Source organism: Pseudomonas migulae NBRC 103157 (assembly GCF_002091715.1).
In the GTDB taxonomy this organism is placed as follows: Bacteria; Pseudomonadota; Gammaproteobacteria; order Pseudomonadales; family Pseudomonadaceae; genus Aquipseudomonas; species Aquipseudomonas migulae_A.
On sequence record NZ_BDAG01000009.1, the window covers coordinates 1 to 170,223 of the forward strand.

The 170,223-nt window shown below is 57.2% G+C and carries 159 protein-coding genes, 4 tRNA genes and 2 pseudogenes; 52 read left to right on the forward strand and 113 right to left on the reverse strand.

Annotation, left to right across the window (positions count from 1 at the left end; all coding sequences use genetic code 11):
• Positions 1 to 2: 2 nt before the first annotated feature.
• Positions 3 to 275 (forward strand): annotated as a pseudogene (locus PMI01S_RS08960) (DUF2845 domain-containing protein); the annotation flags it as partial.
• Between the two features lie 176 nt (positions 276 to 451).
• On the opposite strand, the gene PMI01S_RS08965 reads toward PMI01S_RS08960, so the two are convergent.
• Both PMI01S_RS08965 and PMI01S_RS08970 read right to left on the reverse strand, forming a co-directional pair.
• Positions 452 to 808 (reverse strand): BON domain-containing protein, encoded by a 357-nt coding sequence (locus PMI01S_RS08965; protein ID WP_084319363.1) that lies wholly within the window; start codon positions 806 to 808, stop codon positions 452 to 454.
• 330 nt (positions 809 to 1,138) lie between these two features.
• Positions 1,139 to 1,555 carry a pilin gene (locus PMI01S_RS08970; RefSeq protein WP_084319365.1) on the reverse strand — a complete coding sequence of 139 codons (417 nt, stop codon included), beginning with the start codon at positions 1,553 to 1,555 and terminating at the stop codon, positions 1,139 to 1,141.
• Between the two features lie 224 nt (positions 1,556 to 1,779).
• On the opposite strand from PMI01S_RS08970, the gene pilB reads away from it, so the two are divergent.
• The 6 genes from pilB (at position 1,780) to PMI01S_RS09000 (ending at position 7,177) form a co-directional block, all read left to right on the forward strand.
• Positions 1,780 to 3,480 carry a type IV-A pilus assembly ATPase PilB gene (gene pilB / locus PMI01S_RS08975; protein ID WP_084319367.1) on the forward strand — a complete coding sequence of 567 codons (1,701 nt, stop codon included), beginning with the start codon at positions 1,780 to 1,782 and terminating at the stop codon, positions 3,478 to 3,480.
• A 2-nt stretch (positions 3,481 to 3,482) separates the two neighbouring features.
• Positions 3,483 to 4,700: a type II secretion system F family protein gene (locus tag PMI01S_RS08980; RefSeq protein ID WP_084319369.1), complete on the forward strand. Its 1,218-nt coding sequence runs from the start codon at positions 3,483 to 3,485 to the stop codon at positions 4,698 to 4,700.
• A 1-nt stretch (position 4,701) separates the two neighbouring features.
• Positions 4,702 to 5,574: a prepilin peptidase gene (locus tag PMI01S_RS08985; protein ID WP_084319371.1), complete on the forward strand. Its 873-nt coding sequence runs from the start codon at positions 4,702 to 4,704 to the stop codon at positions 5,572 to 5,574.
• The gene (gene coaE, locus PMI01S_RS08990) at positions 5,571 to 6,194 is read left to right on the forward strand and encodes a dephospho-CoA kinase (protein WP_084319373.1); all 624 of its coding nucleotides are present in this window, start codon (positions 5,571 to 5,573) and stop codon (positions 6,192 to 6,194) included. The genes PMI01S_RS08985 and coaE overlap by 4 nt, the downstream gene beginning before the upstream one ends.
• Positions 6,191 to 6,391: a DNA gyrase inhibitor YacG gene (yacG, locus tag PMI01S_RS08995; RefSeq protein WP_084319375.1), complete on the forward strand. Its 201-nt coding sequence runs from the start codon at positions 6,191 to 6,193 to the stop codon at positions 6,389 to 6,391. Before coaE ends, yacG begins: the two co-directional genes overlap by 4 nt.
• A 231-nt stretch (positions 6,392 to 6,622) precedes the next feature.
• A complete protein-coding gene (locus PMI01S_RS09000) occupies positions 6,623 to 7,177 on the forward strand; it encodes an NAD/FAD-utilizing enzyme apparently involved in cell division (RefSeq protein WP_084319377.1) in 555 nt (184 codons plus the stop codon).
• A gap of 51 nt (positions 7,178 to 7,228) precedes the next feature.
• Here the strand turns inward: PMI01S_RS09000 and PMI01S_RS09005 are convergent, their stop codons facing one another.
• Genes PMI01S_RS09005 through PMI01S_RS09025 form a run of 5 tightly spaced genes read right to left on the reverse strand, consistent with a single transcriptional unit; the run spans position 7,229 to position 12,266 of the window.
• Positions 7,229 to 7,546, reverse strand: a complete 318-nt coding sequence (locus tag PMI01S_RS09005; protein ID WP_084319614.1) for a cytochrome C oxidase subunit IV family protein — start codon at positions 7,544 to 7,546, stop codon at positions 7,229 to 7,231.
• Between the two features lie 13 nt (positions 7,547 to 7,559).
• The gene (locus tag PMI01S_RS09010) at positions 7,560 to 8,273 is read right to left on the reverse strand and encodes a heme-copper oxidase subunit III family protein (protein WP_084319379.1); all 714 of its coding nucleotides are present in this window, start codon (positions 8,271 to 8,273) and stop codon (positions 7,560 to 7,562) included.
• Positions 8,274 to 8,279: 6 nt separating this feature from the next.
• A complete protein-coding gene (locus PMI01S_RS09015) occupies positions 8,280 to 8,972 on the reverse strand; it encodes a cytochrome c oxidase subunit 3 (RefSeq protein ID WP_084319381.1) in 693 nt (230 codons plus the stop codon).
• Positions 8,969 to 10,744, reverse strand: coding sequence for a cytochrome c oxidase subunit I (ctaD, locus tag PMI01S_RS09020; RefSeq protein WP_084319383.1), 1,776 nt, complete (start codon positions 10,742 to 10,744; stop codon positions 8,969 to 8,971). The genes PMI01S_RS09015 and ctaD overlap by 4 nt, the downstream gene beginning before the upstream one ends.
• Positions 10,745 to 10,793: 49 nt before the next feature.
• The gene (locus PMI01S_RS09025) at positions 10,794 to 12,266 is read right to left on the reverse strand and encodes a cytochrome c oxidase subunit II (protein ID WP_084319385.1); all 1,473 of its coding nucleotides are present in this window, start codon (positions 12,264 to 12,266) and stop codon (positions 10,794 to 10,796) included.
• Between the two features lie 308 nt (positions 12,267 to 12,574).
• Here PMI01S_RS09025 and PMI01S_RS09030 point away from each other — a divergent pair, with 308 nt between their 5' ends.
• The gene (locus tag PMI01S_RS09030) at positions 12,575 to 12,913 is read left to right on the forward strand and encodes a hypothetical protein (protein ID WP_084319616.1); all 339 of its coding nucleotides are present in this window, start codon (positions 12,575 to 12,577) and stop codon (positions 12,911 to 12,913) included.
• A gap of 30 nt (positions 12,914 to 12,943) precedes the next feature.
• Here the strand turns inward: PMI01S_RS09030 and PMI01S_RS09035 are convergent, their stop codons facing one another.
• Complete coding sequence (locus tag PMI01S_RS09035) at positions 12,944 to 13,633, reverse strand: energy-coupling factor ABC transporter permease (RefSeq protein WP_084319387.1); 690 nt, start codon at positions 13,631 to 13,633, stop codon at positions 12,944 to 12,946.
• Between the two features lie 790 nt (positions 13,634 to 14,423).
• Here PMI01S_RS09035 and PMI01S_RS09045 point away from each other — a divergent pair.
• Positions 14,424 to 14,666 carry a DUF2790 domain-containing protein gene (locus PMI01S_RS09045; protein WP_084319390.1) on the forward strand — a complete coding sequence of 81 codons (243 nt, stop codon included), beginning with the start codon at positions 14,424 to 14,426 and terminating at the stop codon, positions 14,664 to 14,666.
• An 18-nt stretch (positions 14,667 to 14,684) separates the two neighbouring features.
• Here the strand turns inward: PMI01S_RS09045 and PMI01S_RS09050 are convergent, their stop codons facing one another.
• The 5 genes from PMI01S_RS09050 to PMI01S_RS09070 all read right to left on the reverse strand — a co-directional run bounded on the left by PMI01S_RS09050 (position 14,685) and on the right by PMI01S_RS09070 (position 19,960).
• On the reverse strand, positions 14,685 to 15,332 hold the full coding sequence (locus PMI01S_RS09050) for a methyl-accepting chemotaxis protein (RefSeq protein WP_084319392.1): 648 nt from the start codon (positions 15,330 to 15,332) through the stop codon (positions 14,685 to 14,687).
• Positions 15,329 to 16,597, reverse strand: coding sequence for an OprD family porin (locus PMI01S_RS09055; protein WP_084319394.1), 1,269 nt, complete (start codon positions 16,595 to 16,597; stop codon positions 15,329 to 15,331). The genes PMI01S_RS09050 and PMI01S_RS09055 overlap by 4 nt, the downstream gene beginning before the upstream one ends.
• A 17-nt stretch (positions 16,598 to 16,614) precedes the next feature.
• Positions 16,615 to 17,820 carry a benzoate/H(+) symporter BenE family transporter gene (locus tag PMI01S_RS09060; protein WP_084319396.1) on the reverse strand — a complete coding sequence of 402 codons (1,206 nt, stop codon included), beginning with the start codon at positions 17,818 to 17,820 and terminating at the stop codon, positions 16,615 to 16,617.
• Entirely contained in the window at positions 17,817 to 19,184 is a 1,368-nt protein-coding gene (locus PMI01S_RS09065) for an aromatic acid/H+ symport family MFS transporter (RefSeq protein WP_084319398.1), read from the reverse strand. The genes PMI01S_RS09060 and PMI01S_RS09065 overlap by 4 nt, the downstream gene beginning before the upstream one ends.
• 308 nt (positions 19,185 to 19,492) lie before the next feature.
• The gene (locus PMI01S_RS09070) at positions 19,493 to 19,960 is read right to left on the reverse strand and encodes an FAD/FMN-containing dehydrogenase (RefSeq protein WP_084319400.1); all 468 of its coding nucleotides are present in this window, start codon (positions 19,958 to 19,960) and stop codon (positions 19,493 to 19,495) included.
• Between the two features lie 195 nt (positions 19,961 to 20,155).
• Here PMI01S_RS09070 and PMI01S_RS09075 point away from each other — a divergent pair, with 195 nt between their 5' ends.
• From PMI01S_RS09075 to PMI01S_RS09095, 5 genes are all read left to right on the forward strand, one after another.
• Entirely contained in the window at positions 20,156 to 20,782 is a 627-nt protein-coding gene (locus tag PMI01S_RS09075; protein ID WP_084319402.1) for a DUF1780 domain-containing protein, read from the forward strand.
• Positions 20,779 to 21,306 (forward strand): MOSC domain-containing protein, encoded by a 528-nt coding sequence (locus tag PMI01S_RS09080; RefSeq protein ID WP_084319404.1) that lies wholly within the window; start codon positions 20,779 to 20,781, stop codon positions 21,304 to 21,306. Before PMI01S_RS09075 ends, PMI01S_RS09080 begins: the two co-directional genes overlap by 4 nt.
• A gap of 54 nt (positions 21,307 to 21,360) precedes the next feature.
• On the forward strand, positions 21,361 to 21,534 hold the full coding sequence (locus tag PMI01S_RS09085) for a DUF3094 domain-containing protein (protein ID WP_032830895.1): 174 nt from the start codon (positions 21,361 to 21,363) through the stop codon (positions 21,532 to 21,534).
• A 60-nt stretch (positions 21,535 to 21,594) separates the two neighbouring features.
• Complete coding sequence (locus tag PMI01S_RS09090) at positions 21,595 to 22,893, forward strand: NAD(P)/FAD-dependent oxidoreductase (protein ID WP_084319406.1); 1,299 nt, start codon at positions 21,595 to 21,597, stop codon at positions 22,891 to 22,893.
• Positions 22,894 to 23,149: 256 nt separating this feature from the next.
• A complete protein-coding gene (locus PMI01S_RS09095) occupies positions 23,150 to 23,548 on the forward strand; it encodes an HvfA family oxazolone/thioamide-modified RiPP metallophore (protein WP_084319408.1) in 399 nt (132 codons plus the stop codon).
• 81 nt (positions 23,549 to 23,629) lie between these two features.
• Here PMI01S_RS09095 and PMI01S_RS09100 read toward each other — a convergent pair whose 3' ends face one another.
• The 46 genes and pseudogenes from PMI01S_RS09100 to rluD all read right to left on the reverse strand — a co-directional run bounded on the left by PMI01S_RS09100 (position 23,630) and on the right by rluD (position 70,935).
• A complete protein-coding gene (locus PMI01S_RS09100; RefSeq protein ID WP_084319410.1) occupies positions 23,630 to 25,627 on the reverse strand; it encodes a polysaccharide biosynthesis protein in 1,998 nt (665 codons plus the stop codon).
• Positions 25,628 to 25,678: 51 nt separating this feature from the next.
• Positions 25,679 to 26,641, reverse strand: a complete 963-nt coding sequence (locus PMI01S_RS09105; protein ID WP_084319412.1) for a UDP-glucose 4-epimerase family protein — start codon at positions 26,639 to 26,641, stop codon at positions 25,679 to 25,681.
• A 7-nt stretch (positions 26,642 to 26,648) separates the two neighbouring features.
• Positions 26,649 to 27,776 (reverse strand): non-hydrolyzing UDP-N-acetylglucosamine 2-epimerase, encoded by a 1,128-nt coding sequence (gene wecB / locus PMI01S_RS09110; protein WP_084319414.1) that lies wholly within the window; start codon positions 27,774 to 27,776, stop codon positions 26,649 to 26,651.
• Entirely contained in the window at positions 27,769 to 28,779 is a 1,011-nt protein-coding gene (locus PMI01S_RS09115) for a polysaccharide biosynthesis protein (protein ID WP_084319415.1), read from the reverse strand. Before PMI01S_RS09115 ends, wecB begins: the two co-directional genes overlap by 8 nt.
• 18 nt (positions 28,780 to 28,797) lie before the next feature.
• On the reverse strand, positions 28,798 to 29,655 hold the full coding sequence (locus tag PMI01S_RS09120) for a dTDP-4-dehydrorhamnose reductase family protein (RefSeq protein WP_084319417.1): 858 nt from the start codon (positions 29,653 to 29,655) through the stop codon (positions 28,798 to 28,800).
• Positions 29,656 to 29,700: 45 nt separating this feature from the next.
• Positions 29,701 to 31,140 carry a hypothetical protein gene (locus tag PMI01S_RS09125; RefSeq protein ID WP_084319419.1) on the reverse strand — a complete coding sequence of 480 codons (1,440 nt, stop codon included), beginning with the start codon at positions 31,138 to 31,140 and terminating at the stop codon, positions 29,701 to 29,703.
• A 95-nt stretch (positions 31,141 to 31,235) separates the two neighbouring features.
• Positions 31,236 to 33,707 (reverse strand): hypothetical protein, encoded by a 2,472-nt coding sequence (locus tag PMI01S_RS09130; protein WP_139273112.1) that lies wholly within the window; start codon positions 33,705 to 33,707, stop codon positions 31,236 to 31,238.
• On the reverse strand, positions 33,700 to 34,158 hold the full coding sequence (locus tag PMI01S_RS30985; protein ID WP_139273114.1) for a hypothetical protein: 459 nt from the start codon (positions 34,156 to 34,158) through the stop codon (positions 33,700 to 33,702). Before PMI01S_RS30985 ends, PMI01S_RS09130 begins: the two co-directional genes overlap by 8 nt.
• Positions 34,159 to 34,287: 129 nt before the next feature.
• Positions 34,288 to 35,499, reverse strand: a complete 1,212-nt coding sequence (locus PMI01S_RS09140) for a glycosyltransferase family 4 protein (RefSeq protein ID WP_084319425.1) — start codon at positions 35,497 to 35,499, stop codon at positions 34,288 to 34,290.
• A 14-nt stretch (positions 35,500 to 35,513) separates the two neighbouring features.
• Positions 35,514 to 36,623: an NAD(P)/FAD-dependent oxidoreductase gene (locus PMI01S_RS09145; RefSeq protein WP_084319427.1), complete on the reverse strand. Its 1,110-nt coding sequence runs from the start codon at positions 36,621 to 36,623 to the stop codon at positions 35,514 to 35,516.
• Between the two features lie 22 nt (positions 36,624 to 36,645).
• On the reverse strand, positions 36,646 to 37,848 hold the full coding sequence (locus PMI01S_RS09150) for a glycosyltransferase family 4 protein (protein ID WP_084319429.1): 1,203 nt from the start codon (positions 37,846 to 37,848) through the stop codon (positions 36,646 to 36,648).
• Positions 37,845 to 39,728, reverse strand: a complete 1,884-nt coding sequence (gene asnB, locus PMI01S_RS09155; protein ID WP_084319431.1) for an asparagine synthase (glutamine-hydrolyzing) — start codon at positions 39,726 to 39,728, stop codon at positions 37,845 to 37,847. Before asnB (PMI01S_RS09155) ends, PMI01S_RS09150 begins: the two co-directional genes overlap by 4 nt.
• Position 39,729: 1 nt before the next feature.
• A complete protein-coding gene (locus PMI01S_RS09160) occupies positions 39,730 to 40,887 on the reverse strand; it encodes a glycosyltransferase family protein (RefSeq protein WP_235864445.1) in 1,158 nt (385 codons plus the stop codon).
• A complete protein-coding gene (locus PMI01S_RS09165; protein ID WP_084319433.1) occupies positions 40,887 to 41,750 on the reverse strand; it encodes an NAD-dependent epimerase/dehydratase family protein in 864 nt (287 codons plus the stop codon). Before PMI01S_RS09165 ends, PMI01S_RS09160 begins: the two co-directional genes overlap by 1 nt.
• A 26-nt stretch (positions 41,751 to 41,776) precedes the next feature.
• On the reverse strand, positions 41,777 to 42,853 hold the full coding sequence (locus PMI01S_RS09170) for a glycosyltransferase family protein (protein WP_139273116.1): 1,077 nt from the start codon (positions 42,851 to 42,853) through the stop codon (positions 41,777 to 41,779).
• Positions 42,854 to 42,978: 125 nt separating this feature from the next.
• Entirely contained in the window at positions 42,979 to 44,427 is a 1,449-nt protein-coding gene (locus PMI01S_RS09175) for an oligosaccharide flippase family protein (RefSeq protein ID WP_084319437.1), read from the reverse strand.
• Positions 44,427 to 45,728: a glycosyltransferase family protein gene (locus PMI01S_RS09180; RefSeq protein WP_084319439.1), complete on the reverse strand. Its 1,302-nt coding sequence runs from the start codon at positions 45,726 to 45,728 to the stop codon at positions 44,427 to 44,429. The genes PMI01S_RS09175 and PMI01S_RS09180 overlap by 1 nt, the downstream gene beginning before the upstream one ends.
• Position 45,729: 1 nt before the next feature.
• A complete protein-coding gene (locus PMI01S_RS09185) occupies positions 45,730 to 46,260 on the reverse strand; it encodes an acyltransferase (protein ID WP_235864446.1) in 531 nt (176 codons plus the stop codon).
• The gene (locus PMI01S_RS09190) at positions 46,257 to 47,231 is read right to left on the reverse strand and encodes a class I SAM-dependent methyltransferase (RefSeq protein WP_084319441.1); all 975 of its coding nucleotides are present in this window, start codon (positions 47,229 to 47,231) and stop codon (positions 46,257 to 46,259) included. Before PMI01S_RS09190 ends, PMI01S_RS09185 begins: the two co-directional genes overlap by 4 nt.
• Positions 47,224 to 49,158: an asparagine synthase (glutamine-hydrolyzing) gene (gene asnB / locus PMI01S_RS09195; protein ID WP_235864447.1), complete on the reverse strand. Its 1,935-nt coding sequence runs from the start codon at positions 49,156 to 49,158 to the stop codon at positions 47,224 to 47,226. Before asnB (PMI01S_RS09195) ends, PMI01S_RS09190 begins: the two co-directional genes overlap by 8 nt.
• A 65-nt stretch (positions 49,159 to 49,223) precedes the next feature.
• Complete coding sequence (locus PMI01S_RS09200) at positions 49,224 to 50,369, reverse strand: DegT/DnrJ/EryC1/StrS family aminotransferase (RefSeq protein WP_084319445.1); 1,146 nt, start codon at positions 50,367 to 50,369, stop codon at positions 49,224 to 49,226.
• A gap of 5 nt (positions 50,370 to 50,374) precedes the next feature.
• Positions 50,375 to 51,349, reverse strand: a complete 975-nt coding sequence (locus tag PMI01S_RS09205; protein ID WP_084319447.1) for an SDR family NAD(P)-dependent oxidoreductase — start codon at positions 51,347 to 51,349, stop codon at positions 50,375 to 50,377.
• 14 nt (positions 51,350 to 51,363) lie between these two features.
• Positions 51,364 to 52,455, reverse strand: coding sequence for a DegT/DnrJ/EryC1/StrS family aminotransferase (locus tag PMI01S_RS09210; protein ID WP_084319448.1), 1,092 nt, complete (start codon positions 52,453 to 52,455; stop codon positions 51,364 to 51,366).
• The gene (wbpD, locus tag PMI01S_RS09215; protein ID WP_084319450.1) at positions 52,452 to 53,036 is read right to left on the reverse strand and encodes a UDP-2-acetamido-3-amino-2,3-dideoxy-D-glucuronate N-acetyltransferase; all 585 of its coding nucleotides are present in this window, start codon (positions 53,034 to 53,036) and stop codon (positions 52,452 to 52,454) included. Before wbpD ends, PMI01S_RS09210 begins: the two co-directional genes overlap by 4 nt.
• A 7-nt stretch (positions 53,037 to 53,043) precedes the next feature.
• Entirely contained in the window at positions 53,044 to 53,994 is a 951-nt protein-coding gene (gene wbpB / locus PMI01S_RS09220) for a UDP-N-acetyl-2-amino-2-deoxy-D-glucuronate oxidase (protein WP_084319452.1), read from the reverse strand.
• Positions 53,995 to 54,011: 17 nt separating this feature from the next.
• Positions 54,012 to 55,316 carry a UDP-N-acetyl-D-glucosamine 6-dehydrogenase gene (gene wbpA, locus PMI01S_RS09225; protein WP_371850915.1) on the reverse strand — a complete coding sequence of 435 codons (1,305 nt, stop codon included), beginning with the start codon at positions 55,314 to 55,316 and terminating at the stop codon, positions 54,012 to 54,014.
• A gap of 510 nt (positions 55,317 to 55,826) precedes the next feature.
• The gene (locus tag PMI01S_RS32380) at positions 55,827 to 56,135 is read right to left on the reverse strand and encodes a hypothetical protein (RefSeq protein WP_167362917.1); all 309 of its coding nucleotides are present in this window, start codon (positions 56,133 to 56,135) and stop codon (positions 55,827 to 55,829) included.
• A gap of 38 nt (positions 56,136 to 56,173) precedes the next feature.
• Positions 56,174 to 56,507: pseudogene (locus PMI01S_RS32385) on the reverse strand (methyl-accepting chemotaxis protein); the annotation flags it as partial.
• 31 nt (positions 56,508 to 56,538) lie between these two features.
• Positions 56,539 to 57,318, reverse strand: coding sequence for a cephalosporin hydroxylase family protein (locus PMI01S_RS09235; RefSeq protein WP_084319456.1), 780 nt, complete (start codon positions 57,316 to 57,318; stop codon positions 56,539 to 56,541).
• Positions 57,305 to 58,027 (reverse strand): WbqC family protein, encoded by a 723-nt coding sequence (locus tag PMI01S_RS09240; protein WP_084319457.1) that lies wholly within the window; start codon positions 58,025 to 58,027, stop codon positions 57,305 to 57,307. The genes PMI01S_RS09235 and PMI01S_RS09240 overlap by 14 nt, the downstream gene beginning before the upstream one ends.
• Before the next feature lie 7 nt (positions 58,028 to 58,034).
• Positions 58,035 to 58,547 (reverse strand): GNAT family N-acetyltransferase, encoded by a 513-nt coding sequence (locus tag PMI01S_RS09245; RefSeq protein WP_084319458.1) that lies wholly within the window; start codon positions 58,545 to 58,547, stop codon positions 58,035 to 58,037.
• Positions 58,544 to 59,695, reverse strand: coding sequence for a class I SAM-dependent methyltransferase (locus PMI01S_RS09250; RefSeq protein ID WP_084319459.1), 1,152 nt, complete (start codon positions 59,693 to 59,695; stop codon positions 58,544 to 58,546). The genes PMI01S_RS09245 and PMI01S_RS09250 overlap by 4 nt, the downstream gene beginning before the upstream one ends.
• Before the next feature lie 6 nt (positions 59,696 to 59,701).
• On the reverse strand, positions 59,702 to 60,544 hold the full coding sequence (locus tag PMI01S_RS09255) for a phytanoyl-CoA dioxygenase family protein (protein ID WP_084319460.1): 843 nt from the start codon (positions 60,542 to 60,544) through the stop codon (positions 59,702 to 59,704).
• 48 nt (positions 60,545 to 60,592) lie between these two features.
• Positions 60,593 to 61,693, reverse strand: a complete 1,101-nt coding sequence (locus PMI01S_RS09260; protein ID WP_084319461.1) for a DegT/DnrJ/EryC1/StrS family aminotransferase — start codon at positions 61,691 to 61,693, stop codon at positions 60,593 to 60,595.
• Entirely contained in the window at positions 61,690 to 62,913 is a 1,224-nt protein-coding gene (locus PMI01S_RS09265; RefSeq protein WP_084319462.1) for a class I SAM-dependent methyltransferase, read from the reverse strand. Before PMI01S_RS09265 ends, PMI01S_RS09260 begins: the two co-directional genes overlap by 4 nt.
• The gene (gene rfbC, locus PMI01S_RS09270) at positions 62,910 to 63,461 is read right to left on the reverse strand and encodes a dTDP-4-dehydrorhamnose 3,5-epimerase (protein ID WP_084319463.1); all 552 of its coding nucleotides are present in this window, start codon (positions 63,459 to 63,461) and stop codon (positions 62,910 to 62,912) included. Before rfbC ends, PMI01S_RS09265 begins: the two co-directional genes overlap by 4 nt.
• Positions 63,458 to 64,537, reverse strand: a complete 1,080-nt coding sequence (gene rfbG / locus PMI01S_RS09275; protein WP_174602657.1) for a CDP-glucose 4,6-dehydratase — start codon at positions 64,535 to 64,537, stop codon at positions 63,458 to 63,460. Before rfbG ends, rfbC begins: the two co-directional genes overlap by 4 nt.
• Positions 64,534 to 65,304 carry a glucose-1-phosphate cytidylyltransferase gene (rfbF, locus tag PMI01S_RS09280; RefSeq protein ID WP_084319465.1) on the reverse strand — a complete coding sequence of 257 codons (771 nt, stop codon included), beginning with the start codon at positions 65,302 to 65,304 and terminating at the stop codon, positions 64,534 to 64,536. The genes rfbG and rfbF overlap by 4 nt, the downstream gene beginning before the upstream one ends.
• A gap of 66 nt (positions 65,305 to 65,370) precedes the next feature.
• The gene (locus tag PMI01S_RS31660) at positions 65,371 to 65,601 is read right to left on the reverse strand and encodes a hypothetical protein (RefSeq protein ID WP_167362918.1); all 231 of its coding nucleotides are present in this window, start codon (positions 65,599 to 65,601) and stop codon (positions 65,371 to 65,373) included.
• Between the two features lie 239 nt (positions 65,602 to 65,840).
• A tRNA-Pro gene (locus PMI01S_RS09290) sits at positions 65,841 to 65,917 on the reverse strand.
• Positions 65,918 to 66,012: 95 nt separating this feature from the next.
• Positions 66,013 to 66,088 (reverse strand) — tRNA-Lys (locus PMI01S_RS09295).
• A gap of 5 nt (positions 66,089 to 66,093) precedes the next feature.
• Positions 66,094 to 66,170, reverse strand: a tRNA-Pro gene (locus tag PMI01S_RS09300).
• Positions 66,171 to 66,179: 9 nt separating this feature from the next.
• Positions 66,180 to 66,255, reverse strand: a tRNA-Asn gene (locus PMI01S_RS09305).
• A 300-nt stretch (positions 66,256 to 66,555) separates the two neighbouring features.
• Entirely contained in the window at positions 66,556 to 69,120 is a 2,565-nt protein-coding gene (clpB, locus tag PMI01S_RS09310) for an ATP-dependent chaperone ClpB (protein ID WP_084319467.1), read from the reverse strand.
• Between the two features lie 130 nt (positions 69,121 to 69,250).
• Positions 69,251 to 69,976 carry a peptidoglycan editing factor PgeF gene (gene pgeF, locus PMI01S_RS09315; protein WP_084319468.1) on the reverse strand — a complete coding sequence of 242 codons (726 nt, stop codon included), beginning with the start codon at positions 69,974 to 69,976 and terminating at the stop codon, positions 69,251 to 69,253.
• Positions 69,973 to 70,935: a 23S rRNA pseudouridine(1911/1915/1917) synthase RluD gene (gene rluD, locus PMI01S_RS09320; protein ID WP_084319469.1), complete on the reverse strand. Its 963-nt coding sequence runs from the start codon at positions 70,933 to 70,935 to the stop codon at positions 69,973 to 69,975. Before rluD ends, pgeF begins: the two co-directional genes overlap by 4 nt.
• A gap of 151 nt (positions 70,936 to 71,086) precedes the next feature.
• Between rluD and PMI01S_RS09325 the strand changes: the two genes are divergently transcribed.
• From PMI01S_RS09325 to PMI01S_RS09340, 4 genes are all read left to right on the forward strand, one after another.
• Positions 71,087 to 72,109, forward strand: a complete 1,023-nt coding sequence (locus PMI01S_RS09325) for an outer membrane protein assembly factor BamD (protein WP_084319470.1) — start codon at positions 71,087 to 71,089, stop codon at positions 72,107 to 72,109.
• Between the two features lie 123 nt (positions 72,110 to 72,232).
• Complete coding sequence (locus tag PMI01S_RS09330) at positions 72,233 to 72,466, forward strand: PP0621 family protein (protein ID WP_084319472.1); 234 nt, start codon at positions 72,233 to 72,235, stop codon at positions 72,464 to 72,466.
• Positions 72,456 to 74,045 (forward strand): sensor histidine kinase, encoded by a 1,590-nt coding sequence (locus PMI01S_RS09335; protein WP_084319474.1) that lies wholly within the window; start codon positions 72,456 to 72,458, stop codon positions 74,043 to 74,045. The genes PMI01S_RS09330 and PMI01S_RS09335 overlap by 11 nt, the downstream gene beginning before the upstream one ends.
• Before the next feature lie 2 nt (positions 74,046 to 74,047).
• Positions 74,048 to 75,379: a sigma-54-dependent transcriptional regulator gene (locus PMI01S_RS09340; RefSeq protein ID WP_084319476.1), complete on the forward strand. Its 1,332-nt coding sequence runs from the start codon at positions 74,048 to 74,050 to the stop codon at positions 75,377 to 75,379.
• Between the two features lie 117 nt (positions 75,380 to 75,496).
• Here the strand turns inward: PMI01S_RS09340 and thiO are convergent, their stop codons facing one another.
• The 7 genes from thiO to PMI01S_RS09375 are packed head-to-tail and all read right to left on the reverse strand — an operon-like array spanning position 75,497 to position 82,278.
• Positions 75,497 to 76,597 carry a glycine oxidase ThiO gene (gene thiO, locus PMI01S_RS09345; RefSeq protein ID WP_084319478.1) on the reverse strand — a complete coding sequence of 367 codons (1,101 nt, stop codon included), beginning with the start codon at positions 76,595 to 76,597 and terminating at the stop codon, positions 75,497 to 75,499.
• Positions 76,598 to 76,653: 56 nt separating this feature from the next.
• Positions 76,654 to 77,052 carry a type IV pilin protein gene (locus tag PMI01S_RS09350; protein ID WP_084319479.1) on the reverse strand — a complete coding sequence of 133 codons (399 nt, stop codon included), beginning with the start codon at positions 77,050 to 77,052 and terminating at the stop codon, positions 76,654 to 76,656.
• Positions 77,053 to 77,066: 14 nt separating this feature from the next.
• Positions 77,067 to 80,171: a pilus assembly protein gene (locus PMI01S_RS09355; protein WP_084319481.1), complete on the reverse strand. Its 3,105-nt coding sequence runs from the start codon at positions 80,169 to 80,171 to the stop codon at positions 77,067 to 77,069.
• The gene (locus PMI01S_RS09360; RefSeq protein WP_084319483.1) at positions 80,158 to 80,637 is read right to left on the reverse strand and encodes a pilus assembly PilX family protein; all 480 of its coding nucleotides are present in this window, start codon (positions 80,635 to 80,637) and stop codon (positions 80,158 to 80,160) included. The genes PMI01S_RS09355 and PMI01S_RS09360 overlap by 14 nt, the downstream gene beginning before the upstream one ends.
• Positions 80,638 to 80,648: 11 nt before the next feature.
• Positions 80,649 to 81,362: a PilW family protein gene (locus PMI01S_RS09365; RefSeq protein ID WP_084319485.1), complete on the reverse strand. Its 714-nt coding sequence runs from the start codon at positions 81,360 to 81,362 to the stop codon at positions 80,649 to 80,651.
• Entirely contained in the window at positions 81,359 to 81,808 is a 450-nt protein-coding gene (gene pilV, locus PMI01S_RS09370) for a type IV pilus modification protein PilV (protein ID WP_084319487.1), read from the reverse strand. Before pilV ends, PMI01S_RS09365 begins: the two co-directional genes overlap by 4 nt.
• On the reverse strand, positions 81,805 to 82,278 hold the full coding sequence (locus PMI01S_RS09375) for a GspH/FimT family pseudopilin (protein ID WP_084319489.1): 474 nt from the start codon (positions 82,276 to 82,278) through the stop codon (positions 81,805 to 81,807). The genes pilV and PMI01S_RS09375 overlap by 4 nt, the downstream gene beginning before the upstream one ends.
• A 131-nt stretch (positions 82,279 to 82,409) precedes the next feature.
• Between PMI01S_RS09375 and PMI01S_RS09380 the strand changes: the two genes are divergently transcribed.
• Positions 82,410 to 82,964: a GspH/FimT family pseudopilin gene (locus PMI01S_RS09380; RefSeq protein ID WP_084319491.1), complete on the forward strand. Its 555-nt coding sequence runs from the start codon at positions 82,410 to 82,412 to the stop codon at positions 82,962 to 82,964.
• Here the strand turns inward: PMI01S_RS09380 and ispH are convergent.
• The 6 genes from ispH to murJ form a co-directional block, all read right to left on the reverse strand.
• Complete coding sequence (gene ispH, locus PMI01S_RS09385; protein WP_084319493.1) at positions 82,933 to 83,880, reverse strand: 4-hydroxy-3-methylbut-2-enyl diphosphate reductase; 948 nt, start codon at positions 83,878 to 83,880, stop codon at positions 82,933 to 82,935. The two genes, PMI01S_RS09380 and ispH, sit on opposite strands and share 32 nt — an antisense overlap.
• A 173-nt stretch (positions 83,881 to 84,053) precedes the next feature.
• Positions 84,054 to 84,491 carry an FKBP-type peptidyl-prolyl cis-trans isomerase gene (fkpB, locus tag PMI01S_RS09390; RefSeq protein WP_174602658.1) on the reverse strand — a complete coding sequence of 146 codons (438 nt, stop codon included), beginning with the start codon at positions 84,489 to 84,491 and terminating at the stop codon, positions 84,054 to 84,056.
• A 7-nt stretch (positions 84,492 to 84,498) separates the two neighbouring features.
• Positions 84,499 to 85,011: a signal peptidase II gene (lspA, locus tag PMI01S_RS09395; RefSeq protein WP_084319497.1), complete on the reverse strand. Its 513-nt coding sequence runs from the start codon at positions 85,009 to 85,011 to the stop codon at positions 84,499 to 84,501.
• A complete protein-coding gene (ileS, locus tag PMI01S_RS09400) occupies positions 85,004 to 87,835 on the reverse strand; it encodes an isoleucine--tRNA ligase (RefSeq protein ID WP_084319499.1) in 2,832 nt (943 codons plus the stop codon). Before ileS ends, lspA begins: the two co-directional genes overlap by 8 nt.
• Positions 87,836 to 88,786 carry a bifunctional riboflavin kinase/FAD synthetase gene (gene ribF / locus PMI01S_RS09405; protein ID WP_084319501.1) on the reverse strand — a complete coding sequence of 317 codons (951 nt, stop codon included), beginning with the start codon at positions 88,784 to 88,786 and terminating at the stop codon, positions 87,836 to 87,838.
• A gap of 129 nt (positions 88,787 to 88,915) precedes the next feature.
• Positions 88,916 to 90,454, reverse strand: coding sequence for a murein biosynthesis integral membrane protein MurJ (gene murJ / locus PMI01S_RS09410; RefSeq protein WP_084319503.1), 1,539 nt, complete (start codon positions 90,452 to 90,454; stop codon positions 88,916 to 88,918).
• A 252-nt stretch (positions 90,455 to 90,706) separates the two neighbouring features.
• Here murJ and rpsT point away from each other — a divergent pair, with 252 nt between their 5' ends.
• Complete coding sequence (gene rpsT, locus PMI01S_RS09420) at positions 90,707 to 90,985, forward strand: 30S ribosomal protein S20 (protein ID WP_008154937.1); 279 nt, start codon at positions 90,707 to 90,709, stop codon at positions 90,983 to 90,985.
• Positions 90,986 to 91,170: 185 nt separating this feature from the next.
• Here rpsT and PMI01S_RS09425 read toward each other — a convergent pair whose 3' ends face one another.
• From PMI01S_RS09425 to rplU, 5 genes are all read right to left on the reverse strand, one after another.
• A complete protein-coding gene (locus tag PMI01S_RS09425; RefSeq protein ID WP_007901880.1) occupies positions 91,171 to 91,635 on the reverse strand; it encodes a CreA family protein in 465 nt (154 codons plus the stop codon).
• A 12-nt stretch (positions 91,636 to 91,647) separates the two neighbouring features.
• Positions 91,648 to 92,766 (reverse strand): glutamate 5-kinase, encoded by a 1,119-nt coding sequence (gene proB / locus PMI01S_RS09430; protein ID WP_017340857.1) that lies wholly within the window; start codon positions 92,764 to 92,766, stop codon positions 91,648 to 91,650.
• Positions 92,767 to 92,889: 123 nt separating this feature from the next.
• On the reverse strand, positions 92,890 to 94,113 hold the full coding sequence (gene cgtA, locus PMI01S_RS09435; RefSeq protein WP_008037904.1) for an Obg family GTPase CgtA: 1,224 nt from the start codon (positions 94,111 to 94,113) through the stop codon (positions 92,890 to 92,892).
• A gap of 193 nt (positions 94,114 to 94,306) precedes the next feature.
• Positions 94,307 to 94,582, reverse strand: coding sequence for a 50S ribosomal protein L27 (gene rpmA / locus PMI01S_RS09440; protein ID WP_017340859.1), 276 nt, complete (start codon positions 94,580 to 94,582; stop codon positions 94,307 to 94,309).
• Positions 94,583 to 94,617: 35 nt separating this feature from the next.
• Entirely contained in the window at positions 94,618 to 94,932 is a 315-nt protein-coding gene (rplU, locus tag PMI01S_RS09445) for a 50S ribosomal protein L21 (protein WP_007950961.1), read from the reverse strand.
• 240 nt (positions 94,933 to 95,172) lie between these two features.
• On the opposite strand from rplU, the gene PMI01S_RS09450 reads away from it, so the two are divergent.
• The 3 genes from PMI01S_RS09450 to PMI01S_RS09460 all read left to right on the forward strand — a co-directional run bounded on the left by PMI01S_RS09450 (position 95,173) and on the right by PMI01S_RS09460 (position 97,117).
• Positions 95,173 to 96,141, forward strand: coding sequence for a polyprenyl synthetase family protein (locus PMI01S_RS09450; RefSeq protein ID WP_015096895.1), 969 nt, complete (start codon positions 95,173 to 95,175; stop codon positions 96,139 to 96,141).
• Positions 96,142 to 96,311: 170 nt separating this feature from the next.
• A complete protein-coding gene (locus PMI01S_RS09455) occupies positions 96,312 to 96,653 on the forward strand; it encodes a zinc ribbon domain-containing protein YjdM (RefSeq protein ID WP_010467527.1) in 342 nt (113 codons plus the stop codon).
• A 206-nt stretch (positions 96,654 to 96,859) separates the two neighbouring features.
• Complete coding sequence (locus PMI01S_RS09460) at positions 96,860 to 97,117, forward strand: PA4570 family protein (protein WP_084319505.1); 258 nt, start codon at positions 96,860 to 96,862, stop codon at positions 97,115 to 97,117.
• 112 nt (positions 97,118 to 97,229) lie between these two features.
• On the opposite strand, the gene bamJ is transcribed toward PMI01S_RS09460, so the two are convergent.
• The 3 genes from bamJ to PMI01S_RS09475 form a co-directional block, all read right to left on the reverse strand.
• Positions 97,230 to 97,847 (reverse strand): BamJ family beta-barrel-assembly machinery protein, encoded by a 618-nt coding sequence (gene bamJ, locus PMI01S_RS09465; RefSeq protein ID WP_017340863.1) that lies wholly within the window; start codon positions 97,845 to 97,847, stop codon positions 97,230 to 97,232.
• Positions 97,848 to 97,968: 121 nt separating this feature from the next.
• The gene (locus PMI01S_RS09470; RefSeq protein WP_084319507.1) at positions 97,969 to 98,277 is read right to left on the reverse strand and encodes a DUF6482 family protein; all 309 of its coding nucleotides are present in this window, start codon (positions 98,275 to 98,277) and stop codon (positions 97,969 to 97,971) included.
• A 141-nt stretch (positions 98,278 to 98,418) separates the two neighbouring features.
• Positions 98,419 to 98,907: a TIGR00645 family protein gene (locus PMI01S_RS09475; RefSeq protein WP_034148219.1), complete on the reverse strand. Its 489-nt coding sequence runs from the start codon at positions 98,905 to 98,907 to the stop codon at positions 98,419 to 98,421.
• 171 nt (positions 98,908 to 99,078) lie between these two features.
• Between PMI01S_RS09475 and PMI01S_RS09480 the strand changes: the two genes are divergently transcribed.
• On the forward strand, positions 99,079 to 100,908 hold the full coding sequence (locus tag PMI01S_RS09480; protein WP_084319509.1) for a hypothetical protein: 1,830 nt from the start codon (positions 99,079 to 99,081) through the stop codon (positions 100,906 to 100,908).
• Positions 100,909 to 100,913: 5 nt separating this feature from the next.
• On the opposite strand, the gene PMI01S_RS09485 is transcribed toward PMI01S_RS09480, so the two are convergent.
• Positions 100,914 to 101,255 carry a PA4575 family protein gene (locus PMI01S_RS09485; protein ID WP_017340866.1) on the reverse strand — a complete coding sequence of 114 codons (342 nt, stop codon included), beginning with the start codon at positions 101,253 to 101,255 and terminating at the stop codon, positions 100,914 to 100,916.
• A gap of 333 nt (positions 101,256 to 101,588) precedes the next feature.
• Positions 101,589 to 104,027, reverse strand: coding sequence for a Lon protease family protein (locus PMI01S_RS09490; RefSeq protein WP_084319511.1), 2,439 nt, complete (start codon positions 104,025 to 104,027; stop codon positions 101,589 to 101,591).
• A 417-nt stretch (positions 104,028 to 104,444) separates the two neighbouring features.
• Here PMI01S_RS09490 and PMI01S_RS09495 point away from each other — a divergent pair, with 417 nt between their 5' ends.
• The 4 genes from PMI01S_RS09495 to PMI01S_RS09510 all read left to right on the forward strand — a co-directional run bounded on the left by PMI01S_RS09495 (position 104,445) and on the right by PMI01S_RS09510 (position 108,120).
• Positions 104,445 to 104,933, forward strand: coding sequence for a DUF3015 domain-containing protein (locus PMI01S_RS09495; protein WP_008154254.1), 489 nt, complete (start codon positions 104,445 to 104,447; stop codon positions 104,931 to 104,933).
• Positions 104,934 to 105,149: 216 nt separating this feature from the next.
• On the forward strand, positions 105,150 to 107,003 hold the full coding sequence (locus tag PMI01S_RS09500) for an Lnb N-terminal periplasmic domain-containing protein (protein WP_084319513.1): 1,854 nt from the start codon (positions 105,150 to 105,152) through the stop codon (positions 107,001 to 107,003).
• A gap of 195 nt (positions 107,004 to 107,198) precedes the next feature.
• Entirely contained in the window at positions 107,199 to 107,555 is a 357-nt protein-coding gene (locus PMI01S_RS09505; RefSeq protein ID WP_084319515.1) for a hypothetical protein, read from the forward strand.
• Between the two features lie 70 nt (positions 107,556 to 107,625).
• A complete protein-coding gene (locus tag PMI01S_RS09510) occupies positions 107,626 to 108,120 on the forward strand; it encodes a GreA/GreB family elongation factor (RefSeq protein ID WP_084319517.1) in 495 nt (164 codons plus the stop codon).
• On the opposite strand, the gene gdhA is transcribed toward PMI01S_RS09510, so the two are convergent.
• Both gdhA and ettA read right to left on the reverse strand, forming a co-directional pair.
• Positions 108,117 to 109,454, reverse strand: a complete 1,338-nt coding sequence (gene gdhA, locus PMI01S_RS09515; RefSeq protein WP_084319519.1) for an NADP-specific glutamate dehydrogenase — start codon at positions 109,452 to 109,454, stop codon at positions 108,117 to 108,119. The genes PMI01S_RS09510 and gdhA overlap by 4 nt on opposite strands.
• Before the next feature lie 371 nt (positions 109,455 to 109,825).
• Positions 109,826 to 111,490: an energy-dependent translational throttle protein EttA gene (gene ettA / locus PMI01S_RS09520; RefSeq protein ID WP_084319521.1), complete on the reverse strand. Its 1,665-nt coding sequence runs from the start codon at positions 111,488 to 111,490 to the stop codon at positions 109,826 to 109,828.
• A gap of 285 nt (positions 111,491 to 111,775) precedes the next feature.
• Here ettA and PMI01S_RS09525 point away from each other — a divergent pair, with 285 nt between their 5' ends.
• The 3 genes from PMI01S_RS09525 (at position 111,776) to PMI01S_RS09535 (ending at position 117,942) form a co-directional block, all read left to right on the forward strand.
• Positions 111,776 to 115,624 carry a bifunctional diguanylate cyclase/phosphodiesterase gene (locus PMI01S_RS09525; RefSeq protein WP_084319523.1) on the forward strand — a complete coding sequence of 1,283 codons (3,849 nt, stop codon included), beginning with the start codon at positions 111,776 to 111,778 and terminating at the stop codon, positions 115,622 to 115,624.
• A 222-nt stretch (positions 115,625 to 115,846) separates the two neighbouring features.
• Entirely contained in the window at positions 115,847 to 117,100 is a 1,254-nt protein-coding gene (glyA, locus tag PMI01S_RS09530; RefSeq protein WP_084319525.1) for a serine hydroxymethyltransferase, read from the forward strand.
• A gap of 284 nt (positions 117,101 to 117,384) precedes the next feature.
• Positions 117,385 to 117,942: a hypothetical protein gene (locus tag PMI01S_RS09535; RefSeq protein WP_139273122.1), complete on the forward strand. Its 558-nt coding sequence runs from the start codon at positions 117,385 to 117,387 to the stop codon at positions 117,940 to 117,942.
• Between the two features lie 129 nt (positions 117,943 to 118,071).
• Here PMI01S_RS09535 and lanM read toward each other — a convergent pair whose 3' ends face one another.
• Complete coding sequence (lanM, locus tag PMI01S_RS09540) at positions 118,072 to 121,098, reverse strand: type 2 lanthipeptide synthetase LanM (RefSeq protein ID WP_159439545.1); 3,027 nt, start codon at positions 121,096 to 121,098, stop codon at positions 118,072 to 118,074.
• A 552-nt stretch (positions 121,099 to 121,650) separates the two neighbouring features.
• Positions 121,651 to 121,956: a hypothetical protein gene (locus PMI01S_RS09545; RefSeq protein ID WP_084319531.1), complete on the reverse strand. Its 306-nt coding sequence runs from the start codon at positions 121,954 to 121,956 to the stop codon at positions 121,651 to 121,653.
• Here PMI01S_RS09545 and PMI01S_RS09550 point away from each other — a divergent pair.
• Genes PMI01S_RS09550 through PMI01S_RS09560 form a run of 3 tightly spaced genes read left to right on the forward strand, consistent with a single transcriptional unit; the run spans position 121,955 to position 124,741 of the window.
• Positions 121,955 to 123,268 (forward strand): C4-dicarboxylate transporter DctA, encoded by a 1,314-nt coding sequence (locus PMI01S_RS09550; protein WP_084319533.1) that lies wholly within the window; start codon positions 121,955 to 121,957, stop codon positions 123,266 to 123,268. The genes PMI01S_RS09545 and PMI01S_RS09550 overlap by 2 nt on opposite strands.
• Positions 123,269 to 123,321: 53 nt before the next feature.
• Positions 123,322 to 124,026: a FadR/GntR family transcriptional regulator gene (locus PMI01S_RS09555; protein ID WP_084319536.1), complete on the forward strand. Its 705-nt coding sequence runs from the start codon at positions 123,322 to 123,324 to the stop codon at positions 124,024 to 124,026.
• A gap of 25 nt (positions 124,027 to 124,051) precedes the next feature.
• Entirely contained in the window at positions 124,052 to 124,741 is a 690-nt protein-coding gene (locus PMI01S_RS09560; RefSeq protein WP_084319537.1) for a GntR family transcriptional regulator, read from the forward strand.
• A 121-nt stretch (positions 124,742 to 124,862) separates the two neighbouring features.
• On the opposite strand, the gene yjiA is transcribed toward PMI01S_RS09560, so the two are convergent.
• The 3 genes from yjiA to PMI01S_RS09575 form a co-directional block, all read right to left on the reverse strand.
• On the reverse strand, positions 124,863 to 125,834 hold the full coding sequence (gene yjiA / locus PMI01S_RS09565; RefSeq protein WP_084319539.1) for a GTPase: 972 nt from the start codon (positions 125,832 to 125,834) through the stop codon (positions 124,863 to 124,865).
• A 161-nt stretch (positions 125,835 to 125,995) separates the two neighbouring features.
• Positions 125,996 to 126,193 (reverse strand): YbdD/YjiX family protein, encoded by a 198-nt coding sequence (locus PMI01S_RS09570; RefSeq protein WP_007895266.1) that lies wholly within the window; start codon positions 126,191 to 126,193, stop codon positions 125,996 to 125,998.
• Between the two features lie 14 nt (positions 126,194 to 126,207).
• Positions 126,208 to 128,274 carry a carbon starvation CstA family protein gene (locus PMI01S_RS09575; protein ID WP_084319541.1) on the reverse strand — a complete coding sequence of 689 codons (2,067 nt, stop codon included), beginning with the start codon at positions 128,272 to 128,274 and terminating at the stop codon, positions 126,208 to 126,210.
• A 159-nt stretch (positions 128,275 to 128,433) separates the two neighbouring features.
• Between PMI01S_RS09575 and PMI01S_RS09580 the strand changes: the two genes are divergently transcribed.
• On the forward strand, positions 128,434 to 128,802 hold the full coding sequence (locus tag PMI01S_RS09580) for a PilZ domain-containing protein (RefSeq protein ID WP_084319543.1): 369 nt from the start codon (positions 128,434 to 128,436) through the stop codon (positions 128,800 to 128,802).
• A gap of 101 nt (positions 128,803 to 128,903) precedes the next feature.
• On the opposite strand, the gene radA is transcribed toward PMI01S_RS09580, so the two are convergent.
• A complete protein-coding gene (radA, locus tag PMI01S_RS09585; protein ID WP_007946583.1) occupies positions 128,904 to 130,271 on the reverse strand; it encodes a DNA repair protein RadA in 1,368 nt (455 codons plus the stop codon).
• 669 nt (positions 130,272 to 130,940) lie between these two features.
• On the opposite strand from radA, the gene mscL reads away from it, so the two are divergent.
• Positions 130,941 to 131,357, forward strand: a complete 417-nt coding sequence (gene mscL, locus PMI01S_RS09590; RefSeq protein ID WP_084319545.1) for a large-conductance mechanosensitive channel protein MscL — start codon at positions 130,941 to 130,943, stop codon at positions 131,355 to 131,357.
• Positions 131,358 to 131,399: 42 nt separating this feature from the next.
• On the opposite strand, the gene PMI01S_RS09595 is transcribed toward mscL, so the two are convergent.
• Positions 131,400 to 132,176 (reverse strand): ferredoxin--NADP reductase, encoded by a 777-nt coding sequence (locus tag PMI01S_RS09595; RefSeq protein ID WP_084319547.1) that lies wholly within the window; start codon positions 132,174 to 132,176, stop codon positions 131,400 to 131,402.
• A 337-nt stretch (positions 132,177 to 132,513) separates the two neighbouring features.
• Here PMI01S_RS09595 and PMI01S_RS09600 point away from each other — a divergent pair, with 337 nt between their 5' ends.
• Positions 132,514 to 133,245 carry a helix-turn-helix transcriptional regulator gene (locus PMI01S_RS09600; protein WP_084319549.1) on the forward strand — a complete coding sequence of 244 codons (732 nt, stop codon included), beginning with the start codon at positions 132,514 to 132,516 and terminating at the stop codon, positions 133,243 to 133,245.
• A 164-nt stretch (positions 133,246 to 133,409) separates the two neighbouring features.
• Positions 133,410 to 134,534: a methyltransferase gene (locus tag PMI01S_RS09605; protein ID WP_084319551.1), complete on the forward strand. Its 1,125-nt coding sequence runs from the start codon at positions 133,410 to 133,412 to the stop codon at positions 134,532 to 134,534.
• A gap of 77 nt (positions 134,535 to 134,611) precedes the next feature.
• Here the strand turns inward: PMI01S_RS09605 and PMI01S_RS09610 are convergent, their stop codons facing one another.
• From PMI01S_RS09610 to PMI01S_RS09620, 3 genes are read right to left on the reverse strand one after another with little or no spacing between them, the layout of a single operon-like run.
• Positions 134,612 to 134,779 carry a DUF2474 domain-containing protein gene (locus PMI01S_RS09610; protein ID WP_064680606.1) on the reverse strand — a complete coding sequence of 56 codons (168 nt, stop codon included), beginning with the start codon at positions 134,777 to 134,779 and terminating at the stop codon, positions 134,612 to 134,614.
• 57 nt (positions 134,780 to 134,836) lie between these two features.
• Positions 134,837 to 135,844 carry a cytochrome d ubiquinol oxidase subunit II gene (gene cydB, locus PMI01S_RS09615; protein WP_084319553.1) on the reverse strand — a complete coding sequence of 336 codons (1,008 nt, stop codon included), beginning with the start codon at positions 135,842 to 135,844 and terminating at the stop codon, positions 134,837 to 134,839.
• A 3-nt stretch (positions 135,845 to 135,847) separates the two neighbouring features.
• Positions 135,848 to 137,287 (reverse strand): cytochrome ubiquinol oxidase subunit I, encoded by a 1,440-nt coding sequence (locus PMI01S_RS09620; RefSeq protein WP_084319555.1) that lies wholly within the window; start codon positions 137,285 to 137,287, stop codon positions 135,848 to 135,850.
• Positions 137,288 to 137,665: 378 nt separating this feature from the next.
• Here PMI01S_RS09620 and PMI01S_RS09625 point away from each other — a divergent pair, with 378 nt between their 5' ends.
• A complete protein-coding gene (locus tag PMI01S_RS09625) occupies positions 137,666 to 138,904 on the forward strand; it encodes an MFS transporter (protein ID WP_084319557.1) in 1,239 nt (412 codons plus the stop codon).
• Here the strand turns inward: PMI01S_RS09625 and PMI01S_RS09630 are convergent.
• Entirely contained in the window at positions 138,901 to 139,452 is a 552-nt protein-coding gene (locus PMI01S_RS09630) for a DJ-1 family glyoxalase III (RefSeq protein WP_084319559.1), read from the reverse strand. The genes PMI01S_RS09625 and PMI01S_RS09630 overlap by 4 nt on opposite strands.
• A 66-nt stretch (positions 139,453 to 139,518) precedes the next feature.
• On the reverse strand, positions 139,519 to 139,965 hold the full coding sequence (locus tag PMI01S_RS09635; protein ID WP_084319561.1) for a DUF4879 domain-containing protein: 447 nt from the start codon (positions 139,963 to 139,965) through the stop codon (positions 139,519 to 139,521).
• Between the two features lie 223 nt (positions 139,966 to 140,188).
• Between PMI01S_RS09635 and PMI01S_RS09640 the strand changes: the two genes are divergently transcribed.
• Both PMI01S_RS09640 and trmA read left to right on the forward strand, forming a co-directional pair.
• On the forward strand, positions 140,189 to 141,484 hold the full coding sequence (locus tag PMI01S_RS09640) for an NCS2 family permease (RefSeq protein WP_084319563.1): 1,296 nt from the start codon (positions 140,189 to 140,191) through the stop codon (positions 141,482 to 141,484).
• On the forward strand, positions 141,481 to 142,560 hold the full coding sequence (trmA, locus tag PMI01S_RS09645; RefSeq protein ID WP_084319565.1) for a tRNA (uridine(54)-C5)-methyltransferase TrmA: 1,080 nt from the start codon (positions 141,481 to 141,483) through the stop codon (positions 142,558 to 142,560). The genes PMI01S_RS09640 and trmA overlap by 4 nt, the downstream gene beginning before the upstream one ends.
• Before the next feature lie 54 nt (positions 142,561 to 142,614).
• Here the strand turns inward: trmA and PMI01S_RS09650 are convergent, their stop codons facing one another.
• Together PMI01S_RS09650 and PMI01S_RS09655 are read right to left on the reverse strand one after the other, a co-directional pair.
• Positions 142,615 to 143,061 carry a DUF2442 domain-containing protein gene (locus PMI01S_RS09650; protein ID WP_084319567.1) on the reverse strand — a complete coding sequence of 149 codons (447 nt, stop codon included), beginning with the start codon at positions 143,059 to 143,061 and terminating at the stop codon, positions 142,615 to 142,617.
• Complete coding sequence (locus tag PMI01S_RS09655) at positions 143,058 to 143,486, reverse strand: DUF4160 domain-containing protein (RefSeq protein ID WP_084319569.1); 429 nt, start codon at positions 143,484 to 143,486, stop codon at positions 143,058 to 143,060. Before PMI01S_RS09655 ends, PMI01S_RS09650 begins: the two co-directional genes overlap by 4 nt.
• A 215-nt stretch (positions 143,487 to 143,701) precedes the next feature.
• Between PMI01S_RS09655 and PMI01S_RS09660 the strand changes: the two genes are divergently transcribed.
• The 3 genes from PMI01S_RS09660 to PMI01S_RS09670 all read left to right on the forward strand — a co-directional run bounded on the left by PMI01S_RS09660 (position 143,702) and on the right by PMI01S_RS09670 (position 146,121).
• Positions 143,702 to 144,613 (forward strand): LysR family transcriptional regulator, encoded by a 912-nt coding sequence (locus PMI01S_RS09660; protein ID WP_084319571.1) that lies wholly within the window; start codon positions 143,702 to 143,704, stop codon positions 144,611 to 144,613.
• Between the two features lie 207 nt (positions 144,614 to 144,820).
• Entirely contained in the window at positions 144,821 to 145,261 is a 441-nt protein-coding gene (gene aroQ / locus PMI01S_RS09665; RefSeq protein WP_084319573.1) for a type II 3-dehydroquinate dehydratase, read from the forward strand.
• 5 nt (positions 145,262 to 145,266) lie between these two features.
• Complete coding sequence (locus PMI01S_RS09670) at positions 145,267 to 146,121, forward strand: shikimate dehydrogenase (protein ID WP_084319621.1); 855 nt, start codon at positions 145,267 to 145,269, stop codon at positions 146,119 to 146,121.
• Positions 146,122 to 146,226: 105 nt separating this feature from the next.
• Here PMI01S_RS09670 and PMI01S_RS09675 read toward each other — a convergent pair whose 3' ends face one another.
• Positions 146,227 to 146,904, reverse strand: coding sequence for a TetR/AcrR family transcriptional regulator (locus tag PMI01S_RS09675; protein ID WP_084319575.1), 678 nt, complete (start codon positions 146,902 to 146,904; stop codon positions 146,227 to 146,229).
• Between the two features lie 102 nt (positions 146,905 to 147,006).
• Positions 147,007 to 148,908: a 3-dehydroshikimate dehydratase QuiC gene (gene quiC, locus PMI01S_RS09680; protein WP_084319577.1), complete on the reverse strand. Its 1,902-nt coding sequence runs from the start codon at positions 148,906 to 148,908 to the stop codon at positions 147,007 to 147,009.
• A 390-nt stretch (positions 148,909 to 149,298) separates the two neighbouring features.
• Between quiC and PMI01S_RS09685 the strand changes: the two genes are divergently transcribed.
• The gene (locus PMI01S_RS09685) at positions 149,299 to 150,600 is read left to right on the forward strand and encodes an MFS transporter (RefSeq protein ID WP_235864448.1); all 1,302 of its coding nucleotides are present in this window, start codon (positions 149,299 to 149,301) and stop codon (positions 150,598 to 150,600) included.
• 94 nt (positions 150,601 to 150,694) lie between these two features.
• Here the strand turns inward: PMI01S_RS09685 and PMI01S_RS09690 are convergent, their stop codons facing one another.
• Positions 150,695 to 151,573, reverse strand: coding sequence for a DMT family transporter (locus PMI01S_RS09690; protein WP_084319581.1), 879 nt, complete (start codon positions 151,571 to 151,573; stop codon positions 150,695 to 150,697).
• Positions 151,574 to 151,702: 129 nt separating this feature from the next.
• The gene (locus PMI01S_RS09695; protein ID WP_084319583.1) at positions 151,703 to 152,479 is read right to left on the reverse strand and encodes an IclR family transcriptional regulator; all 777 of its coding nucleotides are present in this window, start codon (positions 152,477 to 152,479) and stop codon (positions 151,703 to 151,705) included.
• Between the two features lie 253 nt (positions 152,480 to 152,732).
• Between PMI01S_RS09695 and ypfJ the strand changes: the two genes are divergently transcribed.
• Both ypfJ and PMI01S_RS09705 read left to right on the forward strand, forming a co-directional pair.
• On the forward strand, positions 152,733 to 153,626 hold the full coding sequence (ypfJ, locus tag PMI01S_RS09700; protein ID WP_084319585.1) for a KPN_02809 family neutral zinc metallopeptidase: 894 nt from the start codon (positions 152,733 to 152,735) through the stop codon (positions 153,624 to 153,626).
• Positions 153,627 to 154,586 carry an alpha/beta hydrolase gene (locus PMI01S_RS09705; RefSeq protein ID WP_084319587.1) on the forward strand — a complete coding sequence of 320 codons (960 nt, stop codon included), beginning with the start codon at positions 153,627 to 153,629 and terminating at the stop codon, positions 154,584 to 154,586.
• Positions 154,587 to 154,719: 133 nt separating this feature from the next.
• On the opposite strand, the gene PMI01S_RS09710 is transcribed toward PMI01S_RS09705, so the two are convergent.
• The 3 genes from PMI01S_RS09710 to PMI01S_RS09720 all read right to left on the reverse strand — a co-directional run bounded on the left by PMI01S_RS09710 (position 154,720) and on the right by PMI01S_RS09720 (position 156,855).
• The gene (locus tag PMI01S_RS09710; protein WP_084319588.1) at positions 154,720 to 155,313 is read right to left on the reverse strand and encodes an HAD family hydrolase; all 594 of its coding nucleotides are present in this window, start codon (positions 155,311 to 155,313) and stop codon (positions 154,720 to 154,722) included.
• Entirely contained in the window at positions 155,310 to 156,179 is an 870-nt protein-coding gene (tesB, locus tag PMI01S_RS09715; protein ID WP_084319590.1) for an acyl-CoA thioesterase II, read from the reverse strand. Before tesB ends, PMI01S_RS09710 begins: the two co-directional genes overlap by 4 nt.
• Before the next feature lie 106 nt (positions 156,180 to 156,285).
• A complete protein-coding gene (locus PMI01S_RS09720; protein WP_084319591.1) occupies positions 156,286 to 156,855 on the reverse strand; it encodes a GNAT family N-acetyltransferase in 570 nt (189 codons plus the stop codon).
• 90 nt (positions 156,856 to 156,945) lie between these two features.
• On the opposite strand from PMI01S_RS09720, the gene PMI01S_RS09725 reads away from it, so the two are divergent.
• Both PMI01S_RS09725 and PMI01S_RS09730 read left to right on the forward strand, forming a co-directional pair.
• Positions 156,946 to 157,866: a histone deacetylase family protein gene (locus PMI01S_RS09725; RefSeq protein WP_084319593.1), complete on the forward strand. Its 921-nt coding sequence runs from the start codon at positions 156,946 to 156,948 to the stop codon at positions 157,864 to 157,866.
• Positions 157,867 to 158,145: 279 nt separating this feature from the next.
• Positions 158,146 to 159,387 (forward strand): TIGR03862 family flavoprotein, encoded by a 1,242-nt coding sequence (locus tag PMI01S_RS09730; RefSeq protein ID WP_084319595.1) that lies wholly within the window; start codon positions 158,146 to 158,148, stop codon positions 159,385 to 159,387.
• Between the two features lie 129 nt (positions 159,388 to 159,516).
• Here the strand turns inward: PMI01S_RS09730 and rhlE1 are convergent, their stop codons facing one another.
• Both rhlE1 and yedA read right to left on the reverse strand, forming a co-directional pair.
• Complete coding sequence (gene rhlE1, locus PMI01S_RS09735) at positions 159,517 to 160,851, reverse strand: RNA helicase RhlE1 (RefSeq protein ID WP_084319597.1); 1,335 nt, start codon at positions 160,849 to 160,851, stop codon at positions 159,517 to 159,519.
• 52 nt (positions 160,852 to 160,903) lie between these two features.
• On the reverse strand, positions 160,904 to 161,830 hold the full coding sequence (gene yedA / locus PMI01S_RS09740) for a drug/metabolite exporter YedA (RefSeq protein ID WP_084319599.1): 927 nt from the start codon (positions 161,828 to 161,830) through the stop codon (positions 160,904 to 160,906).
• A gap of 164 nt (positions 161,831 to 161,994) precedes the next feature.
• Here yedA and PMI01S_RS09745 point away from each other — a divergent pair, with 164 nt between their 5' ends.
• Positions 161,995 to 162,450, forward strand: coding sequence for an Lrp/AsnC family transcriptional regulator (locus tag PMI01S_RS09745; RefSeq protein WP_084319601.1), 456 nt, complete (start codon positions 161,995 to 161,997; stop codon positions 162,448 to 162,450).
• 652 nt (positions 162,451 to 163,102) lie between these two features.
• Here PMI01S_RS09745 and PMI01S_RS09760 read toward each other — a convergent pair.
• The 3 genes from PMI01S_RS09760 to PMI01S_RS09770 all read right to left on the reverse strand — a co-directional run bounded on the left by PMI01S_RS09760 (position 163,103) and on the right by PMI01S_RS09770 (position 165,084).
• Positions 163,103 to 163,714, reverse strand: coding sequence for a 3'-5' exonuclease (locus tag PMI01S_RS09760; RefSeq protein WP_084319603.1), 612 nt, complete (start codon positions 163,712 to 163,714; stop codon positions 163,103 to 163,105).
• A 22-nt stretch (positions 163,715 to 163,736) separates the two neighbouring features.
• On the reverse strand, positions 163,737 to 164,216 hold the full coding sequence (locus PMI01S_RS09765) for a LabA-like NYN domain-containing protein (protein WP_064675757.1): 480 nt from the start codon (positions 164,214 to 164,216) through the stop codon (positions 163,737 to 163,739).
• Positions 164,217 to 164,343: 127 nt separating this feature from the next.
• Complete coding sequence (locus tag PMI01S_RS09770; RefSeq protein ID WP_084319605.1) at positions 164,344 to 165,084, reverse strand: DUF2076 domain-containing protein; 741 nt, start codon at positions 165,082 to 165,084, stop codon at positions 164,344 to 164,346.
• Positions 165,085 to 165,262: 178 nt separating this feature from the next.
• Here PMI01S_RS09770 and PMI01S_RS09775 point away from each other — a divergent pair, with 178 nt between their 5' ends.
• Positions 165,263 to 165,937, forward strand: a complete 675-nt coding sequence (locus PMI01S_RS09775) for a YciC family protein (protein WP_084319622.1) — start codon at positions 165,263 to 165,265, stop codon at positions 165,935 to 165,937.
• 67 nt (positions 165,938 to 166,004) lie between these two features.
• On the forward strand, positions 166,005 to 167,081 hold the full coding sequence (locus PMI01S_RS09780; protein WP_084319606.1) for an endonuclease/exonuclease/phosphatase family protein: 1,077 nt from the start codon (positions 166,005 to 166,007) through the stop codon (positions 167,079 to 167,081).
• A 115-nt stretch (positions 167,082 to 167,196) separates the two neighbouring features.
• Here the strand turns inward: PMI01S_RS09780 and PMI01S_RS09785 are convergent, their stop codons facing one another.
• From PMI01S_RS09785 to PMI01S_RS09795, 3 genes are read right to left on the reverse strand one after another with little or no spacing between them, the layout of a single operon-like run.
• Positions 167,197 to 168,033, reverse strand: a complete 837-nt coding sequence (locus PMI01S_RS09785) for an ABC transporter ATP-binding protein (RefSeq protein WP_084319608.1) — start codon at positions 168,031 to 168,033, stop codon at positions 167,197 to 167,199.
• Entirely contained in the window at positions 168,021 to 168,824 is an 804-nt protein-coding gene (locus tag PMI01S_RS09790; RefSeq protein ID WP_084319610.1) for an ABC transporter permease, read from the reverse strand. Before PMI01S_RS09790 ends, PMI01S_RS09785 begins: the two co-directional genes overlap by 13 nt.
• A gap of 9 nt (positions 168,825 to 168,833) precedes the next feature.
• Entirely contained in the window at positions 168,834 to 169,820 is a 987-nt protein-coding gene (locus PMI01S_RS09795) for an ABC transporter substrate-binding protein (protein WP_084319612.1), read from the reverse strand.
• Positions 169,821 to 170,223: the final 403 nt, after the last annotated feature.

Genomic DNA, 170,223 nt, shown 5'->3' on the forward strand with positions numbered 1-170,223 from the left:
AATTGCTGTTCGGGCTGGCGCTGGCACTGGCGGCCAGCCAGGTTTCGGCTGCCGATACCCTGCGTTGCGGCAGTCAGTTGATCAGCGTCGGGGACAGGTCCAGCGAGGTGTTGCAGAAGTGCGGTGAGCCGGTCAGCCGCGATCTGCTGGGCTACAAGCGCAGTGCCAATCGGCGGGAAGAATTCCAGGTCGAGGAATGGACCTACGGGCCCAGCGGCGGGATGTACCAGTACCTGCGGTTTGAAGGGAATCGGTTGAAGCAGATCACCAGCAAGCCGGCTCCTACAGTTTGGTTTTGCGGTGCCCACAATAGAACAGGCCCCGAACACGAATGTCCGGGGCCTGTAATGGCCACATCCTTGTGGCCGTCGCATGAACTCTCAAGTGGCGGCAGACGTATGACTCGGCTCGTCTACCGCGCCTCCTCCCAGTCCAGGCGAGAAGTCTTGCCTTACTCGGCTTTCAGGCCGTCAGCGGAGACCGCTTTGACGCCTTTGATTTTCTTGGTGATGGCCACAGCTGTAGCTTTCTGAGCGTCAGTCACCGCGACGGTAGACGACAGGGATACAACACCTTTGTTGGTTTCGACTTTGATGTCGGTACCAGGAATGCCTTTTTCGGTCACCAGGTCAGCTTTGACTTTGGTGGTGATCCAAGTGTCAGAGGTTGCTTCTTTGGCTTCTGTCACTTCACCAGCAGCCAGCACCATTGGAGACTGGGTAGCCTGGGTGGTTTGAGCAAATGCAGCGTTGGCCATGGCCAGGGTCAGCGCGGTAGCAGTAGCGGCAGCGATAGCGAACTTCTTCATACGAGTAACTCCTGTTTTTTCATAAAGTCTGCTGCGTGTCTTGTCAGCAGGGTTACTGGGTATATTGCGAACGCTGTGCCAATGTTGAGAACGGAAATAAATCTATATAAATCAATATGTTATACAAACAGCCAATTTTCGGAATCATGCAAATTGCATGACTTCGATTTTATGTACATGCAAGTTGCGGGTTTTGGTGTGGGCCTAAGGCCATGAATTTGCGGGGTTTTCTACGTCTCGTTAAGCACCACGGCGAATTTGACGTTTTTACCCCAAAAAAAAAAGCCCCATCTCACGATGGGGCATTCTTCTATTTACACATCTGCAGCATTACGTTGCAGAGGCCGTGCAACCAGGCGGTGCGTAATCGGCAGTGACGCCGGTTGCGCATGACCAGCCCGTAGTTGCGCTACGAGTAAGCGTAATGGTTTTACCTGCCACAGGTGCGGGGGCCTTCTGCAGCGTGCAAACAATGGTGCCAGCGCCGGACGCAACCGTACCGGTTACAGCGATGGCGCAGTTCTGCGTAGTCGTTCCAGCACCTGTCAGCGTGGTGGGTTCTGCAGTGCCGGCATTCATCAGGTCTTCAAACGAAACCTTCAATGCTGAAATTTCCGCCAACCCCGCCGTCACTTTCGCCCGTGCCTGATATTTCGAGTAAGCCGGCAACGCAAACGTCGCCAGAATCCCGATGATCGCCACGACGATCAGCAGTTCGATAAGCGTAAAACCTTTCTGAGTATTCATAGACAAGCTCCATGCATGAGTCGAAATCTCATGATCTGAACTAGCCACAGCACAGCCCATGCCAAGCCCTCACCCCCGCGTTTTCAGGGAATAAAAGCGACGCACGGCCCTTTCCTGCCCCAGGATCCGCACTATCTGACATTTTTTGTCACCACAGCAGCGCTGGTTTGGCTCCACCGGTTGACTAGGCTATAAGTCATGAACTGTCTGCGTCCGGTATCCCCATGAATGACATCGCCCTTAGCGGTCTGGCCAAGCAATTGGTCCTGGCCGAACTGCTCACTGACAAAAGCGCGCAACAGGCGTATCAGCAAGCCCAACGCCAGAAGCTCTCCCTGGTCAGTTATCTGGTACAGAACAAACTGGTGAAAAGTCGTCAGGTCGCCGAGATCGCCTCGGAGCATTTCGGCATGGCGCTGCTGGACCTCCACTGCCTGGACAAAGAGTCCCAACCCAAAGGGCTGGTCAGCGAAAAACTGGTTCGCCAGCACCAAGCCCTGCCCCTCTGGCGGCGCGGCAACAAGTTGTTCGTCGGGGTTTCGGACCCGACCAATTACCAGGCCATCAACGATATCCAGTTCAGCACCGGGCTGAACACCGAAGCCATTCTGGTTGAGGACGACAAGCTCAGCGACGCCATCGAGAAATTTTTCGACAGCCACAGTACCGGCCTGGAAGACATGGCCGATGTCGACCTCGATGGCGTCGACATCGAGTCGATCGATGACCGCAACCAGGACGCCATCGCCGGGCAAGACGCCGACGATGCGCCGGTGGTGCGCTTTGTCCACAAGATGTTGCTCGACGCGATCAAGAGCGGCTCCTCCGACCTGCACTTCGAACCCTACGAGAAAACCTACCGTGTGCGGATGCGCACCGACGGCATGCTGCGTGAAGTCGCCAAGCCGCCGATTCAACTGGCCAACCGCATCGCTGCGCGCCTGAAAGTCATGGCCAGCCTCGACATTTCCGAGCGGCGCAAACCGCAGGATGGGCGGATCAAGATGCGCCTGTCCAAGAGCAAGTCCATCGACTTCCGGGTCAACACCCTGCCGACCCTGTGGGGCGAGAAAGTGGTGATCCGGATCCTCGACCCGTCCAGCGCGCAAATGGGCATCGACGCCCTCGGCTACGAGCCGGAGCAGCAAGACCTGTACATGGCCGCGCTGAAGCAGCCGCAAGGGATGATCCTGGTGACCGGCCCCACCGGTTCGGGCAAGACCGTATCGCTCTATACCGGGCTGAATATTCTCAACACCGTGGACATCAATATCTCCACCGCCGAAGACCCGGTGGAGATCAACATGGAAGGCATCAACCAGGTCAACGTCAATCCCAAGCAGGGACTGGGTTTTGCCCAGGCGCTGCGCTCGTTCCTGCGCCAGGACCCGGACGTGATCATGGTTGGTGAGATCCGCGACCTGGAAACCGCCGAAATTGCCATCAAGGCCGCCCAGACCGGTCACCTGGTGCTGTCGACCCTGCACACAAACAGCGCCGCGGAAACCCTGACCCGCCTGCACAACATGGGCATTCAGGGGTTCAACATCGCCACCTCGGTCAGCCTGATCATCGCCCAGCGCCTGGCGCGCAAACTGTGCAGCCATTGCAAGAAACCCATCGACATTCCCCGCGAGGCATTGATCAAGGAAGGCTTTCCCGAGGAACGCATTGGCTCGTTCACGATCTATGAGCCGGTCGGTTGCGACCAGTGCAACGTTGGCTACAAGGGGCGCGTGGGGATTTATGAAGTGGTGAAGAACACACCAGACCTGCAACGGCTGATCATGGCCGAAGGCAATTCGTTGGAAATCGATATCCAGATGCGCAAGGACGGCTTCAACGACCTGCGTACTTCCGGGCTGATCAAGGCCATGCAAGGCATCACCAGCCTTGAAGAAATCAACCGGGTCACCAAGGACTGAACATGGCGGTCAAAGCAGCAAAAATCAGTGTGTACGCCTGGGAAGGCACGGATAAAAAAGGCACGAAAATGACCGGCGAACTCAGCGGCCAGAACCCGGCGTTGATCAAGGCGCAACTGCGCAAGCAAGGCATCAACCCAGGGAAGGTGCGCAAGAAATCCGCTTCGATTTTCAGCCTCGGCAAACGCATCAAGGCTCACGACATTGCCCTGTTCACCCGGCAGATGGCGACCATGATGAAAGCCGGGGTGCCGCTGTTGCAGTCGTTCGACATTATCGGCGAAGGCTTCGATAACCCGGCCATGCGCAAACTGGTGGACGACGTGAAACAGGAGGTCGCGGCGGGCAACAGCTTCGCCGCCGCCCTGCGCAAAAAACCGCAGTATTTCGATGAGCTCTACTGCAACCTGGTGGATGCCGGCGAACAGGCCGGTGCGCTGGACACCCTGTTGGAGCGGGTCGCGACCTACAAGGAAAAGAGCGAAAGCCTGAAAGCCAAGATCAAGAAGGCCATGACGTATCCGCTGGCCGTGGTGTTCGTCGCGATCATCGTCACCGGGATTCTGCTGGTCAAGGTGGTGCCGCAGTTCGAGTCGGTGTTCAAGGGATTCGGTGCGCAATTGCCGGCGTTCACCGTGATGGTCATCGGCCTGTCGCAGTTCATGCAGGACTGGTGGTGGCTGATGTTGGGCGCATTGATTGCGGCGATATTCGGTGTACGCCATGCCTTCAAGACATCGCAAGCCTTTCGGGACCGGACAGACACCTGGCTGCTGAAACTGCCGTTGATTGGCACGTTGATGTACAAGTCCGCCGTGGCCCGTTACGCCCGCACGCTGTCGACCACCTTCGCCGCTGGCGTGCCGCTGGTCGAGGCGCTGGAATCGGTGGCGGGTGCGACCGGCAACATCGTGTTCAAGCGTGCGGTGTTGCGCATCAAGCAGGATGTGTCGACGGGGATGCAGCTGAACTTCTCCATGCGCACCTCCGGCATCTTTCCGAACATGGCGATCCAGATGACCGCCATTGGTGAGGAGTCCGGCGCACTGGATGACATGCTCGACAAGGTCGCGAGTTTCTATGAAGCCGAAGTCGACAACATGGTCGATAACCTCACCAGCCTGATGGAGCCGTTCATCATGGTGGTACTGGGTGTTATCGTCGGCGGCCTGGTGGTTGCGATGTACCTGCCCATCTTCCAACTCGGCAATGCGATCTGACATGCCCTTGAACGAAATCCTGACCGTGTACCCGCTGGCGTTTGTCGTCATTGCACTGGTGGTCGGCCTGCTGGTCGGCAGCTTCCTCAACGTGGTGATCTGGCGCCTGCCGAAAATGCTCGCACGCGAATGGCGATTGCAGGCCTACGACATTCTGGGCCTGCCCGGCGAAACACCGCAGCCGACCTACAACCTGATGCTGCCCCACTCTCAATGCCCGCACTGTGGGCACCGGATCCGCGCCTGGGAAAACATTCCGCTGCTCAGTTATGTGTTTTTACGTGGACGCTGCTCAAGCTGCGCTACACCCATCAGCAAACGCTATCCCTTGACCGAACTGGCGTGCGGCCTGCTGTCAGCGTTCATCGCCTGGCATTTCGGTTTCGGTTGGCAGGCCGTGATGGTGTTGGTGTTGAGTTGGGGCCTGTTGGCCATGAGCCTGATCGACGCCGAGCACCAACTGTTGCCGGATGTATTGGTGCTGCCGCTGCTGTGGCTGGGCCTGATCGTCAATAGCTTCGAGTTGTTCGTACCATTGACTGAGGCACTGTGGGGCGCCGTTGCGGGCTATATGGCGCTGTGGTTGGTGTTCTGGCTGTTCAAGCTGATCACCGGCAAGGACGGCATCGGCCACGGCGATTTCAAGCTATTGGCCATGCTGGGCGCCTGGGGAGGCTGGCAGATTTTACCGCTGACCATTCTGTTGTCGTCTCTGGTCGGTGCCGTTATCGGCGTTATTTTGCTGAGCCTGCGCAACGCGAAAACCTCGACGCCGATCCCCTTCGGCCCCTATCTGGCGATTGCCGGCTGGATTGCGTTGCTCTGGGGTGGTCAAATAACCGGCTTCTATTGGCAGTTTGTCGGTTTGAAATGAATACCCCTGTGGAAAAACCCTGGATTCTCGGCCTGACCGGTGGCATCGGCAGCGGCAAAAGCGCAGCCGCCCAGCACTTCATCGACCTGGGCGTGCATGTGGTCGATGCCGATCATGCCGCGCGTTGGGTGGTGGAGCCGGGCCGCCCGGCACTGGCGCAGATCGCCGAACATTTCGGCCCCGGCGTGTTGCAGGCCGACGGTCAACTGGATCGTGCGGCGTTGCGCAAACTGATCTTCGAAGTGCCGGAGCAACGCCTCTGGCTCGAGGCGCTTTTGCATCCGCTGATCGCCAGGGAAATCGCCGATCACTTGGGCAAGGCACAATCGCCTTACGCGATTCTGGTTTCGCCGTTGCTGATCGAGTCCGGGCAGCACGCCATGACCCAGCGCGTGCTGGTGATCGATGCGCCCGAACAACTACAGATCGAACGCACCCTGCAGCGCGACCAGACCAGCGAACAACAGGTCCAGGCGATCCTCAAGGCACAATCCAGCCGCCAGGATCGCTTGAGCCATGCCGACGATGTGGTGGTCAACGACCGCGACCTCGCCTGGTTGCACAGCGAGGTCGAACGCCTGCATCACTTTTACCTAACATTGCGTGGAGGCCAGTCATGAGCCAGATCCCAACCGTCGATTGCCCGACCTGCGGCGCCCCTGTCGAATGGAGCCCCGAGAGCAAATTCCGGCCGTTCTGCTCCGACCGTTGCAAACTGATCGACCTGGGCGCGTGGGCATCGGAAGAACACAAGATTCCGGTGGCACCCGATGCCGAGGACGAGTTGTTCAGCGGCGATTTCGACCCGCGTCACTGATCCCGATCGCCAGGGGCTGACGTGTGCCAGAAATCGACGAAATGAGTCAGTCCCTGACGCTGCTTTTTTGATCTTGACACCAACAAACTCGCATGCTAGCGAGTGCTATACTTCTTTCGGGTTGCATGAAGAGTGCAACGTTCCCCACGGGTAACAATACCGACGGTAAATCTCGGTTAACGGCTGCCGGACAGAGGAGGTCTGCAGCAAACGCGAGATGGGAGGTGTGGCATGAATCGACACTATTACATCAGTGACAATCTCGACGATCTTGAATCCGTTGAAAATGAACTGGAAGCCAACGGCATCAACTCCGAACAAATTCACGTGCTCAGTGAACAGGTGGCTGATGTTGAAGAGCATCACCTTCACGAGGTCAACTCGCTGATGAAACAGGATGTCGTTCACTCTGGCGAGATTGGTGCAGTGATCGGTGTGCCCCTCGCGGCGCTAATCCTTGCCGGCGCCTATTGGCTGGGCTGGACCGAATCCGCCGCAGGCTGGGTGCCGTTTATCTTCCTTGCCGTTGTCATATTGGGCTTCTGCATCTGGGAAGGCGGCTTTTTTGGTATTCAGGTGCCAAACGCTCACTTCCGCAATTTCAAACAGATGGTAGATATGGGCAAGCATGTCTTCTTCGTGGACGTTGAGCCGAATCAGGAATCGGTTTTGGAACGGGTCATCGAACATCATCCAAGACTGACGACCGCCGGCACGGGAACCGCAGCGCCTCACTGGACAGTAGCCTGGCTGCACAGATGGCATCAGTTCAAGCGAACGATATAAGCCATTTATTGCGGGATAGCTCCTGGAAGCTCAAGAGCATCCGGGAGTTGCTTATTGGCCGAAGAAAATGATCCGGCTGAGGAACACATAGTCCGCCTCGGTGGCCATCAAACCGACGAGCACCAATAAACACAAAGGTGGAACCAATATGGCGTAGACCATGGCCAACCGCTCCCAGGCCATGTGCATGAAGATGGAGACAATCAACCCTGCCTTCAGCAACATGAAAGTGATAATCAGGGCCCACCGAACGTAGCCATGGAAGTGGAAATAGTCGACCAGATACGACAGCGTGCTGAGAACAAATAACAGCCCCCAGATTTTAAGGTACAAGCTGATTGGATGTTGCTGGCCTTGAGCATGCGTCATCATCAGTGCTCCTCTACCATAAATAGAAAAAAGCAAAAATAAACACCCACACCAAATCCACGAAGTGCCAGTAAAGCCCGGCTATCTCGACGTTTTGATAGTTTCCGGAGCGCTCATAATCTCCCCGCAATACCTTCATCGCCACAATGCTGAGGTAGATGGCGCCGATTGACACATGCAGTCCGTGGAAGCCGGTAATCATGAAAAAGCTGGCACCAAATTGCGCCGCCCCCATGGGATTCCCCCAGGGACGCACCCCTTCTGAAATGAGCTTGCTCCATTCAAATGCCTGCATGCCGACGAAGGTCACACCCAAGGCAGCGGTCGCCAGCATCAGGGCAGTGGTTTTCGCACGATCACGGCGATAGGCGAAATTGACGGCCATGGCCATCGTGCCGCTGCTGCTGATCAGCACAAAGGTCATGATGGCGATCAGAATCAGCGGGATTTCTTTACCGCCGATCGTCAATGCGAATACTTCACTGGGGTTCGGCCAGAGGTCGGTGATGGTCATGCGTACCGACATGTAACCGGTCAAGAAACAGGTGAATATAAACGTGTCGCTGAGCAGGAAAATCCACATCATCGCCTTGCCCCAAGGCACCTGCTTGAACGCCTCTCTGTCCGAGGCCCAGTCGCTGGCGATGCCCTGCCATCCTGGTGCAGGCGGCAAGCCTGGTGGATTGGATGAGCCGGACTCGGCAGGGGCTTGTGGATGCGATGCCATGGCTTTTCACCTCAGGCCGCAAAATCTGGCAATGGCTTCATAGGTTTGCGGCGTGCTGGCCAGCAGCGCGAACAGTACGAACCAGAGACCCAGCAAGTAATGCCAATAGGTGGCACAGAGCCCTACCTTGGCGCTGAGTTGCGGCAACGGCACGCGATGCAGGAATTTAGCGCCGATGATGCTCCAGGCTATCAGCCCGCCCAGCAGGTGGAGCCCATGCATGCCAGTCAGCAGGTAGAAGAAACTGTTGGCCGGATTGCTGGCGACAAAGTAGCCCCAGGCGACAAACTGCTGCCAGACCCAGAGTTGCCCCACCAGAAAGGCAATGGCAAATACGCCCCCCAATGCAAAGCCAATGACCGTTGCGTCCTGTCGAGCCTGTCGGGCGGCCATGCGCGACCACTGCAGTGCAATGCAACTGAACACTAGAAAAGCCGAATTCAGCCAGAGTTGCCATGGATTGGCCAACGGCGCCAAGGGCTCTGTCAGGGGGAGCCAGTCGGCCATTTGTGAGCGGGCGATAAAGGCGATCAGGAAGAGAAGGAATAGCGAGCTCACCACGGCCAGAAACAAGTGCAGGCCTGTTTTTGCGATTTGGTTTCTTTTGGCCCCCGCGGCGGACTGAATACCTTCAGGATCGCGATTCCAACTGCCACCGGGGTCAGCGCCGTCGGCGTTTCTCAATAGGAGTCTGTTCATGTTTTAACGTCCGCAATCCTGGATCCGGCACTCAGTTGCCGCATCTGTTCCAGTTCCTCGGCGGAGACCGTTTGCGGAACGAAATCCTGTTCTATCCCCGGCACACTGTAGTCATAGCCCCAGCGATGCACGACCGGCAGCTTCTCTCCCCAGTTACCGTGAATCGGCGGGGTGTTCGGTGTTTGCCATTCCAGACTGGCGGCGCCCCAAGGGTTACTGCCAGCAGGCTTGCCCTTGAATACGCTCCAGGCCAGGTTGAACAGGAACAACAGTTGGGAAACGCCGACGATCAATGCGATTACCGTAATGAAGGCATTCAACTCTTGCGCCGACTGCGGAATGAACGCGTAGTTTTCATAAGCGTAGTAGCGGCGTGGCATGCCCTGGAAACCCAGGTAGTGCATAGGGAAGAAGATGGCGTAGGTGCCCAGAAAGGTTATCCAGAAGTGCAGCTTGCCCAGGGTGTCGTTCAACATGCGCCCGGTCACTTTCGGGAACCAGTGATAGAGGCCGCCGAACACCACCAGTACCGGCGCGACACCCATGACCATATGGAAATGGGCAACGACAAAGTAGGTGTCCGAGAGCGGGATATCCACAATCACATTGCCAAGAAACAACCCGGTCAAACCGCCCACCAGGAAGGTGACGATAAAGGCCAGGGCGAACAGCATCGGCACGGTCAGATGTATGTCGCCACGCCACAGCGTCAGGACCCAGTTGTAGACCTTCAGTGCCGTCGGCACCGCGATGATCAAGGTGGTGACGGCGAAGAAAAAGCCGAAGTACGGGTTCATTCCACTGACATACATATGGTGCGCCCAGACCACAAAGCTGAGTACGCCAATCGCAATAATGGCCCACACCATCATTCGGTAGCCGAAGATGTTTTTACGCGCATGCGTGCTGATCAGGTCGGAGACCAGACCAAACGCGGGGAGCGCGACGATATAGACTTCCGGGTGGCCGAAGAACCAGAACAGATGCTGGAACAGTATCGGGCTGCCACCTTGGTGATCGAGCTGCTGCCCCAGCGAGATCATCGCCGGCATAAAGAAACTGGTGCCCAACAGTTTGTCGAACAGCATCATGACCGCGCTGACAAACAACGCCGGGAAAGCCAGCAAGGCCATGATCGAGGCCATGAAGATTCCCCATACGGAGAGTGGCATGCGAAACAATGTCATGCCGTGCGTGCGCGCCTGCAACACCGTGGTGACGTAGTTCAACCCGCCCATGGTGGCGGCGACGATAAAAATCGCCAGTGAGACGAGCATCAGGACGATGCCCCACTCGACCCCCGGTGTTCCCTGAGAAATGGACTGTGGCGGATAAAGCGTCCAGCCCGAACCGGTGGGACCGCCGGGGACAAAGAAACTGGAGAGCAACACCACTACCGCCAGCAGGTAGAACCAGTAACTCAGCATGTTGACATAGGGGAAGACCATGTCACGGGCGCCCACCATCAGCGGGATCAGATAGTTACCGAAGCCACCCAGAAACAAGGCTGTCAGCAAGTAAATGACCATGATCATGCCGTGCATGGTCATCGCCTGGTAGTAAGCACTGGCATCCATGAACGCCAAAGTGCCGGGGAAGCCTATCTGTATGCGCATCAAGCCCGACAACACCACGGCGACAACGCCCACGAACAGAGCCGTCAAGGAATATTGAATGGCAATGACCTTATGATCCTGACTCCAGATGTATTTGGTCAGGAAACTTTTGGGTTCGTGCAGTGCTTCTGTTTCGGCTTGCTCCGCATAGGCCATCACGTCATCCTCCTGTCGAAGTTTCAGTGCATTCCTGGCTGCTTTACGGCTACTTACCTGTCTCCGCCTTGCTCGAGTCAGCATCGGCATTTGCTTTGGATTTGATAAACGCGATCAGCGCGTCCAAGTCCTTATCGCTCGGCGTCAAGGCCGGCATGAGGGCTGCATAGCCCTTGACGATTTTGGCACCGGGATCAAGAACCGATTCCTTTAAATACCCCTCATCGGCCTTTATGCTCGTACCGTCGGCAAGGGTTACTGTGGTGCCATACAGGCCCTGCCAGGTAGGGCCGACGCCCTTGTTGCCATCGACACTGTGGCAGGCCAGACAACCGAGCGACTGGGCCACCTGTTGTCCCTGCGCCACCAGGCTCTCACCTGGACCCGTCGCTCCGCTGGCAGGAGCTTCACTGTCTTGCGGTGCACCGCTCAGTGATTTGATCAGGGCGACGAGTGCACCCAGTTCATCGTCATTGAGAGTATAGGCCACCATGACCGGCGGGTAGCCCTGCACCAGACGGGCCTTCGGATCGAGGATCGACTCTTTCAGGTAGGCCTCATCGACCTTCACGCGGGTGCCATCGGCAAGCGGTTCAATGCGACCGTACAGCCCTTTCCATCCCGGGCCGAGACTGGCACTGCCATCCTGGCTATGGCAGGCACCGCAGCCATATTGTTCGGCCAACTGGCGACCTTTTTCCAGCACGCTACTTGGACTGGGCCTGGCAGCTGTCGTTAATGTCTGCGCAAAAGTCGGTTGACTGTTCAGCCATTGATCGAAGGCGCCCTGCTCCTCCACGATCATCTGGCCGCGCATGTTGTAATGACCTACGCCACAATATTCAGCGCAAAGGATTTCATATTTTCCGGTTTTGGTCGGTGTAAACCAGAAGTACGACACCATCCCTGGCACCATGTCCATCTTGCTGCGAATTTGCGGTATATAGAAATTGTGCAATACATCTTTAGATCGCAGTAAAACCTTTACCGGACGATCGAGCGGAAGTCTGATTTCATTACTTTTAACAAGCACATCGTCCTGCCCGGCAGGATCCTTGGGATCAACGCCAAACGGGTTGGCGGAATCAACCAACTTGATTTCCGACTTGCCCAGCTTCCCGTCTTTGCCGGGAAAACGAAAGGCCCACTGCCACTGCTGGGCGACCACTTCTAGTTCATAAGCATCTTTCGGCACCCGGATGAAATCATTGTAAACAACCAGACCGGGCGCCAGCATTGCGGCAATACCTATCGAGGTAACGACAATTAACCAAAACTCCAGTTTTTTACTTTCTGGCTGGTAGTGCGCCCTGGCACCCTCCTTGTGACGATAACGCATCACGGCGACGGCCATAAATACCGTGATGGCGATGAAAAATATTCCGCTAATGATCAGGGTGATGAACAGGGTGGTGTCTATTGACCCCCAGTTGGAAGCTGCCGGAGTTGCATGCCAAGGCGCTAGAACATGGAAGAGCACTGATGCAATAACGATTAGTATCAAGATAATTGCTATTGCCATTTTCTCTTCATCCTATTCCTGTTGCTCATTGGTTATGCGCAAGCATCGCCACGGACGTCCAGGCAGGGCAGACAAGTACCACCCGTGGTGGCAAGTCAGTAAAAAGTATAGTGCCATCGGGTTGGGCCGTGAGGTCGGCGAGCGGGACCCGGTTGCCAGCTATACTCAATCTCAGATTCGCATGGCAGGGATCGGCCAGAAGCGGCCCCTGAAAACGAACCCCGGCCATGCGTAATGATCAGATAAGTGATGGCATTGAGAAGAGACAAAAGCTAAGGAATCCAGCAGCCCACGACGGAGGTTTCGTTATGAGTGCCCTGACGATCGAAGGCTGGTGCAGAACCGGCGACGACAAAAAGTCCACCCCAATAGGTGAAATCCAATTTTACGTCGATGGCCCCCTTCATCTGCGCCTGGAGCAGGCTGAAGAACGCCTACAGAAGACCCATGAGCCTGAAGCCATGGTCGATGTCGACATGAGCACCCTGGATTTGGAACTGCCAGAGGGATACGCCCCCTTGTCCGACTGCCAAATGCGCGTCTATTTGCACAGCGAGCGCGGTCAGTTCCATCTGGTGGGGCACCGAGCGAGCGATAGCAGCTTGATTTATTCCAACGCGGTTTTAATTGATCAACTGCTAGATTGAATCGTCGGCATCTGGCGGGTTTGAAAGCGATCAAGGCTTGGGATCGTCGTCCTTCCAGGGCGCCGACAGATAGCGCGTGCGATTGAAGGTTTCCAGCCACTCAGGGCAGAACACCACCAGCGCACTGACAACCATGCCGTTGATGAACGCCTCTGGAAAAATGATCAACCACAAGTAACCCACAAAATCCTCCAGCCAGTAGGGCATGGCAAAACGCTCGTCGAACCACAACAACCACAGCGCCAGCAACAGGCACAACAACGCCGACAGCGCCGCCGCAAAGAAGCCGGAAACGAAGATATAGACAAAGGGATTACGCGGCTGCGCTCGCTCCACCAGGATCGCGCAGCACTCGGTGATCAGCACCGGCAACAGGATCAACAGCGCGCCATTCACCCCCATTGCGACCAGGTCCTGACGGCCGAGTAGCATCAGACCGGTTTGCGCCACCAGCCCACCGACGATCGCCAGCGGCCAGTCCAGAAGCAGGGTCACTGCGGTCATGCCGAGGAAGTGATAGGACACGCCGGTATCGAAATCCCGTCGTACCAGCCAGAGTATGAATAGCGCGAAGACTGTGCCGAATAACAGGTGTTGGCGGCGGTTGTCGCTGAACAGTTCGACCCACGGGGCTCGTGCGATGGCCCAGATCAGTGCCGGGACGTAGATCAGCCAGCCGACGGTGAGGGTTTCGGGGGACAGTAGCTCGGCGCCGATCATGGCTGGGTGGGCTCCGTTTTTTTTGCCGGGAGAGAACTGGATCTCAGTCTACACCGGGCTTTGAATGTGCTTCGCCTTTGCTTCGCAGGGGATGATTGGGGGCATATCCATTGCTGCGGTAACGACGGCTATTGGTTCCGCCCTTACGGCGGGTTACTTGGAAGAGCGCCAAGTAACCAAGCGCCTGCGCCCCTGACGTACGGCCCTTCGCTTAGGCTCAGGGTTCCCTCGCTCCGGTCCTGCTCCGTGGGCCCGCCGCCATCGGCCATCCATGGCCGGGGGCGGCTAACCCGGCATCCATGCCGGGTTGCCCACTGCGCAGAACCTGCGCTCGGCCTTCCGACGGGGCAGATCAACATCAAAAGCCAAAGCGAGGCGGCCTGGTAGCCGACCTGTTTTCCGTCAAAGTCATCGGCGGCGAACACCAACCTTATGCCCACCCACATTTCATCGGGGTTGCTTCCAGAGGGATGTGAATGATCAGTCAGCGAAGCGCGCCCGCTTGAAGCCCAGGTCGGCCCGAAGGCCGCCTCGCGCTGCTGTGGCGGTGGTCGCCGCCTCACGCCCTGAGCCTATCCGCCAACCTGTGACTATCTCCATCGGCGCTTCTCCAAGTAACCCGCCGTAAGGGCGGAACCATAAGCCGCCGTTACCGAAGAAACGGATTTACACCCAATCAACAGAGCGATTGTTACATTTCCTGCAAAGCTGAATCGGCCCCCGCCCCCTTTATCGATCCCAACCAAGGACTAAACTTCAAAGCATCAGAACCACCCCGGAGCCGACAAAAATGAAACCCCTGACCAGCCTGCTTCTGACCCTCCTCGCCACCTCCGCCATGGCCGCCACCAACGAGCCAGCGGCCACCCCCTACAACCCGGCGCAACCGCTGGACATCGCCAAAGTGGTTTCAGTCACCGACACCGCAACCGCCTGCGACGTCGTGCCGGCAACCATGGTCTACATCGATCATCAAGGCCAGACCCACAGCGTGACCTACTCAGTCATGGGCAACTGCACCAGCAGCCTCTAAAGCCGGGCAACCCACGACTCACACGATCAGCCGTTTCGCCTGCAACGCCAAATCATGCAGACCAGCCAACCGCGCCATGATCCGTTCGACCACCTCGACCCTGGCCACCGCACCGCTTTGCAGTTCACCCATCGAGTGCAACGCCACTCCAGCCTTCTCCAGACCCAGACGGGTTGACCCGGATAACTGCTGAAGCCCTTGTCGTGCCTGCTCCGCAGACTGTTCCAGCCCTGTGGCGATTTGCCGGATCTGCGCACTGGAGTCCGCCGCCTGGCGCGAGAGATTGCGCACCTCATCGGCGACCACCGCAAACCCTCGGCCATGGCTGCCCGCCCTCGCCGCCTCAATCGCCGCGTTCAGCGCCAACAGGTTGGTCTGACGGGCAATGTCCTGGATGCTGCCGACAATCGCGCCGATGCGCATCGACTGACTGCCGAGCTCATCGAACACCTGATCCAGACGCTGCATATAGAGGTTCAAATCCTCCAGCACAGAGGCCGAAGACTGCATGCTCTGCGCACTCGCCTTGACCCGTTCCCCGGCCGTGCGCGCCAGTTGATTGGCGAAACGCATGTCCTCCTCGGTTTGCAGCACCGACTCGGTCAATTGCTCCAGCTTGACCTGCAAGCCGATTTTGTCAGTGGGTTGTTCTTTTTCAGGGGTCATAGCAGCGTCCAGGTGTAGCTGAGGATCAGTCGGTTTTCGTCGATATCACTGCGGTAGTTCGAACGCGCCATCACATTACGCACACGAATCCCGAGGCCCTTGAGGCTACCGCTCTGCAACACATAGCCAAGATCAAGATCACGCTCGCGATCCTTGCCTTCGAAGCCCTGACCGGTGTCGACGTTATTGCCGGAGATGTAGCGCACAGTGCTGGTCAGCCCCGGCACACCCAACGCGGCAAAGTCGTAGTCGTAACGCGCCTGCCAGGAGCGCTCATCGGTGTAGGCAAACTCGTAGGTCGGGACCTCGTTGCCCAGCGGCGAGATGTTGGCAAAGACACGCGGGAATGCGCTGTCACCGAACATCCCCTGATAACCGACATAAAACGTGTGACCACCGCGCTTGGCCGACAGCAGCGAGAAGAACGCCTGGTTATCGATGTTACCCAACAGCTTCTTGCCGTCTTCGCGCGAATCGTAATAACCAAGGTTGGCACCCAGAATCCAGTCACCTGTTGGCTGGCTGTGCTTGAAGCCGAGAAAACGCTGGTTGTAGATATCTTCCAGTTGCCCGAACCAGGCACTGACCGAGCTGCGTTTATCATTGAAGGCGTAATCGGCACCAGCAAAATTGAAGCCATCGCTGCTGACCTGACGCTGCGGAACATGACCGAGCATGGCCTGCATCTTTTCGTCGCCGGCCTCGTTGCGCAGGCTGGTGGTATTCAAGTGACCGCCCTGCAGGGTCAGGCCATTGATCTCATTGGAACTGATGCTCGCGCCTTGATAGCTGGGCGGCAGCAAGCGGATATCACTGAACGCCAGTACCGGCAGATTGGGTTGCAACTCACCCACTTTCAGCTCGGTTTTGGAGTAACGCACCTTCAACGCCGCTTCGAGACGGCTGTAATCATTCGCCGCCCGCCCGTCATCCTTGACCGGCAGCAAACCGGTATTGACCCGGTCCGGGCTGCTGTCGAGTTTGAGACCGAGCAAGCCGATCACGTCCACGCCAAAACCGACAGGGCCTTGGGTGTAACCGGATTTGACGTTGAGGATGAAGCCCTGCGCCCACTCCTCGGCCTTCGACTGTTTGTTCGCCCCGACGATGTCGGAAAAGTCCCGGCTGAAGTAGTAATTACGTGCTTGCAAGGTGGCCGTGGTGTCTTCGATAAAGCCGCCCTCGGCGGCCATCGCCCCCGCGGAGAAACCCGAGACGACCGCCATGGACAACACTGAGCCGGTTGCTGGAAAAATCTGTTTCATCGTTTTATCTCTTATTTTTATTGATCGACAGGTTGAAGAGCTTCAGCCGCCGCGCTTTCGCGACGGGCGTTTAACAACACATGGGTGACCATGCCGAAAATCAGCCCCCAAAAAGCCGCGGACAGACCCAACAGCGACATACCCGACGCGGTGGTGAGAAAGGTCACCAGCGCCGCTTCGCGATCACCCGGCACCGCCATGGCGCCGGCCAACGCCCCGGCAATCGCGGCGAACAGCGCCAGCCCGGCGAGTGCCGCGATCAGTTCTTTGGGGAACGCCGAAAACAGCGAAACCAGGGTGGCGCCGAAGATCCCCAGCACCAGATAACAGAGCCCGCCGACAACCCCGCCCACGTAGCGTTTACCAGGGTTCTCATGGGCCTCGCGGCCGGTACAAATGGCTGCGGTGATCGCAGCCAGATTCAGCCCGTGACAGCCGAACGGAGCCAACAGCGCCGTGCCCAGCGCACTGCTGGCGATGATCGGGCCGGCCGGCGTGGCGTAACCGCTGGCGCGCAACACCGCCATGCCAGGCACGAACTGTCCGGTCAGCGCCACCATCACCAGCGGCAACGCAATGTTCAGGGTGGCGCTCAGGCTGAACTCGGGCGTAATCCACACCGGCGTGGCCAAGCCGATCACCAACGCTTCGCTGTGCAAATCGCCAGCGAGAAAGGCCATCGAGCAACCCACCAGCAGCACCATCAACACCGCATAACGCGGCATCAGCCGTTTGCAGATCAGGTACGTGACAAACATCGCCAGCACCAACAGCGGCTTGCCCTGCAACGAGACGAACAAGCCCGTGCCGAAACTGAACAGAATCCCTGCCAGCATCGCGGCCGCAATGGCTGCGGGGAGTTTGCCGATGATCCGGTCAAACGCCCCCGACACCCCGACCAGGAAAATGATCAGGCTGCTGACCAGATACGCACCCACCGCCTCCGGCATGGAGATCCCCGGCAACAGCGCCACCAGCAACGCTGAGCCCGGCGCCGACCACGCGATAATCACCGGCACGCGGTAACGCAGGCTCAAACCGATGCCGAGCACCGCGCTGCCGATGGAGATCGCCCAGACCCACGATGACAGCACTTCCCGCGACAGCTGCGCCGTCTCGGCGGCCTGGAAAATAATCACCAACGGGCCGGCGTAGGAAATCACTGTGGCAATGAATCCAGCGACCGCCGCTGACAGGGAAAAGTCCCGGACTAACGCCCTCATGAAGCTTCGCCGACAGACCCGCCCGCCGTACCGTGGCGCACGTCCGCCAACGCCTGTCGAGTGCTGCGCCGGCTGCTGATGGCAAACACCGTCATGGCAATCGCGGCCACCGCGCCAGGCAAGGCAAATGCCATGAAGTTGAGTTGCAGCGGCAGGCTGATCCCGAGCAACGCGCCGCCCAGCAGCGGACCGACAATCGCGCCGTTGCGCCCGATGCCCGAGGCCCAGCCCAGACCGGTGGAGCGAATGGTCATGGAGTAGAACTGCGCGGCGCAGGCGTACAGCAGAATCTGCGAGCCGATGGTGGTGGCGCCGGCAATGGCGATCAGCAGGTACAACACCGGCATCGGGCTGTTGAAGCCCAGCAAAGTGATCGACACCGCCGCCAGGGCAAAGAACACCGCCAACACCCGCGGCAGGTTCAGTTTGTCACCCAGAACGCCGCCGCCGACCGCGCCGAAAATCGCGCCGAAGTTGAGCACCAACAGGAACGACAGGCTCGAACCCAGGCTGTAACCGGCGTTGGCCATCAGTTTCGGCAGCCACGAACTCAAGGCGTAGACCATCAGCAGGCAGCAGAAAAACGCCAGCCACAGCATCAGCGTGCGCAGCGCCCGTCCTTCGCGAAACAGTTGCAGCACGGGGGTGCCGGTGCCCTTCACTTCGCTCATGTGCAACTGATCGCTGGTCTGCGCGATGTACGCCGGTTCGACCCGCTGGAGAATCGTGCGCGCTTCTTCATTGCGTCCCTGACGCAGCATGAAACCCACCGACTCGGGCAGGAAGTACATGATCAGCGGCAACAACACCAACGGCAGCACCGCGACGTAAAACACCGATTGCCAGCCGAAGCTCGGGATCAGCACGATGCCCAGCCCCGCCGAGAGCATGCCGCCCACGGAGTAACCGCTGAACATGATCGCCACCAGCGTGCTGCGGATTTTCTTCGGCGCGTACTCGTTCATCAGCGCGACGACATTAGGCATCACCCCGCCGATGCCCAGCCCGGCGATAAACCGGCAGATTCCAAACTCGGTGGGATTACGGGCAAAACCGTTGAGCACGGTAAAACCGCTGAAGAGCATCACGCAGATCGTAATGGCTTTCTTGCGGCCGATCCTGTCCGAGAGCGGGCCGAAAAACAGCGCGCCGAACATCATTCCAAACAATGCGTAACTTCCCAGCGCGCCGGCCTGCAAGGGACTGAGCCCCCACTCTTTCATCAGCATCGGCAGCACGACTCCGTAAATCACCAGGTCGTAACCGTCGAAGATGATGATCAGGGCACACCAGAACAGCACCATCCAGTGGAAGCGATTGAATCGTGCGTTGTCGATAACCTCATGTACGTCAATCTTGCGCATGGCATTTATCTCTTGTTGTTGTTTTTTTCAGAGCGTCGGTAAAGCGGCTAACGTCCCGTAAAGCCGAGGGTAAAGTTGCCAGGCGCGGGGCAATATCCGCTTTGCGCAGATCGCTATCCGTTTTGTGCAGGGCCCTGAATCGGGCGCGGGAGGGAGGGATCTCGCGGCAGGCTTTGCTCCTGCGCGACAAACAGTTTTCCTGGCGATTAACTTTGGACGCCAAGCCGGGGTCTATGGATAACCCCGACTACTGACACCTGCTGACCCTTGCGGCCGAACAAGTCAACGCATACCTCACTGAAGCCCGATCACGGCCGGGCCTTCTCCAGTGCCTCTCGCAGTTGTGCCGCCGTGGCGTATTCGTGCTCAGCGACCACTTGACCGTCCTTGAGCTCCAGCCACAACACTTTATCCACAGCCCCGGGATAGCGCGGCGCCACGCGCCCGTCACGGTCAAGCATCACGCGATAGGAATAATCGCGCATGGCCGGTACTGCGAACATCTTCGCGATCAGCCGAGGCATTCGCTGGATATCCGCGACAAATACTGCGTGCCGGGCTTCCAGATAGCCCTTGGGCTGGCCCTGCAGTGCGGCGTCGACCAGTTTCGCGGCGTCCATGCTGCGCGCCACCAGCAGCGTCTGAGTCTGGTTGTCGAACGTAAAGGCCTGATCGAATTGATCAAGCAAGGTCCACGGCGCCAGCCGTTCCCCCACCTCCAGCGCCTGAGCCCAAAGAGGCACAAGACTGAGCAATAACACGGGCCATAATTTCACGACATTCCCCTTCGTTGAGGCGCTGGAGCGCAATGAATCCAGTCTACACCGCCTGTATTGCACACTGGGTCGCCGTAAAAACAATCGAAGAAACACCGCTGATACCCGAGCGCCGATGACGTCTGTCGGGCCATTACGACGTCGTTTCAATGCAAAGCTTTCAGGTTGTCGCATTTGAACGCTAAGCTTGGGCCTATGGATGACTCAGATTATTTACGCCTGCTGACCATCGCGGCCGAGCAAGCCAACGCGTTCCTCTCCAATGCCCGCAAATGGGAGCGTGAGCGTTGGGTGTGCCAGCGCCTGCTGCAAGGCCTGAACATTCCTTACCGCGTCGACGAGTTCACCCCCGCCGGGGAACCGCCGGATGTGCTGTTTCGCGATGCGAATTTCGAAGTGTTTTTCGTGCTCGACGAGGGCCGGCGTCTCAATGATGAATGGCGCGATGAGCTGCAGCGGCGGCGCAGTGCGTTTTCCCTGAGTTCGCTGGTGCGCCGCGAGGCCAAGCCCAGACGCATTCCAGCCAATGAATTTTTGCTGAGACTGGCGCCAACCTTGCGTAAGAAAGCGCACAACTACAAAGAACGCGGCATGGATTTGGGCGAGCTGGACATCATCGCCTTCGCCAGCCTCAAGCGCGAAGTCCTCGACCTCAACAGCCATTTCCCGCCGCCCACCGAATACTTGCGCCAGGGCTGGCGCTCGTTGTCGCTGGTGGGCCCGACATTCGCTCGCGTGCTGTTCGCCCATCCGGATGCACCGGACTTTCTGCGCAGCAACCTGGGGCGCAGCATCCTCTTTGATGTCGGGATCAGCCTGTGAGCCCATTGCAGGAACTGATCGCTGAAGTCCCGCAAATTGGCCGTGTTCGCTGGATTGGCGTACGCCCCGCACCTCACGTGCCGATGATCGAACTGGACGCCGTAGAGGCGCGACTCGAGGCCGGGTTGACAGGGGATCGCGCTCGCCCTGGCGCACGTAATGCGCGACAGGTGACGTTGATTCAATGGGAACATCTGGCGGTGATCAGCTCGCTCATGGGCCGTGCGGAAGACAAACCGGTGTTGCCTAATGATTTACGGCGCAATCTCGTTATCAGCGGTATCAACCTGTTCAGCCTCAAGGGCCGTCGCTTCAAAATCGGCCAGGCGATTTTCGAAACCACCGGTTGGTGCCAACCTTGCGCGCGCCTGCAAAACAACCTTGGCCCTGGAACCTTTCAGGCCGTTCGCGGCCATGGCGGAATCACTGCACGAGTGTTACAAAGTGGAATCATTCGGCTGGACGATACAGTCAGCGTCGAGCCGATTCCCGCCAGCGGCTATGCTCCGTTCAACGTGGGGTAAAAACCCCTGTAGCTTCTACACATTCAGCAACGTCTACCCCTGACGAGGCCCGATATGACCAGCCGCCTGAACCCCGACGACCAGAAGCATGTCGAAGAGTACCTGCACCTGTCCCAGCACCGAGTCGAGCGCCGGCCTTTCCGGCCGTGGATGCTCCTGGTGGTGGTATTGGCAGTGACCATAGGCCTGGGCCTGTTGAGCCGACTTATCAGTTACCTGACGCTATGAGCTGCTTTGCGCTCGCTCGGGTAATTGCACCGATTTCTTTTAGCCTTGCGAGATATCCCCATGACTCATCGTATTGTCATCGTTGGCGGCGGCGCCGGCGGTCTGGAGTTGGCTACCCGTCTGGGTAAGACTCTGGGCAAGCGCGGCACGGCCAGTGTGATGCTGGTCGACGCGAACCTGACCCACATCTGGAAACCGCTGTTGCACGAAGTGGCGGCCGGGTCGCTGAACTCTTCCGAAGACGAACTCAACTATGTCGCCCAGGCGAAATGGAACCACTTCGAGTTCCAGCTGGGGCGCATGAGCGGGCTTGATCGCGCGCAGAAAAAAATCCAGCTGGCCGCCACTTATGACGAAGCCGGCCTGGAACTGGTGCCGGCGCGTGAAGTGTCTTACGACTCGCTGGTGATCGCCGTCGGCAGCACCACCAACGATTTCGGCACCCAGGGCGCGGCGCAGCATTGCCTGTTCCTCGACACCCGCAAACAGGCCGAGCGTTTCCACCAGCAACTGTTGAACCATTATTTGCGCGCCCACGCCGGGCAAACGGATGTGGTGCAGCAGATCAGCGTAGCGATCGTCGGCGCCGGCGCCACGGGCGTCGAACTGGCCGCCGAATTGCACAACGCTGCGCATGAACTGGCGGCGTATGGCCTGGACCGGATCAAACCGGAAAACATGCACATCACCCTGATCGAAGCCGGTCCACGGGTGCTGCCAGCGTTGCCGGAACGGATCGGCGGCCCTGTGCATAAAACCCTGGAGAAACTCGGGGTCAACGTCATGACCAATGCGGCCGTCAGTGAAGTAACCGCCGATAGCCTGATCACCGCCGATGGCAAAGTGATCAATGCCAGCCTCAAGGTCTGGGCCGCCGGCATTCGTGCGCCGGGTTTCCTCAAGGACATCGATGGTCTGGAAACCAACCGCATCAACCAGTTGCAAGTGCTGCCGACGCTGCAAACCACCCGCGACGAAAACATCTTCGCCTTCGGTGACTGCGCGGCCTGCCCGCAGCCGGGCACCGATCGCAATGTGCCGCCGCGCGCCCAGGCTGCGCATCAACAGGCGTCGTTGCTGGCCAAGTCGTTGAAGCTGCGGATCGAAGGCAAACCGTTGCCTGTGTACAAGTACACCGACTACGGCTCGCTGATTTCGCTGTCACGTTTTTCGGCTGTGGGTAACTTGATGGGCAACCTGACCGGCAGCGTGATGCTCGAGGGTTGGCTGGCGCGGATGTTTTATGTGTCGCTGTACCGCATGCATCAAATGGCGCTGTATGGCGCGTTCCGCACGGCGATGTTGATGTTGGGCAGCAAGATCGGGCGCGGAACAGAGCCGCGTCTGAAGCTGCATTAACGCGGTCTGGTGTGGGAGCGGGCTTGCTCGCTCCCACATTCGATCTCCGTTGTTTTTAAGATCCGTGTCTTACTGTATCTCCCACGCGATTTCGCCCCTTCGCTTACAAACTCCTCCCTTGCGCGACACAGTAGCGATACACCCTGCCCGCTAAATGACCACATCCGAGCAAGGCACCCAGCCAGCTACGGTTATCGCCGCACTTACGTGGCGTCTTTTATCGAACGGTTGTGTCGTGCAACCCAGGAGAATTGAAATGTCCCGTACCACCAAAAACACTGTCGGTTTGCTCGGCGCAGTCCTGGCCGGCGGCATGATGTTGACCGGCTCCGCTTTCGCTTCGCAGCCTTTGACCCAGGGCTACCTGCTGGCCTCGGCCGAACAAGTGGTGAAAACCCCTGAAGGAAAATGTGGCGAAGGCAAGTGTGGCGATGCGTCGATGGCAAAAACCGACACCGACGGTGACGGCAAGGTGTCCCGCGCCGAATTCCAGAAAGTCGCACCGAAGTCCAACTTCGACAAGATCGATACCAACCACGATGGCTTCATCGACGAGCAAGAGGCTTACGACAACGTGAAAGCCAACTTCGAAGCCAACGGCAAGAAAATGCCAAAAGGCCTGTTCGAGCACCTGAAAGACCAGGACGGCGCCTAAGCCTCCCAGAAAAAAAGCCGCGTTTCTCGATTGAGAAACGCGGCTTTTTTCGTCTGGGTTTACACCCGGCTACCGAATCCGTCAAACCTCGTCAGAACAATCCGACTTCTGACGGCGCTCATGAATCAGGTCGACAATCTGGCATTCGGGTTCGTAGCCGTTGACCGTATCGCGCAACAGCGTACGAACCTGCACATAGTCATCCGCTGCGACAGCCTTCAACAGCGCTGAAATCGCCTGTTTGAAGTCTTCCCACGGCAGATGCTCTTCGTCGGCGCGCATGATCATCGCGTGTTCGGTCGGGGACACGTTGTCACCGATCAGCAACTCCTCATAGAGCTTTTCGCCTCGGCGCAGGCCAGTAAACTCGATCGCAATGTCCCCGTTCGGTCGATCTTCGCTACGCAGGGAAAGGCCGGACAGGTGGACCATCTTTTCCGCCAGGTCGGCGATCTTTACCGGTTGTCCCATGTCGAGCACAAACACGTCGCCACCCTGCCCCATCGAACCCGCCTGGATTACCAGTTGCGCGGCCTCGGGAATGGTCATGAAATAGCGGGTCATGTTCGGATGGGTCACCGTAATCGGCCCGCCATTCTTGATTTGCTCGCGAAACAGCGGGATCACCGAACCGGACGAACCCAGCACATTGCCGAAACGCACCATGGTGAACCGGGTCGAGTTGGTGCAAGGCGTCGTGAAGTGCTCGCCCAACAGCAACGGATTGGACTCACGACTCAAGGCCTGCAGCGTCATCTCGGCCAGCCGCTTGGTGCACCCCATGACATTGGTCGGTCGCACCGCCTTGTCGGTGGAGATCAGCACGAAGTGCTCAACCCCCGCCTGCACGGCCGCCTGCGCAGTCTGCAAGGTCCCGAGGACATTATTCAGCACGCCTTCGGCAACGTTATGCTCGACGATCGGTACATGCTTATAGGCGGCGGCGTGATAGACCGTGTTCACGTTCCAGGTACGCATCACGTCCAGCAGTCGCTCACTGTTGCGAATCGAACCGAGGATCGGCACCAGCTCCAGGTTCATTCCCTCGTTTTGGATCAACCTCTCCAACTCGCTATGAATGCTGTAGAGATTGAACTCACTGTGTTCGAACAGAATCAGCGCCGTCGGTTTGCTGGTGAGGATTTGCCGGCACAGTTCGGAACCGATGGAACCGCCCGCTCCTGTCACCATGACCACCTGGCCACGAATGCAGCGCTCGAAAAGAGCCTGCTGCGCCGCAACCGAGTCTCGCCCGAGCAGGTCGATGATATCGACTTCCTGCAGGTCACTGACGCTAACCCGGCCATTGGCCAGATCCATAAACCCGGGAATGGTCCGCACATGCACTGGATAAGACTCAAGCGCAGTCAGGATCTCACGGCGCCTGGCGCGCGACGCAGATGGGATGGCCAGCAATACTTCTGTTGCACCGGTTTCCTCGATCAGCCGTTCAATATCCGCAGACGGGTAGACCTTGAGCCCGGCGATCACCCGGCTGGCAATGCCCGCGTCATCATCGATAAAAGCGACCGGACGCATCGCCTTTTCCATGCGAAGTGCTGCCACCAACTGATTGCCTGCCGCCCCGCCACCATAGATGGCGACCTTGGTGGCGTCGTCGTCCTGGCGCAGGAAAGGAACATGTTGCCCGGCGAGAAACCAGTCGCCGAGAAAATACTGGCGCATGAACAAACGCAGGCCGCCGACCATCAACAAACTCAGCCACCAGTAATTGACGATCAGCGAACGCGGCACCAATACGTTGGGGCGGTACAAATAGACGTAGACGGTCAACAGCAGCGCCGACAAGGTTACGGCTTTGAAGATACTGAGCAGGGCATCGTTGCCGAAATAACGCATCACCGCGCGATACAATCCGAGGCGGATGAAGATGGGAACGGAGATGACCGGCGCGGCCGCGAACAGCCAGGCATAGTCCCCGAAAGGATCCACCGGGCGCTGAATTCCCAGGCGCACGACAAACGCCAGCCAGAGCGCAACCCAGACCAGCACAATGTCGACCAGCAACTGCAAGACGCGCTTATAGCCACGCGGCAGATTTAATAAACGCTCACGCATTACACGATTTCCCTTCGCTCGACTTACTGCCTGCAATCCACCCACTCCCTGTCACACTCGCTGCTCCAGAAAGTCTTTCGCGGTCTTGGCCAACGCCCCATCCACGCTGATCGCCGGGGTCCATTCGAGCAACGCTTTGGTTTTCCCGATATCAACCTGAAGCGACCCGCAAAGACGCTGGGACAAAGCCTTTTTCCCCAACAGTTGCGCAGTGCCGCTCAACAGCCACATCGGCAATGGCAACAAGCGCGCCGGCCGGCCCAAAGCCCGGGCCATACGTCGCAGCAAATCGCTGGTGGACAAGTCCTCGTCGTCACTCACCAGGAAAACCTGGTTGGCAGCGGCGGAATGGTGAATGCAGGTCCTGATCAGGTCGACCAGATTGTCCAGGGCCACCAGGCTGCGCTTGTTGGTAATGGCGCCCAGCGGCAATGGCACGCCCTTATTGAGCCAACCCATCATGCTGCGAAAGTTTGCCTTCACCCCCGGGCCATAGACCAACACCGGACGAATGATCACCACTTCCATCCCGGTTTTCGCCGCGAGGGCCTGCAAAGCCTGCTCGGACTCCAGCTTGGAGACGCCATAAGGGTCCAGCGGAGCAGGCTGATCATCGGCCGTATAAGGATGGCCGGGCGGCGTCCCCTCACCATTGACCTTGATCGAACTCAGGTAGATGAAACGCCGGACACCGGACTGGGCTGCTTGCTCCGCGAGACGTAACGTCCCCTGCACATTGGCACGACGAAAGGCGGCCAACGGATCAGCTTCGCGCTCATTCATGACATGCACGCGGGCAGCACAGTGAATCACGACTTCGACGCCTTCGAGTGGAACCTGCCAGTCGGTGTCCGGCTCAAGTCCGGACACCTGACAGACTTCCAGGCGGGGCGAGGATTGCGACGGTAACTGTCGATAGACAGCTCGCACTGCAAATTGAGGATCAGTCAGCAGACGAGCCTGAACCGCAGCCCCGACAAAGCCGCTGGCCCCCGTCAAAAGGACTCGCATCATAGTGGGCTCAAGCCTTGCTCCACACCGTGCGATTGATGTAATCGGTGTAACTCAGGACCACGCGAACCACCTGCAGCGAAACCGGTCCGCCTTGATAATCCGGCACCACTGGCACCTTGCGTTGCTCACGAGAATGCTGACTGGTCACCACCCGCACCGCATCCATCACAGAACCGCGCTTCAGGCCGCTCATGATCAGCGTCCCTTCATCCATCCCCTCGGGACGCTCATGGGCGTTGCGCAGGGTGACGGCAGGCAGGTTCAGCAAGGACGCTTCTTCGGTAATGGTGCCGCTGTCGGAAAGCACACAGAACGCCGACATCTGCAGCTTGATGTAGTCCAGCAGACCGAAAGGTTTGACGAAACGGATCAACGGGTGATCGAGGGATTCACCCAAGGCTTCCAGACGCTTGCGCGTACGTGGATGAGTCGAAACGATCAACGGGAAACCATATTGATCGGCCAGGGCCCGCAGGGTATCCAGCAAATCGCGCAGGTTATCCGGCGTGTCGACGTTTTCCTCGCGGTGGATACTGACGATGAAAAACTTGTCCTGCTCGAGACCGCTGCGCGTCAGCACATCGGACTGCTCGATCTTGGGCATGTAGTGCTCAAGGACTTCCTGCATGTGCGAACCGGTCTTGATGATCGTTTCAGGGCGAATGCCCTCGGCGATCAGGTAGCGGCGAGCATGCTCGGTCAGCACCATGTTGATGTCGCTGAGGTGATCCAGCACCTTGCGGTTCAGCTCTTCAGGCACCCGCTGGTCGAAGCAGCGGTTACCCGCCTCCATATGGAACACCGGAATCTTGCGACGCTTGGCGGAAATCACTGCGAGGCAGGTATTGGTATCGCCATACAGCAGCAACGCGTCAGGCTTTTCCAGTTCGAAGATTTCATCGGACTTGGCAATGACTTCAGCGATGGTCTTGGCGGCTGTATCGCCGGCAGCGCCGAGGAAATGATCCGGCTTGCGGATTTCCAGGTCGTCGAAGAACACCTGGTTGAGTTCGTAATCGTAGTTCTGCCCGGAGTGCACCAGGACATGATCGACCTGGCGATCCAGTTCGGCGATAACCCGGCTCATCTTGATCAGCTCGGGACGTGTGCCGACCAGCGTCATGACCTTAAGCATCGAGTTGCTCCTTGATGTAATCGAGTTTCAGCAACAGCTCCTTGATACCCGGTACATCCAGGCGCTCCGTGTTGTGCGAGGTGTAGTCGTCGAACTCGGATATACGCTCCTCGCCCTCGACGAAGTACTTGTTGTAGTTCAGGTCACGGTTGTCCGCCGGAATCCGGTAGTAACGCCCCATGTCCTCGGCCTTGGCCATTTCCTCGCGGGAAACCAGCGACTCGTAGAGTTTCTCGCCGTGGCGAGTACCGATCACCTTGACCTCGTTTTTCTTGCCGAACAGTTGCTTGAGCGCTTCGGCCAGGTCGCCGACTGTCGAGGCCGGGGCTTTCTGAACGAACAAATCGCCTTGCTGGCCGTGCTCGAAAGCATGCAGAACCAGATCAACCGAATCTTCAAGCGACATGAGGAAGCGGGTCATTTCCGGGTCGGTCACGGTCAGCGCGCCACCCGTGCGAAGCTGGTCAACGAACAACGGAATCACCGAGCCGCGCGAGGCCATGACGTTGCCATAACGGGTCGCGCAAATGACCGGGCCATTGGCCGGGATCATGCGCGACTTGGCCACCATCAACTTCTCGGACATTGCCTTGGAGATGCCCATGGCGTTGATCGGATAGACCGCCTTGTCCGTGCTCAACACCACAACCCGCTGCACACCGCTGGCGATGGCGGCATTCAGCACGTTCTCGGTGCCCAGCACGTTGGTGCGCACCGCTTCCATCGGATAGAACTCGCAAGACGGAACCTGCTTCAGGGCCGCAGCGTGGAAGATGTAATCCACACCCACCATCGCCTGATCCAGGCTGTCGCGATCACGAACATCGCCGATGTAGAACTTGACCTTGTCATTGGCCAGGGCGATACGCATATCTTCCTGCTTCTTCTCATCACGACTGAAGATGCGAATTTCGCGCACAGCGGTATTGAGAAAACGCTTGAGGACCGTATGACCGAAAGAACCGGTGCCACCGGTGATCATCAATACCTTGTCGTCGAACATGTAAACCTTCCGAATTCGTTAGCGAGTGGCGTGCATCAGCTCGATGAGCCGGGGCCAGGTTGGGGCTTTGTATCCAGTCGCCTGGGTGAAACGTTCGCTGTTGAGCGATCGATCGATCACCAATGCGGCGTCTGGACGGATCTCGATGGACTTGCCGTATTGGCTGGCAATCAGGGTCAACAGGTCCAGCTTTGCAATCGGTTCTGCGGCGACATGATACAGGCCATTGAGCTCCGGGTGCGGCAGGACGAAGTCTTTCATGACACGGGCCAGCTCAGCGGTGGGCAAACCGGAGAAAATAGCCTTGGAAAAACCTCGCACGCTGCCTTCTTGCGACAGAAACCAGTCCACCAGCGAATGACTGGAGTTCAACTCGTGACCGATGATCGAGGTTCGCAAGGTGATGGCATTGGGTAGATCGTGCAGTTCGCCGATGTACTTGGACTTGCCGTACAGGTCTTCGGCGTCCGACAGATCGCTTTCGAGGTAGCCACCTTTACGTCCCGAAAAGACGCAGTCGGTACTGATATGGATCAGACGCGCGTCGCTCAGGGCGCAGAGCCGGGCGAGTCGATGCGGCAACATGGCGTTGATTGGCAGCGCTGTCAGCGGATCTTTGGCATCGGCGAGTTGCTTGATCAGGCCGACGCAGTTGATGACGACGTCCGGGCGCACCTTGGCAATAGTGGCCACAAGCGAGTCCTGATCCAGCACATCGACACCCGATAGCAAGCGCTCACGACTTGCTTCGGGGAAGGATCGCAACCCGGCGGAGCTGCGCAACGTTCCCCAAACCTCATGCTCCGGATCGGAGTTGAAGGTTTTGAAGACCGCGCTGCCCAGCATACCGGTGATGCCAAGTACCAAAATTTTCATGCTGACTCTCGGAATATTTTCACAATCAAACAAATATACATTGGCTCAGGAGGTGAATCGAGAGCGCCAGAAGGCAAGAATTTTATCAGCAAAGTAAATCAAAAGGACATTGATGATAATAGTGCCGAAAAGCAGGTAGCTTTGCGCGGGAACATATCCAAAACTCATGAATCGATAGGCAACTACTTGCGCAAACAACGAACAAAGAATCACGTTCTTTCCGCCAAATTTATACACGAAAATTTCAATCAGAGCGGCTGCCAAGCCCAACAACACCATTGATACGAATAGAAATAGGTAGGAGCCAGGATAGAAAAAGAAGGCAATGATTCCTGATAAAGATACAAAATGAAATTTTGAAGTATCCGTATCTTTATAAGCAGAATCAATCAGGTTTTTATCATAAAAACTTAATGCATTTTCATTATAAACCTCCTGCCATGCCAGCCTCCACACTCGCCAACCTAAATCCGGATAACTTGAAACAGCCATAACTCCCTCCATCCCAACCCATCGATCCACAAGCAAAGATGCAGCCATGTTGGTAGTCATATCAATGGTTGTTTGAGTTTTTGTGGATTTTTGAGCAACCGAAAGCTCAACCGCGTTCAAATAAGACACTGATCGGATATAAGTAACCAAAACCGCAGAACTGGCAAATAGCAGCATGAATGCCAGCACCACAACAATAAAGAATCGTTTACTGACCCTGAAAGCATTAACTTTGAAATTATAGAACACACCATACAACAGGGAACCGGTGCTGATCAGCATGCCTCGACTTAGCTGCGACGAACTCGAAACCACTCCTTCAAGAAAAGAGTAAACAATTGCCCAACCATAATTTTTCTTATTAATCCTCAGCTCAAAATTAAGAATAATTGCAACAAAAGAAGCCATTCCGAAAAGCAGCAACCATGTAACCACTCTATTCAGACCGAAAGGTAGAATGGTTCTGGTTATTCCACCCCGCTGATAGATACCCAGATGGACGTTAAGATATCCGATGGCTACCAGGAACAGCAGAAATAACACTAATACATATTTACGATAGTCAACGTAGAAGTCAAACAAACCGGGCTGCGCTTCCTCCGTTGCCACCTGTGGATAATTGAACAGGAATTTCCCCCTAAGATAGCTTGCCAGCATCAGGCCCGACAACCCGCAGGTGGCGACTTGCACAGCTCGATCAAAAGCTTCTGGCGAACCATCAAAATGGCCGGCCAGAACAAACTCGCCATCCATGAAAACCAAGCGAAACGTCAACTTCAGCCAAAAACCGAGCCAAAACAGCAGACCGATAAATGTATCAAAAAAAATAGCCTGCGGCCGAAAGCAAAAATAAAGCATCGTATTGGCTACAACGCTGAATACAACATAATAAATAGCGTGACCCGGGTACTGTATTAAAGCCATAGAAAACAATACAAAAACAACAACAAAGACTACCACTCTAATAGTTATTGGAACATCGATCCACTGCATATCGCCATCCTTCTAAAATCATCCTAAATCAACAATTTCACCACAAACAAACATCATTGACTCAATAAATCACAGACTCGACACCCAACAAACACTTAACCACCAATTTGACCAGGCTCATCTTTTTCACGCCTAAGTTTGAGACAAGCTGAAATAACGACACCCCAGAGGAAAAACGTTATGATGCCCGGATAAGGCTGACGCATGCCAACCTTCAGCATATTATCTACAAACAAAAAAAACAGTACGACACCCATTACTCCGAGAACTTCTGACGAGGCCCAAATACGTAAACAATTACGTACAGCGAAGTACGTGGTCAATGCGAGCAACCCTATAAGCGGCAAAATGGCCAAGAAACCAAAGTTATAGATAAAATCCAAATAGTAATTATGCGCACTAGGGAATTTGTTTCTGTCAGGTACATTTACATGCCCTAACCAAAATGATCTGAAATCGTCAAAAATTTCAGAAACGTAAAAATCCCAGTAAACTAAACGCTCTGCACGATTATTTAAGTGCACCACCCTATCGGAGTCAACGAACCCACCCAACCCGCCTAACAACCCACCAGGGGGTTCCCCCTCTTGCAAACCGACGCCGAATTTTGCCCTGAGAAGATCTCCGCTGACGAGAAAAACCAGGCTCAGCGTGATCCCTAAACCGGCAAATAGCACTACTAGCGAGCTTTCCCATATATTTCTTCTTAGCTGTAGATTGCGAATAAAGAAAGACAGTGTCCCTACAACCAGTAATACGCAAGCGAGCATCGAAAACGAAAAAGACACATACCATCCCATAACGCCTGACAACAACAACAAACCTCGGCGATAACCCACTTCATCCGAGAGTGAAAACAACGCAATGACAAAACCACCCACTAAAACAACAGGAACATATTGCATATGCTGATAAATACTAAAAAAATACAGGGATGGTGATAGAAGGCCAAGGCCTTTTGTGAGCGTTGACAGCAGCTCTAACGGCACTATTATAAACAGCATAAAAAACAACACTTTAGCCGCGTAAGAAATTGCATCCCTCTTCAAGCCATATTGCTGCCCAAGAACAAGTGCAAATACAGGAAGCATATACTGAACTAGCAGAATCAATTTTGATTTCGCTTCAACCCCAGTGTTTTCAGCCAATACCAGACTGGTAAAAAGCATCCCCATAAACAGAAAAAATACAACAATCAATGATAAGCGAGCTTTCGTATAACCGCCTAAAATCACGATACCGGCATAACACGCTAAGACTGAGATCGGGATGGGCAATAACGCCAACTTTCCCTCACTGGAAAAATTGACAAGCTTCCCTTGATAAATCCCTCCAGATATCTGAAAAAACAAGGGAAAAAACAGTACAAACGCCAAAATCACCAACACCCATCGCCCTGATATTTTTAACCTACTGGCGCTGAATAGACCGTCCTTCTCACTGACGTAAAACACCAAAGACAACAAAGCACTTAGTAAGTAAAGCCCCGCCAATGAAGAGACACCAAGACCGTAATAAAGAAACGGGATACAGCCGACAAGTATTATATTGGCCAGCATGTCGGAACCAAATGCATCTTGGGTTTCGCTGTTCTGCAACAGTCGTAAACGCACTCTCTGAGCCACAACCATAATGGCCCCTCCCATGAGTGAACAGCCTACCGCCAGCCAGAAGAAACTGCTTTTTCCGGTCCACTGCAATACATCCGGACGCAGGAATGCGACTGCTATGAGGAGTAGTCCCAAGAGCAGCGAGCCCCATACCATCAAGTTCACCCAACGCAGCACACGACTCGAATGCCCGGACTCACCTTCATGACGAACCAACGTTGGCCCCAAAGCCTGGGTAAATACAGCTCCCATGATTCCGCCGAGAGCAAAGGCTGAAAAGAGGTCGCCGGCAATCTGGTTACCGGCCAGAAGAATAATAAAGAGTCGGAAGACATAAACCGATACGCCAATTACCGCGCTCGAACCAAAATGCGGTAACAGTAATTTCAAATACCTCTTGCCATGAGCAGTCTTTCGGAATGCTGCTGCGAACATCTCAGGGCGAATGCACCAACAGAGAGGTGAAGCGGCCCATATAGCCAGCGACCACAGACCGAGGGTGCTATCCAGAGAAAGTGTCACCAGGACCAACAGACTGACGAAACCCTGGGTGAGAAAAAAACCCAATGCCTGCCCGAACCGATGATCATGCTCCTGCTCACAGAGAAAGACTTCAGCCAACCATTCGCATGCACGACGCGCAATCAACAACAAGACAAACAGCCAACCTGACGCCACCAGCCCCATGCTTAGCATAAAAGCCAGGACACTGAGCGGTAGTACTAATAAACAGCGCAAACGCAGAATGTATGCACTTTCTACCTGCCTGTTCTTGGCCAGGATGATGCTCCGGGCATTGCCGGAAAAGGAGTAGAAAAGCGCCACCGTAGCACCGTGAACGATGCCAAAGTCCGCAGCCAAATCCGGTCGGCCAAACAGGCTCAAACCGATCATGATAAGCATCATGGCAAATGCATTGGCCATGAATGCGGCAGGAAAAACGAATAAATTATTCAAATATCCTGGCACCCGAAATAGACGTCTGCAATGGAGTGTAGTGCTCTAATGCAATCGGACACCCGCAAAGGCCAGAATACTCACCGGATCGATGCATTAGACATCCAATCAATGCCGCCCCTCCCCTGTAAGCGGTCGGACATCCCGTCTGCGCAATCAAAACGGTGCCCACGATGCGGAACTGCGCTGGATTTCCCGCGCGCAGCGATGGCGCGGGTTCTGATGCCCGAGTTTCTGGCTCGGCTTTTGGGGAGGTTTGATCAGGGGGAAACGACTCGTAGCGCTTGTCGACACTATGACGTTTCAACTGGGTGCTTTCTTGGATGAGCTGGCGGTTGCCGATTTTGCGGGGCAGCACATTTTTATCAGATTGTTCGACACGCAAAAGCAACTGCGCAGCCAAGCCGAGCAGTGGATCGTTGTCGAATTGAGGGGTTTTGGCGGGAGTCATGGCGGTGACTCTGCCCGACCTGCTGATCGGCGTCTGTCGTCCAAATCCTTTAATGCATAAGGATCATTCCGACAGACTCAGCGCGTAGCCAGGGAAGGTTCCTTGCCGGCGCGCATAGATATTTCCAACTCAGCGTTCAAGCAGATCAATCAGGCGCCGAACTTGCTTTCCCATGTCAAAATGCTGATCAAAATAGGCTCGACCGGAAGCTCCCATTGCTTCTCTCTCTGCATTGCTGCGGCTACGCATCTCTCGGATCGCGGCAACTAGTGGCAACACCTCCTCTGCCGGGGAAGAGATACCTGCACCGGCTTCCTGGACAATCCGTGCGCCCTCGCCGTCCAGACTGGCGATAATCGGTTTTCCCGCCGCCAGATAAGCCTGAATCTTGCTGGGAACCGTTTGCGCAAAAATCTCTTCTGCATTGAGCGACACCAGAAGCGCCGCGGAGCGCTCGAATATCTGCGGCATAGCCTCGGGCGGAAAACGTCCGGCCAGCACCAGATTATTCAGATCCAGCAGTTCCTTCTGTTCTTGCAGCCATGCAAGTCGGCTACCGCTACCCACCAGCACTAACCGTATTTCTGCATCCTCTTTCAGATGCCTTGCAGCTTGCAGCAAGGTATCCAGTGATTGCACCGTTCCCAGGTTACCCGCAAAGACCACACAGAAATGCGTTTCCAGCAGCTCGCTCAGTTCACTGGGAATAGGTACCGTTTCTGCTGGCGCAGTTGCATTCATGGAGTTGGGGTAATAAACGATTTTCCTGCGTTCTGCGTAGCGCAACACTGGATCAACAAACGCGTGCGATTGCACTAACAAGGTATCGCAACAGCGATAGATGCCTTTGACCAGCCACCCCACCGCCTTGAGTGCGTGGGGGTTTTTGACAAAGCCGGTAGCTGCAAGGCTTTCGGGCCATAGATCCTGCACCCACAAAGCCAGCTTTGCCTTCTTCAGCCACTTCAATGGAATCGCAGGAATGGCCTGCAAGATAGGAGAGGGCGCGAAGACCAGAATTGCATCGAACTCTCGTTTGCGCAGCATCCAGGGCAGAAACAGCAGGCCGGCAAGGACAAATGACAGGTAATTGAGTATCAGGTTTTTCGCCCCACCTTCCCCTCGTGGCCAGAGCGGAACGCGGAACACATCAATCTTCCCGAGGTAGCATTCACGTTGCGTACCCTTGGCGCGATAGCCATCGAATATCTTACCGTCCGGGTAATTGGGCTTGCCGGTAGCCACTACAACTTCATGGCCCTGCTCATCAAGAGTGCGCACGATGTCGTTGATGATGAAGCTTTCAGGCCAGAAGTATTGCGAGACTACGAGGATCTTCATAGGTATCAGGGAGCTCAATCAATAATTCGAGCGACGTGCTCGGCAATGGCAAGGCTGGCTGTCAGGCCTGGCGACTCTATTCCGTAAAGATTGACAAGTCCCGGTAGGCTATGAGTCTCCGGACCTTGGATTGAAAAGTCTGAAGCCGGCTGCCCAGGCCCGGAGAGTTTCGGGCGAATTCCGCAGTAACCTGGTGTCAGGCGCAGCACATCAAGCGTTGGGAAATAGCGACAAATCGCTAGCGCAAAATCGTTTTTGATCTCTTCTTCGACCCGATAATCGATGGTATCGGTCCAGGCAACGTCCGGCCCGAATCTCACTTGCCCGCCCATATCGAGTGTGGCATGCACGCCGAGGCCAGCGGTATTCACTTCCGGCATCGGATAGATTAGTCGTGAAAATGGCGAACGCCCGCTGTAGGAAAAATACCGTCCCCTACACCAGTGGGTTTTCGGCACATGACGTGCGTCGAGGCCATCGATGCGCGACGCTAGCTCACTGGAAAACAAACCTGCCGCGTTTATGACCCGCTGCACATCCAGCGAGAAAGGCTCGCCGCAACTCTCCCCCTCCACCACCCAGTGCTCACCATTGTGCTGTACCCTGGAAACCCGGGTCTCCAGAGCCAGATCTGCACCGTGTCGCTGGGCATCGCCGAGTAGGGACTGCAGGTAGGCATGGCTATCAATAATACCGGTATCAACTGACAGCAGAGCAGCCACCCCCGTCACCGCAGGTTCCATCTGACGCAGTTGCGCCGCGCTGACGTCCTGCAACGAGTCGACACCGGAATGCACCGCATTCTTCTGTATGGCATCAAGCGCAGCGATTTCATCCGGGTTCACCGCGACCAGCAATTTGCCGATCTGCCGATGCTCCACATGGTGCTCCTCGCACCAGCGATACAGCAAATCGCGACCTTCCACACACAAACGCGCTTTCAACGAGTCAGGTGGATAGTAGATACCTGCATGAATAACTTCCGAGTTGCGACTGGAGGTATGCGAACCAATCCAGCGCTCTTCTTCGACCACCAGCACACGCTGCCCCGAACGCGCCAAACGCGAAGCACAGGCCAACCCGATGACACCAGCGCCGATGACGAGAGAATCGTAAGAACTCATATTGCGAGCGCCTTGAAAAAATTCAGGATTTGGAGAGAAGACGCAGGTAGATGTCGTGCATCAACTGCGCATTGACTTCGATTGCAAAGTTTTCCTCTGCCCATGTGCGAGCTTGGCGCCCCAAGGTTTGACGCAGCACGTGATCCTCTGTCAAACGTTGCAAGGCATTGGCGAGCAACACAGGGTCGGGCCGTGGGATTGCGAGTCCGGTCACCTCATGCAGTATCGCGTCCGGAACGGGATTTGTGATCGCTACCACGCTTGGAATCGAATAGAACGCAGCCTCAAATACCGGTCGACCAGCCGCATCCAGGTGAGAGGGGAAACAGAGAATATCGAGCTGTGGATACAACGATCTGACATCGACCACACTCCCCAGCAAATGGACATGATTCTGCAATCCGTAGTCACTGATCATTCCCTCCACATTCGCTTTCACATCATCGGCGAAACCAAGCGTTCGCAGCGCCCATGCCTTCAACCCCGTGAGGTGTCGGGCATTTTCTCCGGCAATCAGACACTCGATATTGACGTTACGCGCCTTAAGAATGCGCATCGCCTCGACCAACTCATAAATGCCTTTGAGCGGAATCAGAACGCCGAGAAACCCAACACGTATAGGCTTTCCAGTAGTGTGCGAAGAAGGGGCCAGTAAATTGTTTTCTATCCCAAGGCCGTTGTGCACGATGCTTAATGGCAAGTCTGCCGCTAACGTCGCCGCGACCGTATGGTCGATCGGCACGACTGCGTCGGCATGGCGTCGCAACCAGCCATTGACGAGCCGGGTACGCAAGCCGGATCCAGGTGCGCGTTGCAAGGATCGTACGTGCACAACCATTGGTACTCGTAACAACCATTTAGCAAAAATGGCCAACGGCAACAATGTCACCTCGTTAACGTGCAACAAATCGAATCGTTCGCCACGCAAGCGCCAGATCGCAGCCAGTGAAAAAGGCAGCAGGAACAGCTCTCGCAAGAGAATAAGCCAGCGAAGACGGCGGTAGTGGCTAAAACGCGTATTGTCGAACTGGCTGAGCCCTTTGACTTTACGCACATCCATACCGACAGCTTCAAATGCCGGACAGACCGGACCGTCGGGCGTCAAAACTGTGCCCTGTACACCTAACGCGCGTAATCGGGTGAATAGCTCGATAAGACTCTTTGATGCGCCACCGAACGCCGCGGCCGGATGCAGATAAAGTACCCGTATTGATAGCTCACTCATCGCAAGCTACCGTACCAGCGGGCAAAGTTGACCCAACGCCAGACCTGCCACGTATAGGGACGACGGCCCGCAACCACTGCGTCGAAATGCTCGAGCAACTTGGCCTGGTCAAGGAATGGCAGACCCAGATCCTCTTCGAGCCAAGGTCTGAGTGTATCGGCCATACCCATCAGCCATTGCTGCTCGGGCGTCGCGAAGCCAATCTTGTCGCGACGATCCAGCACCTCGGCCGGCACGATCCCACGCAGTGCCGAGCGCAGAAGATGCTTGGTCTCACCACCCGGAGAAACCAGGTATTCCTCTGGCAACGACAGCATGAAGTCGGACAGCTCGGTGGTCAGGAACGGTACGCGGCTTTCCACCGAGAAACGCATCGAATTGCGATCACCATGGCGGAGAAGGCCGAGCAAGCCGCGTGTGTTCAACGAGGCTGCCAACGTGCTCATCATGCGGCGACCCGGCATTTGCTGTGGTGGCGCATGCTTGGGAAAACCAAGATGCACGCCGCTTTCGCGCAACGGGCCGGGACGAATCCACGCAGGGCAATTGTCCATACCGTTGAGCCCTCTCAACAGATCGTGCAAGCGTCCCTCACTATATTCGCCAACCACCCGCTTCAGGCCTTCCAGACGACTGCGCCCGGGCCATTGCGACCATTGATCTAAAAAGCGCCAGGCTTCGCGGTACTGCCCGTTGTCCAGGAGGCTGCGGATACGCTGCCCCGCATAACCGCTGTAACCACCCTGATTTTCGTCGGCGCCCTGACCTTCCAGGGTTACGGTAATACCCTGTTCCTTGGCTTTCTTGAACACGCGGTACTGGGCATAGATGCTGGTGCTGCCAAATGGCTCGCCCTGCGCGGTAATCAGGTCTTCGAGATCGGCCGCCAGCTCGTCTCCCGAAACAATCACCTTGTGTGCCTTGGCGCCGACGTGGGCATTGATCTTGTCTACCCAGCTTTCTTCGCTGACGGTGCTGCCCCGGGCAATGTAGCTGAACGTGGTGATATCCGAATCCGGTTCCAGGTGGCGCATGGCGCACACGATGGCGGAAGAGTCGACGCCTCCGGACAAGGCCGCGCCGACCGGCACATCGCTACGCATATGCAAGCGAACATTATCGAGAAACATCTCCCGCAACTGATCGCTGGCGCTGGCAAAGCTGATCGATTGAGTCTGTACGATGGACGGTTTCCACCAAGTCTCTGGACTGGACACCTTGAGCGTGGAGAGGTCGACAGTCAGCAGTTGCCCCGGAAGTAGGCTGACAACTCCTTCGATGAAACTTTCCTGACCGAAGTCATATTCGCCATGTACCAGATAATCATAGGCACGTTGCCAGTTAAGCGTTGCGCGCTGACTCTTCAGCGCTCGCAGAGCTGGCAGCTCTGAGCCGAAGATGAAGGCTTCATTTTCCAACGCATAGAAGAACGGCTTGATGCCGAATGCGTCACGGGCACAGGTCAGGGAACCTTCCTGGCGATCAAACACCACGAAAGCGAACATGCCTTTGAATCTAGGCAGCGCTGCTCTTCCCCAATGGCTCCAGGCCGCCAGCAGCACTTCTGTGTCTGAATGCGTATGAAAGCGTGCTCCAAGGGCCTCCAGCTCAACGCGCAATTCGAGGTAGTTATAGATCTCGCCGTTGAACACCAGCCCGAATCGTTGATCGGCAGAGTACATCGGCTGCTGACCTGAACTGGAAAGGTCAATGATGGCTAGGCGAGTATGACCGAGAACGACCGCGCCTTCGCCCACCGGATGACGATCAAAGCCCTGATGATCCGGTCCCCGGAGGCGCATTGCCGCTAATGCGTTATCGATTCGTTGATCCAGCCCCGCAGGCACAGCCCGCCAGAATCCCCCTGTTATTCCACACATCTTATTTGGCAACCTCTACATGCAAATATTGCGCTTTTTCGTAATCTTCCTTGATATCGCGCGCAATATTCAGAGGGTCATGCCAGCGCTCAACAAATGCGCGACTACTCTTGCCCAAAGCTACAAGTGACTCACGCGGCATCAGCAGTAAATCACGTAAAGCTTCCTCTACCGTGAAGGGGGTAATCTGAAGAAAGGGCAAATCAGCTTTCATTTCAGGCGGAATGAATCCCAGGTCCTCATCCCGAATATAGACAAGTACCGGCTTGCCAAGCGCCATCAACTCCACGGCCAAGCCGCCGTACCAGCCTGCGAATAGCTGATCTACCAGCACGTCCGCCGACTCATAAACCGCCCTTGCCTCGGCGTTGCTCATGCCTTCGACCAGCAGCAACTCGAACTCGAAACCCTGTGTACGCAGCGACTCCAGTGCACTCAGAATCAGATCCGAACCTTTGACCTTGCGGTTGCTTGGCGCATGCACAATCCGTAAAGGCCGGTTCTGATCCTGAGTAAAGGAAGGCACCCACTCGTCCAGGAAAACAAGAGAATAGGGTGTGAAACGTGCGCTCTCGGGAAGCACATGCATCAAGTCAGGATTAACCGAGTAGACCTGATGCGCGATACTTGAGAGCAATTTGATATTGCGCCGCTTGAAGGCATCAGAAGCGGCACAGTAATAACCCTCGTCGACCTGGCTAGCGATATTGATGGCGAAATGTTCGCGACTGTAATCGCCCTGACGGGCGTCATCGCCCTGGTAAGTTACAAATACAGCCTTGCCCAGCATGCGCACATAGGCGATCTCGAAGCGCTGCAACAGGCGCAAATAGCCCGCGTAAAAAAGGCGCAGAAAGCCTTTCGCGCCTTGGCTCGGACTGAAATTGAAAGCATAAGCGCTCGCCAGTGTGGTGCCTGCGTTGTAATGAATCACATCGAAACGCGGGAGCAAGAACAGAATGGCCCAAAGCCGCTTCAGTTCTCGCATCACCATACTTTGCCCCGGACGATGCAGTACCAGATCTGCCGGGTAAGCCAGGTAATTCTGCGACACAACCAGGGAATCACTTTTCACACCCAATAGCCGCAGCGCTCGGCTGAGCGCCTGAGGATTGCCGCCAACCGAACTGGGAGCGTGCAGGACTTTGTATTTCTTCATCAGGGGATAAGTTCCAGAATTCCTTGCGCAAAAGGAACCCTGGGGGCAATCAGTGACTCACTCAGTGCATCGATATTGGCGATCAGGTGACGAGGCTCTACCTCCTCGACCTTGAACACGGGAGTACGCCCCACTGCTTCGCCGATGATCCCGGCGATATCGCGAAGTGAAAGAACTTGCGCTCCTGCCACGTTGAACGTGTGGCTACCTTCGAGCTTGAGGCAGTGTTCCAGTGCCGCGACTGCATCGCTGACATGGATAGGGTTGATCTTGATACCATCGCAACCCTGCAAGGTGATTGGCTGACCCGCCATAACATTATCGATCAGACGAGGAACCAGCATTGAACGTTTTTGCCCTTCCCCATACATGAAGAAGAAACGCAATACTGCTACGTTCATCAATGACGAATAATTCTGCGCAAGAACCTCTGCGCAAAGTTTGCTCCCCAGGTAGTAGCCGAGCTGGCCATGATGCGGGATCAGGGAGTTCTCCTTGAATGCCCCATCCCCTGCGCCATAAACACCACCGGACGATGCCAAGATGAAATGCCTTGCTCCAGAAATACGAGCGTAATCAAGCAGACGAGCCGTGGATGCAACGTTAACCCCGAAAACATCCATCGCCTGCTCAGGGAACTCCCGGAAACGGGATGATTGCGCCAGATGAATAACAGCATCAAGCGCACTAGGCAACGACTCTGTAGACCAATCTCCTGAGAGATCGATGACGTGATAAGTCACGCCGGCCACCGGTTCCAGCGGCGCAGAGTGAACCAATGCATGAACCTGGTGTTGGGCAACCAGTTGCTTTACCGCATGAACACCCAACAGCCCATTGGCTCCGGTAATAAGAATATTCACTGTAACAACCCCACCTAAATAACCTTTTAAGCCCTATTCTCGACTGTCCCTTCGGGAGGGCCGATCAATTTGGCGAGAATCTTTGAAAAAGCAAGCGAAATAGCCTCTACAGAATGATGACGCTCAATATAGCCTCGTCCTCGTTCAGCTGCAGACACAAGGATATCCCGGTCTGTGTGCAGAGTTCGAATCACTTCCTTGAGCGAGAATGCATCTGCCCGAATGATCGGGATTTCGTCGAAACCATCCAGTAAGCCTGCGGCCACATAGAGCTCCTCCAGATCACGACGAAGATGACAAATAACCGGTTTTCCTGATGCCATCGCCTCGATGGCAAACATCGCGTACCAACCGATGACCAGTTGATCAACGATCACATCGGCCTCGAGAATCAACCTGCGCACTTCCTCGTTGGGAACACGCTCCACCATAACCAACTCAACATCGATCCCCTCGGCACGCAACTCTTCGACAGCACGAATAATATGTCTTGTGCCTTTGATTTCTCGGTGATTGGGTGCGTGCAATAGCTTCAGCGGCCCTACTCTACCAGGAGGTTTTCTCTCTCCTTGTTCCGGAAGCGGAATGGAGAAATGGGCAATCATCAGCGTATCCCAGTGATGCATGTAGTCGACCCATTCGCAGCCACCGACAATATGGCTACCTATGGAGCTCCACACATCAACCATGGCCTGGATGTGTGCGTGTCGCGTGCGATGCTGCGGATAATCCATCGACATCGCATGCTTGAACTGGAGATTGGGTGAACGACTCATGACCTGGACATCAGAGCCATAAGGTAGAACGATCGTCTTGACCCCCGCTAAACGATAGAGGTAAGGCTCGAGCCTCCAGAGAAATGCAGTGCCCTGCCCCAGAGGTCCACCATCGAAATAGATGATCAACGTGCGATAGCGCCGAGCCGACCAACAAAAGATATAGAAATTAAGCAAGAGCTTGCGACAGAGCAGATTCTGCGACAGCCGATGCAAATCAAAACGAACATCGAAATTGCTGGTGATGTGCCAAACCTGACTGACGAAGGTTTCAGCGGAATAACCTGCCAGTTCCAGCGCACGCTTGTGGTAAACGTTGTTGATCAAGGGAAATGGACCCAAGCCAACATCCACTCTTTTTTGAGCCCGACGGGAGCTCAATGCAGACGCAAAAATAAATGGAAGCGCCAACAGCTCAAATATGAAACGAAAACTATAATAGAAGTACCTAATCAACTCACCACCTGCGATACAGTCGAAATAAGGCGCCCACGTAACAAACATAGACAAACTAACGAAGCAGCTACGAGTATTGTCAACTTCAGGAGCACAGAACCAATCTCCAACTCAAAGGTTTGCAACATAACGGAGGCTCCGACGAGCACGATCAACACTAAAAATAGACCAAACAAGCGACTGTAATCGAAGCGAATATAGTGCAGCTTGCTGCTCACACAATAATAGGCCACCGTCAGGAACAGATAGGATAGCAGCGTCGATATCGCGGCCCCATCAGCGCCCCATGCAGGCAACAGGAAGTAGTTCCCAACAACGTTAATCAGCACTGCCGCCCAAGACAGACGGAAAAACCAGTAAGTCTTCCCCTCCAATGATATTCCGAGCGCAAAAACATGATGCGTAGCTTGGAGTACAACACATAAGAGCAAGATAATTAACGCCAGCGCAACTGAGTCATACTTCCCATGGAAAATAAGATGCAAGATCTCACCGGAAAATATTGACATGCTGCCAGCAATCAAAACGAAGGCAGCAAACAGAATAGTGAGTATGCTTGAATATAGCATTTTGTACTGATCGGGGTAGTCCGTTTTCAATTTGATAGCATATGGACTCCAAGCCAAACTGAATGCCATGGAAACAAACATCGCAATGGAAGCTATCCGCCATGCAACTGAATACTGACCAACAGACTCCAGACCCACCATGGACGCAAGCATCCACCGATCAATGGAAGAAAAGAGCCAGTATGCGATATCAACAAAAATGAATGGATAACCATATTTGAAAAGGGTCGTAGCCATCGAACGGTCAAAGTTTAGCTTGACCATTTCTTTGATCATCAGATAACCCAAAGGTATGAGCGCTAAACCGCCTGCCGCCAACGCCATCACAAAGCCATCAACACCTACGATACCGAACGAAACAAGCAAAAAAGCAAAAATATAGACAACCACCCGGCAACAGAAGCTAAATCCGAGAAACTTTAATTTGTTGAAACCAAGCCGCATAACATCAAGAAAGAACTGCTGAAATTGCGTTACAACGGCAAGCAAGGTCATCGCCAACACACCCGTTGCGGTCAAGCCAACCCCCAACACACCGGCCATATCAACGCTCCACTCACGCAGAACAAACATGACAATCATAAGGGTTGCGCCAAAAGCAAAAACCATTAAAAGCCCGGTACCAACTAAAACTTTTTTCTGTTGAGCATCATATTCCTCAGACCAGTAATAACGCTGAATAGCGTTATTCAGTCCCCCTCGAACAAGAAAGCCGAGCATTGCCGACGACACATAGAGAATCTCGAGATAACCAAACTCACTGGATGTCAGCAATCGAGCAAGCAAAGGAAATAGTAGAAAGACTACTAACTTCGCGACAAAGTCAGCACCACCATAAAGCAGCGCATCCTTGAATAAATTTGAAAATATTTTCATTAATCCGGGAGCCGACTAGACTTTAGTGGATGATCAATGCGGCCCAACTCTAAAACACGCGCACTTAAAAGCGGATGAAAAAGCGCAGACAGCGTCTCTTCTCGCCCGTACACATAATCAATAACTTTACCGTAGAAAAATTGCGCAGCAGAAATACCGTGATATTTCTCGACATACTCCCGACCTGCAGCCCCCAAATCCTTACGTAAAGAAGGACTAACGATTAGTTTTCGCAGGACACTCTTTACACTTTCCGGACTTGCAGAGACAAGTGGACACTGTTCAAAGTAAGACCATCGACGCATAGGCATCAAATAGTTATCATCTTCAAGATTGCAGACTACCGGCAGCGCCGAAGCCATTCCTTCGAGTGCATTAAGTCCATGCCCCGGGCAGACAAGCTGCTCAACCAATATATCTGCGTCCTGGTTGAATATTCGTTTTACTTCTGCATTGGGCTTTTTTTCGATTAAGATCAGCTCAACTTTCAACCCTTCTTCCTGAAGCTGTCGAATCGCCTCTATTACAAACTCGCTACCTTTGAAGCCTCTGTGGTTTGGTGCATGGGCAACGTAGACTGTCCCATTGGTTCCGTCTGCATTTGACAAACGGCATGACGCAGTCCACTCGCGCTCATTAATGTTGATAACGCTGGGTACTAGAACATCCCAGCGCCCAAAGCCATCAGGTCCCATTATTCCTGCAATAACCGCGTTCGCATTATCACACCAATAATCGACCTTCTTTTGTAGCTTTCGCTGCTGCCGGCTTGGTAATGGGATTGACATCATCAACCCCTGCATCAGCCCCATTGATCGCACGCGTCGATAAACGTACGCGTCCAAACCAAACGGCATAACCACAACTTTTTTGCCAGCCAACCTGAAAAAATAAGACTCTAAACGCCAGAAAGGTGTATGCCCGAGGAAAAAACCGTTGAATGAAATAAAGAATACATCGTAGTTGAGCAACGCATCGAAAAATCCAAAAAGACGCTGAAACTCAAGATTGCAATGCGGAAAGCGCTCTTGAATGGTCTGATCGTAATCCGCCCTATCATTAATCGAATAGCAGTATCCGTCGGTATAGCTTTGCGAAACATGCCCTCCATCACGCAACGCGCGAGCCCATATTGGGTTACTTATGATTGGCGCCTCTCCCCACACCAGACGGGGAACACTTGAACTGGAGCGCCGAGCTATCAACAGCACAACAGCAGCCATAGGCAGAATAATCACAGAAATTATTATATATGCCAGAAGCTTCTTGAAACGCCGTAAAAAAGAAGATCCATTGAGCATATTATTTTATCTCTTCGACATTACCAAACACCCGGCAGGGCACGCCAAATGCTTTCGAGTTATCCGGCACACTCTTAAGAACCACGCTTGCCGCACCAATAATACAACCCGATCCAATAGAAACCCCTTTAGCGATTACACAGTTCGGACCGATGTAACAATTATTACCGATGCTGGTAGCCTGACGTTCTGCTTGAGCCTTCCCTCCAGTCACTGCCCATTGAACCGTATCATGTGAATAAATCTGAGCACCGGCAGCAATCGAGCAATTGTCACCGATGACAAGCCCACCAGAGCCATCAAGAATTACGCCTGGGCCAATCCAGCAATTACGCCCTACCTTAACGTCGCCAAGAACCAGCACGCTATCGTAGACACTAGTACCTTCGCCAAATCCTAATTGCTCAGCGCGCTCCCAACGGTCCGAGATCAGATCCCCAAAAGGCACACTTCGGCTCCACTTTTTTGCTATCTGTTCGCTTCGGGCACGCCAGAAGCGCCGCAGAACTGCATGTATAAAGTCAGTAATCACTTTCCGAACCGACCACTATAACAAGCAGGCTCACTATGAAAATAGATCATTCGCAGGCCATTATCCGAAATAAGCGCTCGAACCTCAGATTCATCGAAGCGACGCGCATTGCTTGGGCTATACCAGTCAAAGTTGGTTGAAACTGAAGTTTCATCACCCAAATCCTGACTCCAGAAGCACTTTAAGAAATTCCAATAGATAAACCTTTGGATATCATACTCTCCACCTTTAATTCCAAGTAGAGGAATATCTGGCGCCTGAAACTTAACATCCAGTTCGGACAGCACTCGACCTAAGTCCGCGAGTTGACGCGACATCGTCCACAATTCTTCAGAGGTAAGTTCCTTACAGCGCCCTCTAAAATAGTCATCCAGCAATTCACGGGGCAAGGCTTTCTTCGCATAAAAATAGCAGGCAAACTCACCGCCCGTCTTGGTAATGCGGGCGAGCTCCCGAAAAGTTGCGTCTGGATTCTCGGTATGCATGATAACCTGGTCGCAGCTAACATAGTTAATTGCGTCTTCAGAGAACCCCGTATCGGCAATATCCCCCTTGATAAAAAATAGATTGGGAATATTGCGATAATTTCTGGCAGCACATTCGGCAGCATCTGAAAAATCCATTCCAATCACAATGGACTCTGGCGCAAGAGAGGCAAACCAAGCAGCCTTATAACCCAACCCACAGCCCGCATCGAAAATCACTTCCTGCCTCTGCAGAAACGCCGCCAGTTCTGCCTCACTCGAAAAACCATACAGACTTAGATACCAATCGCGTTGAAACGCGTACAAATTCTCCTTCTCGTCGCTTTCATTATAGGAGACCCACTTCTCACTAAATACATCATTAGTTTGAGCCTGAGACTCGAAATCCACAGCCTTATTAAAGGATACAAAATTAGTATTATCGAATGTGCCAGGCGTCAGACCAAGCAAACTTTCCACATGACAAGCTTTCACATAATTACTCATAGGAGAATGCCTTCAAAAACTCTTCAAAATTCAGCAGCGACCAAATGAGCAGCCTTCTGTTTTCCTGACCACTCAAATGCTCATTGACAAGTCCGCCAAGAATCTCTTCGCTCATAAACTCATAGATCCTTGCATCTTTGCCCAAGAGTGTCTTCTTGACAAAATCGATACTTTCACCCTTAAACCAGCTTGCATCTGGTGCAGAAAAACCCTGTTTTTCCGCCTTAGTTATATCATTGGGAATGTGTCGCCCCATGACATCACGCAAAATCTGTTTGCCATCACGTGTTTTCTGAAAGTACTTGTCGGTTTTACCGCCAGGTTCGTTTTCATTCAACCGAACCACCTCTGAAAGGTTATTCAGCTTCAGATGAACTGGACAGCGCATTGCGAAATCAACCAAATCATTATCCAGGAAAGGCACGCGACTTTCCAAACCATGCGCCATGCTGAGCTTATCCTCAACAACTAGCAGACCATGCAAAAAAGTCTTAGCTTCGAAGTACAATGAATGATTGATGTAGTCTTCCGGGGTATAGAGATTATCCGCATGGTGTTTGAAGACATCTCGGAAGATATCTCGCGTCCAGACATGCTTTACGTCGTCCCATATTGGAGCGAAGACTTGCTTGATCTGGGCATTTGGAATAAGACGCTGCCAGAACTTGTAGTACTTATCTATGTAATGCTCGAAATCGTCGTTCACCACTGCCCGGTAGTAGCGCCAAGGATAGCCCCCAAAGAGCTCATCGCCTCCAGCCCCGGACATCACGACCTTGACAAACTTTGATGCAAGTTGCGCGGCATAGTAGTTCGGGTAGCTCTGCCCCACACGCGGCTCTTCAAGATGCCACGCCAGTTTTGGTAAAACTCTTTCCATATCCCCTGCCTTCAAGACCATCTCATAATGCTCGGTCTTGAAGTGATAGGACATGTACTCGGCTTTACTGCGCTCATCGAATCCCATCTCAATGCCCGAAGCAGAGTTGAGGTCGAAACCGCAGGTGAAGGTTTTCATATAAGGATAAGACTTGGCGGCTATCGCCGTGATCGAGCCAGAGTCCATGCCCCCACTCAGATAGCTGCCGAGTTCCACATCGGTCACTAACTGACGATTGACAGCCTGCTTGAACAAACGGTCCAGCTCCTCGCGGTACTCCTCGTCGCTGGCCTTTTGCTTGGGCTCCTGAAAGTTATAATCCCAGTATTGTGTGAACTGTAAGCTCGGTGACTTGCGCTTCAGATCCAGTACCGCGTAATAACCAGCGGGCAAAAGCTTCACATCATTGAGCAAAGTCTTGTCGGTGAAAATATTCTGGAAGGTGAAATATTCCAGTAATGCTTCCTTGTCCACGCTGCGGCGAAACTCCGGCATAGCCAGAATCGCTTTCTGCTCGGATCCGAACGCCAGGGTATGTCCTTGCTGGGAGTAGTAAAGAGGTTTGATGCCATACCGATCGCGTGCAAGCAACAGGGTTTGTTCCTGCCTGTCCCACAGCGCTAAACCGAACATGCCGTTGAAACGCTCCAGGCCTTTGGCGCCCCAGGCAATCAGTGCATTGAGCACGACTTCGCTGTCAGTACGAGAGCGGAACTGGTACCCCAGCGACTCAAGCTCGGTACGCAGCTCTCGGTAGTTGTAGACTTCACCGTTGTAGACCATCACGTAACGCTGAGACACCGAGGCCATCGGTTGATGACCGGCAGGCGACAGGTCGATGATTGCCAGACGGCGGTGGCCGAGGCCTACGTTGCCTTCGATCCAGTGCCCCTCTCCATCCGGACCTCGATGGGCGATAGCGTCCGTCATGCGCTGCAGGATTACAGGCGATACCGGGTTGTTGTCTAGATGAATGAGGCCGGCAATACCACACATGCGCTTCGTTGCTCCTGAAATCCGGGAAGGCGACGATTCGGAAACAACCATGTTCCCGAATCACCGCCTTGATATCGATCCCTGGCGCAAGCCAGGGTGGTGTAGTACTAAATCGCTTAACGCAACTGACGGATAGCTTCGACTACATAGGCGTAATCTTCAGGCGACATACGATTGTGTAATGGGATGGCCATGCTGTGATCGTTGCAGTCACGCGCACCCGGGAAATCCTCCGGCTTAAGCCCGAAACGCTCACGATAGTAAGCCAGCATATGCGCAGCATGAGTTCCCGGACGGGTAGCGATGCCCTTGGCCTGGAGTATTTCCATCATGTCGTTACGCGGCATCGGAGCTTTAGCAGGATCCACATAGGTGACAAATGCCTGCCAGCCGTGACGCCCACCTTCGGGAGTGGTGGGCAGGCGCAGCCAATCGATATCTGCCAACTGCTCGCAGTAGTACTCGGCCCAACGCGCGCGCTCATCGATGAACCCATCGAGTTTGCCGAGTTGAACTATACCGACGGCGCCCTGCAGATCGGTCATCCGGTAGTTGAAACCCAGCAAGTTGAATTCCGGCAACAGATACGGCCGAGGGCCATTGTGACGCTGCTCTTCGGAAAGGGTGGCGCCATGGTTACGCAGTTGGTTCATACGCTCGGCCAACTCTGCGTTTGCCGTGGTGACCATACCACCCTCACCGGTCGTTACCGACTTGCGCGGATGGAAGGAGAACGCAGCTACATCGCCGAGGCTGCCCGCAGGGCGACCTTTCCAGCTGGCCCCGGCCGCACAGGCAGCATCTTCAACAATGGCAACATTGGCTGGCAGTTGTGCACGCAGCGCGTCCATATCCAGGCAACGGCCAAACAGATGCACAGCGATGACCGCACGGGTTTTCGCGGTCAATTTGGATGCGATCTGTTGAATATCAAGGTTGTAGGTCTGAGGGTCGACATCCACGAAAACAGGGGTCGCACCGCAATACAGGACCACATTGGCGGTGGCCACCCATGTGAAGGCGGGCACAATCACTTCATCACCCGGGCCGATGCCCAGGCCAGCGAGAGCCAGGTGCAGACCGGTAGTGCAGGAAGTCACTGCCAGTGCATGAGGCACTTCATGACGCTCGGCAAACGCCTTCTCAAAGGCCGCGACCTTTGGTCCTTGAGTCAACCAGCCGCTCATTAGAGGCTCACGAGTAGCCTGCCATTCTTCCTCACCGGTGCAAGGTAACGAGATGGCGATATTACGCATTTCCATTACGCTCACTCCGCGCCGTGCTCTGCACGCCAATCAATCAGCTTCTGCAAGCCTTCATGCAGTTCGTACTTGTAGGTAAAGCCGAGATCTTCTGCCGCTTTTTTCGGGCAGCCGATACGGTTTTGCACCATGCGGCGCGCGTCGTCAGCGCTGTAAGGGCGATACTCGACAACCAGGTCAGACTTTTTCAGGTCCAGGATGCCGTCGCACAACTGCTTGATGCTGGTCTGCACGCCGGTACCGACGTTGTAGAACTGGTCGGTGACGTCAGCTTCAAGCGCCTGCACGTTGCAACGTGCAACGTCTTCCACGTAGATGAAGTCGTAAGCCTGGGTACCGTCGCCATTGATGACCGGGCCTTCGTTGGCGTCGATCTTGTTGAGCATGATCGGGATAACGCCGGTGTAGGCTGCGGTCTGGTCCTGGTGCGGGCCGTAGACGTTCATGTAGCGCAAGCCGACGTAGCTCAGGCCGAAGCGATCATGGTAGGCGTGGCACATGGCTTCGCCAGCGATCTTGGTGGCGCCGTAGAAGTTACGGTTGTTGAACGGGTGGTCCTCGGTCATAGGCACCTGCACCGCATCACCGTAAACGGAGGCGGAGGAGGAGTAAACCAGACGCTTGATGTTGTTCTGAACACAGGCCTCAAGTACGTTGAAAGTACCTTCGATGTTCACGTGGAACGCTGTCCGCGGGAAGTCCTTGCAGTGCAACAACCACATGGCGGCGAGATGGATAACACCATCCATGCCTTTCATCGCATCGTTCAGCAAGTCGATTTCGCGCACATCACCGCCATTGGCGTAGAGGCTGCAGCGCGGATCCTTCAACTGTTCAGCGATGTTGCTGACCTTTCCACGGGCGAAGTTATCGTAGATGACGACTTGCGCGGCACCGGCCTTCAACAGTTCCGAGACGACGAAACTACCGATGAAACCAGCACCACCAATGACCAGAATTTTTGAACCTTGGACTTTCATGCGACGTACTCCATTCAATTGCGTGTGGCGGCCGACAGCGACTCAGTAATGAATTGTTGGTCAGCCGGACCAAGATAGGGGTGCATTGGCAAGCTCATCACCCGATTGGCAATCGCATCACCGATCGGCAGGTGAGCTTGCTCATCCATGACCGCCGGTTGGCGGTTCAGCGGAATTGGATAATGAACAGCGGTAGGGACGCCGGCAAGCTTCAGACGCTCCTGGACAGTATTTCGCTCATCAACCTGAACGGTGTACTGGGCCCATGCGCTCGTGTTGTGCGCTTCGACAAAAGGAGCAGCAATACCAGCTTCGCCAAGAAGCAACGCATAGCGGTCTGCCACCTGCTGACGCAGTTTGAGTTCTTCTTCGAAGATCTCCAGCTTGGGCAGCATAATCGCAGCCTGCAGCGTATCGAGCCGGCTATTCACACCGACGCGAATATGATGGTAGCGACGGTCCTGTCCATGACGAGCGATTTGCCTCAGTACTTTGGCCAATTCGTCATCGCTGGTGAAAATCGCACCGCCATCGCCGTAGCAGCCCAACGGCTTGCTCGGGAAGAAACTGGCACACGCGATAGTGGTCAGATTGCAGGAGCGCTTGCCTTTATAGGTCGCACCGAAACTCTGCGCTGCATCCTCGATTACCGGAATGCCATGTTTGGCAGCGATGGCGTTGATTGCGTCGAAATCCGCACATTGCCCATACAAGGAAACCGGAATGATGGCTTTGGTGCGCGGCGTGATCGCTGCTTCGAGCAAAGCTGGATCGAGGTTGTAAGTGCGCGGATCAACGTCGACATAGACGGGTTTGGCACCCAGCAATGCAACGGTTTCAGCGGTGGCAATATAGGTAAAGCCCGGCGTGATCACTTCATCACCCGGACCGATGCCCAAGGCCATCTGGGCAATCTGCAAGGCGTCAGTGCCATTGGCGCAGGTGATGCAATGTTTGGCCCCGACAAACGCGGCAAGGCGTTCTTCGAGCTCTGCCACTTCCGGGCCGAGGATGTATTGGCCATGAGCCAGGACGCGCTGGATACCAGCATCTATCTTGTCCTTGATTCTGGCTTGCTGGATCTTGAGGTCAATAAACTCGATCATTGCCCGGCCTCCTTGACCAGCGTTTTACCGCTCAATACGTAACGCGCACCACTGTGCTCGCAGATCGCAATTCCATCACCTTCCAGCGGCAAGTCCAACTGTTCGCCGAACTCGCTCATCCAGCCGATCTGCCGAGCCGGCACACCTACTACAAGCGCGTAGGCCGGCACCGACTTGTTGATCACTGCGCCGGCACCGACGAAGGCGTACTCACCGATAGTGACACCGCAGACGATGGTGCAGTTGGCACCCAGGGTGGCGCCTTTCTTGACCAGGGTGTCGCGGTACTCGCTCTTGCGTTCGATCAGCGAGCGCGGGTTGTAGACATTGGTGAACACCATGCTCGGACCGCAGAACACACCCTCTTCGAGGGTCACATTGTCATAGACCGACACGTTGTTCTGGATCTTGCAGTTGTCACCAATGACGACCTTGTTACCGACAAAGACGTTCTGCCCGAGGGACACGCCTTTGCCGATACGCGCACCACCGCAGACGTGCACAAAGTGCCACACCCGCGAATCGTCACCAATCTGCGCACCCTCATCGACAATCGCGGAAGGATGAATCTGATAATTCATGCCTGCCTCAGCGATTCAGGGTTGCAAGGAAAGGATGGCCCTCGTCGTTCTGCGGTGTAACGATGGCGGACGAGCGAATGGTGTTCACGGTCTCCACACAGTGACGCGCATCTTCGATGCCGTAGCCACGGCCGGCGAGAATTTCCCGGTAGCTGGTGGTGTGCAGGTCGGTGAAGCCTTCGGAGAACTCCATCTCGTCACCATCAACGGTGATGGAACGATAGGTCGGCTTCTTGCCTTTGACCGAGTCCGGCAGGTCATCGGCATCGATCGACAGGAACCAGCGCACACGCGCCTTCTCATATTCCAGATAGCCAGCGGCTTTGTAGTCATTGGCAAAGTGCACAACGTTACGCTGCAGCTTGCCGAAGATGAAATGCAGCATGTCGTAGAAGTGCACGCCAATATTGGTCGCGACGCCATAGGACTTGCGTGGATCGCCCTTCCAGCTCTCCATGTACCACTTGCCACGGGAAGTGATGTAGGTGAGTTCTACATCGTATTTACCGTCGCGAGACTCACGGGCAACTTTCTCTTTGAGATCGAGAATGGCCTGGTGATGACGCAATTGCAGGATGTTGTATACGCGCTTGCCCGTTTCGCGCTCGACCAGGGCCAGTTCGTCCAGGATTTCAGGCGTAGGAACCAGCGGCTTCTCGCAAATCACATCGCAGCCAAGGCGCAGACCTGCCGCAATATGCGAATGGTGCAGGTAGTTTGGCGAGCAGACGGCGACGTAGTCCAGGGCAGTAGCCGGATCGCGCTTGAGCTGCCAGGCGTGTTCATTGAAACGCTCGAACTGAGTGAAGAACTCGCTCTGCGGGGACAGGCTGTCAATGATCCCCACGGAATCATTGATGTCATAAGCCGACACCAACTCGTTACCGGTGTCTTTGATTGCGCGCATATGCCGAGGGGCGATGTAGCCGGCAGCGCCGATAAGGGCGAAACGTTTCAAAGGGAACACTCCAGCAATCAGGCTTTGATGATATGAGCTTCAGGGGTGCGGTATTTGCCGCGACTGTCCACCACCAACTGTGCGTGTTGGCGAATCAGCTCATAGTCGAATTTATCGTGATCGGTGGCCAGAACGACGGCATCGAAACTCGCAATATTTTCAGCGGTCAGCGCTTCGCTGGACAGATTGAAGTGGTGCTCGCGCATCTTCGGGAAAACCGGGACATGCGGGTCGCTGTAAGCCACCACACAGCCTTTGGCTTCGAGCATCTCCATGATCTCGACGGAAGGCGACTCCCGCATATCGTCCACGTTTTTCTTGTAGGCGATACCCAGCACCAGCACCTTGCTGCCTTTCAAGGCCTTGCTGCTGTTGTTCAGGCCATCCATCAGCTTGCTGACGACGTACTCGGGCATAGCCTTGTTGACTTCACCGGAAAGCTCAATGAAACGCGTGTGCAAGCCGTATTCGCGAGCTTTCCAGGTCAGATAGAACGGGTCGATGGGAATGCAGTGCCCACCAAGACCTGGTCCTGGATAGTAAGCAGTGAAGCCGAAAGGCTTGGTCGCAGCCGCATCGACCACTTCGAAAATATCGATACCCATACGATCGGCGACCACTTTCATTTCGTTGACCAAGCCGATATTCACCGCGCGGTGGATATTTTCCAACAGCTTGGTCATCTCGGCGGCCTTGGTGGAACTGACCGGTACGACCTGGTCGATGGCCTGCTCGTACAACGCGATACCGACTTCCAGGCACGCAGGGGTATGACCGCCGATCACTTTCGGAATAGTACGAGTTTCAAAGTTTGGATTGCCCGGATCTTCACGCTCCGGCGAATAGACCAGGAAGATGTTCTCACCGACCTTCAAGCCGCCTTCCTGAACACGCGGAAGCAGTTCTTCTTCCGTAGTCCCCGGATAGGTGGTGCTCTCCAGGGAGACAACCTGCCCTTCACGCAGATAAGGCTTGATCGCTTCCGTGGTGTTGATCACGAAGCTCATGTCCGGTTCACGGTACTTGTTCAGCGGGGTTGGCACACACAGGATCAGGGCGTCGCATTCGCTGGCGCGCTGGAAATCAGTGGTCGCCTCGAAGCCGCTTTGACGGGCGTTCTGAATTTTCTCGGCGGGGATATGCTCGATATAGCTTTGGCCGTCATTCAGCCGGGAGACCTTAGCCTCATCGATATCGATGCCTAGCACACGAAAGCCAATAGCGTTGTAACGCAACATCAGAGGCAGACCGACATAACCTAGCCCAACGATACCAATTAGAGCCTCTCTGCTTTTGAACTTGCCAACACTCGTCCGTTTCATGTCCGACATCAGGTAAAACTCCCATAAACTAATTCTTGAACGGTTAACACTTCAATCAATCGGGGGATTATCACCCGTTGTTGACGTTTTTCTGCGCATATCTGCTTGTGCTACCGGGGTAAGCGCTCGCGTGCTGGATGGCGCGATCCGAATAGCCTTCTATACTGGCGATGGCCTTATAGAGTGTTGCTGCCCTTCGCACGGAATAACCGCCTGCGGGGGGTTGGACCTGATTTGCAAGCAGGGTAATCCCTAAGCCGGCAACCGAAAAAAGCGCATTATGCCACTTATCTCCAAGCATGGCTTTAAGGCAATTGATGATGCTGGCTCCGTTCCGACCAACAAACACTGCTTAGCGTCATGGCATCTTTCGGTAGCGATACACCCACCCACTGAATGAACGAATTCTAGAATGGCATTTTGCCAGCTTCGATTAATGCCGTCGTTATACAATTTCGAAAAAAACCGCGCCTCCCTTTCGAGAAGCGCGGCTTTTTTACACCTAGGGAATCACACCCGAAAACGCTGCACCATGCCCTGCAGTGCTTTGGCCAACTTCGACAGCTCATGACTGCAGGCACTGGTCTGATCGGCACCGGAGGCGGAACGCACCGACAGATCACGGATATTCACCAAATTGCGATCCACTTCCAGAGCTACCTGCGCCTGTTCTTCCGCAGCACTGGCGATCACCAGATTGCGCTCGTGAATCTCGTGAACCGACGCCGTGATGGTCTGCAATGCGTCGCCGGCCCGCTCAGCCAACACCAGCGTGCTGGCGTTCATGGAGTCCAGCGCCAGACTCGAGCCGTTGCGCATGCTGGACCATTTGCTCGATTTCCTGGGTCGATTTGCTGCGTACGATGCGCCAATGCGCGCACCTCATCAGCCACCACCGCGAATCCGCGCCCACTTTCACCTGCACGCGCCGCCTCAATCGCAGTATTGAGCGCCAGCAGGTTGGTTTGTTCGGCGATGGCCCGAATCACATCCAGCACCTTGCCAATGCCCTGGGATTGATTGGCCAGCGACTGCACCAATTCACCGGTGTGCTGCACATCCTTGGCCAAGGCGCTGATCGCGCTGGCAGTTTCGCTGACCCGCTACTGCCCCCAGATGCGCCGATTCGCTGGACTGGCGAGTGGCATTGGAAGTCGACACGGCGTTACGCGCTACTTCTTCCACGGCGCTGGGTTCCTTCGAAGCATCCCGCCGTACCAGCTTATCTGACGCGCTTCAAGAAACCGTCAGGCGCAACGCTGATCTGGAGTTTATAATCAATACTCTTGTCGATTTCGAACTCGGCATGTTGCTTCAAGTATTCTTTAACTGCACTTTTCGGGCTGTTCCCGGGCCCCCATGGGCGTTCTTGGATCAAATCGACTGGCATGTCTTCGATCAAGGTATCAAATACCACGCAGTAACTGCCCGTGCTGACGAGATCGGCATAAGCCTCAAGTTCTGCCAATACATGATCATGTGTATGATTCGAATCCAAGCAGACCAAAATACGCTTATAACCTTTTGCATATTCCCGAACTTTTGAAATTGTATCGCTATCGATACTCGAACCCTGAATCATTTCAATCATATTCGACATGGGGTGAGCTTTAATCGCATCGTGGTTATGCTTACGGATATCGATATCAATACCAAGCACACGGCGCTTGCTAGCCTTCGGATCAAGGCTCTTGCCTTGCTCTACAGCCTCGCAATAATCGAGCATCGCCAGCATCGAAGCGCTAAAAATCAATGAGCCACCGTGGGCAATGCCAGTCTCGATGATCAAATCCGGTTTGATGTCCCAGATCAGCTCTTGCATGGCCCAAGTATCGTTAGGAAATTGAATCGCCGGACGGCCGAACCAGGAAAAGTTATAAGCCCATTTGTGCCGGCTGATTTCACGAACCCAAACACGGGACAACGCTTGCAGGTCAGTGTCAGCACCCAAGGCTTCAATATTTTCTACGACTTCCTGACGAAATTGCTCATGCGGGTTCATTTTTAAAGCTTCTCCAATCTGTAGTTCCAGAATTTATAGACTCAAGCCCGAGCTTGCCACAGTTCGCCACCAGATCCAGGGCGGAAACATAGGGCGTAAATTCGCCATGGGATTGAGGATAAGGCGTGCAGTTATAGGCCATATATTCGACGGCAACGCCCGAACGCTCGAACAACTCATGATCGAGATAACGTCCGGCGCCATGACCGGTGATGTATTTGTCCCCTTCCAGGCGCTTGACCACTGAAAGGACGCGATCACTGCTGGTTCCCGGAATATCCAGGGACTGCACATCGATAAAACGACAGTTAACATCCAAGCCAAAATACTTGAGCAGCGCCATCAACGACGCACGGGCCAGTGCTCCGACATTTGCATAATCGCCAGAATAGACATTCGCAACGAGCTCAAGCGCATCCTGACGAAATGGAGCGTTCGCAAAGCTGCTTTCCAGCAACGCTATGTGTGTTTCTCGCCATTTCGAAGTCGGAGGCACCTGAACTTCATTTATTTTTTGACCTAGATGCAGATCCACTAAAGGGACTGTCATCCAGCGCATACCCTGGGGTGTCTTGATTTGTACCCGATTTACGAAACTACCTTTGGAAAACTGTACGTCATCGTAATGAACAAAAACGTTGGCCAGGCGCACTTGTTCCAACAGGCCTACCCATGGAAAAAGCATCGATTGTGAAATGACGATGTTCATAATTCACTTAACTCAAAAAGAGTTCCATAAGCACCACATCATGCCAAGCGCCTGAAATGAACACGTGATTCGAGAGCTTTCCACAGCGTTTGAAGCCAGCGTTTTCATAACATTTTATTGCGGCGGTATTGTCGCCTCTGACTTTCAGCCAAATCTTACCAAGCCCCCAAGTGTCACGCATATAGGCGCTGGCCAAGGCAAGTACCTCCCCGCCGATACCGCGCCCCTGGGCGCTGGACGCCAAGCAGATACCCAGCTCTGTATTTCGACTCACAAAATCAGTGTTTTTAAACTGTAAAAAACCCAATGCCGTGTCATCGGCAGGATCCGCCAGGATAAAAATGAAACTATCAGAGGCCCCCGAAAAACCTTTCAACCATTCACGCACTTGATTTTCATCGCTGCCTCGCGGACGGGCCAGCAACTGAGCTTGCAACGAAACGTCGTTACGCATGCTCCGGAGCAACGTGAGATCGTCCTCTTTCCAGCTACGTAGCCGTACTTTTTTCCCTGTGATCATGCAAGTTGCTCATCGAGGAAAACCAGAGAGACATCTCGCTCTTGCAGCCAGCGCATTTCATCCATGACGGCGCGAGCAATGCTGGGATTCAAGCCCACGTAAAGTACCTTCACATCTTCCGGAAGCGACTGAGGAGAAAGAATCGGCTTGCTAAACAGCTCTTTTCCCTGCTGGAAAGGACTAGCGTCCAAAAAGCAGGTAACGCTATCAAAGTCATTCATTGCGCTGGCGATATAGGCGCCATAGAAGCCCGAGCCGTAAATAGCCTTGGCGACGCCCGCATAGGCTTGCGAAGTATGGGAGATGCGCTGGTTTACAGCCTCCCAATAACGAGCCAATTCTTCTGATCGTGTAATGGTTTCTGCTACGTTTAACGCAGCTGAACTCTGGGTGCCTTTACGAGCGGTAAAGACGAGGGCGCCGCGATGGGCAACATCATCGATCTGAATATCGCGGAACCCGGCGGAATCAAGCAGGTAGGCTAGCGAAGGCGCGGTGAAGTGGTTGACGTGGTCAATCACTACAAAGTCCGCAACGTTGCCGAAGGTATCAGGCACGATCCCATAAAACACACCGTCGTCCTTGAGCAAGGCGTGAACCTTTTTCACTGTATCGATCGGCTCAGGGATATGTTCAAGGGCGAAAAAGGAGGTCAGGACGTCAAAGTTGGATGCCCAGGACTCAGGCGTTGTGTGTATCGCGCACTTATCGGCACTGACGAATTTATTCCAATACTCTTTGTACATCGAACTGACATCGAATAAATGAATATTCAAATCAGTACGCACCCCGCTCAACTTCTTGAGCGTAGAGGCTTTGGCACAGCCATAGTCAAGAACTGTAGCGCCAGCGGGCAAGTTCAACTTGTTCAGCAAGGTTGTTATTTGATGGTCCGTCCGATAAACGATCTCACCTTCTTTCACTTCGTAAATCTGATCTTCTTCTTCGTCACTCAGGAGAATTTTGTAATCGGACTCATAATAGGCAACGGTATCGGCGAACGCCTCGCTCCGTAAATGCGAGCACACCGGGCACGACCACACATTCACTTGTCCATCGCGAAGCTCACACAGCGAAGTCAGGGACTGATTGGAGTTAGCCGCATAGATAGGCTTCTCGATTTCAGTGAGACAAACATTGCAGTGCATTATTTTTTACTCCGCGTGAAATAATTCTGGATGTACGGCGCGAAAATCAACGCCAGCTGCATACGACCCTTTCCAACCGTGTTCACGGCCTACAGGATCTGCAAAATTGAAATATCTGAATTGCATGGACCATCGCGCCCGATCACCATTGTTATAACCAGAGCAATGCAAGAGCATGAAATCGATGATTACCAGATCACGAGGTGATGTTAGAGGTGCAATTTTACTGTACTTTTCCAGATACTGTTGTTCGTCTTTAATCATCAACGCGTAAGCACCAGAACGCCCGACTCCCTCCGGATCAGCATTACAAACGGGCAATGCTCCCAGCTTATGCGACTCAGGGCAAAACACTACCGGCCCCAGCGCCTCAGTTACATCAACTAGTGGGCTCCAGAAAACCAAGCCATCTACACTTCGTAGCTGAGCAGGGTATTCCTGATGCCACATCGCACGGTATTTGTCTTCGAAAGGACAGTCGATACGAATACCGTACCCGCCCGCCGCAATGCCTGGAATAGACCCCTGCCTCAACTCCGAAAATAGCGACTCGTGTCGGGGATGCGCAACCAAGCGTATAAAGGCAGGGATCTGTTTCACTGCATCATAGATCTCACCGCCCCAAGAACGATTGATTTTGATCAGATCCAGATAACCCTTATCGAACTCCGACGGGTTGTAGGCGCCTCTCAGGTCGGCAATACCGTACTTGAGCATGACCTGACCAATGACATCATGGATACCGCGCTGAACCGCCCCAATGTCGCATTCGTCATAAAAATCCCGAATAATCAACACGCCATTGCGTTCAAACTCGGTTATCTGTTCTGGACTCAAGTATTTATTCATGGGGCGCTCTGGATCGGGGTCTACGAACACTTAACCAATTTGAAGACATTACAATGTCGAAAAAACCGAACACACCCGCTCCAATTCAGCAGCGGTCAAGTCGTGATAACTCGGCAGATTCATCGCACGCAGCGGGATGGAATAGGCATTCACATTCTCAGGCCGAGCCTCGAACATCGATAAGCTAGAGAGCGGGTGAAAAAATACTCGAGCGTCGATATTGGCGGCCTGAAAAGCCGCCTGTAAACGCTCACGGGTCATCCCGGTCTGCTCTTCAAATACGACTGTCGGCATCCACGCACCAATGATCGTTCCTTCAGGCTGCGCATTGAGCGCAATGCCCGAGTACGCTTTCAGGCCTTCTCGATAGAGGCTCATGATCTCCTGCTTACGCCGGATCAAGTCATCAATGCGCTCCGTTTGCGCACATCCAATCGCCGCCTGAATATTCGACATCTTGTATTTGAAACCAACCATGTCCGGCCAGAACTGCTTGGTCTGTCCTCTCGCCCTGCCATGGTTTGAAAGTGTCAGTACTTTTTCGTAAAGAGCGGCGTCGTTAGTGACAAACATGCCGCCTTCGCCCGTCGTAAGGGTCTTGGTGCCATGGAAAGAAAAGCTGCCAAAAGCCCCCATGCTACCGGCCCGCTTACCGTGATACTGAGAGCCGATCGCTTCAGCCGCATCCTCGATAACGGGAATGCCATGGCGCTCGCCGATTTCCAGCAAACGGTCCATATCGCAGAGATTTCCGTACAGGTGCACAGCGACAATGGCTTTGGTTTTAGGGGTGATGGCTGATTCCACTTGCTCGGGATCAATGCACCAGGTATCAGGAAGAATATCGACGAATACTGGTGTAGCGCCCAGGTGTTCGACAGGAGAAACGGTGGCGATCCAATTGGTGTCTGCCATGATCACTTCGTCGCCCGGCCCTATGCCCAAGGCGGCCATGCCCATGTGCAGGGCACCCGTACAGCTCGAGGTAGCAATCGCATATTCAACGCCAAGGTGGGCCTTGAATGCATTCTCGAAACGCACGATGTACTCGTAGCACTTGTCGCCCCAACCGTTTCTGGCCGCGTCAGTGGCGTACTCGACTTCCAGTTCGGTAATCGAAGGCTTGGTGTAGAAAATCCGCTCGCTCATTTGACCTCCAGTGCGGGAACAGCCGTTACAAACTGTCCGCCCCACTTTCTGACGTAGCTGTGATGACCGATCACTTCATCGGCGATGTTCCAGGGCAGAATCACCACGGTATCGGGTTGAGTTTCTTTCAGCTTCTGCGGCGAGTAGACCGGGATATGGCTCCCGGGAAGGTATTTACCTTGCTTGGACGGCGCTGCATCACACACATAGGCCAAGAGATCCGGTTTAACGCCCGCATAGTTCAACAGCGTGTTGCCCTTGGCAGCGGCACCATATGCAACTACCTGTTTGCCCGCGCGCTTCTGCTCGATCAGGAAACTCAGCAAACCATTCTTGAGTTCATCGGCCAGCACCTGAAAACCTTGATAAATCTTCAGATCCTGTAACCCGAACTGCAATTCCGCGTCCAGAAGACGAGCGACGCCAGGGCTGTCACTGCGACCATCCTCAACATGACAGCCGTGCACGCGCAAACTACCACCATGGGTCGGCAACTCTTCTACCTCACTGATCCGCAAACCAGCCTGGGCAAAGATTCGGTTTACCGTGTAAAGCGACAAATAGGAAAAGTGCTCGTGGTATACGGTGTCGAACTGGGTGTGCTGGATCAGGCGCATGAGGTGCGGAAACTCAAGGGTAATGGTCCCCCCAGGTTTCAAAGCCGCTTTCAGACCACGAGTGAAATCGTTGATATCCGGCACATGGGCAAAAACGTTGTTGCCGGCAATCAAATCAGCTTGGCGTCCCTCGGTCGCCAGCCGTTTGCCCAGTTCCTCACCGAAAAACTCACGCAACACCGGGATACCGATTTCCTCCGCAGCAGCGGCCGTGCTGGCGGTCGGTTCAATCCCAAGACATGGGATATCGGCGGCCAAAAAATTCTTCAGCAGGTAACCGTCGTTCGAAGCCACTTCGATGACAAAGCTGTCAGCTCCAAGCCCCAAGCGCTCGATCATGGTCCTCGAATAAACAGCGGCATGCTCGAGCCAACTGGTCGAAGTGGACGAGAAGTAGGCGTAGTCCTTGGAAAAGAACAGGTCTGCCTGAGCGTAATCTTCGGTCTGTACCAACCAGCAGTTCCCGCACACTTTCAATTTGAGCGGAAAGTAGATTTCCGGCGAGCTTAACTCCGCTTCGCTGAGGTACGAATTGGAGGGTGGAGCAAAACCCAGATCCAGAAAAGTGTGCTGCAGCGGCTCAGAGCAGTGGCGACATTTCATACATGAAGTCCGACGAATTCGTTAGATAGCAAAGCGTGATTCTTGTCGCGCTCGGAAAGATCGGTGACAGGCAATGGCCAGGTGATTCCCAGTCGAGGGTCATCATATCGTACAGCCCCCTCAGCCGCCGGCTCATAGAAAGCTGTGTGCAGGTAGAGCAATTCGCTCTCGGCTTCGAGCACTTGAAAACCGTGCGCACAGCCTTGCGGAATCACTAACATGCGACCGGTTTGCGGGCTCAGCTCTTCAGCATGCCAGCGCAAAAATGTCGGAGAGCCTGCACGCAGATCGACGACCACATCCCATACCCGGCCTTTCAGGCAACGAACCATTTTCATCTCCGCATGGGGGGCATGCTGAAAATGCAGCCCCCGTACGGCGCCAATGGTCGAGGTACGAGAATGGTTGATCTGCACGATATGCTGAGAACCCAGAACGTCAGCCAGGCTTTTTTCGCAAAAAAAGCGACTAAAAGCGCCGCGGTGGTCCTGGTATGGCTGGGTTTCAACTACCACCGCGCCATTTATAGCTGTAGACCGGATATTCATGAGTCGATCCAGACGCAACCGGCTCGTGCTGCCGCGGCTATATACTTGGCCAGTTGTTCATGAGTGATCGCTTGACCTGTGGAAGATTGGTGACGGTACCAGTCAGCCGTCATTTCCAGGCTTTGCTCCAGGCTCCAGACCGGCTGCCAACCCAGACGGGCTTTCGCCTGTGAACAGTCGAGGTATAACAGGTTGGCTTCGTGCGGCTGCGGTACCGAAGTGGTATGCCAGGCGAGTTCAGGCCAATACGCCTGCAGCCCAGCTAAAACCTCTGCAACCGTACGGTTGTCTTGCGGTGCAGGACCAAAGTTCCACCCGCCCTCGATCGCCTTATCGAGCATCAGAAGTCGCTGACCGAGCAAAAGATAACCAGACAGGCATTCGAGTACATGCTGCCAAGGTCGGGTGGATTGAGGTGAACGGATTTCGAGGGACTGGTGAGCCTGAATAGCCCTGACCAGGTCGGGGATCAGACGGTCTTCGGACCAGTCGCCGCCACCAATGACATTACCGGCACGCGCCGAGGCGATCAACGGTGCACCTTCAGTGCTCCAGAATGCCTTGCGATAGCTGTCGACTACCAATTCGCTGGCCGCTTTGGAGGCACTATAAGGGTCATGACCACCGAGGCGATCGTTTTCACGATAGCCCCAAGGCCACTCGTTGTTAGCGTATACCTTGTCAGTCGTAATAACGATTACAGCCCGCACACTAGGTGTAAGCCGACAGGCCTCAAGCACATTGGCAGTCCCCATCACATTGGTCGACCAGCTTTCCAGCGGATCGCGATAGGAGCGACGCACCAGTGCCTGAGCAGCAAGGTGAAAAACGATTTCCGGCTGCGCTTGCTCGAATGCATCCCGAACCACCGCGGAATCGCGAATGTCACCACGTAAATCAACCGATGGGGTGTTCAGCAGATCCCAGTGAGCCGGATCAGTTTCAGGCGTCAAACCGAGACCGGTTACTTGCGCTCCGAGTTCGCAGAGCCAAGTTGCCAACCAACTGCCTTTGAAGCCCGTATGCCCGGTGAGCAGGACCTTACGGCCCCGATAGAGATCGCCGAACTGCTTCATGCCCAGCGCTTCCAGGGTGCGTTACCTTTGCTCCACAAATCTTCGAGGTGGTTTTTGTCTCGCAAGGTATCCATTGCCTGCCAAAAGCCACTGTGTTGATAAGCCATGAGGTTACCCTCGTCAGCCAATCGCATCAGCGGTTCGGCTTCCCAGCTGGATTGATCATCAGCGATGTAATCAATGACGGAAGGATTGAGCACAAAGTAGCCGCCATTGATCCAGGCGCCATCACCTGCAGGCTTCTCCTGGAAGCTGTTGACCTGGCTGCCCTGCATATTCAAAGCTCCGTATCTTCCCGGCGGCTGAATAGCCGTGACGGTGGCAAGCCTGCCATGAGCGTGGTGAAAATCGATCAGCTCGCGGATGTTCACATCCGATACACCATCACCATAGGTAAAACAGAATGGCTCATCGCCCAGATGCTCACGGACTCGCTTGAGCCGTCCTCCGGTCAAGGTGTCCTCGCCGGTATTGACCAGCGTGACGCGCCACGGCTCAACGTAGCGCTGATGAACTTCCATAGTGTTATTGGACATGTCAAACGTGACATCGGACATGTGCAGGAAATAGTTGGCGAAGTACTCCTTGATCACATAGCCCTTGTAACCACAGCAAATCACGAAATCATTGATTCCGTAAGAAGAGTAGAGCTTCATAATGTGCCAGAGAATCGGCTTGCCACCGATTTCGATCATCGGCTTGGGACGCAAATGGGACTCTTCAGAAATACGCGTGCCAAGCCCACCCGCCAGAATTACCGCCTTCATGGGAAACCTTACCTGCAAATGTCTATGGAAACCGCTCAATTAATCCGAGGGACGCGGCAGCAACCCTTATTGCACGAGCGCTACAGACGAATTGGCAGACCGGGAGGTTTTAGCATGACCCCGATGCATTGAACAGACCGTCATCCTTGGCACAATCTTGATTTCAAATGCAAAAAAGTTTTCACGGATCCCGGGAAACATAGAAAACAGAACGCCGGTTTGATTGATGATGTTCGCGCGAGCAAACACATCAAACAAACCGGCGTTCTTGTGCGCGGTACGAAACAGCAGGCTCATCTGCAGGATTGACTGACCGCGAACCAAGCGCTGGTGACGCTGCTCTTGATGAAGGTTTAATTCAAGACGCTTTGGACGCCGAGCCCGGCTTGGAGATGAAAGCCTGGGGGCAATGGCTGCGCCTTTTTTGCTGATTCCATTACGCCCCTCCTGAAAAACAGATCAGAAGGTGTAAACCCTATTCAGGACGGAATAAGGCCAAAAAAAAGGCGTCCTATTGGACGCCTTCTTTTTATGTATGGTCGGGGTAAGGGGATTCGAACTCCTGACATCCTGCTCCCAAAGCAGGCGCGCTACCGGACTGCGCTATACCCCGGTAAAAAAAAGGCACCTTTTAAAGGCGCCTTCTGCGAACAGAGCTTTTGGCGTCTGATCTTAAGATTCGATTCCAGCGCTAGCTGGTTTCAAAAATGGTGGGTCGTGTGGGATTCGAACCTACGACCAATTGGTTAAAAGCCAACTGCTCTACCAACTGAGCTAACGACCCAAAAATGGTCGGGGTAAGGGGATTCGAACTCCTGACATCCTGCTCCCAAAGCAGGCGCGCTACCGGACTGCGCTATACCCCGGTTTGAAATTGGCTCCGTGACCAGGACTCGAACCTGGGACCCAATGATTAACAGTCATTTGCTCTACCGACTGAGCTATCACGGAACTACATATTTCAATTTACAACGGTGAAGCTTTGCTGCGTTCTCTTCGACTCGTTCGCATCGCTGCGTTCGTGTGTCTGAGGCGCGCTATTCTACAATCTTAAGCACCTCTGTCAACCCCCTAAATTGCTTTCAAGTTAATGATTTGCAACTTATTTCAGATTCCTGCTTGGGGAGCTGGAACCCTTCAGGGCGACTTACTGCGGGGCGCACTTTACAAGCCTTTTCCTTTCAGTTCAACAACCTGACGAAAAAAAGGCCTCGCAATGCGAGGCCTCTTCAATTTTATTGCCGATGTGGATCAGGCGAAGACGATCTCGTCGTTTTCCACAACGCCTTTGGCGGTATCGCCGGGCATGAAACGACCCGACAGAATCAGCTGCGCCAGCGGGTTTTCGATCCAGCGCTGGATCGCTCGTTTGAGCGGCCGTGCGCCGTACACTGGGTCGTAACCAACCGCGATCAGCTTATCCATGGCCTCAGGGCTGAGTTCCAGCTTCAGCTCCCGTTCGGTCAGGCGACTGCGCAGACGACCCAACTGGATCTCGGTAATGCCCGCGATCTGATCCCGAGCCAATGGCTCGAAGATCACCACTTCGTCGACCCGGTTGATGAACTCCGGCCGGAAGTGCGTGGAAATCGCATCCATCACCGCCGCGCGCTGAGCCTCACGATCACCGACCAGTTCCTGGATCTGTACCGAGCCCAGGTTGGAGGTCATGACGATCACGGTGTTCTTGAAATCCACCGTGCGGCCATGGCTGTCGGTCAGACGACCATCTTCCAGCACTTGCAGCAAGATGTTGAAGACGTCCGGGTGGGCCTTCTCGACCTCATCCAGCAGGATCACCGAATAAGGCTTGCGACGCACCGCCTCGGTCAGGTAACCGCCCTCCTCGTAACCTACGTAGCCTGGTGGCGCACCGATCAACCGGGCCACGGAATGTTTCTCCATGAACTCGGACATGTCGATCCGCACCATCGCCTCTTCGGTATCAAAGAGGAACTCGGCCAACGCTTTGCACAGCTCGGTTTTACCGACACCGGTCGGGCCGAGGAACATGAACGAACCGCTGGGACGATTCGGGTCGGACAACCCGGCCCGCGAACGCCGCACTGCGTTGGAAACCGCGATCACCGCTTCGTCCTGACCAATCACACGCTGGTGCAACAGGCTTTCCATCTTCATCAGCTTGTCGCGCTCACCCTCGAGCATTTTCGACACCGGAATGCCGGTCCACTTCGAGACGACTTCGGCGATTTCTTCCTCGGTCACCTTGCTGCGCAGCAACTGGTTTTCGCTTTTGCCGTGCTGGTCGACCATTTGCAGGCTGCGCTCCAGGTCCGGGATCACCCCGTATTGCAGCTCGGCCATGCGGTTCAGGTCGCCTTTACGGCGCGCGGCTTCCAGTTCCTGACGGGACTGTTCGATTTTCTGCTGAATCTGCGCAGAACCCTGGACTTCGGCTTTTTCCGAGTTCCAGATTTCTTCGAGGTCCGAATACTCACGCTCATGACGAACGATTTCTTCCTGGAGTTTTTCCAGGCGTTTCTTCGCGGCGTCATCGCTTTCTTTTTTCAGCGCCTGGGATTCCACCTTCAGTTGAATCAGACGACGCTCCAGGCGGTCCAGCACTTCCGGCTTGGAGTCAATTTCCATGCGGATGCGGCTGGCGGCTTCGTCGATCAGGTCGATGGCCTTGTCCGGCAACTGACGATCGGTAATGTAGCGATGACTGAGCTTGGCCGCGGCGATGATCGCACCGTCGGTGATCGCCACTTTGTGGTGAACTTCATAACGCTCTTTCAGACCACGCAGAATGGCGATGGTGTCTTCTTCGCTCGGTTCGTCCACCAGCACTTTCTGGAAGCGCCGCTCGAGAGCCGCGTCCTTCTCTATATATTGGCGGTACTCGTTGAGCGTGGTTGCGCCGACGCAGTGCAATTCACCACGAGCCAATGCAGGCTTGAGCATGTTGCCCGCGTCCATCGAGCCTTCGCCTTTACCGGCGCCGACCATGGTGTGCAGTTCGTCGATGAACAGAATGATCTGCCCTTCCTGCTTCGACAGTTCATTGAGCAGGGATTTCAGGCGCTCCTCGAACTCGCCGCGGTATTTGGCACCGGCAATCAATGCCCCCATGTCCAGGGACAGCAGACGTTTGCCTTTCAGGCCGTCCGGCACTTCGCCGTTGATGATGCGTTGGGCCAGGCCCTCGGCGATGGCGGTTTTACCGACACCAGGCTCACCGATCAGCACCGGGTTGTTTTTGGTGCGGCGTTGCAGCACCTGAATGGTCCGACGAATTTCGTCGTCACGACCGATCACCGGATCGAGTTTGCCGTCTTCGGCGCGCTTGGTCAGGTCGACGGTGTATTTATCCAGCGCCTGGCGCGACTCTTCGTGGTTGGCGTCGTTGACCGCTTCACCGCCACGCAGGTTATTGATCGCGTTCTCCAGGGCTTTTTTGCTCACGCCCTGGCCGAGCAACAATTTGCCGAGCTTGCTGTTCTCATCCATGGCGGCGAGCAGCACCAGCTCACTGGAAATGAACTGATCGCCCTTCTGCTGGGCCAGACGATCGGCCTGGTTGAGCAGGCGCGCCAGATCCTGCGACATGTTGACGTCGCCGGTCGGGTTCTGGATTTTTGGCAGCTGATCGAGCTCTTTGGTCAGCTCTTTACGCAGGCTGTTGACGTCGAAACCGACCTGCATCAACAGGGGTTTGATCGAACCGCCCTGCTGCTCAAGCATGGCCTGCATCAAGTGCGCCGGTTCGATACCGGGATGGTCAAGGCCGACGGCCAGCGATTGGGCGTCGGATAGAGCTAACTGCAATTTGCTGGTTAAACGATCTATACGCATGGGTCACCTTCCTTTTGAGCAGGCCGGACCTATAAAACATCCTGAATGAAGAAACCTGCCAGATACCTCACTAGATGTGGTCGATTCTGGGAGTTTCAAGCGTCGTACAGTTGATGTAGATCAGAGAAGTCTAGCGTTCGAGCCAGATAAGCGAGGCAAACCGACCGGTGCGTGGGCTACGGCGGTAAGAAAAGAAGCGCGGATCGGTCACGGTACAGAAACCGCCACCATATACAGCAGTAACGCCGCGAACAGCCAGACGCAAGCGCGCCAGCTCGTAGATGTCGGCCATGAACTTGCCGGCGTTTGCACTTGGCACAAAGGCTTTGGCGGCTTCAGGCAATTGCTCGACGAAGGTTTCGCGAACTTCCGGGCCGACTTCAAAGGCTTGCGGGCCAATCGCCGGGCCGAGCCAGACCAGAACGTCTTCCGGTGGTACGGCCAGTGCGTCCAGAGTTGCTTCCAGCACACCCGCCGCCAGCCCGCGCCAACCGGCATGGGCGGCTGCGACGCGCGTACCGGCACGGTCGCAGAACAATGCGGGCAAGCAATCCGCCGTCATTGCCGCGCAGGCAATGCCGGGTGTTGCCGTCCAACTGGCGTCGGCGGTGGCCACAAGGCTTGGGTCCGCGTGAGCCACGACGATGCCGTGAACCTGCTTTAACCAGGCCGGTTGAATAGAGAAATGATCGGTAAGGCGACGGCGGTTTTCGGCAACAGCTTCAGGGCTGTCATCGACGTGATCGCCGAGGTTGAGGCTGTCGAACGGCGCCAGACTGACGCCGCCCGCACGGGTGGTCACACAGGCTTTCACCCCGGCAGGCGCAGGCCAGTCGGGAATCAGCCAGTCACTCATCCGATGAACGCCTCGCGGTCTTGCTTGAGCAATGTCAGCAACCAGACGAAATCGTCCGGCAGTGGCGACTCCCAGCTCATGCGCACACCGGTGGTCGGGTGATCCAGCTCCAGGAACCGCGCATGCAGCGCCTGACGCGGGAACGTCTTCAAGGAATCGACCATGGTCTGGCTGGCGGCTGGCGGAATGCGGAAACGACCGCCGTAGGCAGGATCTCCGACCAACGGGAAGTTGATGTGAGCCATGTGTACGCGAATCTGGTGCGTACGACCGGTTTCCAGCTTCACCCGCACGTGCGTGTGGGAGCGGAAACGCTCGAGCACGCGGTAGTGGCTGACGGCTTGCTTGCCACCTTCCATCACAGCCATGCGCTGGCGTTGCTGGCCGTGACGACCAATCGGCGCGTTGATCTTGCCGCCCGCCGTTACCACACCGATCACGATGCATTCGTAGATACGGCTGACGCTGCGGCTCTGCAACTGTGTAACCAGCTGCGTCTGCGCCTGAATGGTCTTGGCCACCACCATCAGACCGGTGGTGTCCTTGTCCAGGCGATGCACGATACCGGCGCGGGGCACATTGATGATGTCCGGCACGTGGTGCAGCAAGGCGTTGAGCAAGGTACCATCAGCGTGGCCGGCGGCAGGATGCACCACCAGGCCCGCAGGCTTGTTGATCACGAGGATGTCGTCGTCTTCATAGACGATGTCCAGCTCGATGTCCTGAGCGATCCATTCGCCCTGAGCTTCCTGCTCGGCAGTGAGCTCAAGAATGGCGCCACCGTGAACGATGTCTCGCGGGCGGATTACCGCCCCATCCACAGTCAGGCGGCCGTCTTTGATCCAGGCGGAAAGGCGCGAGCGCGAGTGCTCAGCGAATAATTGTGCGGCGACTTGATCGAGGCGTTGGCCGCCCAATTCGGACGGCACCTCTGCGCGAAGTTCAATTTTATCGGACATGCTCGGACTAGGCGTCGGCACAGCCTTTGGTTTCGGCTGCGCGCTTGTGGTTAAATACGGCGTCTTTTGCCCCGAGGCTATTCAACGGGGCGCTCATCATAACAGGACGGCCCCGCCCAAGACAGCGGCCGTCATAGGGACGCAAGCCGCCATGCAAGTGAAACACCTGCTGCTGATCGCCATCCTCGCATTGACCGCTGCTTGCTCATCGAAGGAAGTCGTAGACGAAAACCTTAGCGAAGTCGAGCTGTACCAGCAGGCTCAGACCGACCTGGACAACAATAGCTACACCGCCGCCACAGCCAAGCTGAAGGCGCTGGAGTCGCGTTATCCATTTGGCCGCTACGCCGATCAGGCTCAACTCGAGCTCATCTACGCCAACTACAAGAACACCGAGCCTGAGGCTGCGAAGTCTGCCGCCGAGCGTTTCATTCGTTTGCACCCACAGCATCCGAACGTGGATTACGCCTACTACCTCAAGGGTCTGACGTCTTTCGACCAGGACGTCGGCCTGCTGTCGCGGTTCCTGCCGCTGGACATGACCAAGCGTGACCCGGGCGCTGCCCGCGACTCCTATAACGAGTTCGCCCAGCTGACCAGCCGCTTCCCGAACAGCCGCTACTCGCCGGACGCCAAGCAGCGCATGATTTATCTGCGCAACCTGCTGGCGGCCTACGAGATTCACGTTGCCGACTACTACCTGACCCGTCAGGCCTACGTCGCTGCCGCGAACCGTGGTCGTTACGTGGTGGAAAACTTCCAGGAAACCCCGTCGGTCGGTGATGGCCTGGCGATCATGACCGAAGCCTATCAGCGTCTGCACCTGGACGACCTGGCGGCCACCAGCCTCGAAACCCTGAAGCTCAACTACCCGAACCACCCAACCCTGGTGGACGGTCAGTTCGTGCCGTCGGTAGACGAAGCCGACAACCGTTCGTGGTTGAGCAAGGCGACCCTGGGCCTGATCGAATCCCGTCCACCGCTGCCGCCGGGCGAAACCCGCGCCAACCAGGACGTGCAGAGACAATTCCGAGACGCCAAAGACGCGATTCCGAACGATCTCAAGCCTAAAGATGAAAATGGCGACGTGATCGAAGAAGAGGAACACGAGTCCGAAGTCAACAACAGCGACCGCTCGTGGTTCAGCTACATGACCTTCGGCGTGTTCGACTGATACCTCGGTTGTGCAAAAAGGGAGACTCTTGAGTCTCCCTTTTTATTTCAGCGATTTATTACGCTGTGCGCCCGTCATGTCCTTGGCTAAACTGCAGAATCACTCGTCATAAAGCAGCTCACCATGCTTCGTCTATTGTTCTGGATCGCCCTGATTGCCGCTGCGGTATGGTTCTGGCGCAAGTTCAAGGCTCAACCCTCTGTACCCAAGTCCTCTGCCGAACTGGAAGCCGCGCCCATGGTCCGTTGTGCCCATTGTGGCGTCCACCTGCCCCGCGACCGCGCGCTGAACCTTCAACAACAGTGGTATTGCAGCCAGGCTCACCTCGAGCAAGGCCCGGGCACCAGTGATCGCTGAGACGTCCAGTCCCGGCAGCAAACAGGCCCAGCGACTGCTGCGCCTTTATCATCTCTACCGCTTGAGTGTCGGCATCACCCTGGTGCTGCTGATCTCCAGCAACCTCGACAACCAGTTGCTCACCTATTCCAATGACGACCTGTTGCGCAGCGGCAGCTGGTTGTACCTGGTCCTGAACATTCTGCTGGTGGTCTTCCTTGAGAACACCCGCCGTCCGGCGCAACTGTTCAGCCTGGCACTGATGGATGTGCTGCTGCTGTGCGGCCTGTTCTATGCCGCCGGTGGTGTTGCCAGCGCCATTGGCAACCTGCTGATCGTTTCAGTGGCCATCAGCAATGCCTTGTTGCGAAGTCGTATCGGCCTGCTGATTGCCGCCGTCGCCGCAATCGGCATCGTCGGGCTGAGTTTTCTCCTGAGCTTCAGCCATCCCGCCCCCCCTAACGATTACCTGCAAGTCGGTACGCTCGGTGCGCTGTGTTTTGCCGCTGCCTTGCTGGTGCAAGGGCTGATCCAGCGCGTGGAAGTCAGCGAAACCCTCGCCGAACAACGGGCCAGTGAAGTCGTAGGCCTTGAAGCCCTTAATGCGCTGATCCTGCAGCGCATGCGCACCGGCATCCTGGTGCTCGACGACCAGCGGCGAGTGCAACTGGCCAATCACAGCGCCCAGACCCTGCTGGGCCGTGACAACCTCGAAGGCCAACGAATCGATGACCACTCACCCGCACTCGTCGAGCGCCTGCAACTGTGGTTGAACAACCCGACGCTGCGCCCCCAAAGCCTGAAAGTCACCGGCAGTGGCCTGGAGCTGCAACCGAGTTTCATTGCGCTGGACCAAAGCCCACACCACCAGATCCTGGTCTTTCTTGAAGACCTCGCGCAAATCGCCCAGCAGGCGCAACAACTGAAACTCGCCGCCCTCGGCCGCCTGACGGCCGGGATCGCCCACGAAATACGCAATCCGCTGGGCGCCATTAGTCATGCCGCCCAGTTATTGCAGGAATCGGAGGAACTGAACCGCGCGGACCGACGTCTGACCCAGATTATTCAAGATCACTCTCAGCGTATGAATCGGGTTATCGAAAACGTCCTGCAACTGTCCCGCCGCCAGCAAACCGTGTCGCAACGGCTTGATCTGAAGCCGTGGCTGGAACAGTTCGTTGCAGAAAGTCGCGAAGGTGCACTCGATCGTCAGCAGATTCATCTGCATATCGGCTCGGGAGACTTCCAAACCCTGATGGACCCGAACCAGCTGACCCAGATTCTCGACAACCTGCTGCGCAATGCCTGGCGCCACAGCGCTCAAACCCACGATCAGGCGCAGGTCTGGCTTGATCTGTTCATCGACCCCGACACTCAGCTACCGATCATCGAAGTCCTGGACGATGGCCCCGGCGTGGCACCGGATCAGCAAGTGCACCTGTTCGAACCGTTCTTCACCACCAGCCCCCAAGGCACAGGCCTGGGGCTTTATCTGTCCCGTGAACTGTGCGAAAGCAACCAGGCCCGCCTAGACTTCAAACCACGCCAAGGCGGCGGCTGCTTTCGCATCACCTTTGCTCACGGACGGAAACAAAGTTGAACATGAGCCCACGGCAAAAAGTCCTGATTGTCGACGACGAACCGGATATCCGCGAACTCCTGGAAATCACCCTGGGACGAATGAAACTCGACACCTTCAGCGCCCGCAACCTTGGCGAAGCCCAGGCCCTGTTGAAGCGCGAAACGTTCGAGCTGTGCCTGACCGACATGCGCCTGCCGGACGGCACCGGCCTTGAGCTGGTGCAACACATTCAGCAACGCTACCCCCAACTGCCGGTGGCCATGATCACCGCTTACGGCAACCTTGAAACGGCGATCAACGCGCTAAAAGCCGGTGCTTTCGACTTCCTGACCAAACCGGTCGACCTCGCCCGCCTGCGCGAGTTGGTCACCAGCGCACTGCGCATGCCCGCACCGGGTGCCACCGTCGATCGTCGCTTGCTGGGCGACTCGTTGCCCATGCGCAATTTGCGTAAACAAATCGACAAACTGGCCCGCAGCCAGGCGCCGGTGTACATCAGCGGCGAGTCCGGCAGCGGCAAGGAATTGGTCGCACGACTGATCCATGAACAAGGTTCCCGCGCCCACCAGCCGTTTATTCCGGTGAACTGCGGGGCGATCCCGTCGGAATTGATGGAGAGCGAATTTTTCGGCCATCGCAAAGGCAGCTTCAGCGGTGCCATCGAAGACAAACCCGGGCTGTTCCAGGCAGCCCATGGCGGCACGCTGTTCCTCGACGAAGTGGCTGATTTACCGCTGGCGATGCAGGTCAAACTGTTGCGGGCGATTCAGGAAAAAGCCGTTCGCAGCGTGGGCGGACAACAGGAAACCGTGGTCGATGTGCGCATCCTCTGCGCCACCCACAAAGATCTCGCCGCCGAAGTCGCCGCCGAACGCTTTCGCCAGGACTTGTACTACCGGCTCAACGTCATCGAATTACGGGTTCCGCCCTTGCGCGAACGCCGTGATGACATCGAATCGTTGGCCACTCATGTCCTTAAACGTCTGGCAGCCGGCAGCGGCCAGCCCGCCACGAAACTCCACCCGCAAGCGCTCGAGGCGCTGAAAAGCTATCGTTTTCCGGGCAACGTGCGGGAACTGGAGAACATGCTCGAACGGGCTCACACCTTGTGCGAAAACAAGCAGATCGAAGCCAGCGACCTGCGACTGGCCGAAGGCAACTGCACTGCAGACAGTGGGGTGCCGGACCTGACGCAGATCGACAATCTGGAAGACTATCTGGACAACGTCGAACGCAAACTCATCCTCCAGGCCCTGGAGGAAACCCGCTGGAACCGCACGGCCGCGGCTCAGCGGTTGAATTTGTCGTTTCGGTCGATGCGTTACAGGCTGAAGAAGTTCGGGTTGGATTGAGGGCCCATCGCGGGCAAGCCCGCTCCCACAGGTTTTGTGTCGATTGAAAATATTGTGATCGACGCAAACCTTGTGGGAGCGGGCTTGCCCGCGATGGCGATACCACAGACGCCGCGATCAGATCCGCCCGGCCGGCGCATACGGCGCCGGATCAATAATCGGCGCCCTGCCCAGCATCACATCCACAAACAACTGGCACGACGCCGGCGCCAGCACCAACCCGTTGCGGTAATGCCCGCAGTTGAGCCATAACCCATCGAACCCCGGCACCCGACCAATGTAGGGAATTCCCTCCGGAGAACCCGGTCGCAGCCCGGCCCAGTGCCCGACCACTTCGGCCTCCGCCAGCGCAGGAATCAGCTCCACCGCAGAGGCCTTCAGGCTCTCCAGCGCAGACGCGGTCGGTGTCTTGTCGAAGCCTTCATGCTCCAGCGTACTGCCAATCAGAATGTGGCCATCGCGCCGGGGAATCGCATAACGCCCCTTGGCCAACACCATGCTTGGCAGGAAATCCGCCGCGCACTTGTAGAGAATCATCTGCCCTTTCACAGGCTCGACAGGCAGTTCCAGCCCAAGGCTTTTGAGCAAGTCACCGCTCCAGGCACCAGCAGTCAGCACCACTTGATCAGCGTGGATCGCGCCCGTCGAAGTGTGCACGCCGACGACATTATCGCCTTCACGGATAAACCCGCTGACCTCGCACTGCTCGTGAATCGTCACGTTCGGCAGCGCCAGCAAAGCGGACTTGAGGGATTTCACCAGCCGCGGATTGCGCACATTGGCCACGTCGGCCATGTAGATCGCCCGGGAGAAACCGGCGCCCAGCACCGGCACCGTATCGTGCACCGCCGAGATATCCACAGCCCGCAGCGGACGGTTTTCCCGCTCGGCCCAGGCCAGCGCTTCGGCCTCATCATCCAGATCCAGCCAGTACAGGCCGGTGGTGTGCACCTCGGGATCAACTCCTGTCGCGGCGAACAGTCGCTCGCCCAGCTGTGGATAAAAATCCTGGGACCAGTGGGCTAGCGCGGTGACCGCCGGGTTGTAGCGCCACGGATAAAGTGGAGAAACAATGCCACCACCGGCCCAGGAAGATTCCTGACCGACATTCGAACGGTCCAGCAGCACAACGCTCTGTACTTCGGACGCGAGATTGAACGCCGTCAGCAGGCCAATCACACCGCCGCCGACAATCACCACTTGCTGTTGCATGGTCATGTTCCGATCCAAACGTTAGATAGACAGAGGGCGCAAAAGGCGCCCGAAAAAGAAACTCAGCGCCCCCAGCAATCCTTGGTGGTCAGCCCGGTCTTTGCACCGACCATGCTTCTGACACCGGTGTTGGTGATGGTGAAATCGCCACACTTGTCAGTGGCCATGCTGCCGGCCTTGCGCGTTGCGGTCAGCAGAAAGGTCTGGTCGGTCACAGTCGGGGTGATGGTGTAGTAGTCATTGCCGGTGCTCAGGCCGGTGACACCGGTGTAGACATTACTCTTCGAGTAAAACCGTTCGAGAATCTGCGCCTGCTCGGAGAGCAGTCCGGCCACTTCAGCCCGGCGCCCCTTATTCACGTATTCGGTGAGGCTCGGGTAGCCAATGGTGATGACGATCCCGATGATCGCAATCACGATCATGATTTCGATCAGGGTAAAACCTCGGTTGGATCTGCGCATGCCTCAACTCTCGCTTACTGAATTTGTCGCCACATGATGCGACGGCTGCCGCCGCCGCCCTTTTCGGTCAGCGTGGTCACCGTGCCACTGGTGTCGCCCACGAACTTTTTGGTTCCACCGTCGACGATGTTATTCACAATCGGAATTCCACTCGTCATGATCACACCACTGGAAATAGCGTCCTTGCTATCGATCAGTCCATCGTTCGTAGTATCGAGCACCGCGTAGTTGAGCATCTTACCGCTGAACGCATCCAGTTCGACCACTTTGCCAGTGCCGAAACTGGCACAAGGATCCGTGGTATCCACAATGGCCGTGGTAAATACGATTCGCCCCAACACCAGCGCCGCCTGGTTAATCACCCGCTCACCGGTCAATACGCTGTTGTAGACCAGTGGCAGGTACCAGCCCTTTTCCGCCGGATAGGTCACTTCGTTCTGGCTGGTGGTGATGAATTGCCCCGAGCTTCCCGAGAACACGCCCGTCACCGATTGAATCTGCAAACTTGACGTGGTGATCTGTCCGGAGCCGCCGTCCGCATCCCACACCGCATAAAACGCCTGCAGATCCTTGTTGGTCTTGTCGACGGTCTCGTTGAACTTGCCGGTGCCGAAAAACACCACTTTACCGCCCAGTGAATTGTCCGCCAGCAGCGGTTGTGCGGTGATGGGCTGCGAGGCACCGCCCGCAGTCGTGAACAGCGGCTTGCCGGAAAACGCTACGCCCCAGGTGTCCGTGCTGGTGCCGCTTAAATCAAACTTCCACAGCCTTCCTTTCAGGTCGCCACCATAGGCGGCCTGCACCACATTCTGCGAGTTGACCTTGAGCTTCACCGACGACAGGCCATTGGTAGTTTCCGTCCTGTCGACCACGATTTTCTTGATCAGAGACCCATCAAGGATATCCACCACGTACAACGCTGCCACGCCCGAGTTGCTGCCATAGCCGTTGGAAATGAACGCTGCCCACCGCCCATTAGATAAGCGTGCCACTTCCGGACGGGCGTAGGCATAACCCAGATCATTGAAAACGTTCGCCGGGTTTGCAGTCCCGGGAGCACTGATTTCCCACAACGCCTTGATCACGTTACTGGGCGAAGCGTCAAACAACTGCAATGCGTAAAACGTCTTGCCACCGGCCCCTGTCCCGCCGATCGCCAGGGTTTTCCAGGCGCTGTTGAGTTGTGCATCGAATACGCCGACCTGCCCGTCGACCAGAAACCTGTGGCTGACGCCGTTGATGTAGGCCGTATCGGCGATGAAGTGCAACGACGGCAGTACGCTGGAAGGCATGTAGGCATAGCGCCTCGCACCGTTACCCGAGTTGATGACGCTGACAAAACCGTCGTTGGCGTTGACCACCAGGCTGGCGTTCATGTTGGTGGCTTTGGTCGCCAGATAGGTGGTGTAGCTGGTGTCACTCACCAGATCCGATGCGGTTTTGTCCGCCGGCAAGGCCAAGACCAAAGGTGAGTTGATGATGTCGCCGAGCAACACGCTGCGTACCTTCAAGCCCGCTTTGTTGGTGCCCTTGCTCCACTCCACCAGATCGCTGCCGGTGATGCCGGTGGGCAGGCCCTGACTCAGCGCTGTCTGTTGTGTCGAGTCGAAATTGGTGTAAGCCAGGGTGACGGGGGTATTGCTCGCGGTGTTCCAGGACTGATAAGTCGGCGCCGTAGCGCCGGGCACTATGGCGGTGTCGGTGGTCCAGAGCACTGATGAAGTGTTGACCGATCCGGTGGAGGTGAACCCGTAGGATTTGATGGTGCCGCGCCAGTCCTTGGGGTCATAGCTGGTCTGAAAATAGGCAGAGCCAGCCCCGACGATTGAGCTGCTGGTGGTGCCGCTACCTCCTGAACCGGCTTTCGACGTGATGTCGCTCAGGGCAGATGCCAGCGCGGTGTTAAGGCCGACGCTGTCTGTTGCCTGATAGTACTTGCCCTGCCCGTATCTGGCGGCGTCCGACAACATCTGGTTCGCGGCAGTGAAACCTACGGCGTAGGTGTTCATGTTCTGCGTGGGGAAATCCGTGGCGTTCCAGTTCTTGCCGGCGCCGTCGGTACCGGTGGTTCGCATGTCGATGTCGAAAGCGAATTTGGCAATGTCGTCCAGATACAACGTATCACCCTCGCCATCACCGGAGAGATTGTCGCCATCGTTCGCGCTGATGCCATCCCAGTTCGGCAAACGGCTGCCACCGAGCGGGTCGTTGGTCGGGAAGGTCCGGTCGAACGTAGGCAGGCCATCGGTGATCACCACGCCGTAGTTTTTCTGGCAGCGATACTGGATCGGGCTGGTGTAAGTGGTGGGCGTCGAGTTGTAGTACGGCGCCATGCCGCGCATGTACCGCGTGATCTCGTAATAGGTTTCTGCCAGCGGGGTATTGGCGATTGCACTCAAACCCGTGATCGATGAAATCAGGTCATCGAAGTTATCGTCCGCTTTATCCTGGGTAACGCTGCCAACGGGAGACAGATCACTGACTGCGCGGGCAATAAAACCACCGGGTCCGGAATTGGAGCTCGAAGGCGGATTGAACGTCGACAGGCCGATACGCAGCGCACGATTACTGGTAACGAGTTTTTTGGACACATCCTTCGCGACATTCATACGGTAATCATTGGGGATCGCACCGGTGGTGTAATCCCGGCTTGCACCATTGGCCTGCGTTACCAGATAAGACAGGTAGTTAGCCGTGTAACGGGTGTTTTCATTGCCCACCGGGTCAGGCAACTTAAGACAAATCGATGACAGCCCCAAAAACCCCCGATAAAAACCGTACCAATTGCCGTTGGTCGAGCAACCGCCGCGATTCAGGCTCGACAGAGCGATATTGGTATCGTCCATGTCCAGGCTCTGGCCCGAAAAACATGAGGTGTTGGAGCTGCAATTCGCAATTGGTGCTTGATTGGCCGCAGGATTGAAATCCGGCGCCCAAATGATGTTGTTCATGCTTCCCGAGTCGTCGATCAGCAGCATCACGTTTGGCGGAACCGCCGCAGCGCTCAGCAAGGGCGAATCCGAGGGCGTGAACGCGTATGCAGGGGCTGACAGGTACAGGCCCAATGCAACGCCAGAAAGCAACCGCCAGATCCCGGAACACCTGTCAGTACTTGGCATAGATGCTCTCCACCACACTGCGAACGTTATTGCCGACGATGGCCACTGCCGTGACCCGATAAAGCGTCGCAGAGGTGTTGCTTGGCACATTCACGGCGTTCAACGTGGTGCCGATGTTCTGCACCCCGTAGAAACCGTTGGCGGCAGCTATCCAGGTGACACCTGAAGTGGAATTGAGACCGGCAGCCGTGATGGTCGATGACTCGGCGGGTGGCAAACATTGATTGCCGCTGCAAACCGGCAATGCATAAGTACTCAATTGCACCGCACTTTCGCCGATGCGCAACGCGGCTTCGGCGATCTGGAACGACTGATTGCGCAGGGTCACGCTGGTGGCCATTTTTTCCTGCAGGGTGGCGTTCTGCATCGATGAAATTCCGATCAGTGTCAGCAACAGCAGGAACACGAGGCTCACCAGCAATGCCATGCCGCGCTGGGAATGAGAGGTCACGGAAGAGAAATTCATCGGCCCTCCCCTTATGGCAGGCGGTTGCGCAAAGCGGCAACCACGTTGAAGGTTTGCTCGCTAACGCGACTGTTCGGATCTCTCAGCGTCAGCGTCAGGCGCACGCTACGGATTCGCGCAGGGTCGGATGGGTTGAGGCTGTAACTGGAAGCGGATGTATCAGTGGCCGACGCAGCGAGGCCGAAGCTCACGTCGAATTTGCTGACGTTGTCGATGAGCACTGCCTGAGTCGGCGTCCCGATGCCACTGCCCATCGTCAATTGCCCGTTCTTAAGGCTGTAGACCAGCCGCCGAATCGGAAACGCCAACTGTCCCGTCGCAGGATCCTGCTTGTTGGAATAAGCCGTCGCCGTGTTGCGGCAATCGGAAACCACCGTCCAGGTCGGTGTGCTGCCGCCCGCTCCCACATCGGCTGTCACCAGGGTCAGCTTGAGATTGGCATTGTCCCAACTGATCGGCGCTACCTGACTGAGATAGAAACTTCCTCCCGCGCTTGCATCGGTAATCGTCCCCAGACACCCAAACATCCCCACCATGCGGATTTCCTGAATCATCTTGCTCAGCACGAAACGCGCATCTTCCTGAATGTTCGCCGCCGCGTTCTGACTGACGTAGGTGTTCTTGGCCGCGATAAATACCTGCGCCACACCAAGTACCACGACCAGGCTCAACGCCAGGGCGATCAGCATTTCGATCAGGCCGAAACCTCTATTGAGCCGCTTCATGGCGTCGACACCGGATCGACGGCGGCGCGACTGGTCAGCACAAAGCTGCGGCGAGAGTTGGCGACATTGGCAGCCCGCGAGTCGTCCCAAGTGATGGTGATGGTGTACACCCGCTGATTAAGGGTGACGCTGCCCGTGGCGGTGCTGCCGAGGAAATTGACAATGTTGGAGGTGAAGTCGTACAGGTCCTGATCCCGAGCGACACTCAGGTTGCCCGATGTCGGCGGCGTGACGGTGTAATCGGCGCCGGAGTTGGCGCGGATGCGGTCCATCATGTCGTAGGCGATAAAACTTGCCTGGCTGGTCATGCGCGAACTGTCGGTGTATTTCAGCGCATTGAGCTGAAACGCCGCCGCCCCCAACAGGCCCACGCTCAGAATCAACAACGCCACCAGAACCTCGATCAGCGTCATGCCTTCCTGTGCTCGCTTGCTCCATCCCCTCATCCGCAACTTCCACCCAATAGAATTCGTCCGTTCAAACACACATTCAGCGTCCTGCTTTGCGCCCCCAGTACATAGCTGATCACCACCGCCGTGGACGGTGCCGACAGACCGCCCAGATTGTTGAAATCGATGGCGGTCACTCCTGAGGTTAGCGTCAGAGTCGCGTCACTGCTCATCGCTGGAACAACCCGCAACACACTGGCCGGAGTGCCAGTACTGTCGTAGACCGCCAACTCTCCGGTCCAGACGCTACCGCCAGCGGTTGGACGCACCCGGGTGGTAATGCCCCGGTCGATGGCTTCAAGCCTGGCGAAATTCAAAGCGCGCTGCAGGTCGCCGATTTCAGTGTCGGCCTTGGTGCCTTGCACCGAACGGGTAAACGCCGGCACCGCCAGGGTGATCAGAATCAGAAAGACGGCGAGCGCGACCAGCAACTCGATCAGCGTGAAACCTTTTGTACGATGATCCATCGGTGCCCTCCGCTGCCGTCGGCTATACCTGCTGTTACACGCTAGAACATTCGACGGACTGATGTTCGGTTGTTTTCCTATTACTCGCGCAAGGATTGCGCGGGCAACCGCATTCCAGGGAGGGAGTTTTCATGCGCCAGCAAGGTTTCAGTCTGATTGAACTGCTTATGGGACTGATGATTGTCGGGATTGTTCTGCATTTGGTCAGTCCGGCGTTCGCAGCACTCACCGAGTCGAACCATCGAGAAGTAGCAGCGGAGTCGTTGATCAGCGGTATACGCAATGCCAGGACTGCGGCACTCACCCATAACCAGAATGTCGTGATCCATGGCATCAATGGAGACTGGGGTCAGGGCTGGCGGATTATTCTGGACATCAGTGGCAAAGGCCCTGAAGACAGAAGCAATCCACTGTTGATTGAGCACGCACGTGACGCCGGTGTGCCGATTATCGGCAATTGGAGTGTGAACCGTTTTGTACGTTTCAGCCGTCTAGGCGAACCATTGATGCCGGGCAAGGCCTTTCAAGCGGGGACATTGCATATTTGCGCGGCTCGCGAACCGGTCAGCCACCTGCAGGTGGTCCTGGCCCGCTCCGGCCGCGTGCGCCTGGACAGCCAGAAGGCTGAACAAGCGCTGTGTACAGCGAAAAAGATTAAAGCAAAGAACGGACGCGTAACTCTTTAGGCATGGAGAACGTGATGTTTTCCTCGCGACCGGCCAGCTCATCGGCACCGGTAGCGCCCCAGGCCTGCAGTTGCTGAATCACGCCACGCACCAGCACTTCAGGAGCGGAGGCACCAGCGGTAATACCGATACGCTCGACACCGTCGAACCAGCTTTTTTGCAGGTCTTCGGCACCGTCGATCAGGTAGGCCGGGGTGGCCATGCGCTCTGCCAGCTCACGCAAGCGATTGGAGTTGGAGCTGTTCGGGCTGCCGACCACCAACACCACGTCACATTCATCGGCCAGTGTTTTGACTGCATCCTGACGGTTTTGCGTGGCGTAGCAGATGTCGTCCTTGCGCGGACCACCGATCGCCGGAAAGCGCGTACGCAGGGCGTCGATGACGCGGCTGGTATCGTCCATGGACAGGGTCGTCTGGGTGACGAATGCCAGTTTTTCAGGATTGTGCACCTGCAACGCGGCAACGTCTTTTTCATCTTCAACCAGATAGATCGCGCCACCATTGCTGCCATCGTACTGGCCCATGGTGCCTTCGACTTCCGGATGACCGGCGTGGCCGATCAGGATGCATTCACGGCCGTCACGGCTGTATCGCGCAACTTCAATGTGCACCTTGGTCACCAGCGGGCACGTCGCGTCGAACACTTTGAGGCCACGGCCAGCGGCTTCGGTGCGAACAGCCTGGGAAACGCCGTGGGCACTGAAGATCACGATCACGTCGTCGGGCACCTGATCCAGTTCCTCAACGAAGATCGCGCCGCGAGCGCGCAGGTCTTCGACGACGAATTTGTTGTGCACCACTTCGTGGCGCACATAGATCGGCGGCCCGAAGACTTCCAGGGCGCGGTTGACGATTTCGATCGCACGGTCCACACCGGCGCAGAAGCCACGGGGGTTGGCGAGTTTGATTTGCATGCTGTGCCTCGTGTCTTGCCCTGTGTAGGAGCGAGCTTGCTCGCGAAAAACGAAAAGAAGACTCGTTTCGCCAGGATGTTCGCGTCATCGTTGACGCCCATCGCGAGCTCGCTCCTACAGGACACCGCGTAAATTCAGAAAGAACGTATGTTATCGCGAGCCGGTGGGGTCAGTTACAACGATTTGACGCTGATGATCTCGACGTCAAAGGTCAATGTCTTGCCGGCCAGCGGATGGTTGAAGTCGATGGTCACTTGCTCGTCATCGAACTCCTTCACAACGCCAGGCAGCTCAGTATTGGCCGCATCGTTGAAGATCACCAGCAAACCCGGCGACAGGTCCATGTCCTTGAACTGCGAGCGCGGGATGATCTGCACGTTTTGCGGGTTTGGCTGGCCGAACGCGTTTTCCGGCTGAATCGTCAGCGTACGCTTATCGCCCGCCTTGAAGCCGAACAGTGCCGCTTCGAAACCTGGTAACAGGTTGCCGTCGCCGACCTGGAAGGTCGCCGGGGCTTTGTCGAAGGTGCTGTCGACGGTGTCGCCGTTCTCCAGGCGCAGTGCAAAGTGCAAGGTGACTTCCGTGTTCTGGCGGATGCGTTGCTCAGCCAATACCTGTTCAGTCATGAACGGCTTCTCCGGTCTTTTTACTTTTGAACATGTCCAGCGCAAGCATCACGGCACCGACAGTAATTGCACTGTCGGCGAAGTTGAACGCAGGGAAATACCAGCGGTTCTGCCAATGCACCAGAATGAAATCGATCACATGGCCCAGGGCAATGCGGTCATACAGGTTGCCCAGCGCGCCACCGAGTACCAGGGCCAGCGCAATGGCCAGCCAGGTTTCGTTGCGCCCCAGACGTTTGAGCCATACCACCAGCACCGCACTGACCACCACCGCGATCAAGGCAAACAGCCAGCGCTGCCAGCCCGAGCTGTCGGCCAGGAAGCTGAACGCAGCGCCGGTGTTGTAGGCCAGGGTCCAGCTGAAGTAATCGGGGATCACCACGATCTGCTGGTACATCTTCAACGAGCCTTCAAAGTAGAACTTGCTGGCCTGGTCGATGACCAGGACCAGCAAACTCAACCAGAGCCAGCTCAGCCGTCCGAAACGGCCAACGGCATTAGGCATAGTGACGAACCTCGCCAGCGCCGCTGATGTTGTCGACGCAACGACCGCAGATTTCCGGATGCTCCGGGTTCACGCCGACGTCTTCACGGCAGTGCCAGCAACGGGCGCACTTGGCGAAGGCCGACTTGACGATTTTCAGCTTCAGGCCGCTGACTTCGGTGACCACTGCGTCCGCTGGTGCCTGAACAAAAGGCGCAACGCTGGCGGTCGAGGTGATCAGCACGAAACGCAGTTCGTTGCTCAGTTTGGCCAGGTCGGCGCTCAGCGCGTCTTCGGCAAACAGCGTCACTTCGGCTTGCAGGTTGCCACCGACGGCCTTGGCCGCGCGCTGGATTTCCATTTCCTTGTTCACAGCGACCTTCACCGCCATGATCCGCTCCCAGTAGGCGCGGCCCAGTTCAACGTTTTCCGGCAGTTCGGTCAGGCCTTCGTACCAGGTGTTGAGCATCACCGATTCGTTACGCTCGCCCGGCAGGTATTCCCACAGTTCGTCGGCGGTGAACGCAAGGATCGGCGCGATCCAGCGCACCAGCGCTTCGGAGATGTGATACAGCGCGGTTTGCGCCGAACGGCGGGCCTTGCTGTTGGCGCCAGTGGTGTACTGACGGTCCTTGATGATATCGAGGTAGAAACCGCCCAGCTCCTGCACGCAGAAGTTGTGGATCTTGGAGTAGACGTTCCAGAAGCGGTACTCGCCGTAGTGCTCTTGCAGCTCGCGTTGCAGCAGCAGCGTGCGGTCAACGGCCCAACGGTCCAGCGCCAGCATTTCTTCGGCCGGCAGGATGTCGGTGGCCGGGTTGAAACCGGTCAGGTTGGAGAGCAGGAAGCGCGCGGTGTTACGGATCCGCCGGTAAGCGTCCGCACTGCGTTGCAGGATCTGCTCGGACACCGCCATTTCACCCGAGTAATCGGTAGAAGCGACCCACAGACGCATGATGTCGGCGCCCAGGGTGTCGTTGACTTTTTGCGGCGCGATCACGTTGCCCAGCGATTTGGACATCTTGCGGCCGGACTCATCCACGGTGAAGCCGTGGGTCAGCAGTTCGCGATACGGCGCGTGGTTGTCGATGGCGCAACCGGTCAGCAGCGATGAGTGGAACCAGCCGCGGTGTTGGTCCGACCCTTCCAGGTACAGGTCGGCGCGCGGGCCGGTCTCGTGGCCCATCGGGTGCGAACCGCGCAGAACGTGCCAATGCGTGGTACCCGAATCGAACCAGACGTCCAGGGTGTCGCTGATCTTGTCGTACTGCGGCGCTTCGTCACCGAGCAACTCGGCAGCGTCCATCTTGAACCAGGCTTCGATGCCTTCGACTTCGACGCGCTTGGCGACTTCTTCCATCAGCTCGGCGGTACGCGGGTGCAGCTCGCCGCTTTCCTTGTTCAGGAAGAACGGGATCGGCACGCCCCAATTGCGCTGACGGGAGATGCACCAGTCCGGACGGTTGGCGATCATCGAGTGCAGGCGCGCCTGGCCCCAGGCTGGAACGAACTGAGTCTCTTCGATGGCTTTGAGCGCGCGCTTGCGCAGGGTTTCGCCGGTCGCAGGCTCTTTGTCCATGCCGATGAACCACTGCGCGGTGGCGCGATAGATCAATGGGGTTTTGTGACGCCAGCAGTGCATGTAGCTGTGTTCGATGATGGTGGTGTGCAGCAACGCACCGACTTCGGTCAGTTTATCGACGATGGCCGGGTTGGCTTTCCAGATGAACTGGCCGCCAAAGAACTCCAGCGACGGTACGTAAACACCGTTGCTCTGTACCGGGTTGAGGATGTCATCGTTGACCATGCCGTATTTCTTGCAGGTCACGAAGTCGTCTACGCCGTAGGCCGGCGAGGAGTGAACCACGCCGGTGCCGGCGCCCAGTTCAACGTAGTCGGCCAGGTAAACCGGCGACAGGCGATCGTAGAACGGGTGACGGAAGTTGATCAGCTCCAGCTCTTTACCGGTGGTGGTCGCGATGACCGAGCCTTCCAGGCTGTAACGGGCCAGGCAGGATTCGACCAGCTCTTCAGCCAGGACCAGCAGTTTGTCGCCGACATCGACCAGGGCGTAGTTGAATTCCGGGTGAACGTTCAACGCCTGGTTGGCCGGGATGGTCCACGGGGTGGTGGTCCAGATCACGATCGAAGCCGGTTTGCCCAGCGACGACAGACCGAAAGCGGCAGCCAGTTTGGCTTCATCGGCAATCGGGAACGCCACGTCGATGGTCGAGGACTTCTTGTTCTCGTACTCGACTTCCGCTTCAGCCAGGGCCGAACCGCAGTCGAAGCACCAGTTCACGGGCTTGAGGCCCTTGAACACGAAACCGCCCTTGACGATTTCGGCGAGTGCGCGGATTTCACCGGCCTCGTTCTTGAAATCCATGGTCTTGTACGGGTTGGCGAAGTCGCCCAACACGCCCAGACGGATGAATTCGGACTTCTGGCCTTCGATCTGCTCGGTGGCGTAGGCACGGCACAGTTCGCGGGTCTTGTCCGCGCCCAGGTTCTTGCCGTGGGTCACTTCGACTTTGTGCTCGATCGGCAGACCGTGGCAGTCCCAGCCCGGAACATAAGGCGCATCGAAACCCGACAGGGTCTTCGAGCGGATGATCATGTCCTTGAGGATCTTGTTCAGCGCATGACCGATGTGAATCGTGCCGTTGGCGTACGGAGGACCGTCGTGAAGTACGAACTTCGGACGATCCTTGCCAATTTCGCGCAACTTACCGTACAGGCCAATGCTGTCCCAGCGCTGCAGAATCTGCGGTTCGCGCTGAGGCAGGCCGGCCTTCATTGGGAAGGCGGTGTCCGGAAGGTTTAGCGTGGCTTTATAGTCGGTCATTTATGGCTCTTCATTAGCGATTGGCGCTAGGTGCGACAGGGCACGGGCGGCGGCGACATCCGCATTGATCGCCGTCTTAAGCGCCTCCAGAGAGGCGAAACGCTGCTCTTCACGCAGCTTGTGGTGGAAAACCACCGTCAAACGCCGGTCATACAGATCGCCGGCAAAATCTAAAAGATGTACTTCGAGGTGGGCCTTGCCATCCCCTTGGACCGTTGGCCGCACGCCGATGTTGGCGACGCCTGGCCAGGTCTTGCCGTCGATGTCGATGTCGACCAGGAAAACCCCGGACAACGGCACGCGACGGCGCTTGAGTTGAATGTTGGCGGTTGGCGTACCCAGTTGGCGCGCCAGCTTCTGGCCGTGCAACACACGCCCGGTAATCTGGAACGGACGACCGAGCAGGCGTTCGGCCAAGGCAAAGTCTGCAGCGGCCAGGGCATTTCGCACCTGGGTGCTGCTGACGCGTATACCGTCCAGTTCAACGGTTTGCGCCGCTTCGACGGTGAAGCCTTGCATGACGCCGGCCTGTTGCAGGAAATCGAAATCCCCTACCCGGTCACAGCCGAAGCGGAAGTCGTCGCCGACCTCCAGGTGCTGCACGCCAAGGCCGTCCACCAGAATGGTATCGACGAACTCGCTGGCGCTGAGCTTGCTCAGGCGTTGATTGAAGGCCAGGCACAGAACCCGGTCGACACCTTCGTCAGCCAGCAGCTGCAACTTGTCTCGCAGACGCGCCAGACGGGCCGGCGCCGTGTCCGGGGCGAAAAATTCCCGCGGCTGCGGCTCGAAAATCACCACGCAGCTGGGCACGCTCAACTCGAGCGCTCGCTCACGCAGCCTCGCCAGGATAGCCTGGTGGCCACGGTGAACACCGTCAAAGTTGCCAATAGTGGCGACACAGCCCCGATGCTGGGGGCGCAGGTTGTGGAGGCCTCGAACCAGCTGCATAACGCGCTTCTTGCTCATAAAGTGGTCGATTATAACCACACCCGGCGGCCGACGACAGGCAACACCGTAACCCAAAGTGATCGAACCGACAAAACCGCCGGCTCGCCCGTGTTTATCGAGGCAATAGCCTCAACTCAGCGCCTTGCGATTGAAGTCGCGCAAACGGAAGCCCATCAGCAGCAACATGCCGAAATAAGAGACCACGCCAGCAACCACCAGCGCGCCCAGACGCAGGAATCGCTCGAGCATGTGCCCCTGATCCCAGGCCGGCATAAAGTGCATCCCGGCCAGCAACACCGCTGACATCACCAACACCGCGATCACCAGCTTCGCACCGAACTTACCCCAGCCCGGTTGTGGCTGGTACATCTGCTGCTTGCGCAGCTGATAGAACAGCAGGCCGGCGTTGATGCAGGCACCGGCGCTGATCGCCAGTGCCAGCCCGGCGTGGGCCAGCGGACCGATCAACACCAGGTTGAACAACTGCGTGACGACCAACGTGAAAATCGCGATTTTTACCGGCGTGCGGATGTTTTGTTGCGCATAAAAGCCTGGCGCCAGCACTTTGATCACGATAATCCCGATCAATCCGACCGAATAAGCGATCAGCGCCCGCTGGGTCATGGCCGCGTCGAAGGCGTTGAACTGACCGTACTGGAATAACGAAACCGTCAACGGCTCAGCCAGAATCCCCAGCGCAAGCGAGCATGGCAGCACCAGCATGAAGCACAGGCGCAGGCCCCAATCGAGAATCCGCGAATACTCGGCGCGGTCCTTGCTGGCGTAGGTCTTGGCCAGAGTCGGCAGCAGAATCGTGCCCAACGCCACGCCCAGTACACCGGACGGCAATTCCATCAAGCGGTCGGCGTAATACATCCACGATACGGAGCCGGCGACCAGGAACGACGCAAAAATGGTGTTGATGATCAGCGAAATCTGACTCACCGAAACGCCGAGAATCGCCGGCAGCATTTGTTTCATGACCCGCCAGACGCCGCTGTCGCGCAGGTTCAGGCGCGGCAGCACGAGCATGCCGATTTTTTTCAGGTGCGGCAGCTGATAAAGCAATTGCGCCAGCCCACCGGCCAGCACTGCCCAACCCAGGGCCATCACTGGCGGATCGAAATACGGTGTCAGGAACACCGAAAAGATGATCATGCTGACATTGAGCAAGGTCGGCACGAAGGCCGGCACCGAGAAGCGGTTATAGGTGTTGAGGATCGCCCCGGCCAGTGAAGACAGGGAGATCAGCAATATATAAGGAAAGGTCACCCGCAACAGGTTGGACGTCAGCTCGAACTTTTCCGGCGTGTCGGTAAAACCTGGCGCGGTCGCCCAGATCACCCATGGCGCGGCGAGCATGCCCAGTGCGGTGACCAGCGCCAGTACCAGCGTCAGCAGGCCGGAGACGTAGGCAACAAAAGTGCGTGTCGCCTCCTCGCCCTCCTGGCTTTTATATTCGGCAAGAATCGGCACGAACGCCTGGGAAAAGGCCCCTTCGGCGAAGATCCGGCGCAGCAGATTGGGCAACTTGAAGGCGATGAAGAAGGCGTCGGTCGCCATTCCCGCGCCGAATGTGCGTGCAATGAGGGTGTCACGGACGAACCCCAGAATCCGGGAAAGCATCGTGATAGAGCTGACGGCGGCCAACGATTTGAGCAGATTCATTGAAAGAGTTTGTGCCTGTCGATAAACAGCAGGCGAACAACGCGCCCACTTATGCGATACTCCGCGCCGCAGCAGCACAGAGCCAAAGCTCGCGAGTTTACAGGTCAAGCGCCGGAAATAAATATCCCGCCTCTTTATACCTACCACTTAGCGGAACGTCTCAACCGCCCTTGACAAGACATCAACTCATCGGCATGATTCGCGGCCTATTTTGTTTGCTATTTCCTAAAAAGTCTTTCGAGGAGCTCGACGGTGGCCAACACACCTTCCGCCAAAAAACGTGCAAAACAGGCTGAGAAGCGTCGCAGCCACAACGCCAGCCTGCGTTCCATGGTTCGTACCTACATCAAGAATGTAGTTAAGGCCATCGACGCAAAAGACGCTGAAAAAGCTCAAGCTGCTTACGTTCTGGCCGTGCCAGTTATCGACCGTATGGCCGATAAAGGCATCATCCACAAGAACAAGGCTGCTCGCCATAAGAGCCGCCTGAACGGTCACGTCAAGGCTCTGAACCTTGCTGTTGCCGCATAAGCGATAAGCTTGTTGAAAAACCGACCCCAGGGTCGGTTTTTTATTGCCTGTCATTTAGTAAACGCACCGCAAAAAAATATGGGAGCAGGCTTGCTCGCGAATGCGCTGTATCAGCCGGCATCAATATCGCCTGACACACCGCATTCGCGAGCAAGCCCGCTCCCACAATTTGGATCTTCGCCAGTTTATTGAGCGTGCGCCCACGGCAGAATCGGAATCGCCGTCACCGCATTCTGCGGGCTGCCTTCGATCAAGCGATCGCTGTAGACCAGATACACCAGCGTATTGCGCTTTTTGTCGAGGAATCGCACCACCTGCATGGTCTTGAACACCAGCGATGTACGCTCCTTGAACACTTCCTCGCCATCCTTCAACTCGCCTTTGAAGTTGATCGGCCCCACCTGACGACAAGCGATAGACGCCTCAGCGCGATCCTCAGCCAAACCCAGACCACCCTTCACGCCGCCAGTCTTGGCCCGGGACAGGTAGCAGGTCACGCCCTCGACCTTCGGATCATCAAATGCTTCGACCACGATGCGGTCATTCGGGCCGACGAACTTGAACACCGTCGACACCTGACCAATCTCCTCGGCCGAGGCCAGCAGCGGCATTGCCAACAGCAGCCCCAACAATCCTTTTGCAACACGCATTCAGGTATTCCTTCAGACCAGGATCAGGTTATCGCGGTGAACCAGTTCCGGTTCCGCCATATAACCCAACAGACCGACAATCGCCTCAGACGATTGACCGATGATTTTCTGCGCTTCCAGCGCGCTGTAGTTGGCCAGGCCACGGGCAATCTCACGACCGTCCGGCGCCACGCACACCACCATTTCGCCGCGACGAAAACTGCCCTGGACCAGCTTGACGCCGACCGGCAGCAGGCTTTTGTTGCCTTGGGACAACGCCGTCACCGCCCCCGCATCCAGCACCAGCGTGCCACGGGTTTGCAAATGGCCGGCCAGCCATTGTTTGCGCGCCGCCAGCATACCGCGCTCCGGCGACAGCAAGGTGCCAATACGCTCGCCCGCCTTCAGGCGATCCAGCACACGCTCAAGGCGCCCACCGACGATGATGGTGTGCGCACCGGAACGCGCCGCCAGACGCGCCGCACGCAACTTGGTCTGCATGCCGCCACGACCCAACGCACCACCGGTACCGCCCGCCACCGCATCCAGAGCCGGATCATCAGCGCGTGCTTCGTAAATCAGCTTGGCATCGGGATTGTTGCGCGGATCGGCATCGAACATGCCGTCGCGATCGGTGAGGATCACCAGCAAATCAGCTTCGACCAGGTTGGCCACCAGCGCCGCCAGCGTGTCGTTGTCGCCAAAACGAATTTCGTCGGTGACCACGGTGTCGTTTTCGTTGATTACCGGGATGACTTTCAACTCGACCAAGGCACGCAAGGTGCTGCGGGCGTTCAGGTAGCGCTTGCGGTCGGACAGGTCGTCGTGCGTCAGGAGAATCTGCGCGGTGTGTCGGCCATGCTCGGCAAAGCTCGATTCCCAGGCTTGAACCAGACCCATCTGACCGATAGCGGCAGCCGCCTGCAGTTCGTGCATCGCACTGGGTCGTACGGTCCAGCCCAGACGACTCATGCCCGCCGCTACCGCCCCGGAGGACACCAGCACCAGCTCGACGCCCGCTTCATGCAAGGCCACCATCTGTTCGACCCAGACCCCCATTGCCGCGCGATCCAGGCCCTTGCCGTCCGCCGTCAGCAACGCGCTGCCGATTTTCACGACCCAACGCTGCGCACCTGTCACCTTGCTCCGCATCATCTTCAACCTTAGCTTGAGGACAGCGCGACCCAGCGCTGCCCATAACGTTATTCGTGACTACCGATTTCCAGATACTAAAACGCCGCTCCAGGGAGCGGCGTTCAAGTTTATCGCAACAGATCAGTCGCGCACGTAAATGATTTCCGGACCGTCCTCATCATCCACGTCTTCTTCGTCCCAATCATCGTCGCCGATGTCATGGACCGACTTCACGCCACTGCGACGCAGGGCACGCTGGTCGTCCAGAGCCTGCAGTTGAGCACGGGCTTCGTCTTCGATGCGCTGATCGAGTTCAGCCAGCTCTTCCTTGTAAGCAGGGTCGTTCGCCAGGCGATCGGCACGATCTTCCATGTAACGCATGATGTCGTGACACAGACGCTCGGTGCCCAGCTTGGAGATGGCGGAGATCACGTAAACCGGACCGGTCCACTCCAGGCGATCAACGATTTCCTTGACGCGAGCATCGTGCTCTTCTTCAAGGATCTGGTCGCACTTGTTCAGTACCAGCCAGCGATCACGCTCAGCCAAAGACGGGCTGAACTTGGTCAGTTCGCTGACGATCACTTCAGCAGCGTCCGGGGCACTGGTGTCGTCGAGCGGCGCCATGTCCACGAGGTGCAGCAGCAAACGGGTACGCGACAAGTGCTTGAGGAAGCGAATCCCCAGGCCTGCGCCATCGGAAGCGCCTTCGATCAGACCCGGAATGTCCGCGACCACGAAGCTCTTCCAGCGATCGACGCTGACCACGCCCAGGTTCGGCACCAGCGTGGTGAACGGGTAGTCGGCGACTTTCGGCTTGGCAGCCGACACCGAACGAATGAAGGTACTTTTGCCCGCATTCGGCAAGCCCAGCAGGCCGACGTCCGCCAACACCTTCATTTCCAGCTTCAGATCACGCGCCTCACCCGGTTTACCCGGAGTGGTCTGACGCGGAGCGCGGTTGGTACTGGATTTGAAACGGGTGTTGCCCAGACCGTGCCAGCCGCCATGCGCCACCAGCAGTTTCTGGCCAGCCTTGGTCAGGTCGCCGATCACTTCCTGGGTGGCAGCATCGATGACAGTCGTGCCAACCGGAACACGCAGCACCAGCTCTTCACCTTTCTTGCCGGTGCAGTCGGTGCTGCCGCCGTTGGAACCGCGCTCGGCATCGAAGTGCCGGGTGTAACGGTAGTCCACCAGGGTGTTGAGGTTTTCATCGGCGATCATGTAGACCGAGCCGCCATCACCACCGTCACCGCCGTTCGGGCCGCCGTTTTCGATGAATTTCTCGCGACGGAAGCTCATGCAACCGTTGCCGCCGTCACCGGCCTTTACTCGAATCGATACTTCATCAACAAACTTCATAACAAAACGCCTCTCGCCATACGGACGAGCCGAAAAAATCTAGACATAAGACTCTTGCAAAAATGAGCGCAGCGACCTCAATCAACGACCGCAAATCCAGCGCTGGAGCCCATTACAAACAGCTTTGCAAGAGACTCACCCCACAAACGAAAAAGCCCCGTCGCAAGACAGGGCTTTTCCAGCAACCACGTAATTATGCCGCGACGACTTCAGTCTTCGGAACAATGCTTACGTAACGACGACCGAAGGCGCCCTTTACTTCAAACTTGATCACGCCGTCGATTTTAGCGAACAGAGTGTGATCTTTACCCATGCCAACACCGTAACCGGCGTGGAATTGGGTGCCGCGCTGACGCACGATGATGTTGCCCGGAATGATAACCTGGCCGCCATACATCTTCACGCCAAGGCGTTTGGCTTCTGAGTCGCGACCGTTACGGGTACTACCACCAGCTTTTTTGTGTGCCATGAGTTCAATTCTCCTAGTGAGGAATTAGGCTGAAATTAAGCCTGAATACCGGTGATTTTGATCTCGGTGTACCACTGGCGGTGGCCCATACGCTTCATGTGGTGCTTACGACGACGGAACTTGATGATGCGGACTTTATCGTGACGACCTTGGGAGATCACTTCAGCCACAACGGTAGCGCCAGCAACAACTGGAGCACCGATATTCACGTCATCGCCATTGGCGACCAACAGAACGCGATCAAAAGTTACGGATTCGCCGGTAGCGACTTCCAGTTTTTCAATCTTCAGGTATTCACCTGGGGCGACTTTGTACTGCTTGCCACCAGTAACGATTACTGCGTACGACATGGTATTTCTCCGATAATCCTGCTCACCCAGCTCTTTATAAGAAGAGGTATTGGCTGGCATGGCTGCATAAGGCTGGAAGGCCCGTTTGCAATTGCGTAAGGCAGGTGCTGCCCAGGAAGTTCAGGGTGCGCGATTGTACGCAAGCTACCGGAGCGATGCAAGAGGCCGTCCATCGCGCCTTGACACCCGCCGACGTGGGTCCTAGCATGCCGCGCAACCCTTCTGGAGCAACTGTCGCTGATGCAACCCCAAGCTTTCTACCGCGCGGTGGCGGACGATTTTAGCGCCGTCGACGGCATCATCAAGAAGCAGCTGACTTCCCGAGTGCCGCTGGTATCGAAAATCGGCGACTACATCACCTCGGCTGGTGGCAAACGCCTGCGTCCTTTATTGGTGCTGCTGTGTGGCAAGGCTCTTGGCCGCGAGGGCGACGACCTGCGTCTCCTGGCCGCGACCATCGAGTTCCTGCACACCGCCACCTTGCTGCACGACGACGTGGTCGACATGTCCGGCATGCGCCGTGGCCGCTCGACCGCCAATGCCATGTGGGGCAACGCCCCGAGTGTGCTGGTGGGCGACTTCCTGTATTCGCGTTCCTTCGAAATGATGGTCGAACTGGGCTCCATGCCGGTGATGAAGATCCTTTCGCAAGCCACGCGCATCATCGCCGAGGGCGAAGTGTTGCAGCTGTCGAAGGTCCGCGACGCAAGCACCACTGAAGAAACCTACATGGAAGTCATCCGCGGCAAGACTGCGATGCTCTTCGAGGCGTCGACCCACAGTGCCGCAGCGCTGTGCGAGGCGACGCCGGAACAGGCCGAAGCCCTGCGCACCTTTGGTGATCACCTGGGCGTGGCCTTCCAACTGGTCGACGACCTGCTGGACTACAAGGGCGACGCGGAGACCCTGGGCAAGAACGTCGGCGACGACCTGGCTGAAGGCAAACCGACCCTGCCACTGATCTACACCATGCGCGAAGGTACGCCGGAACAGGCGGCACTGGTGCGCAAGGCGATTCAGAAAGGCGGCATCGAGGACCTGGAAAGCATTCGCGAGGCCGTTGAAGCTTCCGGCTCCCTTGAGTACACCGCGCAACTGGCCCGCGACTATGTGGCTCGCGCGATCAAATGCCTCGAAGCGCTGCCTGCCAGCGAGTATCGCGATGCATTGGTTGAGCTGAGTGAATTCGCCGTAGCCCGCACGCACTGATCGCCCCTTGTAGGAGCCGGCTTGCTGGCGATTGCATCACCTCGGAACTCCTGACACACCGAGGCGTATACATCGCCAGCAAACCGGCTTCTACAGGTCGTACATCCCTCTCCCGCGTAAAACCCTATATAATGTGCGCTTTTTAGCGATCCTGAATCCAAGGAGCCTTAGTGAGCACGTTGCCACCCTGCCCGAAATGCAATTCCGAATACACTTACGAAGACGGCGCACAGCTGATCTGCCCCGAGTGCGCCCACGAGTGGTCCGCCAGCGGCGAAGCTGAAGCAGCTTCCGATGACACCGTGAAAAAAGATTCGGTAGGCAACGTCCTGCAGGACGGCGACACCATCACCGTGATCAAGGACCTCAAGGTCAAAGGCACGTCGCTGGTGGTCAAGGTTGGCACCAAGGTCAAGAACATCCGCCTGTGCGATGGCGACCACGACATCGACTGCAAGATCGACGGCATCGGCCCAATGAAGCTCAAATCCGAGTTCGTCAGAAAAGTCTGAACCTGCTGTGATCCATCCCGCGCCCTGCGTGGGATGGCGCTTCGCCCTCCTCCGCTTCGCCCAGCAATCCCTCGCAATAGCCGAACGCCAGCCGTTTTGACCTTACGCAATCTTTACCCGGAAAAAACCACAAACTGCCAATAGGCCCTTGCTATTTGATGAATAAGAATTATTCTCATTGAAACCCATTAATGGAGATGAGACTCATGACTTATTTGATCGATGCCTGGCTGGACCGCCCTCATCCTTACCTCAGGATCCTGCATCGGGAAACCGGGGAAGTCTGCGCGGTGCTTGAAGAAGAAGCCTTGAACGAGCTGCAGGATCAGGGTGACCTGGACGTCAACGGCTTGAGTTCCAGCGAGCCGGTGGTGCTCAAGGAACTGGTACGCAATCTGTTTCTGTTCTGCTATGCCCGGGCGTTGCGCCCGACGAGCGATCTGAACCATAAGATCGAAGTATGAGTAACGCAAACCATGTAGGAGCCGGCTTGCTGGCGATCCAGGCGCCGCGGTGTTTCAGGAACATCGCGGTGATGCTATCGCCAGCAAGCCGGCTCCTACAAGGTAGTCGGGCTTACAGAACGTCAAGCAGCTCGACGTCGAAGACCAGTACGCTGTGCGGCGGAATGCTGCCAACGCCTTGAGCGCCGTAAGCCAGTTCGCTCGGCACGTACAGGCGCCATTTGCTGCCGGCGTTCATCAGTTGCAGCGCTTCGGTCCAGCCGGCGATCACGCCGCCAACCGGGAATTCAGCTGGCTGACCACGATCGTAGGAGCTGTCGAACACAGTGCCGTCGATCAGGGTGCCGTGGTAGTGAGTACGCACGGTGTCTTCACGGGATGGCTTGGCGCCTTCGCCGGCTGTCAGCACTTCGAATTGCAGACCGGAAGCCAGGGTAGTGATGCCATCGCGCTTGGCGTTTTCAGCCAGGAACGCCAGGCCTTCGCCAGCAGCCGCTTCAGCTTTGGCAGCCGCTTCAGCCTGCATGATTTCGCGGATAACCTTGAAGCTCGCGGACATTTCTTCCTGACCCACACGGCTTGGCTTACCGGCGAATGCGTCGGTCAGGCCAGCCAGGATCGCGTCCAGGCTGACGCCCGGCGGCGGGTTGTCGCGCAGTTGGTCGCCCAGCTGACGGCCAATACCGTAGCTGACGCGGGTTTCGTCGGTGGACAGATTTACTTCGGACATGACACTGCTCCGCTGTGCGGACGGCCCTGGAACTTGCCGTGCGTGCACAGCGCATCCCGGAGCGCCCGGAACCAAAAGGGCCAGCAGACTAGCACAGATGTCGTTGCGCTGATGAGCGCTGTCAGTGTCGCCAGGCACCTGTATTGATCGGCACCTTCAGGCTTTCCTCTGCATTCGCAACCAACCCGCACATTTCATCATGAACCGAGGTGTGCACGAGGTTGAACGGCAAGGTGGGAAAGGCATGAAGCACTTGACGCGCATGCTCGACCGAACGCAGGTGAATGCCTTGGCCCTTGGCATCATTCAAGGGATACGCAGCACCATGCATGCGTGCTTCCAGCAGGTAGATACCGCCTTCCATGGAGATCAGGTTCAGCTCATCGACTTTCCCGGCGATGGCATAAGCACGTAGCTCTTCGAAGTTCATGGAACGCACCTCACACAGTGGCGAGACAACATCTTTAAGGGATAGGCCTCAGGACCTCAAAGTACAAGCCATAAACGACGCCGCCCGTCTGTTTCACACTTCTTGCAGGAGCGAGGCTCGTTCCTGCAAGGGCCGTGCGTGTCAGTGCTTGGTGAGTTTATCCAGATACCCCATGGCAAAGGCCGATACCACGAAAGTCATGTGAATGATTACGTACCACTTCAAATGCTCGGGATCGACGTTCTTGGCGTCCATGAAGATGCGCAACAGATGGATCGACGAAATCGCCACGATGGACGCTGCGACCTTCATCTTCAATGAAGACGAATCCATGGTGCCCAGCCAGTTGAGCTTTTCCTTGTTGTCATCGATATCCAGTTGGGAGACGAAGTTCTCGTAGCCGGAAATCATCACCATCACCAGCAAACCGCCCACCAGTGCCATGTCGATCAGCGACAGCAGCACCAGAATCAGGTCCGATTCAGCCATCGAGAACACGTTGGGAATGACGTGGAAGACTTCCTGGAAGAATTTCAGCGCCAATGCCAGCAGACCGAGGGACAGACCAAAGTAGATCGGCGCCAGCAGCCAGCGGGAGGCGTACATTGCATTTTCGATAAAGCGTTCCATTGAATCTCACACATTGGGTTGAAAATGGCCGCGAGTATACCAGCCGCCTGTCCATACCCAGAAGCAGCCAGAAACCATCGGGAAATCCGCAACCTGCACGTGTGTGACAAGGTTTTTCTGCTAGTGTCCAAACCATTGACAGCTCAGCGACATCGGACAGGAAGACGGGAAATGGATGTGCGATTGCCTTTAATGAGCGCCGGGATTTGTCTGGCTCTGCTGATGAGCGGCTGCTCACCCAGCGATGACAAACGCCAGGTCAGCCTCGAGGAAAAAACCGCGCAGTTCGAGAAGGCCCTGGATGCCATTCAGGACCCGAAACTCAAGGATGTCGTGGCCGAGCTGGGTGGCTCGCTGCTGTTGTTCGAACGGGCACAACTCAAACTCGACAGCAAACCCGTGGTCACCGAGTACGGTGAAGACGTCCTTGCGGTGCTCAAGCACTATCCCACGCCCCAGGCGCTGGTCGATACGTACATCAATGGCCTGATTGTGCTGCACAAGGATTCCAGCTCCGATTACCTGACCGACCTGCAACCGGTGTTCCCCTTCAACTTCGACATTCCGGCCGCGTTCCTCTTTCCCCATAGTCTGGAATGGCAGTCGGTGACCCTGAGCAACAAACGCGTGATCGCGTTCCAGCCGGAATGGTCGGAAACCGACCCCGGTATTCAGCTAAGCCCGTCGAGCTCCAATCTGACCAACCCCGACGACCTGACAGTGACTTATCCGTTCATCGATGGCCTGGACGTCGACAACAAGCACCAGCCGCAGCCGGTGAGCCTGCAAGGCAAAGTGGAAGTCATCGCACCTCGCAGGCTTTATAGCTTCGAGCTGACAAAAAAGGACGTTGGCCAGACACGCACCAACGACAACCTCAGCGTCACCTTGCTGAAACTGACAAACAATTACGCCGAGATCGAATTCAACAACAGCGCACCGCTGGCGCCCGAGGTGGGCGCAACGCCACTCAAGCCGCTGATCGTCCAGGCGAAGGACGCCACCGGGCAATTTCTTTCGCGCTCCGGTTCAATCAACGAAACCGCCGCGCAAATTGCCTTCTATCAACAACAGCTCACAAAAATGCAGCAACAAAAAGCCTGGAGCGAGACGTTCGAAAAACAGCTCGAAGAAGAGCAGCGCGCCTTTGAGAAGCAACAAAAGAACCATTACTCCAGGGTGTATTTCAACGGACAGATCGAGACCCTTGAAGTCAGCCTGCTCGACTTCTCGGCGGCCACGGTCACACGCAAGGACCTGGATTTGCCAGTGCGTCGCTTCGACCAGCACACCACCGACAAAACCATCCAGCCGCTGACCTTGCCGGTGGTGGTTTACGACGATCAGGCCCCGAGCTGGCTCAAAGGTGCGACGCTGAGCGAGGAACAACTGAAAAAGAGCGTCAGCATCCGGCAATCGGTGGACGACCCGAGCGCCGCGCGCATTGAGTTCGATCACACCCGAAGTTTCAACGATGAACTGCTGGGCACTTCTTTCAACCCCGGCGATAGCCCGGTCAGCTTCTTTACCGAGGACAGCAAAGGAAAACGCGATGAGCCGATCGAGCTTCCGCCGGAGGCGTATCAGATCGATCCCCTGCGCGGCATCATCACTTACGATCTGAACCTGTTTGCGCAAACGCCGGCCTACGCGGTGGGCTCCATGCCGCTGTTCCTGGCGACGATCGACAAGCAGACACTCGACGCCCACCAACTGCCTAAAGGCCTGGAATTGAAAGGCAATGCGCTGGTGGTTGATCTGAAGCTGTTTCCCGCACAGGACTGGCGCTTTTTCGCCAGGGACGATAGCGGTCACTACCTCAAGGAGATTCTTTCGGTCATACACGACGCAAGCGCAGAAGGCCCGGCGTTATTCGGCGTGCATTACTTCTATGGCCAGCCCACTCGTCTGGAAACTTATCAGCGAACCGATCTCACCACCGTGCAATATGGTTTCGAGGTCAAGCTCGACAAGGCTGATACGTCCAGCCTTGACCAGTAGCCCTTTCAATGGTCGGGACGAAACTCGAAGCCGCCCAGGTTGCGGCAACGGCCTCCGTTGATTTCCCGCAGCTGGGCTTGCAGGTGCAGGCACCAGATTTGTGGATCGTCGGCCAGCTCGTAGCCGTGCAGGGTCAGGCTTTCAACTATGGTGTCGAGGATTGATTCAGCCACGAAGGGGCCATGAAACGGGCCCTGGGCCTTGATGGCTGACGGTTGCTCGCCGGCCATTCCGGCGGCAAACAGCAAGGTCCACATGCCCGTATCGCCAGCCAATGGCTTGATGGCGCACTCGATACGGGTCACAAGACCCAGGCATTGACGGGTGAGGCAGAGGTTGCGCGACATGGCGGCGACCCTCGGTAGATCCGGTATTCAGCCCCCACGGGAGAGCTGTCTCGATCCAGTGATTACTGTCGATATCCTTGAGCTGAGAATAGAAGAAAAGTCTGACCAGCACGTCAACTGAGACCAGAAGGCGCCGAATGGTCATTGTGTGAATGTTGACGTCAGAGTGATGGCACTTTTTCAGGATTCGTCCAATACAAATGTGGGAGCGGGCTTGCTCGCGAAAGCGGTAGATCAGTCAACAGATGTGTTGAATGAAAAATCGATTCGCGAGCAAGTCGAAACGTCGCACCGCCGCTCCCACAGTGGATCGGGGTGGCCCCGGGAGTTGTATCAGGCCGGTTTGGCTTCGACCAAGGCTTCCTGCGCAGCTTCTTTCTCGGCTTCTTTCAGGTCTTCTTCGCTGATCATTTCCGCAATCACCCGCAGACGCTCCACCACCCGCGCATTCACGCTGCCTTCAGGGAACTCGCCATTTTCATCCGGCGCACCGGCAGGCTCGCCAACCAACAGGCTCAGCGCTTCATCGGCCTGACGCACCGCGTAGACATGGAATTGCCCCGTGCGCACCGCCGCCAGCACCTTCTCGTCCAACATCAGTGTGGCGACGTTGGCCTGAGGAATGATCGCCCCCTGCTCACCGGTCAGCCCGCGAGCCTCGCAGAGGCGGAAGAAGCCTTCGATTTTTTCGTTGACCCCGCCAACCGCCTGCACTTCACCGAACTGGTTGATCGAACCGGTGATCGCAAAGCACTGCTTGAGCGGCGTTTTCGACAAGGCCGAAATCAACGTGCACGCCTCTCCCAGCGACGCACTGTCGCCATCAACGTAACCGTAGGATTGCTCCAGCGCGATACTCGCGGAAATCGCCAACGGGAATTCCTGGGCGTAACGGCTGCCCAGATACCCGGTAAGGATCATCACGCCTTTGGAGTGAATCGGCTGGCCGAGGTTAACTTCACGCTCGATGTCGACAATGCCGCTGCCGCCCGGATAGACCGTGGCGGAAATCCGCGCCGGTACACCGAACGCCGAGTCACCGACTTCCAGCACCGTCAGCCCGTTGCACTTGCCGACCGCTGCGCCATCGGTGTCGATAAGGATGATCCCGGCCAGCATGTCATCGAGAATCCGCGCCGAAACGCGCCCGGTGCGAGTGGCCTTGGCCTTGAGCGCACGCTCGATGTGCCCGGCGTCGGTCATTTCGTCGCCCGCCAGGTGACGAATGAAGTCCGCTTCGCTGACCAGTTGGAACAAGTCGCCAATGCGCGCGGACAAACGTCCCTGATGCTCAGCCAGACGCGCGCTGTACGTCGCCAGGCGCGCCACCGCATCGGCGGTCAGCGGCGCCATGCCTTCTTCGGAGGTGCGGGTTTTAAGTAGCTGGGCGAACTGTTCCAGGCTCTCGTCGACCATCGGGATGTCTTCGTCGAAATCCACCAGGACGCGGAACATCTCCTGGAAGTCCGGATCGAGGTCTTGCAGCGTGTAATACAGTTGTCGGGCACCAATGATGACGACTTTGACCTGCAACGGAATGTGTTGCGGTGTCAGGGTCACGGTGGCCAGGCGACCCAGATCACCCAGCGGCGATTCCATTTTCAGCTTGCGCGATTGCAGGGCGCGCTTGAGCGCATCCCACACGAACGGTTCGCTGAGCATTTTTTCCGCTTCGAGGATCAGGAAACCGCCGTTGGCACGGTGCAGCGCGCCCGGTCGCAGTTGACGATACGTCGTGTAGAGCGCGCCCTGATCGGTGCTGTATTCGATGCGGCCAAACAGGTTTTCGTAAGTCGGGTGCGGTTCGAACACCACCGGCGCACCGCCGCTGGCCGAATGACCGACCATCAGGCTCGGCGCGTATTGCTCCTCCAGCATCTTGCGGGCAACAGCGTCGGCTTTGCTGTCGTCCACCAGTTGCTCGACCACGGTTTTCAGCAGATAAACCTGCATCGCCTGCAGGTAACCGCACACCGCCGCGTTCTCGGCGTATTTCTCCGACAACGGCGACAACAACGGCTGCAAGGCCAGGGTGATGGTTTCTTCGTTGAGGTGGCGCAGTTGATTGCTCGACTCACGCTTCCATTGCGGCAGGCTGGCGAGCTCTTCGTTCAGGCGCTCTTCCAGTCCGGAAATATCATCGTGAAAACGCTCGCGATCGGCTTCCGGCAACTGGGCGAATTCCGCTTCATCCAGTGCCTTGCCTTCACTCATCGGGGTAAACGCGATGTTGCTGGCATCGCGGTAAAGCGCGACGTCTTTCTCCAGCGCCAGGCGCTCGATGATGTCCAGCGCCTTGTCATAGCGCTGGTTGAAAGCGCGGTCGATGGCGCTTTTCTTCTGCTGGTAGGACGGATGTTCGAACACCGCGGGAAAAGTCGCCAACAGGTTGTCGATCAACCCGTTGATATCACCGATGAACGCGCCGGCAGTGCCCGAGGGCAATTCCAGGGCGCGGGGCTCGCGGGGCTCATCGAAATTGTTGACGTAGACCCAGTCGGCCGGGGTCTGCAAGCGTTTGCCTTCGGCCTTCAGGTAGCGTTTGACGAACGAAAACCGGCCAGTGCCAGGCTCGCCCATGACGAATACGTTGTAACCGGGGCGTGGCATGGCCACACCGAACTGCAAGGCTTCGACCGCACGTTCCTGGCCAAGCACACCGCGGAAGGGCTCCAGATCATTGGTGGTAGAGAAGCTGAACTGTTCAGCGGAAAACGGACGAGTCAGCGCTTCGGGCGCTAGACGCAAGCTGGCAGCAACAGGATCAGGCATCGGGCTTCCTTACATCAGGCGGGGCAGATAGCGGCATTCTGGCGCTGCCCATACCCCACTGGCAAGGCGCGCCTTTAGCCAAAGCATAGCTAAACGGCTATCCCCGGGCGGACCGGGTCTAAATCAACGTTTTCAACGAATATTTCGCAAAATGTGACGGAACCCTTGGAACGTGCCTAAACTCCAAACTGCGCGGCTGGAACAATAACCGGCCCACTGGCGCCGTAGTGGTCTGTACGAAAACTCGCCGAGCGGCGATCAGGCAAGGCGAAAACAGATGAGGAAGCGGAGTGTGGGGGACCCACATGAGCATTCCGAGTCTATTTTCAACGCAGCCTGATCGCCGCGCAGGCAGTTTTCGTACAGAGCCGGGCCAGAACCCTTGTCCATTGGTATGCACATAAAGAGAACAAAGCTATGAAACGGATTCTTCTCGGTACTCTCTTCACCGCTGTATCCATCAACGCCATGGCCCAAGCACCAGGTGGCCCGGATTGCGGTTGGGGCAACATGCTGTTCGAAGGTCAGCGTGGCACCCCGGCTCACTTCCTGGCATCCACCACCAACGGCACTTCCGGTAACGCAACCTTCGGTATGACCTCCGGTACCAACGGTTGCTCGACTAATGCGTCGCTGACCTATGGCGGCAAATCCTGGATTGCCATGAATGGCATGATGAACGAGCTGTCCGAAGACATGGCCAAGGGTCAGGGCGAAGCGCTGACCACTTACGCCGTGGTACTGGGCGTGGCGCCGGAAGACCGTGCGCACTTCGCCGCCGTCACTCATGAGCACTTCCAGCAGATCTTCAGCAAGGCTGACGTGACCGCTGACGACGTGCATACCAACACCCTGGCCGTTCTGAAGAGCGATCCGCGTCTGGCCAAGTACGCCACTCAAGCTTAAGCTCGACCCGCCCGTTCCTTTAGGGGAGCGGGTTTTGTTTTTTTGGACCTGTCCCTTTTCGGCCATATCCTCCAACTGTAGGAGCCGGCTTGCTGGCGATGGCATCACCGCGGTGTATGTGAACGACCGCGTCGATACCATCGCCAGCAAGCCGGCTCCTGCAAGGACGGATCTTCCGTACCGGGTCTTTATTTTTTTCGACTTAAGTTGCCCACTATGCTCAAACGCCTTGCCTGGCTGGCGCTCTGTGTCTGCGCCCCGCTGTCCGCCGCGCCACACATCGACAATCAACGTTTGCAGCAACTGGCCAATGATCCCTTCTGGCTTTCCCTCGGTCATTACGAAACCGCCAAGCTGGGCGGCTGGCGCAGCTATGTCAGCGACAGGAAGTTCTTTCTGGCGCCCGACGGCAATGAACATCCCGACCGTGAACTGGCCGCGACCGTGCAGGCGCTCTATGCCCCAGCCAGTGCCGGCGAGCAACACGCGCAATGTGTCTACCCGGCGCGTACTCGCTGGCTGAAAGCACAACTCAACCTGACCGACCTGCCGCCCCTGGACTGCACCGAGTTCAAGCAATGGTTCAAGGATGTCTCGCCCCACAGCGCGGTGATGATTTTCCCGGCGGCGTATCTGAACAGCCCGTCATCGATGTTCGGCCATACCCTGCTGCGCATCGATCAGGCAGGTGTGCAGAGCGACAAGACGGCGCTGCTCAGCTATGCGATCAACTTCGGCGCCTACATCGAAGGCTCGGACAACAGCATCCTCTACGCCTGGAAGGGCTTGATGGGCGGCTATCCGGGCCTGTTCGCGCTGGTGCCGTACCAGGAAAAACTCTCGGAATATCGCAGTCTCGAGAACCGTGACCTGTGGGAATACCGGCTGAACCTGACGCCACAAGAAACCGAGCGCATGGTCGAGCATGTCTGGGAGCTCAAGCAGATCCAGTTCGACTATTTCTTCTTCGACGAAAACTGCTCCTATCGCCTGCTGGAGCTTTTGCAGGTAGCGCGCCCGAGCCTGCGCCTCACTGAACAATTCCCGCTGACCGCGATTCCAACCGACACCGTCAAAGCCGTGAAAGAAGCAGGCCTGGTGGAATCCATTCAATATCGTCCGTCCCGCGAGCGTGAGCTGCTGAGCCGCGCCGAGCCGCTCACCGATGAAGAACAGCAGTGGGTACTGAAAGTCAGCGCCGACCAGAAACAATTGCAGGAACCGGCGTTCAAGGCGCAACCCCGCGCGCGCCAGGCACTGATCATCGACGCGGCTTACCGGCTCGAACGCTACCGCGCCAACGGCCAGGAACGCGACCCGCAACGGGCCCAACGCAGTTTCGAATTGCTGCGGGCGATCAACCAGAACCCGCCCCCCGAGTTGGACATTCCGCAACCCGGTTTGCCAGAGGACGGCCATGAGTCCCGCACCTGGCAGGCGGGCATCGGCACCCGGGGCGACAAGGCGTTTGGTGAATATGGCCTGCGCATGGCCTATCACGACCTCAACGACAACTCCGAAAGTTTTCCCCTCGGCGCGCAGATTGAAATCCTGCAGATGAAACTGCGCCAGTACGAAGGCAATCAATGGCAGTTGCAGCAACTGGACCTGGCGACCATTCGCTCCCTGACGCCGCGCAACGAGCTGTTGCAGCCGTTGTCGTGGCAAGTCACCGGCGGCCTTGAGCGCGTGCCGGGCAAACATGACGATGAAACGCTGGTCAGCCACGTCAACGGCGGTGGCGGCGGCACCTGGCAGTTGAGCGAGGACATGCTTGGTTTTGCCTTGGGCACGGTGCGCGTTGAGCACAACAACGACTTCGCGGGCTTTATCGCGCCAGCCGCCGGTTTCAATAGCGGTGTGCTGTGGAAAAATCCGCTGGGCAATTTCAGCCTTGAAGCCAAAGGCGATTTCTTCACCAATGGCGAAGTCCGCCGCAGCGTGAGCCTGAACCAACAGTGGGAGTTGTCGCGCAACCTGGGCCTGCGCCTGAGCGCCCAGCGCGAATTCAGCCACCTCGCCTCGCCCGAGAACGAAGTGATGCTTGAGATGAAGTGGTATCACTATTGACCTGTAGGAGCCGGCTTGCTGGCGATGGCATCACTGCGGTGTAACCTGAATGACCGCAGTGATGCTATCGCCAGCAAGCCGGCTCCTACAAAGGGATTTCGCTACCTGACAGATTCATCACACTCCTTTCACGAACGCCTCACGAATCCACTCCTAGACTTCACGTATAGGTCGTCGAATGGCCGGGAGTCCGAGATGTGGCGTTGCGTGGGTGTAGTGGCTGTATTGATGTTGATCGCGGGCTGCCAGACGACCCACGAAGACCTGATTGCCAAGGGCTATCCACCGGCCTTCGCCGATGGTTTCGACGACGGCTGCAGCAGTGGCCGGCAAGCGGCCGGGGCGATCACCGGTGAGTTTCGCAAGAACGTGCCGCGTTATCTCAAGGACAAGCCCTACGCCGAAGGCTGGAGCGATGGTTTCCGCCAGTGTCAGGCCATGCGTGAAAGCGAAGACCGCGAGGATTATCGCAGCCACCATTGGGACGAGCGCGAAAGAGCCTGGCAGCAACGGAAAGACCAGGACGCCGCCCGTGCGTTTCGCTCGCAATGAGTCGCTTTCAGACATCCATCGAAACTAAAAGACCATGACCATGGCCCAAACCCTATAACGGGAGAAAACCATGAGTCGCGCCTTCGTCAATGAAGATAACGCCGCCGCACAAGCCGATCAGCCAGTCGAACGGCAGGTCAGCGCGCAGCCCAATTACGTCACGCCCACGGGGTTGGCCCAGTTGCAGGAGAAGGTCGCCCAATTGCAACAATTGCACAGTGAGCAATCGGCCAAAGGTGAGCACGCCGACAAGCAACGCCTGGCGGACCTCGAACGAGATTTGCGGTATTTCAACCAGCGCCTGCAAAGCGCCCAGGTCGTGACCGTCGCGAACTCAACGCAAAAAGTGCAGATCGGCAGCCATGTGACCTTCGCCGACGAACACAACACCGAGCAGACCGTACAACTGGTCGGCGAAGATCAGGCCGATGCCTCTGCGGGCCTGATCAACTGGGGCTCACCATTGGGCCGGGCGTTGCTCGGGGCGCAACTCGGCGACGAGGTGCTGTGGCAACGCCCGGCCGGCGATCAGATGATCGAGATCATCCGTATCGAACCGGCTTAAACCACGCCCTGGGCGAGCATCGCGTCGGCAACCTTGACGAAGCCGGCGATGTTCGCGCCTTTGACGTAGTTGATCCGGCCATTCTCTTCGCCGTAATGCACGCAAGCGTGGTGGATCGATTGCATGATCGCGTGAAGCTTGCTGTCCACTTCACCACCGGTCCACAACAGGCGCATGGCGTTCTGTGACATTTCCAGCCCGCTCACCGCGACACCGCCGGCATTGGAAGCCTTGCCCGGCGCAAACAGAATCCCCGCCTCGATAAACAGGTCCACCGCTTCGAGGGTAGTCGGCATGTTTGCCCCTTCCGCCACACAGATGCAGCCGTTGCGCAACAACGTGCGAGCCGCTTCGACATCCAGTTCGTTTTGTGTCGCGCAGGGCAGAGCGATGTCGCAACTCAGCGCCCACGGGTGCTGGCCGGCCTTGAACTCCAGGTCAAAACGGCCGGCCAGTTCACTGATACGCCCGCGCTGGACGTTTTTGAGTTCCAGTACTGCCCGCCACTGCTCTTCGGTCAAACCGCTTTCGCAGTACAGCGTGCCCTCGGAGTCGGACAACGAAATCACTTTGCCGCCCAGGTCCATGACCTTGCGCGCCGCGTATTGCGCAACGTTGCCGGAACCAGAGATGGCCACGCGCTTGCCTTCGACGGTTGCACCGCTGCGCTTGAGCATTTCTTCAGCGAAGTACACGCAACCAAAACCGGTGGCTTCCGGGCGAACCAGGCTGCCGCCATAGCTCGGGCCCTTGCCGGTCAACACGCTGGTGAACTGGTTGCTCAGGCGCTTGTATTGGCCAAACAGAAAACCGATCTCGCGAGCCCCGACGCCGATATCACCGGCCGGAACGTCGACGTCCGCTCCGATATGACGATACAGCTCGCTCATGAAGGCCTGGCAGAACCGCATGACTTCAGCATCGCTTTTGCCTTTTGGATCGAAGTCCGACCCACCCTTGCCACCGCCCATCGGCAACGACGTCAGCGAGTTTTTGAAGGTCTGTTCAAAGGCAAGAAACTTCAACACCCCAAGGTTCACCGAAGGATGGAAACGCAGCCCGCCCTTGTACGGACCGATAGCGCTGTTCATCTGGATGCGGAATCCGCGATTGACCTGCACTTTGCCTTGATCGTCGACCCACGAAACCCTGAAAACGATTGCCCGCTCCGGTTCGCAAATCCGCTCCAGGATTCCGGAGGTCAGATAGTGCGGATTGGCTTCAAGAAACGGCCAAAGGCTGCGCAGGACTTCTTCGACGGCCTGATGAAATTCGGGTTGGTCCGGGTCGCGTTTTTTCAGACGGGCAAGGAAGGATTCAACGGATTCGATCATGGATAAGTCTCGGCAAATTTATTGTCGTTGGAAGAGATTGGGCCGGACTTTAGCAAACTGACCGCGCACCACGACAGCGCAAAATGTCGCACTTATGAAAATAAATGGTGCGCTGGATATAAATTAATGCGGATCTGGACGATATTTGCACCCAAACAGGGAGTCGCGATTTGAATACTGCACCGTCATGGATTTCGCCTCTTCGAGCAAGCCCGCTCCCACATGTGATCTGTGGTGGTCACGAATCCGCAGTCCACTGAAAATCAAATAATGTGGGGGCAGCTCGCGAAATGTCGCACCGCGGCGCCACCAAAAGACCAAAAAAAAACGGAGCCCCGAAGGCTCCGTTTTTTCATGCAACCAACCTGGAATCAGGCCAGTTTCTTGTGCCGTACACGATGCGGCTGGGCAGCCGCTTCGCCGAGGCGTTTTTTGCGATCGGCTTCGTACTCGGTGTAGTTGCCTTCGAAGAACACCGCTTGCGAGTCGTCTTCGTACGCCAGGATGTGGGTCGCGACGCGGTCAAGGAACCACCGATCGTGAGAGATCACAATGGCGGCGCCCGGGAAGTCCAGCAGAGCTTCTTCCAGGGAACGCAGGGTTTCAACGTCGAGGTCGTTGGACGGTTCGTCGAGCAGCAGGACGTTGCCGCCCTCCTTCAGGGTCAGGGCCAGGTGCAAGCGACCGCGCTCACCACCGGACAGGTCCTTGACGAACTTCTGCTGATCGCCGCCCTTGAAGTTGAAGCGACCGACGTAAGTACGCGACGGAATCTCGTAGTTGCCGATGCGGATCTGATCCGAACCGTCGGAGATTTGCTGGAACACGGTCTTGCTGCCGTCCAGGTCTTCACGGCTCTGGTCGACGCACGCCAGTTGCACGGTTTCGCCGACTTCGATGGTGCCCGAATCCGGAGTTTCCTTGCCCATCAGCATACGGAACAGCGTGGATTTACCCGCGCCGTTACCGCCGATCACGCCAACGATGGCGCCTTTCGGCATCGAGAACGACAGGTTGTCGATCAACACGCGATCGCCGTAGCCCTTGGTGACGTTCTTGAACTCGATGACCTTGTCACCCAGGCGCGGACCGGCCGGGATGTAGATCTCGTTGGTTTCACTGCGCTTCTGGAATTCCTGCGATTGCATTTCTTCGAAGCGTTGCAGACGAGCCTTGGATTTGGACTGGCGGGCCTTGGCGCCTTTGCGCACCCACTCCAGTTCTTCCTTCATGGCTTTTTCGTGGGCCGACTGCTGCTTGGATTCGGCAGCCAGACGATCGGACTTGGCTTCGAGCCAACCCGAATAGTTGCCCTCGTAAGGAATGCCCGCGCCGCGGTCAAGTTCCAGAATCCAGCCGGCGACGTTGTCCAGGAAGTAACGGTCGTGCGTGATCGCAACGACGGTGCCCGGGAAGTCGTGGAGGAAGTGTTCCAGCCAGGCGACGGAGTCGGCGTCCAGGTGGTTGGTCGGTTCGTCGAGCAGCAGCATGTCGGGGGCGGACAGCAGCAGGCGGCACAGGGCCACACGACGCTTCTCACCACCGGAAAGGAATTCGACCTTGGCGTCCCACGCCGGCAGACGCAGCGCATCGGCGGCGACTTCCAGTTGGCGGTCCAGGTTGTGACCGTCGCTGGCTTGCAGGATGGCTTCGAGCTTGGCCTGTTCGGCTGCCAGTTTGTCGAAGTCGGCATCTTCTTCAGCGTAAGCCGCGTAGACCTCGTCCAGGCGCGCCTGGGCGTTCTTGATCACGCTGACCGCTTCCTCGACCACTTCACGCACGGTTTTGGTCGGGTCCAGGATCGGCTCTTGCGGCAGGTAGCCGATGTTCAGCTCCGGCATCGGACGGGCTTCGCCTTCGAACTCGGTGTCGACGCCAGCCATGATTTTCAGCAACGTGGATTTACCCGAACCGTTGAGGCCGAGCACGCCGATCTTGGCGCCGGGGAAGAAAGACAGCGAAATGTTTTTCAGGATTTCCCGCTTCGGCGGAACAACTTTGCCCAGCCGATGCATGGTGAAGACGTATTGAGCCATGGAGAACCTTGGGTCAGTGACAGATGAATGATTAGGGCGCAGGCGATGCCTGGCCAGGCCGTGCGCGTCGCCCGATTGAAAGCTATCAATATGTGCGCGCTGAAAAAGCCTGATTCTAGGAGCTGGAACGCTCCCGCGTAACCGGCAAAGCTACCTGAATGACGAGAGGCAGTCCAGCCGGGAGGGTCTGGCACTTTGCCACAACTCAAGGCATGCTAGCCGCCCTCCGGGCGTCCGGCTTATAGTGCACGTCGCGCCAGTCCAGCCAAACCGCAGGATTACAGTTTGTCCAATGTCACTCCGCCCCTGATCCCCCGTGCGCCGACTGTCGCGCCTGGCGCCCCCCTGCGCGGAACCTTAAAGGGTGCGCTGGCGACACTCGTGCTGTTGCTGCTCGCCCTGCTGTTCTGGCAACTGCTGGATCAGCTGCATGAAACCCAGAAAAACCAGCGTCAGTACACCATCGACTACACCGCCGATCTGGCCGCGCAAGTCAGTCTGAACATGTCGCTCAACGCGCAGATCGCCCTCAACCTGCTACCGATCGTCGAACAGCCACAAACCGCCGACGAACAGCAGGAGTTGCTTCGCAAACTGCAAAAATCCCTGCCCGACCTGCTCAGCCTCGCGTTGTTGAGTCCCTCCGGCAAAATCCTCACGGACAGCGCCGCCGACAGCGAGGACGCCGACTACCTCTCCGAGCTGGTCCGTCACAGCCGACGCCAGGCCCACTATTTCAGCAACGCCGATAACGGCTCGATGGTGCACCTGCTGCTGCATCAGGCCAGCGGCAGCACTCGTGGCTACTGGGCCCTGCGCCTGAAACCGACCTTTTTCTCGTCACTGACCAAACAGAACGAAACCGGAATCCGCCCACTGTGGCTGGTGGAAAACCGTTTCAATCACCAGGTCATCAGCCGCGATGAATCGCAGCCCCTGGCCAAGCCGGGCGAACTGACCGAAGACGATGTGGCCAACAGCGTGCTGACGGTTCCGCTGAGCAGCAGCGACTGGCAATTGCGCGGTTTGTTCGACCGCAAGCGCGTGATTGAAGAACTGTTGCCGGCGTTCATCGGCAAATGCCTGTTGGGACTGGCGCTCTCCCTGCTGCCGCTGATTGCCCTGCTGAACATGCGCCGCCGTCAGCGCCAGGTGACTGAAGGTCGTCGACGCTACAAGGATATTTTCGAAGGTACCGGCGTGGCGCTGTGTGTCCTGGACGTGTCGGGACTCAAGCCTGCGCTCGACAAAGCCCGGTTGCACAACAGCGAACAACTGCGCGGCTGGCTGGAATCAGCGGAACAACGGCATCAATTGCTGCAGGAACTGCGCATCACCGAGGTCAACCAGGTTGCCCTGCAACTGCTCAACGTCAACACCTGCGAACACGCCTGGAAATTGCTGATCGAGGGCAACCCGCTGGAAGGCACCGCCATCGGCAATCAAGTGCTCGACGCGATGATCAACCAGCAGAAACAGCTTGAGCTGGAGATAAAACTCCCGGACGCCACTGGCCGTGACCAGCACCTGTGGCTGGTGCTGCGCCTGCCGGAAAACCAGGACGACTATAAAGCGGTGATCCTGAGCATCAGCGACATCACCAGCCGCAAACTCATCGAACTGTCGCTGCTCGAGCGTGAAGGCTTCTGGTCCGATGTGGTGCGCACGGTGCCGGATCACCTCTACGTGCAGGACGTGATCAGCCAGCGCATGATCTTCAGCAACCACCACCTGGGCCAGACACTCGGCTACAACCGCACCGAGCTGCACCAGATGGGCGAGTACTTCTGGGAAATCCTTCTGCACCCCGAAGATGCCGACCACTACCATCGTTCACGCCAGACCCAGCGTCACGCGGGCTACACCCAATTGCTGCAATGCCAGCTGCGCTTCCGTCACCGGGACGGCAACTGGCGGCGCTTCGACATTCGTGAGCAGGCGCTGGCGCGGGACAAGCATGACCAGGTCACGCGGATCATCGGTGTGGCCAAGGACATCACCGAACAGATCGAGGCCAGCGAGTCGCTGCGCGACAGCGAGCAGCGTTACCGGATGCTCGCCGAAAGCATCAGCGACGTGATCTTCTCCACCGACAGCAGGCTCTCGCTCAACTACGTCAGCCCGTCGGTGCAGGCCGTGCTGGGTTACGACACCGACTGGATCTTCCAGAACGGCTGGCAGACGACCATTGCCAACCCTCAGCAATTGTCCGGCATTTACAGCCTGATGGACCGCGTCAGCAAAGCGCTGGATAAACCCGACCAACTGGCGCTGCTGCGCAGTCAGGTGCAAACCCAGCTGTTCCTGTTCGATTGCCTGCGGGCCGACGGGCGCAAGATTCCGATCGAGCTGCGTCTGGTGCTGGTCTGGGATGAACACGGCGCCTTCGAAGGCGTGCTCGGTGTCGGTCGCGACATCAGCCAGCAGCGCCGCGCCGAAAAAGACCTGCGCATGGCGGCCACGGTATTCGAACACTCGACCTCGGCGATCCTGATCACCGACCCGGCGGGCTACATCGTCCAGGCCAACGAAGCGTTCAGTCGCGTGAGCGGTTATGCGGTGGAGCAAGTGCTCGACCAGTTGCCGAACATGCTGACCGTCGACGAGCAGCAGGAAGCGCATCTGCGCTATGTGCTCAAGCAACTGAATCAGCACAGCACCTGGGAAGGCGAAGTCTGGCTCAAGCGCCGCAATGGCGAGCATTACCCGGCGTGGGTCGGCATCACGGCGGTGCTCGACGACGAAGGCGACCTGGCCAGTTACGTGTGCTTCTTCAGCGACATCAGCGAGCGCAAAGCCAGCGAACAACGGATTCACCGTCTCGCCTATTACGACGCCCTGACTCACTTGCCCAACCGCACGCTGTTCCAGGATCGCCTGCACACCGCGCTGCAATCGGCGGAACGGCAGAAGTCCTGGGTGGTGCTGATGTTCCTCGACCTGGACCGTTTCAAACCGATCAACGACTCCCTGGGGCACGCTGCCGGCGATCGCATGCTCAAGGAAATGGCCACGCGCCTGCTCGGTTGCGTCGATGACGACGACACCGTGGCACGCATGGGCGGCGACGAATTCACCTTGCTACTGCAACCGCGCATCAACCGGGAAATCGCTCTGAACCGGGCGATTCACGTGGCGGAGCAGATCCTCGCCAGCCTGGTGAAACCGTTCGTGCTCGAAGGCCGCGAGTTTTTCGTCACCGCCAGTATCGGCATCGCCCTGAGTCCGCAGGACGGTAACGAACTCAGTCAGTTGATGAAGAACGCCGACACCGCGATGTACCACGCCAAGGAGCGCGGCAAGAACAACTTCCAGTTCTATCAGGCGGACATGAACGCCAGCGCCCTGGAGCGCCTGGAGCTGGAAAGCGACTTGCGCCACGCCCTGGAGCAAAACGAATTCGTTCTGTACTACCAGCCGCAATTCAGCGGCGACGGCAAACGCCTGACCGGCACCGAAGCCTTGCTGCGCTGGCGTCATCCGCGCCGTGGCCTGGTACCGCCAGGGGATTTCATTCCGGTGCTCGAAGAGCTGGGTCTCGTGGTGGACGTCGGCGACTGGGTGATCAGCGAGGCGTGCCGTCAGCTCAAGACCTGGCATCAGGCCAAGGTGCGGGTGCCGAAGGTGTCGGTGAACATTTCCGCACGACAGTTCTCCGACGGCCAGCTCGGCACGCGGATCGCCACCATCCTCAAGGAAACCGGCCTGCCGCCGGCATGCCTTGAGCTGGAACTGACCGAAAGTATCCTGATGCGCGAAGTCAGCGAGGCGATGCAGATTCTGGCCGGGCTGAAGAACCTCGGGCTGAGTATTGCGGTCGACGACTTCGGCACCGGTTATTCGTCGCTCAACTACCTCAAGCAGTTCCCGATCGACGTGCTGAAAATCGACCGGACCTTTGTCGACGGATTGCCGTCAGGCGAGCAGGATGCGCAGATTGCCCGAGCGATCATCGCCATGGCGCACAGCCTCAATCTGGCGGTGATTGCTGAAGGCGTGGAAACCCATGAGCAGCTCGACTTCCTGCGTGAGCATGGTTGCGATGAGGTTCAGGGGTATCTGTTCGGGCGTCCGATGCCGGCGGGGCGATTTGAAGCGCAGTTCAGTAATGATGCGTTGTTCATGTTCGACTGAAATTTGTAGTGCTGCAGATGGCCCCTTCGCGGGCAAGCCCGCTCCCACAGGGGATCGCATTCCAACTGTAGGAGCCGGCTTGCTGGCGATGAGGCCTGCACAATCACCGCCAATCCCTGCATGAACACCACTTGTCTGCGACATGATGTCCTTTCATATGCCATCTAAAACCCATTGGGTTAGAATGCCCCCCTTTTCTGCCCCCGATCCTTGAGGACCGCCATGTTCAGCCGTGATTTGACTATTGCCAAGTACGACGCCGATCTCTTTGCCGCCATGGAGCAAGAAGCTCAGCGCCAGGAAGAGCACATTGAGCTGATCGCTTCGGAAAACTACACCAGCCCTGCGGTGATGGAAGCTCAAGGCTCGGTACTGACCAACAAATACGCCGAAGGCTACCCGGGCAAGCGCTACTACGGTGGTTGCGAGTTCGTCGATATCGTTGAGCAACTGGCCATCGACCGCGCCAAAGAACTGTTCGGCGCCGATTACGCCAACGTTCAGCCGCACGCCGGCTCACAAGCCAACAGCGCCGTTTACCTGGCCCTGCTGCAAGCGGGCGACACCATCCTGGGCATGAGCCTGGCTCACGGTGGTCACCTGACCCACGGTGCCAGCGTTTCCTCCTCCGGCAAGCTGTACAACGCCATTCAGTACGGCATCGACGGAAATGGCCTGATCGACTACGACGAAGTCGAGCGCCTGGCCGTTGAGCACAAGCCGAAAATGATCGTGGCCGGTTTCTCTGCCTACTCGCAGATCCTGGATTTCCCGCGCTTCCGCGAAATCGCTGACAAGGTTGGCGCCTACCTGTTCGTCGACATGGCCCACGTGGCCGGTCTGGTCGCCGCTGGCGTCTACCCGAACCCGGTACCATTCGCTGACGTCGTGACCACCACCACTCACAAGACCCTGCGCGGTCCACGTGGCGGTTTGATCCTGGCTCGCGCCAACGCCGACATCGAGAAGAAGCTGAACTCCGCGGTATTCCCGGGCGCCCAGGGTGGCCCGCTGGAGCACGTGATCGCTGCTAAAGCGATCTGCTTCAAGGAAGCGCTGCAGCCTGAGTTCAAGGCTTACCAGCAACAAGTAGTGAAAAACGCCCAGGCCATGGCCAGCGTATTCATCGAGCGCGGTTTCGACGTGGTTTCCGGCGGTACTGAAAACCACCTGTTCCTGCTGTCGCTGATCAAGCAGGAAATCTCCGGTAAAGACGCCGACGCCGCTCTGGGCAAAGCATTCATCACCGTGAACAAGAACTCCGTGCCAAACGATCCACGCTCCCCGTTCGTCACCTCCGGCCTGCGCTTCGGCACTCCGGCTGTGACCACTCGCGGCTTCAAGGAAGCAGAGTGCAAAGAGCTGGCCGGCTGGATCTGCGACATCCTGGCTGATCTGAACAACGAAGCGGTGATCGACGCCGTTCGTGAGAAGGTCAAAGCCATCTGCAAGAAGCTGCCGGTGTACGGTGCTTAAACAGCCCTGTTAAACCGCAGTTAAAAAAAACCGGCACGTGTGCCGGTTTTTTTTCGTCTACCAGAAATACATCGCCCTCCATTAAACGTCAGACCTTATAGACAGTTATCGCCTATATAAACCTTGAAACAACAACACAGCACTTAACCAACAATTTACCTGCTAGTGTATTTAAACGAAAGCCGTAAAACTTACAACACTTGCAACCCCCTGAGCCACTTTTCCAGCTCAAGGACAACAGACCCTATAAATATTTATTACATTACATGGAAGTAAAACAGACAATGAGCAACCCAGATCCGCAACAATCGTTCACCGCGACACTCAAAATCAACGACAAAGCTGTATCGACAGCACAAAAGATACTGCAAAAAAAGATAGACGACCCGCGAACCAGCGAAGAACTACGTCAGCTCCACCAGGAAGAGCTCAAAAACACGCACAACCTCATTACATTCAGCGATTATTCGATGAATCCCGAGGAGTCGTTTTTCTTTGCTTATATCAATGGTGTCTACATCATCAAGATTAAAGGCAGGGATGGAAACTACAGAGACACATTAAGTATGGAAGGATCGCTGCGTAACTGGACTGTACATGACGGCGGGGCGCCTACTTTTTTCCGTCTCAAGAACGCTAACGGCAAAAGCCTTAAAATGACTGACCTGTCAGAATCAAATGAACATGAGTTTTTACTGTATAGCGGTCCTCAGGAGCGGCCTGTTTGCACTTACGGCGATGAGCCAGGCTTGCAAGTAATTACTGACTATCCCAACCGGGGCGGAGAACTTGCGACCTTCAAGATCAACATCACTACACGATACACTCCCAATGGCCATTGATCGTATCCAGCCGGACTCCGTTGTTTATGATCAGTAGCGGTTTAATCGCAGACCGCGACTGAATCAATCCATAAGACAGCAAAAAAAACCGACCAATGATGGCCGGTTTTTTTGCAGTACCTGCGCAGGTCAGTCAGTCGATCGCGCGAAGTCGAGCGCTAACACATCCGGCAAACCGGCATCCACGGCGTGCAACAGAGCCTGACCGACGCCCGTGATCCCGAGCATCATGCCCAGGTCGGGAATGGTGTGTTCATCCAGAAAATCTTCATTGAAGAAATTATGAGCCACTTGGGAGAGCGCACACTTTACCTTTGCGATGCCCTGCTCATTGTTTGTGTCGCGATAGAACTTCAGCAAGCACATCAAATTGCCGAAATCACCATGACACAGGCTGTACCCGGAACCGAGGCTTTGCTCCCAGAGATGGCGTTCGCATCGCTCGGCATCCTGCTCGAGTTCAGCGTGGGTGGCGGCGCCCAGCGCTTCACTCATCGTCTGCGTCAACCCGCTTCGGGAAAGGAGAATACCGCCGTCGCCATGGCACCACTTTGTCGCGCACGCAGACTGTGCGTTTTCCCTCAGATCAAGCCAGAAACCATCGACCGTGAGGCGGTTTTCTGCCTGCAACCACTGGGTGATCAACTCTGCGAGCAACGGATCTTTCGTGACGTTCCAAGCCTTGCCCATTGCCTGCAATACCCCGGAAATACCATGAGAAAAGCCCGTCCACAGCGGTTTACCCGTTGAGTGGAGCCGCAATGTTCCGTTGTCCAGTGTCAGTGCCGATTGAATGGCATGCGAGAGCTTTTCAATCAGGGAGCGCACTCCTTCACGTTCTTCGAGCTGATAGAGATTCACCAGAACGGTCAGGGCGCCACACCAACCTTGAATGAAATCGAATTCATCGCCTACACGCGGAAAGTCCATCAGTTTCAACAACAGTTCTTCGACGGTTGCCTGATAGGTCTTGCGGCCAGTTATCAACTCATAATTGACCAGCACGTAGAGGTAGGATGTCAGACCGAAATACGCACTGACTGCCAGCTTGTTTGGAAAATGCTCTTGGGAGTGATTGATCGTAAGCAGGATTCGCTCGGCCTCATCCCGGTAATGCGTCGCTCCACTGACCCGGAACAGACTCAGGTAGAAAATCGCCAGCCCCCCCATTCCGTTGTACAAACTATTGCCCATGTACGTTATGAAATTGCGTCTGGTGTGTGGATGCGTATCCATGAACGCCCAGCCAACATCGCCGTCCTCGCCTTCTATTCGGCATTTTTCAATGATTTCGGCAATGCGCATGGCGCCGTCGAGGTACTGCGCGCGGCCAAGATCGGGCACAGCTACAAGATGATGGCTTCGATTAAGTGGTTCGCTGGCGCCGGGCAACAGACACGCCTGCAGTATCTGAATCTGGAACGCCTTGTCTTTGGGCGACAGCATTTCCAACTTGCGCCGGCAACTCTCAAAGGGGCGTTCAATCGGCAAAAGAGCAACGGTCTGTCCGTGGGCGTTGAGCAAATGGTCAGACAGCAAGGATTGAGTGAAACAAGGAAAATTGGCCTTCTTCAGCTCATTGATCTCGTGCCTGGGAATGTCGTATTCATTAAGCGTATCGCCGATATCGGACCACAAGGTCGCCAACAGCAAGTCATGCTTCAGCTGACATTGGGTAAACCGGGGGTGAGTCATCATTGCGATAAAGTCAGCGTAGCGCTGGGTACTTTTGATCAGTACCCGGGACTTCAACCCTTGGGCATGCCTTTCCAGTAATTCGAGAATGGCATCTCGACGCTTGACGATTTCATCGTAACCAAGCTCGAAACCGCAGAAAAATGCGTCTCTGTAATCAGTGACCGAACGCGTCTCGCCTGCAAAAACGGGCAGGTGCCGCATCATCGGGCGGTTGTCGACTTCATGCGGCTTCAAGCTATAAAAACCACCCTCAAGCACAAGCATTTTTCTGATGGCGACGAACTGCCGCTGCCGACTCAAGCCACTTTGGTCATTCTCCGAGCGTGCAGAATTAGGCACAAAACCTGTTGTAAACACCGACTGGCTGTTGAGCTTGATGATCTTGAAAAGCGCCCGGCCATGAGGCACATCAACCTTTAAATCAACCATGGCCGGAGTGAACAGGCACTCCAGATCGATCATTACCGGACTGCTGCCACAGGCAATGATATTTTCATAATGGAAGTCAATGCCGTTCAAGGCGTGGATCACTGCCACCTGAGCCCCAAGACGCTGAAAAAAAAGCGGTAAGTCGCTATCCGCTGCACACGGGACGTTTTCTATTTTTTCAATCCAGCAATGATCATCCAAAGAAACCATCAGGGGTGCGTAGACGGCGAAGCAGCTGTTGCCCGTCTGCGTGCGCAATTGCTCGAGCAAAGCACTGTAAAACAACGCTTCACGATTGTTTCTTGGCTTGAAAATCAGTTCATGACTACCAACCCGCACGCAACAGACGGTTTCGCCGTTGGCATGAGCATCTCCTAGCCCCAGGGAGATCGCCCTAACACGCCTGTCGGACAAGGCAAAAGTGCTCTTGAGCTGTTGAAAGTCCTCGGCAAAACAAGTGAGGATTTTGTACAGGTACGCCGACGTATCTTCGATCCGTTCTACCAGCAACCGTGTCAGCACCGGATACGATGCCAGGAAATGTGCCAGCCCCTCGCCTGCCAGTTCCTGATCAAAAGTGTCCAGATCCAGATCAGCGCCGTCAGCTAACCGGCTATTCAGATGATGAACCAGCGATTTCTCTGCCAGACTTTTAACCAGTAAAGTCAAGTGAGAGCGAATGGCAGGCAGAAACACTTCCACATCAATCCATTCACACATGTCTTTGTATCTAAGATCACTTTCAAAAACATGTTCCAACAAATCATACCAACGAGCATAAAATTTGCCGAACACGACTTTTTCGGCATCACTCTTCAGCAGCAATGAAGCAATCTTTTCAACTTGCGCTTCGAACGCGCCAGTCACTGGCGCATCTTTTTTTTTGCCAGAAGACAATGTATCTCGATATTCTTCCAGCAACGTCTTACGATCGACACCAAAGTAACACCGAACAGCTTTATCATCATTGTGTAAAACATCGATCATTTTGCTCAGTGCGTCACATTCTTGCGCCTTTGCTGCGTTCATGATGTTCACTCGACATTCAGAAGACAGGCAAACCTGACTCTTGTTGGGAAACAAGGCGGGCCAGAGCCCGCCTTGAATTATTACGGGAGGCAGCAGCCGAGTGCGGTGCATGACAGGGTCGAGCAACTCAGAGTAGTGTCACAACCTACTTCAGCTGCAACAATAGCGTTACCAGAACTCACATAAGACTGGAAATCCGCACCAAACTCACCGGACAGATCCAAAATTAGCTCTTGCATGTAGTATCTCCTGATAAAATAATTATTCGCCTTAGGTGGCGAAAATCGAAATTACCATCTACTAGCCACAATCATCTCTCTTTAAATGAAACGAAATGCTTACAACCTTCTTACTGACCGAGCCCCCACCACAACCACAATAAACAACTTAGATATCCACCCTCTTAACACCTTGTAAAACTCAGACGCGCTGCCAGCCGTCCAAGCCAATAAAACCTGTCCCTGAATTACTTTCCTGATATTACAAAAACCTGAATTGGTAATCGCTTGGTGCCATAACACCTGGCTCAATCAAAACGTTGGAACGTTCAGCTTAATATCCATTTACAACCTTATGCCCATGAACACTCATCACCGCCCATTTTTGACGCCGACTGTTGACGATATTCCTGTGAGCGTTGCGTCGGTCCTTGGTCACCATCGTTGAAAAACCCAATTCCGCTGGCCAACCACTGGTCAGACCGGTCATGCCAATTTCTCGATTTCCTCTTGTATTCCCAAAAAATCCCAGCGTAGACTGCGCCTGCACTGGACATACCGGTAAGACCACAATAATTAAGTCCTGAATCCGATGCGCCCCGCGCACGGCAGCCAGGACACCGACCAGGATTCCTCCCATGCTCAGATGGTGCTCGCGTTCAATCTTCCTTCAAGTGGTTCTCGGACTGGTGCTCGGCATCGTCTGCGGGCTGACCCTTCCCGAATATTCCGCCCAGCTCAAACCGCTCGGTGACGGCTTCATCAAGCTGATCAAGATGCTCATTGGTCTGATCGTGTTCTGCGTGGTGGTCAGCGGCATCAGCGGTGCCGGCGACCTGAAGAAGGTCGGGCGCATCGGCCTGAAATCGGTGATCTACTTTGAAATCCTGACCACCATCGCCCTGGTGATTGGCCTGGTGTTAGCGTTCACCACCGGCATCGGCAGCGGCGCGAACATTCATCTGGAGCAGCTTTCCGCTGCCGACATGGGCGACATCGCCCAGCGCGGCCAGCACATGCAAACCACCTCCCAGTTCCTGATGAACCTGATACCGACCTCGGTCATCGGCGCCTTCGCGGAGAACAACATTCTGCAAGTGCTGCTGTTTTCAGTGCTGTTCGGCAGTGCACTCAACCTGGTGGGCGAAGCAGCGTCAGGCATTTCCCGACTGATCAATGAACTGAGCCACGTGATCTTCCGCATCATGGGCATGATCGTGCGTCTGGCGCCGATCGGTGTGTTCGGCGCAATTGCCTTCACTACCAGCAAATATGGCCTGGATTCGCTGCAGCACCTGGGCAGCCTGGTCGGCCTGTTTTATCTGACCTGTGTGGCGTTTGTGACATTGATTCTCGGCCTGGTGATGCGCCTTTCGGGCCTGAAGATGTGGCCCTTGCTCAAATACCTGCGCGAAGAATTGCTGATCGTCATGGGCACCGCCTCGTCCGATGCCGTGCTGCCTCAAATCATGCGCAAGCTCGAGCACCTGGGCATTGGCAGTTCGACGGTGGGTCTGGTGATTCCAACCGGGTACTCGTTCAATCTCGACGGTTTTTCGATCTACCTGACCCTTGCCATCGTCTTCATCGCCAATGCCACCGGCACGCCGCTGGCCATGACCGATTTGCTGACGATTCTGCTGGTGTCATTGATCACGTCCAAAGGCGCCCACGGGATTCCCGGCTCGGCGCTGGTGATTCTGGCGGCGACGCTGACCGCGATTCCGGCGATTCCGGTGGTCGGCCTGGTGCTGGTGTTGGCGGTGGACTGGTTCATGGGCATCGGTCGGGCGCTGACCAATTTGATTGGTAACTGCGTCGCCACCGTGGCCATCGCGCGCTGGGAAAAAGACATCGATATCCAACGGGCGAACAAAGTACTTTCCGGTCAGGTCGGTTATACCTTCCAGCCGAGAAAACCGGTTGCCCCGGCGCATCAGCAGGAATTTTAAACAACGTGTGCCTGCCTGCGGGCAGGCACATTTATCGCGACTTGGAGCGAACAGTGATTACCTCGTCAACCGTCGTCAATTCAGTGGTAGAAAAACTCCGGGCCGCCTTGGCCCGTGGCCAGTGGCGCTCCGGCGAGATGTTGCCGGGCCAGCGTGAACTGGCCGAACAACTGGGCATCAGCCGCCCGAGCCTGCGCGAAGCGGTGATCGTGCTGGAAACCCTCGGGCTGGTGCGTTCAATGCCGGGCAAAGGCGTGGTGGTGCTGGACGCCAATCTCAGCGACAGCCAAAGCCACGACAGTGCGGTGGCCGGTGCAAGCCTGGAAGACGTGCTGCAACTGCGCTACACCCTTGAGCCGTTTATCGTCGGTCTGGTTGCGCAGTCCATCAGCAGCAAGGAAGTCGGGCAACTGCGCCTGACCCTCATGGACATGCGCGAAGCCCTGGAGGCCAACGACAGCGAGGCCGGCGTAAACGCCTACATCGCCTTCCACGAAGAGCTGTTTACCCTGACCTCGAACCCGATCTTCCAGAGCGTGGTACAGCAGACGAGCAATGCCCTCAAGCAAAGCGCCGAAGTGCTGCGCAACTCCCCCGAGCATCTGGCTGAGCGTCTGGAAGAGAACGAGGCCGTGGTGCGCGCGATTCGCAGCAAGAACAGCGCCCAGGCCAGTGCCGAAATGCGCCGCCATATCCTTCGCGAAGGAAAGCGGATGGGCATCGAATTGAATATTCCGGACGACAACCTCGGCAGTTGAAACCTATTGAAACCGGAGACAAGCCATGAACAGCTTAGCCTCACCGCACACTCTTGTCGCCCTGCCCTTTTCTCCGCCGGCGGATGATCTCTACTCGCGAGTCTTCGACGCCATTCTCGAGCAACGCATCCATGGGGCCAGCCGTTTCACTGAAGAAAGCCTGGCGCAGATGTTCGGCGTTCGACGCAGTGACATTCGTGGCGTGTTGACGCAACTGTCCCATCAGCAAGTCATCGTGCTGCGCACTCACCATCGCCCCCGCGTCGCCGTGCTCGACAGCGAGCAGATTCGGCAGACGCTGCATGCCCGGCGACTGACTGAGACCACCGTCGTGCGGCTGGCCTGTCAGCAGCCCCATCCTCAGCATCTGAAACACCTGCGCACCTTGATCGATAGCGAGCGCCTGTGCACGGCGCGTGGCGCGGCGACTCGGCTGGCCGGGGAGTTTCATCTGCAGTTGGCTGAAATGGCGGGGAATGTACCGTTGGCGCATTTTTTGGACAGCCTGGTGCCGCTGACTTCGCTGGCGATTGCGCAATTTGATGTGCAGGTGGAGGGTTATTGTGATTGGCAGAATCACGAGAAAATTGTGAATGCGGTGGAGCGCGGGGATGCAGTGACCGCCGAGGATTTGCTCAGTCAGCATTTGGATCAATTGGAGGCAGTTTTACTGAACTCACAACCGATGTCCCGCCAAAATCGTATTGCTGGTTAGATCGTCTTCGCGAGCAAGCCCGCTCCCACATTCGACCGCATTCCCCCTGGAGGAACTCGGTTGAATGTGGGAGCGGGCTTGCTCGCGAAGGCGGCATCGAGCTCGCTGAAGATGTCGGGCCTTACTCCGCTGCCACCCGCGCGAACCCCTCGCGAATCTTGTCTTCCGGCAAATCATCGGCAATAAACACGATCACGCTTTCCCGCGCCTCGCCCTCCGCCCATTCCGTATCCCAATCGAATCCGTACAACTTCAGGACACCCTGAAACACCATGCGCCGCGGTTCGCCAAGGATGTTCAGCACGCCTTTGTAGCGCAGCAGTTGCTTGCCATGATCTTCCAGCAGTTCGTTCATGAACTCGCTGAGCCTGTCGATATCCAGCGGCTTGTCAGTGCGCAGCACCAGGCTGGAAATGCGGTCGATGGAAGGCGCCTTGCTGACCGGGCGCAAACTCACACCGCCACCGAGGTCGGCATTGAGGTTGAAACCACGCACGTCGAGCAATTCGGCCAGGTCGATCTTGCCGTGGTCAACCACGCGGATGGGCGCGCGACGGTTGATCCGGGTCAGGCGTTCGCTTAGCGCGGTGAAAGCAGGCTCTTCCACCAGATCGCGCTTGCTCACCAGCAGGCGGTCGGCAAAACCGATCTGCGCCTGGGCGATGGTTTGGGTCAGATGAGTGTCGGCATGTGCCGCGTCGACCAAGGTGATGATGCCGTCGAGGATGTAACGCTCTCGCAGTTCTTCGTCGATGAAAAAGGTTTGCGCCACAGGGGCCGGATCGGCCAGGCCGGTGCACTCGATCACCAGACGGTCGAAGGCGATTTCGCCGCTGTCCAGGCGTTCGAGCAGCAGGTACAGCGCCTTTGTAAGGTCGGTGTGGATCGTGCAGCAGACACAGCCGTTGGACAGCGTCATCACTTGCACCGGTTCATCACCCAACAGTTGGGTGTCGATGCCGGCGTCGCTGAATTCGTTTTCGATCACGGCGATTTTCAGGCCGTGCTCGGCTTTGAGCAGGTGACGCAACAGCGTGGTCTTGCCAGCGCCAAGGAAGCCGCTGAGGATCGTGACGGGAATGGGAGAGGACAACTGGAGTCTCCTGTTTCACAAAATGAGAAATCAACACAAAACAAATGTGGGAGCGAGCTTGCTCGCGAAGAGGTCGTGTCAGTCGACATTAATGTTGAATGACACACCGCTTTCGCAAGCAAGCCCGCTCCCACAGGGATTGCATCAAGCCGGCTGTTGCATCAACAGCACTTCGGCCCACCCTTGCCACCGTAACGGGCTTCCTGACGTTCCCGGAAGAACATCTCATAGCTCATCACCGGTTTGTCCGGGTGTTTGGTCTGCATGTGCTCGACGTAGTTGTCGTAGTCGGGCATGCCGACCATCAGGCGCGCGGCCTGACCGAGGTATTTACCGAGGCGACTCAGGTCATTGAACATGCTGCATTCCTCGATCAAGCATCCGGCAAGGCCTGGAATGGCGCTTCTTTATCCGTACGCTCTTTTTGACCCCAGGCGGCAATGCCGACCTTGAGCGCGTAGAACAGGATACTGAAGACCACGAACAGGAACAGCGCCGTCAGCGTTGCGTTGGTGTAGGCGTTGAAGATCACGTGTTGCATTTGAGTGATGTCCTTGGCCGGGGCGAGGATCTGACCGTTGGCCAGCGCATCGCTGTATTTTTTGGCCAGCGACAGGAAACCGATGGCCGGGTTGGCGTCGAACAGCTTGATGAAGCCGGCAGTGGTGGTGCAAATCAGCAGCCAGACCGCCGGCAGCATGGTCACCCAGACGTAGCGTTGGCGTTTCATTTTGATCAGCACGACGGTGCCGAGCATCAGCGCGATACCGGCCAGCATCTGGTTGGAGATACCGAACAGCGGCCACAAGGTGTTGATGCCACCCAGCGGATCGATCACGCCCTGATACAGCAACCAGCCCCACATCGCCACACAACCGGCGGTAGCGATCAGGTTGGCGGCCCAGGATTCGGTACGTTTCAGCGCCGGCACGAAGGAGCCGAGCAAGTCCTGGAGCATGAAGCGTCCGGCACGAGTGCCGGCGTCCACCGCGGTCAGGATGAACAGCGCTTCGAACAGGATCGCGAAGTGGTACCAGAACGCCATGGTGTTTTCACCCGGCAGGACACTGTGCAGGATCTGCGCGATACCGACCGCCAGGGTCGGTGCACCACCGGCACGGGCCAGGATGGTGGTTTCACCAATGTCCTTGGCCACCGCTTGCAGCGCTTCCGGGGTAATTGCAAAGCCCCAGCTGCTGACAGTTTGTGCCACAGCCATCACATCACCACCGACGACTGCCGCTGGACTGTTCATGGCGAAATACACACCAGGCTCGATCACCGACGCGGCAACCATCGCCATGATGGCCACGAAGGACTCCATCAACATGGCGCCGTAACCGATGTAACGGGCGTTGACCTCGTTATCCAGCAGTTTCGGCGTGGTGCCGGAGGAGATCAGCGCGTGGAAACCCGAGACCGCGCCACAGGCGATGGTGATGAACAGGAACGGGAACAGACCGCCCTTCCACACCGGGCCGGTGCCATCGACGAACTGGGTCAATGCCGGCATTTTCAGCTCGGGCATGGTGACCAGGATGCCGATCGCCAACGCCACGATGGTGCCGATTTTCAGGAACGTGGAGAGGTAGTCACGCGGTGCCAGAATCAGCCACACCGGCAACGAGGCGGCGACGAAACCGTAACCGACCAGCATCCAGGTAATCTGCACGCCAGTGAAGGTGAAGGCCTTGGCCCAGACCGGATCGGCGGCAATCTGCCCGCCGAGCCAGATCGAGCCCAGCAGCAACAGCACGCCGACGATGGAGATCTCGCCAATGCGGCCCGGGCGGATGTAGCGCATGTAAATGCCCATGAACATCGCGATCGGGATGGTCGCCATCACCGTGAAAATGCCCCATGGGCTTTCGGCCAGGGCTTTGACCACGATCAGCGCCAGCACCGCGAGGATGATGATCATGATCAGGAAGCAGCCAAACAGCGCGATGGTGCCGGGGATGCGGCCCATTTCTTCACGGACCATATCGCCCAGGGAGCGGCCATTGCGGCGGGTGGACATGAACAGGACCATGAAGTCCTGAACCGCACCGGCCAGCACCACGCCCGCAATCAGCCACAGCGTGCCGGGCAGATAACCCATCTGCGCCGCCAGAACCGGACCGACCAACGGCCCCGCGCCAGCGATGGCCGCGAAGTGGTGACCGAACAGGATGTGTTTGTTGGTGGGGACGTAGTCCAGACCATCGTTGTTGAGCACGGCGGGTGTGGCCCGTCGCGAATCGAGTTGCATCACATGGTTAGCGATGAACAGACTGTAGTAGCGGTACGCAACCAGATAAATGGCCACGGCAGCGACCACAATCCACAAGGCATTGATCGCCTCGCCTCGGCGCAATGCCACTACGCCAAGGGCGCACGCTCCTACGATTGCCAGCAGCAGCCAGGGTAGATGGCGTGCCAGGCTATTATTATTTTTCATTTTATGATTCCAGCCAGGGTGGACAAGAAAGACAACCACCCCGAGTTTAGCTCTCCTGACGGCAAAGGCCATACCCCGACATTGGTCGAGACGCTTGCACTGGCTGGCAGGCTTAGACAATGCGGGTCTATAGTCAGCGAACATTCAGAGGATTGCGCCATGAGCGAACACCCTGCCGATCGCCGCCGTTTCAAACGAATTGCGTTCGATGCCCGAACCGAGCTGAGCCAAGGAGAATTCATCTGGCCGGTGAAGCTGATCGACTTGTCCCTCAAGGGACTGCTGATCGAGCGCCCCGAGCCGTGGCTGGGTGATCGGGAAAACAGTTTTTCCATCGAGATTCATCTCACTAACGAGATCGAGATCAAGATGGACGTGCAATTGACGCACGACGATAACCGCCATTTGGGTTTCGTTTGCCGGCACATCAGCCTGGAATCCATTGAGCGTCTGCGGCGGTTGATTGAACTCAACCTCGGCGATCCGCAAGAGCTGGAGCGGGAGCTTGGCGCGCTTATAGACGCATGACCCCCCTTGTAGGAGCCGGCTTGCTGGCGAAGGTGGCACTAAGCACAACACAAGGCTCAAGGCCCGTCGCCAGCAAGCCGGCTTCTACAAAGGGAGCTGGTTTATTCGAACAACGCGTCGAGTGCCTGCTCCAGACGCGTCACGGCAATAATCTGCAACCCCGGTGGCGCTTCCTTCGGCGCATTGCCTTTGGGCACGATGGCCCGTTTGAAGCCGTGCTTGGCGGCTTCTTTCAAACGTTCCTGACCGCTCGGCACCGGGCGTACCTCGCCAGACAAACCGACTTCGCCGAACACCAGCAGATCATGGGGCAATGGCCGGTTGCGCAAGCTGGACATGACCGCTGCCATCAACGCCAGGTCGGAAGCGGTTTCCAACACCTTCACGCCACCCACTACGTTGAGGAATACGTCCTGATCGTGGGTCGGAATGCCGCCATGACGGTGTAACACCGCCAGCAACATCGCCAGACGATTCTGATCCAGGCCCAGCGTGACCCGGCGCGGGTTGGCCAGATGGCTGTCATCCACCAACGCCTGGACTTCCACCAGCATCGGTCGGGTCCCTTCCCACGTCGCCATGACCACACTGCCCGGTACTTCCTCCTGAGCACGCGTCAGAAAAATCGCCGACGGATTGGAGACTTCCTTCAGGCCCTTGTCGGTCATGCCGAACACGCCCAGTTCGTTGACCGCGCCGAAACGATTTTTCACTGCCCGCAGCAAGCGCAGACGACCATCGGATTCGCCCTCGAAATACAACACGGTGTCGACCATGTGCTCAAGCACTCGCGGCCCGGCCAATGCGCCCTCTTTCGTCACGTGGCCGACCAGGAAAATCGCCGTGCCGCTCTGCTTGGCGTAGCGCACCAGCAATGCCGCGCTCTCCCGAACCTGAGACACGCCGCCCGGTGCCGATTGCAGTTGTTCGGTGAAAATTGTCTGGATCGAGTCGATCACCATGACCTTGGGCTTTTCGAGCCGAGCAGTGGCGATGATGGTTTCGATGCAGGTTTCGGTCATGACGCGCAGTTGATCCTGCGGTAATCCCAGGCGCCGGGCGCGCATGGCTACCTGTTGCTGGGACTCTTCGCCGGTGACATACAACGCCGGCATGCTTTTGGCGAGGTTGCACAAGGTTTGCAACAGGATGGTTGATTTGCCGATGCCGGGGTCACCGCCGATCAGCACTACCGAGCCGTCCACCAGACCACCGCCCAAGACTCGATCCAGCTCGCTGGAGGCGGTGGAAAAGCGCGGGATCTCTTCGACACTGACTTCGGCCAGGGTTTTGATCTGCGCCTGTTGGCCGGTCCAGCCGGTGCGACCGCTGGGGGCCGCAGCGCCGCCACTCTCGACCATGGTTTCGGTCAAGGTGTTCCAGGCTCCGCACTCGCCGCACTGGCCCGCCCACTTGGGGAACGTTGAGCCGCACTCGGTGCAGCCGTACATGCGTTTGGCCTTGGCCATCTGAACTCCCGGCAAAAAACGCGATGATAGCTCAGCTGGACTGAATCGGCGCGAAGCTGTTGCCCAATGAAAGAAACTTCAGCAGCAATTATTCGATTATCGGAAACGTAACCTTCGAGTGACAGTCCCACAGAATTTGTACAACTTTGCGCATCGACAGCCCAATCCAGATCTGGGTCGGATCAATCAATAAAAAACAAAAGCTGTACAAGCCTTTTATATCTCGACAGGAGAACGTACAACATTACTTCAATAAATTAGGGCTCAACAAAACATATCAAATTACTGGCAATATAATAGCACGCACAACTTGCCACCCCCCACGACCTATACATTCAAACAAACAATGTAAAAGATCCCGAATCTAATTGTTCCTTGCAACAAGCCCATATTTGCAATCACTTATTCCCTCTCAAACTTTCATGCACCTCTCCATTGCGGCAAGCAGAGGCGGACGAGTGACGGACTGAATGCGCTGGCACCGATAGAGCATGCCCCCAGAGTGATGGGGCAGTGCGGGCAATCGCTCAGGAATGATGGCACTTTGTAAACTTTTCCCCGAGGACCCGGTCGATAGCAGGCAAACGCTGTAAGCAGTTGTTTCGAGCGAGATGCCTTTGACTGATTTACACTGCGTTACCAACCTCATCTGTAACAAGGAAATAACCTATGGGCGTGATAAGTGAGTTCAAGGCCTTCGCGGTCAAGGGTAATGTGGTCGACATGGCCGTTGGTATCATCATCGGCGCAGCCTTTGGCAAGATCGTTTCGTCGTTTGTCGGAGACGTGGTGATGCCGCCAATCGGCCTGTTGATCGGAGGGGTGGATTTCAGTGACCTGGCCATTACGCTCAAGGCAGCCAACGGGGATATCCCCGCAGTGGTGCTGGCGTACGGCAAATTCATCCAGAGCATGATCGACTTCATCATCGTCGCGTTCGCGATCTTCATGGGCGTAAAAGCCATCAACCGCTTGAAGCGCGAAGAGGCCGTTGCACCAACGCTGCCGCCTGTTCCAACCAAGGAAGAAGAGCTGCTGAGCGAGATTCGCGATCTGCTCAAGGCCCAGAACAACCGGCCTGAGTGACGTGATGCATTCAAGAGCGGCGCCTTCGGGGCGCCGTTTTTTTTACCAGTAGTTTTCCACCGCGACGTGTCCGGGGCGCCGGCTGAGGCTCAAGTGCATGTCGCGCTGTTTAAGCAGTTTGCGCGTGTCATCGATCATCTGCGGATTGCCGCAAAGCATGACCCGCGAATGCTCGGCCGTCAGTGCCACACCCGCCACCCGCTCGAGTTCGCCATTGTCTATCAGCGTCGTAATCCGGCCATTCAAGGTGCCCGGATGCTCCTCACGCGTGACGGTGGCGATGAATTGCAGCTTGTGTGCGTACTCGGCCAGATAGTCACGTTGCGCCAACCCCGAGATCAGGTCCTGGTAAGCCAACTCCCTGGCTTCACGTACGCTGTAGACCAGGATGATTCTTTCGAATTTCTCCCAGACTTCGAAGTCCTGCAGGATCGACAAAAACGGCGCCACGCCGGTGCCTGTGGATAACAACCAGAGATCACGTCCGTCAGCAAAACGGTCAAGCGTCAGGTAACCAAAGGCCTGACGGTCGACCAGCAGGGTATCGCCCTCGCCCAGCCGGCTCAGCTCACTGGTGAACTCGCCGCCCGGCACCACAATGGAAAAGAACTCGAGGAACTCGTCATAGGGTGAAGAGACCATGGAATAGGCACGCCACACAGTGCTGCCATCGGCCTTGGTAACCCCCAGCCGGGCGAACTGCCCGGCACGAAATCGAAAGCCCGGATCCCGGGTCGTGCGCAGAGTGAACAGGTTCGGGGTCAACGGCTGGACGTCGAGCAGGGTCTGGCGTGTGAATTTTTCTGCGCTGGCAGTCATGGGGCGCTCCATTGAACGGGTGACTCCAGTGTCCCGCAAAACATGCAAATTAAACACTTACTGTTTGTAGTGCCTTTAATGCGTATTGTGAAAACACCTATCGCCAAAAACATAAACTTTTACGGACCATACAGTTAATTTGCAAAATTCACATTAAGGCTGTCATTCAATGTTCATCCTTTTTACACCTATATTGTTAGAACCAGATATTTAGTTTTTAAAGGTCTAACAAGCCAAATAGTCTCACCGTACATGTAGGATTCATCCTACACTCGTTGCGTGCTGGATCTCGGATCCAATCAGCACCCCAGAGAAGATTGGATAATGGAGATACATAATGGAGCAGTGGAAGGAAACGCAGCTTACCCAATTGTCGTACACGACCGACATAGAAAATGCATATCGGATTGCACTTGGATTTGCGAAAAATATCGGGTTTCAATTTTTCGCCATTTCAACTACTTACCCAACAAAAAACAATCAAGCCAATACCATCCGACGCAACAATTACCCTCTCGACTGGAACAACGAATATGAACAAAAGAATCTGAAATCAATAGATCCAGTAGTAGCCCATTGCAATCACTCCATGATGCCGGTTCTATGGAGCGAAAACCTTTTCTGCAAGGTTCCTTCACTGTGGGAGGCCCTTGTAGCGCAAGGTTTGGAGCACGGCTGGTCACAATCGTTTCACGACGAAGAGAGTGGCCTATGCAGCATTTTGAGCCTGGCCAGAAGCCATTGTCCGATCACGGCAATGGAGCTGTATGAGAATCTTGGCTTCTCAGTGTTCATGTGCAGTCATCTCCATGCGTTGATCGCACAATCGCTGCCCAAGAGTCCTGCGAAACCGCCAGGCCCGCATCTATCGCCAAGGGAAATCGACGTTCTGGAACTGGCAGCGGACGGCAAGACGGCAGAACAAAGCGCGAAAATTCTTAATCTGAGCGCACGAACCATCCATTTCCACATTCAAAGTGCGATCGATAAACTCGGGGTCAGCAACAAGATTGCCGCCATTATCGCCGCCCTCAAGGCCGGCTACCTCAACCGCACCTCGATCCGTTGACCGGTTAAAACCTGCGAGTAATCCAAAAGAAAAAAACGTACCATTCGCGACGCCTCCAGAGTGTTGCCGTGTGAACCTTCACGACGCAGTACACTTGGACGGTCTCGCCCGCTACAACGCCCCTGGGCCGCGGGAAACCCGTTGATTACCCAGAGCCCCGCCCCATGCCTTTGCTCGAAACACCCTTCGCCCGCCTCGACCTGATCCGCCAGCCCGAACAGCAGAACGAACCGCTGCAAGCGTTCGATGCCGCCGACGAATACCTGCTCAACCATCTGGCAGGACAGCAACCGACCGCGAACACCCGCGTGCTGGTGCTCAATGACAGTTTCGGCGCATTGGCCGCCAGTCTGGCAGGCAAGGTTCAGGTCACCACGAGCGGCGATTCGTTCCTGGCCTTCCAGGGGCTGGAAAAGAACCTGATCCGCAACGGCCAGGCGTTTGATGCGGTGCCGAGCGTGCCTGCCAGCGAAACAGTCACCGGCCCGTTTGACCGGGTGCTGATCCGGGTACCGAAAACCCTGGCCTTGCTGGAGGAACAACTGATCCGCCTGCAAAATCAGCTGGCCCCCGGCGCCCAAGTGATTGCCGGTGCCATGATCAAGCATCTGCCGCGGGCTGCCGGGGACTTGCTGGAGCGCTACATTGGTCCGGTGCAGGCCTCATTGGCGGTGAAAAAGGCCCGGCTGTTGATCGCAACGGTTGAAGCCAAAGCTTCCGCGACGTCCCCCTACCCGACCCGCTATCGACTCGACACGCCGTCCATCGAGCTGCTCAACCACGCCAACGTATTTTGCCGCGAGGGTCTGGACATCGGCACGCGGGCGTTTCTCCCGCACTTGCCGACGAACCTTGGCGCGGTGCGGGTCGCCGACCTCGGTTGCGGCAACGGTGTACTGGCCATCGCCAGTGCCCTGCAAAATCCCGAAGCGCACTACACGCTGGTGGACGAGTCCTTTATGGCTGTGCAATCGGCTGCCGAAAACTGGCGCGCAGCGCTGGGTGATCGGGACGTGATCGTGCGTCCCGGAGATGGTTTGGCCGGGCAGGAACCACAATCACTGGACGTGGTGCTGTGCAACCCGCCATTTCATCAGCAACAAGTGGTGGGTGACTTTCTGGCCTGGCGGATGTTCCAGCAAGCCCGGGAAGCACTGGTGGTGGGCGGCGCGCTGTATATCGTCGGCAATCGACATCTGGGGTATCACAGCAAGCTGGCGCGGTTGTTCCGCGGCGTCGAACAAGTGGCAGCCACACCGAAGTTCGTGATCCTCAAAGCCCGAAAATAACTCCGGGCAAAAAAAACCCTCCAGCGCAGGAGGGTTGTAAATCCGTGCCATAAGGCATCGGGATGGGATCTTGCGAATCAGTGCGTCGACAGGCCTGCTGCATTCATGAACATGCGCATCAGGCTCGCGACGATGAACAGCGCCACCACGCTGCCGGTCCAGATCATCGCCAGCCAGCCGAGTCGCTGCCAGAGCGGTTTTTTCTCTGCGGCTTCGATTTCCTGCAAGGAATGTTTGCCAGCCATCATCATGATCTCCTCTGAAATGGCGCAGGTTTCAACCCTGCGCCATTGCGGTGTGCGCTAGTGGTAGCCATCTTCGTGGGTAACCTTGCCGCGGAACACGTAGTAGCTCCAAAAGGTGTAACCCAGGATAAACGGGATGATGAACAACGTCCCCACCAGCATGAAACCCTGACTCTGCGGCGGCGCGGCGGCGTCCCAGATCGAGATCGACGGCGGCACGATATTCGGCCAAAGGCTGATGCCCAGACCGCTGTAGCCGAGGAAGATCAGCACCAGCGTCAGCAGGAATGGCGTGTAATGCGCATTGCGGGCCACGGCGCGGATCAGACCGTACATGGTCACCAGCACCAGAATCGGCACCGGCAGGAACCAGAACAGATTCGGCAGCGTGAACCAGCGAGCGGCAATCTCGGCATGGGCCAGCGGGGTCCAGATGCTGACGATGCCGATCACTGCCAACACCACGAAGGCCAGCGGCCGCGCCAGGTCATGCATCTGTTGCTGCAACTTGCCTTCGGTTTTCATGATCAGCCAGGTGCAACCCAGCAGCGCATAAGCCACCACCAGTGCGAGACCGCAGAACATCGTAAATGGCGTCAACCAGTCCAGTGAACCGCCGGCGAACTGACGGTTGACCACCGGCAATCCATCAATGAACGCCCCCAGAGCCACACCCTGGAAGAACGTCGCGGCGATCGAACCACCGATGAACGCTTTATCCCAGAGGTGGCGTTTGTCGTCCTTGGCCTTGAAGCGGAACTCGAACGCCACACCGCGGAAGATAAGCCCGATCAACATGAAAATCAGCGGCAGGTAAAGCGCCGAGAGCACCACCGAGTACGCCAGCGGAAAGGCGCCGAACAACGCCGCGCCCCCCAGGACCAGCCAGGTTTCATTGCCGTCCCACACCGGTGCGACGGTGTTCATCATCACGTCACGGTCGGTCTTGCCCGGGATGAATGGAAAGAGAATCCCGATCCCCAGGTCGAAACCGTCCATGACCACGTACATCATGATGCCGAAGATGATGATCACGGCCCAGATCAGCGGAAGATCAATACCCATGATTCAAATCTCCTTTTGCAGGCTGGGGTCGTGGTCGGCGTCGGCGGGATCGTCGGCGGCGGACAGCGGACGAGCCGGCGTACGTTTCTTGCCTGGACCGCCATCGGGCGTTTCCGCGCCTTCGTCGATCTTCGGCCCTTTGCGCACCAGACGCATCATGTACCCCAGGCCGGCCCCGAACAGCGCGAAATAGACCACGACGAACAGGACCAGCGTGATGCTCATCTGCATGAAACTGTGATTGGACGACGCGTCTGCCGTGCGCATCAAACCGTAGACCACCCACGGCTGGCGGCCGATTTCAGTGGTAAACCAACCGGCGAGGATCGCGATCAGGCCGGACGGGCCCATCCACAACGCCAGATAGAGGAACGGTCGCGAGGTGTACAGCTTGTCGCGCTTGCGCAGCCACAGGCTCCACAAACCGGTGAAGATCATCAGCATGCCCAGACCGACCATGATCCGGAACGACCAGAAAACGATGGTCGAATTAGGCCGGTCTTCAGGCGGGAACTCCTTGAGCGCCGGCACCTGTTTGTCCAGGGAGTGCGTGAGGATCAGGCTGCCCAGGTACGGGATTTCAACGGCAAATCTGGTCTTCTCGGCTTTCATGTCCGGCCAGCCGAACAGGATCAGCGGAGTCGGTTCATCGCCGTGGTTTTCCCAGTGACCTTCGATCGCCGCGATTTTCGCCGGTTGGTGCTTCAACGTGTTGAGGCCGTGGAAGTCACCGATGACCGCCTGGATCGGCGCCACGATCAGGGCCATCCACATGGCCATCGAGAGCATGGTGCGGATCGCCGGGTTGTCCTTGCCGCGTAGCAAATGCCAGGCCGCCGAAGAACCGACGAAGAACGCCGTCGCCACGAACGCAGCCGTTGCCATGTGCATGAGGCGGTACGGGAACGAAGGATTGAAGATCACCGCCAGCCAGTCGGTTGGAATGACCTGGCCGTTGATGATTTCGTAGCCTTGAGGGGTCTGCATCCAACTATTGGAAGCGAGAATCCAGAACGTCGAGATCAACGTGCCGATGGCGACCATGACCGTGGCGAAAAAGTGCAGGTTGCGCCCGACCTTGTTCCAGCCGAACAGCATGACCCCAAGGAACCCGGCTTCGAGGAAGAAGGCCGTCAACACTTCGTACGTCAGCAACGGCCCGGTCACGGAACCGGCGAAATCCGAGAATCGGCTCCAGTTGGTGCCGAACTGATAGGCCATGACCAGCCCGGAGACCACGCCCATGCCGAAGTTGACGGCAAAGATCTTCGACCAGAAGTGGTACAGGTCGCGGTAGGTATCGTTATGGGTTTTCAGCCACAAGCCTTCGAGTACCGCCAGGTAACTCGCCAGACCGATGGTGATGGCCGGGAACAGGATGTGGAACGAGATGGTGAACGCGAACTGAATTCGGGCGAGATCAAGCGCCTCCAAACCGAACATAAGTCTTCCTCTGTCAGGTAATACCGGCTGAAGGCTTGCGGCCTGCACCCACTGCCCCCACGGATATGGAGTGTGGCGAATTTGAATTCGTTCTTCTTTTTACCAACATCACACGTAGGGAATCTGGCCATCTGGCCGCCGGATCAATTCCAGAAAGGTTTTGATCTGGATCAAGCATGGCTGAAAGAGTAGTCCGGTTTTGGGGGATGGACGGTGTGGTCTTTTGCCGCGTGACAGGTTGCCTCATAGCCCTGGCAATCAGTCGCAACACATTTCCTGCAGGATCGGTGTCTAGCTATCTAAATTTGCCAGACCTGCAACTTCTAGTTACAGGTTGGTGATAATCTCGGACCTCCCCTCGCTCAAGATCCGCCTCAGATGCCCAGCCAAGCGCCCTTGCTGTTACGTCATCACCGCCCTTTCATCGCGTTCTGGCTGGCTCGGGTGTTTACCGCCAGCGGCTTTCAGATGCTCACTGTCGCCATCGGCTGGAATCTCTATCAACTGACCGGCAACGTGCTGGACCTGGGCCTGGTCGGCCTGGTGGAATTTGCCCCGCGGGTGCTGTTCATGTTGCACACCGGGCATGTCGCCGATCGCTATGATCGCCGCAAAGTCGCGGCCATCTGTCAGTCACTGCAGGCGTTGATTGCGCTGACACTGGCGATTGGCGGTGCCACCGGCCACGTTACCCGGGAAATGATCTTCGTCCTGGCGTTTCTGCTCGGCGCCGCTCGCTCCTTCGAGATGCCGACCACCCAGGCGCTGCTACCAAGCATCGTTCCCGCTGCGCTGTTCCCCCGCGCCGTCGCCGCTGCACAGTCGGCGCAACAATCGGCAACCATCGTCGCCCCGGCCCTCGGTGGTTTGCTGTATGCCTTCGGCAGCGTCTGGGTCTACGGGCCGACCGTGATCCTTTATGTGATCGCCTGCCTGTTGATGCTCAACCTGCCCGCCCGGCAAACGCCCCTGAACAAAGGCAAGGCGACCCTGGATTCGCTGCTGGCAGGTGTCCGCTTCATTCGCAGTCGTCCGGATATTCTCGGCGCGATTTCCCTCGATCTGTTTGCCGTCCTGTTGGGGGGCGCGACGGCGTTGCTGCCGGTGTTCGCCAAGGACATCCTGCTGACCGGGCCATGGGGATTGGGTCTGCTGCGCTCCGCTCCAGCAGTCGGTGCGTTGCTGATGTCGCTTTGGCTGGCGCGTTTCTCGGTGGATCGCAAGGTCGGTCGGGTGATGTTTACCGCTGTCGGTGTGTTTGGCGTCGCGACCATCGCGTTCGGTCTTTCGACTTCGTTCTGGTTCTCACTGGCCGTGCTGGTGGTGTTGGGCGCGGCAGACATGATCAGCATGGTGATCCGCGCGTCCTTCGTTCAGCTGGAAACACCGGATGAAATGCGTGGCCGGGTCAGCGCTGTGAACGGTCTGTTCATCGGCGCTTCGAATCAGTTGGGCGAGTTCGAATCCGGCCTCACCGCCCACTGGTTTGGCACCGTGCCGGCGGTGGTCATGGGCGGCATCGGCACGCTGGTGGTGACCGGGGTGTGGATCAAGCTATTCCCCACACTGGCCAACCGTGATCGCATGCATGTGCCGGCTGAGGAGGCCAGGGTTTAAACGACCAGCTCCCCCGCCACCGTCGCCCGGGTCGCCTTGCCGCACAGTTGTTCCACCAGCGTCAGGGCAAACGCCAAAGCGCCCCCGGAACCTTGAGCGGTAATGCAGTTTCCATCGACCACCACCGGTTGATCGACAAAGTTGCAGCCCGACAGCTGATGACTCGCCGAAGGCAGGCAGGTCATCCGCCGCTGTCGCAGGACGCCAAAGGCTTGCAGGGCCACGGCCGGGGCTTCGGCGATGGCGGCGAACAGACGACCTGCCGCCGCCTGATCCTTGATCAATTGCTGCAAGGGTTGATGGGCAGCCAGATGCTGAGCACCGACTGCACCACCGGGCAGTGCGATCAAGTCAAACGGCTGGGCCAGCAAATCCACCAGCATCGCATCGGCCGTCACTCGGGTACCGCGGGCACAGGTGAGCATGCGCCGCCCCTCGATGCTGGCCACCACCACTTCGACCTTGGCGCGGCGCAGTACATCGATCAGCGTTACTGTTTGCAGGTCATCGATGCCCTCGGCGAGGGTAATCAGAGCTCTAAAGGTCATGGGCGCGGTCCACAGGATGATCTTTAAAGCGTAGTCAGCTTTCCTGACCCTTGTTCGAACCGGCCGTTACTTGATGTAAAGCTGTGTCGACATTGTGTTGCCCGGCGCGTTGATGGACGTGTTGCTGAAGGTGAAGGTGCCTTCCTGCTTGCCGGCCAGATCGAAGACATACAGGTAGCCGACCGTTTTTCTGCCGACGGTGCAATCGGTCAGGTTGCCGTTATCGAACGCACACACAGGGGTCCGGGTGCCGTTCACGTCAAAACCGTCCAGCCCGACTTGCGCCTTGCGGCCGTAGCCGACTTCCAGCACGTAGATTTTGATGTTCGGCCCGCTGTGATCGCAGCGTGTCTTCTCCTGCCCTTCGCCGATGTCTTCAAACCCACAGGCCGGCGATTCGACCTTGAGCACCTTGACCTGGCTCAACGGCGCCGCCGAGGCCGCCGAAGCGGTTTGCGCCCCCGGCAACAAGGCAATCAATGCTCCAAATACGGTAACCAGACGCTTTTTCATGCAATCCCCATGTCCCCCAAAAACCAGCGCGCAGTATGGCGCACTTGGCTTTAACGCAAAACATCGACGACGATCACCACCATAAGCAGCCACAACCCCACGTGGCTGGTATGATGCGCGGCTTTTTCCGACCCACAGAAAATTACCAGGCGCCTGCAGCGGTCTGTGCTTTGCTGTTGAGGTCGATACATTCACGGCGCCGGGCGCGCCACGGGGAGCAGACATGCTGGAAAGGCTGTTTCAACTCAAGGCACACAACACCAACGTGCGGACCGAGATTCTTGCGGGCGTCACGACCTTCCTGGCCATGGCCTACATTCTGTTCGTCAACCCGAGCATCCTCGGCGAGACCGGCATGGACAAGGGCGCAGTGTTTGTCGCGACCTGCCTGGCAGCCGCCATCGGCTCCACGACCATGGGCCTGATCGCCAACTATCCGATCGCCCTCGCACCGGGCATGGGCCTGAACGCGTTCTTCACCTACACCGTGGTCCTGCACATGGGCCATACCTGGCAAGTGGCGCTGGGGGCGGTGTTCATCTCGGCCGTGTGCTTCTTCCTGTTGTCGATCTTCCGCATTCGGGAATGGATCATCAACAGTATCCCGCTGCCGCTGCGTTCGGCGATTGCCGCCGGTATCGGCCTGTTCCTGGCGCTGATTGCCCTGCACAACGCCGGCATCGTGGTCAGCAATCCGGCGACCATGGTCGGCCTCGGTGACCTGAAACAACCGGCACCGATCCTCGCAACGCTTGGTTTTGCACTGATCGTTGCCCTCGAGGCTCTGGCCGTGCGCGGTGCGGTGCTGATCGGGATTCTGGTCGTGACCATCGCGTCGATTGCCCTGGGTTTCACCCCGTTCGGCGGCGTGATGTCGATGCCGCCATCGCTGGCGCCGACCTTCCTGCAACTGGACATCAAGGGTGCACTGGACATCGGTCTGGTCAGCGTGATCTTCGCCTTCCTGTTCGTCGACCTGTTCGACAACTCCGGCACCCTGATTGGTGTCGCCAAGCGCGCCGGCCTGATGGGCAAGGACGGCCACATGCCGAAAATGGGGCGCGCCCTGATCGCCGACAGCACCGCGGCGATGGCGGGTTCGTTGCTGGGTACTTCGACGACCACCAGCTACATCGAATCCGCAGCCGGCGTGAGTGCCGGTGGCCGCACCGGTCTGACGGCCATTGTGGTGGCGTTTCTGTTCCTGCTGGCACTGTTCTTCTCGCCGTTGGCCGCCAGCGTTCCGGCGTTCGCCACGGCACCGGCACTGCTGTTCGTCGCGGTACTGATGACTTCCGGCCTGGCCGAAATAGACTGGGACGACATCACCGTTGCCGCACCGGTCGTGGTCACAGCGCTGGCCATGCCGTTCACTTATTCCATCGCCAACGGCATCGCCTTCGGTTTCATTTCCTGGACCGCAATCAAGTTGCTGTCCGGTCGCGGCCGTGAGCTGAACCCGGCACTGGTGATTCTGTCGATTCTGTTCGTGATCAAGTTGGGTTGGTTCAACGCATGACTTTTGATTCCCAGGCTTACACCGTTCAGCTCGAAGAAAAGGTTTCTCGCCTGCGCGACCTGCTGGCCCCGTTCGATGCACCTGAGCCAGCCGTGTTCGATTCGCCGCTGAAAAACTTCCGCCTGCGTGCCGAATTCCGCCTCTGGCGTGAAGCCGGCGAACGTCACTACGCGATGTTTTCCCAGGAAGACAAACGCACGCCGATCCTGATCGACGAGTTTCCGATTGCCAGCCTGCGCATCAACGAGTTGATGCCACAGCTCAAGGCCGCGTGGAAAGCCAGTGCGGCCCTGAGCCACAAACTGTTTCAGGTGGAGTTCCTGACCACCCTGGCCGGCGATGCGATGATTACCCTGTGCTATCACCGCCCGCTGGATGAACACTGGCATGCGGCGGCGTCGAAGCTGGCGGCAGACCTGAACGTCAGCGTGATCGGCCGCTCGAAAGGCAAACGCGAAGTGATCGGCCATGATTACGTGGTCGAGAAACTGGACGTCGGTGGCCGCACCTTCAGCTATCGCCAGCCCGAAGGCGCGTTCACCCAGCCGAACGGCACCGTGAACCAGAAGATGCTCAACTGGGCTTACGACGCCCTCGGTGATCGCCCGGACGATTTGCTGGAGCTGTATTGCGGCAACGGTAACTTCACGCTGCCGCTCGCGACCCGCGTGCGTAAAGTGCTGGCCACCGAGATCAGCAAGACCTCGGTCAACGCGGCGCTGAGCAACCTCAGCGAAAACGCAGTGGATAACGTCACGCTGGTGCGTTTGTCCGCCGAGGAGTTGACCGAAGCCCTGAACGAAGTCCGCCCGTTCCGGCGCCTGCACGGTATCGACCTCAAGAGCTATGAGTTCGGTAGCGTCTTCGTCGACCCGCCTCGCGCCGGCATGGACCCGGACACCTGCGAGCTGACCCGGCGTTTCGACAATATCCTTTACATTTCCTGCAACCCGGAAACCCTGGCGGCCAACATCGCCCAACTGCACGACACCCACCGCATTACTCAATGCGCGATGTTCGACCAGTTCCCGTGGACCCACCACATGGAATCCGGGGTGTTGTTGACCCGGCGCTGATTGCATTCGCCCGATACAAAACAGCCGTCAAAACGACGGCTTTTTTGTGCGTGCTCAAACGGGGACATCCGGCTTGCGCGGACGCCCACCCTTGCGACCATTGGCCCGCGCTGCCTCAGCCTTGGCAGCGCTGCTTTGGCGACCATTGCGCGAAGCGATGACCGAGGCGGCCATGTCCATCAGCGGCTTGCTCGCAGAAATCATCCCGGCGATGGACACATGCAAATCCTTGCCCTCATGGCAAAGGGCGGTTCCAGAAAAGCCGACTTTCAGGTCCGCGAAATCCTCGACCTCGAAACCATCGAATTCCGGATAGTGCTGAACCGGCAGCAGCACACCACTGCCATCAATGAAACTGACGGCCAGACACGGTTCCAAAAAGGTCACGCCCGTCGCCTGCAAACCGTTTTTGTGGCGCACTTGCCCTCGCCGGATGGCGTCATCCAGCACGGCCTCACTCACGGGCCGGTCGGCCAGTATCCCTGCCTCTATCGTTTTCATAGTTTTATCTCCACGCCCTCCGAAGCGCCAAACAGCGCCAGCAAGGTCTTGTTCGTCTCGGGCTCATAGCAAGCCGAGCAAATCATGTCAGTCGTACTCGCAATCCTTTTCACCACCAGGACTTCGCTGGTCCGCCAGTCCCATATCTGATGATCGAGGCAGACCGTGTTCAGCCTTTCCCACCAGATCGTTCGAGCGCGACGCAAGTGGGCGGGTTGCCTGAGTGCGTGACGCAGGCCTTCCAGCACGGCGATTGGTGGCCGGTTGGAATGAGGAGCCACATCCCACAGCTCGACACCGTTGTGCCAAAAGCTGAATTTGAAGCGTGCGCTCCAGGCTCCGGCGTCCACATGCGCGTGCGGCGGACAGTGCTCATCACGCAGCATGATCACGACTGAAAGCCCTTTGTAGCTGAACAATTTCATACTAACCCATCCGTTAGGTTATTGAGTCTCATGACTCGCCATTCCTTGAACAATCCGATAACCGGTGCTGACCTTCATTCAGTTCCCGGAACTTGAGGCTAGCGTCCCAGGCCTACCCTGGCTCGGCAATCAGGGGCAAAAATGGTAAGCAATCCTTTCACCAATTTGATAAACACTGCGTCAGGCCCTTCATTTGATCCCCGGTGTAATCAATCATGCAGCGAACATTCGACGATCTTCAGCTCGGCAGCATTGAGCTGTTTTGCCTCGCCGCTGAAGCAGGCAGCTTTACCGCCGCAGCGCTGGTGGCAGGCGTAACGCCCGCAGCGGTGAGCCGTTCGGTGTCGCGCATGGAAGAACGCCTGGGCGTGCGGTTGTTCGCGCGCACCACGCGCAGCGTCAAACTGACTGACAGCGGGCGCCGGTATTACGAAGAATGCCGTCAGGCGCTGGCGCAATTGGTCGAGGCCCAACGCGAAGTGATGGGCCAGCAGCAGGAGCCTTCCGGCACCTTGCGCATCAGCATTCCCACAACGTATGCGCATCACCGGATCCTGCCGCTGCTACCGGCGTTTCGGGAGCGCTTTCCGCAGGTGAAAGTCGAGTCGCACATCAGCAATCGCAACATTGATTTCGTCGGTGAAGGCTATGACCTGGCCATTCGCGTAAGGGCGATTCCGGATTCCGGGCTGATCGCCCGCCAGCTTGAGGACGCGGAACTGGTGATGATTGCCAGCCCTGATTACCTGAAGCGCGCGGGCACTCCGCAAACCCTGGACGATCTCAAACAGCACGAATGCATCCAGTACGAATTGCCCAGCAGCGGTCGGCGAATTGCCTGGTTGTTCAACGACCATGGCGAGCAACGCGAGATTCAGGCCGAGGGCAATTTCAGTTGTTCCGATGATGTTCTGGGCGGCGTGACGCTGGCCAAACATGGGGCGGGTTTGTTCCAGACCTATCGTTTTATCGTTGAAAGCGAACTGGCCAATGGCTCGCTGGTGGAGCTCCTCAAACCTTATGGTGGACGCTCGCGGCCGTTCACCCTGCTCTATCCACAAAGTCGTCACATGCCGCTTCGGCTAAGGGCGTTTATCGATTTTCTGGTTGAGCATTTGCCGCGCTAAAAGATCGCAGCCTTTGGCAGCTCCTACAGTGGGAACGCGTTTTCCTGTAGGAACTGCAAAAGGCTGCAAACTTTGTAATTGTCCGATCACCGCACACAAATGTCCGGTTCGCCGCCGCTTCAATTGACCATATTAACCATCTGGTACATTTTATCTCCACAGGCTGAACTTCAGCCAATGCCAAAAATAAAAAGTGGAGAGACCCCGATGAACCCTATCGTTCTGGTGCTCAACGGCCCGAACCTGAACTTGCTGGGCACCCGTGAACCGGCGACTTACGGTCACGAAACCCTGGCAGACATCTCAGCGTTGTGCGGCCGTGCCGCCGAAGAATTCGGCCTGGCAGTAGAGTTTCGCCAGACCAACCATGAAGGCGAATTGCTCGACTGGATTCACGCCGCCCGCGGCCGTTGCGCCGGGATCGTCATCAACCCGGCCGCCTGGACCCACACCTCCGTCGCCATTCGCGACGCCCTGGTCGCCAGCGAACTGCCGGTCATCGAAGTCCACCTGTCCAACGTCCACGCCCGCGAACCCTTTCGCCACCACTCCTTCGTGTCGGCCATTGCCACCGCGGTGATGGCCGGTTTCGGCAGCCACGGCTATCGCCTGGCACTTGAACATTTCAGCCTGCGCTTGAAGGGGTGAACGCCGTGACTCAGAACAACGCTGTACTGGCCGGTCTGATCGGTGCCGGCATTCAGGCGTCCCGTACTCCCGCACTGCATGAGCATGAGGGCGATGCCCAGGGTTTGCGTTATCTCTACCGCCTGATTGACCTCGACCAGCTCAAACTCGACAGCAATGCCCTGCCCGACTTGCTGATGGCGGCCGAGCAGATGAATTTCACCGGCCTGAACATCACCTTTCCGTGCAAGCAGACGATCATCCCGCTGCTCGACGAATTGTCACCGGAAGCCCGCGGCATCGGTGCGGTGAACACGGTGGTGTTGAAGGACGGCAAACGCATCGGCCACAACACCGATTGCCTGGGCTTTGCCGAAGGTTTTCGGCGTGGTCTGCAGGGCGTTGCCGTTGAGCGTGTCGTCCAGATGGGCGCAGGAGGGGCCGGCGCGGCGGTGGCCCACGCGTTATTGAGCGAAGGCGTACGACTGCTGAGCATTTTCGATGTGGACAATAGTCGCGCTCAGGCGCTGGCAAACAACCTTAATCAGCATTTTGGCGCTGGCCGAGCGGTGGCGGGTCATGATCTGCCGAGCACGCTGGCTCAGGCCGACGGACTGGTCAACACCACCCCCATGGGCATGAAAAAACTGCCTGGCATGCCGGTGCCGGTGGAGTTGCTTCGCAAACAGTTGTGGGTGGCGGAGATCGTTTACTTTCCGCTGGAAACCGAACTGCTGCGCAACGCCCGCGCCTTGGGTTGCCGGACGCTGGATGGCGGCAACATGGCGGTGTTTCAGGCGGTGAAGGCGTTTGAATTGTTCAGCGGCGTGGTGCCGGATGCGCAGCGGATGCTGGCGCATTTTCAGAGCATGAATGGTTGAGGTTGAAATGAACTCGGACCTGTAGGAGCCGGCTTGCTGGCGATGGCGATCTCAAAGGCGCTATCGCCAGCAAGCCGGCTCCTACAAAGCCAGCACACACCGCAATCAGTCCTGCAGGTATCGCAACACCGACTCGCAAATCATCTCCCGATGACGCCGCTTGATGCTTTCGTCCGGCAAGTCGATCTGAAAAATCTCACCGAACGTATGGCGGTTCGACACGCGATAGAAACAGAACGAGCTGATCAGCAGATGCACATCCAAAGGATCAAGCCCCGCCCGGAACACACCCTCTTCAGCCCCGCGACGCAAAATCACACCCAGTGAATCGAGAATGGTGTTGTTCATCGCCTTGATCGCATCGGAACGCTTCACGAATTCCGCGTTGTGAATGTTCTCGATGCTGACGATGCGCACGAAATCGACATTGCGATCATGGTGATCGAAGGTGAACTCCACCAGCCGCCGAATCGCCTCCACGGGCGCCAGTTCGGCCAGGTGCAGGCGGTTTTCGGTGTTGCGGATATCGCCGTAGAGTTTCTCCAGCACCTCGATGTAGAGCTGTTCCTTACTGCCGAAGTAGTAATAGATCATGCGTTTGGAGGTGTGAATGCGCTCGGCGATCGCATCGACGCGAGCACCGGAAAGTCCCTGCTGGACGAACTCTACAATGGCTTCTTGCAGAATGTTCTCGCGGGTCTTTTCCGGGTTGTTCTTGCGACTCTTGCGGGGCTCGGCCATGGGTTCGTCGGGCGCTACGGAGAGTTCTGAGGTTATTGTCATTGCGGGCTCACGGCCATCACTGCACAGGCTGGCGATTATGAGCCGCGCCGCACAGTGAAGGAAGCCGCGCGGCAGCGGTTTAACCTCGCGTTTACGAAATTGCTACAACTTGGCCTGGCGCAGGGCACCGCTGCGGGATTTGGCCATGGCCGCCAGTCGCACCGCCACGTTGGCCGCGCCATAACCGGCGTAGCCATTCTTGCGCTGGATGATTTCAAAGAAAAACCGCCCTTCGAACGGCTCCGTGTAAACGTGGAACAGCTCGCCACCCTGGGCATCACGGTCGTAGAGCACGTTGTAATAGGCGAGTTCACTGAGGAATTCATCATCAAAATCGAACCGCGCAGCCAGGTCGTCGTAATAATTGAGCGGGATATCCAGCAACGGTACGCCCGCCTGCTTGGCGCGACTGACTTCGGCAAAGATATCGTCGCAATCAAACGCAATGTGATGCACGCCAGAACCGCGATAACTCGACAGTGCGTGTGAGATCGCGGTGTTGCGGTTTTCGGAAATGTTCAGCGGCAAGCGGATCGAACTGTCGCGACTGCGCAGCGCCCGACTCTTCACCAGACCGTAGGGGTCCGGCAGCACCACTTCGTCGTCGGCTTCGAAATCCAGCAGGCTCTTGTAGAACAGCACCCAACTGTCGAGGCTGTCGGCCGGCAACGCCATGGCCATGTGGTCGATGCGCTTGAGGCCACCGCTGGCCACGGCGGCCGGTTGCAGATTGAAGTCGGTGCCATAGACGTCGGCGTTCTGGTCCACCAGATAAATCAGGCTGCCATCCGGCGCACGTACCGCCGCCAGTTCCAGCTCATTGGGGCCGACCAGTCCGCGATACGGCTGACCTTTGTAAGCCACCGCCCGGGCGAGCGCGCTTGCGCTGTCCTTGACCCGCACGGCGGTGGCGCACAGCGACGGGCCGTGTGCCTCGAAGAAACTGTGACCGAACGAGTACGGCTCGGAATTGAGGATCAGGTTGATGTCGCCCTGACGCATCAGGCTCACGCTTTTGGAGCGGTGCTGGCCGGCCTTGACGAAACCCAGTCGCTCCAGCCAGTGAGAAAGCTTGGCGCCGAGGCTTTCGTCCACGGCGAATTCGAGAAACTCGATACCGTTGTATTCGCTGGCCTCGGGAGTCTCGAACAAAATGTCGGCGCAAGCCGTTGGTTGGTTTTCCTGCGCCAGCCGTTCGCGGGTTTTCTCTTCCAGGTACAGCAACGAACGCAAGCCGTCGGCGGCGTTGGCCCGTGGCGGCGCGGCGCGGAAGCCATCGTTGAAAATTTCCAGCGACAACGGCCCGGTGTAGCCACTCTTGATGATCGGTGCGAGAAACCCCGGCAAGTCGAATTCGCCCTGGCCCGGAAAACAGCGGAAATGGCGGCTCCACTCCAGCACGTCCATGGCCAGGATCGGCGCGTCGGCCATTTGCACGAAGAAAATCTTGTCGCCGGGAATGTCGGCGATGGCACTCGGATCGCCCTTTAGCGACAGCGTGTGGAAACTGTCCAGCAACACACCCAGGCTCGGATGATCAGCCTGTCGAACGATGTTCCACACCTGTTGCCAGGTGTTCACATGCCGCCCCCAGGCCAACGCTTCGTAACCGATTCGCAGGCCGCGCGCACCGGCGTGTTCGGCCAGCAATCGCAAGTCGTCGACGAGGATTTGTTCATCACCGATGGCGTCGGCCGAAGCGTTGCTGCACACCAGCACCAGGTCGGTGCCCAGTTCCTGCATCAGGTCGAATTTGCGCTCGGCCCGTTCCAGGTTGCGTGGCAGGCGATCGCGGCGGCAGCCTTCGAAATCCCGGAACGGCTGGAACAGTGTGATGGCGATCCCGAGATCAGCGCACATCTGCCTGATTTCCCGTGGGCTACCGTCATAGTAGAGAAGGTCGTTTTCGAAAATCTCCACCCCGTCGAAACCGGCGGCGGCAATGGCTTCGAGTTTTTCCGGCAGGGTACCGCTCAAGGACACGGTGGCAATGGAACGCTGCATATTTCGACTCCCGGTGGTGGAGGCTGTCTTTTCAGGGCCTGGCACGCTTACGATTTATGTAGGAGCCGGCTTGCTGGCGATGGCAATCTTGCGGACGCCATCGCCAGCAAGCCGGCTCCTACAAGGACCGCGTTTTTCTTGACGTGAATTATTGGCTGCAAGATCCTGCACAGCAATTCAAAGTGTACTATCCGGTTAGTTTTACGTGCGATTATCGAACACTATGACACTTGGCGAATTGACGATTTTTCGTCCACTGCCCACCATCCACCCCACATTGAGTCCGGTCACACACATCGGTCTCGGTGACCCAAGACTCAGAACACCACATAAAAATAATCGGTGGCCTACATGACTCCTTCCCAAAGCTCTCCCGTGGAGCGTTCCTCCATGACTCCTGCCGCTGGCGGCATCGGCGACAAGATCCGCGGCGCCATGGCCGTCGGCAAAACCCGTTGGGGCATGCTGGCGCTGGTGTTTTTCGCCACCACCCTGAACTACATCGACCGCGCCGCGCTGGGCGTCATGCAGCCCATCCTCGCCAAGGAAATGAGCTGGACGGCGATGGACTACGCCAACATCAACTTCTGGTTTCAGGTGGGCTACGCCATCGGTTTCGTGCTGCAAGGCCGGTTGATCGACAGGGTCGGCGTGAAGCGCGTGTTCTTCTGCGCGGTGCTGCTCTGGAGCCTGGCGACCGGTGCCCATGGCCTGGCCACCTCGGCGGTCGGGTTCATGGTCTGCCGCTTTATCCTCGGGCTGACCGAAGCCGCCAACTATCCGGCTTGCGTGAAAACCACGCGGTTGTGGTTTCCGGCCGGCGAGCGCGCCGTGGCGACCGGCATTTTCAACGCCGGCACCAACGTCGGGGCGATGTTCACACCGATGCTGCTGCCGTTGATCCTCCACGCGTGGGGCTGGCAGGCGGCGTTCCTGTGCATGGCGTCACTGGGTGGTATCTGGTTGCTGTTCTGGGGCTTGAAGTACTTCAACCCGGAAGATCACCCGAGCGTTAAACAGTCGGAGCTGGACTACATCCAGAAGGAAGTCGAACCGGAACAGGCCCGCGTACCGTTCTCCCGAATCCTGCGCATGCGCGGCACCTGGGCCTTCGCCCTCGCCTACTCGATGACGGCTCCGGTGTTCTGGTTCTACCTGTACTGGCTGCCACCGTTCCTCAATCAGCAATACAACCTGGGGATCAACGTGACCCAGATGGGTATTCCGCTGATCATCATCTACCTCACGGCCGACTTCGGCAGCGTCGGCGGCGGCATTCTTTCCTCGTTCCTGATCGGTCGCGGAATCAACCCGATCAAGGCGCGACTGATGTCCATGTTCCTGTTCGCCTGCTGCATCATCGGCGTGATCATGGCGGCCGGTTCAAGCAGTCTGTGGGTCGCGGTCTTCGCCATCTCCCTGGCCATCGGCGCTCACCAGGCCTGGACCGCGAACATCTGGAGCCTGGTGATGGACTACACGCCTAAACACATGATGAGTACGGTGTTCGGTTTCGGCGGCATGTGCGCGGCCATCGGCGGGATGTTCATGACCCAGTTGGTCGGTCATATCCTGACGGTCACCAACAACAACTACACCGTGCTGTTCACCCTGATTCCGGCGATGTACTTCATCGCGCTGATCTGGATGTACTTCATGGCGCCGCGCAAGATTCCGACCGTTACTGAGTAAAGTTCGACGCAATACCCTGTGGGAGCGAACCTTTATGGTGAGGGGACTTGTCCCCTCGCCACAAAGGTTCGCTCCCACAGTTCGTTCGCCGCGGCTACCGGCGACTCTGTTGCCACGCCGCCGCCAATCCGCTGCAGCAAATCACCGCGATCCCCACAATCGTGGTCAGGGTCGGCGTGTGAGAAAACAGCAACCAGCCCAGCAAACCGGCAAACACAATCTGGCAATAGCCGAACGGCGCCAGCAACGCCGGGGCTGCGTGGCGGAAAGCCTGGGTCAGAAACAGATGCGCCGTCATCCCGCAGGCGCCCAGCGCCACCATCATCAAGCCATGCCCAACGCTTGGCACTTGCCAGAAGAACGGCACCAGCGCACTCATCACCAGGGTGTTGCACAGGCCGGCAAAGAAGTTGCTGGTGGTCGGGCTGTCGATCTCACTGAGCTTGCGAGTGAGCAATTGATAGAAGCAGAAAAACAGCGCCGAGCAGAGCGGCAGCAGAACCGCTGGCGTGAACAGATCGCCGCCGGGGTGGACGATGATCAACACGCCGACAAAGCCGCAAATCACCGCGATCCATTGGCCACGGGTGACGCGCTCACGCAACAGCGGCACCGACAGTGCAGTCACCAGAACCGGAGCGAGAAAGTTGACCGCCGTGGCTTCAGCCAACGGGATGTACTGCAAGCCGGTGGTGAAAAACAGACTGGTGCCCAGCAAGCACAACGCCCTCAGCAACTGCAGCATCGGCCGTTTAGTGCGCAGGACGCGCAACCCGGACTGCGGCAGAAAAATCCCGGCCATCAATAAGGTGTGAACCACATAACGGGCCCAGACCACCATGACAATCGGGTAGAACCCCGAAAGGTATTTCGACAAGGCGTCATGGCTGGAGAAAAGGAAGGTGGCGACGACGATCAGCAAAATCCCTTTGAAGGGTTGGTTTACGCCGGAGAGCGGAGTGCTGACGGTCATGGATTGCCCTTGTGCCTCGCGAATTCAATCTAAATTTAGAACCTGGTTCCAGATTCTCACATAGCCACTCTGTAAAACCGGGCGAACAGCGCACACAATTTTCAGCCGAGCTGCTTGACTGCATGACCGTTAATTGAAGAACTCGGACGCCAGGCTGGCGGCAGACAATTCCTCGGTAAATTTCAACAGCAGTGGTGCCAGCTCATGCAGTCGCGCTCCCGGCATCCGCGCGCTTGGACCGGCAATGCTCAGCACGCCAATTACTCGCCCGTCGGTGGGGTGCCGTACCACTGCCGCAATCGCTGAAGTGCCCACTGCCGAACTCTCCTCGACCCAGGCGTAGCCTTGCTCCCGCGCCAGTCGCAGCCGTTCCAGCAATTCAATGTTGGACCGCGGAGCGTTCGGTCCCAGATCCTTTGGCCGGTCGCCGCCCTGGCGCTCCACCAGCGACAAGGCCTCGGCATCGCTCATGCAAGCCAGCCACGCATGGCCCGAAGCCGTATAAAACAACGGTGCGTCGCGGCCCATGTCCGGGTCGTAACGCAACCCCGAACGGGCGCCCTGGGATTTGGCGATCCAGATCTGCCGCTCACCTTCGATAAGCCCAAGACGCACCAGTTCCCCGGTTTCCTGGGCCAGACGATCCAGCACGGGCTGAACGATATCGGCGCCGCTACCCGCCAGGTAACGAAAACCCATCGCGACCAGTTTGGTGGACAAGTGATACCGCAGATTCTCCGGATTCTGCCGCACATAACCCAGTCGAATCAGCTCCGCGAGCATACGGTGGGTCGCGCTTTTAGGGATGTCCAGTTGCTCCGCGAGCAGCTGCATGGGCAAACCGCGAGGGTCACGGGTGAGGCTTTCGAGCACATTGAAGACACGTTCGATCTGACTGCCAGCCATGGGAGGTTCCGAATTCGATTTGCCCTGATTCTAGAAGACGAACCGGGTAATGCGAAATCTGGAACTCGAGGCTCGAGCGACGCAGACACTCGACTGTTTGATAAAAACCCGTCCCCTGAGGGAATTCGAGGGGTTATCCATGTTCCTACTGCCTGCACGCTACCGGCCAGCGAGTGAAAGACGGACGACCGGACTGGCGCCGCTCTCACTCACCAGCAACACTCATCCCCACGGACAATCAGAGGATTCCCACATGCTATGGAAAAAAGGCCGACGCAGCGACAACGTGGTCGATGCCCGTGGTGATGATGTCGGCGGTGGTGGCGGCGGGATGCGCTTTGGTGGCGGCAAGGGCCTGAGCCTGACGGCCATCATCCTGATTGTCGGGATCGGCTGGATCACCGGCCAGGACCCGTTGCAGATCCTCGGCCAGTTGACCGGCCAAATGACCGAGCAATCGGCACCGGCCTCGACGCAAACCCGCAAGGCACCGCCGGCCAATGATGAAGGGGCGGAGTTCGTACGCTCGATCCTCGGTGACACTGAAGACACCTGGGGCCAGATTTTTCAGCAGGCCGGTCGGCAGTATAAGAATCCTACGCTGGTGCTGTTCAGCAACCGGGTGAACTCGGCGTGCGGCCTGGCGACTTCGGCGACCGGCCCGTTCTATTGCCCCGCAGACCAGAAGGTTTACCTGGACATGGGTTTTTTCCAGGAAATGTCACAACGCTTTTCCGCTGCGGGTGATTTCGCTCAGGCCTACGTGATCGCTCACGAAGTCGGACACCATGTTCAGACGTTGCTCGGTGTCTCGGCAAAAATTCAGACTGCCCGCCAGCAAGGCCGGCAAATGGAAGGCGATGGCGGTTTGCTGGTACGCCAGGAACTGCAAGCGGATTGCCTGGCCGGTGTCTGGGCCAACAACGCGCAGCAGCGCCTGAACTGGCTGGAACCGGGCGACATCGAAGAAGCCTTGAATGCCGCCAACGCTATCGGCGACGACCGCTTGCAGCAGCAAGGTCAGGGTCGCGTGGTGCCGGACTCGTTTACCCATGGCACGTCAGCGCAAAGGGTGCGCTGGTTCAAAACCGGATTTGCGCAAGGCCAGGTGGGCCAGTGCGATACCTTTGCGGCGAAAAACCTATAGATGAATAAGTGGCTGTTGGTTCTGTTGTTCACCTGTGCAAGTACCCAGGCTGCCGAGCAGGCAGTCAAGGAAATCAGCGCCGGACGGCTGTTGTTGAACGAAGGTGAGATGGCGGTGGGCATTGGCCCGGCGCCAGCGAAAATCGAACGCGTGCTGATCATCCTCCATGGACGGTTGCGCAACGCCGAAACGTATCGCCAGAGCGCCGAGCGTGCGGCGGAACAGGCCGGGCAAAGCGCCAACACGCTGGTGATCGCTCCACAATTTCTCAATGAAACCGACGTGGCACTCCATCCAGTGGCCGACACCGTGTTGCGTTGGCAAGGCAATGACTGGATGGCCGGCGGTTTATCCACCGCTCCGTTTGCGCTGAGTTCCTACGCGGCCCTCGACCAGATCATTGCCCGGCTTGGCGATCGTCGACAGTTTCCGGACGTAAAGGACATCGTCATCGCCGGCCACTCCGGTGGTGCTCAGGTGGTTCAGCGCTATGCCTTGTTGAGTCACGATCAACCGGAACTCAAGGCTGCTGGCGTGCACGTGCGCTATGTCATCGCCAACCCGTCCTCCTACGCGTATTTCGATGAGCGACGGCCGGTGGCTTTCAGTCATGCCCGTTGCCCGGACTTCAATCGCTGGAAGTACGGCCTGAGCAATCTGCCTGCTTATGCCGAAGGACAAACACCCGCGCAGCTGAAGGAAAAGTACGTCCAGCGTGACATCGTTTATCTACTGGGGCAGCAGGACATCGACCCGAATCACCCAGCGCTGGATAAAAGCTGTGAAGCCCAAGCCCAGGGTGCTTACCGATTGATTCGCGGACGCAATTTTTTTGATTCTTTAAAGCGTAGCCATCCGAAAGAGTTGAATCAGCAACTGATCGAAGTACCCGGGGTTGGGCATAACGGGGATGGGATGTTTACGTCGCCTGAGGGGCAGAAGGTTTTGTTTGGTCAGTGAGTTTTGTATTGCCTGGCAGTGCCCCTTCGCGAGCAAGCCCGCTCCCACATTCGACCGAGTTCTTTCAGAAAGAATAGGGTCGAATGTGGGAGCGGGCTTGCTCGCGAAGGGGCACTCTCAGACAACCAATTCCTCAAGCCGAAAGCATCTGCCTCAGCTCGACACAATCCGCCGCATGCCAATCGGTCAACTCCGGCCACGGATTATCCGGCAGATTCACCAACACCGTCCGCGCCCCCGCCGCCCGCCCGCAATCCAGATCAAACCGGTAATCACCGACCATCACCATCTCGCTCGCCGGCACCTTCCAGGCCTCGGCCAGTTTCAACAAACCACCGGGGTGCGGCTTGGGTGGCGCTTCGTCGCGCCCCAGCACATCCTCCACCGCGAAGCAGTCCGCCAGGCCGATGGCCTCCAGCGTCACATGCGCCAGTTCACGCGCATTGCGCGTAAGAATGCCCAGCCGATAACCGCGCCCAGCCAATTCACGCACCAACTCGACGGCGCCCGGCGCCGGTTTCGAACCCAGCGCCAGATCCCGTTCATGCTCCAGCAACCACGCGTGTTTGGCTGCAGCCTCATCGGCCGGCAGCGTGGCGAGGTGAGTCAGGATGTCGTCTTCGGCCGGGATCGCCAATGCCACACGAATCGCCGCGAAATCATGCACGGCCACCGTCAGGGTGCCGTCCATATCGAACACCCAGTGCCGCACCTCGGCCAGGCTCATGCCCAATCCTTGCGGTGACGAATCAAGCCTTCCTGAGTGACCGACGCCACCAGTTGCCCGGCGCGGTTGAATACACTACCGCGGGTGAAACCTCGGGAATTGCCGGCCCACGGGCTGTCCATCGCGTAGAGCAACCAGTCATCGGCACGCAGGTCCGCGTGGAACCACAGGGCGTGATCGAGGCTGGCGACCTGCATGTCTTTCTGCCAGACCGACTTGCCGTGAGGTTGCATCGACGTGGTCAACAGACCGAAATCCGAGGCGTAGGCCAGCAGGTATTTGTGCAGCGCCGGGGTATCGGCCAAGGCACCGTCTGCACGAAACCAGACGTACTTGATCGGATCGGACGGCTGCGGGTTGTAGGGATCTTTCTCGGTGACCGGTCGGAATTCGATCGGTTTCGGGCACAGCAGTTTTTCACGCATGTGTTCGGGAATCAGATGAGCGCGCTGCTGAGTCAGCTCCAGCTCCGACGGCAGGTTTTCCGGGCCGACCACCACCGGCATCTCGGCCTGGTGCTCGAAACCTTTTTCGTCGTACTGGAACGAGGCGCTGCAGGTGAAGATCGGGTTGCCCTTCTGGATGGCCGTCACCCGACGCGTGCTGAAACTGCCACCGTCGCGCACCCGGTCCACCTGATACACCACGGGCAACGCGGAATCGCCCGGACGCAGGAAATAGCCGTGCATCGAATGCACATGGCGCGCGGCTTCGACCGTCTGACTGGCCGCCGACAGCGACTGACCGATCACCTGACCGCCGAACAACTGACGAAAACCCAGGTCCTGACTGCGGCCACGGAACAGGTTTTCTTCGATCGGTTCCAGGGTCAGCAAGTCGACCAGATCATCCAACACTTGGCTCATTCAGACTCTCCTCACACAACACTATGCCGCGCAGTCTTGGCTGCGGCGGTCGATTCAGGTTCTGGCCGGGGCCATCATGGGGGCCATTGTAAACGTCCGGGCCGGCTTATCCATGCAAGGTTTGCAGCCATTGTTCACGGGTGATGCGGTACAACACATGGTGACGCAGGGGATGATCGGCCGCGAGCGTCGGGTGCTCAAAGTCATCGGCTGAATCGTGTTGCATGCCGATGGCCTGCATGACTTTCTGTGAAGGCATGTTGGTTTCCGTGGTGAAGGACACGACTTCTTTCAACGCCAGCCGGTCAAACCCGCAGCGCAGAGCGGTCCATGCCGCTTCACTGGCATAGCCAAGGCCCCAGTGCTCGCGAGCCAGACGCCAACCGATTTCGATGGCAGGCGTAAACGGCGCGTCGAATCCGACCACACCCAACCCGGTAAAACCGATGAACGCGCCGGTATCCTTGCGCTCCAGCGCCCACAGGCCGAAACCATGCTCGGCAAAATGCCCGCGCACGCGCCCGATCAGCGAAGCACTGTCCAGCCGACTCAGGGGCGCCGGAAAATAGCGCATCACTTGCGGATCGGCGCACATCGCTGCAAACGCTGGCAAATCCTCATCACGCCACTGCCGCAACAGCAGTCGCGCACTTTCGAGCTCCAGTATCGGCTCCATCGTCTACTCCCCCCTTTCCATGCCGTAAGTCTACATCGCTGGTAGGATCCTTCCTTCAATCCTGCCAGCCGTCCTTGATAAAAGCCCGCCATGTCGCTGCCACTGATCTACCACGAAGACTACAGCCCCGAGTTCCCGGCGGATCACCGTTTCCCGATGGACAAGTTTCGCCTGCTGCGCGACCACCTGGTGGACAGCGGACTGACCCGGGACGCCGACCTGCTGCGCCCGGAACTCTGCCCGCCGGAGATTCTCGCCCTTGCCCATGACGCTGCCTATATCGAACGCTACATGAGCGGCGAGTTGTCCCGCGAAGACCAGCGGCGCCTTGGCTTGCCGTGGAGCGAAGCATTGGCCCGGCGCACGGTGCGTGCGGTCGGCGGTTCGTTGCTGGCGGCGGAACAGGCACTGGAGCATGGTTTGGCCTGTCACCTCGCCGGCGGCACGCATCATGCGCATTACGATTACCCGGCCGGGTTCTGCATCTTCAATGACCTGGCGGTGATCAGCCATTACCTGCTGGAAAGCGGTCGCGTGAATCGGGTGCTGATCTTCGATTGCGACGTGCATCAGGGCGACGGGACTGCACGGATCCTGCACAACACCCCGGACGCGGTGACCGTTTCCCTGCATTGCGAGAAGAACTTTCCCGCACGCAAGGCTGAAAGTGACTGGGACATTCCGTTGCCCAAAGGCATGGGCGATACCGATTACCTTAAGGTGGTGGACGACGCGCTGAATTATCTGCTGCCGCTCTACCAGCCGGACCTCGTGTTGTACGACGCCGGTGTCGATGTGCATAAGGATGACGCGCTCGGTTATCTGAAGCTGACAGACGAAGGCGTGGCCGCCCGTGATGAAAGCGTGATGCGCCATTGCCTGGGGCGGGATATTCCGGTGGTCGGGGTGATTGGCGGCGGTTACAGCAAAGACCGCAAGGCGTTGGCGCGACGTCATGGAATCCTCCATCACAGCGCGCAGCGGGTCTGGACGTCATCAGGTTGTCATTGAGGTGTGAGTCTTTACCCACAATGCCTGTGGAACTGCCTGTGGATAACCTGAGTGAAAGGACCTACAGGCCTTGCAGCGTATAGCCTGCAAAGGGGTGGTTGTTTTTTGATCAGCCCTTGATATCACCAATGATCCCTGTGGGAGCGGGCTTGCCCGCGATAGCGGACTGTCAGTTAACAAAGATGTTGGATGTGCCGGCCTCATCGCGGGCAAGCCCGCTCCCACAGGGTTCTATGCTGGTAGAATGCGCGGCTTATCCCGCCAGACCGCAGTGCATTCATGACCCAAACCTCCGCCGCCCTCCCCCTTCAAGTCGCCATCATCGGCGGCGGCCCCGCCGGCCTGATGGCCGCCGAAGTGTTGAGCCAGGCCGGAATCAAGGTCGATCTGTACGACGGCATGCCTTCGGTAGGCAGGAAATTTCTCCTCGCTGGCGTGGGCGGCATGAACATCACCCATTCCGAAGCCTACCCGGCATTCCTCGCACGCTACGCCGAGCGTGCACCGCAGATTGCACCACTGCTGCGCTCATTTGGCGCCGAGGCGATGTGCCAGTGGATTCATGATCTGGGCATCGAAACCTTCGTCGGCAGCTCCGGCCGGGTGTTTCCAACCGACATGAAAGCCGCGCCCCTGTTGCGCGCCTGGCTCAAACGATTGCGGGATGCGGGTGTAGTTATCCACACCCGCCACCGTTGGCTGGGCTGGGACGAAAACGGTGGATTGCTCATCGGAAGTCCCGACGGTGAAAAAACCATTCAACCCGACGCCACTTTGCTGGCCCTCGGCGGCGGCAGCTGGTCGCGTCTCGGTTCGGACGGCGCGTGGATGCTGCCATTGGAGCAACGCGGCGTAGGACTTATGCCTTTGCAGCCGAGTAATTGCGGCTTCGAGGTGCAGGCTTGGAGCGAATTGATGGTCAGCAAATTCGCCGGCGCGCCGCTGAAAAACATCGCCATCGGGCTCAACGACGATGTTCCGCGGCTCGGGGAATGTGTGATTACCGCCACCGGCATTGAAGGCAGTTTGATCTATGCGCTGTCAGCGCCCATCCGTGAAGCCATCAATCAACACGGCTCAGCGACGATTCATCTCGACCTGTTGCCCGGCAGGCCTGTGGATAAAATTCAGGCTGCATTGAGCAAACCGCGCGGTTCACGTTCCATGTCCAAGCATCTGCACAGCCAGCTGGGGCTTGATGGCGTGAAAGCGGCGTTGCTGCGCGAACTGACGCCGGCAGAATGCTTCGCCGATCCGGCATTACTGGCCAAAGCAATCAAGGCGTTGCCACTGACGCTGGTGAAAACCCGCCCACTGGATGAGGCCATCAGCAGCGCCGGTGGCGTGATGTTCGAGTCGATGGATGAACGTTTGATGCTCAAGCAACTGCCTGGCGTGTTTTGCGCGGGGGAAATGCTGGATTGGGAAGCGCCGACCGGCGGTTATCTGCTGACGGCGTGTTTCGCCAGTGGGCGAGCGGCGGGGTTGGGGATGGTGGAGTGGCTCAAGCGCAAGGGTTGAGACCGTGGCGCGCCCATCGCGAGCAAGCCCGCTCCCACACCTTTTGTGAACACATAATTGGTGAACACCAGAGATCCAGTGTGGGAGCGGGCTTGCTCGCGAAGGCGGCCTAGCAGACGCCGTAACGAATCAAGGCTTACGCTTACGCGGCCCAGTATTAAACACCGGCACTTTTCGCACAGGCTTGATCGAAGGTTCCGGCGCCGAAGCATCCCCGCTCTCGACCCATTTACCCAAATTGCGCTTACCACCACTGGACGTTTTCGGCTTCTTCGGTTTTTTCGGCTTCTTCACCACCTGACCGCTGGCATCGGTGTCCGGCACGCGGTGCTCAGGTTCGAAATCGTGTTCCACCTGACGAGGCAACGTCTGACGCGTCAACGTCTCAATGGCCGACAGCAGATTCACTTCATCCGCGCACACCAGCGAAATAGCCTGTCCGGTGGCACCCGCACGGCCGGTACGACCGATCCGGTGGATATAGTCCTCTGCCACGATCGGCAGGTCGAAATTGACCACCAATGGCAGATCTTCGATGTCCAGACCACGGGCGGCGACGTCGGTAGCCACCAGGATCTGTACTTCGCTGGCCTTGAAACGGTCCAGCGCACGCTGGCGGGTCGCCTGCGGTTTGTCGCCATGAATGCCGTCGGCATTGATGCCCAGGCCCTGGAGTTTTTCCACCAGCGCGTCCACGCCGTTGCGGGTCTTGGCGAACACCAGCACCTGCTTCCACTTGCCCTTGCGCAGCAAGTGGATAAACAGCTCCGGCTTGCGCTTCTTGTCCACCGTCACCACCCACTGCTTCACAGTGTTGGCAGCCACGTTGCGCGGGCTGACTTCGATGCTCAGCGGATCGTTGAGCATTTGCCCGGCCAGCAGGCGAATCGCATCGGAGAAGGTCGCGGAGAACAGCAGTGTCTGACGTTTCTTCGGCAGCACGCGGTAAATGTTCCCCAGCTCCTCGGAAAAGCCCAGGTCGAGCATGCGATCCGCTTCGTCCAGCACCAGGGTTTGCAGCTGGTTGAACTTCAGCGCGTTCTGGCGGAACAGATCGAGCAAACGGCCAGGCGTCGCCACCAACAAGTCGACGCCTTTGCGCAGTTTCATCATTTGCGGGTTGATGCTAACGCCGCCGTACACCGCGTAAGTGCTCAGCGGCAGGTTCTCGGCATATTGGCGCACGGCTTCGTGAACCTGTTCGGCCAGTTCGCGCGTCGGCACCAGGATCAGCGCACGCACCGAGTTGGCAGTGACTTTCGGCCCTTCCATGGCCAGCAATTGCAGCAGCGGCAGCGCGAAACCGGCGGTCTTGCCGGTGCCGGTCTGGGCGGCGGCCATCAGGTCACGACCGGCCAGCACCGCCGGAATGGCTTGCGCCTGAACCGGCGTCGGGGTCTGGTAGCCGAGCGTCTCGAGAGAGCGCAGCAAGGGTTCGATCAGGCCAAGGGAGGCGAAAGTCATGGGATTACCGTAGGAAAAATCAGCGCGGGTATGCAATGGCGCGCAGTTTACCCTAATTCACGCTCGATTCTGTCTGCACCACGGCAGCCGGTCGTGCCGGCGTCCGGCGCCACTGCGGCAGACCGATCAACACCACGGCACTGATGATCACCAACATGGCCAACGCTTCTTCGATACCGATGGTCTCGCCAACGAACACGATTCCCAGCAACACCGCCACCGCCGGGTTGACGTAGGCATAACTGGTGGCTGCCGCCGGACGCACGTTTTTCAACAGGTACATATAGGCGTTGAAGGCGATGATCGAGCCGAAGAACGTCAGATAGGCCAGCGCCGCCCACCCTTCAATCGGCGGCATGGCTTCCAGATGCTCACCGCTCAAAGCACTGCCGATCAGCAGCGCCACGCCACCCACCAGCATTTCCACGGCACTGGCCATCGCGCCCTGGGGCAGCGGCAAGTGTTTGCTCCACACCGAACCGAACGCCCAGGCCGCTGCCGCAAAGATCAGCAACATCGCACCCAGCGGGCTCGATTGCAGGTTGGAACCGAGGTTGAGCATGGCGATGCCGATCAGTCCAAGCACAATCCCGGCCCATTCGAGACGGGTATTGCGCGCGCCCCAGAAATAGCCGCAGAGCAAGGTAAACAGCGGCACCGTCGCCACCGCCAGTGCGGCGACGCCGGAAGCGACACCCATGTGTTCCGCCACACTGACCCCGCCGTTACCGCAAGCCAACAGCAAAATCCCGATGATCCCCGCCGCTTTCCACTGCGCCCGGGTCGGTGCCGGCGCCCCGCGCCAGCGCAGGAAGGCGTACATCAAGGTCCCGGCAATCACAAAGCGAATACCGGCGAGCAGCAAGGGCGGCCAATACTCCACACCGATACGAATCACCAGGTAAGTCGAGCCCCAAATCACGTACAAGGCGAAAAAGGCAGCGATCAACGGCAAGGGAAAACGGCGCAGGCCAGGCATGGGGCAGCTCACAGGCAAGGACAAATGAACAGCTATTCTAGAAAGGCCAACGGCGGAAAATAAGCTACAAAACCTGTTTATAGCGCCGGTACACTTTTCAAACCACGGAGATCAGCGCTATAAACCGTGTTTTCGAAAGTCAGTCATTTTTCAGGAATCCGACCATGGACAAATACGACCGCATGCTCCTCAGCGCCCTGCTGGAAAACGGTCGCGCGTCCTACGCCGACCTCGCGCGCAAGGTCAACCTGTCCGCCCCGGCCGTGGCCGAGCGCGTGGCCAAACTTGAGGCCAGCGGGGTGATTACCGGTTACCAGGCGAAAGTCGACATGGCCAAGCTGGGATTACCGATCCAGTGCGTCATCGAACTGCGCTTGAACCAGCACGGCAACCAGAAAGCCTACGACGACCTGATCAAAATCCCGCAACTGACCGAATGCCACCGGGTGACGGGGGATCCGTGCGTGATCATGCAAGCGGCGGTGGGCTCGATGCCGGAGCTGGAGGAGTTGATCAACCGGATCGCCAAATTCGGGTTCAGCAAGACGTCGATTGTGTTGTCGAGCGCCATCGAAAAGCGCGTGCCGTTGGGGCACATCGAAGGGAATGGAAAAGTCTGATACGACACTGCCCCTGTAGGAGCCGGCTTGCTGGCGATTGCGGTGTGTCATTCAACATTGATATCGACTGAAATACCGCTATCGCCAGCAAGCCGGCTCCTACGGGGGGATTGCGGTGTGTCTGGCGGATCTATCAAACGCCGCTGTAACTGGCAGACAACAAACCCGGCATATCCCGCAGCCGAACCCAAGGCTCTTTGCGCCAATGCAGAAGCCGCAACGTTCCGCCGGCCCACTCCATCCGTCGAATTTGAGGCGTGGCTAAACACAAGCACCGCGAACCCTGTAGGAGCCGGCTTGCTGGCGATTGCGGTGTGTCATTCAACATTGATATCGACTGAAATACCGCTATCGCCAGCAAGCCGGCTCCTACGGGGGGGATTGCGGTGTGTCTGGCGGATCTATCAAACGCCGCTGTAACTGGCAGACAACAAACCCGGCATATCCCGCAGGCGAACCCAAGGCTCCTTGCGCCAATGCAGCAACCGCAGCGTTCCGCCGGCCCACACCATCCGTCGAATTTGAGGCGCCGCTAAACACAAGCACCGAACCCTGTAGGAGCCGGCTTGCTGGCGATTTGCGGCGTATCAGCCGCCATCAATGTTGAATGACACACCGCAATCGCCAGCAAGCCGGCTCCTACAGGTGCGAATCAAAATCCGCGATGGCGCTTGAGGTGCTCGTTGATCTTTGCTGCCGGGACTTTCTGCAGGCTGACCAGCAGATCATGCGACAACTCGCGCAACCCGTGCTTTTGCCGCAGCTCCTGCGCCAGATGCGCCGTCAGGTTGGCAGCCATTTCGGCATCGGCCATGGCCCGGTGAGCCTGGCCGGTATGGGGTAGTTGGGCGAAGGTGGTGAGCGTACCGAGTTTGTGATTCGGCGCGGCGGGCATGAGGCGGCGGGCGAGGAGCAGCGAGCAGGCAAAGTTCTGCAAACGCGTGCGCTTGATCCGCCCCAGTTCAAAGTCCCAGAACTTCTGGTCGAACGCCGCGTTATGCGCCAGCAACGGCGTGATCCCGACGAATTCGTTGACCTCGTTCATCACCTGCTCCGCCGACGGCGCGGTGCGCAGCATGGCGTTGCTGATGCCGGTGAGTTGTTCGATGAAGGCCGGGACACGCACCCCAGCATTCATCAGGCTCTGGTAACGCTCGACGATGCGCCCCTGCTCAAGGATCACCACGGCAATTTCCGTGGCCCGGCAGCTACTGCTCGGGGAGATCCCGGTGGTTTCAAAGTCGATGACTGCTATGCGTTCCAAACCTGTTTCAACTCCGTAAAAATCAATTCTTGAGCAGCAGCGCGCCTTCGATGGGCACGTAGCGACTGGCGGCGCGGATCAGCGAGTTAGCCGTCAGGCCCGGCACGCCGTAGGCCACCGCCTGTACGCCGTGCTTGGCGATGATGCGCTCCAGCAGCATGTCGAAATCACCGTCGCCGGAGGCCAGCACCACTTCGTCGACGTGGTCCGCCGCGTCCATGATGTCGAGGGTGATGCCCACGTCCCAGTCGCCCTTGGCCGAGCCGTCGCTGCGCTGAATGTAGGGTTTGAGCTTCACGGTGAAACCGAGGTTGCGCAGGATCTGCTGAAACTGCTGCTGCTTGCTGTCACCACGATCGATCGCGTAGGCATAGGCCTCGACGATCTCGCCCTGTTTGCTGATATCAGCCCACAGCGCGGCATAGTTGAAGTGGCAACCATAGGCCTGACGCACGGTGTAATAGAGGTTTTGAACATCGGCGAACACTGCAATTTTTTTCACCGTGCATCCTCTTTCGCGCAGGCGGGATCAGGCACCGGGCCCGAAAAGTTGCCCAGTATGCCAGCCTGGAGGATTGTTCCGCGAATAATCGGCCCGGAGCGCCGCAGCGCTCCGGACGAATGGCGTGTCAGACGAAGGAATCGTCGTCGCCGCCGAAGAACGATGAACTGTCATCGTTGTAGTCGGTGTCGGCATAGTCTTGGGAGTTGTCAGCCACGCGCTGGTCATCGCCCCAACCGTTGTCACCGCTTTGATCGTTGACCTGAGCCGGCTCTTCCTTGATCACTTCCACCACTTCCGGCTGCTGGTTGTGGTGGAACAGGCTGCTGATGCCCTGTGCCAGCATCACGCCACCCGCCACACCGGCGGCGGTTTTCAGCGCGCCACCGAGGAAACCGCCACCGACAGGTTGCTGTTGCGGCGCGTAGTTCTGCTGCGGTGGCGGCGCACCGAAGTTCTGCTGTGGCGGCGGCGGCGAATTGAACGACTGCCGCCCCGGCTCACGCCAGCCACCACTGGAGGGCGGTGCACTGGGCGCGGGTGTTTCACGGGAGCTGCCGCCGAAAATACTCGACAGGAACCCACCGCCGCTCGGCGCCGGAGCCGTCGTCTGCGCCTTGGCCGATTGCAGTTCGGCCTGCAATTGCTGGACTTGCTGATCCAGTTGCTTGTTCTGCGCGTCAAGGCTCTTGATCGCGGCCTCTTGCACCAGAATGGCCTGGGTCATGAAGTAGCCCGCCGCGGGTTGGCGAGTCAGGTGTTCCTTGATCCGCGCCTCGGCCTGGGCGTCGCGCGGGGCTGAATCCGTTTCGGCCTGTTGCAGCCGGGAAAACAGTCCATCGATCAGGGTTTGTTCTTCGCTGTTCATGGCGACCTCGTAGATTGCCGGGGAAATCGTTGCCCTTCTCCAGAGAGGATAAGGTGCTCGACCTTAATGGAGGCTGAAACAAGTTGTTTCAATGACCTTTACCGAACGTTTACGTTTGCGTCCCGAAGCGCTGCATCGGTTAAAGTGGGCCACTGCTTTCAACCTGCGATACCGACTGATGAATCCGTTCGACGTACTGCGTGACTCTTTGTATTTCTTCAAGCGCAATCTTGGCCAGATCGTGCGGCTGTGCCTGCCACTGGTGATCGTCGAAGCGCTGCTGCAACAAGTGGTCGATCACTCGACCGAGCCGGACAGTTTTTCCGGCATCAGCGTGATCGTCGGGCTGCTGGTGTATCCGCTGTACACCGCCGCGCTGATCCTGTTTCTCGATGCGCGCAGCCGGGGTGAATCGCCGCGCAACCGTGACCTGCTGTCGAGGTCCGCCTACCTGTGGCCGCGCTTCGCCCTGCTTACCGCGCTCAATACCTTGCTGATCCTGATCGGCCTGTCGTTGTATTTCCTGCCCGGTATCTGGCTAATGGTGACCCTCGCGTTCGGCGAATACCTGCTGGTGCTGCGCGGCCTGGCGCCACTGGCCGCGATGAAGGAAAGCCTGCGCCTGACCCGCGGCCATTTTCTGCGCATCCTGGTGTGCATTCTGTGTGTGATGGGGCCGTTGTGGTTGCTCAAGGGCTTGACCCTGGAGGTTTACCCGGAGCCGCAGAACCCGGTGATTTCCTTGCTGATCGACAGCGCCCACAGCTTTTTGCAGTTGTTCACCAGCGTGGTGTTGTTCCGTTTGTTCATGCTGATCACCGACGTTCCCGAGAAAGTCGACCGGCCGCTCTGACCGTGGGCTTCGGCGCGGCTCTCGGTTATGCTCGGGGCCATCTTTTGTAACGCTAATAAGCCGAGCCATGACCCGTCTACTGCGCTACACCCTGCTGGGCCTGGTGATTGCAATCGGCCTGATTGCCCTGCTGATCTACAGCCTGACCTGGCGCCCCGAGGCCAGGGAAATACTGCCGGTCAGTTGCAACGCCCAGGCGCCGAAACTGGTGCCCGGCCAGGCCCTGAAAGTCATGACCTGGAACGTTCAGTACCTGGCGGGTAAACGCTACGTGTTCTGGAATGACCTGGCGGCCGGCAACGACGAAAAACCGACCACCGAGGACATGGCCTTCAGCCTCGATGAAGTGGCGCGGGTGATTCGCGACGAGCAACCGGATGTCGTGCTGCTGCAAGAGCTCGATGACGGCGCCAAGGCCAGCGATTACCAGAACCAGTTCAAACTGCTTCAGGAACGGGTCGCCGACCTGTATCCGTGCAGCGCAGCCGCCTTCGACTGGAAAGCCGATTTCGTGCCGCAGCCGCATATCTTCGGCAGCGTCGGCCGGCAACTGGCGACCCTCAGCCGCTACCAGATCGAGCACGCAGAACGCCTGCAACTGCCGACCCTGCCGGCTAATGTCATCAGCCGCCAGTTCAAACCGAAAAACGCTTTGCTGGTGACATACCTGCCGTTGAGCGATGGCGGTCAGATCGCGGCGCTCAACACGCATCTGGACCGCGTCCTTCAACCCGACGACACGCTGCAAGCCCAGGTGACCGCAGTCGCCAAGGTCCTCGACCGATTCGAAAGCCGCGGCACGCCGTGGCTGATCGGTGGCGACTTCAACCTGTTGCCGCTGGGGCAATATCGACGCCTGCCCACGGAACAACGCGCGCCCTACTCCGCCGACAGCGCATTGCATGTGTTGTGGGACAAGTACCCGATGATCCCGACCAACAATGAAGCCAGCGGAATCGATCGGGCGCAGTGGCTGACGCATTACCCGAACGATCCTGGCTTGAACGGCCCGGACCGGACCGTCGACTACCTGTTCTACAGCCCGCGGATCAAACGGGTCGAGGCGATGGTGCGGCAGGACGATACCTTGCGGATCTCCGATCATTTGCCGGTGATTGCGCGGTTTCTGTTGCCGGCCAACTGACACACATAACCTGTAGGAGCCGGCTTGCTGGCGATAGCGGCGCCTCAGTCGACATCAATGTTGAATGATGAACAGCAATCGCCAGCAAGCCGGTTCCTACAGGAGATTGTGCAGCTCAATGCACCTCCTCCAGATCATCATGCAGCAGCCCGAAGATATTGCGCTTCATCTCGATAAACGAGCGCTCCATGACCATGTCCAGGGTCCGTGGGCGTTCGATCGGCACGTCCAGAATCTGTTTGATCCGCCCAGGCCTGGCGCCCATTACATAGACTCGATCGCCCAGCAAAATCGCCTCGTCGATATCGTGGGTCACGAACAGCACGGTCTTCTTGCTGTTGCCCCAGACCCGCAACAACAGCTGTTGCATTTGCAGACGCGTCTGGCTGTCGAGGGCGCCGAAGGGTTCGTCCATCAGCAGGATCTGCGGGTCGTTGGCCAACGCCCGGGCAATCGCCACGCGCTGCATCATGCCGCCGGACAGCTGCTTGGCGTAGTTGTCGGCGAACCCGGTCAGGCCCACTTCATTAACGTAGTAATCGACAATCTCCTTGCGCTGCGCCGCCGCCATGCCGCGCCGCTTGAGGCCGAACTCGACGTTCTGGCGCACCGTCAGCCACGGGAACAGCGTATAGCTCTGGAACACCATGCCGCGATCCGCGCCGGGGCCCTGCACTTGCTGACCACCGACATAGATCTCGCCTTCCGTGGGCTCGTTCAGGCCGGCGGTGAGGTACAGCAAACTCGACTTGCCGCAGCCCGACGGTCCGACCAGCACGGCGAATTGCTGATCCGGGACTTCGAATGAAACCTGATCCAGCGCGGTGAACACGCCGCCGTCGGGCTTCTGGTAACGCAGGCTGACCTTATCCACCTGCAGGCGTGGCGCGGTGTGCGCCGGGGCAGCCATCGGAGTGACGAAACGCGGGTTGACGGCGGTTACTGAGCCCATGCGGTAATCCTCAGACGAAGGAAACGGAACAGTTGATCGGTGACCAGGCCCAACAGGCCGATGATCGCGATGGCGAGGAAAATCACATCCACCTGAAAGCCGCGCATGGCCTTGAGGCTCAAATAACCCAAACCGCTCGAAGCCGCGACCAGCTCCGCAACCACCAGGTAAGTCCAGGCCCAGCCCATGGTCACGCGCAAGGTGTCGAGCACGCCCGGCAAAGAGGCCGGCGCGATCACATGCAGCACCGCATCGCGACGGTTTGAACCCAAGGTGTAAGACGCATTGATCAGGTCTTTGGAGATGCCTTTGGACACGTCCGCGATCATCACCAGTTGCTGGAAAAACACGCCGAAGATGATCACCGAGACACGCTGTTCCAGACCAATGCCGATCCACAGAATGAACAGCGGCACGAACGAGGTCACCGGCAGGTAACGAATGAAATTCACCATCGGTTCAAGGAACGCCTGGACGATGCGGAAGCTGCCCATCAGCAACCCCAGCGGCACCGCCACCAGCGACGAAACGACGAAACCGACCACCACCACTTCAAGACTGGCCCACACGTGTAAACCGAGCGTGCCGTCGCGGCTCAGGCGCACGGCGGCTTCGACCACCGCGCCCGGCGTCGGCAAGAACATGCCCGGCACCACGCCGCCGTAAGACAATCCGGCCCACAGGCCAACCAACAACACCCAGGCCAGGCCGCTTGCGCTCCAGATCACCGACACCGGCAGGCCGGTCTTGGGCGTGATGCAGCGGCTCAGCCATGAATTGCGCTTGAACATGCAAACCTCCTACAGCGGGGTGACGAAGCGGTTGTCGATCAGGTCGTCATTGCTGACGTTGTAGGGTTTGCCCTGCAATTCACTGGCGGTTTCGTTGGCCAGTTTGATCAGCGGTTCGCTGTCGCCCGGCTTGCCCGGCGAGCCCAGGAGTTTTTCGCTCATGGCCTGATCGTAGAAGCGCACGCCTTGCGCGGCAGCTTCCAGCTCCTTCGGATCGGCGAGGTAACCACCGACGCCCTTGGCCATGATTTTGTAGGCCTCCTTCGGATGGTCCTTGGTGTACTGCACCGCTTTGTACAGACCGGCGACCAACGCCTTGACGTCTTCCGGTTGCTTCTCGATGACCGTGCAGTTGAGCGCGACCACGTCGACGATCACCCCCGGCGTGCTGCTGCTGTCGATCAGCACTTTGCCTTGTTGCTTGTTGCGCACCATCGAGAGATGAGGTTCCCAGGTCACGGCGGCCGGCACGCGACCGGCGATGAACGCGGTGGCGGCATCGTCGGCCGTCATGTTCTGCACGGTGATGTCGCTCATGCTCATGCCGTGTTTTTTCAGCAAGTACGACAGCCAGAACTGCGAGGTGGAACCTTCGTTCACCGCCACCGCCTTGCCTTTCAGCTCCTGCAGACTCTTGACGTCCTTGCCCACCAGAACACCGTCGCCACCATGGCTGTCATCCAGTGCAGCGACCGCTTTGAAGCAGAATTGCGGACGGTACTTGAGTACCTCGTCGATGGTCGACGCTGAGCCGGACAATTCGCCTGAGGCCTGCGCGGCCATGTACATCGAGGCCTCTTCGACGACCGGCAATTCGACGGTCAGACCGTTTTCCTTGAAGTAGCCCAGGTCTCGGGCGAGGTAGAGCGTGCCGTAACCGACCCACGTTGTGTGGCCGATAGAGAGGGTGCCGGCCTGGGCGCTGGTAGCGACCGTGGCGGCAAGGGCGGTGATCGCCAGTGGATGAACGACGCGGGTAAGCAAGGACTTGATCATGGAGCACTCCCAAAGCTGTTGGTTTAGTTTTGTCATGGGCAGTACGGCCAGCGGCCTTTGGAGAAGAGCTGCTACGGGCGGTCTCTGATGGACCTTGTTGTGGGCAGCGTTCGGCTGACTGGCGAGGTCGATGTTGGACCAAGGCGGGGATTAGGAAAATTAGGAAATATGTCGATGGGAGTGATGAAAAAACTGGGTAGCGTGCGCGGTAAAAGGGCGCGGTTTGCGGGGGTGCACGAGGCTTGTGCAAAAGTTAGAGGTGTGCTGAATTGACTATCGCTTTCGCGAGCAAGCCCGCACCCACATTGAATTTATGTCGGTGACAAAATTTGTGTACGACACCGATCAAATGTGGGAGCGGGCTTACTCGCGAAGAGGCCTGAAAGAGCGCTACAAGGGGGGG

Bases quoted from the DNA above. Each gene is read 5' to 3' on its own strand.
- PMI01S_RS08980 (WP_084319369.1), top strand. From the start codon at position 3,483: ATGGCGGTCAAAGCAGCAAAAATCAGTGTGTACGCCTGGGAAGGCACG.
- ettA (WP_084319521.1), bottom strand. From the start codon at position 111,490: ATGGCTCAATACGTCTTCACCATGCATCGGCTGGGCAAAGTTGTTCCG.
- clpB (WP_084319467.1), bottom strand. From the start codon at position 69,120: ATGCGTATAGATCGTTTAACCAGCAAATTGCAGTTAGCTCTATCCGAC.
- PMI01S_RS09510 (WP_084319517.1), top strand. From the start codon at position 107,626: ATGAGTCGCGCCTTCGTCAATGAAGATAACGCCGCCGCACAAGCCGAT.
- PMI01S_RS09235 (WP_084319456.1), bottom strand. From the start codon at position 57,318: ATGAACCCGCATGAGCAATTTCGTCAGGAAGTCGTAGAAAATATTGAA.
- rfbG (WP_174602657.1), bottom strand. From the start codon at position 64,537: ATGAAGCAGTTCGGCGATCTCTATCGGGGCCGTAAGGTCCTGCTCACC.
- PMI01S_RS09340 (WP_084319476.1), top strand. From the start codon at position 74,048: ATGAGCCCACGGCAAAAAGTCCTGATTGTCGACGACGAACCGGATATC.
- PMI01S_RS09190 (WP_084319441.1), bottom strand. From the start codon at position 47,231: ATGAGTAATTATGTGAAAGCTTGTCATGTGGAAAGTTTGCTTGGTCTG.
- gdhA (WP_084319519.1), bottom strand. From the start codon at position 109,454: ATGATCGAATCCGTTGAATCCTTCCTTGCCCGTCTGAAAAAACGCGAC.
- murJ (WP_084319503.1), bottom strand. From the start codon at position 90,454: ATGAATCTGCTCAAATCGTTGGCCGCCGTCAGCTCTATCACGATGCTT.
- PMI01S_RS09625 (WP_084319557.1), top strand. From the start codon at position 137,666: ATGCCCAGCCAAGCGCCCTTGCTGTTACGTCATCACCGCCCTTTCATC.
- PMI01S_RS09055 (WP_084319394.1), bottom strand. From the start codon at position 16,597: ATGAAACAGATTTTTCCAGCAACCGGCTCAGTGTTGTCCATGGCGGTC.
- PMI01S_RS09635 (WP_084319561.1), bottom strand. From the start codon at position 139,965: ATGAAAAAGCGTCTGGTTACCGTATTTGGAGCATTGATTGCCTTGTTG.
- PMI01S_RS09015 (WP_084319381.1), bottom strand. From the start codon at position 8,972: ATGAACAGACTCCTATTGAGAAACGCCGACGGCGCTGACCCCGGTGGC.
- PMI01S_RS09010 (WP_084319379.1), bottom strand. From the start codon at position 8,273: ATGGCATCGCATCCACAAGCCCCTGCCGAGTCCGGCTCATCCAATCCA.
- PMI01S_RS09655 (WP_084319569.1), bottom strand. From the start codon at position 143,486: ATGAAATTGTTCAGCTACAAAGGGCTTTCAGTCGTGATCATGCTGCGT.
- PMI01S_RS09210 (WP_084319448.1), bottom strand. From the start codon at position 52,455: ATGATCGAGTTTATTGACCTCAAGATCCAGCAAGCCAGAATCAAGGAC.
- PMI01S_RS09125 (WP_084319419.1), bottom strand. From the start codon at position 31,140: ATGCAGTGGATCGATGTTCCAATAACTATTAGAGTGGTAGTCTTTGTT.
- ypfJ (WP_084319585.1), top strand. From the start codon at position 152,733: ATGCTATGGAAAAAAGGCCGACGCAGCGACAACGTGGTCGATGCCCGT.
- PMI01S_RS09795 (WP_084319612.1), bottom strand. From the start codon at position 169,820: ATGATCAAGTCCTTGCTTACCCGCGTCGTTCATCCACTGGCGATCACC.
- PMI01S_RS09550 (WP_084319533.1), top strand. From the start codon at position 121,955: ATGCTCAGATGGTGCTCGCGTTCAATCTTCCTTCAAGTGGTTCTCGGA.
- PMI01S_RS09610 (WP_064680606.1), bottom strand. From the start codon at position 134,779: ATGGCTGGCAAACATTCCTTGCAGGAAATCGAAGCCGCAGAGAAAAAA.
- rpmA (WP_017340859.1), bottom strand. From the start codon at position 94,582: ATGGCACACAAAAAAGCTGGTGGTAGTACCCGTAACGGTCGCGACTCA.
- quiC (WP_084319577.1), bottom strand. From the start codon at position 148,908: ATGCAGCGTTCCATTGCCACCGTGTCCTTGAGCGGTACCCTGCCGGAA.
- ispH (WP_084319493.1), bottom strand. From the start codon at position 83,880: ATGCAAATCAAACTCGCCAACCCCCGTGGCTTCTGCGCCGGTGTGGAC.
- PMI01S_RS09685 (WP_235864448.1), top strand. From the start codon at position 149,299: ATGACTCCTGCCGCTGGCGGCATCGGCGACAAGATCCGCGGCGCCATG.
- PMI01S_RS09595 (WP_084319547.1), bottom strand. From the start codon at position 132,176: ATGACTGCCAGCGCAGAAAAATTCACACGCCAGACCCTGCTCGACGTC.
- PMI01S_RS09535 (WP_139273122.1), top strand. From the start codon at position 117,385: ATGAGCAACCCAGATCCGCAACAATCGTTCACCGCGACACTCAAAATC.
- PMI01S_RS09490 (WP_084319511.1), bottom strand. From the start codon at position 104,027: ATGCCTGATCCTGTTGCTGCCAGCTTGCGTCTAGCGCCCGAAGCGCTG.
- PMI01S_RS09620 (WP_084319555.1), bottom strand. From the start codon at position 137,287: ATGTTCGGTTTGGAGGCGCTTGATCTCGCCCGAATTCAGTTCGCGTTC.
- PMI01S_RS09375 (WP_084319489.1), bottom strand. From the start codon at position 82,278: ATGGATCATCGTACAAAAGGTTTCACGCTGATCGAGTTGCTGGTCGCG.
- PMI01S_RS09060 (WP_084319396.1), bottom strand. From the start codon at position 17,820: ATGAGGGCGTTAGTCCGGGACTTTTCCCTGTCAGCGGCGGTCGCTGGA.
- PMI01S_RS09095 (WP_084319408.1), top strand. From the start codon at position 23,150: ATGTCCCGTACCACCAAAAACACTGTCGGTTTGCTCGGCGCAGTCCTG.
- PMI01S_RS09105 (WP_084319412.1), bottom strand. From the start codon at position 26,641: ATGATGCGAGTCCTTTTGACGGGGGCCAGCGGCTTTGTCGGGGCTGCG.
- rluD (WP_084319469.1), bottom strand. From the start codon at position 70,935: ATGTCCGATAAAATTGAACTTCGCGCAGAGGTGCCGTCCGAATTGGGC.
- PMI01S_RS09605 (WP_084319551.1), top strand. From the start codon at position 133,410: ATGCCTTTGCTCGAAACACCCTTCGCCCGCCTCGACCTGATCCGCCAG.
- PMI01S_RS09325 (WP_084319470.1), top strand. From the start codon at position 71,087: ATGCAAGTGAAACACCTGCTGCTGATCGCCATCCTCGCATTGACCGCT.
- tesB (WP_084319590.1), bottom strand. From the start codon at position 156,179: ATGAGCCAAGTGTTGGATGATCTGGTCGACTTGCTGACCCTGGAACCG.
- PMI01S_RS09115 (WP_084319415.1), bottom strand. From the start codon at position 28,779: ATGTTCGACGACAAGGTATTGATGATCACCGGTGGCACCGGTTCTTTC.
- rfbF (WP_084319465.1), bottom strand. From the start codon at position 65,304: ATGAAGGCGGTAATTCTGGCGGGTGGGCTTGGCACGCGTATTTCTGAA.
- PMI01S_RS09775 (WP_084319622.1), top strand. From the start codon at position 165,263: ATGAATCCGTTCGACGTACTGCGTGACTCTTTGTATTTCTTCAAGCGC.
- PMI01S_RS09505 (WP_084319515.1), top strand. From the start codon at position 107,199: ATGTGGCGTTGCGTGGGTGTAGTGGCTGTATTGATGTTGATCGCGGGC.
- PMI01S_RS09255 (WP_084319460.1), bottom strand. From the start codon at position 60,544: ATGAATAAATACTTGAGTCCAGAACAGATAACCGAGTTTGAACGCAAT.
- PMI01S_RS09050 (WP_084319392.1), bottom strand. From the start codon at position 15,332: ATGACCCCTGAAAAAGAACAACCCACTGACAAAATCGGCTTGCAGGTC.
- PMI01S_RS09160 (WP_235864445.1), bottom strand. From the start codon at position 40,887: ATGAAGAAATACAAAGTCCTGCACGCTCCCAGTTCGGTTGGCGGCAAT.
- radA (WP_007946583.1), bottom strand. From the start codon at position 130,271: ATGGCCAAGGCCAAACGCATGTACGGCTGCACCGAGTGCGGCTCAACG.
- PMI01S_RS09730 (WP_084319595.1), top strand. From the start codon at position 158,146: ATGACCCAAACCTCCGCCGCCCTCCCCCTTCAAGTCGCCATCATCGGC.
- pilV (WP_084319487.1), bottom strand. From the start codon at position 81,808: ATGAGGGGATGGAGCAAGCGAGCACAGGAAGGCATGACGCTGATCGAG.
- PMI01S_RS09600 (WP_084319549.1), top strand. From the start codon at position 132,514: ATGGAGCAGTGGAAGGAAACGCAGCTTACCCAATTGTCGTACACGACC.
- PMI01S_RS09495 (WP_008154254.1), top strand. From the start codon at position 104,445: ATGAAACGGATTCTTCTCGGTACTCTCTTCACCGCTGTATCCATCAAC.
- PMI01S_RS09770 (WP_084319605.1), bottom strand. From the start codon at position 165,084: ATGAACAGCGAAGAACAAACCCTGATCGATGGACTGTTTTCCCGGCTG.
- PMI01S_RS09350 (WP_084319479.1), bottom strand. From the start codon at position 77,052: ATGCGCAGATCCAACCGAGGTTTTACCCTGATCGAAATCATGATCGTG.
- PMI01S_RS09090 (WP_084319406.1), top strand. From the start codon at position 21,595: ATGACTCATCGTATTGTCATCGTTGGCGGCGGCGCCGGCGGTCTGGAG.
- lspA (WP_084319497.1), bottom strand. From the start codon at position 85,011: ATGCCTAATGCCGTTGGCCGTTTCGGACGGCTGAGCTGGCTCTGGTTG.
- PMI01S_RS09150 (WP_084319429.1), bottom strand. From the start codon at position 37,848: ATGAGTGAGCTATCAATACGGGTACTTTATCTGCATCCGGCCGCGGCG.
- ribF (WP_084319501.1), bottom strand. From the start codon at position 88,786: ATGCAGCTGGTTCGAGGCCTCCACAACCTGCGCCCCCAGCATCGGGGC.
- PMI01S_RS09705 (WP_084319587.1), top strand. From the start codon at position 153,627: ATGAATAAGTGGCTGTTGGTTCTGTTGTTCACCTGTGCAAGTACCCAG.
- ileS (WP_084319499.1), bottom strand. From the start codon at position 87,835: ATGACCGACTATAAAGCCACGCTAAACCTTCCGGACACCGCCTTCCCA.
- PMI01S_RS09035 (WP_084319387.1), bottom strand. From the start codon at position 13,633: ATGATCGGCGCCGAGCTACTGTCCCCCGAAACCCTCACCGTCGGCTGG.
- mscL (WP_084319545.1), top strand. From the start codon at position 130,941: ATGGGCGTGATAAGTGAGTTCAAGGCCTTCGCGGTCAAGGGTAATGTG.
- pilB (WP_084319367.1), top strand. From the start codon at position 1,780: ATGAATGACATCGCCCTTAGCGGTCTGGCCAAGCAATTGGTCCTGGCC.
- trmA (WP_084319565.1), top strand. From the start codon at position 141,481: ATGACTTTTGATTCCCAGGCTTACACCGTTCAGCTCGAAGAAAAGGTT.
- PMI01S_RS32380 (WP_167362917.1), bottom strand. From the start codon at position 56,135: ATGCGCAACGGCTCGAGTCTGGCGCTGGACTCCATGAACGCCAGCACG.
- PMI01S_RS09640 (WP_084319563.1), top strand. From the start codon at position 140,189: ATGCTGGAAAGGCTGTTTCAACTCAAGGCACACAACACCAACGTGCGG.
- PMI01S_RS09205 (WP_084319447.1), bottom strand. From the start codon at position 51,349: ATGAAAGTCCAAGGTTCAAAAATTCTGGTCATTGGTGGTGCTGGTTTC.
- PMI01S_RS09780 (WP_084319606.1), top strand. From the start codon at position 166,005: ATGACCCGTCTACTGCGCTACACCCTGCTGGGCCTGGTGATTGCAATC.
- PMI01S_RS08985 (WP_084319371.1), top strand. From the start codon at position 4,702: ATGCCCTTGAACGAAATCCTGACCGTGTACCCGCTGGCGTTTGTCGTC.
- PMI01S_RS09425 (WP_007901880.1), bottom strand. From the start codon at position 91,635: ATGCGTGTTGCAAAAGGATTGTTGGGGCTGCTGTTGGCAATGCCGCTG.
- PMI01S_RS09470 (WP_084319507.1), bottom strand. From the start codon at position 98,277: ATGAACTTCGAAGAGCTACGTGCTTATGCCATCGCCGGGAAAGTCGAT.
- PMI01S_RS09355 (WP_084319481.1), bottom strand. From the start codon at position 80,171: ATGCCAAGTACTGACAGGTGTTCCGGGATCTGGCGGTTGCTTTCTGGC.
- asnB (WP_235864447.1), bottom strand. From the start codon at position 49,158: ATGGTTGTTTCCGAATCGTCGCCTTCCCGGATTTCAGGAGCAACGAAG.
- PMI01S_RS30985 (WP_139273114.1), bottom strand. From the start codon at position 34,158: ATGACTCCCGCCAAAACCCCTCAATTCGACAACGATCCACTGCTCGGC.
- lanM (WP_159439545.1), bottom strand. From the start codon at position 121,098: ATGAACGCAGCAAAGGCGCAAGAATGTGACGCACTGAGCAAAATGATC.
- PMI01S_RS09695 (WP_084319583.1), bottom strand. From the start codon at position 152,479: ATGGCTGGCAGTCAGATCGAACGTGTCTTCAATGTGCTCGAAAGCCTC.
- PMI01S_RS09140 (WP_084319425.1), bottom strand. From the start codon at position 35,499: ATGAAGATCCTCGTAGTCTCGCAATACTTCTGGCCTGAAAGCTTCATC.
- PMI01S_RS09650 (WP_084319567.1), bottom strand. From the start codon at position 143,061: ATGAAAACGATAGAGGCAGGGATACTGGCCGACCGGCCCGTGAGTGAG.
- PMI01S_RS09075 (WP_084319402.1), top strand. From the start codon at position 20,156: ATGGATGACTCAGATTATTTACGCCTGCTGACCATCGCGGCCGAGCAA.
- PMI01S_RS09360 (WP_084319483.1), bottom strand. From the start codon at position 80,637: ATGAATTTCTCTTCCGTGACCTCTCATTCCCAGCGCGGCATGGCATTG.
- aroQ (WP_084319573.1), top strand. From the start codon at position 144,821: ATGAACCCTATCGTTCTGGTGCTCAACGGCCCGAACCTGAACTTGCTG.
- glyA (WP_084319525.1), top strand. From the start codon at position 115,847: ATGTTCAGCCGTGATTTGACTATTGCCAAGTACGACGCCGATCTCTTT.
- PMI01S_RS09500 (WP_084319513.1), top strand. From the start codon at position 105,150: ATGCTCAAACGCCTTGCCTGGCTGGCGCTCTGTGTCTGCGCCCCGCTG.
- PMI01S_RS09245 (WP_084319458.1), bottom strand. From the start codon at position 58,547: ATGATCACAGGGAAAAAAGTACGGCTACGTAGCTGGAAAGAGGACGAT.
- PMI01S_RS09580 (WP_084319543.1), top strand. From the start codon at position 128,434: ATGAGCGAACACCCTGCCGATCGCCGCCGTTTCAAACGAATTGCGTTC.
- PMI01S_RS09065 (WP_084319398.1), bottom strand. From the start codon at position 19,184: ATGCGCAAGATTGACGTACATGAGGTTATCGACAACGCACGATTCAAT.
- rfbC (WP_084319463.1), bottom strand. From the start codon at position 63,461: ATGAATATCCGGTCTACAGCTATAAATGGCGCGGTGGTAGTTGAAACC.
- PMI01S_RS08965 (WP_084319363.1), bottom strand. From the start codon at position 808: ATGAAGAAGTTCGCTATCGCTGCCGCTACTGCTACCGCGCTGACCCTG.
- PMI01S_RS09240 (WP_084319457.1), bottom strand. From the start codon at position 58,027: ATGAACATCGTCATTTCACAATCGATGCTTTTTCCATGGGTAGGCCTG.
- PMI01S_RS09745 (WP_084319601.1), top strand. From the start codon at position 161,995: ATGGACAAATACGACCGCATGCTCCTCAGCGCCCTGCTGGAAAACGGT.
- PMI01S_RS09480 (WP_084319509.1), top strand. From the start codon at position 99,079: ATGGATGTGCGATTGCCTTTAATGAGCGCCGGGATTTGTCTGGCTCTG.
- PMI01S_RS09000 (WP_084319377.1), top strand. From the start codon at position 6,623: ATGAATCGACACTATTACATCAGTGACAATCTCGACGATCTTGAATCC.
- PMI01S_RS09450 (WP_015096895.1), top strand. From the start codon at position 95,173: ATGCAACCCCAAGCTTTCTACCGCGCGGTGGCGGACGATTTTAGCGCC.
- PMI01S_RS09025 (WP_084319385.1), bottom strand. From the start codon at position 12,266: ATGGCAATAGCAATTATCTTGATACTAATCGTTATTGCATCAGTGCTC.
- PMI01S_RS09725 (WP_084319593.1), top strand. From the start codon at position 156,946: ATGTCGCTGCCACTGATCTACCACGAAGACTACAGCCCCGAGTTCCCG.
- bamJ (WP_017340863.1), bottom strand. From the start codon at position 97,847: ATGTCCGAAGTAAATCTGTCCACCGACGAAACCCGCGTCAGCTACGGT.
- PMI01S_RS09045 (WP_084319390.1), top strand. From the start codon at position 14,424: ATGAAACCCCTGACCAGCCTGCTTCTGACCCTCCTCGCCACCTCCGCC.
- PMI01S_RS09200 (WP_084319445.1), bottom strand. From the start codon at position 50,369: ATGGAAATGCGTAATATCGCCATCTCGTTACCTTGCACCGGTGAGGAA.
- yedA (WP_084319599.1), bottom strand. From the start codon at position 161,830: ATGCCTGGCCTGCGCCGTTTTCCCTTGCCGTTGATCGCTGCCTTTTTC.
- PMI01S_RS09485 (WP_017340866.1), bottom strand. From the start codon at position 101,255: ATGTCGCGCAACCTCTGCCTCACCCGTCAATGCCTGGGTCTTGTGACC.
- wecB (WP_084319414.1), bottom strand. From the start codon at position 27,776: ATGCTTAAGGTCATGACGCTGGTCGGCACACGTCCCGAGCTGATCAAG.
- PMI01S_RS09545 (WP_084319531.1), bottom strand. From the start codon at position 121,956: ATGGGAGGAATCCTGGTCGGTGTCCTGGCTGCCGTGCGCGGGGCGCAT.
- PMI01S_RS09005 (WP_084319614.1), bottom strand. From the start codon at position 7,546: ATGACGCATGCTCAAGGCCAGCAACATCCAATCAGCTTGTACCTTAAA.
- rplU (WP_007950961.1), bottom strand. From the start codon at position 94,932: ATGTCGTACGCAGTAATCGTTACTGGTGGCAAGCAGTACAAAGTCGCC.
- PMI01S_RS09145 (WP_084319427.1), bottom strand. From the start codon at position 36,623: ATGAGTTCTTACGATTCTCTCGTCATCGGCGCTGGTGTCATCGGGTTG.
- PMI01S_RS09365 (WP_084319485.1), bottom strand. From the start codon at position 81,362: ATGAAGCGGCTCAATAGAGGTTTCGGCCTGATCGAAATGCTGATCGCC.
- PMI01S_RS09100 (WP_084319410.1), bottom strand. From the start codon at position 25,627: ATGCGTGAGCGTTTATTAAATCTGCCGCGTGGCTATAAGCGCGTCTTG.
- PMI01S_RS09265 (WP_084319462.1), bottom strand. From the start codon at position 62,913: ATGAAATGTCGCCACTGCTCTGAGCCGCTGCAGCACACTTTTCTGGAT.
- PMI01S_RS09030 (WP_084319616.1), top strand. From the start codon at position 12,575: ATGAGTGCCCTGACGATCGAAGGCTGGTGCAGAACCGGCGACGACAAA.
- PMI01S_RS09630 (WP_084319559.1), bottom strand. From the start codon at position 139,452: ATGACCTTTAGAGCTCTGATTACCCTCGCCGAGGGCATCGATGACCTG.
- PMI01S_RS09575 (WP_084319541.1), bottom strand. From the start codon at position 128,274: ATGAAAAATAATAATAGCCTGGCACGCCATCTACCCTGGCTGCTGCTG.
- PMI01S_RS09690 (WP_084319581.1), bottom strand. From the start codon at position 151,573: ATGACCGTCAGCACTCCGCTCTCCGGCGTAAACCAACCCTTCAAAGGG.
- PMI01S_RS09085 (WP_032830895.1), top strand. From the start codon at position 21,361: ATGACCAGCCGCCTGAACCCCGACGACCAGAAGCATGTCGAAGAGTAC.
- PMI01S_RS09710 (WP_084319588.1), bottom strand. From the start codon at position 155,313: ATGAGCCTGGCCGAGGTGCGGCACTGGGTGTTCGATATGGACGGCACC.
- PMI01S_RS09180 (WP_084319439.1), bottom strand. From the start codon at position 45,728: ATGCTCAATGGATCTTCTTTTTTACGGCGTTTCAAGAAGCTTCTGGCA.
- PMI01S_RS09790 (WP_084319610.1), bottom strand. From the start codon at position 168,824: ATGTTCAAGCGCAATTCATGGCTGAGCCGCTGCATCACGCCCAAGACC.
- wbpA (WP_371850915.1), bottom strand. From the start codon at position 55,316: ATGAAACGGACGAGTGTTGGCAAGTTCAAAAGCAGAGAGGCTCTAATT.
- PMI01S_RS09260 (WP_084319461.1), bottom strand. From the start codon at position 61,693: ATGAGCGAGCGGATTTTCTACACCAAGCCTTCGATTACCGAACTGGAA.
- PMI01S_RS08970 (WP_084319365.1), bottom strand. From the start codon at position 1,555: ATGAATACTCAGAAAGGTTTTACGCTTATCGAACTGCTGATCGTCGTG.
- PMI01S_RS09380 (WP_084319491.1), top strand. From the start codon at position 82,410: ATGCGCCAGCAAGGTTTCAGTCTGATTGAACTGCTTATGGGACTGATG.
- PMI01S_RS09660 (WP_084319571.1), top strand. From the start codon at position 143,702: ATGCAGCGAACATTCGACGATCTTCAGCTCGGCAGCATTGAGCTGTTT.
- PMI01S_RS09720 (WP_084319591.1), bottom strand. From the start codon at position 156,855: ATGGAGCCGATACTGGAGCTCGAAAGTGCGCGACTGCTGTTGCGGCAG.
- pgeF (WP_084319468.1), bottom strand. From the start codon at position 69,976: ATGAGTGACTGGCTGATTCCCGACTGGCCTGCGCCTGCCGGGGTGAAA.
- PMI01S_RS09250 (WP_084319459.1), bottom strand. From the start codon at position 59,695: ATGCACTGCAATGTTTGTCTCACTGAAATCGAGAAGCCTATCTATGCG.
- cgtA (WP_008037904.1), bottom strand. From the start codon at position 94,113: ATGAAGTTTGTTGATGAAGTATCGATTCGAGTAAAGGCCGGTGACGGC.
- wbpD (WP_084319450.1), bottom strand. From the start codon at position 53,036: ATGAATTATCAGATTCATCCTTCCGCGATTGTCGATGAGGGTGCGCAG.
- rhlE1 (WP_084319597.1), bottom strand. From the start codon at position 160,851: ATGACTTTCGCCTCCCTTGGCCTGATCGAACCCTTGCTGCGCTCTCTC.
- PMI01S_RS09330 (WP_084319472.1), top strand. From the start codon at position 72,233: ATGCTTCGTCTATTGTTCTGGATCGCCCTGATTGCCGCTGCGGTATGG.
- asnB (WP_084319431.1), bottom strand. From the start codon at position 39,728: ATGTGTGGAATAACAGGGGGATTCTGGCGGGCTGTGCCTGCGGGGCTG.
- ctaD (WP_084319383.1), bottom strand. From the start codon at position 10,744: ATGGCCTATGCGGAGCAAGCCGAAACAGAAGCACTGCACGAACCCAAA.
- PMI01S_RS09785 (WP_084319608.1), bottom strand. From the start codon at position 168,033: ATGGGCTCAGTAACCGCCGTCAACCCGCGTTTCGTCACTCCGATGGCT.
- proB (WP_017340857.1), bottom strand. From the start codon at position 92,766: ATGCGGAGCAAGGTGACAGGTGCGCAGCGTTGGGTCGTGAAAATCGGC.
- thiO (WP_084319478.1), bottom strand. From the start codon at position 76,597: ATGACCATGCAACAGCAAGTGGTGATTGTCGGCGGCGGTGTGATTGGC.
- coaE (WP_084319373.1), top strand. From the start codon at position 5,571: ATGAATACCCCTGTGGAAAAACCCTGGATTCTCGGCCTGACCGGTGGC.
- PMI01S_RS09475 (WP_034148219.1), bottom strand. From the start codon at position 98,907: ATGGAACGCTTTATCGAAAATGCAATGTACGCCTCCCGCTGGCTGCTG.
- yacG (WP_084319375.1), top strand. From the start codon at position 6,191: ATGAGCCAGATCCCAACCGTCGATTGCCCGACCTGCGGCGCCCCTGTC.
- PMI01S_RS09675 (WP_084319575.1), bottom strand. From the start codon at position 146,904: ATGACAATAACCTCAGAACTCTCCGTAGCGCCCGACGAACCCATGGCC.
- PMI01S_RS09460 (WP_084319505.1), top strand. From the start codon at position 96,860: ATGACTTATTTGATCGATGCCTGGCTGGACCGCCCTCATCCTTACCTC.
- PMI01S_RS09175 (WP_084319437.1), bottom strand. From the start codon at position 44,427: ATGAAAATATTTTCAAATTTATTCAAGGATGCGCTGCTTTATGGTGGT.
- PMI01S_RS09560 (WP_084319537.1), top strand. From the start codon at position 124,052: ATGAACAGCTTAGCCTCACCGCACACTCTTGTCGCCCTGCCCTTTTCT.
- PMI01S_RS31660 (WP_167362918.1), bottom strand. From the start codon at position 65,601: ATGAGCCTGCTGTTTCGTACCGCGCACAAGAACGCCGGTTTGTTTGAT.
- PMI01S_RS09120 (WP_084319417.1), bottom strand. From the start codon at position 29,655: ATGAAAATTTTGGTACTTGGCATCACCGGTATGCTGGGCAGCGCGGTC.
- PMI01S_RS09570 (WP_007895266.1), bottom strand. From the start codon at position 126,193: ATGTTCAATGACCTGAGTCGCCTCGGTAAATACCTCGGTCAGGCCGCG.
- cydB (WP_084319553.1), bottom strand. From the start codon at position 135,844: ATGGGTATTGATCTTCCGCTGATCTGGGCCGTGATCATCATCTTCGGC.